General features: G+C 63.8%; 213 protein-coding genes, 5 tRNA genes and 3 pseudogenes (1 of these 221 cut by a window edge). 85 read left to right on the forward strand and 136 right to left on the reverse strand.

Annotated elements, in window-relative coordinates; genetic code table 11:
* From BRA1417_RS40825 to dnaE, 4 genes are all read right to left on the reverse strand, one after another.
* Positions 1–2,095, reverse strand: a 2,095-nt coding sequence (locus BRA1417_RS40825) for a caspase domain-containing protein (RefSeq protein ID WP_063628413.1), incomplete at its 3' end; no start/stop codon positions are given.
* A gap of 191 nt (positions 2,096–2,286) precedes the next feature.
* Positions 2,287–3,030 carry a carbonic anhydrase gene (locus tag BRA1417_RS0125270; RefSeq protein WP_027518199.1) on the reverse strand — a complete coding sequence of 248 codons (744 nt, stop codon included), beginning with the start codon at positions 3,028–3,030 and terminating at the stop codon, positions 2,287–2,289.
* Between the two features lie 111 nt (positions 3,031–3,141).
* Entirely contained in the window at positions 3,142–3,660 is a 519-nt protein-coding gene (locus BRA1417_RS40830; protein ID WP_027518200.1) for a hypothetical protein, read from the reverse strand.
* Between the two features lie 114 nt (positions 3,661–3,774).
* On the reverse strand, positions 3,775–7,275 hold the full coding sequence (gene dnaE, locus BRA1417_RS0125280) for a DNA polymerase III subunit alpha (RefSeq protein ID WP_027518201.1): 3,501 nt from the start codon (positions 7,273–7,275) through the stop codon (positions 3,775–3,777).
* 36 nt (positions 7,276–7,311) lie between these two features.
* Between dnaE and BRA1417_RS44280 the strand changes: the two genes are divergently transcribed.
* Positions 7,312–7,449, forward strand: a complete 138-nt coding sequence (locus tag BRA1417_RS44280) for a hypothetical protein (protein ID WP_156948916.1) — start codon at positions 7,312–7,314, stop codon at positions 7,447–7,449.
* Between the two features lie 279 nt (positions 7,450–7,728).
* Here BRA1417_RS44280 and BRA1417_RS0125300 read toward each other — a convergent pair whose 3' ends face one another.
* Entirely contained in the window at positions 7,729–8,448 is a 720-nt protein-coding gene (locus tag BRA1417_RS0125300) for an outer membrane protein (RefSeq protein ID WP_027518202.1), read from the reverse strand.
* A 252-nt stretch (positions 8,449–8,700) separates the two neighbouring features.
* On the opposite strand from BRA1417_RS0125300, the gene BRA1417_RS0125305 reads away from it, so the two are divergent.
* Both BRA1417_RS0125305 and BRA1417_RS0125310 read left to right on the forward strand, forming a co-directional pair.
* A complete protein-coding gene (locus BRA1417_RS0125305) occupies positions 8,701–9,021 on the forward strand; it encodes a DUF3551 domain-containing protein (protein WP_027518203.1) in 321 nt (106 codons plus the stop codon).
* Position 9,022: 1 nt separating this feature from the next.
* A complete protein-coding gene (locus BRA1417_RS0125310) occupies positions 9,023–9,271 on the forward strand; it encodes a DUF3551 domain-containing protein (protein ID WP_027518204.1) in 249 nt (82 codons plus the stop codon).
* Between the two features lie 118 nt (positions 9,272–9,389).
* Here BRA1417_RS0125310 and map read toward each other — a convergent pair whose 3' ends face one another.
* Together map and BRA1417_RS0125320 are read right to left on the reverse strand one after the other, a co-directional pair.
* Positions 9,390–10,139 carry a type I methionyl aminopeptidase gene (map, locus tag BRA1417_RS0125315; protein WP_027518205.1) on the reverse strand — a complete coding sequence of 250 codons (750 nt, stop codon included), beginning with the start codon at positions 10,137–10,139 and terminating at the stop codon, positions 9,390–9,392.
* Between the two features lie 78 nt (positions 10,140–10,217).
* Positions 10,218–13,367 carry a GAF domain-containing protein gene (locus BRA1417_RS0125320; RefSeq protein ID WP_027518206.1) on the reverse strand — a complete coding sequence of 1,050 codons (3,150 nt, stop codon included), beginning with the start codon at positions 13,365–13,367 and terminating at the stop codon, positions 10,218–10,220.
* 333 nt (positions 13,368–13,700) lie between these two features.
* On the opposite strand from BRA1417_RS0125320, the gene BRA1417_RS0125325 reads away from it, so the two are divergent.
* Positions 13,701–14,960, forward strand: coding sequence for a hypothetical protein (locus BRA1417_RS0125325; RefSeq protein ID WP_027518207.1), 1,260 nt, complete (start codon positions 13,701–13,703; stop codon positions 14,958–14,960).
* A 39-nt stretch (positions 14,961–14,999) separates the two neighbouring features.
* Here BRA1417_RS0125325 and BRA1417_RS0125330 read toward each other — a convergent pair whose 3' ends face one another.
* Together BRA1417_RS0125330 and BRA1417_RS0125335 are read right to left on the reverse strand one after the other, a co-directional pair.
* Entirely contained in the window at positions 15,000–15,638 is a 639-nt protein-coding gene (locus BRA1417_RS0125330) for an HD domain-containing protein (RefSeq protein WP_027518208.1), read from the reverse strand.
* Between the two features lie 90 nt (positions 15,639–15,728).
* A complete protein-coding gene (locus BRA1417_RS0125335; protein ID WP_027518209.1) occupies positions 15,729–16,193 on the reverse strand; it encodes a carboxymuconolactone decarboxylase family protein in 465 nt (154 codons plus the stop codon).
* Positions 16,194–16,318: 125 nt separating this feature from the next.
* Here BRA1417_RS0125335 and BRA1417_RS0125340 point away from each other — a divergent pair, with 125 nt between their 5' ends.
* Positions 16,319–17,737, forward strand: coding sequence for a PLP-dependent aminotransferase family protein (locus BRA1417_RS0125340; RefSeq protein ID WP_027518210.1), 1,419 nt, complete (start codon positions 16,319–16,321; stop codon positions 17,735–17,737).
* A 25-nt stretch (positions 17,738–17,762) separates the two neighbouring features.
* Here the strand turns inward: BRA1417_RS0125340 and BRA1417_RS0125345 are convergent, their stop codons facing one another.
* Positions 17,763–18,536 carry a helix-turn-helix transcriptional regulator gene (locus tag BRA1417_RS0125345; RefSeq protein ID WP_027518211.1) on the reverse strand — a complete coding sequence of 258 codons (774 nt, stop codon included), beginning with the start codon at positions 18,534–18,536 and terminating at the stop codon, positions 17,763–17,765.
* Positions 18,537–18,644: 108 nt separating this feature from the next.
* On the opposite strand from BRA1417_RS0125345, the gene BRA1417_RS0125350 reads away from it, so the two are divergent.
* Entirely contained in the window at positions 18,645–19,724 is a 1,080-nt protein-coding gene (locus BRA1417_RS0125350) for a zinc-binding alcohol dehydrogenase family protein (protein WP_027518212.1), read from the forward strand.
* Between the two features lie 78 nt (positions 19,725–19,802).
* Here the strand turns inward: BRA1417_RS0125350 and BRA1417_RS0125355 are convergent, their stop codons facing one another.
* The 8 genes from BRA1417_RS0125355 to BRA1417_RS0125390 all read right to left on the reverse strand — a co-directional run bounded on the left by BRA1417_RS0125355 (position 19,803) and on the right by BRA1417_RS0125390 (position 28,811).
* On the reverse strand, positions 19,803–20,504 hold the full coding sequence (locus BRA1417_RS0125355; protein WP_018455056.1) for an ABC transporter ATP-binding protein: 702 nt from the start codon (positions 20,502–20,504) through the stop codon (positions 19,803–19,805).
* Positions 20,505–20,511: 7 nt separating this feature from the next.
* Complete coding sequence (locus BRA1417_RS0125360; RefSeq protein WP_007603606.1) at positions 20,512–21,792, reverse strand: lipoprotein-releasing ABC transporter permease subunit; 1,281 nt, start codon at positions 21,790–21,792, stop codon at positions 20,512–20,514.
* Positions 21,793–21,899: 107 nt separating this feature from the next.
* Positions 21,900–23,219, reverse strand: coding sequence for a proline--tRNA ligase (proS, locus tag BRA1417_RS0125365; RefSeq protein ID WP_027518213.1), 1,320 nt, complete (start codon positions 23,217–23,219; stop codon positions 21,900–21,902).
* Positions 23,220–23,371: 152 nt separating this feature from the next.
* A complete protein-coding gene (locus tag BRA1417_RS0125370; RefSeq protein WP_027518214.1) occupies positions 23,372–24,934 on the reverse strand; it encodes a copper resistance CopC/CopD family protein in 1,563 nt (520 codons plus the stop codon).
* Entirely contained in the window at positions 24,934–25,452 is a 519-nt protein-coding gene (locus BRA1417_RS40835) for a YcnI family protein (protein ID WP_035968790.1), read from the reverse strand. The genes BRA1417_RS0125370 and BRA1417_RS40835 overlap by 1 nt, the downstream gene beginning before the upstream one ends.
* 32 nt (positions 25,453–25,484) lie before the next feature.
* Positions 25,485–26,003, reverse strand: a complete 519-nt coding sequence (locus BRA1417_RS0125380; protein ID WP_027518215.1) for a copper chaperone PCu(A)C — start codon at positions 26,001–26,003, stop codon at positions 25,485–25,487.
* A 141-nt stretch (positions 26,004–26,144) separates the two neighbouring features.
* On the reverse strand, positions 26,145–28,352 hold the full coding sequence (locus tag BRA1417_RS0125385; protein WP_035968792.1) for a TonB-dependent receptor domain-containing protein: 2,208 nt from the start codon (positions 28,350–28,352) through the stop codon (positions 26,145–26,147).
* A gap of 84 nt (positions 28,353–28,436) precedes the next feature.
* Positions 28,437–28,811, reverse strand: a complete 375-nt coding sequence (locus BRA1417_RS0125390) for a DUF2946 family protein (RefSeq protein ID WP_027518217.1) — start codon at positions 28,809–28,811, stop codon at positions 28,437–28,439.
* 478 nt (positions 28,812–29,289) lie between these two features.
* On the opposite strand from BRA1417_RS0125390, the gene BRA1417_RS0125395 reads away from it, so the two are divergent.
* The 4 genes from BRA1417_RS0125395 to BRA1417_RS0125410 all read left to right on the forward strand — a co-directional run bounded on the left by BRA1417_RS0125395 (position 29,290) and on the right by BRA1417_RS0125410 (position 33,408).
* Complete coding sequence (locus BRA1417_RS0125395; RefSeq protein WP_027518218.1) at positions 29,290–29,694, forward strand: globin; 405 nt, start codon at positions 29,290–29,292, stop codon at positions 29,692–29,694.
* Positions 29,695–29,835: 141 nt separating this feature from the next.
* A complete protein-coding gene (locus BRA1417_RS0125400) occupies positions 29,836–30,858 on the forward strand; it encodes a sugar ABC transporter substrate-binding protein (RefSeq protein WP_027518219.1) in 1,023 nt (340 codons plus the stop codon).
* 6 nt (positions 30,859–30,864) lie between these two features.
* Positions 30,865–32,367: a sugar ABC transporter ATP-binding protein gene (locus BRA1417_RS0125405; protein ID WP_027518220.1), complete on the forward strand. Its 1,503-nt coding sequence runs from the start codon at positions 30,865–30,867 to the stop codon at positions 32,365–32,367.
* 12 nt (positions 32,368–32,379) lie between these two features.
* On the forward strand, positions 32,380–33,408 hold the full coding sequence (locus BRA1417_RS0125410; protein WP_027518221.1) for an ABC transporter permease: 1,029 nt from the start codon (positions 32,380–32,382) through the stop codon (positions 33,406–33,408).
* A 251-nt stretch (positions 33,409–33,659) separates the two neighbouring features.
* On the opposite strand, the gene BRA1417_RS0125415 is transcribed toward BRA1417_RS0125410, so the two are convergent.
* Together BRA1417_RS0125415 and BRA1417_RS45700 are read right to left on the reverse strand one after the other, a co-directional pair.
* A complete protein-coding gene (locus BRA1417_RS0125415; RefSeq protein WP_245286370.1) occupies positions 33,660–34,187 on the reverse strand; it encodes an IclR family transcriptional regulator C-terminal domain-containing protein in 528 nt (175 codons plus the stop codon).
* Between the two features lie 72 nt (positions 34,188–34,259).
* A pseudogene (locus BRA1417_RS45700) lies at positions 34,260–34,598 on the reverse strand (helix-turn-helix domain-containing protein); the annotation flags it as partial.
* Between BRA1417_RS45700 and BRA1417_RS0125420 the strand changes: the two are divergent.
* The 3 genes from BRA1417_RS0125420 to BRA1417_RS0125430 all read left to right on the forward strand — a co-directional run bounded on the left by BRA1417_RS0125420 (position 34,528) and on the right by BRA1417_RS0125430 (position 36,572).
* Positions 34,528–35,004 carry a MaoC family dehydratase gene (locus tag BRA1417_RS0125420; protein WP_027518223.1) on the forward strand — a complete coding sequence of 159 codons (477 nt, stop codon included), beginning with the start codon at positions 34,528–34,530 and terminating at the stop codon, positions 35,002–35,004. The pseudogene BRA1417_RS45700 and the gene BRA1417_RS0125420 sit on opposite strands and share 71 nt — an antisense overlap.
* Before the next feature lie 27 nt (positions 35,005–35,031).
* Complete coding sequence (locus tag BRA1417_RS0125425) at positions 35,032–35,484, forward strand: MaoC family dehydratase (protein WP_027518224.1); 453 nt, start codon at positions 35,032–35,034, stop codon at positions 35,482–35,484.
* Positions 35,485–35,582: 98 nt separating this feature from the next.
* Positions 35,583–36,572 carry a tripartite tricarboxylate transporter substrate binding protein gene (locus tag BRA1417_RS0125430; protein ID WP_084462289.1) on the forward strand — a complete coding sequence of 330 codons (990 nt, stop codon included), beginning with the start codon at positions 35,583–35,585 and terminating at the stop codon, positions 36,570–36,572.
* Positions 36,573–36,647: 75 nt separating this feature from the next.
* Here the strand turns inward: BRA1417_RS0125430 and BRA1417_RS0125435 are convergent, their stop codons facing one another.
* Both BRA1417_RS0125435 and BRA1417_RS0125440 read right to left on the reverse strand, forming a co-directional pair.
* Positions 36,648–37,352 (reverse strand): L-2-amino-thiazoline-4-carboxylic acid hydrolase, encoded by a 705-nt coding sequence (locus BRA1417_RS0125435; protein ID WP_027518226.1) that lies wholly within the window; start codon positions 37,350–37,352, stop codon positions 36,648–36,650.
* A gap of 42 nt (positions 37,353–37,394) precedes the next feature.
* Positions 37,395–37,787: a RidA family protein gene (locus BRA1417_RS0125440; RefSeq protein ID WP_027518227.1), complete on the reverse strand. Its 393-nt coding sequence runs from the start codon at positions 37,785–37,787 to the stop codon at positions 37,395–37,397.
* Between the two features lie 129 nt (positions 37,788–37,916).
* Between BRA1417_RS0125440 and BRA1417_RS0125445 the strand changes: the two genes are divergently transcribed.
* The gene (locus BRA1417_RS0125445) at positions 37,917–38,540 is read left to right on the forward strand and encodes a LysR family transcriptional regulator (RefSeq protein WP_027518228.1); all 624 of its coding nucleotides are present in this window, start codon (positions 37,917–37,919) and stop codon (positions 38,538–38,540) included.
* 118 nt (positions 38,541–38,658) lie between these two features.
* On the opposite strand, the gene BRA1417_RS0125450 is transcribed toward BRA1417_RS0125445, so the two are convergent.
* Positions 38,659–39,618 (reverse strand): LysR family transcriptional regulator, encoded by a 960-nt coding sequence (locus BRA1417_RS0125450; protein WP_027518229.1) that lies wholly within the window; start codon positions 39,616–39,618, stop codon positions 38,659–38,661.
* A 105-nt stretch (positions 39,619–39,723) separates the two neighbouring features.
* Here BRA1417_RS0125450 and BRA1417_RS0125455 point away from each other — a divergent pair.
* The 3 genes and pseudogenes from BRA1417_RS0125455 to BRA1417_RS0125465 form a co-directional block, all read left to right on the forward strand.
* Positions 39,724–40,662 (forward strand): annotated as a pseudogene (locus tag BRA1417_RS0125455) (alpha/beta fold hydrolase); the annotation flags it as partial.
* Between the two features lie 471 nt (positions 40,663–41,133).
* A complete protein-coding gene (locus BRA1417_RS0125460) occupies positions 41,134–41,745 on the forward strand; it encodes a hydrolase (protein ID WP_027518231.1) in 612 nt (203 codons plus the stop codon).
* A gap of 2 nt (positions 41,746–41,747) precedes the next feature.
* Positions 41,748–42,374: an alpha/beta hydrolase gene (locus BRA1417_RS0125465; RefSeq protein ID WP_027518232.1), complete on the forward strand. Its 627-nt coding sequence runs from the start codon at positions 41,748–41,750 to the stop codon at positions 42,372–42,374.
* Positions 42,375–42,471: 97 nt separating this feature from the next.
* Here BRA1417_RS0125465 and BRA1417_RS0125470 read toward each other — a convergent pair whose 3' ends face one another.
* The 29 genes from BRA1417_RS0125470 to BRA1417_RS0125615 all read right to left on the reverse strand — a co-directional run bounded on the left by BRA1417_RS0125470 (position 42,472) and on the right by BRA1417_RS0125615 (position 72,069).
* On the reverse strand, positions 42,472–43,524 hold the full coding sequence (locus BRA1417_RS0125470) for an ABC transporter ATP-binding protein (RefSeq protein ID WP_027518233.1): 1,053 nt from the start codon (positions 43,522–43,524) through the stop codon (positions 42,472–42,474).
* Positions 43,517–44,497, reverse strand: coding sequence for an ABC transporter ATP-binding protein (locus tag BRA1417_RS40840; protein WP_035968799.1), 981 nt, complete (start codon positions 44,495–44,497; stop codon positions 43,517–43,519). The genes BRA1417_RS0125470 and BRA1417_RS40840 overlap by 8 nt, the downstream gene beginning before the upstream one ends.
* The gene (locus tag BRA1417_RS0125485) at positions 44,494–45,315 is read right to left on the reverse strand and encodes an ABC transporter permease (protein ID WP_027518234.1); all 822 of its coding nucleotides are present in this window, start codon (positions 45,313–45,315) and stop codon (positions 44,494–44,496) included. The genes BRA1417_RS40840 and BRA1417_RS0125485 overlap by 4 nt, the downstream gene beginning before the upstream one ends.
* The gene (locus BRA1417_RS0125490; RefSeq protein ID WP_027518235.1) at positions 45,312–46,235 is read right to left on the reverse strand and encodes an ABC transporter permease; all 924 of its coding nucleotides are present in this window, start codon (positions 46,233–46,235) and stop codon (positions 45,312–45,314) included. Before BRA1417_RS0125490 ends, BRA1417_RS0125485 begins: the two co-directional genes overlap by 4 nt.
* A gap of 60 nt (positions 46,236–46,295) precedes the next feature.
* Positions 46,296–47,885: an ABC transporter substrate-binding protein gene (locus BRA1417_RS0125495; RefSeq protein WP_027518236.1), complete on the reverse strand. Its 1,590-nt coding sequence runs from the start codon at positions 47,883–47,885 to the stop codon at positions 46,296–46,298.
* Positions 47,886–48,016: 131 nt separating this feature from the next.
* On the reverse strand, positions 48,017–49,300 hold the full coding sequence (gene mtnK / locus BRA1417_RS0125500) for an S-methyl-5-thioribose kinase (RefSeq protein WP_027518237.1): 1,284 nt from the start codon (positions 49,298–49,300) through the stop codon (positions 48,017–48,019).
* 31 nt (positions 49,301–49,331) lie between these two features.
* Positions 49,332–49,679 carry a hypothetical protein gene (locus tag BRA1417_RS0125505; RefSeq protein ID WP_027518238.1) on the reverse strand — a complete coding sequence of 116 codons (348 nt, stop codon included), beginning with the start codon at positions 49,677–49,679 and terminating at the stop codon, positions 49,332–49,334.
* A gap of 30 nt (positions 49,680–49,709) precedes the next feature.
* Positions 49,710–49,985: a DUF1467 family protein gene (locus tag BRA1417_RS0125510; RefSeq protein WP_027518239.1), complete on the reverse strand. Its 276-nt coding sequence runs from the start codon at positions 49,983–49,985 to the stop codon at positions 49,710–49,712.
* A gap of 9 nt (positions 49,986–49,994) precedes the next feature.
* The gene (gene mce / locus BRA1417_RS0125515) at positions 49,995–50,399 is read right to left on the reverse strand and encodes a methylmalonyl-CoA epimerase (protein WP_027518240.1); all 405 of its coding nucleotides are present in this window, start codon (positions 50,397–50,399) and stop codon (positions 49,995–49,997) included.
* A gap of 13 nt (positions 50,400–50,412) precedes the next feature.
* Positions 50,413–52,083, reverse strand: a complete 1,671-nt coding sequence (locus BRA1417_RS0125520; RefSeq protein ID WP_027518241.1) for a ribonuclease J — start codon at positions 52,081–52,083, stop codon at positions 50,413–50,415.
* The gene (locus tag BRA1417_RS0125525) at positions 52,083–52,889 is read right to left on the reverse strand and encodes a biotin--[acetyl-CoA-carboxylase] ligase (RefSeq protein WP_027518242.1); all 807 of its coding nucleotides are present in this window, start codon (positions 52,887–52,889) and stop codon (positions 52,083–52,085) included. Before BRA1417_RS0125525 ends, BRA1417_RS0125520 begins: the two co-directional genes overlap by 1 nt.
* 1 nt (position 52,890) lies before the next feature.
* Positions 52,891–54,327: an NADH-quinone oxidoreductase subunit NuoN gene (gene nuoN, locus BRA1417_RS0125530; protein WP_027518243.1), complete on the reverse strand. Its 1,437-nt coding sequence runs from the start codon at positions 54,325–54,327 to the stop codon at positions 52,891–52,893.
* 22 nt (positions 54,328–54,349) lie between these two features.
* Positions 54,350–55,858, reverse strand: a complete 1,509-nt coding sequence (locus BRA1417_RS0125535) for an NADH-quinone oxidoreductase subunit M (protein ID WP_027518244.1) — start codon at positions 55,856–55,858, stop codon at positions 54,350–54,352.
* Between the two features lies 1 nt (position 55,859).
* Positions 55,860–57,959: an NADH-quinone oxidoreductase subunit L gene (nuoL, locus tag BRA1417_RS0125540; RefSeq protein ID WP_027518245.1), complete on the reverse strand. Its 2,100-nt coding sequence runs from the start codon at positions 57,957–57,959 to the stop codon at positions 55,860–55,862.
* A gap of 61 nt (positions 57,960–58,020) precedes the next feature.
* Positions 58,021–58,329, reverse strand: a complete 309-nt coding sequence (nuoK, locus tag BRA1417_RS0125545; protein ID WP_007603558.1) for an NADH-quinone oxidoreductase subunit NuoK — start codon at positions 58,327–58,329, stop codon at positions 58,021–58,023.
* On the reverse strand, positions 58,326–58,964 hold the full coding sequence (locus BRA1417_RS0125550) for an NADH-quinone oxidoreductase subunit J (protein WP_027518246.1): 639 nt from the start codon (positions 58,962–58,964) through the stop codon (positions 58,326–58,328). Before BRA1417_RS0125550 ends, nuoK begins: the two co-directional genes overlap by 4 nt.
* A 9-nt stretch (positions 58,965–58,973) precedes the next feature.
* Positions 58,974–59,462 carry an NADH-quinone oxidoreductase subunit NuoI gene (gene nuoI, locus BRA1417_RS0125555; protein ID WP_026232873.1) on the reverse strand — a complete coding sequence of 163 codons (489 nt, stop codon included), beginning with the start codon at positions 59,460–59,462 and terminating at the stop codon, positions 58,974–58,976.
* A gap of 14 nt (positions 59,463–59,476) precedes the next feature.
* The gene (nuoH, locus tag BRA1417_RS0125560) at positions 59,477–60,544 is read right to left on the reverse strand and encodes an NADH-quinone oxidoreductase subunit NuoH (protein WP_007603555.1); all 1,068 of its coding nucleotides are present in this window, start codon (positions 60,542–60,544) and stop codon (positions 59,477–59,479) included.
* 4 nt (positions 60,545–60,548) lie between these two features.
* Positions 60,549–62,624 (reverse strand): NADH-quinone oxidoreductase subunit NuoG, encoded by a 2,076-nt coding sequence (nuoG, locus tag BRA1417_RS0125565; protein WP_027518248.1) that lies wholly within the window; start codon positions 62,622–62,624, stop codon positions 60,549–60,551.
* A 5-nt stretch (positions 62,625–62,629) separates the two neighbouring features.
* Positions 62,630–63,955 carry an NADH-quinone oxidoreductase subunit NuoF gene (gene nuoF / locus BRA1417_RS0125570; protein WP_027518249.1) on the reverse strand — a complete coding sequence of 442 codons (1,326 nt, stop codon included), beginning with the start codon at positions 63,953–63,955 and terminating at the stop codon, positions 62,630–62,632.
* A 15-nt stretch (positions 63,956–63,970) separates the two neighbouring features.
* Positions 63,971–64,174 carry a hypothetical protein gene (locus BRA1417_RS0125575; RefSeq protein WP_027518250.1) on the reverse strand — a complete coding sequence of 68 codons (204 nt, stop codon included), beginning with the start codon at positions 64,172–64,174 and terminating at the stop codon, positions 63,971–63,973.
* Complete coding sequence (gene nuoE, locus BRA1417_RS0125580) at positions 64,174–64,785, reverse strand: NADH-quinone oxidoreductase subunit NuoE (protein ID WP_007610983.1); 612 nt, start codon at positions 64,783–64,785, stop codon at positions 64,174–64,176. The genes BRA1417_RS0125575 and nuoE overlap by 1 nt, the downstream gene beginning before the upstream one ends.
* Before the next feature lie 12 nt (positions 64,786–64,797).
* A complete protein-coding gene (locus BRA1417_RS0125585; RefSeq protein ID WP_027518251.1) occupies positions 64,798–65,760 on the reverse strand; it encodes an FkbM family methyltransferase in 963 nt (320 codons plus the stop codon).
* Positions 65,760–66,956: an NADH-quinone oxidoreductase subunit D gene (locus BRA1417_RS0125590; protein ID WP_027518252.1), complete on the reverse strand. Its 1,197-nt coding sequence runs from the start codon at positions 66,954–66,956 to the stop codon at positions 65,760–65,762. Before BRA1417_RS0125590 ends, BRA1417_RS0125585 begins: the two co-directional genes overlap by 1 nt.
* 2 nt (positions 66,957–66,958) lie before the next feature.
* A complete protein-coding gene (locus BRA1417_RS0125595; RefSeq protein ID WP_007603539.1) occupies positions 66,959–67,573 on the reverse strand; it encodes an NADH-quinone oxidoreductase subunit C in 615 nt (204 codons plus the stop codon).
* 11 nt (positions 67,574–67,584) lie between these two features.
* Entirely contained in the window at positions 67,585–68,172 is a 588-nt protein-coding gene (locus BRA1417_RS0125600) for an NADH-quinone oxidoreductase subunit B family protein (RefSeq protein ID WP_007603537.1), read from the reverse strand.
* Positions 68,163–68,528, reverse strand: a complete 366-nt coding sequence (locus BRA1417_RS0125605) for an NADH-quinone oxidoreductase subunit A (protein ID WP_007603535.1) — start codon at positions 68,526–68,528, stop codon at positions 68,163–68,165. The genes BRA1417_RS0125600 and BRA1417_RS0125605 overlap by 10 nt, the downstream gene beginning before the upstream one ends.
* A gap of 574 nt (positions 68,529–69,102) precedes the next feature.
* Entirely contained in the window at positions 69,103–71,355 is a 2,253-nt protein-coding gene (locus BRA1417_RS0125610; protein WP_027518253.1) for a TonB-dependent siderophore receptor, read from the reverse strand.
* A gap of 201 nt (positions 71,356–71,556) precedes the next feature.
* Entirely contained in the window at positions 71,557–72,069 is a 513-nt protein-coding gene (locus BRA1417_RS0125615; protein ID WP_027518254.1) for a MarR family winged helix-turn-helix transcriptional regulator, read from the reverse strand.
* A gap of 167 nt (positions 72,070–72,236) precedes the next feature.
* Here BRA1417_RS0125615 and BRA1417_RS0125620 point away from each other — a divergent pair, with 167 nt between their 5' ends.
* From BRA1417_RS0125620 to pepT, 6 genes are all read left to right on the forward strand, one after another.
* Entirely contained in the window at positions 72,237–73,427 is a 1,191-nt protein-coding gene (locus BRA1417_RS0125620) for an aromatic ring-hydroxylating dioxygenase subunit alpha (protein ID WP_027518255.1), read from the forward strand.
* Between the two features lie 61 nt (positions 73,428–73,488).
* Positions 73,489–74,784, forward strand: a complete 1,296-nt coding sequence (locus BRA1417_RS0125625) for an MFS transporter (RefSeq protein WP_027518256.1) — start codon at positions 73,489–73,491, stop codon at positions 74,782–74,784.
* Positions 74,785–74,925: 141 nt separating this feature from the next.
* A complete protein-coding gene (locus tag BRA1417_RS0125630; protein ID WP_007603528.1) occupies positions 74,926–75,129 on the forward strand; it encodes a hypothetical protein in 204 nt (67 codons plus the stop codon).
* 160 nt (positions 75,130–75,289) lie between these two features.
* Positions 75,290–75,366, forward strand: a tRNA-Asp gene (locus BRA1417_RS0125635).
* Positions 75,367–75,562: 196 nt separating this feature from the next.
* On the forward strand, positions 75,563–75,877 hold the full coding sequence (locus tag BRA1417_RS0125640) for an HU family DNA-binding protein (protein ID WP_027518257.1): 315 nt from the start codon (positions 75,563–75,565) through the stop codon (positions 75,875–75,877).
* A gap of 103 nt (positions 75,878–75,980) precedes the next feature.
* Complete coding sequence (pepT, locus tag BRA1417_RS0125645; protein WP_027518258.1) at positions 75,981–77,231, forward strand: peptidase T; 1,251 nt, start codon at positions 75,981–75,983, stop codon at positions 77,229–77,231.
* A gap of 56 nt (positions 77,232–77,287) precedes the next feature.
* Here pepT and BRA1417_RS0125650 read toward each other — a convergent pair whose 3' ends face one another.
* Positions 77,288–78,181, reverse strand: a complete 894-nt coding sequence (locus tag BRA1417_RS0125650; RefSeq protein WP_027518259.1) for a hypothetical protein — start codon at positions 78,179–78,181, stop codon at positions 77,288–77,290.
* Positions 78,182–78,533: 352 nt separating this feature from the next.
* On the opposite strand from BRA1417_RS0125650, the gene BRA1417_RS0125655 reads away from it, so the two are divergent.
* From BRA1417_RS0125655 to BRA1417_RS0125680, 6 genes are all read left to right on the forward strand, one after another.
* A complete protein-coding gene (locus BRA1417_RS0125655; RefSeq protein ID WP_027518260.1) occupies positions 78,534–78,767 on the forward strand; it encodes a hypothetical protein in 234 nt (77 codons plus the stop codon).
* A gap of 120 nt (positions 78,768–78,887) precedes the next feature.
* A complete protein-coding gene (locus BRA1417_RS0125660; RefSeq protein ID WP_027518261.1) occupies positions 78,888–79,250 on the forward strand; it encodes a hypothetical protein in 363 nt (120 codons plus the stop codon).
* A gap of 58 nt (positions 79,251–79,308) precedes the next feature.
* Positions 79,309–80,583, forward strand: coding sequence for a divalent metal ion exporter subunit IhpA (ihpA, locus tag BRA1417_RS0125665; RefSeq protein WP_027518262.1), 1,275 nt, complete (start codon positions 79,309–79,311; stop codon positions 80,581–80,583).
* Positions 80,580–81,569: a divalent metal ion exporter adaptor subunit IhpB gene (gene ihpB / locus BRA1417_RS0125670; protein ID WP_027518263.1), complete on the forward strand. Its 990-nt coding sequence runs from the start codon at positions 80,580–80,582 to the stop codon at positions 81,567–81,569. Before ihpA ends, ihpB begins: the two co-directional genes overlap by 4 nt.
* Positions 81,562–84,780: an efflux RND transporter permease subunit gene (locus BRA1417_RS0125675; RefSeq protein WP_027518264.1), complete on the forward strand. Its 3,219-nt coding sequence runs from the start codon at positions 81,562–81,564 to the stop codon at positions 84,778–84,780. The genes ihpB and BRA1417_RS0125675 overlap by 8 nt, the downstream gene beginning before the upstream one ends.
* Before the next feature lie 2 nt (positions 84,781–84,782).
* Positions 84,783–85,745: a cation diffusion facilitator family transporter gene (locus BRA1417_RS0125680; RefSeq protein ID WP_027518265.1), complete on the forward strand. Its 963-nt coding sequence runs from the start codon at positions 84,783–84,785 to the stop codon at positions 85,743–85,745.
* A 58-nt stretch (positions 85,746–85,803) separates the two neighbouring features.
* On the opposite strand, the gene BRA1417_RS0125685 is transcribed toward BRA1417_RS0125680, so the two are convergent.
* Positions 85,804–86,664, reverse strand: coding sequence for a class I SAM-dependent methyltransferase (locus BRA1417_RS0125685; RefSeq protein WP_027518266.1), 861 nt, complete (start codon positions 86,662–86,664; stop codon positions 85,804–85,806).
* A 271-nt stretch (positions 86,665–86,935) separates the two neighbouring features.
* Here BRA1417_RS0125685 and BRA1417_RS0125690 point away from each other — a divergent pair.
* The 11 genes from BRA1417_RS0125690 to BRA1417_RS41815 all read left to right on the forward strand — a co-directional run bounded on the left by BRA1417_RS0125690 (position 86,936) and on the right by BRA1417_RS41815 (position 94,938).
* A tRNA-Val gene (locus BRA1417_RS0125690) sits at positions 86,936–87,010 on the forward strand.
* Positions 87,011–87,330: 320 nt separating this feature from the next.
* Positions 87,331–88,206, forward strand: a complete 876-nt coding sequence (locus BRA1417_RS0125695) for a hypothetical protein (protein WP_027518267.1) — start codon at positions 87,331–87,333, stop codon at positions 88,204–88,206.
* Entirely contained in the window at positions 88,203–88,685 is a 483-nt protein-coding gene (locus BRA1417_RS0125700; protein ID WP_156948923.1) for a hypothetical protein, read from the forward strand. Before BRA1417_RS0125695 ends, BRA1417_RS0125700 begins: the two co-directional genes overlap by 4 nt.
* Complete coding sequence (locus tag BRA1417_RS0125705) at positions 88,673–89,086, forward strand: hypothetical protein (RefSeq protein WP_156948924.1); 414 nt, start codon at positions 88,673–88,675, stop codon at positions 89,084–89,086. Before BRA1417_RS0125700 ends, BRA1417_RS0125705 begins: the two co-directional genes overlap by 13 nt.
* The gene (locus tag BRA1417_RS0125710) at positions 89,083–89,505 is read left to right on the forward strand and encodes a hypothetical protein (protein ID WP_027518270.1); all 423 of its coding nucleotides are present in this window, start codon (positions 89,083–89,085) and stop codon (positions 89,503–89,505) included. Before BRA1417_RS0125705 ends, BRA1417_RS0125710 begins: the two co-directional genes overlap by 4 nt.
* Positions 89,506–89,509: 4 nt before the next feature.
* Positions 89,510–90,646, forward strand: coding sequence for a hypothetical protein (locus BRA1417_RS0125715; protein ID WP_156948925.1), 1,137 nt, complete (start codon positions 89,510–89,512; stop codon positions 90,644–90,646).
* Positions 90,647–90,852: 206 nt separating this feature from the next.
* The gene (locus tag BRA1417_RS0125720) at positions 90,853–91,284 is read left to right on the forward strand and encodes a hypothetical protein (protein ID WP_027518272.1); all 432 of its coding nucleotides are present in this window, start codon (positions 90,853–90,855) and stop codon (positions 91,282–91,284) included.
* A gap of 286 nt (positions 91,285–91,570) precedes the next feature.
* Positions 91,571–92,284, forward strand: a complete 714-nt coding sequence (locus BRA1417_RS0125725; protein ID WP_027518273.1) for a sugar transferase — start codon at positions 91,571–91,573, stop codon at positions 92,282–92,284.
* Positions 92,285–92,308: 24 nt separating this feature from the next.
* On the forward strand, positions 92,309–93,157 hold the full coding sequence (locus tag BRA1417_RS43010; RefSeq protein ID WP_084462291.1) for a polysaccharide deacetylase family protein: 849 nt from the start codon (positions 92,309–92,311) through the stop codon (positions 93,155–93,157).
* A 55-nt stretch (positions 93,158–93,212) separates the two neighbouring features.
* Positions 93,213–94,292: a radical SAM protein gene (locus tag BRA1417_RS0125730; RefSeq protein WP_210164826.1), complete on the forward strand. Its 1,080-nt coding sequence runs from the start codon at positions 93,213–93,215 to the stop codon at positions 94,290–94,292.
* 61 nt (positions 94,293–94,353) lie between these two features.
* A complete protein-coding gene (locus BRA1417_RS41815) occupies positions 94,354–94,938 on the forward strand; it encodes a class I SAM-dependent methyltransferase (RefSeq protein ID WP_156948926.1) in 585 nt (194 codons plus the stop codon).
* Positions 94,939–95,308: 370 nt separating this feature from the next.
* Here BRA1417_RS41815 and BRA1417_RS0125740 read toward each other — a convergent pair whose 3' ends face one another.
* Positions 95,309–95,959 (reverse strand): PEP-CTERM domain protein, encoded by a 651-nt coding sequence (locus BRA1417_RS0125740; RefSeq protein WP_027518275.1) that lies wholly within the window; start codon positions 95,957–95,959, stop codon positions 95,309–95,311.
* A 394-nt stretch (positions 95,960–96,353) separates the two neighbouring features.
* Here BRA1417_RS0125740 and BRA1417_RS44285 point away from each other — a divergent pair, with 394 nt between their 5' ends.
* From BRA1417_RS44285 to BRA1417_RS40855, 5 genes are all read left to right on the forward strand, one after another.
* Positions 96,354–97,763, forward strand: a complete 1,410-nt coding sequence (locus BRA1417_RS44285; RefSeq protein ID WP_156948927.1) for a hypothetical protein — start codon at positions 96,354–96,356, stop codon at positions 97,761–97,763.
* Between the two features lie 4 nt (positions 97,764–97,767).
* A complete protein-coding gene (locus tag BRA1417_RS0125745; RefSeq protein ID WP_027518276.1) occupies positions 97,768–98,097 on the forward strand; it encodes a hypothetical protein in 330 nt (109 codons plus the stop codon).
* Positions 98,098–98,285: 188 nt separating this feature from the next.
* Complete coding sequence (locus tag BRA1417_RS0125750) at positions 98,286–98,759, forward strand: hypothetical protein (protein ID WP_027518277.1); 474 nt, start codon at positions 98,286–98,288, stop codon at positions 98,757–98,759.
* A 687-nt stretch (positions 98,760–99,446) separates the two neighbouring features.
* Entirely contained in the window at positions 99,447–100,085 is a 639-nt protein-coding gene (locus BRA1417_RS44965) for a hypothetical protein (RefSeq protein WP_051448383.1), read from the forward strand.
* 14 nt (positions 100,086–100,099) lie between these two features.
* A complete protein-coding gene (locus tag BRA1417_RS40855; protein WP_051448384.1) occupies positions 100,100–101,095 on the forward strand; it encodes a tyrosine-type recombinase/integrase in 996 nt (331 codons plus the stop codon).
* An 83-nt stretch (positions 101,096–101,178) separates the two neighbouring features.
* On the opposite strand, the gene BRA1417_RS0125770 is transcribed toward BRA1417_RS40855, so the two are convergent.
* The 6 genes from BRA1417_RS0125770 to BRA1417_RS0125795 form a co-directional block, all read right to left on the reverse strand.
* Positions 101,179–101,583 (reverse strand): GFA family protein, encoded by a 405-nt coding sequence (locus tag BRA1417_RS0125770; protein ID WP_027518278.1) that lies wholly within the window; start codon positions 101,581–101,583, stop codon positions 101,179–101,181.
* Between the two features lie 87 nt (positions 101,584–101,670).
* Complete coding sequence (lon, locus tag BRA1417_RS0125775) at positions 101,671–104,094, reverse strand: endopeptidase La (RefSeq protein WP_007603504.1); 2,424 nt, start codon at positions 104,092–104,094, stop codon at positions 101,671–101,673.
* A 322-nt stretch (positions 104,095–104,416) separates the two neighbouring features.
* Positions 104,417–105,688 (reverse strand): ATP-dependent Clp protease ATP-binding subunit ClpX, encoded by a 1,272-nt coding sequence (gene clpX / locus BRA1417_RS0125780; protein WP_007603503.1) that lies wholly within the window; start codon positions 105,686–105,688, stop codon positions 104,417–104,419.
* 441 nt (positions 105,689–106,129) lie between these two features.
* Entirely contained in the window at positions 106,130–106,765 is a 636-nt protein-coding gene (locus BRA1417_RS0125785) for an ATP-dependent Clp protease proteolytic subunit (RefSeq protein WP_007603501.1), read from the reverse strand.
* A 317-nt stretch (positions 106,766–107,082) separates the two neighbouring features.
* Positions 107,083–108,444, reverse strand: a complete 1,362-nt coding sequence (gene tig, locus BRA1417_RS0125790; protein ID WP_027518279.1) for a trigger factor — start codon at positions 108,442–108,444, stop codon at positions 107,083–107,085.
* Between the two features lie 173 nt (positions 108,445–108,617).
* Positions 108,618–108,702 (reverse strand) — tRNA-Leu (locus BRA1417_RS0125795).
* Between the two features lie 152 nt (positions 108,703–108,854).
* Here BRA1417_RS0125795 and BRA1417_RS0125800 point away from each other — a divergent pair.
* Positions 108,855–110,183 (forward strand): multicopper oxidase family protein, encoded by a 1,329-nt coding sequence (locus BRA1417_RS0125800; RefSeq protein WP_027518280.1) that lies wholly within the window; start codon positions 108,855–108,857, stop codon positions 110,181–110,183.
* 1 nt (position 110,184) lies between these two features.
* On the opposite strand, the gene BRA1417_RS0125805 is transcribed toward BRA1417_RS0125800, so the two are convergent.
* Both BRA1417_RS0125805 and BRA1417_RS0125810 read right to left on the reverse strand, forming a co-directional pair.
* Positions 110,185–110,628: a GNAT family N-acetyltransferase gene (locus BRA1417_RS0125805; protein ID WP_027518281.1), complete on the reverse strand. Its 444-nt coding sequence runs from the start codon at positions 110,626–110,628 to the stop codon at positions 110,185–110,187.
* Positions 110,628–112,127, reverse strand: a complete 1,500-nt coding sequence (locus BRA1417_RS0125810; RefSeq protein WP_027518282.1) for a bifunctional ADP-dependent NAD(P)H-hydrate dehydratase/NAD(P)H-hydrate epimerase — start codon at positions 112,125–112,127, stop codon at positions 110,628–110,630. Before BRA1417_RS0125810 ends, BRA1417_RS0125805 begins: the two co-directional genes overlap by 1 nt.
* A 381-nt stretch (positions 112,128–112,508) precedes the next feature.
* Here BRA1417_RS0125810 and BRA1417_RS0125815 point away from each other — a divergent pair, with 381 nt between their 5' ends.
* Both BRA1417_RS0125815 and glnA read left to right on the forward strand, forming a co-directional pair.
* On the forward strand, positions 112,509–112,847 hold the full coding sequence (locus tag BRA1417_RS0125815) for a P-II family nitrogen regulator (protein WP_007603495.1): 339 nt from the start codon (positions 112,509–112,511) through the stop codon (positions 112,845–112,847).
* 149 nt (positions 112,848–112,996) lie between these two features.
* Positions 112,997–114,406, forward strand: coding sequence for a type I glutamate--ammonia ligase (gene glnA / locus BRA1417_RS0125820; RefSeq protein ID WP_027518283.1), 1,410 nt, complete (start codon positions 112,997–112,999; stop codon positions 114,404–114,406).
* 227 nt (positions 114,407–114,633) lie between these two features.
* Here the strand turns inward: glnA and BRA1417_RS0125825 are convergent, their stop codons facing one another.
* From BRA1417_RS0125825 to BRA1417_RS0125840, 3 genes are all read right to left on the reverse strand, one after another.
* Complete coding sequence (locus BRA1417_RS0125825; protein WP_027518284.1) at positions 114,634–115,068, reverse strand: hypothetical protein; 435 nt, start codon at positions 115,066–115,068, stop codon at positions 114,634–114,636.
* 276 nt (positions 115,069–115,344) lie between these two features.
* Positions 115,345–116,118 (reverse strand): gamma-glutamyl-gamma-aminobutyrate hydrolase family protein, encoded by a 774-nt coding sequence (locus BRA1417_RS0125835; RefSeq protein WP_027518285.1) that lies wholly within the window; start codon positions 116,116–116,118, stop codon positions 115,345–115,347.
* Positions 116,119–116,208: 90 nt separating this feature from the next.
* Positions 116,209–116,913 (reverse strand): hypothetical protein, encoded by a 705-nt coding sequence (locus BRA1417_RS0125840; protein WP_027518286.1) that lies wholly within the window; start codon positions 116,911–116,913, stop codon positions 116,209–116,211.
* Between the two features lie 135 nt (positions 116,914–117,048).
* Here BRA1417_RS0125840 and BRA1417_RS0125845 point away from each other — a divergent pair, with 135 nt between their 5' ends.
* Positions 117,049–118,182: an AI-2E family transporter gene (locus BRA1417_RS0125845; protein ID WP_027518287.1), complete on the forward strand. Its 1,134-nt coding sequence runs from the start codon at positions 117,049–117,051 to the stop codon at positions 118,180–118,182.
* 6 nt (positions 118,183–118,188) lie between these two features.
* Here BRA1417_RS0125845 and BRA1417_RS0125850 read toward each other — a convergent pair whose 3' ends face one another.
* The 6 genes from BRA1417_RS0125850 to BRA1417_RS0125875 all read right to left on the reverse strand — a co-directional run bounded on the left by BRA1417_RS0125850 (position 118,189) and on the right by BRA1417_RS0125875 (position 121,863).
* On the reverse strand, positions 118,189–118,485 hold the full coding sequence (locus tag BRA1417_RS0125850; RefSeq protein ID WP_027518288.1) for an antibiotic biosynthesis monooxygenase: 297 nt from the start codon (positions 118,483–118,485) through the stop codon (positions 118,189–118,191).
* 101 nt (positions 118,486–118,586) lie between these two features.
* Entirely contained in the window at positions 118,587–118,823 is a 237-nt protein-coding gene (locus BRA1417_RS0125855; RefSeq protein WP_027518289.1) for a hypothetical protein, read from the reverse strand.
* A 57-nt stretch (positions 118,824–118,880) separates the two neighbouring features.
* Positions 118,881–120,101 carry a diguanylate cyclase gene (locus BRA1417_RS0125860; RefSeq protein WP_027518290.1) on the reverse strand — a complete coding sequence of 407 codons (1,221 nt, stop codon included), beginning with the start codon at positions 120,099–120,101 and terminating at the stop codon, positions 118,881–118,883.
* Positions 120,102–120,330: 229 nt separating this feature from the next.
* Complete coding sequence (gene rpsI, locus BRA1417_RS0125865; RefSeq protein WP_007603485.1) at positions 120,331–120,810, reverse strand: 30S ribosomal protein S9; 480 nt, start codon at positions 120,808–120,810, stop codon at positions 120,331–120,333.
* Between the two features lies 1 nt (position 120,811).
* A complete protein-coding gene (rplM, locus tag BRA1417_RS0125870) occupies positions 120,812–121,276 on the reverse strand; it encodes a 50S ribosomal protein L13 (RefSeq protein ID WP_018455120.1) in 465 nt (154 codons plus the stop codon).
* 158 nt (positions 121,277–121,434) lie between these two features.
* Complete coding sequence (locus BRA1417_RS0125875; protein ID WP_027518291.1) at positions 121,435–121,863, reverse strand: PaaI family thioesterase; 429 nt, start codon at positions 121,861–121,863, stop codon at positions 121,435–121,437.
* A gap of 86 nt (positions 121,864–121,949) precedes the next feature.
* Between BRA1417_RS0125875 and BRA1417_RS0125880 the strand changes: the two genes are divergently transcribed.
* From BRA1417_RS0125880 to BRA1417_RS0125900, 4 genes are all read left to right on the forward strand, one after another.
* Positions 121,950–122,774: an enoyl-CoA hydratase gene (locus BRA1417_RS0125880; RefSeq protein ID WP_027518292.1), complete on the forward strand. Its 825-nt coding sequence runs from the start codon at positions 121,950–121,952 to the stop codon at positions 122,772–122,774.
* 123 nt (positions 122,775–122,897) lie between these two features.
* A complete protein-coding gene (locus BRA1417_RS0125885; protein WP_027518293.1) occupies positions 122,898–123,482 on the forward strand; it encodes a CoA-binding protein in 585 nt (194 codons plus the stop codon).
* A gap of 138 nt (positions 123,483–123,620) precedes the next feature.
* On the forward strand, positions 123,621–124,901 hold the full coding sequence (locus BRA1417_RS0125895; RefSeq protein WP_007611036.1) for an O-acetylhomoserine aminocarboxypropyltransferase: 1,281 nt from the start codon (positions 123,621–123,623) through the stop codon (positions 124,899–124,901).
* A 120-nt stretch (positions 124,902–125,021) separates the two neighbouring features.
* Positions 125,022–125,366, forward strand: a complete 345-nt coding sequence (locus BRA1417_RS0125900; RefSeq protein WP_027518294.1) for a hypothetical protein — start codon at positions 125,022–125,024, stop codon at positions 125,364–125,366.
* Positions 125,367–125,379: 13 nt separating this feature from the next.
* Here BRA1417_RS0125900 and BRA1417_RS0125905 read toward each other — a convergent pair whose 3' ends face one another.
* Entirely contained in the window at positions 125,380–126,462 is a 1,083-nt protein-coding gene (locus BRA1417_RS0125905) for a COX15/CtaA family protein (protein WP_027518295.1), read from the reverse strand.
* Between the two features lie 93 nt (positions 126,463–126,555).
* Here BRA1417_RS0125905 and BRA1417_RS0125910 point away from each other — a divergent pair, with 93 nt between their 5' ends.
* Complete coding sequence (locus BRA1417_RS0125910; RefSeq protein ID WP_027518296.1) at positions 126,556–126,777, forward strand: DUF2842 domain-containing protein; 222 nt, start codon at positions 126,556–126,558, stop codon at positions 126,775–126,777.
* Here the strand turns inward: BRA1417_RS0125910 and BRA1417_RS0125915 are convergent.
* Positions 126,767–127,810: a polysaccharide deacetylase family protein gene (locus BRA1417_RS0125915; RefSeq protein WP_027518297.1), complete on the reverse strand. Its 1,044-nt coding sequence runs from the start codon at positions 127,808–127,810 to the stop codon at positions 126,767–126,769. The genes BRA1417_RS0125910 and BRA1417_RS0125915 overlap by 11 nt on opposite strands.
* Before the next feature lie 127 nt (positions 127,811–127,937).
* Between BRA1417_RS0125915 and BRA1417_RS0125920 the strand changes: the two genes are divergently transcribed.
* Positions 127,938–129,119 carry a GNAT family N-acetyltransferase gene (locus BRA1417_RS0125920; protein ID WP_027518298.1) on the forward strand — a complete coding sequence of 394 codons (1,182 nt, stop codon included), beginning with the start codon at positions 127,938–127,940 and terminating at the stop codon, positions 129,117–129,119.
* Positions 129,120–129,245: 126 nt separating this feature from the next.
* Here the strand turns inward: BRA1417_RS0125920 and BRA1417_RS0125925 are convergent, their stop codons facing one another.
* On the reverse strand, positions 129,246–131,522 hold the full coding sequence (locus BRA1417_RS0125925; protein WP_027518299.1) for an exopolysaccharide transport family protein: 2,277 nt from the start codon (positions 131,520–131,522) through the stop codon (positions 129,246–129,248).
* Positions 131,523–131,725: 203 nt separating this feature from the next.
* Here BRA1417_RS0125925 and BRA1417_RS0125930 point away from each other — a divergent pair, with 203 nt between their 5' ends.
* The 3 genes from BRA1417_RS0125930 (at position 131,726) to BRA1417_RS0125945 (ending at position 135,949) form a co-directional block, all read left to right on the forward strand.
* Entirely contained in the window at positions 131,726–132,859 is a 1,134-nt protein-coding gene (locus BRA1417_RS0125930) for a glycosyltransferase family 4 protein (RefSeq protein WP_027518300.1), read from the forward strand.
* A 119-nt stretch (positions 132,860–132,978) separates the two neighbouring features.
* The gene (locus BRA1417_RS0125935) at positions 132,979–134,529 is read left to right on the forward strand and encodes an undecaprenyl-phosphate glucose phosphotransferase (protein WP_027518301.1); all 1,551 of its coding nucleotides are present in this window, start codon (positions 132,979–132,981) and stop codon (positions 134,527–134,529) included.
* Positions 134,530–134,692: 163 nt separating this feature from the next.
* Complete coding sequence (locus tag BRA1417_RS0125945; RefSeq protein ID WP_027518302.1) at positions 134,693–135,949, forward strand: O-antigen ligase; 1,257 nt, start codon at positions 134,693–134,695, stop codon at positions 135,947–135,949.
* On the opposite strand, the gene BRA1417_RS0125950 is transcribed toward BRA1417_RS0125945, so the two are convergent.
* The gene (locus BRA1417_RS0125950) at positions 135,918–136,394 is read right to left on the reverse strand and encodes a MarR family transcriptional regulator (protein ID WP_051448502.1); all 477 of its coding nucleotides are present in this window, start codon (positions 136,392–136,394) and stop codon (positions 135,918–135,920) included. The genes BRA1417_RS0125945 and BRA1417_RS0125950 overlap by 32 nt on opposite strands.
* A 146-nt stretch (positions 136,395–136,540) precedes the next feature.
* Between BRA1417_RS0125950 and BRA1417_RS0125955 the strand changes: the two genes are divergently transcribed.
* Positions 136,541–137,737 (forward strand): FAD-dependent monooxygenase, encoded by a 1,197-nt coding sequence (locus BRA1417_RS0125955; RefSeq protein WP_027518304.1) that lies wholly within the window; start codon positions 136,541–136,543, stop codon positions 137,735–137,737.
* 162 nt (positions 137,738–137,899) lie between these two features.
* Here BRA1417_RS0125955 and BRA1417_RS0125960 read toward each other — a convergent pair whose 3' ends face one another.
* From BRA1417_RS0125960 to BRA1417_RS0125970, 3 genes are read right to left on the reverse strand one after another with little or no spacing between them, the layout of a single operon-like run.
* Positions 137,900–139,078, reverse strand: a complete 1,179-nt coding sequence (locus BRA1417_RS0125960; protein WP_027518305.1) for a trans-acting enoyl reductase family protein — start codon at positions 139,076–139,078, stop codon at positions 137,900–137,902.
* Positions 139,079–139,092: 14 nt separating this feature from the next.
* On the reverse strand, positions 139,093–139,875 hold the full coding sequence (locus BRA1417_RS0125965) for a DUF169 domain-containing protein (protein WP_027518306.1): 783 nt from the start codon (positions 139,873–139,875) through the stop codon (positions 139,093–139,095).
* Between the two features lie 54 nt (positions 139,876–139,929).
* Entirely contained in the window at positions 139,930–140,697 is a 768-nt protein-coding gene (locus tag BRA1417_RS0125970) for a YdcF family protein (RefSeq protein WP_035969538.1), read from the reverse strand.
* Positions 140,698–140,882: 185 nt separating this feature from the next.
* On the opposite strand from BRA1417_RS0125970, the gene BRA1417_RS0125975 reads away from it, so the two are divergent.
* From BRA1417_RS0125975 to BRA1417_RS0125985, 3 genes are all read left to right on the forward strand, one after another.
* Entirely contained in the window at positions 140,883–141,824 is a 942-nt protein-coding gene (locus BRA1417_RS0125975; RefSeq protein ID WP_027518308.1) for an acetamidase/formamidase family protein, read from the forward strand.
* 199 nt (positions 141,825–142,023) lie between these two features.
* Entirely contained in the window at positions 142,024–142,221 is a 198-nt protein-coding gene (locus BRA1417_RS0125980) for a hypothetical protein (protein WP_007603456.1), read from the forward strand.
* 72 nt (positions 142,222–142,293) lie between these two features.
* Positions 142,294–142,773, forward strand: a complete 480-nt coding sequence (locus BRA1417_RS0125985) for a GcrA family cell cycle regulator (protein ID WP_027518309.1) — start codon at positions 142,294–142,296, stop codon at positions 142,771–142,773.
* 306 nt (positions 142,774–143,079) lie between these two features.
* Here BRA1417_RS0125985 and BRA1417_RS0125990 read toward each other — a convergent pair whose 3' ends face one another.
* Positions 143,080–144,636 (reverse strand): porin, encoded by a 1,557-nt coding sequence (locus BRA1417_RS0125990; protein ID WP_027518310.1) that lies wholly within the window; start codon positions 144,634–144,636, stop codon positions 143,080–143,082.
* Between the two features lie 405 nt (positions 144,637–145,041).
* On the opposite strand from BRA1417_RS0125990, the gene BRA1417_RS0125995 reads away from it, so the two are divergent.
* On the forward strand, positions 145,042–145,548 hold the full coding sequence (locus BRA1417_RS0125995; RefSeq protein ID WP_027518311.1) for a MarR family winged helix-turn-helix transcriptional regulator: 507 nt from the start codon (positions 145,042–145,044) through the stop codon (positions 145,546–145,548).
* A 10-nt stretch (positions 145,549–145,558) separates the two neighbouring features.
* Here the strand turns inward: BRA1417_RS0125995 and BRA1417_RS0126000 are convergent, their stop codons facing one another.
* The 3 genes from BRA1417_RS0126000 to BRA1417_RS0126010 form a co-directional block, all read right to left on the reverse strand.
* Positions 145,559–146,677 (reverse strand): S9 family peptidase, encoded by a 1,119-nt coding sequence (locus tag BRA1417_RS0126000; RefSeq protein ID WP_027518312.1) that lies wholly within the window; start codon positions 146,675–146,677, stop codon positions 145,559–145,561.
* Between the two features lie 275 nt (positions 146,678–146,952).
* Positions 146,953–147,924 carry an SDR family oxidoreductase gene (locus tag BRA1417_RS0126005; protein ID WP_027518313.1) on the reverse strand — a complete coding sequence of 324 codons (972 nt, stop codon included), beginning with the start codon at positions 147,922–147,924 and terminating at the stop codon, positions 146,953–146,955.
* A gap of 146 nt (positions 147,925–148,070) precedes the next feature.
* Positions 148,071–148,976 (reverse strand): dihydrodipicolinate synthase family protein, encoded by a 906-nt coding sequence (locus tag BRA1417_RS0126010; RefSeq protein ID WP_027518314.1) that lies wholly within the window; start codon positions 148,974–148,976, stop codon positions 148,071–148,073.
* A 331-nt stretch (positions 148,977–149,307) separates the two neighbouring features.
* Here BRA1417_RS0126010 and BRA1417_RS0126015 point away from each other — a divergent pair, with 331 nt between their 5' ends.
* Both BRA1417_RS0126015 and BRA1417_RS0126020 read left to right on the forward strand, forming a co-directional pair.
* Positions 149,308–149,547 (forward strand): hypothetical protein, encoded by a 240-nt coding sequence (locus tag BRA1417_RS0126015; RefSeq protein WP_007603449.1) that lies wholly within the window; start codon positions 149,308–149,310, stop codon positions 149,545–149,547.
* A 297-nt stretch (positions 149,548–149,844) separates the two neighbouring features.
* The gene (locus BRA1417_RS0126020; protein ID WP_027518315.1) at positions 149,845–150,645 is read left to right on the forward strand and encodes a hypothetical protein; all 801 of its coding nucleotides are present in this window, start codon (positions 149,845–149,847) and stop codon (positions 150,643–150,645) included.
* A gap of 308 nt (positions 150,646–150,953) precedes the next feature.
* On the opposite strand, the gene BRA1417_RS42060 is transcribed toward BRA1417_RS0126020, so the two are convergent.
* The 8 genes from BRA1417_RS42060 to BRA1417_RS0126060 all read right to left on the reverse strand — a co-directional run bounded on the left by BRA1417_RS42060 (position 150,954) and on the right by BRA1417_RS0126060 (position 156,102).
* Positions 150,954–151,289: a hypothetical protein gene (locus BRA1417_RS42060; RefSeq protein ID WP_156948930.1), complete on the reverse strand. Its 336-nt coding sequence runs from the start codon at positions 151,287–151,289 to the stop codon at positions 150,954–150,956.
* An 85-nt stretch (positions 151,290–151,374) separates the two neighbouring features.
* Positions 151,375–151,452, reverse strand: a tRNA-Pro gene (locus BRA1417_RS0126030).
* 110 nt (positions 151,453–151,562) lie between these two features.
* Positions 151,563–152,141 carry a MerR family transcriptional regulator gene (locus BRA1417_RS0126035; protein WP_007611070.1) on the reverse strand — a complete coding sequence of 193 codons (579 nt, stop codon included), beginning with the start codon at positions 152,139–152,141 and terminating at the stop codon, positions 151,563–151,565.
* A gap of 27 nt (positions 152,142–152,168) precedes the next feature.
* The gene (locus BRA1417_RS0126040; RefSeq protein ID WP_018456841.1) at positions 152,169–152,510 is read right to left on the reverse strand and encodes an integration host factor subunit alpha; all 342 of its coding nucleotides are present in this window, start codon (positions 152,508–152,510) and stop codon (positions 152,169–152,171) included.
* Between the two features lie 133 nt (positions 152,511–152,643).
* Positions 152,644–153,624, reverse strand: coding sequence for a beta-ketoacyl-ACP synthase III (locus BRA1417_RS0126045; protein WP_027518317.1), 981 nt, complete (start codon positions 153,622–153,624; stop codon positions 152,644–152,646).
* Entirely contained in the window at positions 153,621–154,682 is a 1,062-nt protein-coding gene (gene plsX / locus BRA1417_RS0126050; RefSeq protein ID WP_027518318.1) for a phosphate acyltransferase PlsX, read from the reverse strand. Before plsX ends, BRA1417_RS0126045 begins: the two co-directional genes overlap by 4 nt.
* 296 nt (positions 154,683–154,978) lie before the next feature.
* Complete coding sequence (locus BRA1417_RS0126055; RefSeq protein ID WP_027518319.1) at positions 154,979–155,542, reverse strand: DUF177 domain-containing protein; 564 nt, start codon at positions 155,540–155,542, stop codon at positions 154,979–154,981.
* The gene (locus tag BRA1417_RS0126060) at positions 155,539–156,102 is read right to left on the reverse strand and encodes a ubiquinol-cytochrome C chaperone family protein (RefSeq protein WP_027518320.1); all 564 of its coding nucleotides are present in this window, start codon (positions 156,100–156,102) and stop codon (positions 155,539–155,541) included. Before BRA1417_RS0126060 ends, BRA1417_RS0126055 begins: the two co-directional genes overlap by 4 nt.
* 98 nt (positions 156,103–156,200) lie before the next feature.
* On the opposite strand from BRA1417_RS0126060, the gene BRA1417_RS0126065 reads away from it, so the two are divergent.
* Positions 156,201–156,686: an outer membrane protein assembly factor BamE gene (locus BRA1417_RS0126065; protein ID WP_027518321.1), complete on the forward strand. Its 486-nt coding sequence runs from the start codon at positions 156,201–156,203 to the stop codon at positions 156,684–156,686.
* 86 nt (positions 156,687–156,772) lie between these two features.
* Positions 156,773–157,774: a tripartite tricarboxylate transporter substrate binding protein gene (locus BRA1417_RS0126070; RefSeq protein WP_027518322.1), complete on the forward strand. Its 1,002-nt coding sequence runs from the start codon at positions 156,773–156,775 to the stop codon at positions 157,772–157,774.
* A 305-nt stretch (positions 157,775–158,079) separates the two neighbouring features.
* On the opposite strand, the gene BRA1417_RS0126075 is transcribed toward BRA1417_RS0126070, so the two are convergent.
* The 13 genes from BRA1417_RS0126075 to BRA1417_RS0126135 form a co-directional block, all read right to left on the reverse strand.
* The gene (locus BRA1417_RS0126075) at positions 158,080–160,200 is read right to left on the reverse strand and encodes a sodium-translocating pyrophosphatase (RefSeq protein ID WP_027518323.1); all 2,121 of its coding nucleotides are present in this window, start codon (positions 160,198–160,200) and stop codon (positions 158,080–158,082) included.
* Positions 160,201–160,475: 275 nt separating this feature from the next.
* Positions 160,476–161,081, reverse strand: a complete 606-nt coding sequence (locus BRA1417_RS0126080; protein ID WP_027518324.1) for a hypothetical protein — start codon at positions 161,079–161,081, stop codon at positions 160,476–160,478.
* Positions 161,082–161,170: 89 nt separating this feature from the next.
* Positions 161,171–162,157: a thiamine-phosphate kinase gene (gene thiL / locus BRA1417_RS0126085; protein WP_027518325.1), complete on the reverse strand. Its 987-nt coding sequence runs from the start codon at positions 162,155–162,157 to the stop codon at positions 161,171–161,173.
* Positions 162,158–162,295: 138 nt separating this feature from the next.
* Positions 162,296–162,793, reverse strand: a complete 498-nt coding sequence (nusB, locus tag BRA1417_RS0126090) for a transcription antitermination factor NusB (protein ID WP_027518326.1) — start codon at positions 162,791–162,793, stop codon at positions 162,296–162,298.
* A gap of 2 nt (positions 162,794–162,795) precedes the next feature.
* On the reverse strand, positions 162,796–163,287 hold the full coding sequence (gene ribH / locus BRA1417_RS0126095; RefSeq protein ID WP_027518327.1) for a 6,7-dimethyl-8-ribityllumazine synthase: 492 nt from the start codon (positions 163,285–163,287) through the stop codon (positions 162,796–162,798).
* Positions 163,288–163,359: 72 nt separating this feature from the next.
* Positions 163,360–163,983, reverse strand: a complete 624-nt coding sequence (locus BRA1417_RS0126100) for a riboflavin synthase (RefSeq protein ID WP_027518328.1) — start codon at positions 163,981–163,983, stop codon at positions 163,360–163,362.
* Positions 163,983–165,131 carry a bifunctional diaminohydroxyphosphoribosylaminopyrimidine deaminase/5-amino-6-(5-phosphoribosylamino)uracil reductase RibD gene (gene ribD, locus BRA1417_RS0126105; protein WP_027518329.1) on the reverse strand — a complete coding sequence of 383 codons (1,149 nt, stop codon included), beginning with the start codon at positions 165,129–165,131 and terminating at the stop codon, positions 163,983–163,985. The genes BRA1417_RS0126100 and ribD overlap by 1 nt, the downstream gene beginning before the upstream one ends.
* Complete coding sequence (gene nrdR / locus BRA1417_RS0126110; RefSeq protein WP_007603426.1) at positions 165,128–165,610, reverse strand: transcriptional regulator NrdR; 483 nt, start codon at positions 165,608–165,610, stop codon at positions 165,128–165,130. The genes ribD and nrdR overlap by 4 nt, the downstream gene beginning before the upstream one ends.
* Before the next feature lie 29 nt (positions 165,611–165,639).
* Positions 165,640–166,938 carry a serine hydroxymethyltransferase gene (gene glyA / locus BRA1417_RS0126115; protein WP_027518330.1) on the reverse strand — a complete coding sequence of 433 codons (1,299 nt, stop codon included), beginning with the start codon at positions 166,936–166,938 and terminating at the stop codon, positions 165,640–165,642.
* A 285-nt stretch (positions 166,939–167,223) separates the two neighbouring features.
* Positions 167,224–167,445: a hypothetical protein gene (locus tag BRA1417_RS0126120; RefSeq protein WP_027518331.1), complete on the reverse strand. Its 222-nt coding sequence runs from the start codon at positions 167,443–167,445 to the stop codon at positions 167,224–167,226.
* 49 nt (positions 167,446–167,494) lie between these two features.
* Positions 167,495–167,731, reverse strand: coding sequence for a hypothetical protein (locus BRA1417_RS0126125; protein WP_026233256.1), 237 nt, complete (start codon positions 167,729–167,731; stop codon positions 167,495–167,497).
* Positions 167,732–167,931: 200 nt separating this feature from the next.
* Positions 167,932–168,450 carry a transcriptional regulator LdtR gene (gene ldtR / locus BRA1417_RS0126130; protein ID WP_007603420.1) on the reverse strand — a complete coding sequence of 173 codons (519 nt, stop codon included), beginning with the start codon at positions 168,448–168,450 and terminating at the stop codon, positions 167,932–167,934.
* Between the two features lie 507 nt (positions 168,451–168,957).
* The gene (locus tag BRA1417_RS0126135) at positions 168,958–169,455 is read right to left on the reverse strand and encodes a DUF6163 family protein (RefSeq protein WP_027518332.1); all 498 of its coding nucleotides are present in this window, start codon (positions 169,453–169,455) and stop codon (positions 168,958–168,960) included.
* A gap of 122 nt (positions 169,456–169,577) precedes the next feature.
* On the opposite strand from BRA1417_RS0126135, the gene hemB reads away from it, so the two are divergent.
* The 4 genes from hemB (at position 169,578) to BRA1417_RS43015 (ending at position 172,870) form a co-directional block, all read left to right on the forward strand.
* Complete coding sequence (hemB, locus tag BRA1417_RS0126140; protein ID WP_027518333.1) at positions 169,578–170,639, forward strand: porphobilinogen synthase; 1,062 nt, start codon at positions 169,578–169,580, stop codon at positions 170,637–170,639.
* 319 nt (positions 170,640–170,958) lie between these two features.
* A complete protein-coding gene (locus BRA1417_RS0126145) occupies positions 170,959–171,498 on the forward strand; it encodes an RDD family protein (protein WP_007611123.1) in 540 nt (179 codons plus the stop codon).
* Positions 171,499–171,677: 179 nt separating this feature from the next.
* Positions 171,678–172,454 carry an arginyltransferase gene (locus tag BRA1417_RS0126150; RefSeq protein WP_027518334.1) on the forward strand — a complete coding sequence of 259 codons (777 nt, stop codon included), beginning with the start codon at positions 171,678–171,680 and terminating at the stop codon, positions 172,452–172,454.
* Positions 172,455–172,522: 68 nt separating this feature from the next.
* Positions 172,523–172,870 (forward strand): hypothetical protein, encoded by a 348-nt coding sequence (locus BRA1417_RS43015; protein WP_084462513.1) that lies wholly within the window; start codon positions 172,523–172,525, stop codon positions 172,868–172,870.
* A gap of 4 nt (positions 172,871–172,874) precedes the next feature.
* Here BRA1417_RS43015 and BRA1417_RS0126160 read toward each other — a convergent pair whose 3' ends face one another.
* A complete protein-coding gene (locus BRA1417_RS0126160; RefSeq protein WP_027518335.1) occupies positions 172,875–174,227 on the reverse strand; it encodes an Nramp family divalent metal transporter in 1,353 nt (450 codons plus the stop codon).
* A gap of 167 nt (positions 174,228–174,394) precedes the next feature.
* Between BRA1417_RS0126160 and BRA1417_RS0126165 the strand changes: the two genes are divergently transcribed.
* Positions 174,395–175,639, forward strand: a complete 1,245-nt coding sequence (locus BRA1417_RS0126165) for an MFS transporter (protein WP_027518336.1) — start codon at positions 174,395–174,397, stop codon at positions 175,637–175,639.
* Positions 175,640–175,725: 86 nt separating this feature from the next.
* On the opposite strand, the pseudogene BRA1417_RS40860 reads toward BRA1417_RS0126165, so the two are convergent.
* Both BRA1417_RS40860 and BRA1417_RS0126180 read right to left on the reverse strand, forming a co-directional pair.
* A pseudogene (locus tag BRA1417_RS40860) lies at positions 175,726–176,899 on the reverse strand (IS3 family transposase).
* Between the two features lie 115 nt (positions 176,900–177,014).
* On the reverse strand, positions 177,015–178,274 hold the full coding sequence (locus tag BRA1417_RS0126180; protein ID WP_027518337.1) for an adenylate/guanylate cyclase domain-containing protein: 1,260 nt from the start codon (positions 178,272–178,274) through the stop codon (positions 177,015–177,017).
* 163 nt (positions 178,275–178,437) lie between these two features.
* On the opposite strand from BRA1417_RS0126180, the gene BRA1417_RS0126185 reads away from it, so the two are divergent.
* On the forward strand, positions 178,438–179,595 hold the full coding sequence (locus BRA1417_RS0126185; protein ID WP_027518338.1) for an MFS transporter: 1,158 nt from the start codon (positions 178,438–178,440) through the stop codon (positions 179,593–179,595).
* A gap of 31 nt (positions 179,596–179,626) precedes the next feature.
* Positions 179,627–179,818: a hypothetical protein gene (locus BRA1417_RS0126190; RefSeq protein WP_027518339.1), complete on the forward strand. Its 192-nt coding sequence runs from the start codon at positions 179,627–179,629 to the stop codon at positions 179,816–179,818.
* Here the strand turns inward: BRA1417_RS0126190 and BRA1417_RS0126195 are convergent.
* From BRA1417_RS0126195 to dmeF, 3 genes are all read right to left on the reverse strand, one after another.
* The gene (locus BRA1417_RS0126195; RefSeq protein ID WP_027518340.1) at positions 179,815–180,693 is read right to left on the reverse strand and encodes a DMT family transporter; all 879 of its coding nucleotides are present in this window, start codon (positions 180,691–180,693) and stop codon (positions 179,815–179,817) included. The genes BRA1417_RS0126190 and BRA1417_RS0126195 overlap by 4 nt on opposite strands.
* 83 nt (positions 180,694–180,776) lie before the next feature.
* Entirely contained in the window at positions 180,777–181,607 is an 831-nt protein-coding gene (locus BRA1417_RS0126200; RefSeq protein WP_027518341.1) for an N-acyl homoserine lactonase family protein, read from the reverse strand.
* Positions 181,608–181,701: 94 nt separating this feature from the next.
* Positions 181,702–182,658 carry a CDF family Co(II)/Ni(II) efflux transporter DmeF gene (dmeF, locus tag BRA1417_RS0126205; RefSeq protein WP_027518342.1) on the reverse strand — a complete coding sequence of 319 codons (957 nt, stop codon included), beginning with the start codon at positions 182,656–182,658 and terminating at the stop codon, positions 181,702–181,704.
* Between the two features lie 195 nt (positions 182,659–182,853).
* On the opposite strand from dmeF, the gene BRA1417_RS0126210 reads away from it, so the two are divergent.
* From BRA1417_RS0126210 to BRA1417_RS0126230, 5 genes are all read left to right on the forward strand, one after another.
* On the forward strand, positions 182,854–183,672 hold the full coding sequence (locus tag BRA1417_RS0126210; RefSeq protein ID WP_027518343.1) for a chromate resistance protein ChrB domain-containing protein: 819 nt from the start codon (positions 182,854–182,856) through the stop codon (positions 183,670–183,672).
* Entirely contained in the window at positions 183,672–185,057 is a 1,386-nt protein-coding gene (gene chrA / locus BRA1417_RS0126215; protein ID WP_027518344.1) for a chromate efflux transporter, read from the forward strand. The genes BRA1417_RS0126210 and chrA overlap by 1 nt, the downstream gene beginning before the upstream one ends.
* A gap of 209 nt (positions 185,058–185,266) precedes the next feature.
* On the forward strand, positions 185,267–186,211 hold the full coding sequence (locus tag BRA1417_RS0126220; RefSeq protein WP_027518345.1) for a phosphatase PAP2 family protein: 945 nt from the start codon (positions 185,267–185,269) through the stop codon (positions 186,209–186,211).
* A gap of 1,030 nt (positions 186,212–187,241) precedes the next feature.
* The gene (locus BRA1417_RS0126225; RefSeq protein WP_027514986.1) at positions 187,242–188,447 is read left to right on the forward strand and encodes an IS30 family transposase; all 1,206 of its coding nucleotides are present in this window, start codon (positions 187,242–187,244) and stop codon (positions 188,445–188,447) included.
* 139 nt (positions 188,448–188,586) lie between these two features.
* Positions 188,587–189,801, forward strand: a complete 1,215-nt coding sequence (locus tag BRA1417_RS0126230) for a YeeE/YedE family protein (RefSeq protein ID WP_027518346.1) — start codon at positions 188,587–188,589, stop codon at positions 189,799–189,801.
* A 33-nt stretch (positions 189,802–189,834) separates the two neighbouring features.
* Here the strand turns inward: BRA1417_RS0126230 and BRA1417_RS0126235 are convergent, their stop codons facing one another.
* The 12 genes from BRA1417_RS0126235 to rpoZ form a co-directional block, all read right to left on the reverse strand.
* Positions 189,835–191,379 carry a GMC family oxidoreductase gene (locus tag BRA1417_RS0126235; RefSeq protein WP_027518347.1) on the reverse strand — a complete coding sequence of 515 codons (1,545 nt, stop codon included), beginning with the start codon at positions 191,377–191,379 and terminating at the stop codon, positions 189,835–189,837.
* An 84-nt stretch (positions 191,380–191,463) separates the two neighbouring features.
* Positions 191,464–193,722 carry a DNA topoisomerase IV subunit A gene (gene parC / locus BRA1417_RS0126240; RefSeq protein WP_027518348.1) on the reverse strand — a complete coding sequence of 753 codons (2,259 nt, stop codon included), beginning with the start codon at positions 193,720–193,722 and terminating at the stop codon, positions 191,464–191,466.
* Between the two features lie 60 nt (positions 193,723–193,782).
* Positions 193,783–194,067 (reverse strand): hypothetical protein, encoded by a 285-nt coding sequence (locus BRA1417_RS0126245; protein ID WP_027518349.1) that lies wholly within the window; start codon positions 194,065–194,067, stop codon positions 193,783–193,785.
* Positions 194,068–194,166: 99 nt separating this feature from the next.
* Positions 194,167–194,919 carry a DNA repair protein RecO gene (gene recO / locus BRA1417_RS0126250; protein ID WP_027518350.1) on the reverse strand — a complete coding sequence of 251 codons (753 nt, stop codon included), beginning with the start codon at positions 194,917–194,919 and terminating at the stop codon, positions 194,167–194,169.
* 78 nt (positions 194,920–194,997) lie between these two features.
* Positions 194,998–195,378 carry a hypothetical protein gene (locus BRA1417_RS0126255; protein WP_027518351.1) on the reverse strand — a complete coding sequence of 127 codons (381 nt, stop codon included), beginning with the start codon at positions 195,376–195,378 and terminating at the stop codon, positions 194,998–195,000.
* Between the two features lie 21 nt (positions 195,379–195,399).
* A complete protein-coding gene (era, locus tag BRA1417_RS0126260) occupies positions 195,400–196,326 on the reverse strand; it encodes a GTPase Era (RefSeq protein WP_027518352.1) in 927 nt (308 codons plus the stop codon).
* On the reverse strand, positions 196,316–197,182 hold the full coding sequence (rnc, locus tag BRA1417_RS0126265) for a ribonuclease III (protein WP_027518353.1): 867 nt from the start codon (positions 197,180–197,182) through the stop codon (positions 196,316–196,318). The genes era and rnc overlap by 11 nt, the downstream gene beginning before the upstream one ends.
* A complete protein-coding gene (gene lepB / locus BRA1417_RS0126270) occupies positions 197,179–197,943 on the reverse strand; it encodes a signal peptidase I (RefSeq protein ID WP_007603395.1) in 765 nt (254 codons plus the stop codon). The genes rnc and lepB overlap by 4 nt, the downstream gene beginning before the upstream one ends.
* Before the next feature lie 248 nt (positions 197,944–198,191).
* Entirely contained in the window at positions 198,192–198,611 is a 420-nt protein-coding gene (acpS, locus tag BRA1417_RS0126275) for a holo-ACP synthase (protein WP_027518354.1), read from the reverse strand.
* Entirely contained in the window at positions 198,608–199,360 is a 753-nt protein-coding gene (locus tag BRA1417_RS0126280) for a pyridoxine 5'-phosphate synthase (RefSeq protein ID WP_027518355.1), read from the reverse strand. Before BRA1417_RS0126280 ends, acpS begins: the two co-directional genes overlap by 4 nt.
* Positions 199,361–199,405: 45 nt before the next feature.
* Positions 199,406–201,691: a bifunctional (p)ppGpp synthetase/guanosine-3',5'-bis(diphosphate) 3'-pyrophosphohydrolase gene (locus tag BRA1417_RS0126285; protein ID WP_027518356.1), complete on the reverse strand. Its 2,286-nt coding sequence runs from the start codon at positions 201,689–201,691 to the stop codon at positions 199,406–199,408.
* Positions 201,692–201,900: 209 nt separating this feature from the next.
* Positions 201,901–202,293: a DNA-directed RNA polymerase subunit omega gene (rpoZ, locus tag BRA1417_RS0126290; protein WP_007603391.1), complete on the reverse strand. Its 393-nt coding sequence runs from the start codon at positions 202,291–202,293 to the stop codon at positions 201,901–201,903.
* Between the two features lie 329 nt (positions 202,294–202,622).
* On the opposite strand from rpoZ, the gene BRA1417_RS0126295 reads away from it, so the two are divergent.
* Entirely contained in the window at positions 202,623–203,270 is a 648-nt protein-coding gene (locus BRA1417_RS0126295) for an NYN domain-containing protein (protein ID WP_027518357.1), read from the forward strand.
* On the forward strand, positions 203,251–203,925 hold the full coding sequence (locus BRA1417_RS0126300) for a uracil-DNA glycosylase (protein WP_027518358.1): 675 nt from the start codon (positions 203,251–203,253) through the stop codon (positions 203,923–203,925). Before BRA1417_RS0126295 ends, BRA1417_RS0126300 begins: the two co-directional genes overlap by 20 nt.
* On the opposite strand, the gene BRA1417_RS0126305 is transcribed toward BRA1417_RS0126300, so the two are convergent.
* Genes BRA1417_RS0126305 through dapA form a run of 4 tightly spaced genes read right to left on the reverse strand, consistent with a single transcriptional unit; the run spans position 203,922 to position 206,413 of the window.
* The gene (locus BRA1417_RS0126305; protein WP_027518359.1) at positions 203,922–204,515 is read right to left on the reverse strand and encodes a peroxiredoxin; all 594 of its coding nucleotides are present in this window, start codon (positions 204,513–204,515) and stop codon (positions 203,922–203,924) included. The genes BRA1417_RS0126300 and BRA1417_RS0126305 overlap by 4 nt on opposite strands.
* 4 nt (positions 204,516–204,519) lie before the next feature.
* Positions 204,520–204,993 carry an SsrA-binding protein SmpB gene (smpB, locus tag BRA1417_RS0126310; RefSeq protein WP_027518360.1) on the reverse strand — a complete coding sequence of 158 codons (474 nt, stop codon included), beginning with the start codon at positions 204,991–204,993 and terminating at the stop codon, positions 204,520–204,522.
* 59 nt (positions 204,994–205,052) lie between these two features.
* Complete coding sequence (gene mscL / locus BRA1417_RS0126315) at positions 205,053–205,469, reverse strand: large conductance mechanosensitive channel protein MscL (protein WP_027518361.1); 417 nt, start codon at positions 205,467–205,469, stop codon at positions 205,053–205,055.
* 53 nt (positions 205,470–205,522) lie between these two features.
* On the reverse strand, positions 205,523–206,413 hold the full coding sequence (gene dapA / locus BRA1417_RS0126320; RefSeq protein ID WP_027518362.1) for a 4-hydroxy-tetrahydrodipicolinate synthase: 891 nt from the start codon (positions 206,411–206,413) through the stop codon (positions 205,523–205,525).
* 295 nt (positions 206,414–206,708) lie between these two features.
* Between dapA and BRA1417_RS0126325 the strand changes: the two genes are divergently transcribed.
* Both BRA1417_RS0126325 and BRA1417_RS0126330 read left to right on the forward strand, forming a co-directional pair.
* Positions 206,709–209,090: a transglycosylase SLT domain-containing protein gene (locus BRA1417_RS0126325; RefSeq protein ID WP_035969543.1), complete on the forward strand. Its 2,382-nt coding sequence runs from the start codon at positions 206,709–206,711 to the stop codon at positions 209,088–209,090.
* Positions 209,091–209,292: 202 nt separating this feature from the next.
* Positions 209,293–210,111 (forward strand): YkgJ family cysteine cluster protein, encoded by an 819-nt coding sequence (locus tag BRA1417_RS0126330; protein WP_027518364.1) that lies wholly within the window; start codon positions 209,293–209,295, stop codon positions 210,109–210,111.
* A gap of 319 nt (positions 210,112–210,430) precedes the next feature.
* Here BRA1417_RS0126330 and BRA1417_RS0126335 read toward each other — a convergent pair whose 3' ends face one another.
* Positions 210,431–212,002 carry a porin gene (locus BRA1417_RS0126335; protein ID WP_027518365.1) on the reverse strand — a complete coding sequence of 524 codons (1,572 nt, stop codon included), beginning with the start codon at positions 212,000–212,002 and terminating at the stop codon, positions 210,431–210,433.
* Positions 212,003–212,432: 430 nt separating this feature from the next.
* Positions 212,433–213,005: a hypothetical protein gene (locus BRA1417_RS46330; protein ID WP_027518366.1), complete on the reverse strand. Its 573-nt coding sequence runs from the start codon at positions 213,003–213,005 to the stop codon at positions 212,433–212,435.
* A gap of 534 nt (positions 213,006–213,539) precedes the next feature.
* Here BRA1417_RS46330 and BRA1417_RS0126345 point away from each other — a divergent pair.
* Positions 213,540–213,632, forward strand: a tRNA-Ser gene (locus BRA1417_RS0126345).
* A 149-nt stretch (positions 213,633–213,781) separates the two neighbouring features.
* Here the strand turns inward: BRA1417_RS0126345 and BRA1417_RS0126350 are convergent.
* From BRA1417_RS0126350 to BRA1417_RS0126390, 8 genes are all read right to left on the reverse strand, one after another.
* Positions 213,782–214,048 carry a hypothetical protein gene (locus BRA1417_RS0126350; protein WP_007611206.1) on the reverse strand — a complete coding sequence of 89 codons (267 nt, stop codon included), beginning with the start codon at positions 214,046–214,048 and terminating at the stop codon, positions 213,782–213,784.
* Between the two features lie 1,702 nt (positions 214,049–215,750).
* Positions 215,751–217,229 carry an Asp-tRNA(Asn)/Glu-tRNA(Gln) amidotransferase subunit GatB gene (gene gatB, locus BRA1417_RS0126360; RefSeq protein WP_027518367.1) on the reverse strand — a complete coding sequence of 493 codons (1,479 nt, stop codon included), beginning with the start codon at positions 217,227–217,229 and terminating at the stop codon, positions 215,751–215,753.
* Positions 217,226–217,528, reverse strand: coding sequence for a hypothetical protein (locus tag BRA1417_RS0126365; protein WP_027518368.1), 303 nt, complete (start codon positions 217,526–217,528; stop codon positions 217,226–217,228). The genes gatB and BRA1417_RS0126365 overlap by 4 nt, the downstream gene beginning before the upstream one ends.
* Positions 217,519–218,994 carry an Asp-tRNA(Asn)/Glu-tRNA(Gln) amidotransferase subunit GatA gene (gatA, locus tag BRA1417_RS0126370; protein ID WP_027518369.1) on the reverse strand — a complete coding sequence of 492 codons (1,476 nt, stop codon included), beginning with the start codon at positions 218,992–218,994 and terminating at the stop codon, positions 217,519–217,521. Before gatA ends, BRA1417_RS0126365 begins: the two co-directional genes overlap by 10 nt.
* Positions 218,991–219,203 carry a hypothetical protein gene (locus BRA1417_RS0126375; RefSeq protein WP_007611210.1) on the reverse strand — a complete coding sequence of 71 codons (213 nt, stop codon included), beginning with the start codon at positions 219,201–219,203 and terminating at the stop codon, positions 218,991–218,993. Before BRA1417_RS0126375 ends, gatA begins: the two co-directional genes overlap by 4 nt.
* A gap of 17 nt (positions 219,204–219,220) precedes the next feature.
* The gene (gatC, locus tag BRA1417_RS0126380) at positions 219,221–219,508 is read right to left on the reverse strand and encodes an Asp-tRNA(Asn)/Glu-tRNA(Gln) amidotransferase subunit GatC (RefSeq protein ID WP_027518370.1); all 288 of its coding nucleotides are present in this window, start codon (positions 219,506–219,508) and stop codon (positions 219,221–219,223) included.
* A gap of 76 nt (positions 219,509–219,584) precedes the next feature.
* A complete protein-coding gene (locus BRA1417_RS0126385) occupies positions 219,585–220,661 on the reverse strand; it encodes a nitronate monooxygenase family protein (RefSeq protein ID WP_027518371.1) in 1,077 nt (358 codons plus the stop codon).
* A gap of 17 nt (positions 220,662–220,678) precedes the next feature.
* Positions 220,679–221,653: a nitronate monooxygenase family protein gene (locus tag BRA1417_RS0126390; RefSeq protein ID WP_027518372.1), complete on the reverse strand. Its 975-nt coding sequence runs from the start codon at positions 221,651–221,653 to the stop codon at positions 220,679–220,681.
* A gap of 95 nt (positions 221,654–221,748) precedes the next feature.
* Between BRA1417_RS0126390 and BRA1417_RS0126395 the strand changes: the two genes are divergently transcribed.
* Positions 221,749–222,146 carry the beginning of a LysR family transcriptional regulator gene (locus BRA1417_RS0126395; protein WP_027518373.1) on the forward strand. The gene runs 493 nt beyond the window's last position, so 398 of the gene's 891 nt are visible here — the first part of the coding sequence; the start codon lies at positions 221,749–221,751; the stop codon falls past the right edge of the window.

Here is a 222,146-nt window from a genome sequence, read left to right on the forward strand (position 1 = left end):
GGACAGCCGGCGGCGAACCAGGCGGCTCGCGGGTCGCGGACCTGCCATGGTCCCCAGGCCCGGTCCCGGGCGGGGCCTGGGCTACCGGCTGCTTCGGCGGTTGGCCAGGCACAGCGGCCGGGTTTGTCGCCGTGGGCGCAGTCGCCGACGCGCCGGTCGGCGCACCGGGATGGGCTGGCGGCGTGGTGCCGGGAGCAGCAGTGGTCGGCGCCCCCGCAGGCGCTCCCGAATGGGTCGGCAGCGGCGCGCCGGGTGCAGTGGCCGTGGGCAGCCCGGGTCTGCCGCCCGGCAGAGGCCCGGCCCCCGTTGGCGGTACAGGTGGACCCCCATGGGTGCCGGGAACGGGCAGCGTGTTGGCTTGGGGCAGCTTGGCCGGTGGCGTGGCAGATGGAATGGCAGATGGAGTCGGAGATGGCGTACCGGTCGGCGCGACATTGGCGGGCGTCGTCGGAGGCGTTCCTGGCCTCGCCGTCGGCCGCATCGTCGCGCTCGGCGGCATCGGCGCCTTGCCCTGCTGAATCAGGGCGGCGCGCTGCACGACCGCCTGCGGCATGGCTGGACTAGCCGGATTGGTGCGCCCGGCAATGGTCGGCGTGAGATTGCCCGGTCCCGCTCCGGTACCCGCACCCGCCGCCGGGGGTGCCGGCGGCTGGTTGATCACCGTGTTGATGACCGTCCTATTATGGATGTTCTGATAGATGATGTTGTTCGGCGGGGGTGCGACATAGACCGGCGGCCTGACGAACACAGGAATCGGCACGAACATCGGCTGCGGCAGCACGAACAGGCCGATCACCGGCATCGGCGGCGACAGCACGACGAAATCCGGCGGCGGCGGCGGCAGATAGTAGACCGGCGGCGGCGGTGGCGGCGCGAAGCCAAAATCCGGATCGCTGAAATACAGCACGGGACGGTCGACATAGACCACCTCCTCCGGCGGCGGTGGCGGCACGTCGTAGTCGATCATCGCGAAGCTCGGCGGCGGCTCGGCCGGCGCGGTGAGAATCGCCAGGCGCCGGCGCGCATCCGCCGCATGTGGACCGCGCGAATAGCGACGCAGATACGACCAATAGGCTTCCGGTGTGTCGGTACGATAGGTCCGCCGCCAGGTGATGGCCTCGCGGCGCGCCGCGACGATCACCATCACGCGCTTCGACAGCGGGTCGCCGGGATAGGCGGAGAGAAACTCTTCATAGGCCGGCAGCGTGTCGCGCGTGAGCGCGGCGGCATAGGCATCCTGCACGCCGAGATCGCGGATCGGCTTGTTGCGGATCGCGGCGACCTGGTCGGGCGCGGCTGCAGGCGGCGGAGCATCGGGCCCGCGCTCGAAGAACGAGAACTGCGCCGATATCTTCTGCTCGTTCCAGGGCACCTGCGCGCCCTTGCTGGCCTCGTTGACGCGCAGGCGAACGCGGTCGAACACCTCGGGCAGCGGCAGGCCGCCGGTGCGGATCATCTCCGCCAGCGACTGCGCATAGATGCCGTAAGGTCCGGGCTCCTCGGGCGCCACCGTGCCGGGCGCTGCATTGAACGCGATCAGCATGTTGGCGTCGGGCTCGACCAGCGCAAGTCCGCTCGCGATCTGCTGGCCGCCCTCCACGAAGGGCTGCGCCCGCGCAGCGTCGAGCACGATGATGTTGGCCTTGAGCGGAACGGAAGCCAGCTGGCGGAGATAGTCGCCGATGCGCAGGCCTTCGGTCGGAATGTCGGTGTCGCGGGTGATGTTGGAATCGACCGGGATGAAGTAGTTCTCGCCCGCAAGCTGCACGCCATAGCCGGCGAGATAGACCATCGCGACGGTGCCCGGGCCTGAGGCCTGCGCCTTCTGGATGAAATCGCGAAAGCTCTTGCGCAGCGTGTCGCCGTCGAGGTCGCGGGCGCCGACGACGTCGAAGCCCGCCGCCTGCAGCGTCTGCGCGATCAGGCCGGCATCGTTTGCCGTCGTCGCCAGCGGCGACTTGGCATAGGCGCCGTTGCCGACCACGAGCGCGATACGCTTTTCCTGCTGCTGCGCACGCGCCGGATCCGGCGCGCCCGCGGCAAGGACCGCGATCGGCAGGAGGAGGCAAATGAAGGCTCTGAGCGTCCCACGCATGGCTTGCTTGCCCGTTTTTGTTGTTGAGGTGCCGCCACGCATCAGGCGCGCGGCCAGCTGAATGGCACTTGAACGAAAGGCTTCCAAATAGCGAAGGCTTGGATTGAGGCGGCGGGATGGCGCCCGACACCAACGCCAGGGCGCCTGCGTCAGCCTCGCCACAACGAACCGGCGCGAGCCGGTCCGCCTCGTCAGATCTGCGCGATCAGGTCGACCGTTCCCGTCGTGAGCCGATAGATGCCGCCGACGACCTTCAGCTTGCCCTGCTCCACGGCCGCATTGAGGATCGGCGTTGCTGACTTCAGCTTCGCGACGTTGTCGATGACGTTCTGCCGGATCGCCTTGTCGAGGACGTCCCCACCACCCTGCTGCATCGCAGCCTTGGCGGCGGGCGCGATCGCATCGACGAGCGAGGGGATGTGGCCCGGCGGCGGCTTGTTGTCCTTGATCGCCTTCAGCGTCGCATCGACCGCACCGCAAGCGTCATGGCCGAGCACGAGGATCAGCGGCGTATTCAGCACGGCCACCGCGTATTCCATGCTGGCGATGGTTTCGGTGCCGGCAAAATTTCCTGCGACGCGGCAAACGAACAGATCGCCGCGGCCGGTGTCGAAGGCATATTCCGGCGCAATGCGCGAATCGGCACAGCTCAGCACGGCCGCGAACGGATTCTGTCCGCCGACCAGCGCCTCGCGCTCGTGCTTGAAATCGTGACGCCGCGACACGCCGTCGACATAGCGCGCATTGCCTTCCATCAGGCGCTTCAATGATGCGTCGGGCGACAGCACGTTCTGCGGCTTGGGTGGCGCCTTGGTCTCCTTGGCGAAGGCTCTGCCGGTCAGGGCAAGGCCGAGCGCCGAGGCACCCAACAACATCGCGGATCGTCGCGACGGCGCGATCCTCTCATGTGGGAATTCATTGCACTGGTCGCACATGTCACGTTCCCTCCCGGCGCGATGGACGAACGGCCTTACTGCGATCATAGCCGCAACAATGTGACGACACCACAAATGACGGTGCGGGCGGAGCTCGAATTCCCGCGGCGGCTATTCCGCCAACCGAAGCTCTGCGATCGTCGTCCTGGCGGCCGGTTCATCCAAGGGCAGGAAATCCAGCGGCCCCTGATTCTTGTAGCCGGACGTCATCGCGAGCGTGAGACCCCAGCCCAGCACCCCAGTGCTCGCGTTCGCGATCATGGCGCTCTTGCGCTGACTGAAGCGCGCTACGAAGAACACGGTCTGGCCGGACTGAGCCGAGAAGTCCACGCGCGTGACGCCGAGCGCCGCTTCCTCTGCTACGAACTGGTGCTGGCCTGCCGGGCGATCGACATAGACATATGTCCCGGTCTTCAGGCCCTTGATCGGCGTACCGTCGAGGGAAAACTCCCAGTCCGGATCGCCGATGCCGCCGAAGCCTTTCTCGCGAAACACGACGACGCGGGCCTGCCCGGCTTTCGGCGGACCCAACTTTCGTACCGTCTCCGAATATCCCAGCCCGCTCCTCGCCGTCTCACAGCCGCACAGCAGTGCCGCAGCCACGAGCAATACCAGCCCACGCAATAGCATCACGCCCCCAGATTTTCCCCGAGCGCATGCTAACGGAAAACAGCGACAGGTTGCAACAGGGCGGTAGCATCCCCCACGCAAAACATGCAACCGCATGCAACACCGTGCGTGTCGCTAGAGCTGCTGCACGTCCACGACGCCGGCGACGGCCTTGATGGCGCCGGCGATCTGCGGCGAGACCTTGAAGCGGCCGGGCAGCTTCATCTCGACCTCGGTCTCGAGGTCGAGCATCATGACCAGCGAGACCTCGCCGTCGCCGTTGGAGCGGGGCGCGGTGCCGGGACTGCCGACCTTCGGCCCGGCACCGTTCGAAGCCATGTCGGGGCCGGCGAGACGCTTGGCGATCGATTCCAGCGGCTTGGTGTCGCGCACGAAGATGCGCAGGCCCTTCTGCGTCTTGGCCGCGGCGTCATCCAGAGGTTCGGCGTGGAGCACACGCGCGCGGACGTCCTCGCCCTGAAGCTCGGCGCCGAGCTGGAGCAGCACCGCCGCGCCCGGCTCCAGCACGTCGCGATATTGCGCGAGGCCTTCGGAGAACAGCACCGCCTCGAAGTGACCCGTGGGGTCAGAGAGCCCCATGATGCCCATCTTGTTGCCGGTCTTGGTCCGCCGCTCCATGCGCGACACCACGGTGGCCGCGACCTTGCCGGCCGTGGCGCCGGTCTTCACCGCGCGCGAGAACTCGGCCCAGGACTGTACGCGCAGCCGCTTGAGCACGGTGGCGTAATCGTCGAGCGGATGTCCCGACAGGAAGAAACCGATCGCGTCATATTCGCGGCGCAGCCGCTCGGCCGGCAACCAGGGCTCGATCTGCGGCAGCATGATGGTCGGCGCATCGGCCGAGCTGCCGAACATATCGTTCTGGCCGATGGTTGCAGCTTCGTTCGCCCGCTGGCATGCGGCGAGAATCGAGTCGGCGCCGGCGAAGACCCGCGCCCGGTTCGGCTCCAGCGTGTCGAAGGCGCCCGCGGCGGCGAGGCTTTCGATGATGCGCTTGTTGATCGCGCGCGGCGACACCCGCGCGGCAAAGTCGGCGAGCGAGGTGAACAGGCCGTTTTTGGTCCGCTCCGCGATGATCTGCTCGACGGCCGCAATGCCGACGCCCTTCAGCGCCGCGAGCGCGTAGTAGATGGTCTTGTCGCCGACCTCGAAAGTCGCGCCGGAACGGTTGACGTTGGGCGGCTCGACCTTGATGCCGAGGCGCTGCGCCTCGGCGCGGAATTCGGACAGCTTGTCGGTATTGTTGAGATCGAGCGTCATCGACGCCGCGATGAACTCCACCGGATAATGCGCCTTCATGTAGGCGGTGTGGTAGGACACCAGTGCGTAGGCCGCCGCGTGGCTCTTGTTGAAGCCGTAGTCGGCGAATTTCGCCAGCAGCTCGAAGATGGTGTCGGCCTGCCCCTTTGGCACGCCGTTCTTCACTGCGCCTGCGACGAAGATCTCGCGCTGCTTCTCCATCTCGGCGCGGATCTTCTTGCCCATGGCGCGGCGCAACAGGTCGGCGTCGCCGAGCGAATAGCCCGACATCACCTGCGCGATCTGCATCACCTGTTCCTGGTAGATGATGACGCCGAAGGTCTCCTTGAGAATCGGCTCCAGTACGGGGTGGAGATATTCCGGCTCCTCGTCGCCGTGCTTGCGCGCGCAATAGGTCGGGATGTTCGCCATCGGACCCGGTCGGTAGAGTGCGACCAGCGCGATGATGTCCTCGAAACGGTCGGGGCGCATGTCGACCAGCGCGCGCCGCATGCCCTGACTTTCAACCTGGAACACGCCGACCACCTCGCCGCGCGCCAGCATCTGGTAGCTTTCGGCATCGTCGATCGGCAGCGTCGCGAGATCGACATGGATGTCGCGCGGCTTGAGCAGTTTGCACGCGACGTCGAGCACGGTCAGCGTCTTCAGACCGAGGAAGTCGAATTTCACGAGGCCGGCCGGCTCGACCCATTTCATGTTGAACTGGGTCACCGGCATGTCGGACTTGGGATCGCGATACATCGGCACGAGTTCGCTCAGCGGGCGATCGCCGATCACGATGCCGGCCGCATGTGTCGAGGCGTGGCGGGTCAGGCCTTCGAGGCGCTGGGCGATGTCGAAGGCGCGCGCCACCACCGGGTCCTCGTCGCGGAACGCCTGGAGCTTCGGCTCGCTCTCGATCGCCGCCGCAAGCGTCACCGGCGCGGCCGGATTCTGCGGCACGAGCTTTGTGAGCTTGTCGACCTGGCCATAGGGCATCTGCAGCACGCGGCCGACGTCGCGGAGCACGCCGCGCGCCTGCAGCGTACCGAAGGTGATGATCTGCGCGACCTGGTCGCGACCGTAGCGCTCCTGGACGTACCTGATCACCTCGCCGCGGCGGTCCTGGCAGAAGTCGATGTCGAAGTCAGGCATCGAGACGCGTTCCGGATTGAGGAAGCGCTCGAACAGCAGGCCGAACTTGATCGGGTCGAGGTCGGTGATGGTCAGCGCCCACGCAACCAGCGAGCCTGCGCCGGAGCCGCGGCCCGGCCCGACCGGAATGCCCTGCCCCTTCGCCCATTTGATGAAGTCGGAGACGATCAGGAAGTAGCCCGCGTACTTCATGCGCATGATGACGTCGAGCTCGAACGCCAGCCGCGCGTTGTAATCTTCTTCCGTCGTGCCTTGCGACAGCCCGTGCACGCGCAGACGGTTGGCGAGCCCCTCCTCTGCCTGCCGCTTCAATTCGGCCGCCTCGACGGAGGCGGCATCGGAGCTTGCAGCAGCGCCGACCGTGAAGAACGGGAGGATCGGCTTGCGCGTCATCGGCCGGAACGAGCAGCGCTCGGCAATCTCGACCGTCGAGGCCAGCGCCTCCGGAATGTCGGCGAACAGCACCGCCATCTCGGCGCGGGTCTTGAAGCGGTGATCGGGCGTGAGCTGCTCGCGCTCGGTCTCCGCGATCAGCCGCCCGCCGGCGATGCAGAGCAGCGCGTCATGGGCCTCGTAATCGTCGCTCGCGGCGAAATACGGCTCGTTGGTCGCAACCAGCGGCAGGCCCTTGGTGTAGGCGATGTCGATCAGGTGGCTTTCGACCCGCCGCTCCTTCTCGGTGTTGTGGCGCTGCAATTCGATGTAGAGGCGGTCCCCGAACAGGCTGGCGAGACGCTCGCAGCGCGCCGCCGCGAGTTCGCTATAACCGCCGGCAAGCGCCAGCGAGATCGGCCCGTCCGGACCGCCCGTCAGCGCGATCAGGCCTTCGGTCTCGCCTTCGAGCCAGTCGAACTTGATGTGGGGAGCATGAGTGTCGGGCGTCTCCAGGAATGCGCGCGAGTTCAGCCGCATCAGGCTGCGATAGCCACGCTCCTGCGCGGCCAGCAGCACCACGCGCGAGGGCAGAAGCGCGTTGCGGGCAGTGGGATCCTGATCGCCGAATTCGATCGCGAGCTCGCAGCCGACGATCGGCTGGATGCCGGAGCCCGCCATCTTGTCGGAGAACTCCAGCGCACCGAACATGTTGTCGGTGTCTGTCAGCGCCAGCGCCGGCTGATGGTCTTTCTTGGCTAGCTCGGCGAGCTTGGCGATCTTGATCGAGCCCTTGAGCAGCGAATAGGCCGAGTGAACGTGAAGGTGGACAAATCCGGCGCTCGGCATGGTCGCGTGACGGCCTCTTGCAGATGAGATGGAGCGGTGACCGGCACCGGCGGCATCCTGCACGCGCCCGGCCGACTCGCCTCACAATGGTGGGGTGTCACGCTGCCAGAGTCCACGCCGGAACGGCCGATCGGCCGCGTCGTCCTGCTTTTCCCCAACCTGGCCCGCGCCTAGAGCTGCGGGAGCACTTGGGCCCAGATCGCGATCATCCCGACAAACAGCGCGATCGAGGCTAGCGCGGCGGCTTCTTCGACGAAAATCCTGAACATGGCCTGCTCCATGGTGAGAACGTATGAAGAACATTGTTCTCATTTCGTTCTTGGGAGTCAAGCCGTCTCGACCGTCTCGAAGCGGAATGGTTAACCTGCTGAAGTTGAACAACAAAAAGCCCCGGCCGATGGCCGGGGCTTTCGCCGACCGCTCGAAGTCGAGCGATCGGTATCAGGCTTCTGCTCAGTAACGGCCGAGGCTCGGGCCGCCGAACTTGTAGTTCAGGCGGACGAGGCCCATGTCGACGTCCTGACGGATGCGGTCGGTCGAGGGCACCAGCGCGAAGGTGACGTTCTTGTCCTGCAGGAAGATATGGTTGTACTCGACGCCAACCGACCAGTTCGGAGCGAAACCGTACTCGAGGCCGGCACCGACCGTGCCACCCCAACGGGTCTGATCGTTCGAGGACAGCAGCGCGCCGCCCAGGGTCGAGACTTCATACTTGCTGCCGGCGACAGCCGCACCGCCCTTGGCGTAAATGAGGACGTTGTTCCAGGCGTAGCCGATCTGACCGGTGATCAGACCGAACGAGTCGATCTTGGAGCGGTTGCGGGTCGCGAACAGCGCGCTGACGTTGTCGCCCGAGAAGTCGGCCCAGTTGCCCTGACCTTCGATGCCGAACACCCACTGGCCCGACTGCATGCGGTAGCCGATCTGACCGCCGACCGTGCCGCCGGTCGCATCGTGCGAACCCTCGCGGCCACCGCCGACGACATCCCAGGTCGAATGGGCGGAACCGCCGCCGCCGTTGATACCGATGTAGAAGCCGCTCCAGTCGTAGATCGCGGCAACCATCGCCGGCGCTTTGGTGTAAGGCCGCGCAGCGAGGTCAGCAGCCACCGCCGGTGCAGCCGCGCCGAGCGCGACAAGGCTCACAGCAGCAAGCAACAGATTCTTGTTCATTTGATTCCCGTTCCAGTTTCGTCGTTAGGCCCCCGGGCCGTGGCGTCGTCATAACAGCGCTCGACGGAATTGCTGTAACCTCGACGCCACAGTCCGCGCCAAAGGATCGCGCTTCATTAATGAAGATTTACCAGCGCGCGCGGGAAACCCTTTGAAACAAGTGTTTTCATGAGTTCCATCGTCGGCTACACGACATCTGCAGCACGAGCGCGTGACAACGTCGCGCGCACGTTCGCGTGATTGGAGAATTGAATGCGCAGACGAACTGCCCTCCCCATTGTCGCCACATTTTCGCTCGCACTCGCCACATTTGCGCTCACGCTCGACGCAAGCACGCCGGCGCGCGCGTTCGGCACTCACCATGCCTTTTGTCTCACCGGCGATGAATGGCCGGGGCTGAGCAATTGCACGTTCGACACTTACGCGCAGTGCCAGGCGAGTTCGTCGGGCCGCGCCCTCACCTGTATCGCGAACCCGTATTTCGCAGGCCAGAGCGACGACCCCTATGCATATCAGAACAGGCCGCGCACACAGGTGCCGGGTTATTCACCCGGTTATTACGTGCCGCGCTGAGATGCGCCGCGCCCGCCTCGCACTGTTCGCGATCGGCCTGCTCCTCGCGGGCGCACCTGCGCACGCGCAGACCTACGATCCGAGCTATCCGGTCTGTATGCAGATCTACGGTCCCGTCGGCTATTTCGATTGCCGCTACGCCTCGCTCGAGCAGTGCAGATTTTTGGCCGTCGGTCGGTCAGCGACGTGTGTGGCGAACCCGTATTTTGCGCAGAAGAAGTCCCCTCGCCGCTCGCGGCGCGTCAATTAAAGCTTCCGGCGCCACGCTCGGCACTCAATCTGGTCGGCGAGACCGGCGCCGCCGCTGGCGCCGGATGATCGAAGCCGTTCGGATGCTGCCCGAGATCCGGTGGCTTGAGGACGCCTCCTTATCCAGCCATCGTCACGATCAACGGTCCACTTCGCGTGGCGATGACCGTGTGCTCGTATTGAACGGTCGGCGCCTCGGGGCTGCTGTAGAGCGTCCACGGATCGTCACCATCCTGTGCCCATTCGGCGCCAAGAGACAGGAACGGCTCGACGGTGAACACCAGGCCTTCGCTCATGACGCGGCGTTCGGAGCGGTCGGGCCAAGTTGCGATCTCCGTCGGCTCCTCGTGGAGCGACAGGCCGACGCCATGGCTGGCAAGATTCCTGACCAGGCTGTAACCGTTCTTCCGCGCAAAGGTCCCGATGGCCTGACCGATTCCGGCAATCGGTTTGCCGGCTCCAACCTGCTGCAGGCCCGTCCACATCGCCCGCCGGCCGTCTCTGCAAAGACGTTCGACCGCGCGGGTTGCGGGTGGAACGGCGAACGACGCTCCCGTATCCGCAAACAAGCCGTTCTTCTCGGCTGACACGTCGATGTTCACGAGGTCCCCACGCGCGATCCGCCGATCGCCCGGGATGCCATGAGCGATCTCCTCGTTCACGCTGATGCAGGTCGCGCCCGGAAAGTCGTAGGCCAGCTCCGGAGCCGAACGTGCGCCGGCAGCCTCCAGCAAGGTTCGCCCGATCTGGTCGAGCTCGGAGGTCGTCATGCCCGGCTCGAGCGCCTTCCCCATTGCCTCCAGGATATTGGCGACGATGCGCCCGATCTCTTTCAGGCGCGCGAGGTCCTCGTCATCCGAGATTGTCATGTCATGCTCTTCCGAAAGCCGGGACATAGCCCTTGTCACGGCGGCTTGCAAACGGAAGGGATCGTTTCCAAGCCGCGTTCAGATCTCGTCGAGCAAGATGCGGACTTTGGCAGCCAGGTCTTCGATAGCGAAGGGCTTCGGAAGCAGATGCTTGCCGGCATCGAGCACGCCATTGTGAACGATTGCATTGCGCGTGTAGCCGGTGGTGAACAGCACTTTCAGCGCCGGGTATCGTCTCGACAGCTCGGCCGCAAGCTCGGCGCCGGTCATGTCGGGCATGACGACATCCGTGAACAGCAGATCCGGAACGAAGCCATTTTCGATGGTCCTGATCGCCTCTTTGGCGCTGGCTGCCTCGACGACGGTGTAGCCAAGTTCGCGCAGGCTTTCGGAAGACATGCTGCGGACGCGCTCGTCGTCTTCCACGACGAGAATGGTCTCGTTCTGATGGCTTGCACCGGCGGGTATCTCTTCCTGCGACAGATCTGAGCCCGCTTCCTCACCGGCGAAGCGTGGAAGGTAGATCTTCACGGTCGTGCCAACATCGACTTCCGAGTCAATTTTGACATGGCCGCCCGACTGCCGCACGAAACCGTAGACCTGACTGAGGCCGAGGCCGGTGCCCTTGCCCACCACCTTGGTCGTGAAAAACGGATCGAACACCTTGCCGAGCACATCGGCCGGAATTCCCGTGCCGTTGTCCGTCACCGCCACGAGAACGTACTGCCCCGGAGCGAGTGCATACTCGCGAGCATACATTCGATCGATCGAGGCGTTGCTGGTTTCTATCGTCAGTCTGCCGCCCTTTGGCATGGCATCGCGCGCATTGACCGCGAGATTGATCATGGCGCTTTCGAGCTGGGCCGGGTCTACCTTGACCCGCCAGAGGCCAGCCGCCAGCATCGTCTCGAGGCGGATTAGCTCGCCAAGCGATCGCTCGAGCAGCTCGCTCATCCCGCCGACCATCTTGTTGATGTCGACGACTTCAGGCGCGAGAGGCTGCTGGCGCGAGAACGCGAGCAGCCTCTGCGTCAACGTGGCGGCGCGATTTGCACCGTCGATGGCGCCCTCGATGAAGCGGTCTATGCTGACCTCTCCCCTGCCGAGCCGCCGCTTGGCAAGATTCAGGCTGCCGAGAATCACGGCCAGCATATTGTTGAAGTCGTGGGCAATGCCTCCGGTCAATTGCCCGACGGCTTCCATCTTCTGGGATTGCCGCAATTGCTCTTCAGCTTTCATGCGCTCGGCGATTTCGTCGGCAACACGTTTCTCTAATCCGGCATTGAGCGCTTCGAGCCGGGTCAAGAGCTGGGCGTTGTCGATAGCGGTGGCAGCATGGCCGGCAATCCCAAGCAATGCGGCCTCATGCTCTGCCTGGAATTTACCCGTCTCGGCGTGACCGAAGAACAGTCCGCCGAGGACTTCGCCGGTGCGCGAGATCACAGGGACCGCCAGGTAGGATCGGACCGGAAGATGGCCCTCGGGCATGCCTTTCCGCGGCGCGTTCTTGCCATAGCGGGGGTCCTGCAGGATGTCGTCGGACCTCACCACGCCGGAGCCCTCGAAGGTCGGGCCAAAGACGGCGGTGTTGCGGGGCATCGGAAAGTTTTCAAACGCGGATCGCGGCGCACCCGACAGCGAATACAGCATGTAACTGCCGCCATCGGGCGCCAGAACGTTGTAGAAAAAGGCGCCGAATTGAGCACCCGTCAGTCCGACGCCGGCATCCGTCACGATCTGGACGATCTTGTCGAGGTCGCGTTCGCGAGAGACCGAGGCGCCGGTATCGTTCAGTATTCTGAGATGACGCTCGGTTTTCTTTTGCGCGGTAATATCCAGAACCGTTCCGATGAACCGAACAGCCTGGCCGTTGGCAAAGATGGCTTGACCGGTCGCGGCGATCCAGCGCTCGACCCCATCCTCGATACCAATGGTCCGGTATTCCATGTTGTAGTTTGGCGGCGCGTGCGGCGTCAGCGCTGCGGAGACGGCCTCATGGGCGCGCTGCCTGTCCTCGGGATGAAGCCCCTTCAGGAACGACCCTTCATAGCTGACTTCGGCGTCCGGCGATAAACCGAACACCTCCTTGCAGCGGCTATCCCATCGAAGAACGTTGTTGACCGGGTCGTAGTCCCAGGTGCCGATACCAGCCGCCTTGTTCGCAAGTGTAAGTCGTTCGGCCGCCTCCCGCGCTGCCTGTTCCGATCGGACGCGCTCGATGTGGGCCCACGACCGCTCGGTCACTTCGGTGAGCAAGGCGAGTTCGCGCGGCGTCCACTGGTGCGGGCCGCGGTGATGAATCGCCATCAGGGCGGTCAGGCGCCCTTCTTTCACCAAGGGCATGCAAATCGTCGAACCGATCCCGATGTTCTGGAAAGTGGCGGCTTCCTCAGGCGCAATCTCCCTTAAATTGTCATTGATGATGAGCGGCCTGCCCGCGCCCAACTCTCGCACCGCCTTTTTGCCAAAGTCGGCGAGACTGTAGTGACCGATGATATGCATTGCGCCGGGCGCGGCCCAATCGCCGCGTATCATGAAGCCGTCCTGGTCCGGGTCCATGTCGGCATAGGCGCAGTTCGAGACGCCGAGATGCTCGCCGACCATTTTGGTCGTGACCGCCATCACGCCGTCGGCATCGCGGGTCCTGGCCGTCTCCTTGTTGAGTGCGTCCAGGAAAAACAGGCGGGCTTCGTTCTCCCGCACAACCGTCTCCGCACGGCGACGCTCGACGGCCGTGCGCGTGCGCTCGGCAACATCGCGAATAAGCTCCAGCTCTTCGGGGCTCCATTCGCGCGGCCCGGCATTGTTCAAATACAGCAGCGCCACGACCCCGTCGGGCTCCGAGATCGGCATGTTGACGAGCGCACGCGCAGAGATCGCCTCGAGGGCCCCGGCACGATCGCCGACACGAGGGTCTTTTTCCGCATCGGCACAGATGACGGTCTCGCCCCGCTTGAGATCTTCGATGTAGCTGCCATAGTCGCGGAAGCGCAGCACGCCTGCGAGGCTCAGGATGCCCGGTGCGTTCCAGTCGCGGACAATGGTGATGGTCTCGGCTGAGGTGTCGACCGTGCCATAGCCGGCCCGGCTGACGTTCAGGCTGCGGCCGAGCAGCTCTGCCGCGGCATAGGCGAGATCGTCGGGATTGCTGATCTCCCGGATGTAGTCGCCGAGTGTGGCTAAGACGGAATTGCGATCGGCCGAGCGGACCTCGGTCGCTGTCGTCATTGGTCTTCCCCTGCCACTTTCCTGGCTCCGCGAGGAGCCAGCTGTTCGATCATCCCGCTGCTGTTCGCTTCGACCACAGGTAGCCCGCCTGACTTTCTGAGTTATGCAGACGGTCGCGCAAATTGTCTGCGCGATAACCGCATGATGGCATTTAGGTTCCCGCCATCACCGCCCCCTCGGAGATGCCGTTCTGCCTGCTCCCACCTGGCGGTCCGATTGCCAATCCAGACGTCGCGGACAGGCACGCGGACACGCCACCAAAAGTTGTGGCAGCGCGGATCGTCGTGTAACATCGATCTCTGCTTTTCACCGCGCGTGGTCCCCGTCCTTTCAATGCTCGCCCGTCGTCTGCTTGTCCTGGCCTCGCTGTTGCTTCCTGGCGCATTGCATGCCGAAGGGACGCCGGCCGAGAAGACTGGATTTGCGTCCAGGCTGACGATCTATCTTGCCAAGGGACCACCCGACGCATGCGGACCAGGCTGCGACCGCTGGATCGCCATCGAGGGCGATATCGACCAGGACGCTGCGCCGCGCATCCGCCGCTTCCTCGCCGGCGTCAAGGACACGCAGCGTCCGATCTACCTCTATTCACCCGGCGGAAACGTGGAGCAGTCCTATGTCATCGGGCGGTTGTTGCGCAGCCGCAAGGCGATCGCCCGGGTTGGCCGGACCATCGCGACGGCGTGCGCCGCGGGCACGCAGGTGGACGCCGCGTGCCTGAAGATCAAGACCGCGGGCGGCGAGGTGGAAGCCGAGCTCACGACTTATCACGCAATGTGCAACTCGGCCTGCGGTTACCTGTTGCTCGGAGCGACATCGCGCGAGGTCGCCCCCGACGCCGCGCTGGCGGTCCATAATTCCAGGCTGGTCCTTGCCTTTCACGGGCATCCGCCTCCGGCGGCGGTCGCGGAATACAGACAACGTCGGATGGCGAGGGCCGATCGCGATCGCACTGCGTTCATCGCGGCGATGGGGATCAGCCGCGAGCTTGACGATCTGATCAGGACGGTGAAGTTCGAAAACCTGCACATGCTGACGCGCGCCGAGCTCTATCGTTTCGGCATCGACACGCGTTCGCTTGCCGAAACGGCGTGGAAGCTGGAAAAGGAAGCGCGCCCCTTCGTCCGCAAGTTCGCGATGCTGAAGAAGGAGAACGGCGCGTCGTTCCGGCCCATGGAATGGCGTCTGTCCTGCGAAGGCGGAAAGCGCGTGCCGCTGACGTTCGCGGTCGAGATCGACGAGACGGCCGTCGGCAAAAGCACCATCCTGGTGACGGCCGACGCCGCTCCGGAGAAGAGGGCCGAAGGGTCTGCATTGCGGGCCGGAAAATATGAAGTATGGCGCGGCAGCATCGATCCCGACATGGTCAAGGCGATACTGGCGTCCCGCTCCCTGCATGTCCGCGAGACCACGCTGATATCCGACGACAAGGCGGACATCACAAAATTCGACATCGAGTTGACGGGCCTGACGTCAGTGTGGCCGCAGCTTGCGGCGTCATGCGCGGCGGCGACGCCGGCTCCGAAAAGCCCTTGGCCGGCCGTTCCGCGGCCGAACGTCGGCGTAACGCTCCCGGCCGCCCCGTCGCCGTAAGTTCAACGAGGCAAAACTCGAACACCGCGCCGAAGGGGCTCAGCTCTGCCAAGGCGTGTTGCGAATGCGCGTGCACGCGTTCGGCTTGTGAAATGTGGGATCGTGATCTGCGATGTAATCGAAATTGACCGTGCCGAACGTGGTCTGCGGCTTCTTCAAGGCCGAGCAGGTTTGGATCTGAAGGAAGTCATTCTTGAAATCACCGCGCGGAAATGCGGTGGTCACCTGGTCGCGCTGCTCTGGCGTGTATTCATCATAGCCAATCCCCACGACGTCGACCAAAACACCCGCATTCGTGAGAGCGATTTCCGGCCGCATGTATTGTGGAATTCCAGGTGTCGTATGTAACGCGATCGCCTCCCAAACCAGATCGGCTTTTGGCTCGTCAATGCCGTGCCCCCTCAGAAATTCGCGGGCGGCATCGGCGCCATCAACTTCAAACCGCTTGGTCTGCGTGTGGTAATGGTCGACGAGTCCGAGATCGTGGAACAGCGCCGCGATGTAGAGCAGCTCGGAATCGAATTTTAGATTTTGCCGATGCCCCTTGATCGCGCCGAATACAAAGACGCGGACCGAGTGGTTGAACAACATGTCGTTTTCGTACTGGCGCACCAGCTCGGCGGCCTCCCGTGCGATCTTGCTGTCGGGAATCTTCACGCCGGAAATTGCGATGGTCATATCAAGCTCCTGCCTTGCATCGCTGAGATCTCAGGACATGCCTTCGCGGTCGAAGGCATGTGTCTACCCTTTTGCCGTCTGGCACCGCGGTCAGGCTGCCATCTCCTCCTTCGCGGCCTGTGGCGTATTTCGGAAGCTGATTGCCATGCGATTGTAGGCGTTCATCAGGCCGATCGCGATGGTGAGATCGACGAGCTCGCGCTCCTCGAACACGGCGCGGGCGGCCTCGTAAGCTTCATCCGGGATGCCGGTTTCAGCCACACGGGTCACGGTTTCGGCCCATGCGAGGGCGGCACGCTCCCGCTCGTCGAAGAGACGACCGCCTTCCGCCCAGGTCTGCACCAGCGCGATCTTTTCGATCTTCTGTCCGCTCTTCAGCAGATCGCGCGTGTGCATGTCGAGGCAGTAGGCGCAGCCGTTGATCTGCGAAATGCGCAGATAGACCAGAGTGACAAGCGTTGCAGGAAGATTGCTCTGCATGACATAGCCGTAGGCGCCGCCGAGCGCTTTCATCCCTGCGGGTGCGATGCGGTCGTAATCGAGACGCTTAGCCATTTTCAAACTCCATGATCGGTTCTGTTCGGCGGCTGTCGCCGGGTACTTTCCTTGTCCGATAAATGCCCCCGCGCTGGTCTACAAAAAAGCACCAGGAATGGACAAAAATCGTGTACCACCGAGGCATGGTCAAACCGCTGCGGCTGAAGCTCGATCGATCTGCGAAGACGCCATTGGCGGAACAAATCCGCAGAGGCATCGGAGCTGCCATCGAGAGCGGCGTGCTCGCGCCGGGAGCTCGTCTGCCGTCCTGGCAGGATTTGGCGGCACAGCTGGGTGTGGCGCGCGGCACCGTGCGTTCGGCTTACGAAAAGCTTTCCTCCGCGCAACTGATCGTCGCGTCGCGCGCGACCGGAACGCATGTCGCGGATCGCCCCACCTTTATCCCTCGGCGGGAAGCAGCTCCCCACCCCGGCTCGTTCATGGAGATGTACCAGGAGCTCACTGCGGGACCGGCCGTTTTCCAGATGGGTGTGCCCGCTCACGAGACCTTTCCTGCCAAGCTGTTCTCGAGGATGCGCACACGGGCGGTGCGCGCGGAGACGAGCGCACCGGCCATCTACCGGGATCCCCGCGGCGAGCTGGAATTGAGGCGCGACATCGCTGCGTATCTCGCGCTGGCGCGGGGGATCGAATGTGCACCGTCGCAGATCATCATCACCGGCGGCTTCAGCGGCGGGCTCGGACTGGCACTCCGGGTTCTCGGCCTCGAGCAGAAGAAGGTCTGGATGGAGGACCCGGGCTTCCCCTTCACGAGGCACGGCCTTGAGCTTGCAAGGTTGTCGGTCACGCCGATCCCGGTCGACGCGGACGGCATTGACGTTGGTTACGGCCTGAAACACGCTCCTGACGCTGCATTGGTCGCCGTGACCCCGGGACAGCAGGCACCGCTTGGCTCCACCTTGTCGCTGGCACGACGTTCGCGACTTCTCGACTGGGCAGCCCAGGAACGGGTGTGGGTGATCGAGGACGACTATCTGAGCGAGCTTCAGCTGAGGGGGCGGGCCACACCGGCGCTCGCCTCTATCGATCGTTTCGGGCGCGTTATTCACATCGGGTCTTTCAGCAAGACCCTGACTCCCGCCTTGCGGCTGGGCTTCGTCGTTGCACCCGCCTCGCTGGCTTCCCGTTTTGCCGAGGTTGCGGCATGCCTCGCTCCGGCGCCCGGGCCGTCCGTACAGATCGCAACCGCCGAATTCATCCGCGACGGCCACTATCTACGGCATCTTCGACGCACGAAGCGGGCCTATGCCGCGCAAGGCGATGCGCTGCTGAAATATTTGAAGGCACGCGCCAAGGACGTTGCGAAGGACGTTGCGATCGCCGGATTGGCCGCGGTCCTGCGACTGCCGGACGGAACCTCCGACGTCGCGATCGCGCGGGAAGCGGCATCCTTCGGATTGGCGCCCACGCCCCTGTCGCTATGGCATGCGTCCGCGGCTTCGGCGCGATCCGGCCTGTTGCTGGGCGTCGCCACATCTCCCCACAAGAGGATCGAGGCATCCTGCGATCGGCTGCTTCAGATCATCGACCGTCATACGTGACGAGCAGGCCGTATGCTTGCGCAATCTACACCGGCGTGTAGATCACGAGCTTGAGCGCCGGATCGTCATTGGCCTGAAAGCTGGTGTGCTCGAACCGGAGCACGCCCTTGGTCGGATGGTTCATGATCTTGAGGCCCGCGGCGGTGCTGCGGATCTCGTGCGCTTCCCACCATTTGACGAATTCCGGACTGCCCTGGCGCAGCCGCGTCAGCAATTCCGTAAAGGCGGGATCGCCGGCCCAGACGTCGTGAGTGGCGCGAAACATCGCAACCATGCTCTTCGCGACATCCGCCCAGCCGGCACCGTAGAACTTTCGCGTCTGCTTGTTCGTCAGCACCAGCAGCAGCGTGTTGCGGTCCTGTTCGGGCAATTGTCCGAACCCGAAGATCTCCTCGGCCGCCGCGTTCCAGGCCAGCACGTCCCAGCGCCGCCCCGTGATGTAGGCCGGCTGCTTCAGGCTTTCGATCATCCGCCGAATTGGCGGCGGCACGATCTCGCGCGTGAACGCGCGCCTGTCGCCGTCGCGGGCCAGTGCCTTGAGATGGGCGTGCTCGGTCTTGCTGAGCCGTAGCGCACGCGCCAGCGCGTCGATGGTGGTGACCGAGGGGCTGACGGTGCGGCCCTGCTCGAGGCGGATGTACCAGTCGACGCCGATGCCGGCGAGTTGCGCGACCTCCTCGCGGCGCAGGCCCGCGGTGCGCCGCCGCCGGCCGGCGGGAAGCCCGACCGTCTTCGGCGACAGCTTTTCGCGGCGGGACCTGAGAAAGTCGCCGAATTCGACGCGGCGTGGGTCGGCCATGGTGACGTGCCTCGATGGAGGGCCTGGGGAATACTAGGATAATACCAGGCCTTCCTGGCGCTGGGAAGGCGGTGCATATGGGCATCACCCGAACATGAGGTGACCGCCATGAAAGCCGCCGTACTCAAATCCCTGGGATCTCCGCTCGTCATCGAGAATGCACCCGAACCGGTGCTCGGCACCGGGGAGGTCATCGTGGACGTCATCGCAACGCGGGTGCTGTCCTACATGAACGAGGTCTTCAGCGGAGCGCGCAACTATGCGCTTGAGCTGCCGATCATCCCCGGGCCTGGCGCCATCGGCAGGGTGCGCGCCATCGGCCCGGACGCGACGAAGCTCAGCGTTGGCGAGTGGGTGTTCTGCGACCCGACGGTGCGCTCACGCGACGACGCCGCGGCGCCCGACATTGCCCTGCAAGGACTCACCGCGCCCGGTGCCGGCGCCATGCGCCTGCAACAGCATTTTCGCCACGGCTCGTTTGCCGAGCAGATGCGAGTGCCGACTGAGAACGTAAAGCCCCTAGGCCAAATCACGTCCGACGAAGCCACGCGATGGTGCGCGCTGGGGACGCTGCTGGTGCCCTATGGCGGTTTCCTCGCCGCCAATCTTCAGCCCGGCGAGACCGTGCTGGTGAGCGGCGCCACCGGCAATTTCGGCAGCGCGGCCGTCTCGGTCGCGCTCGCGATGGGTGCGGCCTGCGTGGTCGCGCCCGGCCGCAACGACGAGATCCTGGCCGACCTCGTCGTCCGCTTCGGCGATCGCGTCAGGCCGGTCAGGCTCTCCGGCAACGAGGACGACGACCGCGAGAGCATGAAGCGCGCGGCGCGAGGGCCCATCGACTGCGTGCTCGACATCATGCCGCCCTCGGTGAGCACGAATGTGGTGCGCGCGGCGATCATGACGGTGCGCGCTTACGGCCGCGTCGTGCTGATGGGTGGCGTCGGCATGGCCGGCGGCGCCGGCCTCGAGCTGCCCTACCCCTGGATCATGCGCAACTGCATCAGCATCCACGGCGTCTGGATGTACCCGCCGGATGCGGCAGGCCGCCTGATCGCGCTGGTGCGCGCGGGACTGCTGCGGCTGGAGGAGTACGCGGCCACCGCCTTCGATCTCGACCATGCCAACGAGGCCGTGGAACATGCGGCCGCCAATGGCGGACCGTTCAAGTTGACGGTGATCCGGCCTTGAACGCTCCGGGAGCGCCATTTTTTTCGTTAGTCCGGCCAAGCACTTGGCTACTGTGCATGGGGTTGTTTTCGAGAGTTTTTACTCGAGCTCGACCACTTGACCGTTCGACAGCGATACGCGGCGGTCCATGCGGCCGGCGAGCTCCATGTTGTGGGTCGCGATCAGCATGGAGACCTTGGTCGCCTTGACGAGCTGCATCAGGGCCTGGAAGACGTGGTCGGCGGTGTGCGGATCGAGATTGCCGGTCGGCTCGTCCGCAAACAGCACCCGCGGAGCATTGGCCACCGCGCGCGCGATTGCAACGCGCTGCTGCTCGCCGCCCGACAGCTCGGACGGGCGGTGCGTGATGCGCTCGCCGAGGCCGAGATAGCCAAGGATCTCCTTGGCGCGCTTGACGCTCTCGGATTTCTTGAGGCCGCGGATCATCTGCGGCAGCATGACGTTCTCCAGCGCCGAGAACTCCGGCAGCAGCCGGTGCGACTGGTAGACGAAGCCGATATCGGTGCGGCGAAGCTGGGTGCGCTCGATGTCGGGCAGTTGCGAGGTCGGCGCGCCGTTGACGTAGACCTCGCCGGAATCTGGCGCTTCCAACAGCCCCGCGATGTGCAGCAGCGTCGACTTGCCCGAGCCGGACGGCGCCACCAGCGCGACGGACTGGCCCGCCCACAGCGCGAGCTTGGCGCCGTCGAGGATCGTCAGCGGCACCTCGCCCTGCAAGTACTGTCGCTTTATCTCGTGGAGATAAATGACCGGTACATCTTCCGCCCCCTGCTGCTCCATCAGCCCCTCACTCGTACCGCAGCGCTTCGACGGGATCGAGGCGCGCGGCGCGCCAGGACGGATACAGCGTCGCCAGGAACGACAGCGTCAGCGCCATGATGACGACGGCCGAGGTCTCGCCGATGTCGATCTCGGCGGGCAGCTTCGACAGGAAGTAGAGTTCTGGCGAAAACAGTTCGGTGCTGGTCAGCCAGGACAGGAATTGCCGGATCGACTCGATGTTGAGGCAGATCACCAGCCCGACGATGAAGCCGACCATCGTACCGACCACGCCGATGGAGGCGCCCGTGATCAGGAAGATGCGCATGATCGAGCCTTGCGAGGCCCCCATCGTGCGCAGGATCGCGATGTCGCTGCCCTTGTCCTTCACCAGCATGATCAGGCCGGACACGATGTTGAGCGCGGCGACCAGCACAATCATGGTGAGGATCAGGAACATCACGTTGCGCTCGACCTGCAGCGCGTTGAAGAAGGTCGAGTTGCGCTGGCGCCAATCGACCAGGAACACCGGCCGCCCCGCCGCCTCCGTCACGGCTTGACGGAACGCGACGATCTGATCCGGATTGGTGGTGAAGACCTCGATCGAGGTGACGTCGTTGCTGCGGTTGAAATAGGCCTGCGCCTCCGCGAGCGGCATGAACACGAAGCCGAGATCATACTCCGACATGCCGATCTCGAACACCGCGGCGATCTTGTACGGCTTGATGCGCGGTGTCGTGCCCATCGGGGTGACCGCGCCCTTCGGCGCCACCAGCGTGATGCTGTCGCCGGCGTGCAGCGACAGCTGGTCAGCGAGGCGCCGGCCGATCGCGACCCCCTGCCCGTCGTCAAAGCCCTCGAGCGAGCCCTGCTTGATGTTCTTGGCGATCGAGGTGAGGTTGTTGAGGTCGTCGGAGCGGATGCCGCGCACCAGGACGCCGGAGGCGTTCCAGGGCGATGACGCCAGCGCTTGGCCATCCACCACGGGCGCTGCGAGCCGGATGCCCTGGACCTGGCTGAGGCGGTCGGCGACATCCTTCCAGTCGGTGAGCGGCGATTCCAGCGGCTGGACCAGGATGTGGCCATTGAGCCCCAGGATCTTGTCGAGCAGCTCCTTGCGGAAGCCGTTCATGACGGCCATGACGATGATCAGCGTCGCCACGCCCAGCATGATGCCGAGGAAGGAGAACCCGGCGATGACCGAGATGAATCCCTCCTTGCGGCGCGCCCGTAAGTAGCGCGCCGACAGCATCCACTCGAATGGCGCAAAAGGCGCGGTTTGAACGGTTTCGGTCATGGTCTCATCCATCGCTCGATAGTCCCATGATTCGGGGGCAAATGTGGCCGGATTGGCGGCCGCGATCTCGTGCGATGAACAATATTCAGCCGACCAGCCTTATCAGCCCACAAGTCTTGTCAGCCCACAAGTCTTGCGACCGCGTCCGCAGGCGACATGGTCTCGCGGGCGCCGTCACTTCGCCGCTTGAGCTCGACCTTGCCGTCGGCGAGCCCTTTCGGCCCGATCATGATCTGCCAGGGAATCCCGATCAGGTCGGCGGCGGCGAATTTGGCTCCGGCCCGCTGGTCGGTGTCGTCGTAGAGCACGTCGACGCCCTTGACGGACAGCTCCGCATAGAGCTTCTCGCAGGCCGCATCGACCGCGGCATCGCCCTGCTTGAGGTTGAGAATCGACACGCGGAACGGGGCAACCGCCTCCGGCCATTTGATGCCGGCATCGTCATGGCAGGCCTCGATGATGGCACCGAGCAGGCGCGAGACGCCGACGCCGTAGGAGCCGCCATGGATCGGCACGTCGACACCGTCCGGACCGGCAACCAGCGCCTTCATCGCGTCGGAATATTTCGTGCCGAAATAGAAAATCTGCCCGACCTCGATACCGCGGGTGTTCACCCGCTTGTCCGCGGGCACTTCCTGCTCGAAGCGCGCGGCGTCGTGAACGTCTTCCGTCGCCGCATAGACCGAGGTCCATTGCTTGATGATCGGCGTCAAATCGCTCTCATAATCGACGTCCTCGCCCGGCACCGGCAGATCCAGCACGTCGCGATTGATGAAAACGCCGGATTCGCCGGTCTCGGCGAGCACGATGAACTCGTGGCTGAGATCGCCGCCGATCGGGCCGGTCTCGGCGCGCATCGGGATCGCCTTCAGCCCCATCCGCGCGAAGGTGCGCAAATAGGCGACGAACATCTTGTTGTAGGCGACGCGCGCCGCGGCCTCGTTGAGATCGAACGAATAGGCGTCCTTCATCAGGAACTCGCGGCCGCGCATCACGCCGAAGCGCGGGCGCTGCTCGTCGCGGAATTTCCATTGAATATGATAGAGATTCAGCGGCAGGCTCTTGTAGGACTTCACATAGGCGCGGAAGATCTCGGTGATCATTTCCTCGTTGGTCGGCCCGTACAGCAGCTCACGCTTGTGCCGGTCGGCGATGCGCAGCATCTCGGGGCCATAGGCATCGTAGCGGCCGCTCTCGCGCCAGAGATCGGCGAGCTGGAGCGTCGGCATCAACAGTTCCAGCGCGCCGGAGCGGTCCTGCTCCTCGCGCACGATCTGCTCGATCTTCTTCAAGACGCGGAAGCCGAGCGGCAGCCAGGCATAGATGCCGGCGGCTTCCTGCCGGATCATGCCGGCGCGCAGCATCAGCCGATGCGAGACGATCTCCGCCTCTTTCGGATTTTCCTTCAGGATGGGCAGAAAGAACCGCGACAACCGCATGGCAATACTCGAGGAATCAGTGATGGCTTGCAGTGAAACCGGATTGGGAGCCAAAACACAAGACCGGGAATGAGGAAAAGCCGCTAACACAGCGGAATTCCTGTCATTTTTCCGCCGACTTCAGGTTCGACGCGAGATGCCGAAGTGCCGGTTCAGGGCGCCGCCACCTCGAGCTCGTCCTCCAGGGTGATCTTCTCGAAATCGGTCACGAGCGCGTCGATCCGCACATGCCAGCGGCCCGCAAACGGCAGCGCGACCTTGCGCACGTGCCAGTAGCGGTCCGGCCCGAGCGAGGCGTTCCGCTCGATCGGCTCGATGCCGCATTCGGGCAAGCTCAGCGTCAGCGTTACCTCCTTGGCCTCGAGCACCGCCCCTTCGCCAGTCATGAGCTGCAGCACGAAATCGTCGACACCCGCTTTGCCCGGCGAGACCAGGACCTGGAACATCGCCCTGTCGGTGTGGATGTGGATCGCCAGCGGCGTCTCCGGAACGATCGTCCGTGGCGGCGGCGTGAAGCGCCAACCGGCCACGACGGCGAAGATGCCCAGCGCGATGGCGCATTCGAGCACGATCGAGCGCTTCAGGGCTGCCGCCGCCTTGTGATCCCCCGCCAGCGTCGGTGTCAGGCGAAAGCGGTTGAGCGCGGCAAGCGCCAGCAGCACGAGGACCAGCACGAGCTTAATCGAGAGGATAAGCCCGTAGCGTGTCTCGACCAATGCAGACGGCTTTTCGAGCTGCACGAAGGCGAGCGCGAGGCCGGTCAATGCGAGAACGCCAACGGCCGGCGCCGCGATGCGAGCAAAGCGGTTCACGACGGGCAATGTCGCGGCGGGCCGCTTTGACAACAGGGCGCCCAGCGGCGCGAGGGCCCCAATCCAAAAGGCGACACCGAGGCCATGGAGAAAGATTGCCGGCCGCGTCAACAGTTCGGGCGGTGCCGTAGCAGCGTGCCCGGTCATGGCCAGCGACAAACCGACGCCGACGAAGGCAATGATCGCCAGAGCGCGCGCGCACCACGCGCTGCCTAGCGCCAGCAATGCGAACAGCATTGCAGCGACGGCCACGAGCAAGGCCGGGCCCGCACTAGTCCCGGATGCGACTTTCCAGGGAGCCATCGTCGCGAGAGCGGATAGCGGTAGGCCGAGGAGATCCAGCCCCAACACACCAAGGGACACCACCGCGCTCGGGACGCCGATGGCGAGCGCCACGCACGGAATGGTTATGTCGGTCATCGACCACGCAACCCAGCGTGCAAAGAAAACGCCGCCGACGCCGACGAACAGGCCAAGATAGAGACCGACCCGCGCCAGCCAGATCAGCACGTTCAATCCGCCATCGGCGGTTGCGGGAGGCTGCATCCCCGTCGGCATGCCGATCGAGAAGATCACCGATCCAGCGACGGGATGGCCATCCTGCGAGATCACGCGATAGCTGACGACGGCCGTGCCCTGCGGCAAGTCCGCCGGCATCGCGACCGATATGGTCTCGCCCGATGCGTCGACGCGCAAATCATCCCGCGCCGTGCCCGCGCCGTCGATCAGCCGGATCGCGCCCGGCGTCACCGTCTCGTTGAAGCGCAACTCCACCATCTTCGGCGCGCTCGCGAGCATGCTGCCGCTCGCCGGCTCGACCGCGACCAGCGCCGCGTGCGCCGAAGCGCCGGTCGCGAAACCGACAAAGAGGAGCAGCGTCGCGACCGCGGCGAGCAGGCGCATCAGGGTTTTGGCAGGAGTTTCACGCCCGGCGCCGGCGATTTGCTCTCATGCGAATGCCCGGCTCCCTCCGCGGGAATTTCGATCCAGCGACTGACGCCGGTCTCGCATTCCTGGACGACGGGGAAGTACAGGATCGTGTTCGGCTTGAGCGTGTCGGTCAGGGCCGTGTGCATGACGAACTCGTCATAGTTCTTGTCCGGCAGCTTGCCGCCGGACCAAGTCACCTCCTTGACGCCGGAGGAGAGCTTGTTGCCGTGATAGTCGTATTCGCCGGCGTATTTGCCCTCGACCACGTCAACACTCCAGCCCGCCTTCGGCATCGGTTTCACCGCGATCACGCCTTCCGGGATCTGCACCCGGATTTTCACCGTGGGCGAGCCCGCGCAACCGTGCGGGACGGCGAAAACGGCTTTGTACGATCCCCCCACTGCCGCCTCCTTGCCTTCGAGGAGGACGTGCGCGGTCGCTGGCGTTGCCGCAAAGACGCCCAGAAAGATCAGCCAGGTTCGCTTCGACATATTGGGTCTCCCGAAGGTCCAGATCACGCTCGTCACATCTTCATTCCCGAATGATCAGGCATTTTCTTCATCATGTGTCCGCTATCGCCGGGCGCCTGGGCGCCGACGCCCTGGACGTCGAGGGAGACGGCGACCTTGCCGGCCTTCTCGAACTGAAGCGTCACCGGCACCTTGTCGCCCTGCTTGAAGGGGCCCTTCAGCTCCTGAAGCATCAGGTGGTAGCCGCCGGGGGCGAACTTCACCGTCTTGCCGGGATCGATCACGAGCCCCTTGTCGAGCAGGCGCATCTTCATCACGCCATTGTCCATCGCCATCTCGTGGACCTCAGCCTTCCCCGCGATATCGGCGGAAACGCTGACCAGCTTGTCGGCCACTGTGCCCTTGTTCTCGATGGTCAGATAGCCGCCGGCCACCTTGGCTCCGCCTGGTGTCGCCCGGCTCCACGCCTGCGAGATGACAAGATCGCCGGCCTTGATGTCCTCAGCCTGCGCGACGGCACCGGCGGTCAGCAACAGTGAAATTGCAAGGAGAGTTCGTCCGATAGTCTTCATGTTGATTGCCTCTTTCGCGATTGATCGGGCCGAGAATGGCCCCGCATTCTTCCAAGACGACCTTCCGCCACCGTCAGCATAGGCATTCGGAATGCCGGCCTGCCGCGGAGCCGAACATAGACCCAAGCGCCCATTTGCACGTCACCATCGATACCTCATTCCAGCATACACTGCTCTCCCCGTACCCGGCTCAAACAATGCTGACGTCGCCGTCGCTCGATCGATGATGCTCGCGCTGGCTATGTAGGTCTTGTTGGTGAGATTGCGCCCCTCGACGTAGGCAGACATCGGGCCACCATTGTCGAAGCCGGCTTTCAATCCCAACAGCGCGTAAGGCTCTGTCGTCAGCGTGTTCATGCTATCGACGAAGTAGGCCTGTGGCACCCATTCGATGTTGGGTCCAAAATAGACCCCGGTAGGGTGCTTGTAGAGAAGCTCTGCGCGCAAATAGTGACTTGGGGCTCCCGGCAATCGATTGCTTCCGAAGGTCGGATCTTGGTCGAAGCGGAAGTCGTTGAAGGAATAAGCGACATTCAGCCAGATCTTGTCCGGAGCCGGGCCGTTGACGAAGATGTCACGAAAGATTGCTGCACCCGCACCGGCCTCGATGCCTTGATGGACGGTGCGGTCGGCATTGGTCACATTGCAATTGCCGAAAGTACTATAGAGACATTGCAATTCGTCGCGAATGTTGGCCCGGTAGGCCGTCAGTTCCCAGGCATAATCGGATCGCTTCATGCGAGTCCCGATTTCGTACGTGGTCGCAATCTGCGGGTGGATGCTGGTGAACGGGATCGTCGGAATGCCGAGACCAATCGCGCTTTCGCCAAAGCTCGGCACCTCGGCGCTCCGCGAGACATTGGCGAAGGCCTGCCAGCTCGGATCGATTTGCCACAGCAGACCGCCTTTCGGCGACCAGAGATTAAAGCGTGTTGCGCCCGATTGATCCCCATCCCTAAGGAAACGATCTTGCCGGTTGCGGGTCGCGTACAGAAATTGCGTGCCGCCGATGAGCGCAAGATTTGGAAGGACGTAGAAGCTGTCTTCAACGTAGGCGGAAATATTCTCCGACCGATCGAGCGAGGAAGAAAGCAGTGCACCCTTCTGTCCGCCAATGTTGGCGAACTGCTGGTTGTCGATGCTGCCGTTTAGCACATTGACGCCCGCGACCAGCCTGTTGCGGAAGCCGCCAATGGTGCGGTCATCCGTGATCTTCGCGAATCCGCCGTAGTCCTTGTAACGGTAGTCCAGCCACTGGAAGATCGGATGCATCAAATGCCGATCGACGCCAAAGGCGCCGAATTCGACCTTGGTGTCATCGAAACGAACGGTGGTTTTGTTGGCGAACCTGACAGTATCGATATTGCGCTGCTGATCCATCGCAACATTCGCGGGTGCAGCAGCTTCCGGATCGGTCAAAGCGGATGTCTTGGTCACGGTACCCGGGATTCGCTGCCGCACTTCGTTGGCGTTGAGGTAGAACCGTGTCTCGACATCCGGGGAGAACCGATAGCCCACATTACCGCTCAAACGGTTGCTCGAGCCAAAGCTGTGATCGCGAAAACCGTCTGCGGCCTGCGTGGAAGCGGTCACGAAGCCGTCCCACGGCCCGTTGACGCCTCCTGCGTTGGCCTGAAGTCGTTTGTAGCCGAATCCTCCGGCATCGAACGACACACCGTTCGGAAACGCGTCGCGGCCGGTCGGGGTCACGAAGTTGATCGCGCCTCCCAGCGAATTGGCGCCGAACTGAAGCGCGTTGCCGCCCTTGAAGACTTCAACATATTTGTAGGCGCTCGGATCGATCTCCTGGAAATCGCCATAGCCATCCGCAGTGTTGATCGGAATGCCGTCCATATAGAGCTGCACACCGCGCAGATGAAAATTGCGCGACAGGCCGGACCCGCGAATCGAAAGGCGGGTGTCGTCGCCCCATTTGGGCTGGGCGTACACGCCGGGCACGTAATCCAGAACATCCTTGATCGTGTTGGACGGCGTCGAGTTCCTGTACGCCTCGGCCGAGACGAGCGCCACGCCGCCCGGAGTCTGGTTAATCTCCGCCAGCGCTTGTTGCGCCGCCAGAACCGTCAGGGCACCCGGAGCCCCTGCACTCTGGTCGCTCGCGGTTTGCTGCGGTGATGGAGTCGTTCGCAGGCTTGGCGTGACGCGGGCCGATCGCGCAGAATTGCGTGGCGGTCGGACCGCCGGCGCACGCTTCTGCTGAGGCGCCTCAACCGTGATTGGCGGCAGCACTGCGCTGCTGCCTTGGGCAAAGGCTCCGCTCGACGATGCAAGCAGCGCGGCCTGAATGGTAACGACGCTCACACCACGGCGGGCATGACAACGTAACATGGGGCATTCCTGACGCCGGGCTTTCTCTCCGGCCATTCGACAGCATCAATCGCCTGCGGCGGACCGCGGCGATCACGAGAGTCGTCAGGAAAATTGAGGCGGGGCGCGCGCCTGGGCACTCGAGCCCTTATGGACGGCGCCGGCGGATGCCTCCGCCGCGTGCCACACCACGCGCTCGGCGTGGCGGAAGGGAACGGAAAGCGCGGCGTGCGGCGGCGAATCGAGCGACGCACCCATCTGCGCCAGGCAACAGAGGGCGCACGCACCGGCATGTGCGACCGGCGTACCCGCCGGATCGTTCAGGCCGCCCTGCTCGTTCGCGCTGTGGCAGATGACGGCGGCAGACAGCGGATCGGCCACGGCCTGGCCGGCCGCCAGACAGGCGGCAATCGGCGCCAGCACCTGCATCACCAGGGCGAGCAGGACCAGGGGGAGGAATTTTTGCAGCCGTGCGCGCATCCGCCGAACCATTCGTTCGCCTACTAACTAAACACCGGCGGATGGCCAAGTCGAGCCCGGTTCCGCCGCCTCCTTAATCCAGCGCAAATTTCCCGGAAAACTGTGGTCCGGCCGCGCGCGGAGGGAACCTCCGGCATTTGAGGCAGTCGCGCACCCGGGCCCCATCCACAAATTTCTTATGTTTGTCATATAGTTACAGAGCCAAAAGTCCGATCGTTTCGTCAATTGCTCGAATTTTGAACATTCGTTGCCGAAAATGATGACAAGTGAGAAAAGTTGATCTAGCATCCTCTTGCTCAGGCTGGCCGCGAGGTCGAAGTCTGGTGGTCCAAGTCTCGGGAGGAGCCCCTGACGCGCAAAATGCAGCGTCGCCCCGCCAATCAAGATCAAATCTTAGAATCGGGGATAATAGGGTCGACACAATTTTCGAGCGGGGCTAGGGCCCCGCTCTTTTTTTGTGTGCGGGGCTAGAGCACCGATGAATGCTTCTCTCAATCCGATCGAACAGAGCTTTGAACTTGCAGCCTCGCGCTGCACCGATCTCACGCCACACGTCTATCAGCGGCTGTTCGAACAGCATCCCGAAACGCGGGCGATGTTCCGCACGCAGGGCAGCGAGCTCGTGATGGGATCGATGCTCGCACTCACGATCGAGGCGATTCTCGACTTCGCCGGTGATCGCCGTGGGCAATTCCGGCTGATCGCATGCGAGGTCGTATCGCACGATGGCTACGGCACGCCGCGCGAGCTGTTCATCGCCTTCTTTGCCGTGATCAGGGATACGTTGCGCGATCTCCTCCGCGATGAATGGTCGCCGGACATCGCGCAGGCCTGGGACCGACTGCTCATCGAGATCGACGCGTTCGCGGGTGTCCCGGCCTGATGCTTTGCGCTGCACCAACACGGGCTCGCGGCGATCCCAGCGTTGATTGCGGATTGAGTGGCATCAACTCTTGTGAGACACTTTTGGACATCGGTCGCGCAATCAATGACGCGCCGAGATGAAATTGTATGGGAGCGAGCGATGTCCGGGACGGAAGATTTCTCGACGACGAGGCGCGATCTTCTTCAGGCGGCGGCGACCGCCGGCGCCGCGACTGCCATCCTCGGCAGCATGGGCATTAACCCCGCCCTTGCAGCCGAAGTCGGACGCAGCGAGAAGCCGCTGAAGGCGGCATTCTCCAACGCAGGCCTGCAGGCGACCTGGTGCGCGCAGGGCAAACAGGCCGCGGAATTCTGGGGCAAGCTGTTCAACGTCGAGGTCACCTGGTTCGACGGCCAGCTCGATGCCGTGAAGCAACGCGCGGCGATCGACAACATGGCCTCGCAGAAATGGGACTTCGTCGCGATCCAGGCCTTCGGCATCGGCACCCTCACCCAGCCGGTGCAGAAGATGATCGACGCCGGCACGCCCGTGATTGACATGGACACGCTGATTGCGCCGCTGGACCAGATCAATGTCCACTCCTTCCTCGCCCCCGACAACGAGTTCATGGGCGCCTCCGTGACGCAGGCGCTGTGCAACGCCATGGGCGGCAAGGGCAAGATCATCATGACGCAAGGAGCGCTCGGCCACACCGGCGCGCAGGGCCGCGCCAAGGGCTTCAACAATGTCGTGAAGCAATTCCCCGGGATCGAGGTGCTCGACACCCAGCCGGCAGACTGGGATGTGTCGAAGACCGCGCGCCTCTGGGAAACTTACCTGACCAAGTATCCGCAGATCGACGCCGCGTTCTTCCACAATGACGACATGGCGCTCGCCGCCGCCAACATCATGAAGGCGCGGGGCCGCACCAACATCCTGATCGGCGGTGTCGATGCGATGCCGCCGGCGATCCAGGCGGTCAGCGAAGGCCGCATGTTCGCGACCGTCCGCAATCCGTCCTGCCGCATCCATGGCGGCGCCGTCATCGCGGGCGTTTCCGCCGTGGTCGGCGGCGAAAAGAGCGGACAGGGCATTCCCAAGAACGTCGTCACCGACGGTCCGGTCGTCACCAAGGCCAATGCTGCCGGGATGCAATGGATGCAGGATCACTTCCTGATCTGAGCCTCCATGCGAGAGGATCGTTCGCCTATCCTGGAACTCCAGGGCATCACGAAGAGCTTCGGCGGCGTCGAGGCGCTTCGTGGTGTCGACTTCGCACTTTCACCCGGCGAGATCCATGGTCTCGTCGGCGAGAACGGCGCGGGAAAAAGCACGCTGATGAAGATCATCGCCGGCGTGCACACCGAATTCTCGGGCCGCTTCCTGATCGACGGACAGGAGACGCATTTCCGCTCGGCCCGCGACGCCCACAGCGCCGGCATCGCCATGGTGCACCAGGAGCTGTCCGTCGCACCGGACCTCACGGTCGCGGAGAACGTGTTTCTGGGCAACCAGCCGACCAACCGGCTCGGCCTGGTGCAATGGCGGCGGATGGCGCGCGAGGCCGGCGAGCAGCTCGCCCGCTTCGGCATCGACGTCGATCCGATGAGCAGGCTCGGCGACCTCCCGATCGGGCTCCAGCAACTGATCGAGATCGCGCGCGTGCTGTTCTCCGGCGCGCGCATCGTCATCCTGGACGAGCCGACCTCCGCCCTCTCCCCGCCCGAGGTCGAGCGACTGTTCGCAACGCTGCGGCGCCTGCGCGAGGAAGGCACGGCGATCGTCTTCATCTCGCATTTCATCGAGGACATCTTGCGCGTGTCCGACACGGTGACCGTGTTCCGCAACGGCCGGAAGGTCGCGGAGACGGCAAGTGCTGCGACCAGCAAGGGCGCGCTGATCGAGGCCATGATCGGTCGCGGTGGCGAAGCGCTCGAGCACAGCTATAGCGACGATCTGATGCTGCCGCGGCCGAGCGACAGCTCGGTGGTCCTGAAGGTCGATCAACTGTCGCTGGCCCGCAGCCTGAAGGACATCTCCTTCGAGGCCCGCGCCGGTGAAGTGCTCGGCATCTACGGCTTCATGGGCTGCGGCCAGCAGGAGCTGTCACGTATCCTGTTCGGCAAGCTGAAACCGGACGGCGGCACGCTTGCGGTCGAGGGCAAGCCCAAGACGTTCGCCAGCACGGCAGCGGCGCGGCGCGCCGGCGTGGCGCTGGTGCCGGAGAGCCGGCGCGCAATGCTGTTCCACCAGGAGCCGGTCTACAAGAACATCTCGATCAGCATTCTCGATCGCATCTCGGCGCTGCTGCTCAAGCCGGCGCAGGAGCGCGACATCGCAAAGCGCCAGGTCGAGCAGCTCCAGATCAGGCCGCCGGTGGTCGGGCTCGATCTCGGCATGCTCTCCGGCGGAAATCAGCAAAAGGTCGCGCTGGCGAAATGGCTGACCTATCCGCCCAAGCTCCTCGTGCTGTGCGAACCGACCCGCGGCATGGATGTCGGTGCCAAGAATGACGTTATCAACATCGTCCGCGATCTTCGCGCCAGGGGGCTCGCGATCATCGTGCTGTCGACCGAGCCGGAAACGGTGCTGTCGCTGGCCGATCGCATCCTCGTGCTCAAGCGCGGCGCATTGGTGCGTGAATTCAAGAACGAGCCGGTCAGCAAGGACCGCCTGCTGGAAGCGGCGTGACGGAGAAGCACCATGGCGAGCAGTGAGACGGCTTTGGCGGCGGGGCAACGGGCGCGCGGGTTAGCGCCGTTCCTGCGCTCGCAGATGCGCAACATCGCCCCGTTCCTGACGCTGATCTTTCTCTCCGGCTTCTTTGCGCTGGCCAGTCCCTCGTTCGCGACCCTGGACAATCTCGGCAACATCCTGACCCAGGTGTCGGTCACAGGCATCATCGCCGTCGGCCTCACCTTCGTGATCCTCTGCGCCGAGATCGACCTCTCGATTGCCAGCATCGCCAACGTCACCGGCATCGCGGTCGCCTACTTCACGCTCCAGGAATCCTACGTCAACATTCCCAACATTCCCCTGCCCGGCGCCGCGGCGATCCTGCTGGCCATTTTGCTGTGCGCGTTTCTCGGCCTCGTCAATGCGCTGGGGCTGACAATGATCGGCATCCCCTCCTTCATCATGACCTTGGCGATGATGCAGATCGCGGCCGGAATCTCGGCGCTGCTGGTGCGCGGCCAGATCGCCTACAAGGTGCCCGGCGTGATCACCACGCTCGGCTCCGGATCGATCGGCGGCATCCCATGGATCGTCATCGTCGCCGCGATCATGCTGCTCGGCGGGCATCTGGTGCTGACCTACACGCGCTTCGGCCGCTACGTCTACATGGTCGGCGGCAACCGCGAGGCGGCCGAATATTCCGGCCTCAACGTCAAGCTCATCCTCGGCGCGGTGATGGTCATTTCGGCGGTGTGCTCCGGTATCGGCGGCATGCTCGGCGTCGCCCATTTCGGCAGCGCGCAGCAGAACGAGTTCGACACCTATTTGCTCGACTCCATCGCCGCCGTCGTGGTCGGGGGCACCAGCCTGTTCGGCGGCCGCGGCGGTATCGGCAACACCATCGTCGGTCTGTTCGTTCTCGGCGTTCTCAATAACGGCCTCGACCACGTCAACATCGACAGCTTCCTGAAGATCCTGATCCGCGGCCTGATCCTGCTGGCGGCGCTGGTCATCAACGTCTATGCGCAGCGCCTGAGGGAAAAGGCGGTGGAATAGGCGCCCCTCACAACAAAAGCGCGAAAACAACCCCATGCACAGTAGACAGTGTGAGGGAATTCAACGAGTTGCAAAACTCCGAAGTTGCGCGGGTGCGACCGCAGCGACGTTTGACTCGTCGGGCAAACAGGAGCAGGATGTCATCATGGCGCTGGCCGATTGTCCGGTCAGATCTGCCGCAGCGCGCGCGGCTTTCCGAAGCGCGCTTCACGCCTGGTTCGCTGCGCGGACGACCGCCGCGCAATCCTCAATCACGACAACGACACCGATTGAGTCCGAATGTCCTGGGCGGTCTTCTGAAGTCGCACGAGATATCGTTTCTTTGCGGCCGCCTCGTTCAGCGTCCCGGAAATCAGATTGATGCTGATCGCCGCAACCACGCTGCCGCCCTGATCGCGAATTGGAACAGCCATGCCGCAAATCGCCGGATCGAGCTCGCCATCGACCCAGGCGTATCCCCGCTTCTCCGTCAATTGCAGTTCCTGAGCGAGGCGTTTGGGATCAATGATGGTCCGTGGCGTCACTGACTTGAGTGGCGTGGTTGCCAAATATTGAGCTTTCTGTTCCGGAGTAAGGTTAGCCAGAAGCACGCGTCCCAACGAGACGAGATGCGCGGGGAGCCGGCTGCCGATCCCGAGATTGGCGGAGAGGATACGCCGCGCCGGAAGCCTCAGGGCATAGACGATATCAGTTTCATCGAGCACCGCGAGGGCGCAGGATTCGCCGATGTCGTTGCGAAGATCTTCGAGCGCGCGCTGAGCATAGCCCCAGAACGGCAAGGCGTTCAGATAGGACAACCCAAGCCCCAGAGCACGAGGCCGCAAGCGGAAATAGCGGCCGTCGGCTTCGCAATATTTCAGCGTCACCAGGGTGGCGAGCATGCGCCGCGCCGTTGCGCGATTAAGCCCAGCGTGGACGGCGGCCTCTGACAGCGTATGCCGCCCCGGCGATCGGCCAAGCGCCTCGATCAGGGCGAAACCTCGCTCGATCGCGCGAACGTATCCATCGCTCTCTTTTGGCAATGTCACAGCCCCCTTGCGGAGACGGACAAGCTCCGCGCATAGTGGTTCACAAAACGAATAATTCGTTCGCCTGGCGAACAGTATGGGAGGAGACGCGATGACGCAAGCGCCGGCATTCGAGACCGATTTCTGGAAGGACGCCAATCTGCGCAAGGTGTGGGACGACATCGTCCCGGGTGAGCCGCGCAAGACGATCCCCTACAAGCTGACGCTGGAAGCTATCCAGCTCTACTGCCGCTCCGTCGGCGAAGACCACCCGCTCTATTTCGACGAGACCTACGCGAAGAAAACTCCTTATGGCGGGCTGATCGCCCCGCCGTCGATCCACATCCTGCTGATGTTCGCCTGCACCCCCACCGACGACTGGATGCGAACGCCGGGGACCATTAATGCCGGTCAATCCTGGAGTTACAACAAACCGGCACGGCCCGGAGACACCATCACGCTGCAGGCACGCGCACTGGACAAATTCATCAAGCGCGAGCGCCTCTTCGTCGTCCACGACAACGTGTTCTTCAACCAGCACGGCGACGTCATTTGTTCCGGCCGTGGCCAGACGATCCGCCCCGCCTGATCGCAACGACAGACAAGGAAACATGGCATGAGCACCAGCTTCGAGAACCTCACCGTGGGCGACACGATCGACGGCCCAAAGTTCGACGTCTCGCGCGAATCCATCCGTCTGTTTTGCGACGGGTCGCTCGACTACAACCCCCTGCACCTCGACGACGACTACATGAAAAACAGTTTCGGCAAGACCAATTTCGGCGGCATCATCATGCACGGCATGAACAATTTCGGGCTGATCACCCGGATGCTGACGGATTGGGCCTATCCTGCCGGTGCCATTCAGCGGCGCCTGGAGACGCGCTGGCTCAAGCCTGTCAAGCCCGGGGACACCATTCAGCCGCTAGGCGTGGTGAAGTCCAAGCAGTCGACGCAGAAATCGCGTTGGGTGCTGATCGACGTACTGGTCCGCAATCAAAGGGGCGAGCACGTCGCGGCCGGTGAAGCCATGATCGAATTTCCGACATCCGGTTCAATGGCGGCCTGACCGGAGCACAAAGCCCCGATCTCGGCGTCGATCTCGCCCAGCCTTTGCGACAACCATAACAAGACGAGCGCATTTCGACCGCTCGACGGGAGGACTTCATGAACTGGATGGCAAGGGCGAGAACGCTCTGGCTCGCTATCGGCCTGGTGCTGCTATCGTTGACGATCCCGCTGGGCTTGGCATCAGCCCAGCAGTTTCCTCCGAGCCAGATCAAGATCGTCGTGCCGTTCCCGGCTGGCGGCACCACGGACATTCTCGCGCGCTTCATCGCGCAATACCTCGGTGACAAGCTCGGCGTTTCGACCATCGTGGAAAATCGCGCCGGCGCGTCCGGCACCATTGGGTCCGAGACGGTTGCGAAAGCGCCCCCCGACGGCAGCGTGTTGCTGATCACCGCGACCCACCACGTCATCAATCCGAGCCTGTTCCGCCAGCTGCCCTATGACACGCAGGTGGCCTTCTCACCCGTGGCCGTGGTCGCGAGCGCGCCGAACGCACTCGTGGTCTCCAAGGAGTTTCCGGCGAGAAACGTCGCTGAGCTCATCGCGCTGGCGAAGAAGGATCCGGGCAAGCTGTCGTTCGGCTCCTCCGGAATCGGGGGCGCCAATCATCTGTCCGGCGAACTTTTCAAGCAAATGGCGGGCGTCGACATCGTCCACATCCCCTACAAGGGAGCCGCGCCCGCGATGAACGATCTGCTTGGCGGCCATATTCCGATCATGTTCGACACGCTTCCAACCGTGCTTCCGGCCGCCTCGGCCGGCAACATCCGCGTCCTCGCGGTCACCAGCATGACGCGCGCGGCGGCGCTTCCCGACGTTCCGACGCTCGATGAAGCCGGCGTCAAAGGTTTTGAAGCGACCGCCTGGTTCGGCATGTATATGCCGGCGGCGAATGGCAATCCTGCCTATTCCAGGCTGGTCGAGGTCATGAGCGAAATTCTGGCCTCCCCGGCAATTGCCGAGAAGTTCGCAACACAGGGGGTCACTCCCGGCAAACTATCGGGCGCTGAATTCACCCGTTTCGTGGATGCCGAGATCAGGAAATGGTCGGCTGTCGTCAAGCAGGCCAACGTGCCGCTCGAATAGGCGCGCGCAAGAACCACGCCTCCGTCAGCAGGCGAGAAATTCAGGGCCACCTGCGTTGGAATAGGGCAGCGCGGCTTAGCTCTCCGCTTTCTGATCCAACGCAAGCCGCGAGAACCGGAAATTGCAGTGGCTGGCACCGCCCGCGAGCGTCTGCGTCCTCTCCAGGCGGATGCCTCGCGCTGCGTAGGCGACGAAATCGAGCCCGCAAATATTCGGCAGGATCTCCTTGTCGCCATGGCGCGCCGCGAGTTTGCAGAAGCCGCAGGCCTTGTAGTTGATGCCGAATTCAAAACTGTCACCCGCATCGGGCTCGACGAAATCGTAGACGAAATCTTCCGGAAATTCGGTCTGATGGCTTTCACTCGCGCTTCTTGCCGCCTGCTCGCGTAGCAAGGCCTGGTTCTCCGACGACATGAACTGACGGCCGGACGCGAGACGTTCCGCTTCCGATACGGTGAGCAATTGCGCCTTGTAGGTTTCCCGCTCGATCTCGCCGATCACAGGCAGCGGCACGCCGTGGCGCCGCAGCACCCGGCTGATGGCCATGAAGCCCATCAGACGCATGAAGAAATCGCTCATGCGGCTTGCCGCGCCGCCGACATAGGGCATTTGGGTGAGCACGATTTCGAATTCGTCCATCACCTCCCGCCTGATGCCTTCGATCTCAGAAAGCTGCGCGCGCACACGCAACATTGCTTCGGCCAGGTCGAGCCGCTCGCCCATGGCGGCCTCCATGGCACCGCGATGCGCTTCGTAAAACGGATGGATGATCTCAGCCATGGGACACCTGATATGATTGGCTTATTGCAAAGTCGGCCGGTTTCACTCCGCGGCGATCGCCTCGATCTCCAGCAGCCATTGGCTGTCGACGGTCTCGACGATCACGACCGTCAGCGCGGGCTGGTGTTCGCCCAGCATCGCGCGACGAATGGAGCGGTTGGTCACGAGTTGATTGCGGTCGGTCAGGAACGTGTTGACCTTGACCAGATGCGCGATCCCAAGGCCGGCGGCAGCGAGCACCTCGATCAAATTGCGCCAGGCCTGCTCGCACTGTGCCTCAAAACCGTCAGGCACGGTGCCGTCGGATCTCTGGGGCACCTGGCCGCTGATGAACAACAGGCGGCGATGCTGCATCAGTTCAAGTCCCATGCAATAACCGCCGGCGGGAGCATGGACCGTTGCGGGATTGTGACTGACGATGTGAGCTGGGGGCATTGGGTTTCTCCGGATTGCCGGTTCGACCGTACCCGGCGCCATCACCGCTTCGCAAAGCATCATTGCTGCGGTTCAGCGCAAGAAAATCTATTGCAAGGCCACAGCCCATCAGTGTCAAAATGGAGCCCGATGACCTACATCCTTCCCCCACTCAACGCGCTCCGCGCTTTTGAGGCCGCCGCGCGGCATCTCAGCTTCAAGCTGGCCGCACACGAGCTGCACGTGACGCCCGCCGCCGTGGGGCAGCAGGTGAAGGCGCTGGAGGCGCGCCTCGGCGTGCAGCTGTTCGAGCGGCTGCATAAGCAGCTCATCCTCACCGTCGCCGGTCAGGCCTATCTGCCCGGGGTCTCCGAAGGCTTTCGCCACATTGCGGAGGCGACCTCGCAATTGAGACCGGCAGGTGCGGTGCTGCTGCAATTGGGAGTCCATGGCAGCTTCGACCTCCGCCGCCTCGATCTGGCAGCGTTTCGCAGCACGCATGCGGAGATCGGCTTGCGGGTGCTGCATCCGGCCGGCCTGCACGAATTGGTTGAGGGTAAGGTCGATCTGCTGATCGCCCGGGGCCTCGGCCACCATCCCGGTTATCGCTGCGACCGGATCGATGAGGGATCGGGTTTGGGTGATTGGCTGATTGCGCCTGAGGGTACCGCGGATTGCCCGGAGATCGTCAGTTTTCGTGCGTGGCTGCGGGGCTTGGCGGCTGAGAACGCGCTCGGAAATCGTCGCCCTCGACTAGTCGGCGTCAGACGATAGGCTCGACCGACAATCGACAGCCTCGCCGCGACGCCATTTCACATGTCGTTGGCGGATATCGCTAGCACCAGACATCATAGGTTCTGGAGAGCCGAAGCCGTCGACCGCCTCCGTCGCGTCAGGTCGAAACCGATTCCGTTCCACGCCTCGCGTGCCAACCAGATTTTCCCTCAACACGACTGCCGCCCATGCACTCCACAAGATAGTCCACGAATACTCGGACGCGAGCAGGCATGTTCGGCCCGCCGACGAAGACGGCGTGGAAGATCTCCTTGTCACCAGGATTGAACGGTTCGAGAAGCGGGACCAGGCGCCCCTCCGCGATCGCGTCCCCGAGACTGAAATTGCCGACACGGGCGATGCCGACGCCGTCGAGCGCCAGCTGGCCCAGTGTCTCGCCACTGTTCGCCTCGATGGCGCCTCGCACCTTCAGGGCGAAGTCGACTCCGTCCCGGCGGAACGGCCAAACCGGCTCGGCCCGGCGAAAACTGAAATTCAGGCAATTGTGGTTGTAGAGGTCTTCCGGGGTTTCGGGCACGCCCCAGCGCGCCAGGTAGTCCGGCGAGGCGACGATGGTTCGGCCGTTCTCGCTGAGCCGCCGCGCCGTGAGCGCGCTGTCAGTCAGCGGACCGCCGCGAACCGCCACATCCGCCTGCCCCGCAGCGACGTCAACGATCCCGTCGCCAAGATTGATGTCGACCACGATGTTCGGATAGCGGCGCACGAACTCGCCAAGCAGAGGCACGATGCAAAGACGCCCGTGGGAGACCGCAGCGCTGACCCGGATGCGGCCGCGCGGCGAACCCTGGTCGGAGATCGCCTGCTCGGCTTCGTCGAGATCGGCGAGAATGCGGCGGGCCGCGCTGAGATAGGCGCGGCCTTCCGCGGTCGGCGTCAACGCGCGCGTCGTCCGCAACAGCAAGCGTACGCCGAGCCGCTGCTCGACCCGGTCCAGAGTGCGGCTCACGGCCGACGGCGTCAGTCCAAACGCGCGGCCCGCAGCCGAGAAGCTGCCACCGTCGATGACCGCGCAGAACACTTCCAGTTCCCGGGCACGGTCCGCGGTATCTGCTGCCACCTTTGCGCTCCAGTCAAAAATGCTTGGCCTGGATACTAGCTAATCCCAACGATCTTCCTCGTCTAGCTTTGCGTCTACGAAAAAGGCCAACACAGGAGATCGCCCATGAACGTCCCCGACCAGCTTCGCCGGTTTGCCCTCACCGGAGCCGCGCTCGCCATCCTGGCCGGCACCGCCGCCGCGTCAGCGGCCGACGGGCCCACGGATTTCCCGAATACCTTCCACACTGAAGAGGTCGCGACCAATGGCACGACCCTCCACGTCCGGGTCGGCGGGTCTGGACCGACGGTCGTGCTGCTGCATGGCTATGGCGAGACCGGAGACATGTGGGCGCCGCTCGCGACGAACCTTGCTCGCAATCACACGGTGATCGTGCCCGATCTGCGGGGCATGGGCCTTTCCGCCCGCGCCGAGGCCGGTTTCGAGAAGGTCAATCAGGCGGAAGACATCGTCGGCGTGATGAACACGCTGCAAGCGCCGCGCGCTGACATCGTGGCGCACGACATCGGCAACATGGTCGCGTTCGCTCTGGCCTCACGGCACGCCGGGCGGGTGACGAAACTGGTGCTGATGGATGCGCCGGTGCCGGGCGTCGGGCCGTGGGAAGAAATCCTGAAGAACCCGTTGCTGTGGCACTTCCGGTTCGGCGGGCCGGATATGGAGCGCCTGGTGGCCGGCCGCGAGCGGATCTATCTCGACCGGTTCTGGAACGAGTTCTCAGCCAATCCGGCCAATTTCCCGGAGGCGTCCCGAGCCCACTACGCGCAGCTTTACGCCGCGCCGGGGCGCATGCACGCCGGCTTTCGCCAGTTCGCCGCCTTCGATCAGGACGCGATCGACAACCGCGCCTGGCTCTCGGCGCACGGCAAGCTGCTCATGCCGGTTCTCGCGATCGGGGGCGGGGCATCCTTCGGCCCGGCAATGGCGGCGGTGATGCAGGCCGGCGCGGTCGACGTGCAGGAGCGGGTCATCGGAGGCTCCGGGCACTGGCTGATGGAGGAGCAACCCGCGGCTACGTCGGCCGCGATCGAGGCCTTCCTCAACGAACGGCCCATCGCCGCGGAGAACGGGCACCTGGGTCAGACCGCTCTGACGCTGGAGCAGACGCAGGCAATGCCGCAGTCCGGCGCAGGCGCCGGCACCTCTGGAGTTGCTGCTATCCGTACCGTGCTGCTCTCGGGCGACCCCGCCAAGGCCGGCCCGTATGTGCTCGAAATTCACGTGCCGCCGAACACCGCGATCGCACCGCACACCCACCGCGACGACCGCTTCGCCACGGTGATTTCCGGCACCTGGTACTTCGGTTACGGCAGCAAGGTTTCCGACGCGCCGGTCAGGCCATTGACGGCAGGCGGCCTCTACACCGAGCCCGGCGGCGTTGCGCACTTCGCCTTCACACGGGCCGAGGGTGCGGTCGTCCGTCTGACCGGGATCGGCCCCAGCGACACGGCTTTCGTCCCCCCGCCCGCATCCCACTGACCTGCTCCAGAGCACTTCAAATCCAAGGAAATTCCGATGACGTCCTTTCCCACCATCCGCGATCCCAAGACCGACCGGCTTTTGACCCCGCATAATGCGGCTTTGGTGATCATCGACTACCAACCGGTTCAGGTCAGCTCGATCCAATCGATGCCCAAGCGGACCCTCGTCGCCAACATCACCGCGGTGGCCAGGACCGCGAAGCTATTCGCCCTGCCGACGGTGATCGCTACCGTGAATGTCGCCACCGGTCGCAACCAACCCACCATCCACCAGATATCGGATGTTTTTCCGGATGTCGTGCCAATCGACCGGACCTCGATCAACGCGTGGGAGGACGCGGACTTCGTCGCCGCAGTCCGCAACACCGGCCGCAACAAGCTGATCATGACGGCGCTCTGGACCGAGGTGTGCCTCGTGCACCCGGCGCTGGACGCGCTACAGGAGGGTTTCGAAGTCTATCCGGTGGTCGACGCGGTGGGTGGCACCTCCCGCGAGGCGCACGACGCCGGCCTGCTGCGCCTGGTCCAAGCCGGTGCCCAGCCCACCAGCTGGGTGCAGCTGATCTGCGAACTGCAGCGGGACTGGAACCGCGCGGCAACAGTGACCGGCTTTTCGGAGATCCTGTTCGCGGTCGAAGGCCACTGATCATGATCATGGAGACCGTCGACGCTGCGATGATCGAGCGGACCAACGCATCGCAGAAGCCGCCGGTTATCTTCATCCATGGCCTGTGGTCGAATCCCAGCTCGTGGGACCGATGGGCCGAAATGTTCGAGGCCGCCGGCTATGCTCCGTTGGCGCCCGGATGGCCGGCGGAGCTGGGCGGCGCCGCGGCACCGGAAACCATCGGCGAGGCCGCGGCGCATTTCGCCCGCATCGCCGGGGCGCTGGACCGCCGCCCGGCGCTGATCGGCCATTCGTTTGGCGGGCTGATCGCGCAGACCCTAGCCGGGCGCGGGCTTTCGGCTGCGACGGTGGCGATCGAACCGGCTCCGTTTCGCGGGGTGCTGGAGCTGCCCGTCTGGACCGAGGCTCCCGTCGACGTCGAGGCCGCCGGGCGTGGACCGCTGCTGACGATCTCCGGCGAGCGCGACCACACCGTGCCGCCATCGGTCACCCGCGCCGTCTACGAACGGCAGAAGCGCAACAAGCACCCTGTTACCGAGTTCGTCCAACTTCCGCGACGCGACCGCTCGCTGCCCATAAACAGCGGCTGGCGGGAGGTGGCGCAGACGGCGCTGACATTCGTGAGACGCTTTCTATGCCTTCTATAGCGTTCAGTCGCTCGTGTTTGAGGGCAGCTCAACTGCCGCTTCTGGCCACGCAGCGGAGGGCTCACCAAGTTTTCCGCTTCGGTCGCCGCACTCCTTCCTAAAAATGTTCGCCCTCGGTCGACACCAACGCCGCCTGCCCCGCAATCTCATCCGCTCGCCAGCATCTCACCGCGTGCCCGTCGGCTCGCGTCTCCAGCGCCGGCCCCGGCTCGCTCCGACACACCGCCTCCGCATACCGGCACCGTGGGCTGAACGCGCATCCATTCGGCGGATTGAGCGGGTTGGGAAGGTCGCCACCTGTCGTCGCGAGCGGCGCATGACGCAAGGGATCGGGGATGGCGGCGATCAGGGCTTGCGTATAGGGGTGCGCAGGCCGCTCGAAGATCTCGCGCCAGTGGCCGTTCTCGACGATGCGGCCGAGATACATCACGGCGACCTTGTCGCTCATGTGTTCGACGACGCCGAGATCGTGGCTGATCATGATGTAGGAGAGGCCGAGGGTTTCCTTCAACTCCAGCAGCAGATTGATAATCTGCGCGCGGATCGAGACATCGAGCGCCGAGACGGGTTCGTCGCAGATGACGATTTTTGGATTGAGGATCAGCGCACGAGCAATGCCGATGCGCTGGCGCTGGCCGCCCGAGAATTCATGCGGATAGCGATCGGCCTGCTCCGGCCGCAGGCCCACATGCCGCAGCATCTTCGCGACGCGGTCCTCGATCTCGCTCTTGGCCGTCACGCCATGCACACGGAGGGGATCCTCCAGCGTGCGGCGAACGGTCTGGCGCGGATTGAGCGAGGCGTAGGGATCCTGAAACACGATTTGCACGATGCGGGCCAGCGCCTTCCGATCGCCGGATGGCCTGTTGGTCACGACCTGTCCGTCCAGCACGATGCGGCCGCGCGTCGGCGTCAAGAGGCCAAGGATCGACAATGCGACCGTGGACTTGCCGGAGCCGGACTCGCCGACGAGGCCGAGGCATTCGCCGCGCTTCAGGGTAAGATCGACGCCGTCGACGGCACGGAGCAGCCGACGGCCGCGCCCCAGCAGGCCGCCTCCGAGCGGAAAATGGACGGCGAGATCCCTGACGCTGAGAATGACATCGTCGTCCGGCCGTGTCTCACCCAACCTGTCATGCGGCTCATGCATGGTGATGACACCTGACCAGACCGCCCGCCTCCAGCAAATCCGCTCCCGGCGCGGTGGTCCGGCAAATATCGGTCGCCTGCGCGCAACGCGGATTGAACCGGCAGCCATCGGGGAAATTCGTGATGGCCGGGACCACACCCGCGATCTCCGTCAGCCGGCTGCGGCCAAGGGCTGCGCGACTGCCGAGCCGCGGCAGCGAGGCGACCAGGCCTCGCGTATAGGGATGGGAGGGCGCCCGGAAGATGTCAGCCGAGCCGCGCTCCTCGACGATGCGGCCGGCATACATCACGGCCACGCGGCGACAGACATTGGCGACCAGCCCGAGATCGTGGCTGATCATCAGGATTGCGGTTCCCCGCTCGGCGCACAAATTCCGCATCAGCTCGATGATCTCCGCCTGCACGGTCACGTCGAGTGCCGTGGTCGGCTCGTCGGCGATCAGGAGATCCGGACCGCAGGCGAGTGCGATGGCGATCATCACGCGCTGGCGCATGCCGCCGGACAGCTGGTGCGGGTAATCCTTCACGCGCCGCTCCGGCGCGGGAACGCGGACGCTTGCCAGCGCCTCGACTGCCAACCTGTCGGCCTCCCGCCAGCTCTTGCCCTTGTGCAGCACGAACATCTCGGCGATCTGCCGGCCCACCGGCGAGACCGGATTCAGCGCCGTCATCGGCTCCTGGAAGATCATGGCGATGCGATTGCCGCGCAGGTCCCGTTGCCTTGCGGCTGAAAGGTGCTGGATCTCCCGCCCCTCAAACCGGATGGTACCGCCGCCGATCGACAGCGGCTGCCGCAACAGGCCGATCAAGGCGAGCGCCGTGATGCTCTTGCCGCAGCCGGATTCACCGACCAGGCCGAAGGTCTCGCCGCGATCGATGCGGAATGAAATACCCTCGGCCGCCGCAACGCGCCGCGATCCATCGTCGAGATCGATGCGCAAATCCTCGACTTCGATCAGCGGCGCGCCGGTCATGTCCGCCGGCTCCGCGATTGCGGATCGAGAATGTCGCGCAGGCCGTCGCCGAGCAGATTGAGGCCGAGCACCGTCAGGAAGATCGCGAGGCCGGGAAACACCGAGAGCCACGGCGCCGTCGTGATCTGGTCGCGGGCATCCGACAACATGCTGCCCCAGCTCGGAAACGGCGGGCGGACGCCGAGGCCAAGAAACGACAACGCGGCTTCGGATAGGACCGCGCTGCCCATGCCGAGCGTGCCGATGACGACGATCGGCCCCAGCATGTTCGGCAGCAGCTGCGTGATCATGATGCGCAGATCGCCGTAGCCGAGCACGGTCGCGGCCTGCACATAGCCCTGGCTCCTCAGCGACAGCGCCGAGGCCCGCGCGATCCGGCACGTGAAGGACCAGTTGGTCAAGCCGAGTGCGATCAGAAGGCTGGTCAGGCCGGGACCGAGCACCGCCATGATGGCCAGCGCGAAGATCAGCGAGGGAATCGCGAGCATGAGATTGGTCAGGCCGTTGACGACATCGTCCCACCAGCCGCCCCAATAGCCGGCGCTCAGGCCGAGCGCTACGCCGATGACGCTGTTGATGAGCTGCGAGACGATGCCGACCGTCAGCGAAACGCGCGCGCCATAGACGACGCGGGAATAGATGTCGCGGCCCTGGTCGTCGGTGCCGAACCACCAGGTCCAGCTCGGAGGCTCTTCCGCGTTCAGCAAATTGGCGTCCAGGACAGGATCGGTATGCGCCAGCCAGGGCGCGAGCAGGCCGACCAGGATCGCAAGCGCGAACAGCGCGCCACCGATGACGAGATTGGCGCGGAGCTTCATGCGTATCTGATCCTGGGATCGATCACGCCGTAGAGCACGTCGATCAGCAGATTGATGGCGAGAAAGGACAGCACCACGACAAGAATGGAGCCCTGCACGGCCGGGATGTCGCGCTGCAGGACACTGTCGACCAGCAGCGAGCCGATGCCCGGCCAGGAATACAGCTTCTCGACCACGACCGCCTGCCCCATCAGCGCGCCGAACTGGAGGCCGACGGTGGTGAGAATGATGACGAGCGCGTTGCGCATCACATGCCACTTCACGACGCGGGTCTCGCTCATGCCCTTGGAGCGCGCGGTGCGGACGAAATCCGCGGTCATGATCTCGAGGACCGCAGCGCGTGTGGTCCGGGCGAACAGCGCCATCGGCGAGACGCCGAGCGTCACGGCAGGCAGGATCAGGTACTTCAGTCCGCCATCGCCATAGCCGAAACTCGGCAGCCAGCCGAGCTTCAACGCAAACAGATACATCAGCACCAGTCCGAGCCAGAATTTGGCGATCGAAAGGCCTGATACCGCCACGACCATGGCCAGCGTGTCGACGATGCCCCCCGGCTTCAGCGCCGCGATGAAACCCAGGGGAACACCGATCACGACAGAAAACGCCATGGCCGTGAAGATGAGCTGGAGCGTCGGCCATATCCGTTTGGCGATCATGAACGTCACAGGCTCCCGCGTCCGGAACGAGGTGCCGAAATCACCGGTCGCAAGCTTGGCGATGTAGGTGCCGAAGCGGACATAGACGGGATCGTCGAGCCCGAGCTGCTTCTTCATGCGCAGCTCGACCTGCGGATCGGCATCGTCGCTCATCGACGAGACGATGCTGCCGGGAACGACGCTGAACAGCACGAACACCAAGGCCACCACGGCGAGCACGGTCGGAATGGTCTGCAGGAGACGGCGGAACAGGAAGGAGAGCATCGGCACTTTTCCTCTCTCCCTCCGCCGCTCATGGCGACGGAGGGAGCGCGAGAGCGCGTGTCACTTCGCGGGCGAGGTCTCGTCGACCCAGAGGTCTTCGACGTTCTGATGGGTGAGTTCCGTCGCGTTCAGCTGAATTCCCTTGAGCCACGGCTGCACCGCCATGACGGCCTTGTTGTAGTTGAAGAACCAGACCGGCGCCTCTTCGTAGAGAACAGCATTGGCCTTTTGCAGCAGCTGGGTACGCTTCGCAGCGTCATCGGACTGACCGGCCTCGTCGATCAGCTTGTCGAACTCGGCATTCTTGAAGTTCATGTAGTTGCAGGCCGACTGCGGTGTCGCCGAGTGGAAGCATTTGAGGGCGGCCTGGGGATCGGGTCCGGTCGCCTGCGAATAGACAAACGCCTGGTAGTCGCCGCTGCGAACCACCTCCGCCAGCACCGCGGTTTCGACCTGCTTGACCTTCGCCTTGATGCCCACCCTGTCCAGCATCGGGATCACGGCCGAGACGATCGGCAGACCCCAGCTCTCGTTCTGGCTGGTGGTCCATTCGAATTCGAAGCCCGAGGGATAGCCGGCGTCAGCGAGCAGCTGCTTGGCCTTGGCGGGATCGAAGGCGTAGGGCTTCAAGGCCTTGTCGTAGGCGGAAGAGGTGAGCGGCAGCCAGCTGGTGGCGCGATAGGCCTTGCCCTTGACCAGCTTGTTGATGATCAGGTCGGTGTCGATCGCGTAGTTGATCGCCTGCCGGACCCGCTTGTCGGCGAACGGCTTGAACGCGGGATTCATCCCCATGTAGCGGGTGAAGACCTCGGCGACTTCGACCACGGTGCCCTTGAGGTCGGCGTCGTTCTGATAGGCGACATATTGCGCCGGTCCCAGCACCGAGGTGTCGATCTCCTTGTTGCGGAAGGCGACATCGCGGGCCGCGGCCTCGCCCATGACCGACACGATGATCTTGTCGGCGTAGGGCTTGCCGGGCTTGTAGAACCGGTCCCAGCGTTCCAGAACGATGCGCGATCCCGGCACGTGCTCGACGAATTTGAAGGGCCCTAGACCGATCGGCTTCTGGAGAAAGCTCTCCTTGGCGGCTTCGTCGGCGGGATAGATCGACGTGATCGCGTTCCAGAAGTAGAAGCCCGGATCGACTTTCTCGGTCAGCTTCATCTCGATGGTGAAGTCGTCGATCTTCTTCAGGCCGGAGATCTCCTTGGCCTGGCCCTTCTCGACCGCCGCCGCGCCCTCGATCACGCGGACATAGCGCGCGCCGGGATAAGCCTTGGTGCCGTCCATGATGCGGTTGTAGGTCCAGATGACGTCGTCGGCCGTCATCTTGCGGCCGTTGTGGAAATAGGCGTCGTCGCGCAGCTTGAAGGTGTGAACGAGACCTCCGCCCGAGACGACGTCCTCCTTGGCAAGCTCCAGCACCGGCTTGCCTTCCGTGGAATTCCAGATGTACAGCGACCGGTGCAGGGCCTTGGCGTAGATCTCGTCCTGGGCGCGCTGCGTGGTAAGAATGTCCAGGCTGGTGAAACTCGAGCCATAAGGCGCGGTCATGCGGATGGTTCCGCCCTTGCGCGGGGTCTGGGCCTCCGCCGAGGCCGCCAGTGCCAGCCCCAGACCCGCGACGATCGCCACTATCCTGAACATCATGGTCCCTCCGACAACGCAAGCCGTGCTCTGGTCCGAGAGTTGACCATCCACGGCGGGTCGAGCGCAAGCGCCTTGAAGGGGTTGACGTATGCGAGCGTCGCGCGGGCCTCGCCGATTTGCGAAGACGCCCGCTAGAACTCCGGCTGCCAGTCGCGCAATTTTCGCGCCGCACCAGTGACGTCCGCGATGGTTGGAAACACCCCCGCCTCCAGCATCATCGTCCTTGCCAGCCTCACGGCGCGTGCTTCGCTGACCGCGCGCCGGCGCGGATCCTCGATCAGCTCGAAATCGATATTGTGGGCGAGGCCGAAAATGCGGCGGATGGTTTTTGCCGCGGCGAAGCCGACCGTGTCCGCGAACAGCCGCTGCATGTAGGCCTGCCGCTCGGCCTCCAGCCGTGCCGCGCCTGTCTCGCCGGCGAAGAGCGAGGCGGGATAGGCATCGCCTGCGGCGCCGGCGCGCCAGAGCTCGAGGAACTTGCGCGCGAACACGTTCCAGACCTGCTCGACCGTCTCCAGCACCCAGGCCTCGAACGCACGCCGCTCGCCCGGCGAGCGTTCGTGGCCGGCGGAGGCAAAATAGGCCATCAGCAGGTTGGCCAGCACGGCGCCGACATCGAAACCCATCGGGCCGTAGAATGCGAATTCGGGGTCGATCACCCGCGTCTCGCCGTCCGTCACCATGATCGAGCCGGTGTGCAGGTCGCCGTGGAGCAGCGCCTCGGGGCTCGCCATGAATTTGAGCTTCAGCCGGGAGATCGCGACATGCAATTCCATGTCCTCGCGCAGCTCTACGGCGAGCGCATCGAGATATGGCGCGGTCCAGCGGTTCTGCTCGGCGATCCGGTAGGGATCGGTGAAGATCAGATCCTCGGTGATCTTGCACAGCGCATGGTTGCCGGCGAAGGCTGCGATGCCCTGCTTCTTCTCGGCCGCCGATAGCGCGAGGTCGGAGGTGAAGAACAATGTCCGCGCCATGAAGGTGGTGATGTCATCGACAAAGCGCGGATATCGCGTCCCCGCAACCATCCCCTTACGCATGATGATATGGGGCTCGAGCAGCTCCATCACCGTCAGCGCCAGGGCCTCGTTGTGATGCAGCAGCGCCGGCACGAGGCCGGGCGCGAGCTCGGCCTGCCGCGACAAAGCAAGATATTCGTAATGCGCCCGGGACAGCGGCAGCGGCCAGCTCTCGCCGACCAAGCGGACATAGGGCAGCGCCTGCTTCACGGCGACGCCGCCGCGGCTACCCTTGACGATGAAGACGAGATTGAGATTGCCGTCGCCGACTTCCGTGATCGACCAGGAGGCCGGCTCGCCGCCGAGGGTCGCAGCGATATCCGCAACGCCTGCGAGATAATCCCGCAACGCCGCCTCATGCAGAATCCGATAATCCCCTGCCCGGTCTCCGGTCATGACGATCCCATCCCATATAGGGGCCGGATCGTTACTCCCGCTCCAGGAAGCTCGAGCCGATCTCGGCCTTTCTTTTGATCGGATCGTAATCACAATAGACGCTGTCCGCCACCAGCGTGTAGCTGGCGCTGACGGTGTATTTGTCTGTTTTGACCGAGTTCAGGCCGATCACCGCGGTGCTCTTGCCGCCGTTCCACTTGAACGGCGTCGAGCTCTTGGCCTGCTCGCAGGCGACCACGGCCTCGTTGAAGACGTAGCCCTCGACGAACGCCTTCAGGGTGCGCACCTGCACGGCCATCTTCCACTCGAAATAGCCGATGGCACCGAGGCCGGCGACGATCAGCACCAGAAGCGCGACGACGATCCGCTGAAAAGTCATTGGTCCCCCAACAAAGCCAACCAAACATTCTTAGAACGGCATGCCCATCAATTTCGACAGGCGTTCGATCGAGAGATAGCCGGCATGATAGGCAACCATGGCGATCCCGTAGATGATCGCCGAGATGATCGTGGTCCAGATCAGCTTGCTCCTCATGCGCGTCAGGATCGGCGCGCCGGGGTCGCTGCCCGGCACTCCGACGCCGTCCTCGTGCTGGCTGCGCACGCCGAACGGCAGCGTCAGGAACAGCGCGACCCACCAGATGACGAAGTAGATCGCGATTGCGGTTGAGATCTGGATGGCCATGGCTTCGGCCTATGCCTGCTCGATTTCGACCAGCGCGCCGGAAAAGTCCTTCGGGTGCAGGAACAGCACCGGCTTGCCGTGGGCGCCGATCTTCGGCACGCCGTCGCCGAGCACCCTTGCGCCCTCCTTCACCAGCGTGTCGCGCGAGGCGATGATGTCGACCACCTCGTAGCAGACGTGGTGGATGCCGCCGTCGGCGTTGCGGTCGAGGAACTTTGCGATCGGCGAGGCCTCGCCGAGCGGCTCGATGAACTCGATCTTGGTGTTGGGCAGCGTCGCGAACACGGTGATGACGCCATGCTCGGGCAGCGCGACGGCCTCCGAGATCTGGGCCCCGAACGCAGCGCCATAGATTTTGGCGGCCTTGACGGCGTCCTTGGTCGCGATCGCGACATGGTTGAGCCGGCCCAGCATCGTTCTTCTCCCGTTACACTGTCAGGACGTGTACCAGACAGGGGGGCTTTTTGCCCCAATGTTCGTTGATCACGGAGCGGACAGCGCGTCGCACCGACTCAGCCAGTGCATCCGCGTCGCGACGGCGCGCCTTCGGCAGGCCCTCGACGGTGGAGACCACGGCGTCGAAGACGATGTCGTCGAAGGGCTCGCCCGCTTTGTTCTTCTCGGGGATGCCGACCAGTTCGACCGCGGGATCGTCGGCAAGCTCGCCCTGCTCCGTCATGACGATGGCGACAAAGGCGCAGCCGGAGAACGCCATGCGGCGCCGCTCGATCACCGCGCGGGACTTGGAGTCCTCCAGAATCGTGCCGTCCTTGTAGAGACGGCCCGCGGGCACTTGCCCAATGATGCCGGGATCGCCGGGGCCGAGCTTGACGAGATCGCCGTTGCGGCAAACCAGCACGCGCGGCACGCCGGCGGCACGCGCTAGCTTGGCGTGCTCGTTCAGGTGCAGGGCCTCGCCATGGACCGGGATCAGGAGCTGCGGCCTGGTCCAGGCGATCATGTCGCGCAATTCGTCGCGGCGGGGATGACCGGAGACATGGACCAGCTGGTCGCGGTCGGTGATGACCTCCACGCCCTGCAAGACCAGGCCATTGATGATGGCGCCGACCGCCTTCTCGTTGCCGGGAATGGTGCGCGAGGAGAAGATCACGCTATCGCCGCGGTTGAGCGTGATCTCGGGATGGTCGTCATTGGCGATGCGCGCCAGCGCGGCACGCGGCTCGCCCTGGCTGCCGGTGCAGAGCGCCAGCACCTTGTCCTGCGGCAGATGACCGTAGACGTCGGGGGAGCGGAAGCTCTGCACGCCATCGAGATAGCCGGTCTCGCGCGCGACCTGCACGACGCGTTCCATGGCGCGGCCGACCACGACGACCTCACGGTCGGCGGCTTTCGCGGCGATGGCGACGGCCTTGAGGCGCGCGACGTTGGAGGCAAAGGTCGTGACCGCGACGCGGCCCTTGGCGGCCTTGACGAGCTCGGTGATGGATTTTGCAACCTCGGCTTCCGAGGGTGAGCGGCCGTCGCGCACGGCGTTGGTGGAATCGCCGATCAAGGCGAGCAGGCCCGCATCGCCGAGCTCACGCAGCCGCTTTTCGTCAGTCGGGCGGCCGATGATCGGGGTCGGATCGATCTTCCAATCGCCGGTGTGCAGCACCGTGCCGACTTCGGTGTGAATCGCCAACGCATGCGACTCCGGAATCGAATGCGCGACCGGAATGAACTCGACGTTGAACGGGCCGATATCGACGCGCCCGCCTGACGGCACCACCGTCACCGGGATCTTCGGCGCATTGCGCTCGGCGGCGCACTTGGCCTCGAACAGCGCGGCGCTGAACTGGGTCGCGTAGATCGGGCATTTCAGCTTCGGCCACAGGTCGATGATGGCGCCGAAATGGTCCTCATGGGCGTGGGTCAGCACCAGGCCCATCAGGTTCTTGCGTTCCTTCTCCAGGAAGCTGACATCCGGCATGATCAGGTCGATGCCCGGCAGATGCTCCTCGTCGCCGAAGGAGACGCCGAGATCGATCGCCAGCCAGGCCCGCTGCTGGCGGTTGCCGAGGCCGTAGATCGACAAATTCATGCCGATCTCACCGACGCCGCCGAGCGGTGCAAATACCAGTTCTTCAGGCTTCGCCATCACGCAGCTCCAACGGAGGCGGCCGTGCCGAAGAACACCTCGCCCGCGGCCACCGGCACGCGCCGGCCCTCCGGGGTGCGGACGATCAGGCAGCCGGTGTCGTCGATCGTGTCAAAAATGCCTTCCAGCGTCATCACTCCCGTGTGGATCGCGACCCGCTCGCCGAGGCCGGCAGCGCGCTCCAGCCACAATTTGCGAATTTCGGCAAAGCCGCGACCATTGTCCCAGATACCGCGGAATTCCACCCAGGCGTCCGAGAGCGCCGAGAACAACTCCTCCGCGCTGATCTGGACGCCGAGCGCGGACAGTGACACCGCCGGTGTGGGCGTGCCCTCGGGCGCGGCGACGACGTTGGTGCCGATGCCGACGACGATGGCAAGACGCTCGCCGATGGCTTCGGCCTCCAGGCCGATGCCGACCAGCTTCTTGCCGCCGGCCAGCACGTCGTTCGGCCATTTCAGGGTGTAGCGGAGACGGCCCTCGCCGAGGCGCAGTGCAGCCTCCAGGCTGACCTTCTCCAGCGCGGCCTCCTCGGCCAGCCCAGCCGCAAAGCCGATCGTCGCGGCGACGGAAGGGGCGACGTCGAGGACTTCGAGGACGCTGGCTGCGAGGTTACCCTTCGGTGCGATCCAGGCGCGTTGGCGGCGGCCACGGCCGGCGGTCTGCTCCGACGTCACGAACCACATCGGGCCGCGTTCGCCGCCCCTCGCGCGCTCGATCGCCTCGGTATTGGTCGAGCCGGTCCGTTCGAAAGCTGCGAGCTTGTAGCCCGCCGACGCCGCACGAGGACCGAGCGCGAATGCCATCCTAGAACAGCGACTTGGCGGCGGCGGAAGCGACGCTCACCACCGGGCCCGCGAACAGGGCGAACAGGATGTTGAACAGGCCCGCGACCGCCAGCACCGTCTTGACCTCGACGCGCACCGGATCGACCTGACCGGCCGGCTCGTCGAAATACATCGTCTTGACGATGCTCAGATAGTAGTAGGCGCCGACCACGCTGGTCAGCACGCCGATGACGGCGAGCGTGAACAGGTTCGCCTTGATGGCGGCGACGAAGACATACCATTTGGCAAAGAAGCCGGCGAGCGGCGGGATGCCGGCGAGCGAGAACAGGAGCATCGCGAACATGAAGGCGAGCAGCGGATTGGTCCGCGACAGACCTGCGAAATCGCTGATCTGCTCGACCGGCTGGCCGTTGCGCTTCATGGCCAGGATGATGGCGAAGGAGCCCAGCGTCATCGCGACATAGATCACGATGTACATCAAGACGCCCTGCGCGCCCTCGACCGTGCCCGCCGCGAGGCCGACCAGGGCAAAGCCCATATGGCCGATCGAGGAATAGGCCATCAGGCGCTTGATGTTGCTCTGGCCGATCGCGGCGAACGAGCCCAGCGCCATCGAGGCGATCGCCACGAACACCAGGATCTGCTGCCACTGCGAGACGATGCCCGGGAATGCTGTCAACGTAACGCGGGTGAAGACCGCGAGCGCGGCCACTTTCGGCGCCGAGGCGAAGAAGGCTGTCACGGGCGTCGGCGCGCCCTCGTAGACGTCGGGCGTCCACATGTGGAACGGCACGGCCGAGACCTTGAAGCAGAGGCCGGCAAGCAGGAAGACCAGGCCGAACACCAGGCCGACATTCGAGATCGTCGCGGACGCCGCGATGCCGGTGAAGGCGACGGTGCCGGTGAAGCCGTAGATCAGCGAGGAGCCGTAGAGCAGCATGCCCGAGGACAGCGCGCCGAGCACGAAGTACTTCAGGCCGGCTTCGGTCGACTTGGCGTTGTCGCGGTTGGAGGCCGCGACGACGTAGAGCGCCAGCGACATCAATTCGAGGCCGAGATAGAGCGAGATCAGGTCGCCGGCCGAGATCAGCACCATCATGCCGAGAGTCGAGAGCAGCACCAGGATCGCGTATTCGAAGATGCGGCGCGACGGATCCGACAGGAACTCGGTCGACAGCACCAGCGTCACCGCCGAGCCGATCAGGGCCAGGATCTTCATGAAGCGGGCAAAATCATCGACGATGAAGCTGCCGCCGAAGGTCACGTGCTTGCCCGCGGGCAACATGTATTCGAGCACGCCGACCACGATCAGGAGCAGCACCGCAAGCGTCGTGACCGTCTTGGTGGTCTCCTGCCCGCGATAGGCGCCGAGCATCAGGAGTGCCATGGCCCCGACCGCGAGCACGAGCTCGGGCAGCACCGGCGCCAGTTGATAACCTGCAGTCTCAAAGCTCATGGCGATATCCTGACCTGCCCGCTCACTGGAGCAGTGCGGCGGCCTTCACGGCCGTCACAGCGGTGTTGTAATTATTGACGAGTTGCTGGACCGAGGCCGCCGACATGTCGAGCACCGGCTTCGGATAGATGCCGAACAGGATCGTCAGCGCGATCAGCGGGAACAGCGTCAGGCCCTCCCGGAAGGTGAGATCCTTCATGCTCGCCAGCGACGGCTTGACCAGCGCCCCGAACACGACCTTGCGGTAAAGCCACAGCGCATAGCAGGCCGACAGGATCACGCCGAAGGTGGCGAAGAACGCGGTCGGGATCGAGACCTTGAAGGTGCCGAGCAGCGTCATGAACTCGCCGACGAAGCCGGAGGTGCCGGGCAGACCGACATTGGCCATGGTGAAGACCATGAAGGTCAGCGCGTAGAGCGGCATCCGGTTGACGAGGCCGCCATAGGCCGCGATCTCGCGGGTGTGCATGCGGTCGTAAACGATGCCGACGCAGAGGAACAGCGCGCCGGAGACGATGCCGTGCGAGATCATCTGGAACACGCCGCCGGCGACGCCCTGCATGGTGCCGGCGAAGATGCCCATGGTGACGAAGCCCATATGCGCCACCGAGGAGTACGCGATCAGCTTCTTCATGTCCTCCTGCATCAGCGCCACCAGCGAGGTGTAGATGATGGCAATGACCGAGAGCGTGAACATCAACGGCGCGAAGTCATGCGAGGCCAGCGGGAACATCGGCAGCGAGAAACGCAGGAAGCCGTAGCCGCCCATTTTCAGCATGATCGCAGCCAGGACCACCGAGCCTGCGGTCGGCGCCTCGACGTGGGCGTCGGGGAGCCAGGTGTGCACCGGCCACATCGGCATCTTCACCGCGAACGAGGCGAAGAAGGCAAGCCACGCCCAGGTCTGCAGTGAGCGCGGCACGGCGGTGTGCATCAGGGTCGGGATGTCGGTGGTGCCGCCGTTCCAGTACAGCGCCATGATGGCGAGCAGCATCAGGACCGAGCCGAGCAGCGTGTAGAGGAAGAACTTGAAGGACGCATAGACCCGGCGCGGACCGCCCCAGACGCCGATGATCAGGAACATCGGGATCAGGCCGCCTTCGAAGAACAGGTAGAACAGCACGAGATCGAGCGCCGAGAAGGTGCCGATCATCAGCGTTTCCAGGATCAGGAACGCCATCATGTATTCGCGGACGCGGTTGGTGATCGCCTTCCAGCTCGCGATGATGCAGAACGGCATGATGGCGGTGGTCAGGATCACCAGCGGCAACGAAATGCCGTCCACACCCATGTGATAGGTGATGCCGGTAGCAAGCCAGTTCGCCTTCTCGACGAACTGGAAGTCGGCGCTCGACGCATCGAACCGCATGACCAGGATCACCGACACCGCGAAGGTGATCAGCGTGGTCCACAGCGCGATCCAGCGCGAGTTGCGCCTGCTAGCCTCGTCATCGCCGCGGCTGAGATAGACGATCAGCGCGCCGACCAGCGGCAGGAACGTCGTGACGGATAGAATTGGCCAGGTCGTCATTTTACTGGCCCCCAAAGCCGAACATGAACCAGGTGATCAGGCCGGCGGCACCGATCAGCATGGCGAACGCGTAGTGGTAGAGATAGCCGGTCTGGATTTTCACGACGTTGCGGGTGACGTCCAGCACCCGGGCAGAGACGCCGTCGGGACCGAGGCCGTCGATGATGAAGCCGTCGCCCTTCTTCCAGAGCTGGTAGCCGATCCACTTCGCCGGACGGACGAAGATGATGTCGTAGAGCTCGTCGAAGTACCATTTGTTGAGCAGGAACTTGTACAGCATCGGCTGCGTGTTCGCGAGTTCGACCGGCAGATAAGGCCGGCGGATGTAGAACAGGTATGACACCAGGAAGCCCAGCACCATCATCACCGTCGGCAGGAAGGCGATGGTCTCGGGGATGTGGTGCATCTCCTCGATGATGTGCGGGTTCATCTTCACGGATTCGCGGAAGAACTCCTCGATGCCGTGACCGGCGAACAGCTCCTTGAACGGGAAGCCGGCCAGGATGGAGCCGACCGCCAGCACACCGATCGGGATCAGCATCCAGATCGGCGCTTCATGCGCGGCCTCGTAGTGGTGATCGTCATGCGGCTCGCCGTGGAAGGTCTTGAAGATCAGGCGCCACGAGTAGAACGAGGTCAGGCCGGCCGCGACGACCGTCATCAGGAAGCCGTACATCGCGAACGGATTGTGCGAGGCGTAGGCCGACTCGATGATCGCGTCCTTGGAGAAATAGCCGGCGGTCAGTGGGAATCCCGTGAGCGCGAGCGTGCCGACCACCATCACCGCGTAGGTGTAGGGGATCTTGCGCCACAGGCCGCCCATGTTGCGGATGTCCTGCTCGTGGTGCATCGCGTAGATCACCGAGCCGGAGCCCAAGAACAACAGCGCCTTGAAGAAGGCGTGCGTGAACAAATGGAACATGCCGACCGAATAGGCCCCTGCTCCCATCGCCACGAACATGTAGCCGAGCTGCGAACAGGTCGAGTAGGCGACGATGCGCTTGATGTCGTTCTGGACCAGACCGATGGTCGCCGCGAAGAACGCCGTGGTGGCGCCGAAGAACATCACGACGGCCTGCGCGTTCGGCGCGAGCTCGAACAGTGGCGACAGGCGCGCCACCATGAAGACGCCGGCGGTGACCATGGTCGCAGCGTGGATCAGCGCCGACACCGGGGTCGGGCCTTCCATCGCGTCCGGCAACCAAGTGTGCAGCAGGAACTGCGCCGATTTGCCCATCGCGCCCATGAACAGCAGCAGGCAGGTCAGGGTCAGCGCGTCGGCGTGCCAGCCGAGGAAGTCGATGGTCTTGCCGGTCAGGCCCGGCGCGGCGTGGAAGATGGTCTCGAAATCGGTCGAGCCGGCCAGCAGGAAGATCGCGAAGATGCCGAGCGCGAAGCCGAAATCGCCGACGCGGTTGACCACGAAGGCCTTGATGGCGGCGGCGTTCGCCGACGGCTTCTGGTACCAGAAGCCGATCAGGAGGTAGCTCGCCAGACCCACGCCTTCCCAGCCGAAGAACAGCTGCACCAGGTTGTCCGCGGTCACCAGCATCAGCATCGCGAAAGTGAACAGCGAGAGATAGCCGAAGAAGCGCGGCCGGTTCGGGTCCTCGTCCATGTAGCCGATGGAATAGAGGTGCACGAGCGAGGACACGGTGGTCACCACCACCAGCATCACGGCGGTGAGCGTGTCGACCCGCAGCGTCCAGTAGACCTGGAGATCGCCGGACAGGATCCACGGCAGCAGCGGAATGCGCATGTCGTGGTGCATGAAGCCGACATCGACCAGCGTCATCCAGGACAGCGCCGCCGACACGAACAGCAATGCCGTGGTGATCAGCTCGGCGCCGCGCGAGCCCGCCGCGGGCGGCTCGGACACGTGGTGGTCGTCGTGACCGTCGCCGGGTTCGTGATGAGTTTCGTGAACGACCGACGCATCCTCGTTGATCGTGTCCGACGCATGGGCGTGCGCGCCATGGCCGTGATCATCGTGATGCTCGACCGTGTCGCCCGAGGGGTTGCGGGCATGCGCGCCGAACAGCGCGATGAGGCCGGCCAGAATGGCGCCCAGAAGAGGCAGAAAGACGATTGCCTGGACCATGATTTAATCTTTCCGCATGATCTGGTCGGAAAACCGGTGTCCACTTTTCCGGATCATGCGATCAGCCCTTCATCAGATTGACGTCCTCAACCGCGATCGAGCCGCGGTTGCGGAAATAGACCACCAGGATGGCGAGACCGATCGCGGCTTCAGCGGCCGCGACGGTGAGCACCAGGAGCGCGAAGACCTGCCCGACGATGTCGCCGAGGAAGGTCGAGAACGCCACGAGGTTGACGTTGACCGCGAGCAGGATCAGCTCGATCGACATCAGGATGACGATGATGTTCTTGCGATTGAGGAAGATGCCGAGGATCCCGAGCGTGAACAGGATCGCGCCGACCGCAAGATAGTGTCCGAGCCCGATCGTCATTTCACCCACTCCGCCGCGTCAGAATCCTGGAGCCCCTGCCCCGGCGCCACCTTGCGTATCGCCATCGCTATTTCGGGCGTGCGCGCGTTCTGAACGTTGATGTCCTGCCGCTTGACGCTCGCCTTGTGACGCAGTGTCAGCACGATAGCGCCGATCATCGCGACCAGCAGCACCATGCCCGAGAGCTGGAAGTAGTGGATGTACTTGGTATAGAGCACCAGGCCCAGCGCCTCGGTATTGGAGACGTTGGCCGGGATCGCCGCCGTGATCGTCTTGGCGACGCCGGGGTTGATGACCCAGAACCCGACCGTGAGCAGCAGCTCGAACAGGAAGATGCCGCCGATCACGAGGCCGACCGGGAGGTACTCGATGAAGCCCTCGCGCAGCTCGAGGAAATCGACGTCGAGCATCATGATCACGAACAGGAACAGCACGGCGACGGCGCCGACATAGACGACGATCAGGATCATCGCCAGGAACTCGGCGCCCATCAGCACGAACAGGCCAGAGGCGTTGACGAAGGCCAGGATCAGGTACAGCACGGAGTGCACGGGATTGCGCGAGACAATCACCATCACCGCCGAGGCGACGCAGACGCCGGCGAACAGATAGAAGAACAGCGCGGGAAGGATCATGCTCTCATCTCACCGGTACGGCGCATCGAGCTCGATCGCCTTCGCGATCTCGCGTTCCCAGCGGTCGCCATTGGCGAGCAGCTTGGCCTTGTCATAAAACAGTTCCTCGCGGGTCTCGGTCGCGAACTCGAAGTTCGGACCTTCGACGATGGCATCGACCGGACAGGCTTCCTGGCAGAGGCCGCAATAGATGCACTTCACCATGTCGATGTCGTAGCGCACGGTGCGGCGGGTGCCGTCGTTGCGGCGCGGGCCGGCCTCGATGGTGATGGCCTGCGCCGGGCAGACCGCTTCGCACAGCTTGCAGGCGATGCAGCGTTCCTCGCCGTTCGGATAGCGGCGCAACGCATGCTCGCCGCGGAAGCGCGGCGAGATCGGGCCCTTCTCGAAGGGATAGTTCAGCGTCGGCTTCGGCTGGAAGAAATAGCGCATGGCGAGGAAGAACGCCGAGACGAATTCCGACAACAGGAGCGAGCGTGCAGTGGCGTTGATGTTGATACCCATGACGGCCCTCACTTCGGCGCGATGCCGGCAAAGTGCAGCACACCGGCCACCACGATCACCATTGCCAGCGACAACGGCAGGAAGACCTTCCAGCCGAGGCGCATCAGTTGATCGTAGCGGTAGCGCGGCACGATCGCCTTGGCCATCGCGAACAGGAAGAACATGAAGAACAGTTTCAGCGAGAACCAGATGATGCCCGGCACCCAGTTGAAGGGCGGCAGGTCCACCGGCGGCAGCCAGCCTCCGAGGAACAGGATCGTCGCCATCGCGCACATCGTGGCGATCGCGACATACTCGCCGAGCATGAACAGAAGATACGGCGTCGAGCCGTACTCGACCATGAAGCCGGCGACGAGCTCGGATTCCGCTTCGACGAGGTCGAACGGCGGGCGGTTGGTTTCCGCCAGCGCCGAGACGTAGAAGATCACGAACATCGGGAACAGCGGCCAGACGTACCAGTTCAGGATCGTGAGCTGCGGCAACCCGATCAGGCTGGCGAGGCCGCGGACATGCTGCGCCTCGACCACGGCCGAGAGGTTCAGCGTGCCGGCGCAGAGCAGCACCGTGATGATGACGAAGCCGATCGAGACCTCGTAGGACACCATCTGCGCCGCCGAGCGCAGCGCCGCCAGGAACGGATATTTCGAGTTCGACGACCAGCCGGCCATGATGATGCCGTAGATCGACAGCGACGAGATCGCGAAGATGAAGAGGACGCCGACATTGATGTCGGAGATCACCCAGCCGAGATTGGTCGGGATCACCGCCCAGGCGGCGAGCGCGAGCACGCATGAGACCAAGGGAGCAAGGAGAAACACGCCCTTGTTGGCGCCGGACGGGATGATCGGCTCCTTCAGCACGAACTTCAGGAGGTCGGCGAAGGATTGCAGTAGGCCCCAGGGACCCACCACGTTAGGGCCGCGGCGGATCTGCACCGCCGCCCAGATCTTGCGGTCGGCGAGCAGGATGTAGGCGATCGCCACCAGCAGGACGACCAGCACCAGGACGCTCTCCGCGATCATGATGATCAGCGGCCAGAGGAACCCGGTCCAGAAGGCGCTTTCGAAGAATTCCATCAGCTCACTCCGCTGCGGTCAGCATCTGCCCGGAGGCAAGCCGCGAACACTCCGCCATCACGGCGGACGCACGCGCGATTGGGTTGGTCAAATAGAAGTCCTCGACGAGCGGCTTGAACGGGGCCTTCTCCGTCGTGCCGCCCTTCCCCGCGAGCTTCTTGATCTGGTCGGCCGCGCCGGCCTCGATCTGGTCCAGACGGATCAGATGCGGCACAGCCTTGAAGATCGCCTGGCGCAGGGCCGAAAGCGAGTCATAGCCGAGCTTCTTGCCGAGCGCCTCCGACAGCGCGCGGACGATCGCCCAGTCCTCGCGGGCCTCACCCGGCGGGAATGCGGCCCGTCCGGTCATTTGCACGCGGCCTTCGGTGTTGACGTAGATCGCGGACTTCTCAGTATAGGCGGCTGCCGGCAGGATCACGTCGGCGCGATGGGCGCCGCGGTCGCCGTGGGTGCCGATATAGACGACGAAGGTGCCGTCTGACGGCTTGATCTCGTCCGCGCCGAGCAGGAACAGCAGATCGAGCGTCCCGAACGTCGTCATCTGCACTGCGTTCAGCCCGCCCTGACCGGCGACAAAGCCGATGTCGAGCGCACCGACGCGCGAAGCGCTCTCATGCAAGACACCAAAGCCGTTCCAGCCGTCCTTGAGCGCACCGACGTCGAGCGCGAGCTTGGCGGCGGCGCCGAGAATGGCGGCGCCGTCGTGGCGCGAGGCGGCGCCAGCACCGACCAGGATGATCGGGTTCTTGGCGTTCTTCAGCACGTCCATGAAGGAGTGCTTGCCGGCCGCGAGCTCACCGAGCGTGTCGGTGCCTGCGCCGAGGTGATCATAGTCGTACGTGAGGTCGGGCTTGGCGCCGATCACGCCGACCTTGAAGCCGCCGGCGCGCCAGCGCTTGCGGATGCGGGCGTTGAACACGGCCGCCTCTTTCCGCGGATTGGCGCCGATGATGAGCAGCGCATCGGCCTGCTCGACGCCGGCGAGCGTCGGATTGAAGATATAGGAGCCGCGGCCGAGCGCGGGATCGAAGGCGTCGCCGCCCTGCACCGCCAGATTGGCCGAGCCGTATTTGGCCAGCAGATCCTTCAGCGCGAACATCTCTTCGACGCCGGCGAGGTCGCCCGCGATCGCGCCGATCCGCTTGCCGTCGGTGCGCGCCGCCTTGGAGGCAATCGCGGCAAAGGCCTCGGGCCAGCTCGCCGCGCGCAGCTTGCCGGCTTCGCGGATATAGGGCCGGTCGAGGCGCTGGGTGCGCAGGCCGTCGACGACGTGACGGGTCTTGTCGGAGATCCACTCCTCGTTCACGGCCTCGTTGACGCGCGGCAGGATACGCATCACTTCGCGGCCGCGGGTGTCGACGCGGATCGCAGATCCCACGCCGTCCATCACGTCGATCGACTGGGTCTTGCCGAGCTCCCACGGGCGCGCGGCGAAGGCATAGGGCTTCGAGGTCAGCGCGCCGACCGGGCAGATATCGACGAGATTGCCCTGAAGCTCCGACGTCAGCGCGTGCTCGAGATAGGTCGTGATCTCCATATCCTCGCCGCGGCCGGTCGCGCCCATTTCGGGGGCGCCGGCGACTTCCGCCGAGAAGCGGACGCAACGGGTGCACTGGATGCAGCGGTTCATCGAGGTCTTGACCAGTGCGCCGAGATATTTGTCCTCGACCGCGCGCTTGTTCTCGGCGAAGCGGCTGGTGTCGACACCGTAGCCCATCGCCTGGTCCTGCAGGTCGCACTCGCCGCCCTGGTCGCAGATCGGGCAATCCAGCGGATGGTTGATGAGGAGGAATTCCATCACGCCTTCGCGCGCCTTCTTCACCATCGGCGAACGGGTGGAGATTTCCGGCGGCTCGCCCTTGGGACCCGGACGGCAATCGCGCACGCCCCAGGCGCAGCTCGCGACCGGCTTCGGGCCGCCCTTCACCTCGACGAGGCACATCCGGCAATTGCCGGCGATCGACAGCCGCTCGTGATAGCAGAAGCGCGGAATCTCGGCGCCGGCCGCCTCGCACGCCTGGAGCAGCGTGTATTCGGCGGGGACATCGATCTCTTTACCGTCGATGATGAGCTTGGTCATTGTCTCTACTCCGCCGCGACCATGTTCACGGGATCGCGGACGCCGGCATCGTCAATGTCGGCCTTGTGCGAATATTGGTCGATGCGCGCTTCGATCTCATGACGGAAATGCGCGATCAGGCCCTGGATCGGCCACGCCGCCGCGTCGCCGAGCGCGCAGATGGTGTGGCCTTCGACCTGTTTGGTGACTTCCAGCAGCATGTCGATTTCGCGCTTGTGGGCGCGACCGTCTGCCATGCGGGTCAAGACGCGCCACATCCAGCCGGTGCCCTCGCGGCACGGCGTGCACTGGCCGCAGCTCTCGTGCTTGTAGAAATAGGAGATGCGGGCGATGGCGCGGATCAAATCGGTCGACTTGTCCATCACGATCACGGCCGCGGTGCCGAGGCCCGAGCGCAGCTTGCTCAAGGAGTCGAAATCCATCGGCGTGTCGATGATCTGCTCGGCCGGCACCATGCGCACCGAGGAGCCGCCGGGGATCACGGCCTTGAGGTTGTCCCAGCCGCCGCGGATGCCGCCGCAATGCTTCTCGATCAGCTCACGGAACGGAATGCCCATGGCTTCTTCGACGTTGCAGGGCCGCTCGACATGGCCGGAGATGCAGAACAGCTTGGTGCCTACATTGTTGGGACGGCCGATGCCGGCGAACCACGCCGCACCACGGCGCAGAATGTCCGGCGCGACCGCGATCGACTCGACATTGTTGACGGTGGTGGGGCAGCCATACAGGCCGACATTGGCCGGGAACGGCGGCTTCAAGCGCGGCTGGCCCTTCTTGCCTTCGAGGCTCTCGAGCAGCGCGGTTTCCTCGCCGCAGATATAGGCGCCGGCGCCGTGGGCGACGTAGATGTCGAACGGCCAGCCGTTGACATTGTCCTTGCCGACCAGCTTGGCCTCATAGGCCTGGTCGATCGCCGCCTGGAGATGCTCGCGCTCGCGGATGAACTCGCCGCGGACATAGATGTAGCAGGCATGGGCGTTCATCGCGCAGCTGGCGATCAGGCAGCCCTCGATCAGGAGATGCGGATCGTGCCGCATGATCTCGCGATCCTTGCAGGTCCCGGGCTCGGATTCGTCGGCGTTGACGACGAGATAGCTCGGCCGGCCGTCGGTCGATTCCTTGGGCATGAACGACCATTTCAGGCCGGTCGGGAAGCCGGCGCCACCGCGGCCGCGCAGCCCCGACGCCTTCATCTCATTGATGATCCAGTCACGGCCCTTGTCGATGATGTTCTTCGTGCCATCCCAGGCGCCGCGGCGCCGCGCGCCCTCGAGCCCCCAATCGTGGAGGCCGTAGAGGTTCTTGAAGATGCGGTCCTTGTCCTCGAGCATGTCAGTGCTTTCCGATCAACGGTTGGCTTGCTTGTAGGCAAGCCCGGCGGCGCAGACGGCGAAGGTCAGCGCCCAGAGCAGACTGGATTCCAGCGTCGCGTTGAGGGCGAAGCGCTGAAGCAGGAAAATGAACGTGGCCGCCACGGCGGAATGCATCGCGACGAAGCCCCACTTCTTCACAACACTGCTCCCTTCAACTGGCGGCGAGAAATCACGCATCAGGTGATTTCCTTCAGCGTGGTCGGCCCACCGGTCGGCGCCGAGAACTGGCGGCCGTTCTGCGGACCGGGCTTGGGCGGATTGCCCGACGCAAAGCCGTCGAGCACCTTGCCGAAGCTTTCCTTGGTCAGATCCTCATAGGTGTCCTTGCCGATCAGCACCATCGGCGCGTTCACGCAGGCACCGAGGCACTCCACCTCCTCCCAGCTGAAATTGCCGTCCTTGGAGAGATGGAAGGGCTCGTGATGGATGCGGTGCTCGCAGACGTGGATCAGATCCTCGGCGCCGCGCAGGCGGCACGGCGTGGTGCCGCAGACCTGGACGTGGGCCTTCTTGCCGACCGGGGCCAGCTGGAACATCGTGTAGAAGGTCGCGACTTCGAGCACGCGGATATAGGGCATGTCGAGCATATCGGCGACCGCGCGGATCGCGGCCTCCGAGACCCAGCCGTCGTGCTGTTCCTGAACGCGCCAGAGAATGGCGATGACGGCCGAAGCCTGGCGCCCGGCCGGATATTTCGCGATCTGCTGCTTGGCGAACGCGAGGTTCTCCTCCGTGAACGCAAAGCTCGCGGGCTGGACTTCCTTCGGTGCTAATCGGCGAACGGACATCTCTTCAATCTCTCACTGCATGCGGCGCGCGGTTTTCGCATTCAGGGCATTGATCCTGTCCTGCCAGAATGCGCTTGCGGTGCCGAAAACATTGTAGCCGACGTGGGTCGAGACCTTGATGCGGTCGAGGATCGACAGCTCGGTCACCGTCTCCATACGCCTTGTGCTGGGATCATAGACGATCAGCTTCAGCGGGGTGTGTTCGAGGATGTAGCGCGAGACCGCATGCGAACGGTCGCTGCCGTGCTCCTCGCACATGATGACGCTGTCGGCCTGGAGCAGCCGGGCGCCGCCCTTGATCGCCTCGATCTCGACGCCTTCGACGTCGAGCTTGATCAGGTACTTGCCGGTGCCTGCGATCTTGCCGTCGTCGATCAGATTATCGAGCGCGATGACCGGCACGTCCTCGCCGCCCGCCGACGCATCGCCGGCGATGCTGAAGGCCTCGTGCTTGGTGCCTGACAGACGCGCGGTGCCACGGGCCGCACCGATCGCGCATTTCATGGTCTCGAAGCGGCTGCCGTTGATGCGGGCGTTGTTGGCGAGCTTCGGATGGTTCTGCCCCGACGGCTCGATCGCGATCGCCTTGTGCGAACCGAACGGCTTGCTCGACACCAGCACCGACCAATAGCCGTAATTCGCGCCGCAATCGAGCAGCGTGTAGTCGACGTCGATGGAGTCTGCGAACAACAGCTCCAGCTCGTCCTCGTAATTATAGGAGCGGTTGAGCAGCTTGCTCCAATAGCCGTCGCCGTAGGGAAATTCGAACACGGCGTCGGGGTTGAGCTTGATCGCGATGTTGCGCTCGGGCAGCGTCTTCCGCAGCAGATTGGCGCAGGCGATGTAGCCCATATGCGAGAAGTGCGAGGAGATCTTCGATCCCGTCACCAGCGCCAAGGCAGCCGTCCGCTCCCACAGGTTGGCCCCTTCAAGGGCCCCCGAGGCGCGGTCAAACTGGATCGGCGCCTGCGCCATCACCGATCGACCTCTCCGAACACGATGTCGAGCGAGCCGAGGATCGCCGAGACGTCGGCGAGCAGATGACCGCGGCAGATATGGTCCATGGCCTGGAGATGGGCAAAGCCCGGCGCGCGGATCTTGCACTTGTACGGCTTGTTGGTGCCGTCGGAGATCAGAAAGACGCCGAACTCGCCCTTCGGCGCCTCGACCGCGGCGTAGACCTCGCCGGCCGGCACGTGGACGCCTTCGGTGTAGAGCTTGAAGTGATGGATCAGCGCTTCCATCGAGCGCTTCATCTCGCCACGGCGCGGCGGCGCGACCTTGTTGTCTTCGACGACGACGGGACCCTTCCCTTCGGCTACGTTCAGCTTCTGGATGCACTGCTTCATGATGCGCACGGACTGGCGCATCTCTTCCATGCGGATCAGATAGCGGTCGTAGCAGTCGCCGTTCTTGCCGATCGGGATGTCGAAATCCAGCTCGGCGTAGCATTCATAGGGCTGCGACTTGCGCAGATCCCAGGCCGCGCCCGAACCGCGCACCATCACGCCGGAGAAGCCCCACTCCCAGGCTTCCTTCAGCGACACGACGCCGATGTCGACGTTGCGCTGCTTGAAGATGCGGTTGGCGGTGAGCAGCCGGTCGAGATCCTCGACCACTTTCAGGAATGGGTCGCACCAGGCGTCGATGTCGTCGACCAGCTTCTGCGGCAGGTCCTGATGCACGCCGCCGACGCGGAAGTAGGCTGCGTGCATGCGGCTGCCGGAGGCGCGCTCGTAGAACACCATCAGCTTTTCGCGCTCTTCGAAACCCCACAGCGGCGGGGTCAGCGCGCCGACGTCCATGGCCTGCGTGGTGACGTTGAGCAAATGCGACAGGATGCGGCCGATCTCGCAATAGAGCACGCGGATCAGCTGCGCGCGGCGTGGCACCTCGATGCCGAGCAGCTTTTCTGCAGCCATGCAGAAGGCGTGCTCCTGGTTCATCGGCGCGACGTAGTCGAGACGGTCGAAATAAGGGATCGCCTGCAGATAGGTCTTCTGCTCGATCAGCTTTTCGGTGCCGCGGTGGAGCAGGCCGATATGGGGATCGACGCGGGCGACGACCTCACCATCCAATTCAAGCACAAGACGAAGAACACCGTGCGCAGCCGGATGCTGCGGTCCGAAGTTGATCGTAAAGTTGCGAAGCTGTTCGGGTTGCTCGTTCATGTTCAGACCTTCGGCCCCGCTTTTTCATCGCCCGGAAGGACCGGATAGTCGGCGCCCTCCCACGGGGACAAAAAGTCGAACTTGCGGAATTCCTGGTTGAGCCTGACCGGCTCGTACACCACCCGCTTCTCCTGGTCGTCATAGCGGACCTCGAGGAAGCCGGTGGTCGGGAAATCCTTGCGCAGCGGATGACCTTCGAAGCCGTAATCGGTCAGGAGGCGGCGCATGTCGGGATGGCCGACGAAGATCACGCCGTAGAGGTCGTAGGCTTCGCGCTCGAACCAGTCGGCGCCGGGAAACACCTCGATCAGCGACGGCACCTGCGTGGTCTCGTCGGCCTGGGCCTTGAGCCGAACCCGCGCGTTCAGGGTCGGTGACAGGAAGTGATAGATCACGTCGAAGCGTTTTTCGCGCGACGGATAATCCGCGGCCGTGATGTCGGTGAAGTTGATGAAGCGGCAGTTCGGGTCATCGCGGAGGTACTTGACCACCTCGACGATCTTGCTGACCTCGACATCCACTGTGAGCTGGTTGAAGGCCACCGAATGACCGATGGCGGCGCCCGGAAGCGCGCTAACGATCGTCTGCCCCAGGGCGTCGAGCTTGGCGTCGTCCATGACGTAAAACCTTAGCGTTCGATGGTGCCGGTGCGGCGGATCTTCTTCTGCAGCAGCAGCACGCCGTAGAGCAGCGCTTCCGCCGTGGGCGGGCAGCCCGGCACGTAGATGTCGATCGGCACGATCCGGTCGCAACCGCGCACGACCGAGTAGGAATAGTGATAATAGCCGCCGCCGTTGGCGCAGGAGCCCATCGAGATGACGTAACGCGGCTCGGGCATCTGGTCGTAGACCTTGCGCAGCGCCGGCGCCATCTTGTTGGTCAGGGTCCCCGCGACGATCATTACGTCCGACTGACGCGGCGAGGCGCGCGGCGCGAATCCGAAGCGCTCGACGTCGTAGCGCGGCATCGAGACCTGCATCATCTCGACCGCGCAGCAGGCGAGACCGAAGGTCATCCACATCAGCGAGCCGGTGCGCGCCCAGGTGATGAGGTCATCGGTTGCGGCGACGAAGAAGCCCTTATCGGACAGTTCCGAATTGACCTCGAGGAAGAACGGATCATTGGCCCCGACCGGCTTGCCGGTCGACGGGTCCAGGATGCCCTTGGGGGCCGGCGCGAGAACCGGACCGGCGGATGACACAGGGTTCAATCCCATTCCAGTGCGCCTTTCTTCCATTCATAGGCGAACCCGACCGTCAGCACGCCAAGGAACACCACCATGGACCAGAAGCCGGTCGCGCCAAGCTTGCCGAACGCCACCGCCCAGGGAAACAGGAACGCCACTTCCAGATCGAAGATGATGAAGAGGATGGCGACCAGATAGAAGCGGACGTCGAACTTCATGCGGGCGTCGTCGAAGGCGTTGAAACCGCACTCATACGCCGACAGCTTTTCCGGGTCCGGCTGCTGGAACGCCACGATGAACGGCGCGATCAGCAGCACTAGGCCAATGAGGCCCGCTACCCCTATGAAGACGACGAGTGGAAGATAGTTCTGCAGAATGCCGCTCATTGACGAGCCCTTTTTCCCGCAGCCTCGGGACAGCCACGGATTCGTCCAGTTTGGAATTGTTCTGAGCCTTAGCGCAGTGCACCAATGGGCGCAAGACACGCTCTTTTTAGGCCCTTTGTCGCCCTCAGAACGGTGGAAATCCCGGAATCACCCCGCGGCTGGTATGGAGCAGATCGATCGCCCCAGCAAGGGCGCCCCGATCAGTCCACACGCGCTGGGCCGTGACGTCCGTTGTTGGGAAGGCTCACCTTATCTAGGCCGCGACGCAGCAAAGTCCAGATCACAACGAGGACAGGCGCGCCCACCATCGGAGAGCGATCCGGGAGCCATGCATCACGATCGGACCCGGGCTCGTCTGGCGAATGCGTCGGGTGGGCGGCGCCCGCTTCCGCCGCGGCGGAGAAATCAGTGACGAGCGCGGCGGCAACGTGGCTGGGTCGTCGCGCGCCGCGCTCGCATGAGCTTCGGGCCGGGGGGCATGACCCGCGAGCTCATCGATCTCGTGGTGGAAGCCGGGTGACGAGCCGGTCAGGCTCTCACGATGGCCTTCCCTCGCCTGTTCTCGTCATTTGCCTCACCATTTGTAGGAAATGCTGGCGGTGACGCGCCGGCGGTCGCCGTAGAAGCAGGAGGACGCCGCCGCGCAGCTCGCGACATAGACCTTGTCGGTCAAATTGATCACGTTCAGCGCGGTGCGCCAGTTCTGCCACTCGTAATGGAGCGCGAGATCGCCGAGCACGACCGCGGGAACCTCGAGGGTATTGGCGGTATCGGCCCACGACGAACCGATATAGCGGACACCGCCGCCGAAACCGAACCCCGCGAGCGGCCCGTCCTTGAAGGTGTAGTCCGCCCAGCCGGACACCAGGAGCTCAGGCGTGTTGGTCGGGGTCTTGCCGACCAAAGACGGGTCCAGGTCCCTGCTGTTGAACAAATGGTAGGCCGTGAACGAGCCGATCAGCTTCAGCTCACGCGTGGCGTTCGCCACCGCTTCGAGCTCGATGCCGCGCGATGTCACCTCGCCGGTCTGGTTCTGCAAGGTCGTGATAATAGGATCAGTGGTGGCCACGTTCTGGCGCTTCAGGTCGAACACCGAGGCGGTGAAGTAGCCGTCAAATCCCCTCGGCGCGACCTTCACCCCGATTTCCGCCTGCTGGCCGGTCTCCGGCAGGAACAGCTGGTTTTGCGCGTTGAGGCCGATGATTGGGTTGTAGCTCGTGGCGTAAGACACATAAGGCGCGATGCCGTTGTCGAAATTGTAGATCAGCCCGGCGCGCCCGCTGAACCTGCTGTCGTCGCGGCTGGCAAGCGTGGCGCCGGTATCACGGCCAGCCTGCGTCGTCTCGACCCAATCGTTGCGGCCGCTCAGCACCAGCGTGAAGTTGCCGAGCTTCATCTGGTCCTGAAGATAGGTGCCGGCCTGCTTCTGCGTGATCTGGAAGTTGCGGAACGGCGCGCCCGTCAACGGAATGTCAAATCCATAGGCGGGATTGAAGACGTTGATCGAAGGAACGGTGCCGAAGTTGAAAGCCTGATAGTCGTCGATCTGATAACCCTTCAAATCGACCCCGAACAGCATCGTGTGCCGCACCGCGCCGGTGTTGAAGCGGTACTCCAGCTGGTTGTCGAGATTGGCCTGGTTTGCGGTGTTCTTCGCATACCAATTATAGCGACCGAGACTGGCCGTGTTGATGTCAGCCCAATTGTTGCCGACGTAGCCGCGATAGGTCACGTCGACATGGGCAAACCGCGCATTCTGCCGGAACGTCAGATCATCCGTGAGATTGCGCTCGAACTGATAGCCCAGCATCTCCTGCTCGCGCGTGAACTTGTCGACGCTGGGATCACCGGCGAAAAAGCTGGTCGGGATCTTGCCGAACCGAGCGTTGGTCACCGTGCCCTCATAGGGCAGGAAGTTGATGCCGCGGGTTTCCTGCCGGGAAGCTGAAGCCAGCACCGTGAACGTCGTGTCGGCGTCCGGCTTCCAGGTCACCGACGGCGCGATGAAGTAGTTGTTATCGGGCGTGAAATCGACCTGCGTCGGGCCGTTTTGGACCTGGCCGACGACGCGGTAGAACAGCTTGCCGTTCTCAGGGCTCGTCGCGACCGGGCCGCCGACATCGAAGCCGACATAGGCGTTGCCGAAATTGTTGACGCCGGTCTCGATGAAACGGACAGGCTCCGCCGGCGGCATCTTGCTGATGACGTTGACGATGCCGCTCGGGCTCGATCCGCCATAGAGCACCGCAGACGGGCCGCGCAGCACCTCGACCCGCTCCATGTTGGGCGTCTGAAGCTTCCAGCTCGCATAGGACGTGTAGAACAGCTGCATGCCGTCGAGGAACAGTCCGACGTCGTCAGACTTGAAGCCGCGGATCAGCCACCAATCGTTGCGCGTGTCCGCGCCGAAGGTCCCGGCGCGGACGCCGGCAGTATAGCGCAGGACCTCGTCGAGCTTGTTCGCCTTCTGGTCGCGGATCTGCTCCGCGCCAATCACCGAGACCGCCTGCGGCGTCTCCATGATCGGCGTGTTGGTCTTGGTGCCGGACGAGCTGCGACCGGCGACGTAGCCGTGCACCGGGCCGCGCGGGGTTTCGACGAAACCGACATCGCGCTGCGGCTGCGGCCTGCTTCGGTTGGCGGTCTGCTGGGATGATCGCGGCGCGCGGCGCTGGACGGAGGGCGCCGCCCGGCGGCGCGCTTCCGGCGCAGTGACGGTTACCGACGGAATGTTCTGCGCGCCACTCTGCGGAGGAGATTGTGCAAGCGATGCCTGCGGCAGCAAGACCCAAGCGGATGCGGTCGCCAATACGGCCGACCGCAGCATTCCAAGACTGTTCAACGCGCACCCCCAAAACTGCGTGTTTTGATTTGCGCATGCCGTCAGTCCCATGAGGGCATGCGCTTGCGGTGACGCTTAGGGGAGCGCGCACGAATTCCCTAATTGAAAGCCTCTTAGAAAGAGTCTTGGAAGGGTTCTTGGAAAGGTTCTTGGAAGCGATCCAACATGTCCCGGATTGCCGAAACGTCAGCGCGAAATCTTCTCGCTCTTGAGCAGCTCGGCGGCGATCGTCGTCAATAAATCGACCTGCTGCAACAACGTCTCGAACTCGGCTTCGCTCAGATGTTCGCGCAAACGCCGATTGCGCTCCTGCGCTCCGGCGACGATCGCATCATGCGCCGCAAGGCCCGTTGCGGTCAACGAGACCAGCACCTCGCGGCTGTCCTTCGGGTTCGCTGATTTCGCGATCAGCTTGCGCGATACGAGTTCCGCAAGCGCGCGGCTGATTTGCCCCTTGTCCTGGCCGACAGCTTCCGCAAGCCGCGCCACGCTCATCGGCGGCCGCCGGCCGAGCGAGGCGACCAGGCCAAACTCGACCGAGGACAAGCCGGCGAGACGCTTGTAGCGCAGGATGGCGCCGCGCTTGAGCAAATTGGCCAGCACCATCAGCCGCGACGACAGCATGACAGTGATCGGCGCCGGCGGATCGCTCGCGTCCGTCTCGGGCGACGACCCGCCCCTGCTCTCGATCTGGCTCATGATCCACCTCTGCCAAGAAAGCCGAGGCGTGCCAAGCTTTGGTAGCGCAACCTCCCCAGCCTGATCCGGATGCGACTAAGAGGCATTTGGAAATTCGTTGACATTGTCATCGACCTACCTTTGACTAGCTCAAAATGGCCATTGAGGCCGACAGCGGGAGGATCAGCATGACCATCACCCAGCGAGATCGCGATCTCGGCACGGCCTATGCGATGAAGCCGGCGCACACGCGCACCGAACTCACCTCGGTCGTGCGCGGCACGCCGATGGGCGAACTGCTGCGACGCTACTGGCATCCGGTCGGGCTCATCAGCGATGCCACCGACACCCCGAAAAAGGTTCGCGCGCTCGGCGAGGATCTGGTGCTGTTCCGCGACAGGCACGGCCGCGCTGGTCTGCTGCACGCCCGCTGCTGCCATCGCGGCACCACGCTCTATTACGGCAAGGTCGAAGAGGACGGCATCCGCTGCTGCTATCACGGCTGGAAGTTCGACACCGAGGGTCGTTGCCTGGAGCAGCCCTGCGAGCCCGACGGCGGCCAGTTCAAGGACAAGGTGCGCCAGCCCTGGTATCCGGTCGAGGAGCGCTACGGGCTGATCTTCGCCTATCTGGGCCCGGCCGAGAAACGCCCGGTGCTACCGGCCTATGAATGCCTGGAGGCCATGGACGACGGCGAGTTCGTGGAGGCGGACGATTCCTCGATCGGCGGCGGTGGTCCCGCGATCATCCCCTGCAACTGGCTCCAGCATTTCGAGAACGTGGTCGATCCCTACCACGTGCCGGTGCTGCACGGCTCGTTCTCGGGTCCCCAATTCACCAACATGATGGCATCGATGCCGGAGGTGACGTTCGACAAGACCCCGCGTGGGATCGCCGTGCGCTCGATCCGCAAGCAGGATGACGGCAAGGTGTTTTACCGCGTCACCGAGGCGGCGCTCCCCACCTTGCGCGTCGTGCCGAACCCGCGCGTGGCGCAATTCGCCCGCGTTGAGTCGATCGGCTGGACGCTGCCGATCGACGACACCTCGTTCCGCATCTACGTCGCCGGCCGCGTCAAGAACCCCGGCGACATCGGGCGCATGCGCTCGAAATTCAACGGCAAATTCTGGTGGGACATGACGGAGGAAGAGCACCAGCAGTTTCCGGGCGACTACGAAGCCCAGGTCGGCCAGGGACCGCAGACCATCCATTCCGAGGAGCATTTCGGCCAGAGCGACCGCGGCATCCTCTTGATCCGGCGCATGCTGAGCGAGCAGCTCGAGGCGATCGAAGCAGGCCGCGATCCGATCGGAATCTCCTTCGGTGTGAGCGCGCCTCCGGTCGAATTCGAAGCGGGGAATTACATCCGCGACGCGTGAAGCAGCCAACGCCAATGAAAGCTGGACCGACAACGATAACAAAGACTAATTGGGGGAAGCGATGGTCGATGTGACGTCACAAATGTCGGTGCAAACGGCCGCGACGGCAAGACCCCCGGCGCGGCGCTATTACGTGCTGGGCCTGCTCACGATCATCTACGCGCTGAACTTTCTCGACCGCACGATCTTCAACGTCCTGATCGAGCCGATCAAGAAGGAGTTTCAGCTCAGCGACACCATGATGGGCCTGCTCGCGGGCTTCGGCTTCGCGCTGTTCTACTCCCTGCTCGGCATTCCCATCGCGCGCGTCGCCGACCGGCTCAACCGGCGCAACATTGTCGCCGCCGCATTCGCGTTCTGGAGTGCGATGACGGCGCTGTGCGGCGCCGCTTCGAGCGTCACGTCGCTGGCACTGGCGAGGATCGGCGTCGGCATCGGCGAATCCGCAGGCTCGCCCGCCTCGCAATCCATCGTCGCCGACCTTTTCGCCAAGAACGAGCGTCCGCGCGCGCTCGGCATCTACGCCGTCGGTACCTATCTCGGCGTCTTCCTCGGTTATTTCGTCGGCGGCTACGTCAACCAGCACTATGGCTGGCGGATGGCGTTCTACGTCGCGGGCCTGCCCGGTATCCTGCTCGCTATTGTCCTGTGGCTGACGATCTCCGAACCGAAGCGCGGCGCCATGCAGGAGAATTTCGTGCCCGAGCCGCTCGGGCCGACGCTGCGTTTCCTGGCCTCGCAGCAGAGCTTCATCATCGTGCTGATCGGCTTCTGTCTCACCACTTACACGAACTACGCGACCGCGGCCTGGATCCCGCCGTTCCTGGCGCGCGTGCACCATCTGTCGAGCGCCGAGATCGGCACCTATGCCGGTACCTTCAAGGGGCTCGCCGGCATGGCCGGCACCCTGCTCGGCGGCTTCGTGGTGGCGCAGATCTGCCGCCGCGACGACCGCTGGAAACTGTGGGCGCCCGCGATCACCTCGGGCCTTGCCGGGCCGGTGTTCGCCCTCTGCATGCTGACGCAGGACTTTGCGATGATGGTCGCCATGCTGGCGCTGACCTCGTTCCTGGTCGGCTTCCATCTCGGGCCGATCTTCGCGATCGCGCAGACGGTGGCCAAGCCGAGCATGCGGGCGCTGGCCTCCGCCCTGATCGCGCTCACCGCCACCTGCTTCGGCCAGGGCGTCGGCCCGCTCGCCGTTGGCATGGTCAACGACGCCCTGAAGGGCGCTTACGGCGCCGACGCCGTGCGCTACTCCCTGCTTTCCGCGGCGGTCACGACCATGCTGGGGGCGCTCCTGTTCGTTTGGGCGGCGCGCTCGATCCGGGACGATATCGGCCGGGCGGCCGCCTGAGGCCGGTGAAGGCTGCAAGCCCGGCGAAACCAACCGGGCGTATTCATGAAACCATTTTGCGGAACCCGCGAAACCATCCGGAAACAGACGGTCCTTACAAGAAGAGCCATAGACGGCGGCAAAGCCCGTCGGGAGGCTCAGATGAACCACTCCATTCACTCTGCTGATCGTGCGACCCACCTCAAGATCGTCGTGGTGGCGCTTGTGGCCGGCATCACGGTGGCCGCCTTCGGGATCGCAGCTCGCACCAATGCCGATTACAGCCAGACCGCCCAGTCCGCGCACGTGATCAAGGCCGGCAAGCCGGTCGTGGTCACCAGCGCCGGGACGTCGGAGATCCGCTGACACGGCCCCACTCCGGGCTGACAGAGGCCGCCGCATGGCGGCCTTTTTCGTTTTCCAGAGCAATGCTTAGCCGAGACCTGCCGGTGAAGCGCAACATCCTTGACTTCACCCAGCCCCGCCTTTAAGTCCCCCCTCGTTCCGCGCGCTTTCAGCGAACCACGCGGGAGTAGCTCAGTTGGTTAGAGCGCCGGCCTGTCACGCCGGAGGTCGCGGGTTCGAGCCCCGTCTCTCGCGCCATTTTGGCAATTCCTTCATAGCCTTAGAACAAACTTCTACACCCCTTTCGCGGCTGTGACGGCGATTGCCGGCATCCGTCGAGAATTCGCGCCATAGTCAGCCCAAGCCCGAATCGTCTAGGCCTTCCAGGACTTGGAGGGATCCCCACACTTTAGCGGTTTTTTTTCCGGGGCCCCTGTGATTGAGGAGGCCAGATATGGCTAAGAAGGATTCCGCGAAGAAGGCTGCCGCTCCCGCCACCATCACCCTCAAGCACCTCGCCGCCGACATCGCGGAGAGCCAGGACCTGTCGAAGAAGCGCGCCGAAGCCGTTCTGACCGACATGGTCGACCTGATCACCAAGCACCTGAAGAGGGGCGACCGTGTCCGGATCGTCGGGCTTGGTATCCTCCAGGTTCGCAAGCGCGCCGCCCGCACCGGCCGTAATCCCGCCACCGGCGAGCCCATCCACATCAAGGCCAGCAAGAAGGTCGCCTTCCGCCCGGTCAAGGAACTGAAAGAGGCGATCTGACCACTCACGTTTCGTTAAGCCTGATCAGCGTTCCTCCGGCCTCACCGCGCCCTGCTTTTCTGGTATACCGCCTCTCTCCCCTGACCCGGCGGTTTGACCAGAAATGTCCTCCCTCACCTTTTCGCATACCGTGACCGAGCGCTTCCTGCGCTACGTCACCATCGACACCCAGTCCGATCCGGAATCCCCGAGCTCGCCCTCGACGGAGAAACAGAAAGATCTCGGCCGTGTGCTCGCCGCCGAACTGAAGGTCATGGGCGTCGAGGACGCGCATCTCGACGATTACGGCTACGTCTACGGAACGATCCCGGCGAACACGACGAAGAAGGTGCCGGTGATCTGCTTCTGCTCGCACATGGACACTTCGCCCGACGTTACCGGCAAGAACGTCAAGCCGCAGGTCGTGAAGAACTATCGCGGCGGCGACATCACGCTGCCGGGCGACACCAGCCAGGTGATCCGCTTCGCCGAGCATCCGGCCTTGAAGAACCAGATCGGCAACGACATCATCACCACCGACGGCACCACGCTGCTCGGCGCCGACAACAAGGCCGGCGTCGCCGAGATCATGGATGCCGCGCATTTCTTCATCAACAATCCGCAAGTGAAGCACGGCACCATCAAGATCCTGTTCACGCCCGACGAGGAGATCGGCCGCGGCGTCGACAATGTCGACATCAAGAAGCTCGGCGCCGAGTTCGGCTACACCATGGACGGCGAGAGCGCGGGCTGCGTCGAGGACGAGACCTTCTCGGCGGACGGCGCCACCATCACCATCAACGGCGTCAGCGCCCATCCCGGCTATGCCAAGGGCAAGATGGAGCACGCGATCAAGATCGCCGCCGCCATCGTCGAGCGCCTGCCCCGGGAAGGCTGCTCGCCCGAGACGACATCAGGCAAGCAGGGCTTTCTGCATCCGATCGGCATCGAGGGTGCGCTGGAGCAGGCGACGCTTTCCTTCATCGTGCGCGACTTCACCGAGGAAGGGCTGAAGGAGAAGGAGATCCTGCTGGAGAACATCGTCAAGGAGGTGATGAAGGATTTCCCGCGCTCGACCTACACATTCGAGGTGCGGGAGCAGTACCGCAACATGAAGCAGGTGATCGATCGCCACCCGCACATCCTCGAATACGCCATCGAAGCGATCCGCCGCGCCGGCCTGCGCCCGATGCGCACCGCGATTCGCGGCGGCACCGATGGCTCGCGCCTGTCCTTCATGGGCCTGCCCTGCCCCAACATCTTCGCCGGCGAGCACGCGTTTCATTCGCGTCTGGAGTGGGTCAGCCGGCAGGACATGGAGAAGGCGGTCCAGACCATCGTCCACCTCGCCATGATCTGGGAGGAGAAGGCCTAGCGCCTCTCGTCAAAAGGCAATATGGCCGGGATCGCTCCCGGCCATACTCCTGCAGGTTACGGCACCGGCATCGCGCGCGGATTGCGATGGAAGCGGTTCGAGCTTGCCATCCAGTTCGGCAGCGGCTCTCCATCGCGGTGCCGCCCGCCGGCCACCGCCGCAGCCCAGGCGACGGCAGCGCCGATCAGGGTTGCTGCCGCAACGGAGAAGGCGACGATGATGGAGTTACGGCGCGCCCGATTGATGGCCGTCCGCGAGTCTGCGATCAGCGCATCGACCCGGCGTTCCGAGTCGGGTGCCGCAAGTCCCGTCAGCGCGGCCACCTGCTGCACGAGGTAGGCCCGGTCATCGGTGCTGACGCCGCTGTGGCTCGACGACGTCATCAGGATGCGCCCGGCTTCGGCACGAGGTTCCCTGAGGTCGGTGTTGGGGGGCCGCCGCGGCGCGCGAAACAGCTTGTCCAGCTCGTAGCTCAACAGAGGCTCGGCGGCGGAGGTATTGCTTGCCGAACTGCGCATCGGCGAACGATCAATCGCAGCTGCGCCGAGCATCGCGAGCAGAGCGGCACCAAGCAGCACGGCGAGCGCCCAGGACATCAGGCCATGCAGCCCGTCCCGCCGTTCGCCGTCGTCTTCGATCGTTGTGATCGCCGGGGCTGGGCGCGTTGTCCGGCCGGCGACATAGCCGCCGAAGCCGAAGCTGATAATCGCCTGGATGATCAGATACAGCCCCGACAGCAAAGCCAGCGCCGCCGATGCATCGCGCCATGTCGGCGAGGCGGAACTGACGCCCAGGCCGACGGCGACTCCAAAGCCGACCAGGATGAACGACATTGCGCCGGCAGCCAAAGCGCCTGCGATCACCGAACTCCACTGGATGGTGCGCCGGTCGTCGGCAGCGACGCCGCCGCCTTCCATGATCTCTTCCCGTATGAGAGTTTCCATCGTCATCGCCGCTCTCTCAGCGCAGGCCGAAGAACGACAAGATCGCCATGACCACCACGATCAAGCCGATGAGATAAATCAATCCGTCCATGGTCCGTCCTCCTCGATTTCTCCTCGTCGCTAATCACAACGAAGAAAGAACGTTCCAAACTGGACCGAGCCTGCGGGAACGAACCGGCGCGATGCGGATTACCTGTGCAAGTCCCAAGGATGAAGTTTGTGAGCACGAAAGCCCTAGCCGGTCAGTCCCGGCTGGGGCTTTCTTTTTGAGCGGCAATTCCTGTCCTATGTTAACGACGCCGGCTCTCCGATCATCAAGGATGCGATTGGGGCGGAACCTCCGGATCGGGAGAGCCGCGTGGATCGCAGAACCGCGTGCCTTCATCAGGCAGATGCATTCCGGGTAAAGGCAATCGCCGATCCCGAGAACCACGACCAGTGGATTGATGAAGCCATCAAATGGCTGGAACGGGCCATGGAAGCGGGCTGTCGCGCCGTCGTCACGCTCGAAGCCGGCGATGCTGGCGATATAGCGGACGCAGCACGTGGTGCGGCAGCCGATGCTCGACTGAGCTTGATCACGCGCCAATGAGAAGCACCGGCGTCTTCGCGGCCGCTGCGGCAATTGTTCCAGGGACGTAACAATGTTGCGGGTCGACACTGTTCCCGCCCCCATGCTAGGCGGGGCGCAGACCGCAACCAGAGTGAAATCGTGCTCGCGAACCGCCAGCCCTCAGGATCATGCCGGCCGCGCAACTGGCGCGGGCTGCTGTCTGTGCTGATCGCGATTGTCTACCTGCTCGCGGGCGCTCTGCATGGTCTGCACGACATCGACGTCACCACGCCCGGTGGCGGCTCGGGGATCAGCGCGGTCCTTGACGGCTCCACAGATCACAACGAGCACAAGGCCGTCGGCGGGCATCATTGCCATGGCTGCTTCTCGGTGACCGTGGCGCAGCCGGCGCCACCGGCCGGATCGATCGGGCTCGTGTCCGCATCGCGCCCGCAACGCGTAGCCCGGCTCGCCGGCATTGTCCCCGATACCGACTCCCCGCCTCCCAAACAGATGGCCTGAACGGATTTGGTCGGGCGCCCCGCGCGCCCATTGGGTTCATCCTTTACAGGTCGGTTTCATGTTTTGCAGGGGAATGGCCGCGCGCCTGGCGTGCGCGGCAGCGTGTCTGATTGGCGGATTGGCGCTTGCGCCGTCTCACGCCCAGACTCTGACGATGCGCAGCGCGCTCTCGCGCGCGCTGGCCACGAGCCCGCGGCTGACCGCGGCGGAGCGCGATGTCGGCATCGCCACGGGCCAGCGCATCCAGGCAGGTGCGCTTCTCAATCCGGAGCTGACCTACGAACAGGACAATTCGTTCGGGTCCGGCACTTATCGCGGCACGCGATCGGCCGAGACCACGCTCCAGATCAGCCAGGCCTTCGAGCTGTTCGGCAAGCGCGACGCGCGGATTGCTGCGGGCGTCGCCGGCATCGAGGTCGCCGCGATCCAGCGCAAGGCGGTCAGGCTGGAGGTGCTGTCGGAGACCGCGATCGCCTTCCTCAGCGTGCTCGGCGCGCAGCGGCGCATCCAGATCCTCGACGAGCAGATCAGCGCCATCGACCGGCTGACGCCGCTTTTGCGCCGACGCGTCGAGGCCGGTGCCTCCTCGCCGGCCGAGACCGGCCGTGCGGAAGTGGCATCCGCCCTGGTGAAGGCCGACCGCGAGCGCTTCAAGGCGACGCTGGCCAGCGCCCGGCGCGAGCTTGCGGTCCTGATGGGCGACGCGGCACCGAAATTCGGCGAGGTCTCCGGACGGCTCGATACCATGGGACGGCCGCCGACATTCCAGTCGGTCGTCGCCGCGATCGATGCCAATCCGCAGCTGGTGCGCTGGACCGCGATCTACGCCCAGCGCAACGCCGAGCTGTTGCTGGCGCGGCTGCGGCCCTATCCCGACGTGCGGATCGCCGCCGGCTGGCGCCATTTCAACGAGACCAATGACGACGCGGCGCGCCTCACCGTCTCGGTGCCGATCCCCGTGTTCGACCAGAACCAGGGCAATATCCTTTCGGCGCAGGAAAGCCTTGCCAAGACCAAGGCCGAGCGCGAGGCCAACCGCAACACGCTGATCGTGGTCGCCGGCCGCGCCTACGACTCGCTCCAGGGCTCGCTGCGCGAGCTCGCGGTGCTGCGCGAGAGCGCCATTCCCAAGGCCACCGAAGCCTCGGACGCCATCGCGCAAGGTTACGGCCAGGGCCGCTTCAGCCTGCTCGAAGTGCTCGACGCCCAGGCCAGCGTCACCCAGGCGCGGCTGCGCGAGCAGGAGGCGCTGCAGAATTTCCACGCGGGGGTCGCGACCATCGAAGGCCTCGTCGGCAATCCCTTCACGCTGGCGCGGGAGAGCGCACGATGAAGACGTCCTCCACCATCCTCGTCGCATTGTTTGCCGCCGCGCTTGGCACCGCACTTGGCGCTTACGGCTATTCCCTGCTCCGCCCGGCCAGGGTCGAGCAGGCCGAACACGCCGCGGACAAGAAGCCGGAGAAGCCGAACGACCATGTCGAACAGGACGAGCACGGCGCCGACCGCATCCGCATCTCCGACGTCAAGCTTGCAGCCGCAGGCGTGACGCTGGCGGAAGCCGCGAGCGTCACGCTGACCGACACGCTCGCCTTCAACGGCATCCTGCGCGCCAACCAGGAAGCCGTGGTGCAGGTGACGCCGCGCTTTCCCGGCGTCGCCAAATCGATCCAGAAGCGCATCGGCGACAAGGTCGGCAAGGACGATCTGCTCGCCGCGATCGAGAGCAACCAGAGCCTCACCGTCTACGAGCTCAAGGCGCCGCTTGCCGGCACGGTCATCGAGCGGCAGATCTCGCTCGGCGAATACGCCTCCGAGCAGAAGCCGGCCTTCGTCGTCGCCGATCTCACCACCATCTGGGTCGATCTGTCGATCTATCGCCAGGATCTGCGGCGCGTTCGCCTCAACGACGAGGTGCTGATCGATCCCGACGACGGCCGCGGCGAGATCAAGGGCACCATCTCCTACATGGCCCCGATCGGCTCGAGCGAGACCCAGACCGCGCTGGCGCGCGTGGTGCTGGCAAATCCGGACGGGCGTTTGCGTCCCGGCCTGTTCGTCACGGCACGGCTGATCCTCGCCGCTCGCAACGTCGCGGTCGCGGTGCGCCGAAGCGCGATCCAGACCCTGGAGAACCGGACCATCGTGTTCGTCCGCGAGGATGGCGACAAGATCGAGGCGCGTCCGGTGGAGCTTGGCGATTCCGATCCGCGCCACGTCGAGATCAAGGCCGGTCTATCGGCCGGCGAGCATTACGTCGCGGAAAACAGCTTCGTCGTGAAGGCGGAGATGGGCAAGGGCGAGGCCGAGCATGATTGAGCGTCTCATCGCGGTCTCGCTGCAGCAGCGCTGGCTGGTCCTGCTGCTCGCGCTCGGCGCCGTCGCCTTCGGAGCCTGGAATTTCCAGCGCCTTCCGATTGACGCCGTGCCTGACATCACCAACGTCCAGGTCCAGATCAACACCCGCGCGGCCGGCTATTCGCCGCTGGAAACCGAGCAGCGCATCACCTTCCCCGTCGAGACCGCGATGGGCGGGCTGCCCAAGCTCGACTACACGCGCTCGCTGTCGCGCTACGGCCTGAGCCAGGTGACGGTCGTCTTCAAGGACGGCACCGACATCTATTTTGCCCGCCAGCTCGTCGGCGAACGGATCCAGCAGGTAAAGGACCAGCTTCCGGCCGGCGTCGAGGTCGCGATGGGACCGGTCTCGACCGGGCTCGGCGAAATCTTCATGTACACCGTCGAGGCCAAGGCGGGCGCCAAGACCCAAGGCGGCCACGACTATTCGCTGACCGATTTGCGCACCGTGCAGGACTGGATCATCAAGCCGCAGCTTCGCAACGTGCCGGGGGTGATCGAGGTCAACACCATCGGGGGCTTCGAGCGGCAATTCCACGTGCTGCCCGATCCCGGCAAGCTGATGGCCTACCGGCTCGGCTTTCGCGACGTCATGACGGCGCTCGCCGCCAATAATGCCAATGTCGGCGCCGGCTATATCGAGCGCAACGGCGAGCAGTATCTGGTTCGCTCGCCGGGCCAAGTCGGCAATGTCGGCGAGATCAGGGACATCGTCATCGGCTCGCGCGGCGGCAATCCGGTCAGGATCAGGGATATCGCGACCGTCACCGAAGGCCGCGATTTGCGCACGGGAGCCGCGACGCGCGATGGCGAGGAAACCGTGCTCGGCACCGCTATGCTGTTGATTGGCGAGAACAGCCGCACCGTGGCGCGCCGTGTCGCGGCCCGGCTCGAGGATATCGCTGAATCGCTGCCCGACGGCGTCGTGACGCGGACCGTCTACGACCGCACTGATCTGGTCGAGGCCACCATTCGCACGGTCGAGAATAACCTGCTGGAAGGCGCGGCCCTGGTCGTGGCCGTCCTGTTCCTGATCCTTGGCAATATCCGGGCCGCGCTCGTGGTGGCCTGCGTCATTCCGCTGTCCATGGCCATGACGGTCACCGGCATGGTCGAGACCAGGGTCAGCGCGAACCTGATGAGCCTGGGCGCGATCGATTTCGGCATCATCGTCGACGGCGCCGTGATCATCGTCGAGAACTGCCTGCGTGTGCTGGCCGAGGCCCAGCGCGAGAAAGGCGGGCTGCTCACGATCTCCGAACGGCTGCGCGCGATCCGGCGCGGATCGAGCGAGGTGATCAAGCCGAGCCTGTTCGGAACGCTGATCATCGCGGTGGTCTACCTGCCGGTGCTGACGCTGACCGGCGTCGAAGGCAAGATGTTCACGCCGATGGCGCTGACGGTGCTGATGGCGCTGGGCGCCGCGGTGCTGTTCTCCATCACCTTCGTGCCGGCGGCGGTCGCCATCTTTGTCACCGGCAAGGTGTCCGAACACGAAAACCTGTTCATGCGGCTGGCCAAGCGCGCCTACCTCCCCCTGCTCCGGCTGGCGATCGACCATCGCCTCGGCGTCGCAATCATGGCCGCCATCATCGTGGTCGCAAGCTGCGTTGCCGCCGCGCGCATGGGCGGGGAGTTCATTCCGAGCCTGGACGAAGGCGACGTTGCGCTGGCCTCGATCCGGATTCCCGGCACCAGCCTGACCCAGTCGCTGGACCTGCAAAAGGCGCTGGAAAAGCGCATCAAGCAGATTCCGGAGGTGAAGGAGTTCTTCACCCGCATCGGCACCGCGGAGATCGCAACCGACCCGATGTCGCCGGCACAGACCGACGGCTACATCATGCTGAAGCCGCGCGCCGAATGGCCCGACCCGGGCAGGCCCAAGTCGGAGGTGATCGAGGCCATCGACCTTGCCGCCAACGACATCCCCGGCAGCGCCTATGAAATCTCCCAGCCGATCCAGTTCCGTGTCAACGAGCTGATCTCCGGCGTGCGTAGCGACGTCGGCGTCAAGGTCTTCGGCGACGACCTCGACATCCTGCAAGGCGCGGCAAAACAGGTGGAGACCGCGATCCGCGGCATCCGCGGCGCCAGCGACGTCAAGATCGAGCAGGTCTCGGGCCTGCCGATCCTCACCGTCCGCCTCGACCGCCAGGCGCTCGCCCGGTACGGGCTCAGCATCGGCGAGGTGCAGGGCATTGTCGAGATCGCGGTGGGTGGCAAGTCGGCCGGCAAGCTGTTCGAGGGCGACCGCCGCTTCGACATTGTCGTGCGCCTGCCGGAACATCTGCGCGGCAATCTCGAGGCGATCCGGGCGATCCCGATCCCGCTGCCGCCGGGTGAGGAAGCAACAATCGGTGCGCCGATCCGAACCGCATTGCCCGCCCCGCCCCTCGCCCAGATGCGCTATGTGCCGCTGTCGTCGGTTGCCACCGTCGATGCGACGCCCGGCCCGAACCAGATCAGCCGCGAGAACGGCAAGCGGCGCATCGTCGTCACCGCCAATGTCCGCGCGCGCGATCTCGGCTCCTTCGTCACCGAGGCCGAGGCGGCCGTCGCGGAGAAGGTCAAGCTGCCGCCGGGCTACTGGATCGGCTGGGGCGGACAGTTCGAGCAATTGGTCTCCGCCACCAAGCGGCTGACGCTCGTGGTGCCGGTGGCGCTGCTGCTGGTGTTCCTGGTGCTGTTCATGGGCATGGGATCGGCGGCGGACGCGGCGCTGGTATTCTCCGGAGTGCCGCTGGCATTGACCGGCGGCGTCATAGCGCTGCTGCTGCGCGGCATCCCGCTGTCCATCAGCGCCGGCGTCGGTTTCATCGCGCTGTCGGGCGTCGCTGTCCTCAATGGGCTCGTCATCATCGCCTTCATCGAGCGGCTGCGCAGCGAGGGGCACCCCGTTGCCGACGCCGTGCGCGAGGGCGCGCTGACACGCCTGCGTCCAGTGCTGATGACGGCCCTCGTCGCGTCCCTCGGCTTCGTGCCGATGGCCCTTGCCACCGGGGCCGGTGCCGAGGTGCAACGGCCGCTCGCGACCGTGGTGATCGGCGGCATCATCTCCTCGACCGTGCTGACGCTGCTGGTGCTGCCGGCGCTTTACGTGCTGTTCCGCCGTGACGGCGCTGCCGAAACGCCTACAATGGCGCCTAATTTGGCAGCTACCGGGGAGCGCTAGAGGTGGGCAGCCACGACCATCACGGCCATCATCACCATGATCATAGCCACGGCCATGATCACGATCATGGTGGCCACGCCCATGTCCATGCGCCCGCTAGTTTCGGCAAGGCATTCGCGATCGGTATTTCGCTCAACACCGCGCTGGTCGTGGCCGAGGCCGTCTACGGCTATATCGGCAACTCCACCGCCCTGCTTGCGGACGCCGGCCATAATCTTTCCGACGTGCTCGGCCTGGTCGTGGCCTGGTGCGCAGCGATCGCGGCGCGGCGCGCGCCCAGCGGCCGCTTCACCTATGGCCTGCGCGCCTCCACCATCCTGGCGGCGCTGGCGAACGCGGTGTTCCTGCTGGTCGCAACTGGCGCGATCGGCTGGGAAGCGTTTTTGCGTCTACGTGAACCGGAGCCCGTCGCCGGCATCACCGTGATGGTCGTTGCCGGCATCGGCATCCTCATCAACGGTTTTACCGCCATGCTGTTCGCGCGCGGGCGCAAGGACGACATCAACATCGAAGGCGCCTATCTGCACATGGCGGCCGACGCCGCGGTCTCGCTCGGCGTCGTCATCTCGGCGGCGTTGATCATCTGGACCGGCTGGCTCTGGCTCGATCCCGTCACCAGCCTCGCCATCTGCGCCACCATTCTCTGGAGCACCACCAGCCTGCTCCGCGGCTCCATCGACATGTCGATGGCGGCAGCGCCCAAGGGCACCGATATTGCCGCGATCAAGATCCTTCTGCTGGAGCGGCCCGGCGTCACTGCGATCCACGATCTGCACGTCTGGCCGATCTCGACCACCGAGACGGCGCTGACCTGCCACCTCGTCATGCCCACCGGCGCCGGCGATGCGTTCCTGATGGAGACCGCGCAGATGCTGAAGAGTTCCCACCGCATCGGCCACACCACCCTTCAGGTCGAGACCCATCCCGACAACGGCTGCGCACTGGCGCCGGATGATGTGGTGTGAGGAAGCCGCGTTGTTGCGTCCCCGCGCTGCGCTCGCAATGACGGGGACAGAACGGCGCCTACGCCGCCTTCGCCGTCACGATCCAGATCGCGCCCTGGAGCGCCACGCTCGACCCCTTCAGGAACGGCGCGAGCATTTCGCGGATCGAGGCTTTTGCCGCGGCATATGTCTCCGGAGAATGGCCCTGCAGCGCGCGGCTGGCGGGGCCGATCTGGAGCGAGCCCTCGACCGCGGCATCGAGCCCGCCACCGATCGCGACATCCATCGCGAGATTGTGTGGCTCCATCGCGACGTCGACGAAGCCCGCGCCTTTCAGGATGCGCGTCACGCGCTCTTCCGAGGCGAAGGCGAACGGGCCCGGCTCTTCCGGCCCGACCGGCGGCATCTTGGGCACGTGTTTGTAGACCGCCATCAGCGGCGCCATCATCCAGGGATTTTCCTTCGGCTCGCGCCAGCAGGCAAATGCCAGCCGCCCCGTCGGCTTCAGCGCGCGGCGAAGGTTGGTGAAAGATGCGATCGGGTCAGCGAAGAACATCACGCCGAACCGCGAGGCCAGCAGATCAAAATTCGCCGGCTCGAACGGATGCACCGTCGCATCCGCCATCACGAAATCGAGCGGCAGGCCCTTTGGCGCAAACGCACGCGCCTGCGACAGCATCGGTTCGGAGACGTCGAGCCCGAGTGCGAAGCCATCAGGCGCGACCGCCTTGGCGAACGCGAACGTCGTCGCGCCGGAGCCGCAGCCGACATCGAGAACGCGCTCGCCCGGCTTCGGCTTGGCGCGGGCGATCAGCACATTGGCAATGGGTCCAAGCAGGCTCTCCTGCGCCGCATGGCGATCGGCCCAGCGCTGCCCGCTGGGGCCATTCCAGTAGGCGATCTGGTCGGCGTTCTGCTCGTGTCCGCTCGGCTGTTCCATCGGGGCCTCTGTCGTTTTGTCGGTCGTGATACCACGCCGGAAGGTCATCAAGCGGTTCAAATGAGCACGGTTTGCGATGCGGCCGCCTCTTGCTCCAACACCCGAGGGGGCGCTAAAGAGGCGCCGTGGGGCGGTTAGCTCAGCTGGTTAGAGCATCTCGTTTACACCGAGCGAGGTTCTGGCACAAAAATCCTGTCGTTTCAGGGACTTTTGACCGGCAAAAGCCTTTGCGCCCATGATTGCGCCCAAGAAACTGGGCGAACACTACGGCGGGCGGTTAGCTCAGCGGTAGAGCAGGTGCTTTACACGCATCTGGTCGGGAGTTCGATCCTCTCACCGCCCACCATCATTTGCCGATCCCTTGAGGCTGCGCCATGAGCAGCGCGCCTCGCATCCATCACGACAACCACCGCGGTGATCAACTGCACCTGGACGAGATCGTCCAGCGCGACAATGACGGACTTTGGCAAATCGGGTTGTGCGCCGAAGCGCCTGGGCCGTTTCCCTCGCGCCGGTGCGCTGAGGCTGTCGCCCGCGCGCGGTCCCGAGCACCGCCCTGACGCACAAACGGCCGCCCTTCGATCAGAAAGGGTGGCCGCTGGAATTGCGCTGATCGGCCGTCCTGGCGGGAGGGTGCGATCCACAGAACTGAAGGACCCCAAAGATATGAAAAACGGCATCCCGGCGCAAGAGCGCAAACACCCCACGTTACGCGACGCCATCACAGCCCATCACCAGACACCGTCCCGCGCCGCTGGGTGGAAGCGCGACTTCGTCCGCATCATCGTCACCCACCCGAACGGCTATCCCGCGAGTTACGCCTCTGTGGCTGGTCGCCTGCTCGACTACTACGGCCCGCGCGGCATCTGCCGCTTGTATCTCAATACGCTCAGCGAGGATGCGCGGGTGTCTCGGGCAACGACCAAGCGCGCACTTCGGGCTTTTGACGACCTTGGCCTCGTGAGGTGGAAGCGGACCGGCCGATACTTGGTCTTTTCGTTCCCGATGGAGGACATCGTCGCCGAGATCGCAGCCTGCAATGAGCGGAACCGCGTCGACCGGATCGAGCGGCAGACCAAGCGAAGCAAGGCACGTGACATCGCACGCGCTGAGGTTGCGGCGACACCCTGCGTGCTGCCAAACGGTTGCGATGACAATGAGCCGTCTGATGGCGCAGCCGTGAGCCATCGCGATGGATCACCCGTGAGCCATCGGAACCCGGAGCAGATCGGAAATCGCGTCGTCAAAACAGAGAGTTGTGGCGAAGTGGAAGCATCCGAATTCTCAGAGGATGAACTCACAGAGGTGAACAAGAGGCTCGGCGATGAAGGTGATCCTGTAGGAATACCTCCATCTCCAACCAACAGTCTTGATGAGGAAGCAGGGCGTCGTCTCGAAGATGGCGATGATGACGATCCCGATAGCGAGGATGCCTGGCTTGATCGCGTTTTCGGCAGCGACCCGCCGCCGCTTACTCGGGCGGCGATCATTGCGCAGGATCGCGCGATCGCGCGGCAGCACGCGGCGGAGATGCGGCAGTGACCCCGCGAGCACCATCGGCAGAAATGTTGGCGTCGGCGGCCTACAACGCACTAGGCGGAAGCGCGCGGTCTGTGCTTCGAATTTTGCTCGAAGAATTTGCCGATGCCGGCGGGCAGCCGCCTGCATTGAGCGCGGCTTTCTTCGAGGCGGGCGGCGTTGTTGCGAACGCTCTGTCGACCGGCACTCGCGAACTGGTCGCGCTCGGCTTCATCTTGATCCAGACCTCAGGCACCGCAACCAGGGAGTTCGCGCCGAACGAAGGATGGCGTGCGGTTGTCGACCGAGCAGAAGCTGAGCGTCGCCTCGCCCAAGCGAAAGCCGCAGCAGCAGTTCGACAGCCTGCGCGACGACGTCCGGCTCCGTCGAAAGCGTCGGCCGATGATGGCGGTGCAGATCGCCGACTGCCGGAGGGCATTCGGCGCTCACGATATCCGGCGATGCCGTGGCTGCAAGGCGAGGCGTCGCGATGGAGATGCTGAAACAGCGCACGGGTGATCCTGGCAACCGCGCTGAGCGTCGAGCACGACGTGCGCGGGTGTCGAGGTTTGGTCGTGGGCGCAGGATGCTCGAAACAGCGTTGCTGGGCGCAAACGAGATCGGCCAACATCCACATGCCGAACTTCTGCGGAAGGCAGCGGCGCATTGGCGGACGAGCGGTCAATCGACGACATGCTTCGTCTGCGATGGCGCGTCACCGCATCCCGCAGCGCATCTGTTCGCCTGGTCGGGCGGAGCGCCGAAGCAGGCGGCTGTTGCCGGCATGTGCTGCGATTGTTGGGGGGAAAACGATCCGGTCGCAATCGATGTCGGAGCTTCACGCCTGTTGCGCCGGATCATACCGGCGGGCGTGTTCATTGACGTGCGGGAGGTGCAGCCGTGAGGCAGCTTCGTGCCGCCGACGTCGGAGATGCCGCGCCGCTCCGCCTGCGCGGACCTGGGCGCCGCACATCGGACACGCGAGCGTCGATCTACATCCGCAACGCGATGCTGGTTGAGGCAGCGGCGCTGTTCTGCGGTAGCACGTCATCCAACGCGGCGGCTCAGGCACTCCATAGGCAGCTTGCGCGCTATCACGAAGGCGCATGGCGTCGGCATCGCAGCGAAGAACACCTGCCGGCGGGGCTGGTGGGCAAGGTCACGGAAATATTCTGGCATGCGTTAAAGGCGCGCGACGCGGTGCCGGCTGCACGGTCGATCCGCCTCGCGCTTGATGCCGCGAAAAAAAGATGGCCGGGGGGCACATTCCTTGCCAACCGCGCGCGCTACGTTGACGGTCGAAGCAACGCAAGAGGCAGATGACATCATGGCACTATCATTCACACCGGCGCCGTTAGACGCCAGCAACAGCGTTTCAGGTTTTGTGCCGGGCCTGCCGCCGCCGGTCGACATCGTCGAGCTGCTGCCGCCGTCGGCGCGCCGGCTTTTGCTTGCGGTCCGCCAGCAGACTGAAGACGCGGCGCACGTGCTCCGGCCCTTGCTCGATCAATACGAAGAGCTGCGCGGCGAACGGCACAAGATCAACGCAAGGATCGCGCAACTGAAGACACCGCGCGGTCGATCCGGTCCGGGTCTGGACGACGACGACACGAGTGTGGTCGACGCCCAGCGCAAGCTCGACGCTGTCGATGCCGAGATGGTGCGCCTATCCGAATTGATCGCCGTCCGTCGCGCTCGCTTGCAGAACCTCGGGGCATTGCTTGCGAGGTTGGAAGGCTGGCCGAGAGAAGGCCGGCCGGGCGGCACTGCGATCGTCGCGGCCGACGAGATCGACACCGGGTCGATCATGAAGAAAAACGAGAGCCCCGTGGCCGCGCTCGATCGCATCCGTCACCGCTTGCGAGAGCTTGCCGCCGACCGGCACCGTGTTGAGTGCGCATCGTTCCCGTCTTCGCATGCGAAAGCACGCGCGCGGGCAATGATCGAGCAGCTCGCTGAGCGGGGCGCGGTGGACGTTGGCCCGTTGGTCGAAGCCGACCATGAGATTGTCTGGCCGTCGACAATGACGCGCTTAGGATTGGCCGCTGTGGCGGGCCCGGACGGAACGCGAGTGCTGGGTCACGCGATGGGCGAGCAGCTGGACACGCAGGCGCTGCTGGCATGGCTGCTCAGGGATGCCATAGTAGTACGCCTCGAAGCGGAGATTGACGCCGTCGCAGATGACGCCGCCGCTTTGCCGGCGGAGGCGCGGGCAGAGAAGCTGGCAGAGATCGCTTCCGACGTGCTTTCGGCCGAGCGTGCCGAAGCCGCGCTGGTCTGGGCTCTGCAACGCGCGGGCCAACCCATCGAGCACCGCGCCGACGCCAACCCGCTCGCCGTGCTTGGCATCCAGCTGGTCGCGGGCGCGCCCGCCGTTGCCGGGCCGGTCGGCATGGCTGCGGCGGCGATGCAACACGCACTGAAGATCTTTGGGGTCGAGCCGCCATCGGATGCCTCGTCGTGACGCAGAGCGGGCCGTGGATGCGCGTTTGGCGGTGGGCAGCCGGATGTATCCTTCGGTCGTTTGGGTCCTCCCAGCGCCAAAAAGGAACTCGGGGGACGCGCGACGGCCACCCTTCAGGATATTTGGCATTTTGAAAATCGACATTTCCGTTTCCGAGGAGAGGAACATTGCGAATTTCTACGCGGGAGCTTGCACTAGATTTAGGCGTGGGCGAGCGTCGTATTCGTCAGTTGGTGGACGAAAACATCCTGCCTGCCGCTATCGAGGAAGGTTTCGACCGCGATCTGTGTCGGCGGCGATATCGGCTTTTTGCCCGAGGCTCGGACGCCGATTGGCATCAGGTCTATGACGATGCAATCGCGCTTGCGGAAACAACCGAAGACCTGATTGAGGTTGGGCTCGGGTCGAGCGCGTCTCTTATCGACGTAGCGCGAGCGTGCCAAAGCGTTCGGGCCTTGATGGCACTCATGCGCTTCATCGCCGCAGTGCGGTCGGCAACACAGAGCGAGCGCGCGCTATTTCTAACGACGTGGGCCCGCAAGGAACATGAGATCCTCGCGGTGCTGCTCGCGCGCGCGCGCGAGTTCGCCGAGCAGCCCCAGGATCGAGGCAGTTTACGAGACGCAGGGCCATGCTGACATTGCGGTGCGTTAAGGAGATCTGGGTCCGTAGGCATCCACGCCGACCGGGCACGTCCTGTGGCACTGGCCGTTAGACACGCCTTTGTGGCCGATCAGCTGAAAATGGCGACAGGACAGCCGCGGGGGGCAGTGAAAGCTCAGCAGGGGACGGCTCAACAAGTGCTCCCCGGGTGCACTTCCGGCGGCCAAGTGGCCTTCAAGAGATCTCACCCTTGACTTTCCGTTGGGCTGGGAAGCACAATCATCCGTTGTTTTAAACTAATTTATATCGGGCGGGTTTATCATGGCTTCAGAGCCAACGCAGGCATTTCCGCATTTGGCGCCTACCCAAGCTGTCCGCGAGAGTTACGGCGAACTTTTTCTAGATCATCAGGTCCCGAACCGCCCAGCAAAGGAGGCGTTCGATAGACTTGTGGGAGGTACCGTTCTGCTCGCAGTCGCCCCCGTTGTGCTCGCCATAGCGATTGCTCACGCCTTTCTCGCGACTATCTTACCGTCCGAACGGGGCCCTTTGTTGATCAGTTACACCGCAGTAAGCCGGGGTCTGAAATTCCAGAAGTACAAATTTCGGGTGGTGCGAAGAGCTCACGTAGATAGCGCCGCGGCTTTAGCTCGAGATTGGCATGCCTACGCGGCAGAATGGGACCCAGCTCGTCGCACTTTGCTAGGTCACGTCTTGAAGAAATTTTATCTCGACGAGATCCCGCAACTGATCAACGTAGTGCTCGGCAATATGAGCCTCGTCGGACCTCGACCGCTTGCATTGCACCACTATGAACGTGATTGCGCTCAAGGCAATATTCAGCGGGCTGCAATCAAAGCAGGCCTGTTTGGTCCTTCTCAAGCCCTCAAAGGCACGCCGCGCTACGGCGAGCAGGACGATGAATACAAATATTTGCATGCAATGAAGAGCATGCCGCCTGGTCGACTGATCCTCTATGATCTTAGGCTAATCGGGTTGGGCATGCTGCGCGTCGCTCAGGGCAAGGGGCTGTAATCCTTGTCCCCGCCGATCCACATAATGACTTTCGATATTGAGGATTGGTTTCACGTGCTTGAACACGAAGAAACTGCTTCTCAAAAAGATTGGAATCGGTTCGAGTCCCGGGTAGAGAAAAACACAAACCGCATCCTCGAGGCCCTTGCTAGCGCGCAAGTAAAAGCCACTTTCTTCTGTTTGGGCTGGATTGCCAGAGCCCATCCGCAGGTAATCAGGTCCATTGTCGCAGCTGGACACGAGGTCGGATCGCACTCTGATTGCCATTTGCTTGTGAGTCAGATGACTCAAGGGCAGTTCAGCAATGATCTCCGAGCTTCCATTGCCTCGCTAGAGGACGTGACCGGACGCAAGGTTCGCGCCTATCGAGCTCCAGGCTTTTCCGTATCGCGCCGAACTGTATGGGCATTCTCGGCGTTGGCTGAGAATGGAATTGAATGGGATTCGTCCATCTTCGCTTGTTCCCATTCGCACAATCGGAATCCTGCTTTCAGCCTGACCGGTCCGGCTATTCTCGAAACGCGCGGCATGCAACTCAAGCTATTCCCGGTCCTGCCAGGCCGCTTGTTCGGCCGAAGCGTAAGTTTCTCGGGGGGAGGATACTTCCGATTGATGCCGTACCCTATAGTGAAACACCTTATGAGCGGTTGCGACTATGCTACGGCCTATTTCCATCCTCGTGACTTCGATCCGCGCCAGCCTCGCTTGCAAAATCTTTCCGCTTCGCGGGCATTCAAGTCCTATGTTGGCCTGAATTCAGCATTTTTGAGATTCAGACAGTTGCTGCAGCACTTTCAATTTACCGATCTCAGTGGCGCAAATGACCGCGTAGATTGGAGTGCCCGACCAACCATCAAATGGGAAGTTAGTTGATCAGCTTCGGAACCAGGAGGAATATTTGTTAGCTCGCCAATTGATCCGACACGGTGTGGCTCGTCTCGAACGAAGCGTTCGCGAACGCCTCTTCCGTCGCATTCGTTGGGATCTAACCAAGCCTGCTTTCGTCCAATGCTTCCTCACAGATCGATGCAATTACAAGTGTCAGTATTGTTCCCATTGGCGGATGGAGAAGTACGCCAACGAAATGACCTTGCAGGAGTGGCGACGCGCCATTCACGGCCTGACCCAGCTGGCTCGCCCGCTTGTGATCGATTTTATGGGCGGAGAGCCAACGATCCATCCAGATTTTCTCGAAATCATTGAGTACTGCCATTCCAAGCGCGTAGACTGGTTTATGACCACTAACGGGTCGACGCTGTCGAGGGCTCGGTTTGTCAAACGGCTTGTTGCTGCCCGTCCTCTCAAGATCGACATTTCCGTAGACAGTGCTCAAAGTGACGTACACGATGATGTTCGTGGCGTTCCTGGATCATTGTCGCGCATCGAGGACGGAATTCGGCTCCTTGTCGCGGAGCAAAAGAAAACGGGCTGTAGATTTCCCGTAAGGATCAAAGTGACTGTTCACCGGCGTAACGCGGCCAGTTTGACGCCGATGTTACAGTGGGCAGATCGCGTAGGGGCAACATCTATAGATTTCAATCCGGTCGGAGGCCTTTGGCGAGAAGAGCAACTGGCCGAATTATCTATGCGCGAGCAAGATCTGGAAGTGATCAAGGTTGAAATCGATAATCTGCTCCGCCTGAAATCGGACGGAGCGCCAATCGAGACTAGCAATGAACGCCTTTTGGGAATGGCAGATCATTTCAAGGGCACAACCGAATTTGGCCTCGCACCCTGCAGGGACCCTCTTAGAAACTTCATCATAAGGCCCGGCGGTGACGTCGTCACGTGCGGCTGCAATCCGGCAATTGGGAACGTGCGTGTTGAGTCTGCGAAGCGCATCTGGAACGGTGAAATGGCTACCAAAGCTCGTATAAAATCACTTAGCTGTTCTCTGAAAGTTGCCAAATCCAAAGGCAATAGCTCTTGCATGGCTGAGAAGTCGATGGCGGACGACTTGCGTCGCGCTCTTCTGCTGCTGGGATTCGGTTCAAGACGTGTCCATTGACTTAAGCACACTTTATCAGAAGACAAAGTGGGCCCTGCTGCCCGCGGTTCGCGCAAAGCGAATGGAAATGTTCTTCCGGATCATGCAACCTCGGTCTGGTGCCAGAATTCTTGACGTAGGAGGATTGCCGACCCTGAACGGCGTACCTGGCATCTGGCAGGAGCATACCGAACGGTTTCACATTACCCTCCTCAATCTTCCTGGCTCATTCGGCCGTTTCAGCGCCGACGAATTGGCAAACTATGATCTGATCGAGGCGGACGCTTGCAAGTGCGAGCTAACGCAGATGTACGATCTCGTTTTTTGCAACGCGGTTATTGAGCATGTTGGGAGCTTTCGACGCCAACAAATGTTCGCTGAGTTTATTCGGTCTACGGGTAAGAACTATTGGGTGCAAACTCCATCGCCGTACTTTCCTATCGAAGCCCACTGCGATATCCCATTTTGGTGGTTTCTGCCTCTTTCTCAACGTAAGCGAATGATTTGGAGGTGGTACCGAGAGGGGTATCCGTTCCTTGGGCGACAGATGTCGACGACCAGGCCGATCTGGTCAGGCGTTTTGGACGAGCTATTTCCGCGCTCGCGGTCGATCAACGAGTACTTTCTGGGTCTGCCGAAATCGCAGATCCGCTACCGCATGCAATGAGAAGATTGTCCAGGTTGTTTGTTTTCAGCATTGTTGTTTGTCTTCACCATTCGACCGCGCGCACTGTCCGGTCGTGCGCTTGACCGTAATGGTACGAGGAAACAGAAGTATCTGCGGTTTTCGGCCGGGAGCCTGCGGCCACGCCGCACCGTTCCGCACGCTGGCGGGGCGCACTGAAGGATGGCCGCCTAGCCGCCGGCCCGTGGGGGCTAACTTGGGGTTGGCATCGGGCCGGCTGCATCGGGGCGCAAGCACCCTGGAGCTTACGCGAGGCGATCCTATCGAGTTGGCTGTGCTGAGCAACCGCAGCTTTGGACGTAACAAAAAGACCGCCCGAAGGCGGTCTCTCTAACTCGGAATGGGCTGGCGATCAGGCTGCACGCAAGCCTAGACTCTTGCGCCTATAAGCGGTGAAGCCCACAGCGAAGAAGCCTAGGATCATCATTGCCCATGTGGATGCTTCCGGGACACCCGACGCTATTGCGACTGACGAGATACGGGCACTGAGTTGAAGGTGATTAGTAGACCAACTTTGCAAATCCGGGATATAAAACAAGAAAGGATTGTTGAAGGTCGTGGGATCGATGCCACCGGTCCATGAAAGAGAGGACTTGTCGGTCACGGCATTGCGAGGAGCTGTGCCGTAGTCTTGGAATACGATCTCGAAAATAGGAGCATGCGAATATGAGGTTGGGTCTCTGATAAAGGCGATTTGGTCGGCAGTAGGCGAATCGTTTACGTCAATCAGGTTTAGATTTCCGGCTGGGGCGTTAAATCCGGCGATCTGCATATTTGTAATAGCACCAGTATATTCGACGTAGCTGGTGTGCGTCGACGAGGTTGCTAAGCCCAGGTCGAAGGTCACATGAGCCGTGACCGTCTGGCCTGATATAAAGCCGGGCAGCGTAGTCGTGCTGTCCACAACCGCAGTTATGTCGAAGGTCACTGGGGACGCTACCGCTGCAACCGGGCTCAAGATGACCGCCGCTGCTGCGAGCGGAAACAAGACGGATAAGCGCATCTAAACAATTCCTTTAATTCAATTAAACAAAGGTGCATCTAGCCGATTTGTGTTCGCTGGACAATTGTCAGTTTGTCTCGATTGGCAGCGTAGCCGTGTGGATCGCGATCTGCCTCGTCTTTGGAGGACTTCGCGAGCTGGCCCGCCGTTCACGGTGGCCGCTTCCTTCATGACGGCTTTGGCTTGGCCCGAGAAGATTTGAAGGCAACGCGAAACGCGGTTGCGCCCGAGTTGGATCTCGAGCCATTCCGGCTATCCCTTCGTCCGTAAATAGCGCGCCGGCAGACGCTATAAGTGGTAGTGCCTTTGGGCAGAACCACTATAGGCTGCGAATAGCGAGAAGGGAAAAAATCAACTAATACGCGTACCTTTCCCGCCCTCACCGATTCTCAATATGAAAATTCGCGCGCATCAGCATCGAGGTCGCCGCAAGGGTGGCCGCTCCCTAAAGCTCGGAAAACAGACAATCCGATCTATGTCGGAGGAGCAGTTCGACCTAGAGCTTTCACGGGTTCCGGCGGGCGGCACGCGGGCTGCATGGAAGGAGGCCCACCGCATTCGGCGCGAACTCAAACAGCTTCGCAAAAGTGATTTCGTCGAAAAGCCTTTGATCATTCGGCAAGGCTTTCGTTCAAGTCCCGTCCTCGACGCGATCTATCCAGAGCGGAAGGTCAAATGGCTGCCGTCATGGCAGCGTCAACGGGAGGACAACGTTGACCTTGTTAATTTCTCGTTTCTTGATGATCCAATGGGAACGATGTCGACTTTGCGCAAGCTTGCAGAGTGCGAAGCCGATTGCAGAACATTCTCAATGAACTTCGAAGATGGACATTGCAGAGACATCGCACCCTATATGGTGCTCGGTCTGATCAGACAACGGATGCTTCCGGTTTGTCGTGAGGGGACCATCAGGCACGGTATAAATCGAGTAATCGGAGCCGTTCACCTCACGGAATATCTGAGGATAAGCACGCGTCCCGTCGGAGGTGACTCCCTAATTTTGCCCTTTCCTTTGCGAGAGCGTCGAGGACAAGGCGCCTCAAAGAAAGATAACTCCGCCTGGGCTGTGTCATCTGAGGAACGAGTGGATTCAAAGCTCGCGATCACCATTGATCAATGGCTTGGTGCGCTGTCTCCTCCGCAGCGCCTATCGCCGAGCGGGCGGGCGGACATCCTTACTCTAGCGGGCGAGATACTAGACAACGCTAAACGACACAGCGACCCCACCGAGGATGGAACGTGGGCAATTGCTGGTTTCATGGAGTCTCGGCGCAGAGATGATGGCAGCATGTCGCACGTCTGCCATATCGGCATCATCAATCCAGGATTAACTATATTCGAGACCCTTCAGCTCGCGCCTGAGCCATTGCGAGAGCGGATAGCTTCTTTTTCAGAACTGCACCTACCACGGTGGCCGGTAAGGCGGCGATATGACGAAGAAGCTCTATGGACCCTCTGTTCGCTTCAAGACGGCATTTCTCGAGCCAAATCAGACGAGACTCCCAATGGTTTTGGGATGCTCACGTTCGTAGAAGCCATGAATTCGCTAGGGAAGAGTTCACGACCTGATGAACAACCACGGATGACAATCATCTCCGGGTCCGCTTGTCTGACAGTAAGAGCACCCTATAGTATACCGACAAGGCAGCAGGCCGGACACCGGTCTCTAGCGTTGAACGCATCGAACAGCTTGCAAAATCCGCCCGATCAGGACTATGTTTTTTCACTTCCATACCGGTTTCCAGGAACTATCGTAACTGTGCGGTTTTGCATCGACGCGGACGAGTTGGTTCGGACGACATGACGCGATGGCTAAGATGTTAAATTTATCTCAGCTTTCAGGCGAGGGTGACACCTCCGTTCTGTCGGGGAAACAGCGCGGCCTGGCCGCGCGCAAGGAATTTAATCTCGACGCACTCGACAGCGGCGCCGAGGAATTGTCGGTTGTGCTCTCTCCAGAGCTAGAAGCTATAACGCCATCCTTTGTTTTGGGCATGTTCGGAAAAAGCGTTAAACACATCGGTGATGTGGACGCATTTTTTAAGAAGTATCACTTTTCGGCTGAGCCCCATCTGCTCGCTCAGATTCGAAGAGGTGCCGAGTATAGCCTACTCAAAGGTGATCCTCTTCCATTCTAATGCCAAGCAAAGAATGGTTTCGGACGTGGCTACTGGCGAGCACACTGCTGGTTCTGCCGGTTTGTGGTCAGGCTCAACAAAAACAGATTCCTACCCCTAAGCCTTCTCCGGTTCGCCCGTCCTCGGACGTATCAGAGCAGCCTTGGTATCTAGATGCTCGTTGGTGGGGAATTGGAGCCTCTGGCGCATTGTCGCTAGTCAGTCTGCTGCTGCAGTGGCGGTATCGCGTTGTCGATCGGCGGACCAAGGAAGCGTCAGATAGTTTCGATGGTGATATCCGCGGCCCGATCAAAGAGACCTACAAAGATTTGAGGACGCTTGCCAATCTGGCTGCAGTGGCTTCGGAAACGGACGACCAGCAAGTGCGCGGAGATGCGATCAAGAAGCTTCGATACGAAACCGCCTGCACGACGCTAAGCTTGTTTTCGATGGTTCTCAAAGAGGCCGACCGTCGGCTTTCACTCCGAGCAGAATTTTTGGATGTGAATGCAGATCTTGAAGATGCGCTCTATCTCGCCCTTGGCTCTATGACTAAGTGCGATAATGCTATCGAGCGGCGCGCCCTTCAAAAGAAAATTTCTGACGCCGTATCGCACGCCATTGTGGATTGCGATGCCAAGCTGAGGTTGCAACGTCAGGCCTTCCTTCGCACTTGGAAGTGAGGATCGGCCGCAGGCCGCCGCCCGATTGACGAAGCCGGCAGCTAGTAGCGGGTTCGTCAATCAGCACGCGGGCGGGAGCTTGACGAGAGCATGAGCGCCGGGGTCTGATCGCAACCCATGGGCAGCATCAGCACGACATCGACGAGCCTCGCGCGCATGGAGCGCATCTTGGCTGGTCGGAGGCAGGCAAAGCGGCCAGTTCGCGCTGGCGCAAGCTGTATTCAGTGCTGCGTCGGTTGGCCTGCTTGGCGGAGTTCGAGCATCGGGCCAAGTCTGGGTGCGCCCACCCATTCTTCAAAGGCGTTTGCGAAAGCGACGTTCTTATCTGATCCCGCGCGCGAGGCCCGGTAAGAGCGTTCTGCAAGTCATTGATCTTCTGCCATAAATCAGGCTCAAAACCACATTTTCTGGTGCACTTTCCGACCCTTAACTACAAGATGTTGACGAACTCCGGGTATACATGGTTTGTTCTCCTCGACGAGTGTCGGGAGCATTAAGAATGCCTGGACGACCAAGATCAGACGACGTCAGGCTGCTCTTGCAGTTGCCGCGAGACGTGAAGGCGTGGCTGAGGGAGCGCGCGTCCGTCGCGGGGACGAATGTCACCCGAGAGATCAACAAAGCAATCATGGAACGCATCGCGCGTGAGAGCGCGCGCGAACGGCGTGTTGGTGCCCAGAGGGCGAGATGACAGGAGAATTGAACATAGTCCTGGACCAGCTCAGGATAGCCAAGGCTCGCGTTGCTAGCGGTCACCGCTATCCGTGGCAGGCTGGTCGTGATCGGACTGAAGCCGAGCAGCGCGAGCGCGATTGCCACGAGGCAGAACGGTTGCGCCGTGTGCTTGCTCTACACGACGAAAAGTTCAAGCCGATCCCGCGCGAACCTCGCGGCCAAAACACGCTGGTCAAGCCAACCGCTGTTCCCGACAACATCGGGCCCGACACCCCGCTGCGGCTCGCCGCTGCGGCTACTCTGGCTTTTCCCGATGGATCGATGACCGGCAAGGCGCTGCAACGACTAGCGCGTGCCGGTCGGCTCAAGGTTGAGCGCATCGCCGGAAAAGACTTCACCACGCTTAACGACATCCGACAGATGAGGACATCACCATGTCGCGCCCCCGAAAGAGCGCAAGGCTCTGGCTCCGACCCGGTCGAGCAGATCGTGCCCCAACCTATGTCATCCTCGATGCAGGCAAGGAGTTTAGCACTGGATGCGGCGAGAGCGACCTTGCAGGAGCCGAGCAAGCCCTCCAAGACTATCTCCGAAAAAAGCACGATCCGGCACAAGCCATCCGCAACCGTGATCCCAATGCGATCAACATAGCTGATGCGATCAGCTTGTATTGGACCGGGCACGTCAACAGGGCCGGTAAGGCACTAGCTCGACCGCACGCGATCCGGAAGAAGCTGGACCGACTGCTCGACTTCTTCGGCATGAAGGTCGTTGGCGAGATCACGGGCCCACTTCAGGACGAGTACGCCGAGCGGCGATCAGCCGAGATCGCTGAGGACAGCGACAAGTTGCCATTTGAGTGCCAGTCGGCGCCGCGCCGCGAGTTGGAGGACTTGTCGGCAGCAATCAACTTTGCGCTGCGCAAGGCTGGCGGTGCTTCGCTGGTTTTCCGCCCGACCTTGCCGGACGATGTTGAACCACGTCAACGATGGCTGAGCCGCAATGAATTTGCGGCGCTGCTCTGGACCGCATGGCGCGCGAAGGGTGACAACGGGCATCACAGCGGCAAGCACGTTGCACGCTTCATGCTGGCGTCCATCTACACCGGGAGCCGCGCGGGCGACGTGACGAACGCCGCGCTGATGCCGACGATTGGACGCGGTCACATCGATCTTGAGAGTGGCATCTTCCAGCGCAAGCCGGCCGACAAGCGCGCAACCAACAAGCGACAGCCGACGGTCCCGTTGACGCCCCGACTGCTCGCCCATATGCGCCGCTGGGAGCGCAAGGGCTTCTCCAACCGGTTCGTGATCGAGTATCAGGGCAAGCCGGTGAAGTCGTTCAAGACCGTGTGGCCATCCCTCGTAGAGGCGGCCGGGCTGGCGACCGACGACCCGGCGCAGAAGGTGTTGCGTCATACGCTCCGGCACACGGCTATCAGCTGGATGCTGCGCAAGGGCATCCCCATCGACGTTGTGAGCGACTATTGCGGCGTCTCGGTCGCAATCATCAGGAAGGTCTACAAGCACCATCTGCCTGGGTCGTTCGACCCCGTGCTCGACGCGGCACACAGCTTAGGCCGCACCACGCCCATGAAACGCCCAAGAATGGCGCGAACCGAGAGTGAACAGGATGGATCGAAATGGCCGAAAATTGCTTGAGAAACAACGCGGCCGACGTTCCACGCATCGTTTACACCGAGAGGGTCCGCGGTTCGAATCCGTGACCGCCCACCAGCCGGCCCTCAATCCCCCGGGCGACCCGGCAGCAGTGGCACTGCGTCGATCCACACTGCCGCCGACTGGCACCAGATCTGCCTGACGGGCCGCAATTTGTCACGCTGGCGGATGCTGCCCCAGCGGATGCCCCAATCGTCCTCCTGGTCGCCCTCGCCGCTCGTGAACAGCGGGGAACCGCACTCGGCGCAGAAGTGCTGGAAGCGCATCCGACCGTTGTCGCCGCGCTTGCCGTAGATCCTGGGCGTGCCGGCGGTCAGCTTGACGTCGGTCTTGGTGCAGATCGCCGTCACCCGGAACGGCGATCCCGTTAGGGTCTGGCAGTCCCGGCAATGGCAGACCGACACCGTCTCGGGATCGATCTCCGCTTCAAAGGTGATCTGGCCGCAATGGCATTGCCCGTCGATGTGCATTGTCGTCATCCACTGCCCAAAACAAAATGCCCCACAACAAAAACGGCGCCCGAAGGCGCCGTTTTATCATGTTTTCGAGCTGCGATCTCAGTGAGCGGTCAGGCCGCCGGCGGCTTCGTCGCCGTCCGGCTTCACCGTCACCTTGGTGTCCTCTTCCCAGACGATCGGCACCGGCTTCTTCACCAAGGCCTTTGCAACGACGTCGTCGAGGCGCGAGACCGGGATGATCTCCATGCCGCCTTTGATCGCATCGGAAATCTCCGTGAGATCCTTGGCATTGTCCTCGGGGATCAGCACCGTCTTGATGCCGCCGCGGGCAGCAGCCAGCAGCTTCTCCTTCAGACCGCCGATCGGCAGCACGCGGCCGCGCAGCGTGATCTCACCGGTCATCGCGACATCGTGGCGGACCGGGATGCCGGTCATGACCGAGATGATCGCGGTGGCCATCGCCACGCCCGCCGACGGACCGTCCTTCGGCGTCGCGCCTTCCGGCACGTGCACGTGGATGTCGCGCCGGTCGAACAGCGGCGGCTCGATGCCGTAGACGATCGCGCGCGAGCGGACATAGGACGCCGCCGCCGAGATCGATTCCTTCATCACGTCACGCAGATTGCCCGTGACCGTCATCTTGCCCTTGCCGGGCATCATGACGCCTTCGATCGTCAGCAACTCGCCGCCGACATCGGTCCAGGCAAGGCCGGTGACGATGCCGACCTGCGGCTCGCTCTCGATCTCACCGTAGCGGTACTTCGGCACGCCGAGCAGCTCTTCCAGAGTCTTCTCGGTGACCTTGACCGACTTCTTCTTGGAGATCATCAGCTCCTTCACCGCCTTGCGGGCGAGTGTGGAGAGCTCACGCTCCAGGTTACGCACGCCCGCTTCGCGGGTGTAGCGGCGGATCAGAAGCAGCAGCGCGTCGTCGTCGATCGAGAATTCCTTGGAGTCCAGGCCGTGCTTGGACACCGCGTTCGGGATCAGGTGCTTGCGCGCGATCTCGACCTTCTCGTTCTCGGTGTAGCCCGCGATCCGGATGATCTCCATGCGGTCCATCAGCGGCCCGGGAATATTGAGCGTATTCGCGGTCGTGATGAACATCACGTTGGAGAGATCGTAGTCGACCTCGAGATAGTGGTCGTTGAAGGTCGCGTTCTGCTCGGGGTCGAGGACCTCGAGCAAAGCCGAGGACGGATCGCCGCGGAAATCGGCGCCCATCTTGTCGATCTCGTCCAGCAGGAACAGCGGATTGGACGACTTCGCCTTCCGCATCGACTGGATGATCTTGCCGGGCATCGAACCGATATAGGTGCGGCGGTGACCGCGGATCTCGGCCTCGTCACGCACGCCACCGAGCGACACGCGCACGAACTCACGCCCGGTCGCCTTCGCGATCGACTTGCCGAGCGAGGTCTTGCCGACACCGGGAGGGCCGACGAGGCACAGGATCGGGCCGGTCAGCTTGTTGGCGCGCGACTGCACGGCGAGATACTCGACGATGCGGTCCTTGACCTTCTCCAGCCCGTAGTGATCGGCATCCAGAACCGCCTGCGCGGCTTCCAGATCCTTCTTCACCTTGGACTTCTTGTTCCACGGGATCGACAGCAGCCAATCCAGATAGTTGCGCACGACGGTCGCTTCCGCGGACATCGGCGACATCTGGCGCAGCTTCTTCAATTCATGCTGCGCCTTCTCGCGCGCTTCCTTGGAGAGCTTGGTCTTGGAGATCTTCTCTTCGAGATCAGCGAGCTCGTCGCGACCGTCGTCGTCGCCGAGCTCCTTCTGGATCGCCTTCATCTGCTCGTTGAGATAGTACTCGCGCTGGGTCTTCTCCATCTGGCGCTTGACGCGCGAGCGGATACGCTTCTCGACCTGGAGCACCGAGATCTCGCTCTCCATCAGGCCCAGCACCTTCTCGAGCCGCTGCGTGACCGACAGCGTCTCCAGGATGCCCTGGCGATCCGCGATCTTGACGGCGAGATGCGAGGCGACGGTGTCGGCGAGCTTGGCGAAATCGGTGATCGCCTGCACGACGCCGACGACCTCGGCCGAGATCTTCTTGTTGAGCTTCACATAGCTCTCGAAGTCGGACACCACCGAGCGCGCCATCGCCTCGGCCTCGACCGACTTCGCATCGGTGTCGGCGAGCGCAATCGCGGTTGCTTCGTAATAGTCGGCGCGATCGGTGTACTTCTGCACGCGCGCCCGCTCGAGCCCTTCGACCAGCACCTTCACGGTGCCGTCGGGAAGCTTCAAGAGCTGGAGCACGCTGGCCAGCGTACCGGTCTCGTAAATGGAATCGGGTGCCGGATCATCGTCGGACGCGTTCTTCTGGGTCGCGAGCATGATCAGCGCGTCGTTCTTCATCACCTCTTCGAGCGCGCGGATCGACTTCTCGCGGCCGACGAAGAGCGGAACGATCATGTGCGGGAAGACGACGATGTCGCGCAGGGGCAGCACGGGATAGGCGTGCGTTTCGCCATGGACGATGGTTGGCCTGGGTTTTGGATTGGTCATGGCCTTTTCCTTTTGCTTTGCCCCCTTGCACGCAGCCCGCCATGCTCATGCGCAACCGCCACAAGGTGCCGAGGTGATCCACAAAACCGGTCGGTCCTTTTGAGGTTGGACCGGCCTGCCGGATCGGAACTGAGGCGAATCTTGAAGAGAATTTTTGCTCGCCGCCGACATTAGGTGGCTATCGACCCGGGGGGTGTCAAGTCATTGAAGACGCGCGCCATCAGGCGCTTACGCACGCAAATAAGCGACGCAACACCGGCTGCGGAAAGACTTTCCGCAGCCCTTACTTGAGGAGACGATAGGAGCGTTCCAGCGCCGCAAATCAGGCGCTGGCGTTCTCGACGGCGCGATCGGACCGATCGGCGTAGATGTAGAGCGGACGCGCCGTTCCTTCCACGACTTCGCGGGAAATCACGACTTCTTCCACACCTTCGAGGCCCGGCAGGTCGAACATGGTCTCGAGCAGGATCGCCTCGAGGATCGAGCGCAGTCCGCGCGCACCGGTCTTGCGCTCGATCGCCCTGCGGGCAACCGCGCCAAGCGCCTCGTCGGCGAAGGTCAGCTCGATGTTCTCCATCTCGAACAGCCGCTGGTACTGTTTCACCAGCGCGTTCTTCGGCTCGACCAGGATCTTCTTGAGCGAAGCCTCGTCCAGATCCTCCAGCGTCGCCACGACGGGCAGACGGCCGACGAACTCCGGGATCAGGCCGTACTTTAGGAGATCCTCCGGCTCGACGTGACGGAAGATTTCGCCGGTGCGGCGGTCTTCCGGAGCGAGCACCTGGGCGGCGAAACCGATCGAGGTCGAACGTCCGCGTGCCGAGATGATCTTTTCGAGGCCCGAGAACGCACCACCGCAGATGAACAGGATGTTGGTGGTGTCCACCTGCAGGAATTCCTGCTGCGGATGCTTGCGGCCGCCCTGCGGCGGGACCGAAGCCACCGTGCCTTCCATGATCTTGAGCAGTGCCTGCTGCACGCCCTCACCCGACACGTCGCGCGTGATCGAGGGATTGTCGGACTTGCGGCTGATCTTGTCGATTTCGTCGATATAGACAATGCCGCGCTGGGCACGCTCGACATTGTAGTCGGCGGCCTGGAGCAGCTTCAGGATGATGTTCTCGACGTCCTCGCCGACATAGCCGGCTTCCGTCAGTGTCGTCGCATCCGCCATCGTGAACGGCACGTCCAGGATGCGGGCGAGCGTCTGCGCGAGCAGCGTCTTGCCCGACCCGGTCGGACCGATCAGCAGGATGTTCGACTTCGCAAGCTCGACGTCGTTGTGCTTGGTCTGGTGGTTGAGGCGCTTGTAGTGATTGTGCACCGCGACCGAGAGGACCTTCTTCGCATGGTTCTGGCCGATCACGTAATCGTCCAGCACCTTGCAGATTTCCTTCGGCGTCGGAATCCCGTCGCGCGACTTCACCAGCGAGGATTTGTTCTCCTCGCGAATGATGTCCATGCAGAGCTCGACGCACTCGTCGCAAATGAAGACCGTGGGACCCGCGATCAGTTTGCGAACTTCGTGCTGGCTCTTGCCGCAGAACGAGCAATACAGCGTGTTCTTGGAGTCGCTCGTGCCGACCTTACTCATTCATGTCTCCGTCCGCGGTTCGATCCCGTCCGCTCGATCGCCCTATTCCGGCACGACAGCCGGTACAGTCCTTCAAATAGAGCAAATTCCGTACCAAAAAAGACCCTACGCGTTACATGCCGTGCGAATCACGGTCACTTGCTTCTCCGCGATCATAGCCGATCAGTCGTAGCGAACCATGCTGTCACCCGACTATCAAGAATTCGCTAATCGGGGGACGCCGGCTACCCGTGACAATACCGTGATTTCCGGTCTTGGCACGGGCGAAGTGATGGAAATCACCCCGGCGTTGCTGGATTGCCACGAAAAACAAGCACGAAAGCGGAACTTTCTGCCTGTCGCAGGGCGCAAAACTACATTTTGCGACGCGCGCACGTGTCCTTAACGTGAACGCTCCCTGATCGCGCCGGCGAGCCCGAAGGGTTCGCCGCCGCAGTAGTGCTACGGGGTCTTCGGCGCCGCGGTTTCCTCGGCGCGCTTGTCGATGACCCTGTCGACCAAACCGAACTCCTTGGCGTCGCTCGCGGTCAGGAACTTGTCGCGTTCCAGCGCGTCCTCGATCGCCTTGTAGGTCTGGCCGGTGTGCTTCACGTAGATCTCGTTGAGCCGCTTCTTCAGGTTCAGGATTTCCTGGGCGTGCAGCATGATGTCGGTGGCCTGGCCCTGGAAGCCGCCGGAAGGCTGATGCACCATGATGCGCGCGTTCGGCAGCGAGAAGCGCATGTCCTTTTCGCCGGCACAGAGCAGCAGCGAGCCCATCGAGGCGGCCTGGCCCGTGCACAGCGTCGAGACCGGCGGACGAATGAACTGCATGGTGTCGTAGATCGCGAGGCCCGACGTCACCACGCCACCCGGCGAATTGATGTACATCGAGATTTCCTTCTTCGGATTTTCCGCCTCAAGGAACAGCAACTGCGCGACGATCAGCGTCGACATGCCGTCCTCGACCGGCCCGGTCAGGAAGATGATGCGCTCTTTCAAAAGGCGCGAGAAAATGTCGTAGGCGCGCTCGCCACGGTTGGTCTGCTCGACCACCATGGGCACGAGGTTCATGTAGGTTTCAACCGGATCGCGCATGAGTCACCTAGGGTTTTGAAGAGGCGGACATCGCCAGGCCCGGCTGCCAGTCGGGCTGGATCTGCCGGAAGGCCGATGGACGTCCCGTGATGCAGGAACTTGGTAGACGAACTTGGTAGAAGCGGAAGGCGTAGCGACAGATATAGCCCAATTCGCGCCTGACAAGTGCGGAGCGAATTAAGGCTTAATCCGTGGGGCAGTTGAAGCTGATTCGTACAAAGAGGCCCAGCCGGCCACCTGGCTAGCTCGACCTCTTTGCTGATCATCCTTAATGCAAGGCTATCCTCAAGGCTCGCCTAGAGGGCCTCCTGGAGCCCTCAGGCGGCGGTCTTTTCCGCCTCGTCGTCCTTGTAGAGATCGTCGCGCGAGACCTTCTTCTCGGTCACCTTGGCAAGCTCGAGGATGAAGTCGACGACCTTGTCCTCATAGATCGGTGCACGAAGCTGGGCCAACGCTTGGGCGTTGCTGCGGTAATAGTCCCAGACCTCCTTCTCGCGGCCCGGCATCGAGCGCGCCCGCTCGATCACGGCGCGGCCGACCTCGTCGTCGGTCACGGAGATCTTGTTCTTCTCGCCGATCTCGGAGAGCACGAGGCCGAGCCGCACGCGGCGGTCGGCGATCTTGCGGTACTCTTCCTTGGCGGCGTCTTCGGTGGTGTCCTCGTCGGCGAAGGTCTTGCCGGCGGAGTCCATCTCGGCCTTCACCGAGTTCCACATCAGATTGAACTCCTCATCGACCAGCGAGGGCGGAGCCTCGAAGCGATGGGTCTCGTCGAGGCGGTCGAGCAGCGCGCGCTTGACGCGCTGACGGGTCGCGGTCGCGAACTCGGCGACCAGTCGCTCGCGCGCCGCTTCCTTCAGCTTGTCCAGCGATTCGAGGCCGAGCGTCTTGGCGAACTCGTCGTCGATCGCCAGATCCTGTGGCGCCTCGATCAGCGTCGCCGTGGTCTCGAACTCGGCCGGCTGACCGGCGAGCTTGTCGTTCATGTAGTTCTTGGGGAATGCCACCTTCAGCGTGCGGGTCTCGCCCGTGCCGATGCCGGTGAGCTGCTCTTCGAAGCCGGGGATGAAGGTGTTGGATCCGATCACGACCTGGATGCCCTCACCGGCGCCGCCCTCGAAAGGTTCGCCGTTGATGGTGCCCTTGAAGGCGACGGTGACGCGATCACCCGACTCGGCCTTGGCGCCCTCGCCCTTCGCGGCATAGCCACGGTTCGAATCAGCGATGCGCTTGATCGCCTCGTCGACGTCGGCGTCGGTGACTTCAGCGACGGGCTTCTCGACCTCGAAAGTCTTGAAGTCGGCGAGCGCGATCGACGGCACCACCTCGATCGCAACCGTGTAGGTCAGGTCGGTTTTGCCGTTGAGCAGCTCCTCGACCTCGGCCTGCTCGGTCGGCATGGTAATCTTCGGTTCGGTCGCCAGGCGGAAGCCGCGCTCGGAGAACAGCTGCGTGTTGGTGTCGCGGATGGTCTGGTCGATGGTCTCGGCCATCACCGAGCGGCCATAGACCTTCTTGAGGTGCGTGACCGGCACCTTGCCGGGACGGAAGCCGTTGATGCGGACCTTGTCCTTGAGATCGACGAGCTTGGCACCGGCCTTGGCGTCGAGATCAGACGCGGGAACGCTGATCTTGAACTCGCGCTTCAAACCTTCCGAGAGGGTTTCTGTGACCTGCATGGTGTCCAATCTTCTTCTCGTTCGGTCCCGGCGCGCATGCGTCGGGACGCTGTCATTAATCGATCCGGCGCGAGGCGAACGCCTCAACGCCGGTGGTTCATCGGACCGGCTTCCGGCGGACAAACATCCGCGCGGGAGCAGATCGCGTAATCCGTGCAAACGCTGAAAGCGCTTGGTGCGGGCGGAGGGACTCGAACCCCCACAACTTTCGTCACTGGAACCTAAATCCAGCGCGTCTACCAGTTCCGCCACGCCCGCGTAAATTTGCATCAAGACCGGCCGCGATGCCGCGGGCGGCGGGCTTATAGCATGTGCCCGCCTGTTCGCAGCAAAAAAATGGCCCGATCGAGGCAGGCTTCACCTAGGCACGACGGCTGGACTTATCCAGCACGGCGTGGTCCGGATCGGCCATGAAAACGCGGATCTTCGACCCGACGAGGCGCGAGGTTTTGGCCGGACTTGGAGCCGGGCTTGGCACCGGGCTTGGCGCCTCTGCGGCCGGGCTGATGGCCGGCGGCGCAGTCCCGGCCATGACCGCCCAGCTCGCGCTTCAGGCAAGGCCGGCGACGCTGGCTCTGAGGCCGGGGCAGCCGGCTACACCCGTCTGGGAGCTGGCCGCCGTCAGCCACCTCGGGGATGTCCGTCTCAAACGTGGCGACCGCTGCGAGGTGGTCTTCCGCAACGAGCTGCCTGTGCCGGTTGCACCAGTCTGGTACGGCCTTGGCGGCCCGGCCGCGGCCGACCCGCTTCGAGGACGCGCCCCAACGGCCCCGGACGCGACGGAAACATCAATTATTTCAGTCCCAAACGCGGGAACCCTGCTGGCCGACTTCCGGCTGTTCGAGGACGGCCTGAAGCAGCCCGCGCGCCCGCTTCCGATCATTGCCGCCGAGACAAACCCGGTCGCCGCCGATCGCGACGTGGTTCTCTTGATCGAGGAATGGCGGCTACGGCCAGATGGAACCGCACTTCCCCCGGGCCGGGACCCGAAGGAAACGACTCCGCTTTATACAATCAACGGGCAGACTTCATTCGAACTCTCAGCTGCGGCGAATGAGCGGCTGCGGCTGCGCTTTATCAACGGCTCGCAACGTTCTGTTCTGGCGATCAAATTGGAAAGTCACGAGGTCCAGGTGCTGGCCCTGGACGGACAGCCGGCCGAACCGTTCCAGGCACGCAACGGCGCGCTGGTGCTAGCCCCCGGCGGACGCGCCGACGCCTTCGTGGATGCGGCCACATCGGCCCCATTCCTGCTGCATGGCGGCAAGGAGGCGCGCCAGGTCGGCCGCCTGACGGTCTCCGGCAAGCTTGAGCGGCGCGCGCCGCTGTTGCCGCCGCAGCCGCTCCCTCCGAATGACCTGCCCGACCGGCTCGATCTGAGAGGCGCCCTGCGATTCGATGTCGCGCTCGGGGCGGCCGACGCCGGGTGGGTACGGCCCGCAAATTTCTCGACGTCCTCCGCCCCCGCCTTTCGCACCAAGGCCGGCCGCACCGTCGTGTTGGCCCTCAAGAACCCCGCCCCCGTCGCCACTGTCTTCCATCTCCACGGCCACCATTTCCGCCTGCTCGACAAGCTCGACGACGGCTGGAAGCCCTATTGGCTCGACACCCTCGCGATCGAACCCGGCCAGACCCAGCGCATCGCATTCGAGGCCAGAGGTGCCGGCCGATGGCTGATCGAATCCGTGGTAACGGATTGGGCCGCCCCGCGGCTGGTGCGCTGGTACGGGGTGGAGTGAGCTATCGGCCTGGACGCATCCAAAGATAGCGAGCGTCCGGTTCTTTCTCCTCGTTCCGCGCTCCATCGGTCTGCTCGATCATCGTGAACCCGCGCACTTCATAGAAGCGCCGCGCCAACGCGTTGCGCTGGAAGGTCCAGAGCTCCAGCCGTTCGCTGGGTTGCTTGGCGACATCGAGCAGTTCGGTGCCGAAGCCGCGCCCTTGAACAGCAGGAAGCACGTAAAGCTGCTCGACCCAGCCGTCACGGAAAGCGATGATCCCGCTCAGTACATCGGCATCGAAGCGGCCCCACACGCGGCACGTCGCGAGGACATGCTCCCGGTAGAACCAGCGGTCCTCGTCCGGCGTATGTAGCCCAACGAGCCAAGGCATCGCATGGTCGAATGCAGCCCGGTGAACCTGCGCCGCCGCGCCCATATCGGTGAGCGCGAGCTGCCTGAGCATTAGTACTCGATCCCCAGCGCATGATAGATCCGCCGGTGCACGGCCGGCAGCGTCTCGGTGAGATCCTCTGCGATCAGCCCCGGCCCGGCTTCGCTCCCCGCTTCGCCATGCATCCACACGGCGATGCTGGCGGCCTCGAATGCCGGCACGCCTTGCGCCAGCAGCCCTGCGATGATGCCGGCGAGCACGTCGCCGGCACCCGCGGTGGCGAGCCAGGGCGGTGCGTTGGCGGCGATGGTGGCGCGGCCGTCGGGCGCGGCGATCGTGGTGTCCGCGCCCTTCAGCAGCACGACCGCGCCGGAGCGCTCGGCGGCGGCGCGCACGCGCTCGATCTTCGAGCGCCCCGGATGTTTATTGCTGAGGTCGGAGAACAGCCGCGGGAACTCGCCCTCGTGCGGCGTCAGCACCACCGCCTTGTCCTGCGACGTCTTGATCGATTCGAACAGGCGCTCGGGATTGGCGGCAAAGCTCGTCAGCGCATCCGCGTCGAGCACCAAGCGCCGCTGGGCGTTAAGCGCCGTGTGGACGAGATCGCAGGTGCGCTCGCCGACACCCGCGCCGGGGCCGATGATGCAGGTGTTGTAGCGCTTGTCGCCGAGCAGCTCGCCGAACTCGATGGCGGTATCGACGGGGCGAACCATCACCGCGGTGAGCGCAGCCGCATTGATTGCCAGCGCATCACGCGGCGTGGCCAGAGTCACCAGGCCCGCACCTGCCCGCAGCGCCCCGCGCGCGGCGAGCCGCGCCGCGCCGGTCGCCGCCGCATCGCCCGAGACCGCCAGCACATGGCCGCGCGCATATTTGTGGCCGTCGATGCGCGGCACCGGAAAGGCCGCGCCCCAGAAGTCCGGATCGTTTTCGAATATTTGCGGCGCGATCTCGTCCAGCACCTGCGCGTCGATACCGATGTCGGCGACACGCACGTGGCCGCAATGCATCCGCCCCGGCAGCAGCAGATGCGCCGGCTTCTTCCGGAAGAAGGTGACGGTCTCAGCGGCGTTCACCGCCACGCCCAGCACGGCCGCGCTGGTGCCGTTGATGCCGCTCGGCAGGTCCACCGCGAGCACCGGCGCACCGTTGCCGTTGATCGCCTCGATCATCTCACGGGCCTCGCCCTCGACGGGACGGCTGAGGCCCGCGCCGAACAGCGCATCGACGATCAGCGCCGGTCGCCCGATCGCCTGCGGGTTGAAAGGAAGCACCGGGTGCTTCCAGCCCCGCGCGGCCGAGGCCGCATCGCCCTGGAGCTGGTCGCGCTCGCACATCAGGATCACCGAGACCTCGCGGCCTTGCGCGGCGAGCTCGGCGGCTGCGACAAAACCGTCCCCGCCGTTATTGCCCGGGCCGGCCACGATCAGGATCGGCCCCTCCTCCACCAGCGCGTGGGCGGCCTCGGCGACCGCCTGGCCGGCGCTGAGCATCAGCTTGAAGCCGGGGGTGCCTGCCGCAATGCTGAGCTGGTCGGCGCGCTGCATTTCGGCGTTGGTCAGAACTTCCATGCCACTTCCCTGTCCAAAAGCCTTTTCAAGAGGCACGTTCCGCACCAGACCATCCGACGGAACGACGATCTGCACAGATATTGAACCGTTTGCCTATTTCGTAGTCTGCGGTATTTTGTGCGGGTCGGCGCCACCTATCAGAGCTGCACGTTAAAAGGCTGATAACGCTCCAATAATCAGGGCATTTGCAACTTGGCATAGACCCTGCTTTCGCGGAAGTCGCTTCGGTTCGTCGTGCTCACTGGCATTTATCAGGGCGTGGCCGGCCGTTGTTGCCGGACTGGTCAGGGATCCCGGCATAGCGAAGACAAGATCGTGCGTTAAGAAAAGCGCATCCTGACGAAGACGTTGCTATTTGTTCGAAAGGCCGGGAGGCGCGCAGTGAAGAAAATCGAAGCCATCATCAAGCCATTCAAGCTCGACGAGGTGAAGGAAGCGCTTCAGGAAGTCGGCCTTCAGGGCATCACCGTCACCGAAGCCAAGGGCTTCGGCCGGCAGAAGGGTCACGCCGAGCTATACCGCGGCGCAGAATACATCGTCGACTTCCTGCCCAAGGTGAAGATCGAGATCGTGATCGGCGACGATCTGGTCGAGCGCGCGATCGACGCAATCCGCCGCGCCGCGCAAACCGGGCGCATCGGCGACGGCAAGATCTTCGTCTCCAATATCGAAGAGGCGATCCGCATCCGAACCGGCGAATCCGGGCTGGACGCTATCTGAGCCGGGTGCTATCCCGCATTTTGCGACATTCTGACAAGAAATAGGCTGCTTCGGCGGCCTCATTTTGTTTGTGCCTCGCGCGCCTCAAGAAGCGTGAACACGGTCGCTCGAAGTTTGGAAACCGACCCGCAGAGCCAAAAGGGGTATGCATGAAGACCGCCAAAGACGTCCTGAAATCGATCAAGGACAACGACGTCAAATACGTCGACCTGCGCTTCACCGATCCGCGCGGCAAGTGGCAGCACGTCACCTTCGACATCAGCATGATCGATGAGGACATTTTCGCCGAAGGAACGATGTTCGACGGCTCGTCGATCGCCGGCTGGAAGGCGATCAACGAGTCCGACATGTGCCTGATGCCCGATCCGGTGACCGCGACGATCGATCCGTTCTTCGCCGAGACCACCATGGTCATTACCTGCGACGTGCTCGAGCCGACCACTGGCGAGCCCTACAACCGCGACCCCCGCGGCATCGCCAAGAAGGCCGAGGCGATGGTGAAGTCGATGGGCGTGGGCGACACCGTGTTCGTCGGCCCCGAAGCCGAGTTCTTCGTGTTCGACGATGTGCGCTTCTCCGCCAACCCCTACAGCACCGGCTTCCGCCTCGACTCCTCGGAGCTGCCGACCAACTCCGACACCGAATATGAAGGCGGCAATCTCGGCCATCGTGTCCGTACCAAGGGCGGCTACTTCCCGGTGCCGCCGCAGGATTCCGTGCAGGACATGCGCTCGGAGATGCTCGGCGCCATGGCCAAGATGGGCGTGAAGGTCGAGAAGCACCATCACGAGGTCGCTTCCGCCCAGCACGAGCTCGGCATGAAGTTCGACACGCTGACGCTGATGGCCGACCACATGCAGATCTACAAATACTGCATCCACCAGGTCGCACACATCTACGGCAAGAGCGCCACCTTCATGCCGAAGCCGGTCTTCGGCGACAATGGCTCGGGCATGCACGTGCACCAGTCGATCTGGAAGGACGGCAAGCCGGTGTTCGCCGGCAACAAATACGCCGACCTGTCGGAGACCTGCCTCCACTACATCGGCGGCATCATCAAGCACGCCAAGGCGATCAACGCCTTCACCAACCCGTCGACCAACTCCTACAAGCGTCTGGTCCCGGGCTACGAGGCTCCCGTGCTGCTCGCCTATTCCGCGCGCAACCGCTCGGCCTCCTGCCGCATCCCCTACACCGCTTCGCCGAAGGCCAAGCGCGTCGAGGTGCGCTTCCCCGATCCGCTCGCCAATCCCTATCTCGGCTTCGCCGCGATGCTGATGGCGGGCCTCGACGGCATCAAGAACAAGATCGATCCGGGTCCGGCGATGGACAAGGACCTCTACGATCTGCCGAAGGAAGAGCTGAAGCAGATCCCGACGGTCTGCGGCAGCTTGCGCGAGGCGCTGGAAAACCTCGATAAGGACCGCGGCTTCCTGAAGAACGGCGGCGTGTTCGACGACGACTTCATCGACGCCTATATCGAGCTGAAGATGACCGAAGTCGCCCGCTTCGAAATGACCCCGCATCCGGTCGAATTCGAAATGTACTATTCGGGCTAAGCGACCCGAACGACCGCGACACACGAAAGGCGCCCCTCGGGGCGCCTTTTTTTGTGGTCATCGAGTTTCGTTCTGCGTCTGACTTCACTTCGTTCTCATAGAACGAATCGGAATCGAGAAAACCGCGCGCACCAATTCTTGATATCTGGTTTATTGCGCCCGAGAGATCGCAAGCGCTGTCGGTAATTCGTAGGATGCGTTCAGCGCCGCGAAATCCATCCTGGGCACTAGTTCTCGTGCCCGTTTGCGAAAATCGCCAATCCTCCGCCGCCGGTCGCAACGATCGATAGCCTCGGAATGCCGATGTTCCATCCCTCATAGCCAGAGGACACGTTGAGAATTTCCAAGAGGACATTGCCAGAAAACCAGATCGACAGGTCTCCTGTGTCCGAGCGGATTGCAACCCGCTCGATGGGCTTCTCTCCGAGAAGACTTAACGCTACTTTCTCGCCATCGAGCGGAGCCGCCAGACCAAACTGATGACCATCATCGCTGCTTGCGAAAGCAATTCCGTTCGCGTGGATAATCCGCCACGGACATTCGGCGCTCAGCCCTGAAGCGACAGCATCCCCGAAACTGAAATTCCAATCGAACTCTCGGCCCGTCACCCTTACGAGATGGCGCCCCCCAAAATGAGCAGTTAGGCTCTCACCGACATCCATCCCAATCTCCGTGACGTCCGACGCTCAGGTCCGCGCAGCACGATGGGTTTCGCTTCGGTCGCCCATCCTACGCGGACCAATCTGCCCCAACAGTCATACGGCCTCCTCACTGTCGGGAAAATTCACGCCGATCTTTCTCACCACTGGCGCAAACTTCAGGAGAGCCGCGCTCTCGGAGGTCGCCTCCACGCCGTCACCCGACAGCGAGTGGATTTGCTTCGCAGCGCTCACGATGACGATGGTTGTAGGCCTCGGTGCAGCCCCGCAGCCCCGCAGCTACGCCGCCGCGCGCTGCTTCGCCACCATGGCCTGACCGAACGCCTCGAACAGTTTTCGGTTGATCGGATTGTGCTGCGGGTCGTATTCGGCGTGCCATTGCACGCCGAGCGCAAAGGCCTTGGCTTCCGCGATGCGGATCGCCTCGATGGTGCCGTCCTCGGCAATGCCCTCGATCAGCACGCGCTTGCCGGGATCGAGGATGCCCTGGCCGTGCAGCGAATTGACCCTGATCTTGTTACAGCCGAGCAATTCTGCGAACGCGCCGCCCGGCGTCAGATCGACGTCGTGACGATCGGCGAACACCACTGTCGGATCGGGGTGGATCTCACCGTTCTCGAGCCTCGGCATGCGATGGTTCATGCGGCCCGGGATTTCGCGGATCTCGGGATGCAGCGAGCCGCCGAAGGCGACGTTCATCTCCTGGAGGCCCCGGCAGATGCCGAACAGCGGGATACCGCGGGCAACGCAGGCGACCGAGAGCGCCAGCGCCACCTCGTCGCGGTGGATGTCGTAGGGCTCGTGTGCCTCGCACGGATCGACGTTGAAACGGGTCGGGTGGACGTTGGCCCGGGCGCCGGTGAGCACGATGCCGTCGACGGTATCGAGCAGCGCGCCGATATCCGTGATGTCGGGCGACCCCGCGAACATCACCGGCAGGCCGCCGGAAACCTCGGCCACGGCGCGCAGATTACGCTCGCCGACCATCTGGACCTGAAATCGATTTTCAACGCGATGGGCGTTCCCGATCACGCCGACGACCGGCTTTCTCATCTCCCGTTCAGACCTCTCGCCGAAGACGATTCTCCAAACATGCCCTTGGGATGGAACAAATTCAACAGAAGGGTACGCGGGACGGCAATGCTATTTTCGCGCAAATGCCTCCCGGGCCTCGATCGCGCCGCCGAGGGGCAGGCCGGCGGCCTTCAGCGCGGTCGCCGCCGCGTCTCCCGGCGCGGCCAGCCAGGGCAGTTTCCTCTCGATTCCGCGCGTCACGGACTCCCCGAGCACGCCACCGAAATCGATCGGCCAAAGCCCGTTGGGCACGATTTCGGCGGTAAGGCCACGGAGTGCATAGCCGTCGCCCAGGACCGCCTCCGCATGGTCGCCGGCGACAAGGCGCGCGGTCGCAGGGTCGATGGGATCGCCAAAGCTCACCAGCACGGGCATCAGGTCCCCCTGCACCGCGACGACGCCGGTCTGCCGGTTGAGCTCGTTGAACGAGACGCGGTTGCCGCGCGCGGCGCCATAAGCGCGGAGCGCGACATAGTTGATGTCGTCGAGATCGAGCTTCGCGCCGTGCTGATGCGCCAGCAATGCCACCACATTCTTTCCCCGGCCGAGGTCGACGAACACAGCCTCGCCGCGCATCGTGGTGCGGCCGCCCCGGCTATAGCCGCGATCGGGGACGACGGACAGAATGCCCGACCCGGTCTTGATCCCGTCAGGCGTCGTCACCTCGACCGCGAGGCGATATTTGTGACCGGGCCGGTTGATCCGGATCTGGTCGCCTATCACGAGCACGGCGAGAAGGCCGAGCAGACCGGCCCACTTGCTGATGAAACTCAAGCGCCCTCACCTGTTCTTTCCTCATCGCTCTGCACCGTTCAAGCGCCAGCGTCAAACCAGCGCGTTGACGCGGTCTTGATCCGGATCGCGTTTGTCGAAAGAGTGCGGTGCGCACCGCGCTGAAAAGGACCCGATGTGACCATTCCCGCAGATGAACGACCCCGGACCCGCACCGATCTGGCCTGGTCGATCTCGGTCGGGGGCATCGGCATCGTGCTGTTCACGGCAATGCTGGTCTTCACCTGGTATTTTGCCGCTACCCTGCTTCTGATCTTCACCGGCATGCTGCTCGGCGTCGGTCTCAACGCGCTGACCAACGCGCTTGGCCGCCGGGTGCATCTGCCGCACGCGGTCCGGCTCGCGATCGTCTGTGCCGCGCTGGCCGTGATGCTCGCAGGCGTGGCCTATCTCGGCGGCGCCACCATTGCCGAGCAGGCATCCCTGCTGAGCAAGACGATCAAGTCGCAGATCACCAACGTGCGGTCCTTCCTAGAAAACCATGGGATCGACACCAGCTTCTTCGATCTCGGCAACGCTGCACCGGCTGCGTCCACCGATGCGACGCCGGCGCCCGCGGCGACCCCGGGCTCGCACGGCGGATTGCCGGGCGCAGGCGCGCTGGCCTCGAGCGGCGGCGCAATCGTGAGCCAGACCTTCAAGCTGCTGCTCGGCACCATCAGCGCGGTCGGCAACATCTTCATCGTGCTGTTCCTGGGGCTCGCCTTCGCCGCCCAGCCCGCCGTCTATCACGACGGCCTGTTGTTTCTCGCGCCGGCCAGGCATCGCGCCCGCATCACCCTCATCATCGACGGCATCGGCGAGACGCTGGAGCGCTGGCTGATCGCGCAGATCGTCGTGATGCTTGCGGTCGGCGTGGTGACCTGGATCGGGCTCGTCCTCATCGGCATTCCCGGCTCGTTCATCCTGGGGATCCAGGCAGGCCTGCTCGCCTTCATCCCGACCGTCGGCGCCATCATCGCCGGCGTCGTGGTCGTGCTGGCGAGCCTCGCCTCGGGATGGATTCCGGCGCTGTCGGCCTTTCTCCTCTTCATGGGCGTGCACGCCATGGAGAGCTATGTGCTGACGCCGATCCTGCAGCGGCAGGCACTGGACATTCCGCCGGCCACGCTGTTCGCGTTCCAGATCCTGCTCGGCGTCGTGTTCGGAATCTGGGGCCTGGCGCTGGCGCTGCCACTGGTCGCCATCGCCAAGGTCGTGATCGACCACTTCAAGACGTATGAAGCGCCGCCTCTGGCTGAGGCGGCCTGAGCCGCCTCAGGTGGTGAGCACGGTTTCGGTGTGCTCGACCTCGGGAGGTGCCGCAAAATACTGGCCGACGAGGCCGCGCCATTCGGTGAAATTCTCGGAGCCGCGGAAATCGACGGTGTGGTTCTCGAGCGTCTCCCACTTCACCATCAGACGATAACGCTGCGGCTTCTCGATCGACTTGTGCAGCTCGAAACCATGGAAACCCTTGGAGCGGCCGAAAGCGGCCTTGGCCTTGGCGACGGCGGCCTCAAAGTCCTTCTCGCTGCCCGGCTTGACGTCGATTTGCGCGATCTCGGTGATCATCTGTTTCCACCCATTTTGTTCGATGGGCGTGTCTAGCGCAGCCCGCGACAAAGAAAAAGGCGCCGAAACGGCGCCCTGCCCGGTCCAAAAATGCAGATCACTCAGGCGAGCAGCAAAACGGTGCCCGCCACCATCAGCGCACAACCGGCGAACAGCGCGAGCGGCCAGTAGCTGCGGCCTTGCGTGTAACGCCCCTGGGCGCGGCGCTCGGTGATCAGCGCGCTCTCGTATTCGTCCGCGGTCGAGAACAGGCAGGCGAAGCCGCCGCGTGCCGAAGTCGCCGCGGCTTCGAGCGACATCAGGGCGGTCTGCGGGTTCTGTCGACGGATCGATTCCATGACCGCAATGGTAGGAATCGAATGGTAAACAGGGGATTACCGCAAAACCTCCTTTGCCTAGGCTGTCGCCGTCTGCGCCTTGGACACGCCGATCCGCGCGGCGCTCTGGCGGCGCCAGTTCTCCAGCGACAGCGGCAGCTCCTCCGCCGCCTCGACGCGGTTACGGCCGCCGCGCTTGGCCTGGTAGAGCGCCGTGTCGGCCGAGGCCAGCAGCACTTCGAGCTCGGTGCCGGCCGGACCGCCGGCGACGCCGATGCTGACGGTGGTGTCGACCGGGCCCTCGTCGACGACGACGCCGGAGGTCTCGAAGGCCTCACGCACGCGCTCGGCGACCAGCACGCCCTCCTCGAGCGAACACGGCAGCAGGGCGGCGAACTCCTCGCCGCCGATGCGACCCGACATGTCGCTGATGCGCAGATTGCTGACGACGACGGTCGAGAACAGTTTCAGCATCTCGTCGCCGGCGGGATGGCCGAAGCGGTCGTTGATCGACTTGAAATGATCGATGTCGAAGATCATCACGGTCACGGGACGGCCGGCCTTGGCCTCGCGCTCGATCACGCGTCCGCAGGCTTCCGAGAAGCCGCGGCGATTGAGCATGCCGGTCAGCGGATCGGTGGACGCGGCGGTCCGGTGCGCGGTGACCGTGCGCTCGGACACCAGCATGAAGATCACGAACACGGTGCCGACGGCATAGAGCACGAGTTCGACCGCGAACACGGTGACCCAGATGCTGGTGGAGAAGCCGGCATCGTTCGGGCGCAGGAAGCTGCCGAGCAGGATCGGCAGCATCAAGACGCAGCCGTGCATCACCGGCACCACGAAGGCCGGCCAGCGCCGTTGCAGGCTCTTGCGCCGCTCGACCCAGAGCTCGCTCGCCGTCAGCGCCGCATAGACCGAGACGATGCCGGCGCCGACGATCATGCGCAGCATGGATGCGGCGGGATCGAGCAGCGTGGCGGCAGCGGTCCAGGCGAGCGCGCCGACCAGGAGACCCGGCCAGTTCGGCTTGCGACCATGAAAGACGCGCGCCGCATTCCACACCATGCCGCAGGCGACGAAGCCGACTGCGTTCAGCGCAAGGTAAAGATGCGGGCCCAGTCTGTCGCCGGCCGCCGTCCAGAGCGCGACCGATGCGGCGCCGAGGAGATACGCAGTGCCCCACCATTTCAGCGCAGCGCTGTTCTCCTGCCTTCCGAAAAATACCATCATGGCGCCGAGCAGTGCGGCAACCATGGTGGCGACCAAATAGAGCGTGATGCTATCGAGCGACATCATGTCGGCCCCCTTCTAGACATAGCAGTTACGCGATCGGCTCAGCCGATTTGCGCGCCCTTCCAAATGCGACGCTATGTCCAGCGGGTTCCATTCAGGTTTTCATGCGAGCCCAAGTTTTCAGGAAACACGCCATCAATTTGCATACAAACGAACAGCAAAAAGGGCGCTGAAATCAGCGCCCTTTTGCATCTCATTGAAGCCGCTTTCGCGGCGAATGCGACCGAAGCGATTAACGCTTCGAGAACTGGAAGGACCGGCGGGCCTTGGCCTTGCCGTACTTCTTGCGCTCGACCACGCGGGAGTCGCGAGTGAGGAAGCCGCCCTTCTTGAGCACGGTACGCAGCTCCGGCTCGAAATAGGTCAGCGCCTTGGAGATGCCGTGACGGACGGCACCGGCCTGGCCGGACAGACCGCCGCCGGCGACGGTGCAGATCACGTCATACTGGCCTGACCGCGCGGCCACGGAGAACGGCTGCTCGATCATCATGCGCAGCACGGGACGGGCGAAATAGACCTCGACCTCGCGCGCGTTGACCGTGACCTTGCCGGCGCCCGGCTTGATCCAGACGCGGGCGACCGCGTCCTTGCGCTTGCCGGTGGCATAGGCGCGGTTGAACTTGTCGACCTTCTTCTCGTGCTTGGGCGCGTCGGGTGCCGCCGCTGTCTTGAGCTGCGAGAGCTGGTCGAGCGACTGGATGGATTCGGCCATGTTATGCGGCCCTCGTGTTCTTGCGGTTCAACTTGGCGATGTCGATCTTCTCGGGCGTCTGGGCCTCGTGCGGATGATCGGCGCCACCATAGACGCGGAGGTTGCCCATCTGGACGCGACCGAGCGGGCCACGCGGGATCATGCGCTCGACGGCCTTCTCGAGCACGCGCTCGGGATGCTTGCCCTCGAGGATCTGGCGCGCGGTGCGCTCCTTGACGTGACCGACATAGCCGGTGTGCTTGTAATAGGTCTTCTGCTCGCGCTTGCGGCCGGTGAGAACCGCATGCTGCGCGTTGATGATGATGATGTTGTCGCCGCAATCAACGTGCGGAGTGTAGGTCGGGAGGTGCTTGCCGCGCAGGCGCATGGCGACGATGGTGGCGAGACGGCCGACGACCAGACCCTTGGCGTCGATCAGTACCCACTTCTTCGTCACCTCAGCCGGCTTTGCCGAAAAGGTTTTCATGTCAGAGTTTCCGTGAACGGGGAGCATCGGCGCGAACACCGCACCGGACTGGGCGGATTTCTAGAGAACAGGGGCGCCGTGGTCAATGCCCAAAGGCGGAATTTACCTGTTCAATATCAGTAGCTTAGAAATATGGTATCGAGATACCTGCGAAAAGCTCAAGCGTTTGGAATGGAATAGGTCGAGGTGACATGCGCAATCGGATCGGGCGAGGTACCGGACAACAGCTTCACCTCGCCGACCGCGAGGCGCTTGCCGAGCTTGAGCAGCCGCGCCTCTGCCAGCACGTCCTGCCCGGGCTGCCCCTTGCGCAGGAAGTTGATGTTGAGATTGGTTGTCACCGCGAGCCCGATCGGCCCGATCGCCGACAACAGCACCACGTACATCGCGAAATCGGCGAGTGCCATCAGGGTCGGGCCGGACACGGTTCCGCCCGGCCGCAGCATCTTTTCGCTATAGCGCTGACGCAAAAGGCAGGCCTGACCGTCCGCGCTCTCGATCGTGATGTCGTCGCCGCTGAAGGCCTGGGGAAACTCGTTGCGGAGGAACTGCTCAAGCTCCGCCACGCTCATTTTCGCTAACGCCATGCTACCCCTCACCCTCGCTTCACGTCCCCTGTTACATTAAGTTATCTGCGTCATCCAATCGCAATAATCCAACCGGAAACGCTTTGATGTCCGTCCAGGCCGCCCGCGCCCCCTCCCCGCAACCACCGATCCTGCTGCGCGAGACCGTGGGCGCCATCGCGGTCCTGACCCTCAACCGCCCGGCCGCCCGCAACAGCCTGTCGGCGACGATGATCGCAAGCCTGGATGCCGAGCTCAACGAGATCCGGGACGACAAGGCCATCCGCGGTGTCGTGATCGCGGCCAACGGTCCCGCCTTCTCCGCCGGCCACGACATGAAGGAGCTGACTGCGCGCCGCGCCGACCCGGATCGCGGCCGTGCCTTCTTCGCCGAGATGATGACCGCCTGCAGTGCGATGATGCAGGCGATCGTGCACCTGCCCAAGCCTGTGGTCGCATCCGTCCAAGGCATCGCGACCGCCGCGGGTTGCCAGCTCGTGGCAAGCTGCGATCTCGCGATCGCCTCGGAAGCAGCACACTTCGCCACGCCCGGCGTCGACATCGGCCTGTTCTGCTCGACGCCGATGGTGGCGCTGTCGCGCAACGTACCGCGCAAGCAGGCGATGGAGATGCTGCTGACGGGCGAGCCGATCCCGGCCGCACGCGCCCGCGAAATCGGGCTCGTCAATCGTGTCGTCGCCGCCGGCACCGAGCGCGCTGCCGCCATTGCGCTCGCCGAACAGGTCGCGCTGAAATCCGCCTATACCGTCAAGCTCGGCAAGGAGGCGTTCTACCGCCAGGCCGAGATGAGCCTTGCAGACGCCTATCGCTATGCGGCAGAGGTGATGACCGAGAACATGATGGCGCGCGACGCCGAGGAAGGCATCGGCGCGTTCATCGAGAAGCGCACGCCGACATGGCGGGATGAGTAGTCAACTCCTCATCCTGAGGAGCCGCGGAACGCGGCGTCTCGAAGGATAGAGGCCCGACTGCGGCTTCATGGTTCGAGACGCGCGTGCCGCGCTCCTCACCATGAGGGTCAGAGAAAGAAGAAGATGAACCACGACGCCTATCCCGACAATTACATCCGGGGCATCCTCAACAACGTGAAAACGATCGCGATGGTCGGCGCTTCGCCGGCCAACGTGCGGCCGAGCTATTTCGCGTTCAAATATCTGGCCCAGCGCGGCTACGACATGATCCCGGTCAATCCCGGCCATGTCGGCAAGGAGCTGCTCGGAAAACCGTTCGTCGCCTCGCTGTCCGACATCGGCCGTCCCGTCGACATGATCGACATTTTCCGCAACTCCAGCCACATCATGCCGGTGGTCGAGGAAGCCCTCACGCTCGATCCGCTGCCGATGGTGATCTGGATGCAGTTGGGGGCCCGCGACGATGCGGCGGCGCTGAAGGCGGAATCGGTCGGTATCAAGGTGGTGATGAACCGCTGCCCGAAGATCGAATATGGCCGCCTGTCGTCGGAGATCTCCTGGATGGGCGTCAATTCACGCACGCTGAGCTCCAAACGTGCCCCGGTGCCGACGCAGGGCATGCGGCTATCCCTCAATCGGATGAGTGTCGGCGGCGGCGACACCGCGGCATCGGACCGCGCCGCCAAGAACAAGAGCGAGCAAAGCTGACGCAGTTGCAAAGGTTTCATTTCGCGAACGCGACAATGCGTAGCACGATCGTTCCGATGTGAAGCCGCGTCTTGACGGCAGCCGCGGCGCCAATCAGCATGCCGCGCGATTTCAGACCACGAGAACAGGACGCCCTCAATGAGCGATCGCCTTCCGGGATTTTCGACCCTCGCCGTGCATGCCGGTGCACAGCCCGATCCCACCACCGGTGCGCGCGCGACTCCGATCTATCAAACGACGTCGTTCGTCTTCAACGACGCCGACCATGCCGCCTCCCTGTTCGGCCTGCAGGCGTTCGGCAACATCTATACCCGCATCGGCAATCCCACCAACGCCGTGCTGGAAGAGCGCGTCGCGGCGCTCGAAGGCGGCACGGCCGCGCTTGCGGTGGCCTCGGGCCATGCCGCGCAGGTCGTGGTGCTGCAGCAACTGCTCCAGCCGGGCGACGAGTTCATCGCCGCGCGAAAGCTCTATGGCGGCTCGATCAACCAGTTCACGCACGCGTTCAAGAGCTTCGGCTGGAACGTGGTGTGGGCCGATCCCGACGACATCGCGAGCTTCGAGCGCGCGGTGACGCCGCGCACCAAGGCGATCTTCATCGAGTCCATCGCCAATCCCGCCGGCAGCATCACCGACATCGAGGCGATCTCGACGGTGGCGCGCAAGGCGGGGGTCCCGCTCATCGTCGACAATACGCTGGCCTCGCCCTATCTGATCCGTCCCATCGATCACGGTGCCGACATCGTCGTGCACTCGCTGACGAAGTTTCTCGGCGGCCACGGCAATTCGATCGGCGGCATCATCGTCGACGCCGGCACCTTCGACTGGTCGACCGGCGGCAAATATCCGATGCTCTCCGAGCCACGGCCCGAATATCACGGCATCCGGCTGCAGGAGACATTTGGCAATTTCGCCTTCGCGATCGCCTGCCGCGTGCTCGGCCTGCGCGACCTCGGACCGGCGCTGTCGCCGTTCAACGCCTTCATGATCCTCACCGGCATCGAGACATTGCCGCTGCGCATGCAGAAGCACTGCGACAATGCGAAAGCGGTTGCCGAATTCCTCGCCGGCCATCCGGCGGTGGCCGCGGTGAACTATGCCGGCCTTGCAAGCGACAAGTACAACCAGCTCGCGCGCAAATACGCTCCGAAGGGCGCCGGCGCCGTGTTCACCTTCAGCCTGAAGGGCGGCTACGATGCCGGCGTCAGCCTGGTGTCGAAGTTGCAGCTGTTCTCGCATCTGGCCAATGTCGGCGACACCCGCTCCCTGGTGATCCATCCGGCCTCGACCACGCACAGTCAGCTCGACGACGCTGCCAAGATCAAGTCCGGCGCCGGCCCCGACGTGGTGCGGCTCTCGATCGGCATCGAGGACAAGGAAGATTTGATCGCCGATCTGGAACAGGCGCTGGGCGCGTAGCTGTCCTGGACCATCCGGGGCGCTTCGGTGTGCCCCGGAAGTCCGGCTCCAGTTAACAGTCATTAACCATATCTGCCGCATACATCGTCACTGGATCGCCTTTTTGATTCGGAGCCGACGATGCTGCGCTGGATGGTGCCTGCCCTTACGGCGATGCTGACGGTCTCAGCTGCGATTGCTGCCGATTTGCCGGCCACGCCCAAGCGGCGGGCCGCCGTTCCGTCACGGGAGCCGCCGCAGGTCTATGTCGAGACGGATCCGGATGCGCTGATCTCGCCGGCCTATGGCATCGGCAGCTACATCCGCAATTTGCCGGGGACCCCACTGCTGCCGGGCTCGCACACGCTGCCGGGCTATTACGGCCGCCCCTGGGATTACGATTACCAGGGCGCGTATTACGGCGGGAAGCAGGTCGATTATTTCTGGCGCCTGCCCTATTCGTGCGGCATCTACGGCTATTGCTGAAGAAGAGATCCGATCAGCCGGCCTGACCGACGGGAACCGCGCGCGGCTGCGCTTCGGTTGCGCCACGCGTCGCTAGCCGCTCGGTCTGCGTCACCACAAGCGTCAGCACCACGATCGCGACCGCCTGATGCGCGAGCGCGAGGTCAATCGGCACCTGGTTGAGCAGCGTGAGGATGCCGAGCAATGCTTGCAGGCTGACCGCGGCGAACAGCAAGAGCGCGCCGCTCGCCGCAGATCCCGCGCGTGAACGCACCGCATCGAACGCGTGCAACGCCGCCAGCGCGAACAGCGCATAGGCCGTCATGCGGTGCTCGAACTGCACCGTCAGCACATTGTCGAACATGTTGCGCCACCACGGCGTCTCGAACCACAGCCGCTCACCTGAGGGAATGAACGCGCCGTCGATCTGCGGCCAGGTGTTGTAGGCGCGGCCGGCGCGTAGGCCCGCAACCAGCGCACCGAAATAGATCTGGATGAAGGTCACGACCAGGAGCAAGGCGCTCGTGAAGCGCAGCCGCGAGGGTGCTGCGATCGGCGGACGCTCGGCGAGCCGCCGCACCGTCCAGACGATGCCGGCGAAGATCACGAGCGCGAGCACGAGATGCGTCGCCAGCCGATATTGCGACACCTCGACGCGCTCAGACAGCCCCGAGGCCACCATCCACCACCCCACCGCGCCCTGGAGCCCGCCGAGCCCGAACAACAGCCACAGCCGCCGCTTCAACTCGCCGGACAGACCGCCGCGCCAGAGGAAGAACAGGAATGGGAGCAGATAGGCGACGCCGATGAAACGGCCGAGCAGCCGATGGCTCCATTCCCACCAGAATATCTCCTTGAACTCGGACAGGCTCATGCCGGCGTTGAGCTCGCGATATTGCGGGATTTTCTTGTAGGCCTCGAAGGCCGCCGTCCACTGCGCTTCCGAGAGGGGCGGCACGCTGCCCGTGACCGGCTTCCACTCGACGATCGAGAGCCCGGATTCCGTCAGCCGCGTCGCGCCGCCGACCAGCACCATCAGCGCGATCAGCGCAGCCACCGAGATCAGCCACCAGCGCACGGCGCGATGCGGCTCGGACGGGGCGGAAATCGTCGTCATGCGAGGCAAAACCAGAGCTTGAACGGGACTGCGTGCCCCTTATAGTCCCCCGCTCCCGCAGCGCAAGTTACGCGAAAGCCGCGATATTCCGCCATGACGATCCGCACCCGCAAGTTCCTCGGCACCATCCTGCTCCTGGTGCTCGCAACCGCCTGGGCCCTGCTCGGCATGGCGCTGGCGCAGATGCCGTGGATCGCCGAGTCCGGCTGGCGGCAGGCGATCTATTACGTGGTGGTCGGCATGGGCTGGGTGCTGCCCGCGATGCCGATCGTGAGCTGGATGCAGCGGCCCGACCGCGCGAAAACTAGCTCGTAGTTCCGCCCGTCGGCTTCACCGGCGCAAAAGCAACCCCCGACACCAGCACCCGCATGATGCGCAGCGAGCGCACCCGGCCATCCCAGGAAACGCGCGGCAGCGCGCGCAGATTGGTGCGTCCCTCCGCGTCCACCACGCCCGGGATCGTCGTCACCGCGCTGGCAAAGCCGGCCTCCTCCGCCATGATGACATGGCTGCGCCGGAACGAGGCGCGATCGCCGAACGGAAAGGCGAGATGCCGGATGTCGCGATCGAACGCCGCTTCCGCCACCGCCTTGCCCATCGTCATCTCGCGCAGCGCGGCCGCATCCTTCATGTTGGCGAGAACGGGATAGTTCACGGTCGCACTGCCGATCGTCACCAGCGGGTCGGCCGCAAGCCTCACCAGATCCTCCCAATTCATCGATGCCTCGCGTGAGAGCGCGGCAAGGTCGACCCGGTAGCGCGTGCAGAGGTCTGCGATCGCAGCCGACACATCCGCCGGCGGCAGCGAGCGCAGCCAGGCATCGAGGAACGAAAACAGCGCCTGCTTCTCGGCGTTGCCAGTCACAGTGAAGCGCTGCTCCTTCTCGCCCATCATCAGGCTGACACGGCTCTCGCGCGCGATCACCTGTTCGAGTCCGAGCCACCAGGCCTCACCGACGCCGTCGGGAAATGCCGTGGGCACATAGATCGTGAAGGGCACGGCGTGGCGCGCCAGCACCGGATAGGCAAAGTCGATCAGGTCCTTGCCGGCGCCGTCGAAGGTGAGTGCCACGAAGCGCCGGTGTTCCGGCAGCGTCACCGCGCGCCGGCAGACCTCGTCCATGCCGACAAAATCATACTTCCACCGCTTCAGTGCGCGAATGGCGCGATTGAGGAAGTGGGGCGTGATCTCGTTCTCGCGCAGCGGCTGAAACCCGCCGCGCCGCCGCGGCCGCACATGCGCAAAGCGCAGGATGGCGCCGGCACCACGGCTGCGTAGCGCAGCCTGGCCCGTGAACCAGGTCAGCTCGAGGCGCAGCCGTTCCAGCCATCTGTCGTCGGATGCCAATGTCCCACCTCGCGCCCGTCGGCGGCCGTTCCCCCTCTTATAGTCATTACTCTTTGTTGACATTTCTTTGCAAAGGTCGGCCACAGGCCGAATTACGCATATTTTTGATTTCTCGACAGGTTCGCGAATGACCATGGCTGCGGCGATGCAAAGCCGGACGGCAGAATTGCCAGCGCGGTCGAAAGCGGGCCGCATCGCGCATGTCGATATCGTGACCGATCTCGGCGCGGCCGAGGCCGTCTGGCGCGCCTTCGAGCAGCCCGGTCACCTCTTCACGCCCTATCAGCGGTTTGATCTGCTCAGTCCCTGGCAGCGTCTGGTCGGCGAGCACGAACGCGCCCGTCCTTTCATCGTCGTCGCCCGCGACGCCGAGCATCAACCGCTGCTGCTGCTGCCGCTCTCGCTGCGCCAAAACCACGGCGTGCGCACGGCCTGCTTCATGGGCGGCAAGCATACGACCTTCAACATGGGCCTGTGGAACGCCGAATTTGCAGCGCAGGTCGCCATCGGCGATCTCGACGCGCTGTTTGCGCCGCTTGGCGAGCATGCCGACGTGCTCGCATTGACGCAGCAGCCGCTGCACTGGAACGACCAGCAGAACCCGTTCGCGCATTTGCCGCGCCAGAGCGCGATCAACGGCTGCCCTCTGCTCACGATGGAGCCGGGCGGCCCGCCGGCATCGCGGATCAGCAACTCCTTCCGCCGCCGCCTCAAGAGCAAGGAGAAGAAGCTCCAGGCGCTCGCCGGCTATCGCTATCATTCGGCGACGACCGACGCGGACATCACCCGCCTGCTCGACTGGTTCTTCCGCGTCAAGCCGGCGCGGATGGCCGAACAGAAGCTTCCCAACGTCTTCGCCGAGCCCGGCGTCGAGCAATTCGTCCGCAGCGCCTGCCTTGCGCCGCGCGGTGACGGCCGCGTCATCGACATCCACGCGCTCGAATGCGACGAGGAGGTGATCGCGATCTTCGCCGGCGTCGCCGACGGCCAGCGCTTCTCGATGATGTTCAACACCTACACGATGTCCGAGCACGCCCGCTACAGCCCCGGGCTGATCCTGATGCGCTACATCATCGACCGCTGCGCCGAGCGCGGCTACCGCTCGCTCGACCTCGGCATCGGCTCGGACGAGTACAAGCGGATGTTCTGCAAGGACGACCAGGACATCTTCGACAGTTTCGTTCCGCTCACGTCACGCGGAAAACTCGCGGCGATGGCGATGTCCTCGCTGAGCCACGGCAAGCGGCTGGTGAAGCAGAATCAGATGCTGTTCGACCTGGCCCAGCGGCTGCGGCGGGCGTTCGGGTAGCTCTCGCCATTTGCACGACTGCCCTCCCTTCTCCCCTTGTGGGAGAAGGTGGCGCGAAGCACCGGATGAGGGGTTGTATCAGCAAATCAAAATGCGAGAGGCACGCGCGGAGAGAGTAAGAAACGCCTACGCCGCCACGACGCGCGGCGCGTCCCTCGCGTCCGACGGCTGCACGGACCTGCTCAGCATCGTCACTTCGCTGAAGCCGACGGCGCCGAGCTGCTCGCACATCAGTGCGCGCGCATCCGGCGCCATCGTGGCGTCGGGCACCACGACGGCGCGGGCATTCGCCGTCAGGAGCTCGGCCGGGAGGTCGGAGGCACTGCCGGCATCGAGCAGCACGTGGTCGTAGGCGCGCAGCAGCGCGTCGATCGCGAGCGTCACGCGCGGCGACTGCAACAGGCTGCGATCGAAGCCGGGACGGCCGGCCATGACCAGATGCAGCCGCGAGAGCTTGTCCCGGGTGATGATCTGCGCGAACGACGCTTCGCCCTGCATCAGTTCGGCAAGGCCGGGCGCCGAGGCATCGACGGACACGGCGGCCATGGTCGGCGAGGACGCGGCGAGATCGACCACGACGACCCGCGCATCGCGCGCGAGATGCCGGGCCAATGTCAGCGTCGACAGCGTGATGGCTTCGCCGCTCGCGGTGCCGAGCACCGTGACTTTCTTCGCCACGGCCCCGGCGGCGCGCAGGCTGTCGGCCAGGTGCTCGATCTCTGCGAACTCGGTGACATCGGCATCGGCCGTCATCTCCGGCTGAAGCGGCGCCGGTTCTGCCATGACTGTATCGAGGACCGGATCGACGAAAGGCTCGACGACCGCCGGTTGAACGATTTGTTCCTGGCGAGCCGACGCCCGCGTGAGCGCTGGCGTGAACACCGCGACCGCACGGGGCGCAGTCTGGCGCAACAATTCTCCTGTGACGACGACGCCGGACGAGAGCAGCAGTGTCGCGATCGTCGCGATCAGCACGATCGGCAGCTTCTTCGGATAGGCCGGCGTGTTCGAGACGACGGCGCGCGAGATGATGCGGCCATCCGTCGGCGCGGTGTCGATGGTCTCGCGGGTGTTGGCTTCACGGTACTTCGCGAGATAGGTTTCGAGCAGGTCCCGCTGTGCCTTGGCCTCACGCTCGAGGGCGCGGAGCTGCACGTCCTGGCCGTTGGTGGCCGTCGCCTGCTTCTTGAGCTGCTCGAGGCTTGCGGACAATTCCTGAACGCGGCCGCTGGCGGCGCGCGCGTCGTTTTCCAGCGTGCGGGCGAGCTTGGCGGCCTCGTCGCGGATCTGGGTGTCGAGATCGGCGAGCTGCGCCTTCAATTCCTTGATGCGCGGATGGTTGCCAAGCAATGTCGAGGATTGCTCGGCCAGCTGCGCCCGCAACGCCACGCGCTGCTGCGAAGGCGTGCGCATCGATTCCGAGTTCAAAATTTCCGACGATTCGATCGGCTTGCCGCTCTGGATCATTTCGCGGATCAGGCGCGCCTTGGACTCGGCATCGGCCTTGAGCGCGCGCGCATTGTTGAGCTGAGTGTTGACCTCGCCCATCTGCTGGTTCGACAGTGTCGTGTTGTTGGTGCCGACGAACAGGCTCGACTTGGAGCGGAAGTCCTCGGCCTTCGCTTCGGCTTCGGAGACATTCCGTCGCAGCTCGTCGATCCTGCCGGCATACCACTGGCTGGCGTTTCGGGCCTGATCCTGGCGCGCATCCTGCTGGAGCACGAGATAGCCATCGGCGATCGAATTGGCGACGCGCACGGCGAGATCGGGATCGGCAGACTGGAATTCGATCACGATGACACGCGACTTGTCGACGGCGTAGGCCTGAAGGCGCTCGTAATAGGCGTCGAGCACCCGCTCTTCCGGCGTCATCGAGAACGGATCGCGGCCGATGCCGACCAGCGCCGCAAGCGATTTCAGCGGCGAAATGCCTTGCAGCACCGGATCGAACTCGGGCCGCTCCGCAAGCTTGTTCTTCTTGATGATCTCGCGCGCGAGATCGCGCGACAGCACGAGCTGCACCTGGCTGGTGACGGCTTCGGCGTCGAGCGCCTGCCGTTCCTCGGCGCGATCGCTGTTGGGGCGCAGAAACACGTTCTCGCGGCCGTCGATCAGGATGCGGGATTCAGACTTGTAGCGCGGTGTGATGAGATTGACGATCGCGATGGACGCGACGAGCGCCAGCACCGTCGGCACAATGATCCAGCGGCGCTTGCGCGCCAATGCCGCACCGAGCGCGTGCAGGTCGATGTCGCCGGGTTCGACGGGCGCCGGCCGCGGAGCAATGGGCGCAGGCTTCGCTTCAATCCGGGGCTCGAGTTCGGCCCGCTTGGCTGCGACCTTCGAGACAGCCCGCTCGACCACCGCCTTGTCCTTGCCGGCACGCCAGAACGCTAAACGCATCGAACACTCCCGCAGGCGCAACGCCACGAACCTACCTCAACCGGGGTGATTACACTCCATTAAGGTTGCCGCTGGGTTAATCGCGGCGTGCCGCACCTCGCACACGCATGTCCGTCACCGTTTGTTAACCACGAGGGCTCTTAATCCGTCTCGATATTTCGTGAGATTGTTCGAGCATTCGCCGTCGAGCGCTGGTTTTGATCATGCCCCCCTCTCCCGACCAGCCGCTTCGCATCCTGCACGCCGTACGCGCTCCGGTCGGCGGCATCTTCCGCCACATCCTCGACGTCGCCAACGGCCAGGTCGATCGTGGCCATCATGTCGGCATCCTCGCCGACAGTCTCACCGGCGGTGAGCGTGCCGACAAGGCCCTTGCCGAGCTCGCACCGCGGCTGAAGCTCGGCGTGCACCGGATGGCGATCCGCCGCGAACCCTCGCCCGACGATGTCCTGGTCTGGTTCCGCTTGCGGCGCCTGATCGCCACGCTCAAGCCCAACGTCATGCATGGCCACGGCGCCAAGGCCGGCGCTTTCATCCGGATGCGGCGACGATCCGACGACACCATCCGCATCTACACCCCGCATGGCGGCTCGTTGCATTATCCCCTCAACACCCTCAAGGGCGAGTTTTACGCGCGGCTCGAGCGTACGCTGATGGACGCGACCGACCTGTTCCTGTTCGAAAGCGCGTTTGCCCGCGACACCTATCAGCGCATCGTCGGCAAGCCGAAGGGCGTGGTGCATTGCGTCTTCAACGGCGTGACGCCGGAGGAATTCGAACCTGTCGTCATGGCCGACGATGCCACCGACCTCGCTTATGTCGGTGAGTTCAGGCACATCAAGGGCGCCGATCTGCTGGTCGACGCGGTGGCGCGCCTGCACGAGGGCGGCAAGAAGGTCACGTTGACGCTCGGCGGCGATGGCGAGGAGACCGCGGCGCTGAAAGCGCAAGTCGAGCGGCTCGGCCTCTCCAGCGCCATCCGCTTCATCGGTCACGTCAAGGCACGTTACGGCTTCTCCAAGGGGCGGCTGCTGGTCGTTCCCTCGCGTGGCGATTCCATGCCCTATGTCGTGATCGAGGCCGGTGCCGCCGGCATTCCGATGATCGCATCCAAGATTGGCGGAATTCCCGAGATTTTCGGCGCGGAGAACCCGGCGCTGTTTGCGCCCAGCAACGCGGAGGCCATGGCGGAAGCGATTGCCACTGCGCTCGACAATCCGCAGGGAACAGCGCAGCGCGCCTCGTCCCTTCGCGAGCGCATCTCCGCGCATTTCTCCCAACAGGCGATGGTCGATGGCGTGATCGCGGGCTATCGCGACGCATTTGCCAATCATTAACCATCCTTAAGGCCGCTTTAGAGAATCTTCCGATTTGTCCGATAATCCAAGGGCCAGGGGATGCTCGCCCGAGGCGCAAGGACGCGGCCCGCGGGTTTTTGGAATGGACGTGGACGCCCGTGGAACCGCTCAACGCACGCTCGATGCTCGATGCCGCGACCAGCGCCGCGGCGAAGCCGGCTGACCGGCCCTTTGTGGAGCGGCGTCAACGGCTCTCGCCCGCCGCGCTCGACGTCGTCAACCAGAAGGTCGCCCGCGCCTATTCACCGATCGTGATCACCGGCTTCGTACGCCTCGCCGATTTCGCGCTGCTGAGCCTCGTCGGCATCGTCCTGTATCTCGGCTATGTGATGCCGCACGCCGGCGCCTTCAGCTGGATCTATCCCGCGCAGGTCATCGCCGTCGCGGTTTCCGCCGTGATTTGCTTCCAGGCTGCCGACATCTACCAGGTGCAGCTGTTCCGCGGTCAGCTCCGACAGATGACGCGGATGATCTCGTCCTGGTCGTTCGTCTTCCTGCTGTTCATCGGCATCTCCTTCTTCGCCAAATTCGGCAGCGAAATATCGCGGCTGTGGCTTGCCGCCTTTTACGTCCTCGGGCTCGCCGCGCTCCTCTGCGAGCGTCTGGTGCTGCGCTCGCTGGTGCGCGCCTGGGGGCGCGAGGGCCGGCTCGACCGCCGCACCATCATCGTCGGTTCCGACCGCAACGGCGAGCAATTGGTCGAGGCGCTGAAGGAGCAGGAGGATTCCGACATCCACGTGCTCGGCGTATTCGACGACCGCAACGACAGCCGTGCGCTCGACACCTGTGCCGGCGCGCGCAAGCTCGGCAAGGTCGACGACATCGTCGAGTTCGCCCGCCGCACCCGCGTCGATCTGGTGCTGTTCGCGCTACCGATCTCCGCCGAGACGCGCATCCTGGAGATGCTGAAGAAGCTCTGGGTGCTGCCGGTGGACATCCGCCTCTCCGCACACACCAACAAGCTGCGCTTCCGCCCCCGCTCCTATTCCTATATCGGCGAGGTGCCGACGCTGGACGTGTTCGAGGCGCCGATCACCGACTGGGACCTGGTGATGAAATGGCTGTTCGACCGCGTCGTCGGCGCCCTCGCGCTGCTCGTGGCCTTGCCGGTGATGGGATTGGTGGCGCTGGCCGTGAAGCTCGACAGCCCCGGCCCAGTGCTGTTCCGCCAAAAGCGCTTCGGCTTCAACAACGAGCGCATCGACGTCTACAAGTTCCGCTCGATGTACCATCATCAGGCGGATCCGACGGCCTCGAAGGTCGTGACCAAGAACGACTCGCGCGTCACCCGCGTCGGCCGCTTCATCCGCAAGACCAGCCTCGACGAGCTGCCGCAGCTCTTCAACGTGGTCTTCTCCGGCGATCTCTCTTTGGTCGGCCCGCGTCCGCATGCGGTGCAGGGCAAGCTGCAGAGCCGCCTGTTCGACGAAGCCGTCGACGGCTATTTCGCCCGCCACCGGGTCAAGCCCGGCATCACCGGCTGGGCCCAGATCAACGGCTGGCGTGGCGAGATCGACAATGAAGAGAAGATCCAGAAACGCGTCGAGTTCGACCTCTATTACATCGAGAACTGGTCGGTGCTGTTCGATCTCGTCATTCTGCTGAAGACGCCGATCTCGCTGCTGACCAAAAACGAGAACGCGTATTGAGTTGATCTTTTCTGTCATGCCCCGGCTTGACCGGGGCATCCAGTACGCCGCGGCGCCAGCCGAGTCCGCAATAGACGCCGCGGAGTACTGGATCGCCCGGTCAAGCCGGGCGATGACAGCGGTATTTGTGAGCGTACCAGTTGCGTAAACGTATGAGCGTATGATGGCGTATGCGGCAACAGCCGGGGAGATGAATGCAGCGGTTCGCGCTGCGCCCGGCGTGCTGGCCCTCCAGCGCGCGCTGGTCTGGCTGGTCGGCGCCTCCGGCGCGATCGTCTTCATCGAGCCGAGCCCCTACGAGATCGTGACGCTGCTGGCCACCGTCACCTTCTTCGCCACCGGCCTGCGTCTGCGGCTCGCTCTGATGCCGCTGGTGCTGATGCTGGTCCTGCTCAATATCGGCTACACGATCAGCGCGATCCCGCTGTTCGAGCAGTCCGAGGTGGTGAGCTGGATTGCGACCTCCTGGTACATGGCGGTGACCGTCGTGTTCTTCGCCATGGTCACGTCGGAGGACACCGCGGCCCGGCTCGACATGCTCCGCCGCGGGCTCGTGGTCGGCGCGATGGTCGCTTCGCTGTTGGCGGTCGCCGGCTACTTCCACCTCGTTCCCGGCGGCGATGACCTCCTCACACTGTACGGACGCGCGCGCGGCACCTTCAAGGACCCGAACGTGCTCGGCGCCTTCCTGATCCTGCCGGCATTGTTCTCGCTGCAGAGCGTCGTCTCCGACAAGTTCGGCAAGGCGTTCCGCAACGTCATCGCCTTCGGCATCATGTCGCTGGCGATCCTGCTCGCGTTCTCCCGGGCCGCCTGGGGTGGGCTGGTGCTGACATCCGCCTTCATGCTGGCGCTGATGGTGCTGACCAGCCGCACCAACGCGCAGCGCTCGCGCATCATCGTCATGGCCATCCTGGCCGCGGTGCTGGGCCTCGCGCTGATCGCCGTGTTGATGTCGTTCGACTCCACCGCCGAGATGTTCAAGCAACGCGCGAGCTTCGACCAGAGCTATGACGAAGGCAGGTTCGGCCGGTTCGGCCGGCACATCCTGGGAGCGGAGATGGCGCTCGACCTGCCGTTCGGCATCGGCCCTCTGCAATTTCACCGCTTCTTCCCCGAGGACACCCACAATTCCTATCTCAACGCCTTCATGTCGGGCGGCTGGCTGTCCGGCATCTGCTATCCCGCGCTGGTCTTCACGACGGTCATCATGGGTGTCAGGCACATCTTCGTGCCGGTGCCCTGGCAGCGCGCTTATCTCGCAGTGTTCTCCGCCTTCGTCGGCACCGTTGGCGAAAGTTTTGTGATCGACACCGACCACTGGCGGCACTTCTGGATGATGCTGGGCGCGATGTGGGGCATGATCGCGGCCGCGCAGATCTACAAGTCTAGGGCTGGCGACGAAGCTTCTTCAGCTTGAGATCGGGGCGTTTCTCCGGCGGCGTGTCGAGCAGGCCCTTCAGCGCCGCGGTCGCCGCCAGCACGCCCTTATAACCCTCATTGGCGAAGCGCAGCAGCAGGCGCAATTCCTGGTCGGAATAGCTGCCAAAAACCTTCTCCATTGCCTGCTGCATCGGCACGTAGAACTGGCCGAGCCTCTCTATCGCCTCCGGCACGACGGCAATGAAGACCTTGCGACGGTCGGCATCGTCGCGCTCACGACGCACCAGGCCTGCCTTTTCGAGCCGGTCGACCACGCCCGTAATGGCCCCCGTCGTGAGCCCCGTGACTTCGGCGAGCCGGCCGGCGGTGACACGGCCTTCGAGATACAGGATGTCCATGCATTCGAGGTCGGAATTGGCAATTCCGGCGACGTTCGCAACGGTCTGGCCATAGAGCACGCCCTGCGCGGACGACCTGCGCATCGCCTCCTCGAGCTCCTGCAGCAGCGCGGCGCGCGCTTTCGTCCTTGACAAGGCAGACCTCGTATCTTAGTGGGTAGATATCTTAGCAACTAAGAGATTTAGCAACCGTAATTCTCATAGCACCACGGAAACGTCGGGAGCAAGCCATGTCCTATCGTCCCCGAAAGGCCCTGATCATCGGCGCCGGCATCGCCGGCCCCGTGACGGCGATCCTGCTGCGCCGCGCCGGCATCGAGTCCGCCATCTACGAGGCTTGGCCCTATTCGAAAGGCATCGGCGGCGGCCTTCAGATCGCGCCGAACGGCATGCAGGTCATGGACGAGATCGGCCTTTCGAACGAGCTGATCAGCCGCGGCTCGATCGCGGAATCGTTCGACTTCTATTCGCAAGCCGGAGAGCGGCTCGGCTCGATCAATCGCGACATGGCGCGCCGTTTCGGCCAGCCCGCGGTCAATGTCTGCCGCGCCACGCTGAACGAGATGCTGATCGACAAGGCCTGGTGCGCGTGCGTTTCACTCTATTTCGAGAAGCGCCTGATCAAGATCGAGGATCGCGGCGACCAGCCGATCATCGCCTACTTCGCCGACGGCACCACGGCTGAAGGCGACTTCCTGATCGGCGCCGACGGCGTGCACTCGGTGGCGCGGCGCCAAGTGGTGCCCGACGGGCCGCAACCGTTCGACACCGGACTGATCGGCTTCGGCGGTTTCGTGCCGCACGCCGTCCTCGACGGCCGGCCGATCGGCCGTCACGTCGAGACCACGTTCGGGCAGAGCGGCTTCTTCGGCTACGGCTATTGCAGTCCCGATCCGAACGACGGCGTGATGTGGTGGAGCACGCAGCCGGCGCACGGCATGGACGCGGCGATGTTTCGCGCGCTCGACCGTGCAACGCTGAAGCAGCACCTGCGCGGCTTCCACCGCGGCTGGCACGATCCGATCCCTGGCATCATCGAGGCAGCCGAGAACATCGTGGTCACCGACACGCTCGACGTCGCCACCCTGCCGACCTGGTCGCGCAAGCGCTCGCTGCTGATCGGCGATGCCGCCCATGCGACCAGCCCCCATGCCGGCCAGGGCGCCTCGCTCGCGCTGGAGGATGCGATGCGGCTCGCCCGGTTGATGCAGCAAGGCCAGGAGCTCGGCGCCACCTTCCAGGCCTTCGAGGCCGAACGGCGCCCGCGCACGGAAAAGATCGTCGCCATGGCCCGCCGCAACGGCAACAACAAGCGCGAATTCAGCGCCACTGGCGCGTGGATCCGCAACCAGATGATGAAGTGGCTGCTGCCGCTGGGCGCAAAGAGCATGGATTTCATGTACGCGTATGACGCGCGGGCTGTGTAGCTTCTTTCTCTCCCTCGCCCCGTTCTTACGGGGAGAGGGTTGGGGTGAGGGGCTGCTTCCGCGAAAGCGGTGAGAGTTGGACTCGCGGAGAGTCCCCTCACCCGGAATTTGCTGCGCAAATCCCGGCCTCTCCCCGCAAGCGGGGAGAGGCGAAGAAAGCGCCTAGCCTTCCACCTCGAACGTCAGCCCGGCGTTCTCGACCAGCCGCTTGATCAGCTTGTGCTGCATCGCCGCGCCCGGCGTCCAGAAGCCGGCCGCGACGTCGGTCGTGTCACGCAGCATGCAGATGGCGCATTCGGAGATCATCTTCGAGGTCGAGCCGTAGCCGGGATCGCGGTCGCCGGTGACGCCGGCGCGGACCATGCGGCCATCAGGTGCGATCGCGATATAGAGCAGATCGAACAGACCGCTTTCACGCTCTTCCTTCGACGGCCCCTCGCCCGGCTTCGGTGCGTCGGGGCCGGTCTTGCCCGCATTGGCAGCCATCACGAGCTTGGCGTTGGCCTCGCCCTTCTCGCCGGGACCGGTCAGGACCATCTCGTCGTAGATGAAGTCCTGGCCGTAGGGGAATCCCATCAGCATGTTGGAGCGGTGAACGTTGCGCGTGTTGATCAGCGCCATGGTGAACGGCGCCGCCCACGATTGCAGATCCTCCTCGAAGGCCAGCCTGTTGCCTTTCGGCTGCTTCGGGCCGGTGAAGCCGGGCGTCAGCGCAAAATGGTCGTTGAGGATGGCGACAAGGCTGAGATCCTTGGCCACCGCATCGAAGGTCGCCTTCGCGCTCGCGGCGGTGCCGCCCGAGAGCGTGCCGCGCATGTCGCGCACACGCCCTTTCACCCGCGGGGCCGGCGCGCCGAAGACACGTTTGGCCTCTTCCTGGACGAAGAACGTGCCGAGCTCGAACGGCACGGAATCGTAGCCGCACGAAAACACGATCCGCGCGCCGCTCTCTTTCGCAGCCGTCTCGTACTTGTCGATCATCTGGCGCATCCAGATCGGCTCGCCGCAGAGATCGAAATAGTCCGTGCCGGTGGCGACGCAGGCGGCGAGCAGTTCCTCACCATAGAACTGATACGGGCCGACGGTGGTGATCACCGACATCGTCCGTTCCGCCATCGCCTTCAGCGAGGCCGGGTCCGACGCATCCGCGACAATAAGCTCTGTATTCCCGGGTGCGCCGATCGCATCGCGCACCGATTTCAGCTTGCCGAGGCTGCGGCCCGCCATCGCCCATTTGAGCGAATGGTCGCTCTTGTAATGCTGGGTCAGGTATTCGGCGACGAGCTGGCCGGTAAAACCGGTCGCGCCATAGACGACGATGTCGAATTTCGCAGAGCTCATGGTCGGCCTTTACTTTACTTCTTCGCGTAGCTCACGCCCATGCCGGCACGGACGTCGCTTTGAATCCCGTAGGGCGGGATCGGATAACGCAGGCCGTTCTTCGCCAGCGCCTTCATGCCCACAACCGCCTTGGCGAGATGTTCCGGCTTCAGGGCCATCAGCATCTCCTCGTCCGGCACGCCGCCATAGCGCCGTTCGGCATAGCATGGCAAGGACAGGCTGGGCTCACCGCTTTTGAGCGCCCTGCCCCAGGAATCGGCGCAAGCGGTCTCGCCGACCACGCCCCATTCGAACTTCTTGTAGCCGGTATATTGCAGCCCGTTGATCAGGATGATCATCTGCCCCGGCGTCGCATAGACGAGACAGATGTCAGGCGGGTCGAGCCGGCCGCTCGCCAGCGGGCTGACTGCGAGCGCCTGATATTGCCCGAACGGAACCACGTCCAGCGCCTCCTGGCGCTTGCGCGCGTCCTCGGCCGTGCCGTGCCAGACCCCGACATAGTTTTCGCCCGCGAGCCATTTCTCGTCCTGCGGTGCAAGGCCGATCACCGCGCGGCACTGTGCGCCGACGAGATCGTCGGCCGTGATGCCGACGGTCCAGCCCAGACGCGCCGCCATGCTGACGATCTGGTCGGTGGTGTGGACCGCGTTCGGCCGCCGGATTTTCGGGATTGCCTCCATGTCCGCGGTGCGCGCGAACAGCTTCATGCCGATCACTGTGGTCTTCAGCCGCAGCAGGCCGTTGAGATCGGCGACGAGGCCGGCAAGATCGATGCTGTCTGCACTCTGCTGTTGCATGGCGTCCTCCGGCCGGCAGTCGCGCGCCGGCGCTGTTATTGTTCTTGAACGGTTCTAGTCCTTCGCCGGTCCCGGGAGCAACTCGCCAGTCCGGCCCATCAGGCGGTAGGCGACGAGCCCGATCCATTCGCGCACGGCGACCTCGGTTCGGCCGAGCCCGTCCGCGCCGACTTTGGTGAAAGAGAAGAGATCATCACGCCCGCCCATTCGCCAGTCCACGGGATAGGCTTCGACGTCAAACCCCGCCTTGCGAAAGATCCCCATCGAACGCGGCATGTGAAAGGCCGACGTGACCAGGAGCCAGCGTTCGCCCGGTTTGGGCGCCACCAATTGTTTGGTGAAGATGGCATTCTCGTAGGTGTTGCGAGAGTCGCGCTCGAGGATCAGGCGCTGCTTCGCGATGCCCAGATTCTCCAGGATCGGCGCGGCGTAGTCGGCCTCCCGGGAGTCCGTCGAAACCAGGTTCGCGGTGCCCCCGGTGAAAACAATCCGCGTGTTCGGATAGCGGCGCGCGAGCTCGGCCGGCGCAAACAGGCGATCGGCCGCGTGCGCGACGACTGGTGTGCGGTGCGCCGCCGACAGATCGGTGTCGACAGAGCCGCCGAGCACGATGATGCCGTCGGGCGCGCCGCGCGACGGATCCCACGGCGGAAAACGCGACTCCAGCGGATAGAGCAAAAGGTTGCCGAGCGGCGAAAACGCGGCGAGCGCCAGCAGGATCAGCGTGGCCGCGGCGAGCTTGCGGCCGAATGCGGCAAAGCGCGTCGCCATCAGGACCACCGAGACGATCCCGAGCTCGATCATCAAGTTGATCGGCAGCACCGCAGTGCCGAGGGTCTTGGACAGGACAAAAAGCAGGGGAGCCTCGCTGGAATGATCGTGACTGGTGCGCGCGGGCTTGACCCGCCCGTCGATCTTCAGAAAGCTTCTTGGAAGAGGATCGATTGCCTGGTCAAGCCCGGCCGTCGCACATGGGAAGCTCAGAGACAACCGACCAGAGGCGGCCAATGACCCATCACCACCTGCATTCCAGCCCCGAGACCTGTCATTGGGGCTTCTTCGAAGCCGCCCTCAAGCCCGTCCTCACCATCGCGAGCGGCGACGAGGTCACGGTCGACACCATCAGCGGCGGTCCGGACATGCTGCCCGACGGTAGCAAGTTTCACATTCCGCCCGAGATGCACGCGGTTCATGCCAAGAACGAGCGCATGCTGCCCGGCCATATCCTCACCGGCCCGATCGCGGTCGAGGGGGCCGAGCCCGGCGACGTCCTCGCGGTCGAGATCCTCGACGTCCAGCTCCGGCAGGATTGGGGCTGGAACATGATCAAGCCGCTGTCCGGCACCCTGCCCGACGATTTCCACGAGACGCGCATCCTGAACATCCCGCTCGACCGGTCACGGATGGTCGCCCGCATGCCGTGGGGGCTCGACCTGCCGCTCAAACCGTTCTTCGGCGTGATGGGCGTTTCGCCGCCGCCGGCCTGGGGCCGCATCTCCTCGCTGGTCCCGCGCGCCATGGGCGGCAATCTCGACAACAAGGAGCTTGGCGCCGGCGCGACGCTGTACCTGCCGGTGTTCGTCCCGGGCGCGCTGTTCTCCTGCGGCGACGGCCATGGCGTGCAGGGCGACGGCGAGGTCTGCGTCACCGCGATCGAGACCGCACTCCAGGGCCGCTTCCGTCTGACGCTGCGCAAGGACCTCAGGCTCGACTATCCCCGCGGCGAGACGGCGACGCATTACATGACCATGGCGATGGACCCCGACCTCGACCAGTGCGTGGTGCGGGCGCTGCGCGACATGATCGTCTTGCTCGGCGAGAGGCGCAATTTGTCGCGCGAGGACGCCTATACGCTGTGCAGCCTGGCGGCCGATCTGCGGGTGACCCAGACCGTCAACGGCTCCAAGGGCATCCATTGCATGATCGAAAAGGCGATCGTGCACGGCTGAGCCGACCTGCCACGCCTGACCTGTCGATGCCGCGCCGCGGCCTGCCTTCTCGCGCGGCGTGCCTTGTCACGCCTGATTTCCCCCGCGATTCCAACAGGCTGAACAGTCGCCGCACGCTGCATTTGACTTCCGCCGCCAAACCTAAATAGAGTCTTAATCGTTACTTTTATGTACCCGAGTAAGAGGCTAGCGTTCGTCCATGGCCACCGAAAAAGCCGAGACTGACCGCATTCCCGTAACCTTGGCGCTCTCGACCATCACCTATCTGGAGAAGCTGGTGAGACAGGGCACCCACGGCACCAGCGTTCCCGGCGTCGCACGTACCTTGATCGAGGAAGGCATTCGTCTCGCCATCAAGGACGGGCTTTTGTCGATTCGCGACAATGGCAGGACGTGAGCGCGCGCCGAACGTGAGGCGGACGGATCTCGAGAGGCGGATGGCCGACATCTGCAACCTGGGACCGTTACAATGCCTGTTCTCTCACCCACCTGGACCGACGAACGCATCGAACTTCTGAAGCAGCATTTCGAGGCCGGCCTCTCCTGTCGCGAGATCGCCGCCGACATCGGCGTCAGCCGCAATGCCGTGATCGGCAAACTGTCCCGCCTCAATCTGACGCGCGGCCGGACCATCGACGACCGCAAGGTTCAGGACAGGGGCTTGGCGCCTGCGCGCACATCGCGGACCGTTCCGCGCCTGCAATACGAGATGCTCGCCACGATCTACGGCCAGACCGGTGCGCCGATGGTCGCCGCTCCGATCGACGACGCCAATCGCTGCTCGCTGCTCGAGCTTGCCGAGAACCGCTGCCGCTGGCCAATCTCGACGCCCGGCGCGGACGATTTCTGCTTCTGCGGCAACTCCGCGCCCGACGGCCAGTCCTATTGCGCCGGCCACAGCCGCCTCGCCTACCGGCCGAATTCCCGCGCACGCGTCATGCGCGGCTAAGCCGAGTCCTGGAGGCGAGTCCTGAAGCCGTGTCCCAAAACGAAAAACCTCCGGCAGGGCATTGCCGGAGGTTTCTGGAGGTTTAGCATCAAGTCAGAGCCGCAACTTTCGTCATCGGCTGATAACTATATAGCTTAGTAACTCAGGTAAGTAAATAAATTTGGGCCGATCGAATCGCATGGCTCGTCTTCGTCGCCCGCACGGGCCGCGGGATTTTCCGAACGCCCGTTTCGCAAAAAGCTCGCCTCGTAAAAAAAGCCCCGGCGGTGTCCCGCCGGGGCTGCGTCATATTCGAAGGTCTTGAGCTTACCAGTTGCGCTGGGCGCGAACCAGCAGGCTGTAGGTGTCCTGGTCCTTCAGCTCATAGGCCGCTGCAGGCTTGGCAACGCTGGTGAGCGCCGGCGTCGTGATCACGCCCGAGTACTTCTGATCAAGATGGCTGTAGGTGAAGTCAGCCGAGAAGGTCAGGTTCTTGACCGGGGTCCAGCGGGTGATGACACCGATCTGGCCGATGTTGAAGTCCGGGTTGCAGGTGCCGGTCAGGGTCGCGAACGCGGCGCTGCCGCAGATCATGCCCTTGGCCGTGCCGCTGTAGTTGACGGCAGCCCACGCACCATAGAGCGCCGAGTTCCAGTACGGGCTCCAGTTGTGGGTGTAGGCACCACGGAAGCCGTAGGTCTTGGTCAGCTCGAGGCCGCTGCCGGGTGCGAACACCGCGTCAGACACGCCGGCGAAGCCGATGCTCTGATAGGCGCCACCCGAACCGCCGAACATCGAGTAGTTGGTCGCTGCCAGCTCCTGGAAGTTGTAGCGGCTCGCGCCGTCGGTGTAGACGCCCGAGATGTTGATCACGTCCCCGGCGCCGGTCGGGATGTTCTTGATCCCCAGAGCCAGCTGGACGGCCCAGCCCCACTTGTCTTCAGGATGACCGGTGGCTTCGCTCGCGCCGTAATAGGCGACATGGTTGTCGTGCGCCGCGACCGAGGCCTGGAACAGGCCCCAGGCCTGGTCGACACGGAGGGTGCCGACGAGATCGGGGGCGCGGGTGCCGCCGAGATCGTTGGAGCCGTAGGCACCGCCGAGGACGCCGGTGGTGGACATGCCGGCCGTATTCCAGAGGGCGGTCTGGAAGACCTGCGTCTGGTCCTGGGCCGAGACGATCGCCGTCACGCCCTGGCCGAGATCGGCGGTGTAGGTGAACTGGGCAACACCGTTGGTGCTGCCGCTGCCGCCGACGAGCTGGTCGAAGTTGTTGCCGGGATAGTTGATCCAGGGCGCGTCGAACTGCGACACGGCCTTACCCATGGTGAAGCCGGCGAACTGGATGAAGGCGTAGTAGACGCCGAGCGCGCCGCCCGAGATCCCCCCGTCGGTGCCGTTGATGGCCCCGCCGCTGGACCCGATCAGACCCGTGCCTGCGGCGTTGACGCCGAGCGTGCTGCTGTACTGGGTGGCACCCGTTCCCGAACCGGCGCCGACATAGTTGCCGGTCGTCCAGGTGAAGACCGCATCGAAATAAGTGCGGACAACGCCGTACTCGGTCGCGGTGCGCGTGTCGATGTTGAGATCTTCACGAGCGCGCATCGAGTAATAGTTCGTCAGGCGGTTGTTCGCCGCGAAGACGTTGTTGTACTGGGCGCTGTAATTGCCGCCGGCATTGAGCGCCACTTCGGCACGCAGATAGCCGCCCAGCTTGATGCAGGTGTCGCTGCCCGGGATGTAATAGAAACCCGCGCCGTAGAGCGAGCAGACCTTCACGTACTCGACCGCCTTGGCCTTGACCGGAAGATCAGCCGCCTGAGCTCCGCCGACGGCGATCAGACCCGCCGCAGTGCCGAGCAAAAGGCTCTTCACCACTTTCATATTAAAACCTCCAAGTTGCTCATGTTACGAAGACCGGACCGTGAGGCCCCCCAGATCCCCGTTTTTCAAATCCGCTCGGCCGCTTTGCGCTTTCGGACACACCCTCTTTCGACGCGAGGGCCGTGAGCAAACCACCTGCAACGGGACGATCGAGTACCCCCCACCGTCACGACGCAATATGCCTGCGCCGTTCACTAATCAAAATACCTTATTTGATCAGGTTTGTGGTTTCCCCAAACCTGTGCCCAGTGCGCAACACCACGGCGACGCGATTCCATGAGCTGATCATCTTTGTAGTTTTAGTGACGAAATTACCCTGCTCTGCACTTGCGTCAGAGCAGGCTTGCGTGGACTATGGCTTGCACGACACCGGCCGCATACAAATCAGATCACGGGAGTGACGCTGTGTCAGCGACGAGGAAAGAAGGGGCGCGCCTCCGCTCCATCGGCAATCTGGATATCATCAGGCGCTTCACCTGGGAGATATCGTCGATCAACATGTATCTGGAGGAGCTGCGTCAGTTCTGGGCGAGAACGCTCGGCATCAGCGGCCCGCAATGGCTGATCCTGATGGCGATCTCCGACCTCGACAAGGACGACGGCATTCCGGTCAACGTCGTCTCGAAACTCCTCCACGTCGATCCGTCGTTCGTCACCACCCAGTCCAAGCTGCTCGAGAAGAAGGCCCTGTTGCGCCGCCGCCCCTCGCCAACCGACGCGAGGGTGGTGCGGCTGTCCCTGACCGAGAAGACGCAGAAGCACCTGGCGAGCCTCAACGAGCAGTACAAGACGATCAGGGAATTCGTGTTCCAGGAGTTCGACGAGAAAGAGCTGACGGAATTCACCACCAAGCTCGCGATGTTGAAGACCCGTCTCGAAAAGGCCTGCGTCCGCCTGACCCTCGACTTCTGAGGCGACGTCCTCAGATGCGCCCCGCGGCGCCGAGCCGCGACTCGAGCCAATCGAAGATGTATTCATTGGCGAGGCTCGGATTGTCCGCATGGCCCTGCGCCGCGCCCGTTTCGGCCGCGGTGAACACCTTCAACATGACATCCGAACGGCCGAGCCGGGACGTCTGGACGATCTGACGCGCCCGATCAGCCTTGAGCCAGCCGTCCTCGCCGAGCGTGATCAGCACCGGACAGTCGGCGCTAGAGGCCATCAGCGGAGCGTGCGGCACCGGAACGATGCTGACGTCGCTCATCGCGAATCGGCTGGCAAAGAACGCCCGCTCGTGCAGATCCCACAGGCCGCCATCGCAGACGGCGGCGGCAAGCCGCGGCTCCTGCAACACCGCGCGCGCCACGAAGGAAGAGCCCCAGCCGTCGGCGACGATCGCGACGCGTTCGAAATCGACCTCGCTGCAGGTCTCCAGATAGTCCATGACGCACGGGATCGCGCTCTCGAGATCCCGGCGGCGCAACAGCGCGTCGAGACAATCGTCGCGCTGGTCGCCGAACAGGTCCAGCGCCAGCAGCGAGAAGCCGCGCTCGCGCGCGTGCGGCGCGAGCTTGAACAGAAACTCCTCCTTGCGGTGGCCGGGCTCGCCGATGCAGATCACGGTCGGAGCTCGCACACGTTCCGACGGCGCGTACGCGGGCAGGAAATAGCCCTGCAACGAATGTCCGTCGAGCCAGGGGATCGTCATGACCTCGCCGGCCGGATCGCGCGCGGCGAGGAAGCGGCGGGCGCAATCCTGCATCGCGAGGACCGCGACCCAGCGGCGCTCGTCCGCTTGATCGAGCGGCATTGCGGCCGCGCTGTAGTAATTCATGGCGCGGAGCCAGTTGCGCTGCGCGGTCGCCCTGTGACCTTCCGCGAACGCGGCCTCGGCACGATGCCGATTGGCCTGCGCCAGCTTCTTCCACTCGCGATGCCAGGACTGGTCTTCGCCCCGCTTCAGCTGCCGCGCGATCATCAGGCATTCGGCGATCGTGGCGCCGCCCTCCTGGGCCGCGGTCAGGAGCCTCGTGAACTCAGCGGAGATGTCCTCTCGCTCCGGGCAAAGGATCCAGTCGTCGGAGAGGCATGCGGGTATCATCGTGAGCTACGCTCTGGTCATCGCCTTACACATGTTGAGTAAACTATTTTGGTTCCCTGACCAAGCTGCCGTGCGCCGAATGAGAGCCGTTCGACATCACCATCGCTTGAACGAATGGGGCGTGTCGCATGCGTGACATTCCAATTCGTCATGAGTGGCCGAACACTGGCAGAAACGCCGGCAGCGAACTGGCAAGAGGTGGCACGCGAAATTGCCTGCGCGCCTCTTGCCATGATGCTCATCATACCTATATTCGCGCGCGCTCGGCGGCCGCCTCAGCCGAGACGCCAGCCGACCTCCTGCGTAAAACTTTCGTAGAAGGATCTTTCGTAGGCCTGCTCCGGTGTGGCGCGCACGCGCTCGTCGAGGCGCTTTGCATCCTCGCCCACGAGAATGCGCCATTGCTCCGCCTTGACCCCGTCGAGGATGATCCTGGCGGCCTGTGCCGCCGTCGTCGGCGCGTCCTCGAGGAAGCTGCGGGCGCGCTCGGCGAACGCCGCCTGGATGTCCTCGTCCGCCATCTTGTCGGCATCCGGCACGCCGGCCGCGACCATGCGCTTGCGGGTCAGCGCGACCTCGTCGGCGTTGAGCCGCTCCGAGCCGTCGGCGCTCTGCACCTTGCGCGAATTGGAGACGATCGAGGTGCCGATATGGCCGGGCATCACCACCGAGCATTTGACGTGCGGCGCGTGCAGGCGGAGGTCGTTGATCAGCGCTTCGGTAAACCCCTTCACGGCGAACTTCGCCGAGCTGTAGGCGGTGTGGGACTGGTTCATGCCGATCGAGGCCCAGAAGCCGTTGACGCTCGCGGTGTTGACGATGTGGGCCTCGTCCGCCGCGACCAGCATCGGCAGGAAGGTGCGGACGCCGAGATAGACCCCGCCCCAGCAGATGTTGAAGGTGCGCTCCCACTGCTCGCGGGTGTTGGTGAACAGGCTGCCGCCGCCACCGATGCCGGCGTTGTTGAACAGAAGATGGATCCGGTCGGTCTTCTGCTGCTCGGCGAGCTCGTCGCGGAATCGCTTGAGATGATCCTCGATCGAGACGTCGGCGACATGGGTCGTGACGCGCAAGCCCTGCGGCAGCTTCTCCACCTCGCACAGCCGCTTGGTCTCGGCCAGCGCGGCTTCCGAGACGTCGCACATCGCGACATTGCAGCCCTCGGCGACGAGCTGCCGCGCGAGCTCGCGTCCCATTCCCGTGCCGCCCCCGGTGATGACGGCGATCTTTCCTGCAAAATCCTTCATGGGACTTTCGGCCCCTCCCCTTGTCGGTATGTTTCTTCACAGCTAGCGCCGTGCGCATCGGAGCGCGCACAAAATGTAGCAGCGCCGCATCCGCAGGTAAAAGCGGATCGGCGCTGCCATGTTCACCACTAATTTCAGGGCGTGGACTATTCAGCCGCCTCGACGCGCCCGTTCAACGCGCCGAGCCCGTCCAGCGCCTTGCGGATCGCCGCCTGCTGCGCGCTTGAGGCCTCCGGCATCGGCGCGCGCGGATAAGTCCTGGGCAGGCCCTGCAGCGTCTGCGCATAGCGCGTGCAGGCCGGCAGATTATCGGCGATCACAGCGTTCCACAGCGTCAGCAGCTTCTTGTGCAGGTCGAGCGCGCGCGGATGATCACCCGCCTTCACCGCATCCCACAGCGCGACGGAGGCATGCGGCGCCGCGGTCAGGATCGCGGCGATCGAGCCATGAGCCCCCAATGTGTAGGACGGATACATCAGCGCATCGACCGCGCTGTAGATCAGCTTGTCAGGCGCCATCATCATGAGGTCGGCGAACAGCTTCAGGTCCCCCGCGCTCTGCTTGACGCCGACCACCAGCGGCACCTCGGTCATGATCCGCGTCAGCAGCGCCGGCGACAGATACGACCACGGCACCACGTTGTAGATGATGATGGGCATGCCGGTCTCATCAGCCATGGCGCGGAAATGCGCCACCATCGCCTCGTCGTCCGGCTTGAACAAATAATGCACCGGCGTGACCTGGAGCGCGGCGACATTCATGTCGCGCACCAGCTTGCCGCGGCGGATCGCATCGCGCGTGGAATCGACGATGATGCCGGCGATCACGGGAATGCGCCCCTTCACCGCCGCAACCGTCGCCTCCATCAGGTCGCGATATTCCTCGTGATCGAGCGTGTGCCCCTCGCCGGTCGAGCCGCCGGCTGCGACGCCGTGCGCGCCGGCGCCGATCATCCAATCGACCTGTGGCGCCACAAGCGTGTAGTCGATCTCGCCATCCTTCCGGAACGGCGTCGTCATCGGCGGGATCACGCCGGTCGGTCGTGCCTTCATGGTCTGCCCTCGCGTTTCCATATCCCTTGTGGCGGCCCCACTCTTTTGGCGGGTGGCCACGCCCTTCCGAGCCTACCGGCTGCACGCGGCCTGTGAAGCGCCACCGGCGCGGCGCTGCCCCCGGAATTCGACATCCCTGCGCTGATCTCCCGCCCGGTTCTCCGTATTTGCCCGGCTTCGGTTTAGGGGCAATTTTTTTACAATCCGAATCGCTAAATGGAGTCCGGACGCTGGGTCGAGTCGGCCAGGCCAGCGTGTTGTTTGCGTCACAGGCTCTGGCACTCCGCTTGCATCCTCTTCGTGGTCAGAAACTACCGATGAGGTGACTGGAATGTTCGTGACCGTCGTTGCCGTGCTCTGCCGGCTGAGTGCAGCCAGCTCAGGCAGTTGCATCGAGGAAATCGTGACCGACAGCAACATGACGCCCGAGATGTCGATGATGCAGTGTGCGATCGGCGCACAGGCCCCATTGGCGAAATGGATGGGCGAGCATCCGATCTACCACGCCAACTGGCGGCTCGATCGCTACAAATGCGTTCCGGGTCGCTACGAGATCAAGGGCCACGCGTAAGACCCCGCAAAACTACTGATACCAAGACGACGGACCAAGACTACCAACGAGGAAACGCCCCGGAGGCCGACTGGTCTTTCCGTGCGGGCACCGACAGCGCCAGACCCCATCGCGGCGGCGCCCTTTGTGACAACGATCACGCAGCCCCTAAAGCCACTTCCCGCGCGATGATTGCACGCGCTCGCCGCTTCACGCGTTTTGTCTGCATGGCAGCTACGGGGCCAGCAGCAGGACTGCCCAACTCTCGCTCTTGGCGGCATCGTCCCTCGCGCCTTAGATTGCGCCGGGGTGACCTCAATGAAGAACAAGGCCGAATGCAGAGCGATCGATGAACCGCTACCGCCCGAGTTTTTGGAGGCACTTAACCTTTGCACGAAACTGATATCTGTCCGCGCAACGGGGGACCCGGACCGCCTGACGGCGGCGAACGACAGCCTGAGGGCCGACCTTCTTGGTGACCCGCCCGTGCCAACTCTCATATCGGCCGCTGATCAGCCTGTTGTCACTTTGCTTCACTCTTTCCTTGAGCTGATGCAGGTACCAAACCATTTCAAAGCTATGGCGACAATGGTGCGCCTATATCCGTGGGGAGGAAAAATCTCCCGGTCGCAGCATATGGAGAGCTGTTACTACCTTATCGTCCACGAAACCTACATTTTAGAAGAGCGCCTGAAGGCATTCACAAAAGCTTTGATCGAATGCGCCACGTCGCAATCGTTTGAGGTGGATCTGTCATCTGCCCACAAGTATGCAATCAAGTTGCACAACGCGTTTTTCGGGGAGATGGTGGCTGCGAGAGGAATCCATGTGCATCAACGTTCTTACGTTCCCAGGGAGATAAAGCGCCTAGGGACGCTAGAATTGCTAATGCTTAATCCGTTGAATGATCCCACAATAGACGCGGCGCTTTGGCGATTTCTGCATCGATTAGCCTTTCGCGACGCCCGCAAAAAATGGATCAAGAATGCCGATGATGCATCAAAAGCTGCGCAATACGTAATTGGGCATTTACTCGTTCAAACACAGCTGGTCTGGCGAACGGTAATGCAGGAAGAATTGAATAAGTTAGAGCCGATCGGAGCGTCGACTAATCTCTAGATCCTGCAATTGACCTTACCGCAACACGATACATCGCCAGAAGCGATGGGAATTAAAAAGTGGAGACGCAACGAGGCGCGGAGAATTACGCTGACAGTCCACTCATTTGATCGAGACACAGGTGGTGGAATATTCGAGGTAGGTGGCCCCGCAAAACGTGTACCTCTAGGAAAGCCGACGTTCCCTAAGCTCCCGAATATGCCGTCCGCTTGCGACCGCCCTCTCTGCGCCCAAGTTGGTCGTATGGCGCGACTTCATGCCTGCCTCCTGAACGAGTTCTCTATGCTTCTGGCTGCAGAGATAGGCCATCACTCCGGCAATGTTCTGCTTGTCTGAACTTTGATCAGACAATCGCGCCAAGCTCTTGCGCCGCAGACAATCCTCGTGTGCGAGTTCGTCACGAAGGACAGCGTGAGCCGGTCAGTTCTCTCTGCCAGCCGGTCGCCTGCCGGCGTCGGCGACGCGGTCAGTGTGAACATGCCGAGCAGAGCAACACGACACCGGAGCTGGCACGAGATGACATTATGCTCCTGTTTTGCCCGACGCATCAAATCGCTTCGGAAAAACCTCATCCCGCCGATGACTTCGCTACTGTGCATGGGGTTGTTTTCGGCATTTTGATTTTCCAGCCACCAAGCAGCCATCCCTCCGATCGTGGCCCATGCGTCACCGGCGGCAGCTGGCTCCGCGCCGCCCCTCAATCCAGCCGACAGATGCTTTGAGAAAAAATGGTCGGAGCGAGAGGATTTGAACCTCCGACCCCTAGTCTCCCAGACTAGTGCGCTAACCGGGCTGCGCCACGCTCCGAACGTCGTTCCATTAGCTAGGATCGCCGGTTTGCGCAAGGCGAGGTCACACCATTTTGCTGCCTCCGCCGAAAGGCACCGGAACTGCCCCAACGCCGAGGAGATCCGGCGTCAGGCGTCCTTGAGCGCCTGATCCAGCATTTCGCGGCAGGCGATGAGCTCGGCGAGCACCCGTCCGAGGCGCTCGCGGTCGATGGCGCTGGGGCCGGCGGGCGCGGCGGGGGTGCCGCCCTTGCGGAAGGTGGTGAGGATTTCCTCGTCGTCGGTCTCGGAGAAGCGGAAGTCGATGCCCTCCTCCTCCTCGCCCTGGTAATCGTCATCGTCGCTGTCGCGGGCGCCGCGGACGCCGGTCTCCTCCTCGGGCTCCATCAGGCTGGCGCCGACGGCGTCCTCGATGGCGCCGAACGAGACCGCGGCCGCGCTGTCGGCAAGGCCCTGCACCGATTTGACGCCGTGTTCTTTCAGGATCCGCTGCACCCCGCGGATGGTGTAGCCCTCGCCGTAGAGCAGGCGGCGGATGCCCTTGAGCAGGTCGACGTCGTCGGGGCGGTAATAGCGACGGCCGCCGCTGCGCTTCATCGGCTTGATCTGGGAGAAACGCGTCTCCCAGAACCGCAGCACGTGCTGCGGAATGTCGAGTTCCTGCGCTACTTCGCTGATGGTTCGGAACGCATCCGGCGCCTTGTCCAAATGCCAAATCCTTATCCGGAGGGCGGATTACGCCTCGGGTTGCGCCTTGCTGGCGTCGCCATTGGTGCGGTGCTGGGCATTGATCCGCTGCTTCAGGATCGCGGACGGCTTGAATACCATGACCCGGCGCGGCGAGATCGGCACCTCGGTGCCGGTCTTCGGGTTGCGACCGATGCGCTGACCCTTCTTGCGGACCATGAAGGAGCCGAACGAGGACAGCTTCACCGTCTCGCCTTTCTCAAGGCAATCGGTGATCTCCTTCAGCACGAGTTCCACGAAGGCAGACGATTCCGTGCGCGACAGCCCCACCTTCTGGTAGACGGCCTCACACAGATCGACACGCGTTACGGTTTTACTTTGATCGGTCATCGCCCTGCCCCACATCACGGCGAACAATTGTTGTCTGAAATTATGAGCTTACGATACGGCGGTCAACAGCGCTCATCAATGCAGGCGCATCGATAATCCGCGCTGATTCGGGCAAAATTTTATCGACTGTGGCTTACCAGCGCACCAGCGCGGAGCCCCAGGTGAAGCCGCCGCCCATGGCTTCGAGCAGAACCAGGTCGCCGCGCTCGATGCGGCCGTCCTTGCGCGCCACCGACAGCGCCAGCGGGATCGAGGCCGCCGAGGTGTTGCCGTGAAGGTCCACCGTCAGCACCACCTTCTCCGGCGCGATGTGGAGCTTGTGCGCGGACGCGTCGATGATTCGCTTGTTGGCCTGGTGCGGCACGAACCAGTCGATGCTGTCGGCATTGAGCCCGGTCGCCTTGAAGGCATCGACGATCACGTCGGTGATCATGCCCACCGCGTGCTTGAAGACCTCGCGGCCCTCCATGCGCAGATGGCCGACGGTCTGGGTCGAGGACGGGCCGCCGTCGACGAACAGCTTCGCCTTGTGACGGCCGTCTGAGCGCAGATGCGTGGTCACGATCCCGCGGTCGGTTGCGGCATTGCCCGGCTGCTCCTGCGCCTCCAGCACCACCGCGCCGGCGCCGTCGCCGAACAGCACGCAGGTGCCGCGGTCGGTCCAGTCGAGGATGCGCGAGAAGGTTTCCGCCCCGATCACCAGCGCGCGCTTGAAGGCGCCGGTGCGCAGGAAATTGTCGGCGGTGGCGAGCCCGAACACGAAGCCCGAGCACACCGCCTGAAGGTCGAAGGCCGCGCCGTGGTTGATGCCGAGCCCGTGCTGGACGGCGACCGCGCTCGCGGGGAAGGTGTTGTCAGGCGTCGAGGTCGCGAGCACGATCAGGTCGATCGACTGCGCGTCCACGCCGGCGTCGGCGAGCGCAGCCTGCGCCGCCTTCAGCGCCAAGTGCGAGGTGAACTCGCCCTCGGCCGCGATATGCCGCTCGCGAATGCCGGTGCGTTGCACGATCCACTCGTCGGACGTGTCGATGCGCGCCGCCAATTGGGCGTTGGTCACCACCTGCTCCGGCAGATAAGAGCCGCAGCCCAGCACGACCGAACGAATTTGAGTCACGAAACAGCCTCCTGCGCGGCCTGCACGGAATTGAGTGCACCACCTTCGCGGTTGAGCATCTGATTGATCTTGTTGAGGAGATCGAATTTGACCATCTCATAGCCAACATCAATCGCATAGGCAAAGCCTTCGGCAGCGATTCCGCCATGGCTCTTGACCACGATCCCGTTCAATCCCAGCAACACGCCGCCGTTGGATTTGTTCGGATCCATCTTGTTGCGCAGGGCCTGGAAGGCGTTGCGCGCAAAGAGATAGCCGAGCTTTGAGAGCCAGCTCCGCTTCATCTCGTCCCGGAGCAATTCCGCCATCTGCCGTGCGGTTCCCTCCGCGGCCTTCAGCGCGATGTTGCCGCTGTAGCCTTCGGTGACGATGACGTCCGCCACGCCCTTGCCGATGCCGTCGCCTTCGACGAAGCCGAGATAGTCGAGCTCGGGCAGGTTCCTGGCGCGCAGGATTTCGCCGGCCTCGCGAATCTCTTCGTGCCCCTTGATCTCCTCGACCCCGATATTGAGCAGGCCGACCGTGGGACGCTTCTTGTTGAACAACACGCTGGCCATCGCTGCGCCCATGATGGCGAGCGACACCAGATGGTGGGTATCGCCGCCGATGCTGGCGCCAAGGTCGAGCACCACGGAATCGCCGCGCCTGGTCGGCCACATGCCGGCGATGGCCGGACGGTCGACGCCCGGCAGCGTGCGCAGGTGGAAGCGCGACATCGCCATCAGCGCGCCGGTATTCCCGGCCGAGACCGCGACATCCGCCTCGCCTTTTTTCACCGCATCGATGGCAAGCCACATCGAGGAGGTCCTGCGGCCGCGCCGCAGCGCCTGGCTCGGCTTTTCCTCGCCGCTGACCGCGACATCGGTATGGATGATCCTCGAGGCGGCCTTCAGCGCGGGGTGGCGGTCGAGCTCGGGCTCGATCTTGGCGCGGTCCCCGATCAGCAGGAATTCGATCTCGCGATGCCTATTAAGCGAGATGGCGGCGCCTGGAATGACCACGGCGGCGCCGGCGTCGCCCCCCATGGCGTCAAGCGCGATGCGAACCTTGCTTGGCATAAAAGTCCTGGAAACCTGGTCTGGTGCGGTCTTGAACGAGCGGGGCCGCAAATGGGTTCGCCACGAACATGGCGGTCGGTCAAGCGCCACGCCGCGCCCGGACCGGGGCGCGACAATAGCGTTTTGTTGTCCCGAAACAACCTCTTGCCCCCAGCCTTTTGCATTGGGGACGATCCGGGCGCAGACGGCCGAATTCGCAAGAAGTGCATCAAAATCAAACAGATAATCGAGCTTTTCAAACCACTGCCGCAAACATCTCGCCCGGTCGCAAAGCGGTCCTCTGGAGAAGGCGGCACCTATTTGTCTTTCTTCCCGTCCTGAAGTGCCTTCAGGACCGCGAAGGGGTGGTCCTCCGGATCGGGGGCGATGACCTCGGCCTCAAACACGACCCCCGGCTTGCGCGGATAGGGATCGACCGCCAGGAACAGGACATCGGTGGCAAGTCGCCCGAGGTCGATGATGCCATTGACGATCGCCTCAGGCGGATCGGCGACCTGCTCCTGATCGTCGTGCCCCTCCTCCATCAGGTCGGCGAGGCGGCGGACCTCGGCCTCGGGGGCGAATATCAGGTCCACTTCCTCGTCGATGTCGCTCTCCATCGGATCAAGCGTGACCACACAGGTCTGGCCGATCCGAGCCCGGACGTGCCCCGTGACCTGGATCCGATTGCCGCTTTTCGGCACGACATCGAAATCGGCCTGGACCGAGACAACCTCGCGCAAGCCTGCCGTCTCAGCCATGGCCTGCCGCTCGGCGGCCGAGGCCTCGAGCTTGCGATGCAGGCCGGTGTCCGGGATCTGGGCAACGATGATGGGCACCCGCCAGGGATCGGGCCCGGATGCTGGTATCGGTCGGGTCATGGCGTGACATCCTCAGGGAGCGCTGGGGGAAACTTGAAAGACGCGGCCAACACTGCGGCCTCGCCGGTCTGGGCGAGGTCGGCCTCGGCAGCCCTGGCATAGGCCGCGAGCCGCCGCGCCTGATCCATGCCGGCCCCATTCAAGATATTCTTGCAGACCGCCGATGCCAGCGCCTCGCCGCCGCTTTCCATGGCCTGATCGTAGGCCTGGACCCGGCCGTAAAACGCCTCGCCGAAGGCCCGCATCCGCTTCGGCACGGTCTGGTCGCCGATCCCCATCTCGCGCAGATTGTCGTCCATGTCCTCGCAGAAGCGGTCGAACAGCGCCTGCGACAGCTCGGTGGCGCCTTGTCGGGGGGCGCCCTGGACCGTGCGGAGGCGGCGCAGCAGCAGCCAGAGGTGCAACAGCAACAGATCGAACCGCCCGTCAACGGTATCCGGCACGCCCAAGTCGCGGTAAAATATGGGTTCTCGCGCCTGCGTCACGATCATGCCATAGATGGCTTCAATGGTGCCCGAGGCTAGGCGGGGTTTCCTGAAGTGATTGAACGGCCAAAGCATTGTGGTTTCCGCAAGCGGGCGCGCGCGTGTTGCATTCAGAGCCTCCGCCCGGTACTTCAGCGCCTCGCGCGACGCAAGGGGACGGAATCAGTTCCGCTATGACGATAACGAACCAGACCAGCCTGCGTGCAGACAAGCGGCGCGGCCTTCAAGCACGTTGGCGCGGCTTGCGCCTGTTCGCGGCCGCGGCCCTGGTCGGCGCTGCGCTTGCGGGCTGCACCGGCGAGCAGTTCCAGAAGGGTTACATCCTGCCGCCCGGCGCGCTGGAGCAGATCCCGATCGGCGCGAGCCAGGACCAGGTGCTGATCGTGATGGGCACCCCCTCCACCGTCGCAACCCTGGACGGCGAGGTGTTCTATTACATCTCGCAGCGCTCGGAGCGCGTGGTCGCCTTCATGAATCAGAAGGTGGTCGATCAGCGCGTCATCGCGGTCTATTTCGACAAGAACCGGCGCGTGCGCCGGCTTGCGAATTACGGCCTGCAGGACGGCAAGATCTTCGACTTCATCAGCCGGACCACGCCGACGTCGGGCCAGGAGATGAGCTACCTCACGCCTATCTTCAAGCTGCTCAGCTTTAACTGAGCCTTCAGCCTGCGGCTTCGTGCGGCTTGCCGTTGCGCGTCCTGTTCCATACGCTCCCTCCAAAACAAGCTGCAGGGAGTGGATTCGTGCCCAATAAATTGCTGTCCCGCCGTCGCGTGCTCACCGGTGCTGCCGCCCTCTCGGCCGCAGCGATCCTGCCGCGCTCGAGTCTTGCGGACTGGAAGCCCACCGAAAACGTCCGCCTCGTCGTGCCGGCTGCCGCCGGCGGCTCGACCGATGTGATGGGTCGGCTCCTGGCCGCGCATCTGCAGACCGCATGGGGCCAATCGGCCGTGGTGGAAAACCGCTCCGGCGGCGGCGGTACGATCGGCACGGCCGAGGTGGTCCGCGCCAAGCCGGACGGTCACACCATCCTGATCGGCAATCCCGGCCCGAACGCGATCGCCTACAGCATCTTCAAGAACCTCACTTACAAGCCGGACCAGCTCCAGCCAGTCTCCAACATGATCCGGATCCCGAACATCGTCTCGGCTCATCCCAAGACCGGCATCAAGTCGATCGCCGAGCTGGTCGCCTATCTCAAGGCCAATCCGGACAAGCTCAGCTACGCCTCCTCCGGCGTCGGCCAGAGCCCTCACCTCACAGGCGCCTGGTTCCTGCAGCTCACCGGCCTGAAGATGACGCATATCCCGTTCCGCGGCGCCGGTCCCGCGCTCCAGGCGGCGCTCGCCGGCGACATCCAGATCCTGTTCGACAATCTCTATCCGAGCCTGCCGCAGGTGCAGAACGGCACCCTCACCGGCCTCTGCGTCACCACGACCGAGCGCAGCGAGCTCGCGCCGAACCTGCCGACCATGCGCGAGAGCGCGCCGGAGCTTGCGGCTTTCGACGTCTCGTCGTGGTTCTCGGTGTTCCTGCCGAAGGGTGTGCAGCCCGCCGTTGTCGAAGCGCTCAACCTGCAAGTGAAGGCGATGCTCGAGCGCGACGACATCAAGAAGAACATTGTCGCCATGGGCGCCCGCGCCGACTACGGCACGCCCGACCAGTTCGCCGCCTTCGTGGACGCCGAGACGAAGAAGTTCGCCGGCATCATCCAGAAGGAAGGACTGCAGATGGACGTGCAGTGACGGGGTCGGTCTGGGGCGCCGGGGCTTTGATCCAGTTGAAAACGAGGAGCACCGCCGCCGCCAGCGCAACCGCCAGGAGGGTGCGCGGCTGAAGCGAGCCTGATCTCCTGGCGCCGGTTTGCGCTTTGCCGCAGCTTGGACAGAGGATCGTGCCCATCGGCATATCGCTGCCGCACTGATTGCACCTGGTCATCTCGAACTTCATGGTGCCTAACCTCTCCAGAAGAATCGCCGCATTCGGCCGGCAGCCGACAAAAAACCCGCGGCTTGCACCGCGGGTTTGTCGCAGGAGAGCTGCCTCTGGTTCAGTGCGCGAGCACCGCCAGCAGCAGCAACGCCACGATGTTCGTGATCTTGATCATCGGGTTCACCGCCGGACCTGCGGTGTCCTTGTAGGGATCGCCGACCGTGTCGCCGGTCACGGCCGCCTTGTGAGCATCACTGCCCTTGCCGCCGAAATGTCCGTCCTCGATGTACTTCTTGGCGTTGTCCCAGGCGCCGCCGCCCGAGGTCATCGAGATCGCGACGAACAGGCCGGTCACGATCACGCCGAGCAGCATCGCTCCGACGGCCGAGAACGCCGCCGACTTGCCGGCCGGCCCGCCCCCCGCGATCGCATAGATCACGAAGTAGACGAAGATCGGTGACAGCACAGGAAGCAGCGAGGGGATGATCATTTCCTTGATCGCCGCCTTGGTCAAAAGGTCGACCGCCTTGCCGTAATCCGGCTTGTCGGTGCCTTGCATGATGCCCGGCTTCTCGCGGAATTGGCGCCGGACCTCCTCGACGATCGCGCTCGCCGCGCGGCCCACGGCGGTCATGCCCATCGCGCCGAACAGATACGGCAACAGACCGCCGAACAACAGGCCCACCACGACGTAGGGGTTGTTGAGCGAGAAGTCCGGTTTGACGCCGGCGAAGTAGGCGTGGTGTGCGGAGTCCGCAATGAAGAACTTGAGATCCTCGTTGTAGGCCGCGAACAGCACCAAGGCGCCGAGACCGGCGGAGCCGATCGCGTAGCCCTTGGTCACCGCCTTGGTGGTGTTGCCGACCGCATCGAGCGCGTCGGTCGACTTGCGAACCTCCTTCGGCAGGCCCGCCATCTCGGCAATGCCGCCGGCGTTGTCGGTCACCGGGCCGAACGCGTCGAGCGCGACGACCATGCCGGCGAGCGCGAGCATCGTGGCGGTCGCGATCGCGATGCCGAACAGGCCGGCGAGGCTGTAGGTGACCAGGATACCGGCGATGATGACGAGCGCGGGCAGCGCGGTCGATTCCATCGAGACGGCGAGGCCCTGGATCACGTTGGTGCCGTGGCCGGTTACCGAGGCCTGGGCGATCGACTTCACCGGACGATAGTCCGTGCCGGTGTAGTATTCGGTTATCCAGATGATCAGCGCGGTAACGGCGAGACCGACCACGCCGCACTCGAACAGCGCCATGCCGGTATAGTCGACGCCGGCGAGCTTGCCGAAGCCGATCAGGTAATAAATCACGCCGGCGATGCCGACCAGCGACAGGACGCCGGTTGCGATCAGGCCCTTGTAAAGCGCGCCCATGATCGACTGGCTCGGCCCGAGCTTCACAAAGAAGGTGCCGATAATCGAGGTGATGATGCAGATGCCGCCGATGGCGAGCGGCAACGTCATCATGTCGGCGAGGATCGGCGTCTTGGCGAAGAAGATCGCCGCCAGGACCATGGTGGCGACCGCGGTCACCGCATAGGTTTCGAACAAATCGGCGGCCATGCCGGCGCAGTCGCCGACATTGTCGCCGACGTTGTCGGCGATGGTGGCCGGGTTGCGCGGATCGTCTTCGGGGATGCCGGCCTCGACCTTGCCGACGAGGTCGCCGCCGACGTCCGCACCCTTGGTGAAGATGCCGCCGCCGAGACGGGCGAAGATCGAGATCAGCGAGGCGCCGAAGCCGAGCGCCACCATAGCGTCGATGACGACGCGGCTGTCAGGCGCAAGCTTCAGCGAATGGACCAGGAAGCCGAAATAGAGGGTCACGCCGAGCAGCGCGAGACCCGCCACCAGCATGCCGGTGATGGCGCCCGCCTTGAAGGCAAGCTCGAGACCACCCGCGAGCGACGTCGTCGCCGCCTGGGCGGTGCGCACATTGGCGCGGACCGAGACGTTCATGCCGATGAAGCCGGCCGCCCCCGACAGGATCGCACCGATGGCAAAACCGATTGCTACGTAGAGCCCCAGGAAATAGGCAAGCAGCACGAAGATGACGATGCCGACCATACCGATCGTGGTGTACTGACGCCGCAGGTAAGCCTGTGCGCCTTCGCGCACCGCTGCCGCGATTTCCTGCATGCGCGGAGACCCCGCATCCGCGCTCAACACCGAAGACGTCGCCCAGATCGCGTAGACGACGGAAAGCACTCCGCAGAGCACAATCAACCATAATGCTGTCATGTGATTTTTTGCCTCAGATCCTTGATGAACGTACCCCCGGCGCCTTTTGTTTTTCCGTCGTGCGGTGCGGCGCCTTGATTTTGAACAAGGCCGCTCCTTGCCCGAAGGCGCGGCCCTAGTCGGTCACGACCTTGCCAAAATCAAATTGAGGGTGCAACGCCGGATGAGCCGAAAAAGCCGATCTCGGCAAGTATTTAGGCCGGTCCGGGGTCGCCCGTTTGCCACAGAACAGGCAAGCGGCCTACCGAAGGGACCGAGCCCAGCCGTGGCCATGCCTAGGCCGCCGACCTCACAGGATGACGGGATGAGGACGCGATCTCGAAGGTCTGGCCATCATCCGTCCTCCGCGTAGTCGAGACCTTGATCTCATAGACGCCACCGTTCGGACCAGGCTCCAAACGAACTGCGATCGTCTGGTCGGGTGTCACGGGACCAAGCGCCACATCCTGGTCAGGCAAAACGAGTGTCGCCAGCTCGTTGACGAAAACGACCACATGCATGCCCTTCGGCATGTTCTTCGTCGCCCATTGCCGCAAGTGATCGTGATAGGGCTGTCGGCTCCATGCCGATGGCAGGCCCGGATCGACCTGGATCTGGATGTTCCGGCTGACCGGATGGATGGTGACCACCATCTTCGCCTGATCGGGCTTCCATTGCGCCGGCATCGCCGCCTCCGTTCGCCAGAGGCAATTGAATTCCGCGCACTGGTCCGGCAGGCTGTCGTGGATCTTGCAGCCACGCCCGGGCTTGCACTGCCCGCACCACTTGCCGGCAGGCTTCTGGATCTCAGGAATGTTGTAGACCTTGCAGCAGAGCGTGCAGCTTCCACATTCCCTGCCGGGAACGGGCTGCAACTTGCTCGCGGTTGAGGCCGCTGTCATCCGAATCAAATCCGCCGATTGCGATTTCCGATAGTACCCGGTTGTCCCCAAAAAGCGGAGAGACTAGACGCGCCTGGCCGCACCAGAGCCTAGAAATGGCTATAGGATAGGCGGCGCAGTGTGATGTCGCGGCCTTGTGCGCCCGTCCATCGCGGCGCTCGTTGGCCGGCGATGATGGTGCCGATCGCCGTGACGGGGACACCAGCCTGCTCGGCCTCCCGTGTGAAATCGGCGCAGCGCGATTCGGGAACGGCGCACAGAACTTCGTAATCGTCCCCGCCGGACACGAGCCTTTCAAGGCCGACAGCGGACATCGCAGCGGCTGGTGACAGCGGAACATGGTGCGCCTCGACCAAGGCGCTGACGCCGGAGGCGGCGCAGAGCTTGGCAAGATCACCTGCCAGACCATCGGACACGTCCATCGCTGCGCTGGCATGGGCGAGCACTGCCCCGGCCAATGCATTGCGCGGCCGAGGGAGGCGATAGCGATCGATCAGATAGTCCTGCGCGGCCCGATCTGCCGTCAGCATGGCCCCCATCGTCCCGCCCGTGAGCACATCGAGGCCAAGCGCGGCGTCGCCGATCGTGCCCGTGACCAGGATACGGTCGCCCGGCTTCGCGCCGGTGCGGCCAACCATCCGCCCCTGCGGCACGCGGCCAAAGGCGGTGATCGAGATCATCTGCGGCCCGGGCGTCGACACCGTGTCGCCGCCGAGCAGCGGACAGGCGAAGGTCTTGGCATCCTCGCCTAGCGCATCGGCGAACGGCCTGAGCCAGGCGTCTTCCTTGCTGCGCAGCGCCAGCGTCAGCACGAAGCCGGCCGGCACGGCCCCCTTGGCGGCGAGATCGGACAGGTTCACCCGCAGCGCCTTGCGCGCGATGGTATCGGGCGGATCGGTGGCAAGATAATGCACGCCCTCAACCACCGCGTCGGTGGTGACGACGATGTCGCTGCCGAGCGCCTGCAGGATGGCGGCATCGTCCACCAGCCCCAGCGCGCCGGGATCAGTCGCCAGCGGCTTGAAATAGCGCGCGATGAGGGAGTCTTCGGCGGAGGTTTCTGGTGCGTTCGTCATCGGCGCTAGCCCCAAACTCCACTGTCATCGCCCGGCTTGACCGGGCGATCCAGTACGCCGAGACGCCCGATATCCATTACCGCTGCCGCGGCGTACTGGATCACCCGCCTTCGCGGGTGATGACAGCGGAATGTGTAATTACCCCCGCCCGAACTCGTCACCGCGAAACTGGCGGCCGATCTGGTCGAGCACCGCGTTGACCATGCCCGTTTCCTCGCGGTCGACGAAGGCATTGGCGACGTCGACATATTCGGACACGACGACGCGGCCCGGCACGTCCTTGCGGTGTTCCAATTCGTAGGCCCCTGCCCGCAGCACCGCGCGCAGGATCGCTTCGATGCGCTTCAACGGCCAGCCCTTCGACAGCGCCTCGTCGATCAGCGGATCGAGCTTCTTCTGGTCGCGCACGACGCCGGAGACGACGTCGCGGAAGAACGCCGCTTCCGCCGGCAGATATGTATCGCCCTCGACCTCGTTGCCGAGCCAGTGGCTCTCGAACTCCGCAAAAATGTCGTTGATGCCGGCGCCGCCGATATCCATCTGGTACAGCGCCTGCACGGCTGCGAGCCGCGCCGCACCGCGCCGGTTCGCCTTCTTCTCCGTGCCAGACGGCGGCTTCTTGTTGTTGTCGGCCATGATCAAGCCCGCGCCAGCCGGCGCTTTATGCGCAGCATCGCAATCGCGGCCCGCGCTGCATCGCCGCCCTTGTTCAGCTCGCTGGCGCGCGCCCGCGCCCAGGCCTGCGCCTCGGTGTTGACGGTGAGGATGCCGTTGCCGAGCGGCAGCTTGCGCGCCACCGCCAGGTCCATCAGCGCGCGGGAAGATTCCTGCGAGACGATCTCGAAATGGATGGTGTCGCCACGGATCACGCAGCCGAGCGCGATCGCGGCGTCGTAGGGCTTGCCATTGGCGGCCGCGGAATCGATGGCGATCGCCACCGCCGCAGGAATCTCCAGTGCGCCGGGAACCGTGATGACGTCGTGGGTCAAACCGGCCGCCTTCAGCTCGGCCACCGCGCCTTCGAGCATCGCGTCCTGGAGATCGTCATAGAACCGCGCCTCGACAATCAGCGCGCGCGCGCCGGAAATGTCGGTCTGGTCCTTCAGGGGTGCGCGCCGCGCGTCTGCCATCGTCAAATCCGTTCCACAGGGGTTGGCGCTATGTAGTCGCCACCAGCGGGTAAGCCAAGTTTAAAGACGCCGTCACTTCATTTCCGTCAGCCGCGCCGCATAGCGGGCCATCAGGTCGACCTCGATATTGACCTCATCTCCCGCCTTCCAGCCGCCGATCGTCGTGACCGTCAGGGTGTGCGGGATGATCAGCACCGAAAAGCTCACGTCCTTCACCGTATTAACCGTCAGCGAGACGCCGTCGAGCGTGATCGAGCCCTTGGTCGCGATGAACCGCGCCAGCTCCCGCGTCGTGGAGAGCTCGAACCGCGCCATCTCGGGCAGGTCCTCGCGGCTGACGAGGGTCGCGATGCCATCGGCATGGCCGGCGACGATATGCCCGCCAAGCTCGTCGCCGATCTTGAGCGCACGCTCGAGATTGAGCCTGGTGCCGACCTTCCAGTGCTTTGCCGTCGTCAGCGCCAGCGTCTCGGCCGCGGCATCGACGTCGAACCAGGTCCTTTGAGCAGACTCTTTGCCGCCTTCGACGCCGGAAGCAACCACCGTCAGGCACACGCCATTGCAGGCGATCGAGGCGCCGTCGGCAATGGTGGTCTGGTCGTAGCGGCAGGCGATGCGCAGCCGGTGCAGCTGGCCTTGCGCCGTCGGCGTGAAGCCGATGATCTCGCCGATATCGGTGACAATGCCGGTGAACATTACGCGCGCTCGTAGATGGTGAGAGTATCCTTGTCGAAGGTCTCGCTAGCATGAACCTTGTAGGCCTGCGACTGCGTGATTTTCGACAGGGGCAATGCAGCGAGCGCATCCACCCCGTCGGCGCCCACCGCCTCCGCGCCGCGGAACAGCCAGATCTCGTCAACGAGGTCGGCGGCGATGAAGGAGGCCGCGACGCGGCTGCCGCCCTCGACCATCAGCCGCGTGATGCCCTTGCCGGCCAATGCATGCAGCACCGCCGCAAGATCGAGCCCCGAGGCGTTGCCGGGCGGCACGCGGATCACTTGCGCACCGGCCGCACCGAGCCGCGTGGCGGCCGCGGCCTCCGCGAGTTCAGAACCCACCACCCACAACGGAATCTCGCGCGCGGAGCCCACGAGCTTGCTTGCGCCGGGAATGCGCAGACTCTGGTCGAGAACGACGCGCACCGGCGAGCGCGCCGCCATGCCTGGCAGGCGGCAGTCGAGCTGCGGATCGTCCACCAGCACCGTGCCGATGCCGACCAGGATGGAGTCGCTCGAGGCGCGCAGGAGGTGCACCCGGTTGCGTGCCGCCTCCCCGGTGATCGCGACCGGCTTGCTCCCGGCCGCGCCGATCTTGCCGTCGGGCGAGACCGCGAGCTTCAGGATCACATGCGGGCGGTGATCCCTGATGCAGCGGAAATGCCCGGAATGATCGAAGGCGGCTTCGCGCGCGCACAGACCCACATCCACCATGATGCCGGCGGCGCGCAAGCGCGCGTGACCCTGACCTGCGACTTCCGGGTTGGGATCCTCGATCGCGGCCACCACACGCTTGATGCCGGCGGCAATCACGGCGTCGGCACACGGTGGCGATTTGCCGAAATGCGAACACGGCTCCAGCGTGACATAGAGCGTGGCGCCGCGCGCGGCCTCGCCTGCGCGCCGCAGCGCTTCAGGCTCGCCATGCGGCCGTCCGCCAGGTTGGGTCCAGCCGCGGCCGACGATCACGCCGTCCTTGACGATGACGGCGCCGACGGCGGGATTGGGCCAGGTACGTCCCTGCCCGCGCCTGCCGAGCGCCAGCGCAAGCTCCATGAAGCGCCGGTCGGCATCCCTGGACTCGCGCGCCTTCTGCGCGAATTGATCCTCCAGGATGCGAAAGATCATTTGCGGATCGCGGCGAGCCGCGCTTCCTCCTCACCGGAGAGTTCGCCGAGCACGTCGGCGAAATCCTTGGCCTCGCGGAAATTGCGGTAGACCGAGGCGAAGCGGACATAGGCGACGTCGTCGAGCGTGCGCAGATGCTCCATCACGGTCTCGCCGATCACCTCGGAGGAGATTTCAGCCTCGCCGCCGGTCTCGAGCTCGCGCACGATGGTGGAGACCATCTTCTCCACCCTTTCAGGCTCGACCTGCCGCTTGCGCAAGCTGATCGACACCGAGCGCATCAGCTTGTCGCGATCGAACGGCACGCGGCGACCGTTGCGCTTGATTACCGTGAGCTCGCGCAGCTGCACGCGCTCGAAGGTGGTGAAGCGGAAATTGCAGGCGACGCACACGCGCCGCCTGCGGATCACGGAAGAGTCCTCGGTCGGACGCGAGTCCTTCACCTGCGTATCGAGACTGTTGCAGTTCGGGCAGCGCATCCGTTGACCTTGACCGGTTGTCTTGGACCTTACTGATAGATCGGGAAACGGTCGGTGAGCGCCTTGACCCGTTCCTTGATCGCGGCCTCGACCAGCGGCGCCTTGCCGTCGGAGGATTGCGCGATCGCGTTCAGGACTTCGGCGATCATGCCGCCCACCTGCTGGAATTCGGCGACGCCGAACCCGCGGGTGGTTGCCGCAGGCGTGCCCAGCCGAATACCGGAGGTGACAAACGGCGACTCGGGGTCGAACGGAATACCGTTCTTGTTGCAGGTGATGGCAGCGCGAACCAGCGCCTTCTCCGAGGCGTTGCCCTTCAGGCCCTTCGGCCGGAGGTCAACCAGCATCAAATGATTATCGGTGCCACCCGAGACAATGTCGAACCCGTGGCCCTTCATCGCCTCCGCCAGCGCCTTGGCGTTCTCGACGACGTTCTTGGCATAGACCTTGAAGTCCGGCCGCAGCGCCTCGGCGAAGGCGACCGCCTTCGCCGCGATCACATGCATCAAAGGTCCGCCCTGGAGGCCCGGGAAGATCGCCGAGTTGAATTTCTTGGTCAGCGCCTCGTCATTCCACAGCATCAGGCCGCCGCGCGGCCCGCGCAGCGATTTGTGCGTCGTGGTGGTGGTGATGTGGGCGTGCGGCACCGGCGAAGCATGCACGCCGCCGGCGACAAGACCGGCGAAGTGCGCCATGTCGACCAGGAGATACGCGCCGACGCTGTCCGCGATCTCGCGGAAGCGCTTGAAGTCCCAGGCGCGCGAATAGGCCGAGCCGCCGGCCACGATCAGCTTCGGCTTGACCTCCTCGGCCTGCTTGGCGACCGCGTCCATGTCGATGATCTGGTCCTCGCGGCGCACGGTGTAGTGCGCGGCCTTGAACCACTTGCCGCTCATGTTGACGGGGGAGCCGTGGGTGAGATGGCCGCCGGCGGCGAGATCGAGGCCCATGAAGGTGTCGCCGGGCTGAAGCAGCGCCAAGAACACCGCCTGGTTCATCTGGCTGCCGGAGTTCGGCTGCACGTTGGCGAAGTTGGCGCCGAACAGCTTCTTGGCGCGATCGATCGCGAGGTTCTCGGCCACGTCGACCCACTCACAACCGCCGTAGTAGCGCGCGCCCGGGTAGCCTTCCGCATATTTGTTGGTCATCACCGAACCCTGCGCTTCCAGCACGGCACGGCTGACGATGTTCTCGGAGGCGATCAGCTCGACCTCATGACGCTGGCGGCCGAGCTCGCCCTTGATGGCGGCTGCGATTTCCGGGTCGGCCTGCTCGAGCGAGGCGGTGAAAAACGAATCGGGCGCGGAGGCGGTTTTGGCGAAGGTCATCTTGCGAATATCTCCACCGCCGCAGCCTTTTGGCGGGCTACGGGCGGGTCTGGTGTGGCGATCGGAAGCGGCGAGCGCGATCTACCACATCGCCCGCAACAGGCCAAGTAGTTGCGGGTCGGACCGGTGATTTATGCAAGATATGGTGGGACTGGAGGATTTGGACGACGGGGCGGTATCCGGTCGTCCATGTCCTGAAAGGCCCGCTTTGGGCTCGAATGGCCGCGCGGGTGCGAGCGGCCAGCCTCGGGCTCGAATGGCCGCGCGGGTGCGAGCGGCCAGCCTCTACAGCCCGGTATACCCCGCCTTCACGGGATCCACGCTGCCGTCGAGCTGCCGCAGATAGGTGAGGCCGCAAACCGTCAACCTGTGGGTGTTCTTCTCGCCGGCTTCCATCAACGTGTTGAGGTAGTTAGTCACCTTTTCCCGCGCCTCCGCGCTCGCCGCCGACGTGCGGTTGGCGAGCAAATCGTAGGTATGCATGATCCGGTCGATGGCAGCTTCCATGGCACCCTCTGGTTCTTGGCGATTTTCTTGCCGCGTTTGGGAGTTGAGATCAGGCAACCGCTTTGGCCTCGGACTGCGCCTCGAACCTGACGATGGCCTTGTTGGCCAGCCTGATCTTGTTGAATTCGCCGTGCTGGAGCAGCTTGATGACGATCTCGAGCAGGCGTTCGTCGGTAACGAGGGTGTCCCGGATCGCGCCGGAGCGGCGAAGATAGTTCGCGGCGATGGCATAGGCCTCGCTCACGAGTTCCACGTTCATCACCCCAACGCCACGCTCGACCAGCATCGTCCGCCCTCCGATCGAAGGGGATAAGCGCCGAACCGGGAACTCGTTCCCTGCGATCGGGGATTTTTTCGCAACCGCGAAATGGAAAAACGCACCGGTCCGGACACAGCCGGGCCGGCGCGCTTGGGGAAGCTCAGGCACGTTGGGAGGCTTGCCGGTCTTGTTGCGGGCCGGCTTGGCCTTGTCCCGTCGAAAAGAACTCAGAGGCGATACAGGATCTGGTCGGTCCAGAACCGCTCGAGGCGGTGCAGCGACTTGTTCAGGGTCGAGAACTCCTCGCCCGAGATGCCGCCGACCTGCTCGACCGTCTTGACGTGCTTCTGGTACAGCGAGTCGACGATGCGGCGGACTTCCTGGCCCTGCGGCGTCAGGCGGATGCGCACCGAGCGACGATCGACGCGCGAGCGCTGATGGTCGAGGAAGCCGAGCTCGACGAGCTTCTTCAGATTGTAGGAGACGTTGGAGCCCAGGTAATAACCGCGCGTGCGCAGTTCGCCCGCGGTCAGCTCCTTGTCGCCGATGTTGTAGAGCAGGAGCGCCTGCACCGAGTTAATGTCCGCACGACCGCGGCGATCGAACTCGTCCTTGATGACGTCGAGCAGCCGGCGATGCAGCCGCTCCACCAGAGTCAAGGCTTCCAGATAGAGCGTCTGCACCGAACCCTGCTGGCCGGAGACGCGCTCTGCGGTATCTGCCGCAGTTGCGACGGCTTTCATCATGACACTTCCCCTGTTGTCGTTTTTATCGACACTCATTCGACGAAACTTGTGTCCCGTCTGATAGGTGCAACTTAAGGGGCTCGTTTGAAGATCGGCTTAAATAAGAGAATAAAGAGATCATGAATTTAAGACAGTGAATTGCGGATTAAGCCTGTGCCACAAGCACTTTTCGCAATAGTCTGTTGACTCTCGCAAGGTCCTGTTCACCCTCCGTCCGCCGCGATTGTCGCATTCCAGAACAGCCCCGCCCCGTTTCGAAACGGCCGCGTAACAGCTGTGGCGGAACACGCTGGTTAGCGAAAACTTACGTCGAATTTTACGCAACCAACCGTCAACCAAGCGGGCACAACTGCGCCCTCGTGTCCCGGACCAGCACAGAGAAGATCCGGGTCCCAGGGGACACGAACGAGTTCGTGGAGAGATGGGCCCCGGCTCAGCGGCGCATCACTGCGTGCTGCGCAGCGTCCGGGGCACGAGAGAAAGAGTGATCGTTGAAATCGACTTCGCCTATGGCGGCCGTTCGCGCGCGGCCATCCAGGCGAGCGCGAGATAGGCGGCGAGCATGAAGGCTTCGACGCCGACCACAATCAGGCTGCCGCCGTAGATGCCGGGGAACATCAGTTCGATCACCGCCATCGACACCACGGTCGTCAGCCACACCACAGCGCCCCAAGGTGTGGCGAGCCAGAGACCAACCGCAGCAACGAGCTCGATCACGGCGAAGTAGATGGTGGAGGCCTGCCAAGCCATCGACTGGTTCTCGAACGCTTCGTCCTCGCCGCCGACGAAGCCCGTCACCTGCGCCCAGTGATAGAGACCTTTCAGGATCGAGAGCAGCGCCATCACCCGCAGGAACAGCACGAGCCGGCGCGTCCAGACATTGTCGTCGGACTCAGCTCGCTCAGACGAGATCGCCGCCACCGACATTGCGCTGTCTCTGGCATTGTCTCGGACGGCGTCCCTGGCACTGTCGCGGGCCGCATCGCGGGTGGAGATCTCGGACATGCCCCCTTCTGGCTGCTTTGCCCCGCAAAATCAATCGGCTGCCATCTTTTGCGACAGGTCAAGCCGCGGTGACGGGAACCATGCAAGCTGGTATAAGAATAATTCTAGCCGGAGGAAGAGTGATGGCGATCAAATACGGACGTCCGATCGAATTGCGCGAGGTCTCGCGCCGGGATGGCACTGGGGCCTCCCCTGCCCTCGATCTGACCGTCCGCCCGCGCCGCAACCGCAAGGCCGAATGGGCCCGGCGCATGGTGCGGGAGAACGTGCTCACGACAGACGATCTGATCTGGCCGCTGTTCCTGATCGACGGCAACAACAAGCGTGAGCAGATCGCCTCGATGCCGGGGGTCGAGCGTCTCAGCGTCGACCAGGCCGTGCGCGACGCCGAGCGCGCAATGAAGCTCACCATCCCGTGCCTCGCGCTGTTTCCCTACACCGATCCGTCCCTGCGCGACGAGGAGGGCTCGGAAGCCACCAACCCGAACAATCTGGTCTGCCAGGCGGTGCGCGCTATCAAGAAGGAGTTTCCGGAGATCGGTATTCTCTGCGACGTCGCGCTCGATCCCTTCACCAGCCACGGCCATGACGGCCTGATCTCCGACGGCAAGATCCTGAACGACGAGACGGTCGCCGTGCTGGTGCGTCAGGCTCTGGTGCAGGCCGAAGCCGGCTGCGACATCATCGCGCCCTCCGACATGATGGACGGCCGCGTCGCCGCGATTCGCGAGGGCCTGGATCGCACCGGGCTTCTTGACGTGCAGATCATGGCCTATGCCGCAAAATACGCCTCCGCCTTCTACGGCCCGTTCCGCGACGCCATCGGCTCGGCCAAGACGCTCACCGGCGACAAGCGCACCTACCAGATGGACAGCGCCAACACCGACGAGGCGCTCCGCGAGGTCGAGCTCGACATTTCCGAGGGCGCCGACATGGTGATGGTCAAGCCCGGCATGCCCTATCTCGACGTCGTCCGCCGCGTGAAGGACACGTTCGCAATGCCGACCTTCGCCTACCAGGTCTCCGGCGAATACGCGATGATCGCGGCCGCCGGCAACAACGGCTGGCTCGACGGCGACCGCGCCATGATGGAGAGCCTGCTGGCCTTCAAGCGCGCCGGCGCCGACGGTGTGCTGAGCTACTTTGCACCAAAGGCGGCGGAGAAGCTGCGCGCGCAGGGGTAGCCCCCAAGGTCGTCCCGGCGAAGGCCGGGACATCTGTCTCTTTATCGTCGTCCTGGCGAAAGCCAGGACCCATACCGCGTGATCTATCGAGAGCACGCGGTATCGATACCGGCGAACGTACCAACTTCCAGTCTTCGCCAAACTTCTTCCCGGGGTAATGGGTCCTGGCTTTCGCCAGGACGACACCGAGGGTGTGCCACCACCACCTCCGCCGCCCCCGAATCGCCGGAATATTTCGGCTTGTTAATCTCGGCGCCCTTGGCACGCGGACGGCCTGTTCCCATGTCCTGCCACGGGAGTTTCCCTCGGGAGAACGGTCATGTCGTATTCGGACTCGGGCAATGCCTGGCGCAATGACGGTGGGGCGCAGCCGCATGCCTACGATCCCTATCTGCACCCGGAACTGTTCCGCGGCGTTGCGACGCGGCGCGTGTTCGCTTTCCTGATCGACATGGTCGTGATCTCGGTGCCGGTGATCCTCGGCTACCTCTTCATCGCGGTGTTCGGCGTGGTCACGCTCGGCATCGGCTGGGCGCTGTTCTGGCTGGCTTGGCCTGCCTCCGTGATCTGGGCCATCGTCTATTACGGCGCTTGCATCGGCGGTCCGTCGTCCGCGACGATCGGCATGCGCGTGATGGATCTAGAGCTCCGCACCTGGTACGGCGCGCCCGGTTATTTCGTGCTGGGCGCCACCCACGCCGTGCTGTTCTGGGTGACCGTTTCGTTCCTGTCGCCCTTCGTGGTGCTGGTTGGCCTGTTCAACGGCCGCAGGCGCTTGCTGCAGGATTTCGTGCTGGGAACGGTCGTGATCAACAATTCCGTTCGTGCGCCGGTGCCGCAAGGCGCGAGAACCTACTGATCAAAGGACCTACTGATCAGCGACCTTTCGATCAAGGACCCGCTGATCAACCAACCTGGATCAAGAACCTGTCAACCTGGACCCGCTATGCTGACCGACCTGACCTGCCGAGCAGACCGATTGACCGGGGGCTTTCGTAGCGCGATGCTGATGTACATTTTGGAGGCCCACGACGTCCCTTGACCCAGCACTCGCGCGACACCCCACAATTTTACCTCACGGCGCCCTCCCCCTGCCCCTATCTGCCGGGCCGGCACGAGCGCAAGGTGTTTACGCACCTCGTAGGTGAGCGCGCCGGCGACCTCAACGACCTTCTGACCCATGGCGGCTTCCGTCGCAGCCAGTCGATCGCCTACCGGCCCGCCTGCGACCAGTGTCGCGCCTGCGTCTCGGTCCGGGTGATCGCCAACGAGTTCCGCCCCTCCCGCAACTTCCGCAAGGTGATTGCGCGCAACGCCGACATCATCGGCGAGCAGCGCAGCGCGGTGCCGACCTCCGAGCAATATTCGGTGTTCCGCGCCTATCTCGATTCCCGTCACCGCCATGGCGGCATGGCCGACATGACCGTGCTCGACTACGCCATGATGGTCGAGGACAGCCATGTCGAGACCCGCATCATCGAGTACCGCAAGCGTGGTCCCGACAGCGGCATCACCGGCCGTGGCGAGCAGCTGATCGCGGTCGCACTGACCGACGTGCTCAGCGACGGCCTGTCGATGGTCTATTCGTTCTTCGAGCCGGGCGAAGTCAGCCGCTCGATGGGTACGTTCATGATCCTCGACCACATCGCCCGGGCTCGCCGGCAAGGACTGCCTTACGTCTATCTCGGCTATTGGATCGAAGGCTCGAAGAAGATGGACTACAAGGCCCGCTTCCTGCCGCAGCAGCGCCTCGCGCCGTCTGGCTGGCTGCGCATCGACGCGCAAGGCGACGCCGCGTCCGAGCCGCAGGATTGATCCAGCACTGCAACCGTGGGCGAGATCGGTCGTTGTACTGCACCGGGTCGGTGGATACGGAGGCATTCTTGTCGAGCAAGGCCTACGAATTACTCGAGCGAGCGATTGTCGAACGACGCCAGGTGCTCTGCTTCTATCAAGGCCACGTGCGCGAAATCTGCCCGGCAATATTGGGCCACACCGATGGCGACGAACGCACGCTCGCCTTTCAGTTTGCTGGCGGTTCCAGCAAACGATTGCTGCCTGGAGGGCAATGGAAGTGTTTGAACGTCGCCGAAATGAGCAATGTCGCGCTTCGTTCTGGAGAGTGGCACGGGGGCACTAGCCACCGCAAACGCCAGGAATGTGTGAAAGACGTAGACATCGATGTGAACCCGCGCAGCCCCTACAAGCCGCGACGTCGCCTCAGGCGCTGATCGTTCACCCGAACAGCGTATCCACCAGCAGCTTCACGTTCAAAACCACGATCACGCCCGCCACGATCCAAGCGATCGCCGCGACCCACGCCGGGATTACGAACTTGCCCATCTTGCGGCGGTCCGAGACGAACCGCACCAGCGGGATCACGGCGAAGGGCAATTGCATCGACAACACGACCTGGCTGAATACCAGCAGATCGGCCGTGCCGCGCTCGCCATAGATCGCGGTGACGACGATCACGGGAATGATCGCGATGCCGCGCGTCAGCAACCGGCGCGCCCAGCTCGGCAGGCGCAGGTCGAGAAAGCCTTCCATCACGATCTGGCCGGCGAGCGTCGCCGTCACGGTTGAATTCAGGCCCGAGGCGAGCAGCGCCACCGCGAACAGCGTCGAGGCGATGCCGAGCCCGAGCAGCGGCGACAGCAGCTCGAACGCCTGGCCGATCTCGGCGACATCGGAATGGCCGCTCTTGTGGAAGGTCGCGGCCGCCACGACGAGGATCGCGGCATTGATGAACAGCGCCAGCATCAGGGCGATGGTGGAGTCCGTCGTCGCCCATTTGATCGCCTCGCGGCGGCCCTCGTCGTTGCGCTCATAGGCGCGCGTCTGCACGATCGAGGAGTGTAGATAGAGATTATGCGGCATGACGGTCGCGCCGATGATGCCGATCGCGATGTAAAGCATCTCGGGGTTGGTGAAGATCTCGGTCTTCGGCACAAATCCCTTCAGCATCTCAGTAACGGGCGGTGCTGCCGCCGCTAGCTGGACCGTGAAGCAGACCGCGATCACGACGAGCAATGCGATGACGAAGGCTTCGAGGAAACGGAAGCCGCGGTTCATCAGGATGAGCAGCAAGAAGGCATCCAACGCAGCGATCAGCGCGCCGCCGATCAGGGGAATGCCGAACAAGAGTTTGAGCGCGATCGCCGTGCCGATGACCTCGGCGAGATCGCAGGCGATGATCGCTGCCTCGCAGGCGAGCCACAGCATGAAGTTCACCGCCGGCGAATAGGTCGCGCGGCAGGCCTGCGCGAGGTCGCGGTCGGTGACGATGCCGAGCCGTGCCGCCAGCGATTGCAGCAGGATCGCCATCAAATTCGAGAGCAGGATGACGGAGAGCAGCGTGTAGCCGAACTTGGACCCTCCGGCGAGATCGGTCGCCCAATTGCCGGGGTCCATGTACCCCACCGAGACCAGATAGCCCGGGCCGACAAAGGCGAGCAGGCGCCGCCACCACACCCCCGCGATGGGGAGGGCGACCGAGGCATTCACCTCGGCAAGGCTCTTGGTCGCAGGCGCGTCATTGCGCCAGCCGGCGGCGTCTCGGGTCAGATCGGGAGAGCGAGCATCCATGGGGCGAGAATACCGAAGTCGAGCCTTATTGCAACTCATTTGCAACTGCATCTAGCCGTATCGGTCCCTCGGCGGCCGCTATGTGCCGCCCCTGTCGGGAAGCGGGTGGGTTTGGCCGTCCTCCGAGGCGGATAGTGGCTCCGACTCGACTTTGCAGGAAATGAGCCATGTCAAATCCCCCGCGTCTCCCCGAGACATTCAACCGCCTCGCTTGGTCCAATTTGGCGGCACAGTCGGCCGAACAGATCGCGCTGGCCGCGGCCCCTATCGTCGCGGTGCTGACGCTCGGCGTCGCCGAAGGCCAGACCGGCCTGCTCCAGACCGCCCTGACCCTGCCCTTCGTCCTCTTCGCCATTCCGGCCGGCCTGCTGGCCGACCGCATCTCCCGCCGTTCGCTGATGGCGGGTGCCGAGGCGTTGCGGGCTGCAGCCCTTGCAGCGATCGTGCTGCTGCTCGCGCTCGGCGCGCTCAATCTGCCGCTGCTGGCGCTGCTCGGCTTTGCCGCCGTGTGCGGCACCGTCGTCTACAGCGTGGCCGCGCCGGCGCTGGTGCCCTCGCTGGTGAGTTCGGACCTGCTACCGGCGGCCAATGCGCGGATCGAGCTCGCACGCACCATCGCCTTCGCCAGCGGCCCTGCGCTCGGCGGCGTGCTGGTCGGGTGGTGGGGCGCGAGCCCGGCCTTCGGCTTTGCGGCCGCGCTGTCCGCGATCGCCGTCGTGCTGCTCTCCGGCATCTACGAGCCCGACCGCACGCCGGCCCCTCGGCGGCATCCGTTTCAGGACATCCGCGAGGGCGCGGCCTTCGTGTTTCACCATCCGCTGCTGCGGCCGGTCTTCATCACCCAGTTCATCTTCAACACCGGATGGTTTCTGCAGATCGCGGTGTTCGTGCCCTACGCCGTACGTCACCTCGGCCTGACCGCTGCCGGTATTGGCACCGTGCTGACGATGTACGGTGTCGGCATGGTGATCGGCGCGCTGTTGGCCACGCGCGTGATGAAGCGCATCGCGTTCGGCACGGTCGTCGGCCTCGGCCCCGTCACCGGCTTCGTCGCCGCCATGGTGATGGCGCTGACGGTGCTGGTCCCCTCGCCCTGGCTGGCGGCCTTGAGCTTCTTCCTGCTCGGCGTCGGGCCGATCCTGTGGGTGATCTCGACCACGACGCTACGCCAGTCCGTGACCCCGCCACGCCTGCTCGGCCGCGTCTCCGCCATCAACATCATGAGCTACGGCGCCCGCCCGATCGGCTCTGCGTTGGGTGCGATCGTCGGCGGTCTCTGGAGCGCGGAAGCCTGCCTCTATCTCGCCGCGGCCGTGTTCGGCGCGCAGGCGCTGGTGATCTGGCTCTCGCCCGCGGTGGCGCTGGACCGGCAGCCGGACATGGTGGGCGATGACGTGGTGGCGTGGTGTTAGCTGCACCGTCAGTGCGAGCGAAGCGAAGCAATCCAGAATCCCTCCGCGGAGACAGTCTGATCTTCCCCCAAAAAAGTGGACAGGGTTCAAGCCGATTTTAGCTCCATCTCGACCGGGCTGATATAGCCGATAGCCGAGTGCCTTCGGGTCTGATTGTAGAGCCTTCGACGTAAGCGAAGATGTCGCGCTCGGCTTCATTGCGGGTCTCATATTGACTGTGATGGATCAGTTCGGTCTTGAGCGTGTGGAAGAAGCTTTCCATCGGGGCGTTGTCGTAGCAGTCGGCTCTGCGGCTCATCGAAGGCCGAAAGCCGGCGGCTTGCAGCGCTTGGCGGTACTCGGTTGAAGCATATTGGATGCCGCGATCGGAATGATGGATCAGGCCGGCGCCGGGCTTTTGTCCCTTGATCGCCATTCGTAATGCGGCGAGCGGCAATTCGGCGCGTAGATGGTCGTCCATTGCCCAGCCCACGATGCGGCGACTGTACAGATCCATAACGGCGGCCAGGTACAACCATCCCTGGCCGGTCCAGACATAGGTGATGTCGGCGAGCCAAACCTGATTGCGCATGGCGGCCGAGAAGTTCCGGCCGAGCAGGTTCGGCGCGATCGGGAAGCCATGCCCGCTATCGGTGGTGCGGCATCGTCGCGGCCCGGCGGAGATGGCTCGAACGCCATGACGGCGCATCTGCCGCTCGATCCGGCCACGGCTTGCATGATGTCCCTGGGCTTTGAGCTCGACATGGATGCGCGGGCTGCCATAGCGGCCATGGCTCTCGCGATGAACCCGCTTGATGCCTTCCAGCAGATCTCGATTGGCCACGGCCCGAGGGCTTTCCGGGCGCGACCTCCAAGCATAGTAGCCCGCGGGCGAGACGCCGAGCACACGGCACATGATCTTAACCGGATAGTCCGCCCGGCGATCTTCGATGAAACGGAACCTCATGTCCGGGGTCCAGCAAAGATCGCTATCGACTTTTTTAAAATGTCGCGCTCCATGCGCAGCTGTTCGTTTTCCCGCTGCAACCGTGCGACCAGGTCAGCTTGGTCCGCCGACGGCACCGCCGCTTGCGATGTGGGCGCCACGGCGCTGCCGCCGGCTGCCACCGTGCTCCGATCCTTCACCCATCGGCTCAGCACGGAGCCGTCAAGCCCGAGCTCCTTCGATACCGACTTCGCCGAGCGGCCGCTCGACAAGACCAGATCGACTGCCTGCCGCTTGTACTCGTCCGAATAGGACCGTCGCTGCCGTTTCGCCATCTGACACCTCTCGCTGCCTAAGCTATAGGTGTCCACCGATTTAGGGGAGGCTCAAGTCTGGATTGCTTCGTCGCAAGAGCTCCTCGCAATGACGGAGTATGTTGTAACAGCTAGCCTATCCCGCCAGATACCGCTCGTAGCTCCCCGTCACCGGCTCGCTCGCGTCGACCTCGGGATCGAGCGTGTAGAGATCCTGCGCGCGGCCGATGCCACGCAACGCGTAGCGGCCGGTGGAGACGAGGTAGCGGCGGCCGGCGGCGTCAAGGCCCTTGTAGAACTCCGCCGAGGCCAGCAGCTCGCGATCGACAGAACGGCTCATCGAGGCGATGCGACTGACCTCGTTCACGGTCGGGCCGACCACGGTGAAATCAAGCCGGTCCTCGCTGCCGATATTGCCGTAGAAGACCTCGCCGACATGCAGGCCGATATAGGCGGACGTGATGGGACGGCCCTCGGCGCCCCGCCGCAGGTTCAGCGCCGCCACGTTCTTGCGGAACAAATGCTCGGCGCGCAACGCCGCGCGCCGGGCATGCGCCATGTCCTCGCCGGTGAACATCGCGAGGACGCCGTCGCCGATCAGCTTCAGCACGTCGCCGCCGGCATCGTGGATCGCATCGATCACGGCCTGCGCATAGTCGTTGAGGAACGGGATGATCTCGTCGGGGCCGATGCTCTCGCTGATTCCGGTCGAGCCGCGCAGATCCGAATACCAGAGCACGGCGTTGATGCGCTCGGTGACGCCGCGCGAGATACGTCCGCTCAAGACCTGCTCTGACGCATCGCGGCCGAGATAAACGCGGCCGAGCGTGCGCGCGATGTCGACCTGCTGCGCCGACTTGATCGCGAGCCCCAGCACCGGCACGAGATCGCGCAACGCCGCGAGTTCGGCGTCGGCGAAGCCGCTGTCGCGTCGCGTTGTCCAGGAGGAGTAGAGGCAGTCCATCTGCCCGAGCGCTCCGGTCTCCCCGAAGCGGTGCACAAAGGCCAGGAAATGGCGATGACCCGTTTCGGCGAGTTCGCCGATCTGCGAAAAATCGAGCGAGGGCGCGTCGGCGAGGTCGATCACCATCTCGTCGTGACCATGCTCGAGCAGATGATAGAACACCGACCGGCGCCAATTGTTGGCCGCGTCGCCCTCGGCCGTCGAGCCGTATTCGACCACGTCGCTCTCGTTGCTCGGCGTATCGCTCCAGCGAAAGGCGCGCCCCTCGTAGATCGGGTGCAGCGTATCGATCACGACAAGCCCACGCGAGAGTTCCAGCCCCTCGGCGCGGCAGCGCTCGCAGAAGCCGCGCAGCAGTTCGGGTTCGGGCAGGCCCGTGAGCCCCTGGCCGGCCAACCAGTTCATCAGCGCAAGGCGCGAGGTCAATTGCATGCGCCATTATGCCGTGCATTCGTGACGAGCGAAAGGCGGCGCGCGGACCTTGCGTCAAGGCTCCCACCTGCGGCGGGTCGCATATGTCGCGGACGCTGTTGACGCGCTCCCGCCTCGGGCGGCAAATGCGAACGATGACACCGCCGATCAGAAATACGGGGATATGAGCCAGCGCCAGCTTCCGATCATCCTGGCGCTCGGTACCACGCAGACCCTGGCCTGGGCCTCGAGCTACTATCTGCCGGCGCTGCTCGCCGATCCCATGGCGCGCGATCTCGGCATCTCCTCCAACTGGGTCTTTGGCGCGTTCTCGGCCTCGCTGGTGATCTCGGCGCTGCTCGGGCCGCGCATCGGGCGACAGATCGATCTGGTCGGCGGCCGGCAGGTCCTCTCGGTGTCGAACCTGACGATCGCCGCCGGCCTCGTTCTGCTCGGCCTCTCGCAATCGGTGGCGGTGATGGCGATGGCCTGGCTCGTGCTCGGCATCGGCATGGCGATGGGGCTCTACGACGCCGCCTTCGCCGCGCTCGGCCGCATCTACGGCACCGAGGCGCGCAGGCCGATCACCGGCATCACGCTGATGGCGGGCTTTGCATCGACCGTCGGCTGGCCGCTCACCGCCTGGGGCCTCGCCCATATCGGCTGGCGCGACACCTGCTTTGCCTGGGCCGCTGCCAATATCCTGATCGGTCTGCCGCTCAACTTCTTCTTGCTGCCGACGATCAAGGGCGCCAGGCAAGCCGCGGCGACAGCGGTGAAGCCGCATCTGCCGCTCGACCGCACCATGGTGCTGCTCGCCTTCATCTTTGCGGCGGTCTGGACCGTCACCGGCGCGATGGCCGCGCATTTCCCGCGCATCCTGGAGACCACCGGCGCGACGCCGGTCGAGGCGATCGCGGCCGGTGCGCTGATCGGCCCGGCGCAAGTGGCCGCGCGGGTTCTGGAGGCAGGCTTCCTGAGCCGCTTTCATCCGCTGTGGTCGACGCGGCTCGCCTGCCTCACCCACCCGATCGGCGCCGTGGTCGTGGCGATCTTCGGCGGCGCCGCGGCCAGTGCGTTTGCGCTGTTCCATGGCTCCGGCAACGGCATCCTGACCATCGCGCGCGGCACGCTGCCGCTGTCGATCTTCGGCCCCAAGGATTTCGGCTATCGCCTCGGCATCATCGGCGCGCCGGCACGGATGGCGCAGGCCGTGGCGCCGCTGGCCTTCGGCCTGCTCATCGACGTCATGGGCGCCAAGGTGCTGATCGTCTCCTCCGCGCTCAGCCTCTCGGCACTGGCCGCGCTGTTCATGATCCGCGCGCAACCGCGGCCGGATTGACCGGGCCGGAGCTTTCGCGCACAAGCGGAGCATGACCGAAGACACGCGCCCGCCCCGCACATTCAAAGGCCTCCTGCGCTGGGCGACCACGCCGCCGCAGGCTTGGGGTGTCTATCTCCTCGCCATCATCCTGGTCTGGCTGATCTCCTTCTACGCCGGCTCGCTGAAGCCGAGGAAGACGCCGGACGCGAGCCCGCCCGCCGTGACTGCACCGCGCAGCTAGACCGGCTTCGTTTCACTGGTCGCGATCCAGATGCCGGCGAACACAGCGACCAGCCCGATCAGGAGATTTGGCGTGATCGGCTCGCCGATCAGCAGCGCTGCCAGCAAGGTGGCCGCGATCGGGTTGACCGTCATCGTGTTGGCGACCCGGGTCGGCGTTGCCCGCGCCAGCGCCATGACCCAGAGGATGAAGGCGAGCGCACCGCCGCCGATGCCGAGATAGACGCCGGCAATCCACTGCGCCGTCGTGAAGTGCCCGAGCGCTGCGAAACTGCCTTTCACCAGACCCGCGAGCACCAGCACGACGGCGCCCGCACCCATGCCGACCGTGAGAAAACCGAGCGGGCTGGAGCGCTGCATTAGCGGCCGCGACAGCACGTTGTAGAACGCCATGCAGAACACGGCACCGGTCATGATCAGCTCGCCGCGCCAGGCCTCGGGCGGGCTTTGCGCCAGACCCGCGGCCAGCGCCGCCGCCACGCCGAGCACGGCGATTCCGACACCAATGATCTTGCGCGCCGTCAGCCGCTCGACGCCGAGGATGGCGCCGACCACCATGGTGTGGAGCGGCAGCGTCGCCAGCGCGAGACTGGCGCGCGCGGCGGTCGTGTAGGAGACCGCGATGTTGTAGAGGATGAAGAACAGGCCGAAAAAGCAGATGCCGAGCAGCGCCACGGCCGGCCAGTCGGACCGCCGCGGCCAGCGCACGCCAAGCATCAGGGCACATGGCAGCAGGCAGAGAAAGCCGATCCCCCAGCGCAGGATCGCGAGCAGGATCGGATCGGCGCCGCCGACCAGATAGCGGGTGATCGCCGCGGCCGTGCCGCCAAGGCTGCTCGACGCCAGCGCGATCGCAACCCCGGCCCACTCACCCACAATCGTCTCCCGTTGCGGAGCCTGCTGAGGGCGCTAGCACGCCCGTGCTGCCACCGTAGTGGCAACAGGGGCGTCGCGGGAAGCTAGTCGTAAAACTGCGGCGCCATCTTCTGGCTGTCGCGCTGGACCTTGTCGTGGTTGATCCAGAGCTGCGCCTTCTCCTTACTGAGCGTGTCGGCGATCTTCTGCATCGAGGCTGCGCTCTGGTCCTTGTTGGCGTTCATGCTGGGCACACGGCGGTTGTCCCAATTGTCCTTGAAATGCACCGCATCGCCCGACAGCACGACGGCGCCGGACTTCGGCAGCTTCACCAGCAGCGATTGATGTCCCGGCGTATGGCCGGGCGTCGACAGGATGGTCACGCTGCCGTCGCCGAACACGTCCTTGTCGCCCGCAAGCAGCTCGACCGGATGTGACGGCTTGAAGCGCGGCTCGTTGTTGGCGCCGGGCCAGTCATACTCGGCCTTCTGCACGTAAAGCGTGGCCTGCGGGAATAGCTCGACATTGCCGGTGTGGTCGGGATGGGTGTGCGAGACGGCCATCATCTTGACGTCGTCCGGCTTGAGGCCGAGCTGTTCGAGCTGGGCGGCAAGCGTCTTCGGCCGGCGCCAGGTCACGGCCTTGGGATCGGCTGGCGTAAGGCCGTTCGGCATTGCGGCGACTGCGTCGGCGATGCCGGTGTCCCACAGGAACCAGCCCTTGGCGTGCTTGACGAGATAGCAGCTGTCGACGAAGTCCATCGTCTTGCCCTCGTTGAGGCCGGGCGTCCAGCGCGAGATGTCGCCGGCGGTGCCCTCGCCGCAATTGAGCACGTAAAGTTTTTCAACACCGGTCTTTTCGGACTGCGCGAGCACCGCATGACCGGACAGAACGAGTGCAGCGACGGCGACAGCGAGCTTGATCTTTGGCGTCATTCGTTCCTCCCTTGCAGCCATTGTCGGCTGTGACCGAGGGTCAACCCCGGCCACTTCGCAGAATTCCCGCAGACCGCTTCAATGCGGGCAGCCTTTAGTGCGCACAGGTCTCGACCTCGACCGTGACGTGGCTCAGCCCCTTCAATCCGGCGAGCCGCTTTTTGTAGACCGCCGGCTGCTTCGGCTTGTCCGACACCACGGACACCAGCACGGCGCAATGGCCGGGGCCGACCTGCCACAGATGCAGGTCGGTGACGCGGTCGTCACCGATCTCCATGCGCGCCCGGATCACACGCTCCAGCTTCTCGTCGGCGCGCACGTCGAGCAGCACCGCGCCGGACGTCTTGATCAAGCCGAAGGCCCAGCTTGCGATCACGGCACTGCCGATCAGGCCGACCGCCGGATCGGCCCAGGCCCATCCCGAATACATGGCGACCACGAGCGCGGCGATCGCCAGCACCGAGGTCGCCGCGTCCGCGATGACGTGGACATAGGCCGCGCGGAGATTGTTGTCGTGATGATGGTGCTGGTGATGATGATCATGGTCATGATCATCGTGATCATCATGCGCATGGCCGTGATGGTGGTGATCGTGGCTGCCGCGGAGCAGCCAGGCACTGGCGAGGTTGACGCACAGGCCGAGAGCCGCGACCACGATCGCCTCGCCATAGACGATCGGCACCGGATTGATCAGCCGCAGCACGCTCTCATAGGCGATCTCGACCGCGATCAGGCCGAGGATGATCGCGCTGGCAAAGGCGGCGAGATCGCCGAATTTGCCGGTGCCGAAGCTGAAATGCGAGCTCCCCAGGTGCCTCCGCGCAAAGCGATAGGCGAACGCGGCAATCCCCAGCGCCGCCGCATGCGTGCCCATGTGCCAGCCGTCGGCGAGCAGCGCCATCGAGCCGAACAGCGAGCCGGCGACGATCTCGCCGACCATCATGACCAGCGTCAGGACGACGACGAGCCAGGTGCGCCGCTCGTTCTCGTCGTGCTTGTCGCCCAGAAAGGCGTGGTCATGGGTCCATTGCTCGACGGAATGGGAATGCATCGCAAAGTCTCCGAAAGGTCCGGGCCGTTGACCCGCAATATAGACCTGCGGGGTCCCGGACAAAATCGGGCGAAACGAGCCGATTGACAGATAGCTGCTGTTTGGATGTAATGAAGTCCATGGGGATTTGAGCGATCTCCCCACGAGGCGACATGCCCAAGTATCGCGTCCCGTTTGTTCTTACGAGGGCGCATCATGTCTTCCTACACGACGATATCATCTGAAAAAATGGCGCGGCTGATCGGCACGGCAAATGCCCCGGTCCTGATCGACGTGCGCACCGACGAGGACTTTGCCGCCGACCGGCGGCTGATCCCGGGTTCGATCAAGCTCAGCCACGAAAATGTTCCCGACTGGGGCGCCAACTTCGCCGGCCGTTCCGCGATCGTGTCGTGCCTGCGCGGCGAAAAGCTCGCGCAGGGCACAGCGGCGTGGCTCAGGCAGCTCGGCGTGCAAGCCGAGACGCTGGAGGGCGGCTTCGAAGGCTGGAAGGCCGCAAAACTCCCGCTGGTCGACACCCGCAAGCTGCCGCCGCGCGACGCCAAGGGACGCACCGTCTGGGTGACGCGGGCGCGGCCCAAGGTCGACCGCATCGCCTGCCCCTGGCTGATCCGACGCTTCGTCGATCCCACGGCGGTGTTCCTGTTCGTGGCGCCTTCGGAAGTGGTGGCGGTCGGGCAACGCTTCAACGCAGCCCCCTTCGACATCGAGAACGTGTTCTGGAGCCACCGTGGCGAGCTCTGCACCTTCGACGTGATGATCGAGGAGTTCGGGATTGCCGCGCCGGCGCTGCTCCGGCTGGCGACGCTGGTGCGCGGCGCCGACACCGCGCGACCCGACCTCGCGCCGGAGGCCCCCGGCCTGCTCGCGGCTTCGCTCGGGCTGTCGCGGATGTATGATGACGACCTCGAACAGCTCGAGGCCGGCATGCTGCTCTACGACGCCTTCTACCGCTGGTGCCGCGACGCGACGTCTGAGACCCATAACTGGCCGACCAACAAGGCAAAGGCTTGATGGATACCCGTACGACCGAAACAGGAGCTGATGCCGGTCACGGCGTCAGCTTCAGTGAAGCCTTCCGCGTCTGGCTCCGCGTCGCCTGCCTGAGCTTCGGCGGGCCCGCGGGCCAGATCGCGGTGATGCACCGCATCCTGGTCGAGGAGAAGAACTGGATCTCTGAAGCCCGTTTCCTCCACGCGCTGAACTACTGCATGCTGCTGCCAGGGCCGGAGGCACAGCAGCTTGCGACCTATGTCGGCTGGCTGATGCACCGCACCGCCGGCGGGCTGATGGCGGGCGGTCTGTTCATCCTGCCCGGCATCATCGCCATCATGGGCCTGAGCTACGTCTACGCCGCCTATGGCAATGTCAGCTTCGTCGAGGCGCTGTTCTTCGGCTTGAAAGCCGCCGTGCTCGCCATCGTCGTCGAGGCCGTGGTGCGCGTCGGCAAGCGCGCGCTGAAGAACCGCATCATGATCGCGCTTGCCGCGATCGCCTTCGTCGCGATTTTCTTCTTCGCGATCCCCTTCCCAGTCATCATCATCGCCGCCGGCATCATCGGATATATCGGCGCCAAGCAGGGGCGTCCGGAATTCGCGCCGGCCGGTCACGGTCCTGCCGGCAGCAGCGCCGTAATCGACAGCATGCTCGGCGACGCTGTACCCGAGCATGTACGCCCCAACACCGCGCGCGCGATCCGGGTCGGCGCGTTGTGGCTGGCGCTCTGGCTGGTGCCGGTGATCGCGCTGTTGCTCGCTGTTGGACAAGACAATGTCTTCAGCCACATTGCGCTGTTCTTCTCGAAGATGGCGCTGGTCACCTTCGGCGGCGCCTACGCCGTGCTGGCCTATGTCGCCCAGCAGGCGGTCGAGCACTATCACTGGCTCAAGCCGCACGAGATGCTCGACGGTCTCGGCATGGCCGAGACCACGCCGGGTCCTTTGATCATGGTGCTTCAGTTCGTGGGTTTCATGGCCGCCTACCGCGACGCCAGCGGGCTGTCGCCGATGCTCGCGGCCACGCTCGGCGGGCTGCTCGCGACCTGGGTCACTTTCACGCCCTGCTTCCTCTGGATTTTCGTCGGTGCCCCCTATGTCGAACGACTGCGCGGCAACAAGGGTCTCGGCGGTGCGCTCAGTGCGATCACGGCTGCCGTCGTCGGCGTGATCCTCAACCTCTCGATCTGGTTCGCGCTGCACACGCTGTTCCGCGACACCGTGCCGGTGCACGCGTTTCCGTTGGACTTCGACATGCCGGTGCTGACGAGTGTCGACCTCCCCGCGCTCGTGCTGTCCATCGCGGCCGCGACCGCGATCTTCCGTTTCAAGCTGGGTATGCTCACGGTGCTGGCCGGCAGTTGCGCTGCGGGCGTGGCGCTGCGGCTGGCGGGGGTGATCTAGGAAGTGGTCTCCCTGGCAGACTGATGACAGAAGCGTAGCAGGGTCGGCAGTAACCGCGCGCAGAAGATTGAAATTGTCCAGAAGCCTCGGCATGGATTCGCGGGAAAGAGCGAGCTTGGCCGTATTGATCGCCGGTTCCTTTCTCGCGTTAGGAATTCTTTTGCAATTACGGGCAATATTCCCCCACGCAATTAGAGGTAGGTGGCGGGATGCGCGATCGGTTGATCGAAGATGACAGACTGCTGTCCGCCGTCACGAGCCAAACCACCTTGGCGACCGCGCTCCTTGCGGCGCTCGCGATGAACCTTGTGGGCCTGAGTTGCAGCTTTGAGCTATCGGCCGATACGGCCGTGCTACTGACCTCGTACGTGTTTCTCACTGTCTATGTCAGCTTTGTTCGACCCAACGCGGAACTCGCGGGCGTTCTCATCTGCTTTGGTCAGCTCGTTGTCGTCATTCTCATGGGAATTTTATTGACCTACGCCGCATCCGCATTGCCACTGCCTTATCGCGATGCAGAACTACACGCCATAGATCGCTGGTTCGGATTCGATCGAGCCAATTATCTCGCCTTTTTGAGCAGGCACGATGCGCTCCGCGACGTCCTGTCCTTCGCCTACAACTCCATGATGAAGCAAAACATCCTGGTGTTGGTCGCCGCCATTCTGACCTGGCGGCTTGATAGATTGCGGTTATACATCATTGCATTTGCAGTTGCCGTAACGGCGACCGCAATCATCGGAGGCTGCATTCCGGCCGCGAACGCAATGATCTATTTGGATGGGGTTTCCAAGGAATTCTCGACCTTGCCGGAGGGCGGGCACAGCTATTTCCCGGTTCTCGACGGGCTTCGGAATGGAACGCTGCGGATTATCGACTTTCGGTCCGTGGAGGGGTTGATCTCCTTCCCCAGCTTCCACACGGCGAACGCTATTTTATTTGTTTGGGCTCTTTGGCCGATCCGCATCTTGCGCTTGGTGCTCGTGCCTCTGAATCTTCTTCTCATCGCGGGCACGCCCCTCTGCGGCGCACATTATGCCGTAGACATCGTTGGCGGCCTTGCTGTGGCATGCGGAGCAGTCGCTGCAACGAACTGGCTCATCCATGCCCGTCGGATCGAACATCAAGAACGGCTCCTTCTCGCGCAAGGCTGATGCTCTAGCTTCGCATCCACGCCCCTGCCGGCCATTTGCCCCTGGAGGCAAAACACCTGCAGTCTCGACCGATCTGGCGCTGTCAAGCCCCGCACGCGCAAATATTCCACTTTACCGAAATTCGGATTTAGCGTAAAAGCGACACACCCTGGCCCGAGACAAGGGGCGGATCGCGATCGTCACGAACCGCGGGCTGGGCAGCGATGGACGCGACGGCGTCGGGCACAACAGGCATTGCAGGGCGGCTTCGGCTGTGAGCAATGGCTTTCGTGCCTACGACACGGCGCCGACAGCGTTTTCGCATGGCTTCGGGTGCGAGCACACGCCAGCACCCGAAGTCCCAGCGAGGACGTGCGCGGACGAACAAGTCGTGTGGTCCTGACGCCCGGGGTCTGTGCGTCAAGTTCTGCGGTGATGTGGCGGCCCGACCGGGCGCGCGCATCAGTCATCTGCATGGCGACGGGGGCAATAGTGCATCGCTCCCCGAGGAGAGCACGAAGGACACGTTAAAACCATCGCGCAGGGAAGGCCGGGCGATCCGGCGAACCTGTGGTCCACCCCGTGTGCATTTCTATTGCCCACGGACCTGCGGGTGCCAGCCGGCGCCCGGCCTTCCCTGCGCCCTTGTCTCAACGAGGGCAATGCGACGAAGCAAGACTCGGGCGGAACGCGCCGCGAGATCGCGAACTCTCGTCCTCTGTTCGACACGTTTAACCGAGCGGTGGCTGGGCGAACCTCATCCTCGGTGTCGTCGCCCGGCTTGACCGGGCGACCCAGTACTCCGAGACGATCGCAATTGAGAAGAGAAACCGCGGCGTACTGGGCGGATTCAATGGGTCGTCGCAACACTTCAGCAAGGGAGGTTGCGATGAGGCACGGTGTTCGAGCGGGTCGAGCTCAAAAGGCCCTACGAGAGGGTTATAAGCCTTTCTGGTCTGCAATTGCCTCGGGGCGGTCAAGCGAGGATGCTGCGGTGGAGGCCGGGGTATCTCCTGCGGTCGGAGTCCGCTGGTTCCGGAGGGCGGGCGGTATGCCGCCGACACATTTATCGCAATCGTCAAAACCTGCATCGGGGCGTTACCTCTCGTTCGCTGAGCGCGAGGAGATCGCCATTTTGCGCGCGCAGGGTCATGGGGTGCGAGCGATCGCTCGTCAACTCGATCGCCCTCCATGCACGATCTCTCGTGAGCTCCGGCGCAATGTGGCGCGGCGCCACGGCGCTCCAGAGTACCGAGCGACCACGGCACAATGGCACGCTGATCGGTCCGCCCGACGGTCCAAGCTGGCGAAGTTGGCAATCAATCCGGCCCTGAGGGATTATGTGCAGGGCAGGCTTGCCGGTATGATCGCCAAACCGGACGGAGAGCTCCTCGCCGGCCCGAACGTCGTGTGGAAGGGACGCCGGGCTGTGCATCGGCAACACCGCCGCTGGGCGAGGGCATGGAGCCCGGAACAGATTTCTCGGCGACTTCGGTTGGATTTTCCCCAGGATGAGACGATGCGCATCAGTCACGAAGCGATCTATCAGGCGCTTTATGTGCAGGGTCGAGGGGCTTTGCATCGCGAACTGACGGCCTGTTTGCGCACCGGGCGGGCCTTGCGGATGCCGAGAGTACGCGCCCGTAGGGGCAGAAGCTTCATTTCTTCTGAGGTCATGATCAGTCAACGTCCGGCGGAGGTCGCCGATCGAGCTGTGCCGGGCCACTGGGAAGGTGACCTCATTATCGGGCTTGGAAATTCTGCGATCGGCACCTTGGTGGAGCGCTCGACCCGCTTTACCATTCTGCTGCATCTGCCGCGCATGACGGGCCAGGAGCAGGAAACTCGCGTGAAGAATGGACCTGCACTCGCCGGGCACGGCGCTGAGGCAGTGCGCGACGCCATTACCCGGGCAATCGTCACCATGCCCGAGCAACTGCGTCGGTCGCTGACCTGGGATCAGGGAGCTGAGCTGGCTCAGCATGCGCGTCTGAGGATCGACGCTGGCGTGCAGGTCTATTTCTGCGACCCTCACAGCCCTTGGCAGCGCGGGACCAACGAGAACACGAATGGGTTGCTGCGCCAGTACTTCCCAAAAGGGACCGATCTCAGCATGCACAATGCTGGTGACCTCGAGGCCGTGGCTCACGCACTCAATACCAGGCCCAGGAAAACCCTTGGCTGGAAAACACCGGCGGAAACTCTCGACCAATTGCTACGAGTGCGCGATACACAGCGTGTTGCGACGAACGGTTGATTCCGCCCTGGATGCCCAGGTCAAGCCGGGGCATGACAGCCTAGCGCTTTCGCATCAGTTCCAAGGTGGAAAGATTGGAACGGTGAGAATTCGCCAAGGTTAGCTCCCACTGCCGAAGACTCCACTTTTTGGATGAGCCATGACCGATCTATCCATCGATGCGCGGCTGCTTGCCCCTGACAATGACCGGCACGGTGCCAATTTCACGGTCGTCGTTATCGCGGCGGCGATTCTTCTGGCGGGCGCCGCGGCCTTGTCAGGCACGATCTCCTGGCAACAGGGATTGTTGTTTCTTCTCGGAGGCGCACTTGGCCTGACATTGTACCATGCCCTGTTCGGGTTCACCTCGGCCTGGCGCGTCTTCATTGTCGCGCGACGAGGCGCCGGCCTCCGTGCGCAAATGGTCATGCTGGCGCTGGCAACCGCCCTCTTCTTTCCGGCCCTTGCGCAAGGCACGCTGTTCGGCGTTGCCGTGCATGGCGAGCTCGGCGCGGTGGGCGTGGGCATGTTGACCGGGGCGTTCCTGTTCGGCCTTGGAATGCAGCTTGGCGGCGGCTGCGCGTCAGGAACGCTTTATACCGCCGGCGGCGGCAACACGCGCATGCTGGTGACCTTGGCGGCCTTCATCGCCGGATCGACGCTCGGTGCATTGCATCTGCCGTGGTGGAGCGCGCTGCCGAACATCGGCGCCGTCTCGTTGATCGAACGGCTCGGATGGTTGCCGGCGCTCGTGCTCTGCTGGGCTGTGATGGCTGCGATCTATCTCATCACCGTCAGGGCCGAGATCGGCCGGCACGGCGAGCTCGAGCCGGGAGCGCGGACGAAACTGCGCGGCGCGCGCCGCTTCATGCAGGGGCCGTGGCCGCTCCTGTGGGGCGCGATCCTGCTCGCGATCGGAAATTTCGCCACGCTATATCTTGCGGGACGTCCCTGGGGCATCACCTCCGCTTTCGCGCTCTGGGGATCGAAGATCCTGATGGGCCTCGGCGTCGACGTCGCGTCATGGCCCTACTGGCAGGGCGCGCGCGCTCCATCGCTGCAGCAAAGCGTCTTCGGCGACATCACCTCCATCATGGATTTCGGCATCATCCTGGGAGCGTTGCTGGCCGCTGGCCTCGCCGGCAAATTCCATCCGACATGGCGCATCTCCGCATCCTCGCTCCTCGCTGCCATCATCGGCGGCCTGCTGCTCGGGTATGGCGCCCGGCTCGCCTATGGCTGCAATATCGGGGCTTATTTCAGCGGGATCGCGTCGGGCAGCCTGCATGGCTGGTGCTGGCTGGTCGCGGCTTTTCTCGGCAACATTCTGGGGACACAGCTGCGACCGCTGTTCGGCCTGGCCGTCGAGCGATAGGTCTTGGTCTGCACGCCGGCGATCGATGCTCGACTAACGCATCATCATCCGCGCGATCGCCTCCCCAATCACCACCGTCGTAAAATGCGTGTTGGCCCGGCAGTCCGACGGCATGATCGAGGCGTCGGCGACGCGCAGGCCGGAGATGCCCTTCACGGTGCCGTCAGGATTGACCACGCCGTCGGCGTCGTTGACGCCGGTCATGCGGCAACTGCCGGCGGCATGCTGGATGTCGCCGGTCTCACGGCGCAGCAACGCATCGAGCTCGTGATCCGGCAAGGCCGCAGCCTGCGGCAGCGTCAGATCCGTGTCGGCGAGCCGGATCCAGTCGGCGATGCCCGCCAGCCCGGGCTGGGAAGTGATCACGGCAAGCCGCCTCACCGCATCCATCATGCGCAGCATGTCGCGGGAATCGGCCAGCATGTTCTCCTCGACGACAGGATCGATCGCAGGGTCGGTCGAGGCCAGCTTGAGCGTGCCACGAGAATACGCGTTGAACAGCCCGGCGCCGATCGCGCCCGGCACGCCGATGCCGCGGTGGTTGAAGGCGATCAGGATCATGTCGCGCTTGCCGCCGTCGGCGAGGCCTGACGAATAGGTCACGCAGCAATTGGTGTGGCGGGTGTCGGGATCTGTGGGCCGCAGATTTTCGTGGAGCTGGATCGTGGCGCGAAACAGCGGGTGGTCGAAGAAGTGCTTGCCGACCGGCAGGTCGCGCTCGACCGCGATCCCCATCGCCTTCAGCTCATCCGCAGGTCCGATGCCCGAGCGCAGCAGGATCGCCGGACTGTGGATGGCGCCGGCGCACAGCACGATGTGGCGCGCGCTGATCTCGTGGGTGCCCTGCCCCTCGATGTGAACACGGAGGCCGGTCGCCCGGCCGTCGCTGATCAGCACGCGATCGATCAGCGCATGTCCGCGAATTTCCAGATTGGCGCGACCGCGCGCGGGCTCGAGGTATCCCTCGTTGGTGGTGATGCGGCGGCTGTCGCGGCTGTTGATGGGATAGCAGGCGACGCCCTCGCCATCAGCGCCGTTGACGTCGGCGCACCAGGGATACCCGCTCGCCAGCGCCGCATCGCGCAGGCCGCGATCGATCGGCCCCCATTTGTCCGGCGGCGCCCGATAGACCGGCAGCGGTCCGCCGCGACCGTGGCAGGCCTCGTCGCCGAATTCCAGATCATCCTCGATCACCGAGAACAACGGCATGACGTCCTTCGCCGACCAGCCGGTGCAGCCATGGGCCGCCCATTCGTCGAACGCATCGGCGACGCCGCGGATGGCGATCTGGCCGTTCATCATCGATGAGCCGCCAAGCCCCTTGCCGCGCCAGTAGAAGCGCGGCTCCTGGCCGGCCACACGGCGCGTCAGAAGATCAGGCCACTGCCATTTCTCCTGGTACTCGCGCTTGTGGATGATCGGGATGGGATTTGGCGTCCTCACTTCCCAGGGCGCCTCATCGGCGCGCCAGTCCAGACCCGCCTCGAGCAGCAGGACGCGCCGTGCGGGATCCTCCGAGAGCCGCGCCGCAACAGCGGCGCCGGCGGAGCCGCCGCCGACAACAATGACATCGTACATCGCGCTACTTCTCAACGTTCCAGAACACCGAGATGGCGGACGGTATCAGACCGTGCGCACCGGCGGAACCAGACTGTCGCCCGACTACCCGATCACCCTGCCGAACTTGTTCGACTTCGGGAATCCCTTCGGGGCGAGGCGGCCGGCGTCACCGCGGTTGCCGCGCCACTCGGCGAGCTCCTTCATGGTCGCAGAGAATTCGCGGCCAGCGGAGTCTTTCCAGGTCACGCCCGCCTTGGCGTCGAACACGGCGACGTCGGAAAGACCCCCGTCCTTGTATTTCTGCAGGCGCGCACCACGGCCACGCGGCATCTCCTGCATCTGGTCGAGCGGGAAAAGCAGCATCTTGCGGTTCTCGCCAATGACCGCGACGGTGTCGCCGAGCACCTCGGTGACCGTGCGCGCCTCGTTCGGCATGTCGACGTTGAGGACCTGCTTGCCCTTCTTGGTGGTGCCGACGCAATCGTCCTCGTTGACGACGAAGCCCTGGCCCTCGTGGCTCGCGACCAGGAATTTGCGTCCGCCCTTGTTGACGAACAGCGTGACCGGCGCGGCCTCCGGCTCGAGATCGATGAACTGGCGGATCGGCTCGCCATGACCGCGGCCGCCCGGAAGTTTTGCGACATCGAGCGAGTAGAACTTTCCGTTGGTGGCGAACAGCAGCAGCTTCGAGGTCGTTTCCGCGAAGAACGCGAATCCGAGCTTGTCGTCCTGCTTGAAGGCCAGCCCCGAGAGATCCTCGACATGGCCCTTCAAGGTGCGGATCCAGCCCTTGTCGGAGACCACCACCGTCACCGGCTCGCGCTCGACCAGAGCCTCCTCGATCGCGGCGAGATCGTGCTCCGGCGCATCCGCAAAGGTGGTGCGGCGCTTGCCGAGCGGAGTCTTCGGTCCGAACATGTCGCGGACCTTGCCGACCTGCTCGCCGACCTTCTTCCACTGCTCGGGTTCGGACGCCAGCAATCCCTCAATGCCCTTCAGCTCCTTGCGAAGATCCTTGTCCTCGCTGCGGATCTCCATCTCCTCGAGCTTGCGCAGGCTTCGCAGCCGCATGTTGAGGATGGCTTCGGCCTGCACCTCGGTGAGCTTGAACGCCTTGATCAGCGCCGGCTTCGGCTCGTCCTCGGTGCGGATGATCCTGATCACTTCGTCGATGTTCAGATAGGCAATCAGCAGGCCGCCGAGAATCTCCAGCCGGCGCTCGATCTCGGCCTTGCGATGGTTGGTGCGACGGATCAACACGTCGCGCAGATGGTCGAGCCATTCGCGCAAGCACTCCGCGAGCCCCACGACTTTGGGAATGCGGCCCTTGATCAGCACGTTGAGGTTCAGCGGAATCTTGTTTTCGAGCTCGGTCAGCCGGAACAGCGATTCCATCATCAGCGCGGGATCGACGTTCTTCGACTTCGGCTCGATCACGATGCGGACGTCTTCGGCCGATTCATCCCTGATATCGCCGACCAGCGGCAGCTTCTTCTGGTCCAGCAGCTCGGCGATCTTCTCGATCAGCCGCGACTTCTGCACCAGAAAGGGAATCTCGGTGACGACGACGACCCAGGTGCCGCGCGCGCCTTCTTCCTGCTCCCATCGGGAGCGGACGCGGAACGAGCCGCGGCCGGTGGTGTAAGCTTCAGCGATCGCCTGCTTGGAATCGACGCAGATGCCGCCGGTCGGGAAATCCGGACCCTTGACCCATTTCAGCAAGGCCTTGGATTTCGCATCGGGCTTCTCGATCAGATGCAGCGCGGCCTCGCAGAGCTCGGCGGCGTTGTGCGGGGGGATCGAGGTCGCCATGCCGACCGCGATACCCTGCGCACCGTTGGCGAGCAGGTTCGGGAAGCCGCCGGGCAGCACGATCGGCTCTTTCGACTGGCCATCGTAATTGGGGCGGAATTCGACCCCGTCCTCGTCGATGCCGTCGAGCAGAAGCCGCGCGACGTCGGTCATGCGCGCTTCGGTGTAGCGATAGGCGGCCGGATTATCGCCGTCGATATTGCCGAAATTGCCCTGGCCGTCGACCAGCGGGTAGCGCGAGGAGAAATCCTGCGCCAGACGCACCATGGCGTCGTAGATCGCCTGGTCGCCATGCGGATGGAACGAGCCCATCACGTCGCCGACGATTTTGGCGGATTTCTTGAAAGCCGTGCCCGGATCAAGCCGGAGCAGGCGCATGCCATAGAGGATGCGCCGGTGCACCGGCTTCAGGCCGTCGCGGGCATCTGGCAGCGCGCGATGCATGATGGTGGAGAGTGCGTAGGCGAGATAGCGCTCTTCCAGCGCCTCGCGCAGTGGCACCTCATGAATTTCGGCCGGTTCTTCCGGCGGAACGATTCGTTTTCCCATGCCGCCCGGTTAAACCGTGGAAGCGAATCGGGCAAGGATCGATTGGTTCCTGTGGGCGGCCTACTGGCCGGCCCAGCCTGCGGTGAAGGTCTGGGTGGGTGGCGCGGCTTTAGCCTGCGTCGTGGCCGGGGCACTGGTCAGGCACCGCCGCGCCGTCTCGATCTCGGCCTCCGTCGCGCCCTTGGACCGCGCCCATGCCTCTGCGGCTGCAGCGGAATATTTGGCCACATAAAATCTGACAACGGTGCAGGAGGCACGACGAAAGACGCCCGGCTGCTCACCCGCGAGAGCGTCCGGCGCCAGCGCGATCAGCGCTGCCGATATAACAAGTCCCTTGATCAGCATGAGCCTATCCCCGATTGGAACCCAAATGGTAAGTCCGGGGAACCCAGTTTTGTTCCAGCAGGGGCCGGCCTGTCGAGGCAACGCAGAGCCGCGCCAGGCTCATGGCGCGGAAATGGCGATCTTTGCCTGCTGCCGCGTCAGCGCGTTGATGAAGCCCGCCCGCGCGTCGGAATGGCCTTGCCCGCGTGGCTCCAGCACGTGGCGCAGCAGGAACAGGCCGGTCAGCCGAAAGCCGTCCTGGAGATCCTGATCGGTGAGGTCGCCCTGCACCTCGCTTTGGCGCAGGAACGGCGGCAACCGCAACAGGCGGTCGCGCCACGGTTCGCCCGCCCCGCGCGACACCGCGCCGCCGGATTTGGGCGAGACATAGATCAGGTCGTTGGTTTCTCCGGTCACCGCGCAGTTTTCCAGCGCCAGCCCGAAGCCGAGCTCGGTGAGCATCGCCAGCTCGAAATGGATCACGTGTACGGCGGCGCTGCCGATGTCGTCGAAATCGTCCAGCGAATGTTCGAGCAGCGCAAGGATGTTTTCGTGCGGATCGCGCTCCGGCAGCAACCGCGCGATCGAGGCGAGATGGGTGATGCCGTAGACGCCGTGGGATGACCCCAGCAGCGTCGCCGCCCGCAGCTTGAGGCCCTCGATGGCATAGGTGCCGAGATGCTCGTCGAGCCGTGCCCGCCACACCACGCTGAGGCTGTTGCCGGGCTGCAGCAGCGGCCGCATCCGAGAGCCGGCGCCGCCGCGGACGAGACCGAGATGGCGGCCGTGCGCACGGGTCAGCAGCTCGACGATAGCGCTGCTCTCGCCATGCCGCCGCACCCCCAGCACGATGCCTTCGTCGGTCCATTCCATCGGTGAAGTCTAGCGGATTCCGGTCTTCAATCGTAGGGCGGATTGGCGGGATTGCGCGCCGCCAATCCACCCGACGCCTTACGCGTTAAACCAGCCCTGCGCGTCGCCGCGGAACGAGAAATACAATCCCATCGCCGTCAGCACGCAGGAGATGATCTCGATGGCGCTGTCGAGTTCCATGCCCTTCTGGCCGATGATCTGGCCGAGCGAGATCACCGACAGCACGAGCGCTGCGGCCAGCACCCAGCGCGGCCAGTTCTTGCGCCCGCGCGCGGCCAGCCTGACGAAATAGACCAGCAGCAGGATCATGCCGCCGGCGAACAGCATCGACGTCATGATCATCTGCTCGGTCATCTCGGCGTTGGGCGTGCGGTCCTGCACCGCCACCGACAGGGCATCCAGCATCAACGATGCATAGAGCAACGCTTCGAAGCGCCGTACGTTGCTGGGTACGCTCATCGCTGACCGATCTTTTCTTGGTTATTCTTTGGGAAATTCCAGGCCCATCTCGCGATAGCGATCGGGATCGTCGCTCCAGTTCTCGCGCACCTTGACGAACAGGAACAGGTGCACCGGCACGCCCAGGATCTCGCCGATCTCCTTGCGCGAGTCCGCGCCGATCGACTTGATGGTGGCACCGCCCGCACCGAGCACGATCTTGCGCTGGCTTTCGCGCTCGACGAAAATCGTCTGCTCGATGCGCACCGACTTGTCCTTGCGCTCCTCCCACTTGTCGGTCTCGACGGTGGACTGGTAGGGCAATTCCTGGTGCAGCTTGCGAAAGATCTTCTCGCGGGTGATCTCGGCCGCAAGCTGCCGCATCGGTGCGTCCGACATCTGGTCCTCGGGATAGAGGAACGGCCCCGGCGGCACGATCTCGGCCAGCGTATGCCTGAGGTCGTCGACCCCGTCGCCGGAGATCGCCGCGATCATGAAGGTCTTTGCGAAGGCCATGCGCTCGTTGGCGGCCTGCGCCAGCGCCAGCAGCTTCTCGCGCTGGACCAGGTCGACCTTGTTGATGACCAAAATCTTCTCGTGCTTGACGCTGGCGACCTTGGTGAGGATCGCCTCGGCTTCCTCGTCGATGCCGGCCTTGGCATCCAGCAGCACGCAGACGAGGTCGGCGTCATGCGCGCCGCTCCAGGCGGTCGAGACCATGGCGCGGTCGAGCCGGCGCTTGGGCAGGAAGATGCCAGGCGTATCGACCAGGATGATCTGCGCGTTGTCCTCGATCACGATGCCGCGGATCAGCGCGCGCGTGGTCTGCACCTTGCGCGAGACGATCGTGACCTTGGCCCCGACCAGCGCATTGACCAGCGTCGATTTGCCGACGTTAGGCGCGCCGATCAGCGCCACGAAGCCGCAGCGCGTGGCAGTGGGCGCCTCGCCGCTTGCTTCAACCGTCATTGCCGCCGCCAACGCCTTCACGTTCGATCATCACTGAAGCTGCCACCTTCTCTGCCGCGCGCTTGCTGCCGCCGATGCCTTCCGCCGGAGCGAGTCCCGGCAGATCGACCGCGACGCGGAATTGCGGATCATGATGCGGGCCGGTGCGCTCGACCTCGCGGTAAACCGGCGTCGGCAATCCCTTGCCCTGCGCCCATTCCTGGAGAACGGTCTTGGGATCGCGCAATGGACGCCGCGGCTTGTGCATGCGCTCGGTCCAGTTGCGCTTGACGAAATCGGCCGCCGCCGCGTAGCCGCCGTCGAGGAAGACGGCGCCGATCACGGCCTCGCAGATGTCGCCGAGCACGCTCTTGCGCAGGCGCGCGTCGGCGCTGGAGCCGACCGACCCGAGCTTGATGTCGTCGAGCAGACCGAGCGACTTGGCGACATCGGCGCAGCTCTCCTTGCGCACCAGTTCGGCAAGTCGCTTGGACATCTCGCCTTCGTCGGCGTTCGGGAAGGCGTGATAGAGCATATCGGAGACGACGAGCCCGAGCACGTGGTCGCCGAGGAATTCCAGCCGCTGATAGCTGTCGCCGCGCTTGCGCCCGGACTTCAGCGCGGAGACATGCGTGATGCCTTGCATCAAGAGATTCGGATCGGCAAAGCTGTAGCCGATGCGTGCCTCGAGCCCCGCGTTCGCATCCGAGGCCCTGGCCTTGCTGCTCCGCACCCGCTTCTTCTTTGCAGGCGTCTTGTTTTCAGGCGTCTTGATCTCAAGGGCCTTGTTCTCAAGAGTCTTGGTCGCAGCTTCGCCGTCGGGGCCCGCTTGCGCCTCGGTCGGCAGGGTCGCGATGTCCTTGGCTTCGTCTTTCATCGGACGATTTTGAAGAAGCGATTCCAGCGCACCGCCCAGGGCCAGCGCCAGAACATCCAGGCATGCTCGCCTTCGGCGATCGAGAAGAAGATCATCTGGGCGCGCCCGATCAAATTCTCCTGCGGCACGTAGCCGACCTGGCCGAGGAAGCGGCTGTCGGTGGAGTTGTCGCGGTTGTCGCCCATCATGAAGAAGTGGCCGGTCGGCACGGTGTAGACGTTGGTGTTGTCGACGTAGCCGTTGTCGGCGCAGTCCAGCGTCTCGTAGGACACGCCGTTCGGCAGCGTTTCCTTCCAGCGCTTCACACGGGAGACGCCGCTGCCTTCGGCGCCGCAGGGGTCCTCGCCGACAAATTCGCTCATGCGCTGCCGCTCGACCGGCGTGTCGTTGATGTAGAGCAGCCCGTCCCGCATCTGGATGCGGTCGCCGGGCAGGCCGATCACGCGCTTGATGTAGTCGGTGGAATCGTCCTTCGGCAGGCGGAATACGACGATGTCGCCGCGGTTCGGGTCCGAGCCCCAGATCCGCCCCGAGAACAGCGGCGGCGAGAACGGGATCGAGTAGTGGCTGTAGCCGTAGGAATATTTCGAGACGAACAGATAGTCGCCGACCAGCAGCGTCGCCTTCATCGAGCCGGATGGGATGTTGAACGGCTGAAACAGGAAGGTGCGGATCACCAGCGCGATCAGGAGAGCGTGGATCACGACCCGGATCGTTTCGCCGACGCCGCTCTCAGTTTTCGTTCCTGAAGTCACGCTCATTGCTCTCTCAATTCCGGCGGGCGGTCACAGCGCGCCCTCCTCCCGCGAACAGCCTATCGCTCGCGGCCCAAGGAGATTGTCCTGATTCTGATAATGAGGGCCAATTCCGGCGTAAAGCCGAATTCGCCCAGCCTGATTTGCGTCCGCGGACTTTTAGACGGTTGTCGGAGGCCACGCAATCAAGGATCGCATCAAAACTGCATAAGCATTTGATTTTGAATGCGAATTATAAAATTAACGGAGCACCGTCAGGGTTTGGCCAGCGGCACGGCGGAAATAATGACGAAGGCCTGTGCCAACGGCCAGTCATCGGTGATCGACAGGTCGATCTGCGCCCCGAAGCCCTCCGGCGTCAGGGCCTGGAGCCGAGCCAGTGCCCCGCCGGTCAATTGCATGGTTGGCCGCCCTCCCGGCAGGTTGACCACCCCCATGTCGCGCCACCACACGCCGCGCCTGATGCCGGTGCCGAGTGCCTTGGAACAGGCCTCCTTGGCGGCGAAGCGCTTGGCGTAGGTTGCCACCACCATCTTCTCGTTCTTGGCACGCCGCTCCGCCTTGGCCCGCTCGGCCGCGGTGAAGATGCGGTCGAGGAAGCGCTCGCCGTGGCGGTCGATCACCTTGCCGACCCGGGTGATGTCGATCAGATCGGAGCCGATGCCGATGATCATGCCCGGCTCCGGCCGCGGTCCATCGCCGCGCGCATGCTGCGAACCGTCTCGGCGAGACCGACGAATAGGGCTTCGCCGATCATGTAGTAGCCGATGTTTAGCTCCATGATCTCAGGCAAGCCTGCGATCGTCTCCGCCGTCGCGTAGTCCAGCCCGTGTCCGGCGTGAACCTCCAACCCCGCTTCCTTCGCCAGCTTCGCCCCTGCCACGATTCGCCGCCATTCGGCCTCGGCCTTATCAGTGTGACCGTCGACAACGGCATCGCACCAGGCGCCGGTGTGGATCTCGATCACGGGCGCGCGCAGCCGCGCCGCCATCTCGATCTGGGCGGGATCGGCCGCGATGAACAGCGACACCCGGATGCCAGCATCGTTCAGACGCGCGATATAGGGCGCCAGCGCATTGTGCTGGCCGACGACGTCGAGCCCGCCTTCGGTCGTCACCTCCTGGCGCCGCTCCGGCACGAGGCACACCGCGTGCGGCCTGGTGGCGAGCGAAATGCGCATCATGTCGTCGGTCGCCGCCATCTCGAAATTGAGCGGCTTGGAGATCTCGGCTTTCAGCCGCGCCATGTCCTCGTCGCGGATATGCCGGCGATCCTCGCGCAAATGAGCAGTGATGCCGTCGGCGCCGGCCTCGATCGCCAGCAGCGCCGCGCGCACCGGATCGGGATTGCGGCCGCCGCGCGCGTTACGCAGGGTCGCGACATGGTCGACATTGACGCCGAGGCGGAGCGGAGGTGCAGGCATTCAGGACTCACGAAATCATGGGGATAGAACCAGGACGAAAGGCGTCTATCCATTAACACGTTCGGCGCGGGCGACGACCGCCTTCGCGCGCAGCTGGGCCAGGATCGCGCTCAAATGCTTGAGATCGTAGACTTCGAGATCGATCGTCGTCTCCGTGAAATCCGGTGAGCGGCGCTGCATGCTGATGTTGTCGATGTTGCCGTCGTGCTCGGCGATCACGGTCGCGATCTGCGCCAGCGCGCCGGGCTCGTTGACGTTCTCGACCTTGATGCGGGCCGGGAAGCGCTGCGGCGCGGAATCCTCGATGTCCCAGCGCACGTCGAGCCAGCGCTCCGGCTCTTCCTCGAAATCCTTCAGAGCCGGCGCCTGGATCGGATAGATGGTGATGCCTTCACCCGGCGTGACGATGCCGACGATGCGGTCGCCGGGCACTGCGCCGCCATTCGGCGCGAACTTCACCGGCAGGTCGGAATTGATGCCGCGAATCGGGATCGCGACCGGGCTGCGCGGCGGTTCGGACGACTTCTCCTTGAGCTTGCCCACAAGCCCCTTCTTGACGCCGTAGCGCGCGATGCGCTCCTCCTTGTAGTCGGGATACATCGCACGCGCGACGTGGGAGGCCTTGATCTCGCCGCGCCCCACAGCCGCCATGACGTCCTCGATCGAGGTCCGCGCGAGTCGCGGCAGCGCGCCCTTGAGCTTGTCGTCGGCGTATTCGATCTTGGCGCGCTCGAACAGGCGCTCGACGATGCGTCGGCCGAGACCGACATATTGATCGCGCACCGCGGTCCTGGTGGCGCGGCGGATCGCGGCGCGCGCCTTGCCGGTGACCGCGAGCGTTTCCCAGGCCGACGGCGGCGCCGCTTGCGCTTCCGAGGTCAGCACCTCGACCTCGTCGCCGTTCTGAAGCTCCGAGGACAGCGGCGCAAACTGGCCGTTGATCTTGCAGCCCACCGCGCTGTTGCCGACGTCGGTATGCACGGCATAGGCGAAGTCGATCACGTTGGCATGGCGCGGCAGCGCGATCAGCTTGCCCTTGGGGGTGAAGCAGAACACCTGGTCGTGGAACAGTTCGAGCTTGGTGTGCTCGAGGAATTCCTCGGGGTTGGCGCTCTCCGAGAGGATGCCGATGGTGTGGCGCAACCAGGCGAACGCATTGGACTCGCGCTTGAGAAATTCAGTCGGCGAGCCCACGCCTTCCTTGTAGAACACGTGCGCGGCGATGCCGCGCTCGGCGATCTGGTCCATCGCCTCGGTGCGGATCTGCAGCTCGACGCGCTGGTTGCCGGGGCCGATCACGGTGGTGTGGATCGAGCGGTAGTCGTTCTGCTTCGGCGTCGAGATGTAGTCCTTGAACCGGCCGGGCACGACCGGCCAGTTGGTGTGGACGATGCCGAGCGCGCGATAGCAGGCCTCGATGTCGTTGACGACGACGCGGAAGCCGAAGATGTCGGACAATTGCTCGAAGCCGACCGACTTGCGCTCCATCTTGGTCCAGATCGAGAACGGCTTCTTGCGGCGACCATAGACCCGCGCGCCCAAGCCCCGGTGGCGCAGATTGTTGGAGAGCTGGTCCTCGATTTCGCCGATCAGATTGCGGTTGCGTTCGGCCAGCGCATCGAGCCGCTGCATCACCACCGAATAGGCTTCGGGGTCGAGGGTCCGGAACGACAGGTCCTCGAGCTCCTCGCGCATTTCCTGCATGCCCATGCGCCCTGCCAGCGGCGCATAGATGTCGAGCGTCTCCTCGGCAATGCGCCGTCGCGATTCCGTCGGCACGAAGTCCAACGTGCGCATGTTGTGCAGGCGGTCGGCGAGCTTCACCAGGAGCACGCGGACGTCGTCGGCAATTGCCAGCAACAATTTGCGCAGATTTTCGGCCTGCTTGGCCTCCCGCGACACCAGCTCCAGCCGCTTCAGCTTGGTCAGGCCCTCGACCAGCGCGCCGATCTCGGGCCCGAAGATCTGGTCGATCTCGGCCCGCGTCGCTTCGGTGTCCTCGATCGTATCGTGGAGCAGCGCAGCCACAATGGTGGCGTCGTCGAGCTTCAGGTCGGTCAGAATCGCCGCCACTTCGAGCGGATGAGAGAAGTACGGGTCGCCCGAGGCGCGGGTCTGCGAGCCGTGCGCCTTCATGGCGTAGACGTAGGCGCGGTTCAGCAAATCTTCGTCGGTGTTGGGATTGTAGGACCTGACGCGCTCGACGAGGTCATATTGACGCATCATGCGTGCGCGAGGCTTCGCCGGGCGCGCCACCGGCGCAGTCGGGGCCACGGCAACCGATTCGGTTGCGGCCTGCATCTGCGTTGGTGTGCGGCGTCGATATACCATGCCGTCCTGCCTTCAAACGGACCACGACACAGCCCGTTGTATACATCTTAGCTCCGATCGCGCGCGTGTCCGATCAATTCGGTGACAGGGACAGGCGCGAACCGATGACGCTATGGTAACCACGAAAACGCCAACAAAAGCAAAGGCCCGAACAACGGTTCGGGCCTTTGATCAGATCACAAAGAAGTCGATGAGCGTGATGGGACGATTTACTCGTCTTCCTCGGGCTGCTCCTCGGGCGGTGCGAGGCCCTCGAGACCCTTCAGGAGCTCTTCTTCCGTCATGCGCTCCACGGCGACTTCGGTATCGTCTGCATCCACGCTTGCACCGGCGGAACCGATCAGCGGCACAGTGTCCGGCTCGGGCTCGTCGACCTCGACGAACTTCTGCAGCGAGTGCACCAGCTCCTCGCGGAGATCCTCCGGCGAAATCGTGGTCTCAGCAATTTCGCGCAAAGACACAACAGGGTTCTTGTCGTTATCGCGGTCAACCGTTAGTTGTGAACCAGACGAAATCATGCGGGCCCGGTGGGCGGCCAGCAGGACCAGGTCAAACCGGTTGTCGACCTTGTCGATACAATCTTCTACGGTGACGCGAGCCATCGACTGTCGCTCCGTTGTGGGTGGGACGAAATATGTGGATGAATGCCGGTAGTTATAGGGGCCGGGAGGGTTTCGCAAGGCCAATTTGTGATTTGGCCTCGCCAAACGGCTCTGCTACCCCCACATTGGGGCTGGGATGGGTGGTTTCCCGGGCCGCTGGGGACGGCGGCGCCGGGACTGTGCAAGTTGGCCATAACTATACCTTGATTGCCCCGACTTCTCCGGATTTGCGGTTTCGACGGGTTTCGGCGGGACTTTAGAAGTGCGCGGCTTGCTGTCGCCGCGCCAACAATAAACGATCAATCACGAACTCTACGCGAGCAAACTGAATGTCACCTTCCTCTTCCGACAAGATCGCGCTCTTCATCGATGGAGCCAATCTCTACGCGACGGCGAAAACTCTGGGCTTCGACATCGATTACAAGCGCCTGCTGAAGGAGTTTCAGAGCCGCGGGACGCTGCTTAGGGCGTTCTACTACACCGCGATCATCGAGGATCAGGAGTACTCCTCGATCCGGCCGCTGATCGACTGGCTCGACTACAACGGCTACACCGTCGTCACCAAGGCGACCAAGGAGTTCATCGACGCCTCCGGCCGCCGCAAGGTCAAGGGCAATATGGACATCGAGCTCGCCGTGAACGCGATGGAGCTCGCCGAGCACATCGACCAGATAGTGCTGTTCTCGGGCGACGGCGACTTCCGCTCCCTGGTCGAGGCCGTTCAGCGCCGCGGCGTGCGGGTCACCGTGATTTCCACGATCGCGAGCCAGCCGCCGATGATCGCCGACGAGCTGCGCCGCCAGGCCGACGTCTTCACCGACCTTGTCGAGTTGCAGTCCAAGCTCGGTCGCGACCCGTCCGAACGCCCCGCCCCGCGTGACCGCGGCGACCGCGAGGCGCGCCACCACGCTCCGCAGTTCCTCCAGCGCGCGACCACGATGGCGCCGGCGAGGGGCGATGACGACTTCGAGGAGTGAGGCGGCCCGGTCAAGCCGCCAGCCTCTCAGCCTCGTCCCCGACCGTGACTGTCCGCTCTGTCCGCGCCTGGTCGCCTTTCGCGAGGCGAACCGCGCGCGCGAACCATTGTGGCACAATGCACCGGTTGCGCCTTTCGGCGACATCAAGGCGCGCCTGCTGATCGTCGGCCTTGCGCCGGGAATGCAGGGCGCCAACCGCACCGGCCGTCCCTTCACCGGCGATTATGCCGGCGACCTGCTCTACGCGACGCTGCTCGAATACGGCTTCGCCAAGGGCAAATATCAGGCGCGTCCCGACGACGGCCTGAAGCTGGTCGACTGTCGGATCGCCAATGCGGTGCATTGCGTGCCGCCGCAGAACAAGCCGCTGCCGGTCGAGATCAGCACCTGCCGGCAGTTCCTCGCGGCGAATCTCGCAACGATGCCGAACCTGCGCGCGATCGTCGCCCTTGGGCGCATTGCGCACGACACCGTGCTCAAGCCGCTGAACCTGAAGGGATCGCAAGCCCCCTTCGGCCACGGCGCCGTGCATCAGGCCGGCGCATTCAGGCTCTACGACAGTTATCACTGCTCCCGCTACAACACGAACACCCGCGTGCTGACGCCGGACATGTTCCGCTCCGTGTTCGCGAAGGTGAAGGCCGACCTCGACTAATCCTTAGACGAGCCCTTGGCCGGATTGGCCTTCAACCAGTCCAGGACATCGCCGGCGTTTCGGTCGGGCGGAAACACCGGATAGAACACATGCGTGATCCTGGCGTCGTCAACGATCAGCGCGAGGCGCTTGATCAGCGTGAGGCCCGCGACCTCCATGGTCGGCAAATTCAGGGCGCGCGTCAGCACCAGCTTCTCGTCCGAGAGCACCGGGAACGGCAGATGCAGCCGCGAGGCCATCTCGGTCTGGTACGCGTTGCTCTGGCTCGAGAGGCCGAACACCTGCGCGGCGCCGGCGGCCTTCAGCTCTGCGAACAGATCGCGAAAGGCGCAAGTCTGCGGCGTGCAACCGCGCGCGCCCGGGATCATGTCCCAATCGTCGACCAGCGCGATCTTGCCGGGCTCGCCGGTGCGCGGATAGGCGAACAGCACGGTCCGGCCACGCAGCGCCGAGAGCGCGACTGACGTGTCGTCAGTGGCGAGCAGGCTGACCGGCGGCAATGTCATGCCTTTCAGGTGCACGGCGCTGCCGTCGTCCGCGGGTGCGGGAATCCGGGCCCAATCGACCTCGAGCAGGTTTCTCTGAGTCATCCCGCTATCCCCTCGCCCGCATCAGGCGGCCCTTCTCCCGGCTCCAGTCGCGCTTTTTCTCGGACTCGCGCTTGTCGTGCAGCTTCTTGCCCTTTGCAACCGCGAGCTGCAATTTGGCGCGACCACGCTCGTTGAAGTAAAGCTTGAGCGGGATCAGCGTCATGCCTTCGCGGTCGACCGCGCCCATCAGCTTGTTGATCTGCTTGCGATGCAGCAGCAGTTTTCGCGGCCGCTTGGGCTCGTGATTGAAGCGGTTGCCCTGGAGATATTCCGGAATGGTGGCGTTGATCAGCCAGATCTCGCCGTTCTTGGAATCGGCGTAGGATTCCGCAATCGTGCTCTTGCCGTTGCGGATCGACTTGACCTCGGTGCCGGTCAACGCAATGCCGACCTCGATCGTATCCTCGATCGCATAGTTGAAGCGGGCCTTGCGATTTTCCGCCATGACCTTGATCGGACGTTCGTTCTTGTCGGCCATGGAAGAAAAACCTGATCGAGATGCGCGAGGACGCTAACAGTTTGGATGAAGCGCGCGCGTCAAGACTTCTTGAGGAGATCGCGGATCTCGGTCAGCAGCTCGACCTCGGCCGACGGCTTCGGCGGAGCGGCAGGCCCTGCCTCGTCCTTGCGCTTCAACTTGTTCATGGCACGGATCACCAGGAACAGCACGAAGGCAATGATGATGAAGTTGATCGTCAGCGTGAGGAAGTTGCCCCAAGCCAAGACGGCGCCCTGCTTTTTCGCGTCCGTCAGATTTGCGGCGGTGACCTTGCTCGAAAGCGGCGTGAAGTAGTTCGAGAAGTCGAGGCCGCCGGTGGCCGCTCCGATGATCGGCATGATCACGTCGCCGACCAGCGACGTCACGATGGCGCCGAAGGCCGCGCCGATGATGACGCCGACCGCGAGGTCGACGACGTTGCCTTTCATGGCGAACTCGCGGAACTCCGTGAGCATCCGCGTGCCTCTTGCCTCGATCGCCATGAAAAGCTCCCCGTTCGGCTAGCGCATCAGTTGATGAGGCCAGCATGAACCATCGCGCTGCGCACGGCAACGCGGGTCGGTTCGGTGACCGGCACCATCGGAAGCCGCAGCGTCTCGTCCAGCTTGCCTAGCAGCGACAGCGCGTACTTGATCGGCGCCGGATTGCTCTCGATGAAGAGGTTGTTGTGCAGCGGCATCAGCTTGTCATGCAGCTTCAACGCGGTGACATGGTCGCCCTTCGCCCAGGCGGACTGGAACTCCGAGCACAGCCGCGGCGCGACGTTCGATGTCACCGAGATGCAGCCGTGGCCGCCATGCGCCATGTAACCGAGGATGGTCGCATCCTCGCCCGAAAGCTGGTTGAAGTCCTCACCCATCGCCGCGCGCTGCTGCGAGACGCGGACCATGCTGGCCGTGGCGTCCTTGACGCCGGCGATGTTCTTCAGCTCCCACAGCCGCGTCATGGTGTCGACCGACATGTCGATCACCGAGCGCGGCGGGATGTTGTAGATGATGATCGGAATCCCGATGGCGTCGTTGATCGCCTTGAAGTGCTGGTACATGCCTTCCTGGGTCGGCTTGTTGTAGTAGGGCGTCACGACCAGAACCGCGTTCGCCCCCGCCTTCTCGGCGTGCTGGGCAAGCTCGATCGCCTCCTTGGTCGAGTTGGAGCCGGCGCCGGCGACGACAGGCACGCGGCCTTTCGCTTCCTCGATGCACCATTCGACGACCTTCTTGTGCTCGTCATGGCTCAGCGTCGGGCTCTCTCCGGTGGTGCCGACCGGAACCAGGCCGTTGGTGCCCTCTGAAATCTGCCAGTTGACCAGGGAGCGAAACGCCGCCTCGTCCAGCGAGCCGTTCTTGAACGGCGTGACCAAGGCGGTGAACGATCCCCGGAATTTTGTCTTGGCTGCCATGGACTTCCTCCGTACGCGGCAATCTTGAGCGCAAGCCGCATTCATATCGGGTCTATCCCGCCGGTAAAAGACCCGCTCCCGTCTGACGCACCGTTTAGGCCGCGATTTTGCCGCGGTGGTGGTGCAAACCGGGCGAAGGTAAGCGGCTGTTGGTATTTTGTCCGCATATTCAATCAAATACAGCCAGATCTTGTACAGCTAGGTCTTGAGCCAATTGACTGATTCGGGGCGACGAAACGCCGTGATCTCATTTCCGCGCGCCGCATGGCGATCCACCGGCCTGATCGTGTGCCTGATGACAGGGCTGTCGGCTGGCTGCGCCGCCTGGGCCAAATCCAACGAGACAACGGCGGAAACCGCCAAGAATACCGCGAAGCCAGCCGCCAAGGACACCGCGAAGGGCGCGTCCAAGGGAACCGGCAAGGAAACTCCGAAGGACGCCGCCAAGGGGGCAAGCAAGGGCGCGACCAGTGCCCCCGCCAAGGATGCCGCGAAGAAGCCTGCCAAGGATGCGGGCAAGGATGCTGGCAAGAACGCAGGCAAGGAACCTGCGAAGGACAAGCTGAAGCCCACGGCTGCCGCGCCAAAGTCAACGTCGACTGCTGGCGGCTCGGTCCCGAAGACCGCCCCCACGCCGGCTGCGACGGCCGTCGTCAGATCGACCGCCCCGGCCCCGGCCAAGCCCGTCGCGGCTCCTGTCCTGGCTCCTGCGACCCGCCAGCATGCCGCCCCGCGCAAGCCGGTCACACCGGCCGCGGTTGCCGCGACCTCCTCGACGTCGCAAGCCGACAAGGACACGCTGGAGACCGTGATCGAGCTCGTGCGCAAGCGCAAGGCGGGCGACGCCACCAATGCCGCGGCCACGATCTCGGACCCCGTCGCGCGCAAACTCGCGGAATGGATCATCCTTCGCAGTGAGGACAATGGCGCGACCGTGGAGCGCTACCGCGCCTTCCTCTCCGCCAATCCGAGCTGGCCGTCGCAAACCTTCCTGCGCCGGCGCCTCGAGGCCGCGATGTGGGACGACAGGCGCGACGACCAGGTCGCGTGGTCGTGGTTCGAGAACGAATCGCCAGTGTCCGCCAAGGGCCGCTTCACGCTTGCCAAGGCGATGCTGGCGCGCGGCGACCGCGCCAACGCCGAACGTCTGGTGCGCGATGCCTGGCGCAGTGACCCGATGTCGGAAGACACCGAGAACAACGCACTCGACCAGTTCGGCGCGCTGCTGACGCCCGGCGATCAGAAGGCGCGGATGGACACGCTGCTCTACGGCAGCGAGAACGAGGCCGCATTGCGTGCTGCGAAGCGCCTCGGCGCCGGCTATGTCGCACTCGCCAAGGCCCGCATCGCCTCCCTCAAGAAAGCGCCGAACGCACGTGCGCTGCTCGACGCCGTGCCGCGCGAGCTGCACGGCGATCCCGGCTTCATCTTCAGCAAGATACAGCTGCTGCGCCGCGAGGAGAAATTTGCGGAAGCCGCCCAGCTCATGCTGTCGGCACCGAAGGATCCGGGCCGGCTCTACAATCTCGACGAATGGTGGATCGAGCGGCGCCTCCTGGCGCGCAAGATGATCGACACCGAGGAATTCCGCAGCGCCTATCTGATCGCGCGCGATGCGGCCCTGCCCTCGCGCGACATCTACAAGACCGAGCAGGAGTTCACCGCCGGCTGGATCGCCCTACGCTTTCTCAACGATCCCGCGGCCGCCACCCAGCATTTTGCCCGCATCGGGATCGGCAGCGTCAATCCGACCACGCTGGCGCGCGCCGGCTATTGGCAGGGCCGCGCCGCGGAAGCAGCCGGCCGCCAGCAGGAGGCGCGCAATGCCTACGCCCGGGCAGCCGAGCAATCCACCAGCTATTACGGCCAGCTCGCACGCGCCAAGCTCGGCCTGCCGCAGATCGAGCTCAACGCTCAGCCGCGCAGCCGCGGTGCCGAACGGCTGGAGATCGTGCGCGCCGCGCAGCTGCTCTACGAGCTCGACGAGCGCGAGATGGCGATACCGTTGCTCGCCGACATGGGCGAGAACGGCGATCCCGAAGCGCTTGCCGGGCTTGGCGAGCTCGCCCAGCGCCACAACGACGCGCGCGGCATGCTGCTGCTCGGCAAGGCCGCGCTCAATCGCGGCCTGCCGTTCGATTTCTATGCCTATCCCGTCAACGGCATTCCGCAGTTCACGCCGATCGGCCCCGAGGTCGAGCGCAGTATCATCTACGCCATCGCGCGGCAGGAGAGCGCCTTCAATCCCCGTGTGGTCTCGCCGGCACAGGCCTATGGCCTGATGCAGGTGACGCCGGACGCCGCGCGCTATGTCTGCAAGCGGCACGGCGGGACCTACGATCTGGCGCGTCTGAAGAACGATTCGGCCTACAACGCCACGCTCGGCTCGGCCGAGCTCGGTGGGCTGCTCGAGGACTATCGCGGCTCCTACATCATGACCTTCGCCGCCTACAATGCCGGCCGCGGCAGTGTGAAGAAGTGGATCGATCGCTACGGCGATCCGCGCGATCCTAAGGTCGACGCGGTCGACTGGGTCGAGCTGATCCCGTTCTCCGAGACACGCAACTACGTGCAGCGGATCATGGAGAACCTTCAGGTCTACCGCGCCCGCTTCGGCGGCGGCACGCGGTTGCAGATCGAGGCCGATTTGCGCCGCGGCGCCGGCAGCGTGGAATAGCAGCGTGCCTATGACGATTCGCTTGCGGCGATCTGATAACAAGGCATCAGCGCGAGGGGATAACGCGGTCAGCTCCCGGCGTTTGAGGCCGGGCCATCAGCATCGGCCGGAGTGCTCCCTACCGTACGGTGAGAAGCTGAACGAGAAGATCGTGCAGGGTGGATTGGGCGCGCCGAAATAAGAGAAGAAAAGAACTACAAAAATGGATCAGGCAATGTTGAGCGTCGCCCGTGCGGTAGAGGCAGGCGCGACGACGATGAAGGGCGTGATCGACGCCACCGGACTGTCCCGTCTCAAAATCGAACGTGCGTTGAATGCGCTGGAAAAGCAGAAGCTACTGGTCCGCGACGGCCAGGGCTTTCGCGGAACCAGCGCGACGAGGACAGCCCAGCCAGCCCGGCAATGCGGCTCGTGCAATGCCTGCTGCGATATCCTCGAGGTGGCCGCCGTCGACAAGCCGGTAAACCAGCTGTGCAGTCATTGGCAGGCCGGCACGGGATGCAGCATCTACGAGCGCCGTCCCCAGATGTGCCGTTCGTTCGTCTGCGCGTGGCTGCAAGGCCATCTCGACGACGACTGGTTTCCCGCGAACTCGGGCATCATCGTGCATTTCAGCCAGGACGCGGTCAACGTTACCGTCGACGACCATTGCCCCGATCGCTGGCGGGAGGAGCCCTATTTCAGCAAGCTCGCCGAATGGTCGCTGAATGGCATCAAGAGGATCGGAAACCGCGGCTACGCGACCCTCGTCGTCTCCGGTGCCGACAAGTTTCTGCTGCTCGGGCGAACCGTCGTTCCGGAGCCGACGCTGTTCGGCACCGCGTTCCTGCCGCTCACCGCCGACACATTTCGATTCTGGCGGGCGAAATCGCCGGAGCATCTGCAGCGGCTGCACGAGCGCATCGCCGAGATGGAGCGGATCAGGCAGGAATTCGGCTCCTGCGCCATTCCCTCGAATGAGGACGACGATCCGCAAGCGCCCTATCGGCCGGCTCTTCTGCGGCTGTCGCAGCACGCCTGAACTCCGACGTCGTCGACGCGGCTTAGTTCGCTCTATGCAGCTCGACTCGCGCTGGTTGCGGTCGAGACGGGCAGACCCCGTTGGACGTCGTGATGGCCAAGGATCTCAAGGACCTGCCGGCGACCCCGCCTCTTGCCGCGGCGGCTGAACTGGACTTGATCGCGCGATCCGAACCCAGCTCTTGATCAACCCAAAGCTACGCATCATTCCACACTCCGCTCGTCTTCAGAACATATCGGAGATCCGTGGTCCGCCAGATGCATAAAAAAGCCCCGGCGGTTTCCCGCCGGGGCTCTCTGTCAGGTCGTTAGACCGAACGTTACCAGTTGCGCTGAGCGCGGAGGAGCAGGGTGATGGTGTCCTGATCCTTGAGCTCGTACACAGCGGCCGGCTTGGCCGTGGCGCCGGCACCGGCGTAAGCAACGGTGCCCGCGTACTTCTGGTCGAGATGGGTCCAGTTCACGTCAGCCGAGAACGTCAGGTTCTTGACCGGAGTCCAGCGGGTGATGAGACCGACCTGGCCGATGGCGAAGTCAGGGTTACAACCCGTCACACCCGCGAGGCCACCGAACACGCCGCCAGCACCACCAGCGCCGCAAAGCGTGGTCTTGGCAAGCGTGCCGTACTGCGCCTGAGCGTAGGCACCGTAGATCGCGGTGTTCCAGTATGGATCCCAGTTATGGGTGTAAGCACCGCGGAAGCCCCAGGTCTTGACCGACTCCTGCGAGCTGCCCGTGACATACACCGTGTCCGGAGCATTGGCGAAGCCGACGCTCTGGTAGGCAATGCCGGAACCGCCGAACATCGAGTAGCTGCTGCCCGCGAGGTTCTGGAAGTTGTAGCGGGTCGCGCCATCGGTGTAGACGCCCTGGATGTTGATCACGTCACCCGCACCAGTCGGGATGTTCTTGATCGACAGAGCGAGCTGAGCAGCCCAACCCCACTTGTCGTCGGGGTGGCCGGTCGGCTCGGTGGCGCCGTAGTAGGCAACGTGGTTGTCATGCGCAGCGACCGATGCCTGGAACAGACCCCAGGCCTGGTCGACGCGGACCATAGCGACGAGGTTCGGCGAACGGGTACCGCCGATGCCGTTGGAGCCATAAGCGCCACCGATCATGCCGCCCGCGGTCGCGCCGGACATGTTCAGATTACCGGCATCATAGTAAGCTGCCCGGTCTTCAGCCGAGAATGCTGCCGTCACGCCCTGACCGAAGTCAGCGGTGTAGGAGAACTGGTTGACACCAGTGACCGTGCCGGAGCCGCCGACGAGGCTGTCGAAGTTGTTGCCGGGATAGTTGGTCCAGGGCGCGTCGAACTGCGACACGGCCTTACCCATCGTGAACCCAGCGAACTGGATGAAGGCGTAGTACACGCCGAGCGAACCGCCCGAGGTGCCGCCGTCGTTGCCGTTGATCGACCCACCGACGAGCGCCGGGGTCGCGCCGGAGGTGTTGAGCGCCAGCGTGCTGCTATAGGCAGTGCCGCCAGCCGCGCTGCCGGTGCCCTGATAATTGCCGGTCGTCCATGAGAACACGCCGTCAAAGAAGGTACGGACGACGCCGTATTCGGTCGCGGTACGCGTGTCGATGTTGAGATCTTCACGAGCGCGCATGGTGTAGTAGTTCGTCAGGCGGTTGCGCGCACCGTTGTTACCGGATAGCTGACCGCTGAAGTCCGAGTTGGTGTTCAGCGCGACTTCAGCGCGCAGATAACCACCCAGCTTGATGCAAGTGTCAGTGCCGGGGATGTAGTAGAAACCCGCACCGTACAGGGAGCAGATCTTCACGTATTCGACCGCTTTGGCCTTCACGGGGAGATCGGCTGCCTGCGCTCCGCCAACAGCGAGCAGACCCGCCGCGGAACCGAGCAAAAGGCTCTTAACCAACTTCATGTTAAACCTCCAAGTTTGCCATAGGGAAGGTTCCGGATCCGCTGGGTGAAGACACCCTAAGGTTGGTTCCCTTGTCCCTTAAATTCACCGCTTAGTCGCTTCGCGCCTTCGGACACACCCGCTGAACGCGAGGGACTTAAGCGAACCACCTAAGACGGGACGACCTCGGGATGCCCCCCTCCGTCGCTCAGTCACAATTACCGAACGCCCTTGCACACACAACAACAGAACGCTTCCGAACGACCGGATGGAGCGTGTTTTCCGACGGGTGTTGCACAAATAACACGCAGATGTGATCAAGGCAGCTTCGTAACATCTTGATTTTACTGCGCTTTTTCGAGGGGCTTCATCTGCCGTCAAAAGTTCCGGCACCGGCCCCGCACATCCATTGAGACGCCCCCCTGTGGGTCTGGGCGCCCGAATCGTGGAATCAACCAGGGACTCGCCGCGCTCCAGTCCTTCGAGACTTGGCTGGCCTGACCATCAAGCGCGGGTCGACGCTCCTGCCCTTGGCTTCCTTCCGCAGATTCGATTTTGCGATCTCGCCAACGTCGGACAACCACACGACCGACTGGTCCACGCTCTTCAAGATCTTCATCCAGGAGCCAAAGACGGCCGGATTGATCTTGTAGGCATTGTTGGAGCAGCAAAACACAGTCCATTCCTGCCGCAAATCGTGATCGGCCCGATTGGGCGCCGCATCGTCCAGGGTCCCGACGTGATTTTCACGCGGCATGAAGCTGCCGGGCAAACGAACGATCTTCTCATCGCAGAACTGGCTGTTTTGATCTGGCAGCACGATTTGATCGGCAATGATGTAGTGGAACAGCTCCTTGCTCCCCGACGTTCCCGCGAACCCGAGATAGTTGACGACGATCGGAGGCGGCCTGGGCGCGAACAACGACAGCCTGGCATTGCGCGTATGGCCTGCAAGATCGACAAGAATATCGATCTGCGCATCGTCGATCGCTTTCAGGACTTCGCCGTCGAGCTGTGCTCGCAATCGACAAAGCGATGAAATGATTTTTCGAGCCGCTTGCGGAGATCGCTGTTGTCGTCAGGGCCGACTGAAAAGGCATAAGTCTCGAAGCGCTGCGGATGTTGCCTATCGATATCTCGCGGTGAGCTACCGAGCTGGATGCTCTGCGTCCTGACATCGTAAGTAGGATGAGATCCGTAGCGGCGCAGCCGGGCAGTCGAAGGAAGAGCAAGCGGCGACGCCTGGCGCGAGGGGGTAGCTCCTCAGCCGGCGAGCGAGTTATCCCGACTAATATAGTGAGAGCGCCCTTCCCGCAGCCTGACAGGGGACCCGGTCGGCCGATCTGACAGCGATCACCGCTCCATAGCTTGTGGCGAATCGCGGAAAGAGACAATCAAAACAATCACTTGCAATTGAATCACTCGATGGAGGCGGTCGGCGACAAGGGCAGTCGCCCCCGCAAACCGCCTAGTTTCGGAATTCGCTGGGAATATTCGAGCAAAAACACACGCTTCCAAATTGACCAGCCCAAGTAATTAGATGCATAAGGCTCGCACCGGAGAGGTGGCCGAGTGGCTGAAGGCAACGCTTTGCTAAAGCGTCATACGGTCTCAAGCTGTATCGAGGGTTCGAATCCCTCCCTCTCCGCCACCACGCAGCAGAATCCGAGACCTGTGCGTTCCTTCACCTGACACGCGACGGTGGCCTCATGCCGCTCCGAATCCTGTTGGCGGACCACGAGGGAACCGGATTCAGCACAAATCAGCTTCGCCTGTGAAACCAAGAACGTGATTCTCCGCTCAATGGGCGGAGACCCACGCCCTCGCCTCGCGCTGCGCGGCCGAGATGTCGGCGTCCGACATCTGCCCGGCGACTTCCTGGCGCAGCGTCACGGCGTCCTTGCGGCCCTTGAGCGCGGCGAGGTTGAACCATTTGTGCGCGGCGACGAGATCGACGAGACCGGAGCGTCCGCTCGCCCAATAGAGGCCACGCTCGAACAGCACGTCCGACAGCGCGCCTGCGTCGATCGGCGTCGCGGTCTCCAGATCGAAAGTACCCTGAAACATAACGCATCCCCTTTTTTCTTATGCCGCCTCGTCCCCCGAGCGCGGCTCCCGTCCGATCAACTGTTCAACTCATCCCCGAGGCTTTTTGCCCGTGCCGTTTGCCGGCTTGTTGGAGGTAATGATGGCGGGCAAATTTGAATGGCAGTTTAAGTATCGCGATGAAGCAGACGTAAACGCGCCCGCCCCAGGCGCGCACGACAAATGCAAGAAGTCCCGGTTTTGCAGGCACTTCTGCAATTCGTCAGATTCGGTTTACCTTGGGATTTTGGGAGAACGATAACCATTGCGGACGGTGAGGCGCGTCCTGTGGTGTCCCCGCCCGCTGTCGTCCGCCGTATCCCAGAGACAATGGTCCCACGAGAAGCTGCGGCGTACTGGATCGCCCGATCGGAGCCGGGCGATGACACCGCGAATGAGAAGCGGCGCGCGAACAGCGTGCAATTGCGCCGCAGCCTCCCTGCTCAAGCAGGGCGCGCTATGAAGAAACATATGGCGGGAAGTTCGACTGCGGCCACCCTTTCGAGACGCCCGCCTGCGGCGGGCCCTCAGGATGGGACGAGTATGCGGCAGCATCAACGCAGATGGATGCAGCTGAGCCTCAACCTGCGGAGGCCGCGAAGCGGGCGTCTCGAAGGACGAGGCGCTCGTTCAGGCGGCGCTGAGATCTCATATGCGATAGCCCTGACTGCTCAGGGGGCAGCACAGCCACATCGCGGTCAGATCAGCAATGTCGGGATAAGGAATGCCGGCAATACCCCGGCCTCATGAGAACGAGGGCGTCGGCGAACACGTCAGGACCAGATTCCACGTTGGCCCGAAGACCGCCTGTGAAATTGCGGAGCCCTTACGGAGAACCGCACCGAACGAAGAAAACTTGTTTCTTCTGCCGGACCGGGCTTTGCGAGCGAACCCGCGAAGAGAACGATCCGACCGTTGACCTGATGTCTCGCCGACACCCTCTATCGTCGACCAGAGCCTTTTGAGAGGCGCTGATGACGTGCCGGCTCTCTAGGAGCCGGCAACTTCAAAAAGCGAAGTTACTTCTTCTTGGCGACCTTGCGGGTCTTCTTCGCAGTCTTCTTCACTGCGCTCTTCGCCTTCTTCGCCTTCTTTGCCTTCTTAGCTTTCTTGGCCATGTTGCCCTCCGATGTGTGAGATGGCTTAATCGCTGCATGCAGTCGGGGATCGAGTGCACACTCATCCCGAATACACCAACACAACGAAAAAAACAGCGTCTCGCTTAAAGAAGTGTTGACGACGAAACGCGGCTGCGCTGGCGAACGCGATGCAAACGGACTGCATGAGGTGTGCTTGCGATCGCAGAGAGTGCCCGCGACATCGACGTTTGCAAAAGATGCGATTGTAGAAAAACACTATACGGCAAGTATTTTCCTGCACGCGTGCATCGCGCGCGATCGTTGCAATGATGCATCCTGCCGATCGCGCGAGCGCCTCGCAAAGGCGCTTCGCGGACTCTGAGTCGCGACTTTTGGCAACGAAAATATTTTCATGATTAACGGCGCGAGCGCTCGTCGGAGCGTGTGCAAGTCGCCGTTTTGCGCGAATCGCGTGACGGCGATTCGGTCGGCGTATCGCGTTCGATCGGGATGAAGTTCGTCGTAGAAGATGCGCGCGAGCGTCGCGTCGCGAACCGAAAGCGAGGTAACGACGCCTGTCCGTCACCTCGTTCGAACGCGCGAGGTCAGATGCCGAGCTTGGACTTGAGCAGCTCGTTGACGCTCTGCGGGTTGGCCTTGCCGCCGGATGCCTTCATCACCTGGCCGACGAACCAGCCGAGCGACTGCGGCTTGTCCTTGACCTGCGCCGCCTTGTCGGGATTGGCCGCAATGATGTCGTCGACAACCTTTTCGATCGCCGAAAGATCCGTGACCTGCTTCATGCCGCGGCTTTCGACCAGCGCGCGGGGATCGCCGCCCTCCTGCCAGACGATCTCGAACAGATCCTTGGCGATCTTGCCGGAGATCGTACCCTCGCCGATCAGGTCGATGATGCCTGAGAGCTGTGCGGCATCGACCGGAGAGTCCGTAATATCCCGGCCTTCCTTGTTGAGACGGCCGAACAGCTCGTTGATGACCCAGTTCGCTGCGACCTTGCCGTCGCGCGCGCGGTTGGCGAGCTTCTCCAGCACGGTCTCGTAGAACACCGCGCTCTCGCGCTCGGCGACCAGCACGCTGGCGTCGTAGGCCGACAGGCCGAGATCCGCGACGAAGCGCGTCTTCTTCTGGTCCGGCAACTCGGGCAGCTCAGCCTTCAGCTCGTCGACGAAGCTTTGCGAGAACTCCAGCGGCAGCAGGTCGGGATCGGGGAAGTAGCGATAGTCGTGCGCCTCCTCCTTGGACCGCATCGACCGCGTCTCGCCCTTGTTGGGATCATAGAGCCGGGTCTCCTGGTCGATCGCGCCGCCGTCTTCGAGGATTTCGATCTGGCGCCGGGCCTCGTACTCGATCGCCTGGCCGATGAAGGTGATCGAGTTCATGTTCTTGATCTCGCAGCGGGTGCCGAGCGGCGCGCCGGGCTTGCGCACGGAGACGTTGACGTCGGCGCGCAGGGATCCCTTCTCCATGTCGCCGTCGCAGGTGCCGAGGTAGCGCAGGATCGAGCGCAGCTTGGTCACATAGGCCTTGGCCTGCTCGGCATCGCGGATGTCGGGCTTCGACACGATCTCCATCAGCGCCACGCCGCAGCGGTTGAGATCGACATAGGACATGGTCGGCGACTGATCGTGCAGCAACTTGCCGGCATCTTGTTCCAGATGCAGCCGCTCGATGCCGATCGTGGCGGTCTTGCCGCCATCGAGTTCGACTACGACCTCGCCTTCGCCGACGATCGGCGACTTGTACTGGCTGATCTGGTAGCCCTGCGGCGAGTCCGGATAGAAATAGTTCTTGCGGTCGAACACCGAGCGCAGATTGATCTGCGCGTTCAGCCCGAGCCCGGTCCGGACAGCCTGTCTGACGCATTCCGCGTTGATAACGGGCAGCATGCCCGGCATCGCCGCGTCGACCAGCGACACATGCGTGTTCGGCTCGCCGCCGAACGCGGTGGAGGCACCGGAGAACAGCTTCGCGTTCGACGTCACCTGAGCGTGGACCTCCAGGCCGATGACCATCTCCCAGTCACCGGTGGCGCCCTTGAGAAGTTTGTGCGTGGCCGTGCTCATGTTTTGCTCCCGAGCAGCGTGGCAGCGATCCGATCCCACTCTGCTTGTAATGAATCCGTTGCCACGGGCTGGCCGGCCTGGCGGTACCAGTAGCCGGCATTGCCGAGGTCACCCTCGACCCGGTGCAGATAGGCGTGCACCCACGCGGCCTCGCGGCTGCTCTCGTCCTGGACGATTCTGTGCGCCTGGTCCCAGTCGCCCTTGGCGGCCCACCACAGTGCGGCGAGCGGCGCGCTGAGATCCGGTGGCGGCGCGGCGCCGTCGAGGCTGGCGATACACGCCGCCATGTTCACCACCATTTCGCCGGCGTGAAGCGGCCGGCGGCCTGCTCGATCACCTCGCCGAGCGAGAACAGCGTCTCCTCGTCGAAGGGCCGGCCGATCAGCTGCAGGCCGAGCGGCAGGCCCTGCGCATCCTTGCCGGCGGGCACGGCGATGCCCGGCAGGCCCGCCATGTTCACGGTCACCGTGAAGATGTCGTTGAGGTACATCTCGACGGGGTCGGCCCCGCCCTTCTCGCCGATGCCGAAGGCCGCCGACGGCGTCGCCGGCGTCAGGATCGCGTCGACGCCCTTGGCGAAGCAATCCTCAAAGTCCTTCTTGATCAGCGTGCGCACCTTCTGGGCGCGCAAATAATAGGCGTCGTAATAGCCGGCCGAGAGCACGTAGGTGCCGATCATGACGCGGCGCTTCACCTCGGCGCCAAACCCTTCGGCGCGGGTGTTCTCGTAGAGCTCGTTGATGTTCCGGCCCTGCTCGCGCAGCCCGAAGCGCACGCCGTCGTAGCGCGCGAGGTTGGAGGACGCCTCCGCCGGCGCCACGATGTAATAGGCCGGCAAGGCGTATTTGGTGTGCGGCAGTGACACTTCGACGAGTTCGGCGCCGGCCGCTTTCAGCCAGGCCGCGCCCGCTTCCCAAAGCTTTTCGATCTCGGCCGGCATGCCGTCGAGACGGTACTCCTTGGGAATGCCGATCTTCATGCCCTTCACGGACTTGCCGATCGCAGCCTCGTAGTCCGGCACGGCCATGTCGACCGAGGTCGTGTCCTTCGGATCGTGGCCGGCCATCGAGCGCAGCAGCATCGCGGCATCGCGCGTGCTACGCGCGATCGGACCGGCCTGGTCGAGCGAGGAGGCAAAGGCGACGATGCCCCAGCGCGAGCAGCGGCCATAGGTCGGCTTGATGCCGACGGTTGCGGTGAACGCCGCCGGCTGGCGGATCGAGCCGCCGGTGTCGGTCGCGGTCGCGCCCATGCAGAGCAGAGCCGCCACTGCGGAAGCCGAGCCGCCGGACGAGCCGCCCGGCACCAGTGTCGTGTTGGAGCCATCACGCCGCCAGGGATTGCCGACCGGGCCGAAGCACGAGGTCTCGTTCGACGAGCCCATCGCGAACTCGTCATTGTTGAGCTTGCCCAGCATCACCGCGCCGTCGCGCCACAGCTGCGAGGTGATGGTGGACTCGTAAGTCGGCACGAAATTGCCGAGGATTTTTGAGCACGCCGTGGTGCGCACGCCCTTGGTCGCGAACAGGTCCTTGATGCCGAGCGGAATGCCGGCGAGCGGCCCCGCATCGCCCTTCCCGATCCTGGCGTCCGCTTCGCGCGCCATGGACCGCGCCTGGTCCGGGGTCTCCATGACGAAAGCATTGAGCACGCGCGCGGCTTCGATCGCGTTCAGATGCGCGTCGGTCAGCTCGAGGGACGTGAAAGTCTTGGCCGCGAGGCCCTTGCGGGCCTCGGCGAGCGTCAGCGATGTCAAATCAGTCATTTATTGATCGGGCTGCAAAAGAACGGAGACAGGGATTTGTCGTTGGCCGGATCGTCTTTCTTGGCGGCCGCTTTCGCAGCCGCCTCGATCTCGTCGAGCACGGCATTGACGGCGACGTTGGGATCGGCAGCCTTGCCCTGCCGCTCCATCTTGTCGAGATAGTTCATGTAAGCCTGATAGGCTTTCTCGTCGTCGCAAAGCATGCACATCGACAGCGTCCTAAAAGTTACTCGACGACCTTCGGCACCAGGAAGAAGTGACCTTCGGTCGCGGGCGCGTTGGCAACGATATCGTCGGCGATCTCGCCGTCATTGACCACGTCCACTCGCTTCTTCATCTGCATCGGGGTGACCGAGGTCATGGGCTCCACGCCCTCGACATTGACCTCCGAGAGCTGCTCGACAAAGGCGAGCATCGCATTGAGCTCACCCTGCAGATGCGGAACCTCGCCCTCGGAAACCGCAATGCGCGCAAGATGCGCGATGCGGCGGACGGTAGCGGCGTCGACGGACATTATATAAGGCCTCTCACGGCAAAACCTATGTGCCGTATAGCAGAGGCCGCTTTTGCGCCGCAACCGGCGCCGGGAGCTATCCGGCCAGCGCCTTCATCCGGGCAAGCGCCGATTTGGCGAGATCCCGGGTCAATTCGGCTGCCGGGACCTCGCGACCCAGGGCGATGGCCTGCCCGGCCCAGAGATTGGTGAAATCCACGCTGCCCTGCTTCTCGACCGCAGCCTTCAGCGGTCCCAGCGCCGTTGCGGCGTGGGGAAATGGCGGCGCGTCCGGCGAAATCGGGCCGGCCTCGCGCATCAGGCGGTTCTGGACGCCGCGCGCCGGCCGCCCGGTCATGACATTGGTGATGACGGTGGAATCATCCCGCCCTTCGGCGAGCGCCGCGCGGGCCGCCGTACTGACCTTGGATTCCGGACAGCGCAGATAGGCACTCCCGATCTGCACGCCTGCCGCACCGAGCGCAAACGCCGCCGCGATACCGCGGCCATCCGCAACACCGCCGGCCGCAATCACCGGGACCTTCACCGCGTCGACCACCTGCGGCACCAGCGCAAAGGTGCCGGGCTGTTCAGAGATCTTGTCGGTCAGGAACATGCCGCGATGGCCGCCGGCCTCCGCGCCTTGTGCGATCACCGCGTCAGCGCCGTGCTGCTCGAGCCAGACCGCTTCCTTCACCGTGGTCGCCGACGAGATGACGAGACATCCTGCCGCCTTGACCCGCTTGAGCAGCGCGGCCTCCGGCAGGCCGAAATGGAAGCTGACGATCTCGGGCTTTAGCTCCTCCACGATCTCGCAAAAGCCGGCGTCGAACGGCGCGCGGTTCGCGGCATTGATGGGTGCGGCGGGATCGAGGCCATGCTCGCGGTAGTAGCCCGCAAGGCGCTGCTTCCAGCGCGCCTCCGCCTCGGCCGTGAGCTCGACCGGTGTGTGGCAGAAGAAGTTCATGTTGACCGGCGCGGAGACGCGCTGCCGGATGATGTTGACCTGCTCGCGCGCCTTGTCCGGCGACAGCATCGCGCTCGGCAGCGAGCCGAGCCCGCCGCCTTGTGCAACGGCGATCACCAGCTCCGCATCCATCACGCCAGCCATCGGCGCAAGCACGATCGGGAATTCGGTCTTGAAGAGATCGATCAGTCGACGGTTCGGCCACATGGTTGTTCTCTCGCAGTTTAGGCGGACACGCTGGAATTTCGCCGGCCGGTCAGCAGTTGCTCGGCTTCGGTCGCAATCCGTTCGACGATTTCGGCGGCGGACGGAATATCATGGATCAGGCCGACAGCCTCGCCGGCAAACACCGCCGCGACCTCGAAATTGCCCGCAGCCTTTGCCGCGGCATATTCGACGGTCACCTCGGCGGCGCGCTGCATCAGTTCGATCTCGCGGCCGGTCCAGCGCCTGATATGATCGTTGACCAGCGTTCGCGCGGTGAACGGCGCCGGCCAGAACAGGCTGCGCGACCAGTCGACGATGACGCCGCGCACCGTGTCATTGGGATCGGCGTCGCGAATGCGCTGCTTCGCCTCCTCCGCGCCATTGGCCTCCACGCTCGCATAGAAGCGCGTGCCGATCAGCACCCCGGAGGCGCCCAGCATCATCATCGCCGCGAGCCCGCGACCATCGGCAATTCCGCCGGCGGCAACCACCGGCACGCCCCCGGCCGCGAGATCGACGATCGCAGGCACGATATCGACGGTGGTGCGCGATGCGCCGTGGCCGCCGGCTTCGGTCCCCTGCGCGATCAGGATGTCCGCACCGGCGTCGAGCGCCTGCTTCGCCATGTCCTCGCTCTGCACCTGGCAGATCAAGCGCGCCCTGGACGCTTTGATGCGCGCTGCAAATGGCGCGGGATCGCCGAACGACAGCATGATCGCTTGCGGATTGGCAGCGAGCGCGATGTCGAGAAGTTTTGGTTGTTTTGCGAGGCTCCAGGTGATGAAACCGATACCGAACGAGGCACAGCCGCTCAGTTGCCTGGTCTCGGCCTCGAGCCGTTCCTGATCGCCGTAGCCACCACCCAGGATGCCGAAGCCGCCGGCCTCGCTGACCGCCCGCGTCAGCCGGCTGCCGGCGATCGTGTCCATCGGAGCCAGCAGGATCGGATGTTTGATCCCCAGGAGCTGGGTCAGCGGCGTGGTGATCGGCATGGCTCCTCCGCTCTCGACACCAGCATTAGTCCAGAATACCATTCTCTAAAATTGAATTCTAGAGAACGCTGCCATCTCAAACGAGAAACGATGCCATGGAACTCAGCGACATCCAGACCTTCGCCGCCGTCGCCCGCACCGGGGGCATCACCCGCGCGGCCGAAGAGCTCAACACGGTGCAGTCGAACGTCACCCAGCGCGTGAAGGCGCTGGAGGCGGAGATCGGTACGCCGCTGTTCGAACGCCACAGCCGCGGCATGACCTTGACCGGCGCGGGCAAGCGCCTTTTGCCTTACGCGCAACGGATGTCCGCATTAGCGCGTGAGGCCGTGCTCGCTGCCTGCGACGACGGCGAGCCCAAGGGACCGCTCGCGATCGGCTCGATGGAAACGACCGCGGCGGTGCGGCTGCCGCCGCTGCTGGCCGACTTTCATCGCCGCTTTTCCGCCGTGCGGCTGAGCCTGCGCACCGCGCCCACCGCCGACCTCGTCGC

This window comes from Bradyrhizobium sp. WSM1417, from assembly GCF_000515415.1.
GTDB lineage: Bacteria > Pseudomonadota > Alphaproteobacteria > Rhizobiales > Xanthobacteraceae > Bradyrhizobium.

What these genes read in the sequence shown, in the direction of transcription:
- BRA1417_RS0125270 (WP_027518199.1), bottom strand. Translation starts at nt 3,030, where the DNA reads ATGTGCGACCAGTGCAATGAATTCCCACATGAGAGGATCGCGCCGTCG.
- BRA1417_RS40830 (WP_027518200.1), bottom strand. Translation starts at nt 3,660, where the DNA reads ATGCTATTGCGTGGGCTGGTATTGCTCGTGGCTGCGGCACTGCTGTGC.
- dnaE (WP_027518201.1), bottom strand. Translation starts at nt 7,275, where the DNA reads ATGCCGAGCGCCGGATTTGTCCACCTTCACGTTCACTCGGCCTATTCG.
- BRA1417_RS0125300 (WP_027518202.1), bottom strand. Translation starts at nt 8,448, where the DNA reads ATGAACAAGAATCTGTTGCTTGCTGCTGTGAGCCTTGTCGCGCTCGGC.
- BRA1417_RS0125305 (WP_027518203.1), top strand. Translation starts at nt 8,701, where the DNA reads ATGCGCAGACGAACTGCCCTCCCCATTGTCGCCACATTTTCGCTCGCA.
- BRA1417_RS0125310 (WP_027518204.1), top strand. Translation starts at nt 9,023, where the DNA reads ATGCGCCGCGCCCGCCTCGCACTGTTCGCGATCGGCCTGCTCCTCGCG.
- map (WP_027518205.1), bottom strand. Translation starts at nt 10,139, where the DNA reads ATGACAATCTCGGATGACGAGGACCTCGCGCGCCTGAAAGAGATCGGG.
- BRA1417_RS0125320 (WP_027518206.1), bottom strand. Translation starts at nt 13,367, where the DNA reads ATGACGACAGCGACCGAGGTCCGCTCGGCCGATCGCAATTCCGTCTTA.
- BRA1417_RS0125325 (WP_027518207.1), top strand. Translation starts at nt 13,701, where the DNA reads ATGCTCGCCCGTCGTCTGCTTGTCCTGGCCTCGCTGTTGCTTCCTGGC.
- BRA1417_RS0125330 (WP_027518208.1), bottom strand. Translation starts at nt 15,638, where the DNA reads ATGACCATCGCAATTTCCGGCGTGAAGATTCCCGACAGCAAGATCGCA.
- BRA1417_RS0125335 (WP_027518209.1), bottom strand. Translation starts at nt 16,193, where the DNA reads ATGGCTAAGCGTCTCGATTACGACCGCATCGCACCCGCAGGGATGAAA.
- BRA1417_RS0125340 (WP_027518210.1), top strand. Translation starts at nt 16,319, where the DNA reads ATGGTCAAACCGCTGCGGCTGAAGCTCGATCGATCTGCGAAGACGCCA.
- BRA1417_RS0125345 (WP_027518211.1), bottom strand. Translation starts at nt 18,536, where the DNA reads ATGGCCGACCCACGCCGCGTCGAATTCGGCGACTTTCTCAGGTCCCGC.
- BRA1417_RS0125350 (WP_027518212.1), top strand. Translation starts at nt 18,645, where the DNA reads ATGAAAGCCGCCGTACTCAAATCCCTGGGATCTCCGCTCGTCATCGAG.
- BRA1417_RS0125355 (WP_018455056.1), bottom strand. Translation starts at nt 20,504, where the DNA reads ATGGAGCAGCAGGGGGCGGAAGATGTACCGGTCATTTATCTCCACGAG.
- BRA1417_RS0125360 (WP_007603606.1), bottom strand. Translation starts at nt 21,792, where the DNA reads ATGGATGAGACCATGACCGAAACCGTTCAAACCGCGCCTTTTGCGCCA.
- proS (WP_027518213.1), bottom strand. Translation starts at nt 23,219, where the DNA reads ATGCGGTTGTCGCGGTTCTTTCTGCCCATCCTGAAGGAAAATCCGAAA.
- BRA1417_RS0125370 (WP_027518214.1), bottom strand. Translation starts at nt 24,934, where the DNA reads ATGCGCCTGCTCGCCGCGGTCGCGACGCTGCTCCTCTTTGTCGGTTTC.
- BRA1417_RS40835 (WP_035968790.1), bottom strand. Translation starts at nt 25,452, where the DNA reads ATGTCGAAGCGAACCTGGCTGATCTTTCTGGGCGTCTTTGCGGCAACG.
- BRA1417_RS0125380 (WP_027518215.1), bottom strand. Translation starts at nt 26,003, where the DNA reads ATGAAGACTATCGGACGAACTCTCCTTGCAATTTCACTGTTGCTGACC.
- BRA1417_RS0125385 (WP_035968792.1), bottom strand. Translation starts at nt 28,352, where the DNA reads ATGTTACGTTGTCATGCCCGCCGTGGTGTGAGCGTCGTTACCATTCAG.
- BRA1417_RS0125390 (WP_027518217.1), bottom strand. Translation starts at nt 28,811, where the DNA reads ATGCGCGCACGGCTGCAAAAATTCCTCCCCCTGGTCCTGCTCGCCCTG.
- BRA1417_RS0125395 (WP_027518218.1), top strand. Translation starts at nt 29,290, where the DNA reads ATGAATGCTTCTCTCAATCCGATCGAACAGAGCTTTGAACTTGCAGCC.
- BRA1417_RS0125400 (WP_027518219.1), top strand. Translation starts at nt 29,836, where the DNA reads ATGTCCGGGACGGAAGATTTCTCGACGACGAGGCGCGATCTTCTTCAG.
- BRA1417_RS0125405 (WP_027518220.1), top strand. Translation starts at nt 30,865, where the DNA reads ATGCGAGAGGATCGTTCGCCTATCCTGGAACTCCAGGGCATCACGAAG.
- BRA1417_RS0125410 (WP_027518221.1), top strand. Translation starts at nt 32,380, where the DNA reads ATGGCGAGCAGTGAGACGGCTTTGGCGGCGGGGCAACGGGCGCGCGGG.
- BRA1417_RS0125420 (WP_027518223.1), top strand. Translation starts at nt 34,528, where the DNA reads ATGACGCAAGCGCCGGCATTCGAGACCGATTTCTGGAAGGACGCCAAT.
- BRA1417_RS0125425 (WP_027518224.1), top strand. Translation starts at nt 35,032, where the DNA reads ATGAGCACCAGCTTCGAGAACCTCACCGTGGGCGACACGATCGACGGC.
- BRA1417_RS0125430 (WP_084462289.1), top strand. Translation starts at nt 35,583, where the DNA reads ATGAACTGGATGGCAAGGGCGAGAACGCTCTGGCTCGCTATCGGCCTG.
- BRA1417_RS0125435 (WP_027518226.1), bottom strand. Translation starts at nt 37,352, where the DNA reads ATGGCTGAGATCATCCATCCGTTTTACGAAGCGCATCGCGGTGCCATG.
- BRA1417_RS0125440 (WP_027518227.1), bottom strand. Translation starts at nt 37,787, where the DNA reads ATGCCCCCAGCTCACATCGTCAGTCACAATCCCGCAACGGTCCATGCT.
- BRA1417_RS0125445 (WP_027518228.1), top strand. Translation starts at nt 37,917, where the DNA reads ATGACCTACATCCTTCCCCCACTCAACGCGCTCCGCGCTTTTGAGGCC.
- BRA1417_RS0125460 (WP_027518231.1), top strand. Translation starts at nt 41,134, where the DNA reads ATGACGTCCTTTCCCACCATCCGCGATCCCAAGACCGACCGGCTTTTG.
- BRA1417_RS0125465 (WP_027518232.1), top strand. Translation starts at nt 41,748, where the DNA reads ATGATCATGGAGACCGTCGACGCTGCGATGATCGAGCGGACCAACGCA.
- BRA1417_RS0125470 (WP_027518233.1), bottom strand. Translation starts at nt 43,524, where the DNA reads ATGCATGAGCCGCATGACAGGTTGGGTGAGACACGGCCGGACGACGAT.
- BRA1417_RS40840 (WP_035968799.1), bottom strand. Translation starts at nt 44,497, where the DNA reads ATGACCGGCGCGCCGCTGATCGAAGTCGAGGATTTGCGCATCGATCTC.
- BRA1417_RS0125485 (WP_027518234.1), bottom strand. Translation starts at nt 45,315, where the DNA reads ATGAAGCTCCGCGCCAATCTCGTCATCGGTGGCGCGCTGTTCGCGCTT.
- BRA1417_RS0125490 (WP_027518235.1), bottom strand. Translation starts at nt 46,235, where the DNA reads ATGCTCTCCTTCCTGTTCCGCCGTCTCCTGCAGACCATTCCGACCGTG.
- BRA1417_RS0125495 (WP_027518236.1), bottom strand. Translation starts at nt 47,885, where the DNA reads ATGATGTTCAGGATAGTGGCGATCGTCGCGGGTCTGGGGCTGGCACTG.
- mtnK (WP_027518237.1), bottom strand. Translation starts at nt 49,300, where the DNA reads ATGACCGGAGACCGGGCAGGGGATTATCGGATTCTGCATGAGGCGGCG.
- BRA1417_RS0125505 (WP_027518238.1), bottom strand. Translation starts at nt 49,679, where the DNA reads ATGACTTTTCAGCGGATCGTCGTCGCGCTTCTGGTGCTGATCGTCGCC.
- BRA1417_RS0125510 (WP_027518239.1), bottom strand. Translation starts at nt 49,985, where the DNA reads ATGGCCATCCAGATCTCAACCGCAATCGCGATCTACTTCGTCATCTGG.
- mce (WP_027518240.1), bottom strand. Translation starts at nt 50,399, where the DNA reads ATGCTGGGCCGGCTCAACCATGTCGCGATCGCGACCAAGGACGCCGTC.
- BRA1417_RS0125520 (WP_027518241.1), bottom strand. Translation starts at nt 52,083, where the DNA reads ATGGCGAAGCCTGAAGAACTGGTATTTGCACCGCTCGGCGGCGTCGGT.
- BRA1417_RS0125525 (WP_027518242.1), bottom strand. Translation starts at nt 52,889, where the DNA reads ATGGCATTCGCGCTCGGTCCTCGTGCGGCGTCGGCGGGCTACAAGCTC.
- nuoN (WP_027518243.1), bottom strand. Translation starts at nt 54,327, where the DNA reads ATGAGCTTTGAGACTGCAGGTTATCAACTGGCGCCGGTGCTGCCCGAG.
- BRA1417_RS0125535 (WP_027518244.1), bottom strand. Translation starts at nt 55,858, where the DNA reads ATGACGACCTGGCCAATTCTATCCGTCACGACGTTCCTGCCGCTGGTC.
- nuoL (WP_027518245.1), bottom strand. Translation starts at nt 57,959, where the DNA reads ATGGTCCAGGCAATCGTCTTTCTGCCTCTTCTGGGCGCCATTCTGGCC.
- nuoK (WP_007603558.1), bottom strand. Translation starts at nt 58,329, where the DNA reads ATGACGATCGGGCTCGGACACTATCTTGCGGTCGGCGCGATCCTGTTC.
- BRA1417_RS0125550 (WP_027518246.1), bottom strand. Translation starts at nt 58,964, where the DNA reads ATGATCCTTCCCGCGCTGTTCTTCTATCTGTTCGCCGGCGTCTGCGTC.
- nuoH (WP_007603555.1), bottom strand. Translation starts at nt 60,544, where the DNA reads ATGGAATTCTTCGAAAGCGCCTTCTGGACCGGGTTCCTCTGGCCGCTG.
- nuoG (WP_027518248.1), bottom strand. Translation starts at nt 62,624, where the DNA reads ATGACCAAGCTCATCATCGACGGTAAAGAGATCGATGTCCCCGCCGAA.
- nuoF (WP_027518249.1), bottom strand. Translation starts at nt 63,955, where the DNA reads ATGCTCGAGGACAAGGACCGCATCTTCAAGAACCTCTACGGCCTCCAC.
- BRA1417_RS0125575 (WP_027518250.1), bottom strand. Translation starts at nt 64,174, where the DNA reads ATGCGTGATTTCTCGCCGCCAGTTGAAGGGAGCAGTGTTGTGAAGAAG.
- nuoE (WP_007610983.1), bottom strand. Translation starts at nt 64,785, where the DNA reads ATGTCCGTTCGCCGATTAGCACCGAAGGAAGTCCAGCCCGCGAGCTTT.
- BRA1417_RS0125585 (WP_027518251.1), bottom strand. Translation starts at nt 65,760, where the DNA reads ATGGCGCAGGCGCCGATCCAGTTTGACCGCGCCTCGGGGGCCCTTGAA.
- BRA1417_RS0125590 (WP_027518252.1), bottom strand. Translation starts at nt 66,956, where the DNA reads ATGAACGAGCAACCCGAACAGCTTCGCAACTTTACGATCAACTTCGGA.
- BRA1417_RS0125595 (WP_007603539.1), bottom strand. Translation starts at nt 67,573, where the DNA reads ATGGACGACGCCAAGCTCGACGCCCTGGGGCAGACGATCGTTAGCGCG.
- BRA1417_RS0125600 (WP_007603537.1), bottom strand. Translation starts at nt 68,172, where the DNA reads ATGGGATTGAACCCTGTGTCATCCGCCGGTCCGGTTCTCGCGCCGGCC.
- BRA1417_RS0125605 (WP_007603535.1), bottom strand. Translation starts at nt 68,528, where the DNA reads ATGAGCGGCATTCTGCAGAACTATCTTCCACTCGTCGTCTTCATAGGG.
- BRA1417_RS0125610 (WP_027518253.1), bottom strand. Translation starts at nt 71,355, where the DNA reads ATGCTGCGGTCGGCCGTATTGGCGACCGCATCCGCTTGGGTCTTGCTG.
- BRA1417_RS0125615 (WP_027518254.1), bottom strand. Translation starts at nt 72,069, where the DNA reads ATGAGCCAGATCGAGAGCAGGGGCGGGTCGTCGCCCGAGACGGACGCG.
- BRA1417_RS0125620 (WP_027518255.1), top strand. Translation starts at nt 72,237, where the DNA reads ATGACCATCACCCAGCGAGATCGCGATCTCGGCACGGCCTATGCGATG.
- BRA1417_RS0125625 (WP_027518256.1), top strand. Translation starts at nt 73,489, where the DNA reads ATGGTCGATGTGACGTCACAAATGTCGGTGCAAACGGCCGCGACGGCA.
- BRA1417_RS0125630 (WP_007603528.1), top strand. Translation starts at nt 74,926, where the DNA reads ATGAACCACTCCATTCACTCTGCTGATCGTGCGACCCACCTCAAGATC.
- BRA1417_RS0125640 (WP_027518257.1), top strand. Translation starts at nt 75,563, where the DNA reads ATGGCTAAGAAGGATTCCGCGAAGAAGGCTGCCGCTCCCGCCACCATC.
- pepT (WP_027518258.1), top strand. Translation starts at nt 75,981, where the DNA reads ATGTCCTCCCTCACCTTTTCGCATACCGTGACCGAGCGCTTCCTGCGC.
- BRA1417_RS0125650 (WP_027518259.1), bottom strand. Translation starts at nt 78,181, where the DNA reads ATGACGATGGAAACTCTCATACGGGAAGAGATCATGGAAGGCGGCGGC.
- ihpA (WP_027518262.1), top strand. Translation starts at nt 79,309, where the DNA reads ATGTTTTGCAGGGGAATGGCCGCGCGCCTGGCGTGCGCGGCAGCGTGT.
- ihpB (WP_027518263.1), top strand. Translation starts at nt 80,580, where the DNA reads ATGAAGACGTCCTCCACCATCCTCGTCGCATTGTTTGCCGCCGCGCTT.
- BRA1417_RS0125675 (WP_027518264.1), top strand. Translation starts at nt 81,562, where the DNA reads ATGATTGAGCGTCTCATCGCGGTCTCGCTGCAGCAGCGCTGGCTGGTC.
- BRA1417_RS0125685 (WP_027518266.1), bottom strand. Translation starts at nt 86,664, where the DNA reads ATGGAACAGCCGAGCGGACACGAGCAGAACGCCGACCAGATCGCCTAC.
- BRA1417_RS0125695 (WP_027518267.1), top strand. Translation starts at nt 87,331, where the DNA reads ATGAAAAACGGCATCCCGGCGCAAGAGCGCAAACACCCCACGTTACGC.
- BRA1417_RS0125705 (WP_156948924.1), top strand. Translation starts at nt 88,673, where the DNA reads ATGGAGATGCTGAAACAGCGCACGGGTGATCCTGGCAACCGCGCTGAG.
- BRA1417_RS0125715 (WP_156948925.1), top strand. Translation starts at nt 89,510, where the DNA reads ATGGCACTATCATTCACACCGGCGCCGTTAGACGCCAGCAACAGCGTT.
- BRA1417_RS0125725 (WP_027518273.1), top strand. Translation starts at nt 91,571, where the DNA reads ATGGCTTCAGAGCCAACGCAGGCATTTCCGCATTTGGCGCCTACCCAA.
- BRA1417_RS43010 (WP_084462291.1), top strand. Translation starts at nt 92,309, where the DNA reads ATGACTTTCGATATTGAGGATTGGTTTCACGTGCTTGAACACGAAGAA.
- BRA1417_RS41815 (WP_156948926.1), top strand. Translation starts at nt 94,354, where the DNA reads ATGGAAATGTTCTTCCGGATCATGCAACCTCGGTCTGGTGCCAGAATT.
- BRA1417_RS0125740 (WP_027518275.1), bottom strand. Translation starts at nt 95,959, where the DNA reads ATGCGCTTATCCGTCTTGTTTCCGCTCGCAGCAGCGGCGGTCATCTTG.
- BRA1417_RS44285 (WP_156948927.1), top strand. Translation starts at nt 96,354, where the DNA reads ATGAAAATTCGCGCGCATCAGCATCGAGGTCGCCGCAAGGGTGGCCGC.
- BRA1417_RS0125745 (WP_027518276.1), top strand. Translation starts at nt 97,768, where the DNA reads ATGGCTAAGATGTTAAATTTATCTCAGCTTTCAGGCGAGGGTGACACC.
- BRA1417_RS44965 (WP_051448383.1), top strand. Translation starts at nt 99,447, where the DNA reads ATGACAGGAGAATTGAACATAGTCCTGGACCAGCTCAGGATAGCCAAG.
- BRA1417_RS0125770 (WP_027518278.1), bottom strand. Translation starts at nt 101,583, where the DNA reads ATGCACATCGACGGGCAATGCCATTGCGGCCAGATCACCTTTGAAGCG.
- lon (WP_007603504.1), bottom strand. Translation starts at nt 104,094, where the DNA reads ATGACCAATCCAAAACCCAGGCCAACCATCGTCCATGGCGAAACGCAC.
- clpX (WP_007603503.1), bottom strand. Translation starts at nt 105,688, where the DNA reads ATGAGTAAGGTCGGCACGAGCGACTCCAAGAACACGCTGTATTGCTCG.
- BRA1417_RS0125785 (WP_007603501.1), bottom strand. Translation starts at nt 106,765, where the DNA reads ATGCGCGATCCGGTTGAAACCTACATGAACCTCGTGCCCATGGTGGTC.
- tig (WP_027518279.1), bottom strand. Translation starts at nt 108,444, where the DNA reads ATGCAGGTCACAGAAACCCTCTCGGAAGGTTTGAAGCGCGAGTTCAAG.
- BRA1417_RS0125800 (WP_027518280.1), top strand. Translation starts at nt 108,855, where the DNA reads ATGAAAACGCGGATCTTCGACCCGACGAGGCGCGAGGTTTTGGCCGGA.
- BRA1417_RS0125805 (WP_027518281.1), bottom strand. Translation starts at nt 110,628, where the DNA reads ATGCTCAGGCAGCTCGCGCTCACCGATATGGGCGCGGCGGCGCAGGTT.
- BRA1417_RS0125810 (WP_027518282.1), bottom strand. Translation starts at nt 112,127, where the DNA reads ATGGAAGTTCTGACCAACGCCGAAATGCAGCGCGCCGACCAGCTCAGC.
- glnA (WP_027518283.1), top strand. Translation starts at nt 112,997, where the DNA reads ATGAAGACCGCCAAAGACGTCCTGAAATCGATCAAGGACAACGACGTC.
- BRA1417_RS0125825 (WP_027518284.1), bottom strand. Translation starts at nt 115,068, where the DNA reads ATGGATGTCGGTGAGAGCCTAACTGCTCATTTTGGGGGGCGCCATCTC.
- BRA1417_RS0125835 (WP_027518285.1), bottom strand. Translation starts at nt 116,118, where the DNA reads ATGAGAAAGCCGGTCGTCGGCGTGATCGGGAACGCCCATCGCGTTGAA.
- BRA1417_RS0125850 (WP_027518288.1), bottom strand. Translation starts at nt 118,485, where the DNA reads ATGATCACCGAGATCGCGCAAATCGACGTCAAGCCGGGCAGCGAGAAG.
- BRA1417_RS0125855 (WP_027518289.1), bottom strand. Translation starts at nt 118,823, where the DNA reads ATGGAATCGATCCGTCGACAGAACCCGCAGACCGCCCTGATGTCGCTC.
- BRA1417_RS0125860 (WP_027518290.1), bottom strand. Translation starts at nt 120,101, where the DNA reads ATGATGTCGCTCGATAGCATCACGCTCTATTTGGTCGCCACCATGGTT.
- rpsI (WP_007603485.1), bottom strand. Translation starts at nt 120,810, where the DNA reads ATGGCCGAATCCATCCAGTCGCTCGACCAGCTCTCGCAGCTCAAGACA.
- rplM (WP_018455120.1), bottom strand. Translation starts at nt 121,276, where the DNA reads ATGAAAACCTTTTCGGCAAAGCCGGCTGAGGTGACGAAGAAGTGGGTA.
- BRA1417_RS0125875 (WP_027518291.1), bottom strand. Translation starts at nt 121,863, where the DNA reads ATGGCGTTAGCGAAAATGAGCGTGGCGGAGCTTGAGCAGTTCCTCCGC.
- BRA1417_RS0125880 (WP_027518292.1), top strand. Translation starts at nt 121,950, where the DNA reads ATGTCCGTCCAGGCCGCCCGCGCCCCCTCCCCGCAACCACCGATCCTG.
- BRA1417_RS0125885 (WP_027518293.1), top strand. Translation starts at nt 122,898, where the DNA reads ATGAACCACGACGCCTATCCCGACAATTACATCCGGGGCATCCTCAAC.
- BRA1417_RS0125895 (WP_007611036.1), top strand. Translation starts at nt 123,621, where the DNA reads ATGAGCGATCGCCTTCCGGGATTTTCGACCCTCGCCGTGCATGCCGGT.
- BRA1417_RS0125900 (WP_027518294.1), top strand. Translation starts at nt 125,022, where the DNA reads ATGCTGCGCTGGATGGTGCCTGCCCTTACGGCGATGCTGACGGTCTCA.
- BRA1417_RS0125905 (WP_027518295.1), bottom strand. Translation starts at nt 126,462, where the DNA reads ATGACGACGATTTCCGCCCCGTCCGAGCCGCATCGCGCCGTGCGCTGG.
- BRA1417_RS0125910 (WP_027518296.1), top strand. Translation starts at nt 126,556, where the DNA reads ATGACGATCCGCACCCGCAAGTTCCTCGGCACCATCCTGCTCCTGGTG.
- BRA1417_RS0125920 (WP_027518298.1), top strand. Translation starts at nt 127,938, where the DNA reads ATGACCATGGCTGCGGCGATGCAAAGCCGGACGGCAGAATTGCCAGCG.
- BRA1417_RS0125925 (WP_027518299.1), bottom strand. Translation starts at nt 131,522, where the DNA reads ATGCGTTTAGCGTTCTGGCGTGCCGGCAAGGACAAGGCGGTGGTCGAG.
- BRA1417_RS0125930 (WP_027518300.1), top strand. Translation starts at nt 131,726, where the DNA reads ATGCCCCCCTCTCCCGACCAGCCGCTTCGCATCCTGCACGCCGTACGC.
- BRA1417_RS0125945 (WP_027518302.1), top strand. Translation starts at nt 134,693, where the DNA reads ATGGCGTATGCGGCAACAGCCGGGGAGATGAATGCAGCGGTTCGCGCT.
- BRA1417_RS0125950 (WP_051448502.1), bottom strand. Translation starts at nt 136,394, where the DNA reads ATGCGCAGGTCGTCCGCGCAGGGCGTGCTCTATGGCCAGACCGTTGCG.
- BRA1417_RS0125955 (WP_027518304.1), top strand. Translation starts at nt 136,541, where the DNA reads ATGTCCTATCGTCCCCGAAAGGCCCTGATCATCGGCGCCGGCATCGCC.
- BRA1417_RS0125960 (WP_027518305.1), bottom strand. Translation starts at nt 139,078, where the DNA reads ATGAGCTCTGCGAAATTCGACATCGTCGTCTATGGCGCGACCGGTTTT.
- BRA1417_RS0125965 (WP_027518306.1), bottom strand. Translation starts at nt 139,875, where the DNA reads ATGCAACAGCAGAGTGCAGACAGCATCGATCTTGCCGGCCTCGTCGCC.
- BRA1417_RS0125975 (WP_027518308.1), top strand. Translation starts at nt 140,883, where the DNA reads ATGACCCATCACCACCTGCATTCCAGCCCCGAGACCTGTCATTGGGGC.
- BRA1417_RS0125980 (WP_007603456.1), top strand. Translation starts at nt 142,024, where the DNA reads ATGGCCACCGAAAAAGCCGAGACTGACCGCATTCCCGTAACCTTGGCG.
- BRA1417_RS0125985 (WP_027518309.1), top strand. Translation starts at nt 142,294, where the DNA reads ATGCCTGTTCTCTCACCCACCTGGACCGACGAACGCATCGAACTTCTG.
- BRA1417_RS0125990 (WP_027518310.1), bottom strand. Translation starts at nt 144,636, where the DNA reads ATGAAAGTGGTGAAGAGCCTTTTGCTCGGCACTGCGGCGGGTCTGATC.
- BRA1417_RS0126000 (WP_027518312.1), bottom strand. Translation starts at nt 146,677, where the DNA reads ATGATACCCGCATGCCTCTCCGACGACTGGATCCTTTGCCCGGAGCGA.
- BRA1417_RS0126005 (WP_027518313.1), bottom strand. Translation starts at nt 147,924, where the DNA reads ATGAAGGATTTTGCAGGAAAGATCGCCGTCATCACCGGGGGCGGCACG.
- BRA1417_RS0126010 (WP_027518314.1), bottom strand. Translation starts at nt 148,976, where the DNA reads ATGAAGGCACGACCGACCGGCGTGATCCCGCCGATGACGACGCCGTTC.
- BRA1417_RS0126015 (WP_007603449.1), top strand. Translation starts at nt 149,308, where the DNA reads ATGTTCGTGACCGTCGTTGCCGTGCTCTGCCGGCTGAGTGCAGCCAGC.
- BRA1417_RS0126020 (WP_027518315.1), top strand. Translation starts at nt 149,845, where the DNA reads ATGAAGAACAAGGCCGAATGCAGAGCGATCGATGAACCGCTACCGCCC.
- BRA1417_RS42060 (WP_156948930.1), bottom strand. Translation starts at nt 151,289, where the DNA reads ATGGCTGCTTGGTGGCTGGAAAATCAAAATGCCGAAAACAACCCCATG.
- BRA1417_RS0126040 (WP_018456841.1), bottom strand. Translation starts at nt 152,510, where the DNA reads ATGACCGATCAAAGTAAAACCGTAACGCGTGTCGATCTGTGTGAGGCC.
- plsX (WP_027518318.1), bottom strand. Translation starts at nt 154,682, where the DNA reads ATGCCAAGCAAGGTTCGCATCGCGCTTGACGCCATGGGGGGCGACGCC.
- BRA1417_RS0126055 (WP_027518319.1), bottom strand. Translation starts at nt 155,542, where the DNA reads ATGACCCGACCGATACCAGCATCCGGGCCCGATCCCTGGCGGGTGCCC.
- BRA1417_RS0126060 (WP_027518320.1), bottom strand. Translation starts at nt 156,102, where the DNA reads ATGCTTTGGCCGTTCAATCACTTCAGGAAACCCCGCCTAGCCTCGGGC.
- BRA1417_RS0126065 (WP_027518321.1), top strand. Translation starts at nt 156,201, where the DNA reads ATGACGATAACGAACCAGACCAGCCTGCGTGCAGACAAGCGGCGCGGC.
- BRA1417_RS0126075 (WP_027518323.1), bottom strand. Translation starts at nt 160,200, where the DNA reads ATGACAGCATTATGGTTGATTGTGCTCTGCGGAGTGCTTTCCGTCGTC.
- BRA1417_RS0126080 (WP_027518324.1), bottom strand. Translation starts at nt 161,081, where the DNA reads ATGACAGCGGCCTCAACCGCGAGCAAGTTGCAGCCCGTTCCCGGCAGG.
- thiL (WP_027518325.1), bottom strand. Translation starts at nt 162,157, where the DNA reads ATGACGAACGCACCAGAAACCTCCGCCGAAGACTCCCTCATCGCGCGC.
- nusB (WP_027518326.1), bottom strand. Translation starts at nt 162,793, where the DNA reads ATGGCCGACAACAACAAGAAGCCGCCGTCTGGCACGGAGAAGAAGGCG.
- ribH (WP_027518327.1), bottom strand. Translation starts at nt 163,287, where the DNA reads ATGGCAGACGCGCGGCGCGCACCCCTGAAGGACCAGACCGACATTTCC.
- BRA1417_RS0126100 (WP_027518328.1), bottom strand. Translation starts at nt 163,983, where the DNA reads ATGTTCACCGGCATTGTCACCGATATCGGCGAGATCATCGGCTTCACG.
- ribD (WP_027518329.1), bottom strand. Translation starts at nt 165,131, where the DNA reads ATGATCTTTCGCATCCTGGAGGATCAATTCGCGCAGAAGGCGCGCGAG.
- nrdR (WP_007603426.1), bottom strand. Translation starts at nt 165,610, where the DNA reads ATGCGCTGCCCGAACTGCAACAGTCTCGATACGCAGGTGAAGGACTCG.
- glyA (WP_027518330.1), bottom strand. Translation starts at nt 166,938, where the DNA reads ATGACCTTCGCCAAAACCGCCTCCGCGCCCGATTCGTTTTTCACCGCC.
- BRA1417_RS0126120 (WP_027518331.1), bottom strand. Translation starts at nt 167,445, where the DNA reads ATGGAAGCTGCCATCGACCGGATCATGCATACCTACGATTTGCTCGCC.
- BRA1417_RS0126125 (WP_026233256.1), bottom strand. Translation starts at nt 167,731, where the DNA reads ATGCTGGTCGAGCGTGGCGTTGGGGTGATGAACGTGGAACTCGTGAGC.
- ldtR (WP_007603420.1), bottom strand. Translation starts at nt 168,450, where the DNA reads ATGATGAAAGCCGTCGCAACTGCGGCAGATACCGCAGAGCGCGTCTCC.
- BRA1417_RS0126135 (WP_027518332.1), bottom strand. Translation starts at nt 169,455, where the DNA reads ATGTCCGAGATCTCCACCCGCGATGCGGCCCGCGACAGTGCCAGGGAC.
- hemB (WP_027518333.1), top strand. Translation starts at nt 169,578, where the DNA reads ATGGCGATCAAATACGGACGTCCGATCGAATTGCGCGAGGTCTCGCGC.
- BRA1417_RS0126145 (WP_007611123.1), top strand. Translation starts at nt 170,959, where the DNA reads ATGTCGTATTCGGACTCGGGCAATGCCTGGCGCAATGACGGTGGGGCG.
- BRA1417_RS0126160 (WP_027518335.1), bottom strand. Translation starts at nt 174,227, where the DNA reads ATGGATGCTCGCTCTCCCGATCTGACCCGAGACGCCGCCGGCTGGCGC.
- BRA1417_RS0126165 (WP_027518336.1), top strand. Translation starts at nt 174,395, where the DNA reads ATGTCAAATCCCCCGCGTCTCCCCGAGACATTCAACCGCCTCGCTTGG.
- BRA1417_RS0126180 (WP_027518337.1), bottom strand. Translation starts at nt 178,274, where the DNA reads ATGCAATTGACCTCGCGCCTTGCGCTGATGAACTGGTTGGCCGGCCAG.
- BRA1417_RS0126185 (WP_027518338.1), top strand. Translation starts at nt 178,438, where the DNA reads ATGAGCCAGCGCCAGCTTCCGATCATCCTGGCGCTCGGTACCACGCAG.
- BRA1417_RS0126190 (WP_027518339.1), top strand. Translation starts at nt 179,627, where the DNA reads ATGACCGAAGACACGCGCCCGCCCCGCACATTCAAAGGCCTCCTGCGC.
- BRA1417_RS0126200 (WP_027518341.1), bottom strand. Translation starts at nt 181,607, where the DNA reads ATGACGCCAAAGATCAAGCTCGCTGTCGCCGTCGCTGCACTCGTTCTG.
- dmeF (WP_027518342.1), bottom strand. Translation starts at nt 182,658, where the DNA reads ATGCATTCCCATTCCGTCGAGCAATGGACCCATGACCACGCCTTTCTG.
- BRA1417_RS0126210 (WP_027518343.1), top strand. Translation starts at nt 182,854, where the DNA reads ATGTCTTCCTACACGACGATATCATCTGAAAAAATGGCGCGGCTGATC.
- chrA (WP_027518344.1), top strand. Translation starts at nt 183,672, where the DNA reads ATGGATACCCGTACGACCGAAACAGGAGCTGATGCCGGTCACGGCGTC.
- BRA1417_RS0126220 (WP_027518345.1), top strand. Translation starts at nt 185,267, where the DNA reads ATGCGCGATCGGTTGATCGAAGATGACAGACTGCTGTCCGCCGTCACG.
- BRA1417_RS0126225 (WP_027514986.1), top strand. Translation starts at nt 187,242, where the DNA reads ATGCCGCCGACACATTTATCGCAATCGTCAAAACCTGCATCGGGGCGT.
- BRA1417_RS0126230 (WP_027518346.1), top strand. Translation starts at nt 188,587, where the DNA reads ATGACCGATCTATCCATCGATGCGCGGCTGCTTGCCCCTGACAATGAC.
- BRA1417_RS0126235 (WP_027518347.1), bottom strand. Translation starts at nt 191,379, where the DNA reads ATGTACGATGTCATTGTTGTCGGCGGCGGCTCCGCCGGCGCCGCTGTT.
- parC (WP_027518348.1), bottom strand. Translation starts at nt 193,722, where the DNA reads ATGGGAAAACGAATCGTTCCGCCGGAAGAACCGGCCGAAATTCATGAG.
- BRA1417_RS0126245 (WP_027518349.1), bottom strand. Translation starts at nt 194,067, where the DNA reads ATGCTGATCAAGGGACTTGTTATATCGGCAGCGCTGATCGCGCTGGCG.
- recO (WP_027518350.1), bottom strand. Translation starts at nt 194,919, where the DNA reads ATGGAATGGACCGACGAAGGCATCGTGCTGGGGGTGCGGCGGCATGGC.
- BRA1417_RS0126255 (WP_027518351.1), bottom strand. Translation starts at nt 195,378, where the DNA reads ATGAGCGTACCCAGCAACGTACGGCGCTTCGAAGCGTTGCTCTATGCA.
- era (WP_027518352.1), bottom strand. Translation starts at nt 196,326, where the DNA reads ATGACGGTTGAAGCAAGCGGCGAGGCGCCCACTGCCACGCGCTGCGGC.
- rnc (WP_027518353.1), bottom strand. Translation starts at nt 197,182, where the DNA reads ATGAAAGACGAAGCCAAGGACATCGCGACCCTGCCGACCGAGGCGCAA.
- lepB (WP_007603395.1), bottom strand. Translation starts at nt 197,943, where the DNA reads ATGAGCGTGACTTCAGGAACGAAAACTGAGAGCGGCGTCGGCGAAACG.
- acpS (WP_027518354.1), bottom strand. Translation starts at nt 198,611, where the DNA reads ATGATCATCGGCATCGGCTCCGATCTGATCGACATCACCCGGGTCGGC.
- BRA1417_RS0126280 (WP_027518355.1), bottom strand. Translation starts at nt 199,360, where the DNA reads ATGCCTGCACCTCCGCTCCGCCTCGGCGTCAATGTCGACCATGTCGCG.
- BRA1417_RS0126285 (WP_027518356.1), bottom strand. Translation starts at nt 201,691, where the DNA reads ATGGTATATCGACGCCGCACACCAACGCAGATGCAGGCCGCAACCGAA.
- rpoZ (WP_007603391.1), bottom strand. Translation starts at nt 202,293, where the DNA reads ATGGCTCGCGTCACCGTAGAAGATTGTATCGACAAGGTCGACAACCGG.
- BRA1417_RS0126295 (WP_027518357.1), top strand. Translation starts at nt 202,623, where the DNA reads ATGTCACCTTCCTCTTCCGACAAGATCGCGCTCTTCATCGATGGAGCC.
- BRA1417_RS0126300 (WP_027518358.1), top strand. Translation starts at nt 203,251, where the DNA reads ATGACGACTTCGAGGAGTGAGGCGGCCCGGTCAAGCCGCCAGCCTCTC.
- BRA1417_RS0126305 (WP_027518359.1), bottom strand. Translation starts at nt 204,515, where the DNA reads ATGACTCAGAGAAACCTGCTCGAGGTCGATTGGGCCCGGATTCCCGCA.
- smpB (WP_027518360.1), bottom strand. Translation starts at nt 204,993, where the DNA reads ATGGCCGACAAGAACGAACGTCCGATCAAGGTCATGGCGGAAAATCGC.
- mscL (WP_027518361.1), bottom strand. Translation starts at nt 205,469, where the DNA reads ATGCTCACGGAGTTCCGCGAGTTCGCCATGAAAGGCAACGTCGTCGAC.
- dapA (WP_027518362.1), bottom strand. Translation starts at nt 206,413, where the DNA reads ATGGCAGCCAAGACAAAATTCCGGGGATCGTTCACCGCCTTGGTCACG.
- BRA1417_RS0126325 (WP_035969543.1), top strand. Translation starts at nt 206,709, where the DNA reads ATGACAGGGCTGTCGGCTGGCTGCGCCGCCTGGGCCAAATCCAACGAG.
- BRA1417_RS0126330 (WP_027518364.1), top strand. Translation starts at nt 209,293, where the DNA reads ATGGATCAGGCAATGTTGAGCGTCGCCCGTGCGGTAGAGGCAGGCGCG.
- BRA1417_RS0126335 (WP_027518365.1), bottom strand. Translation starts at nt 212,002, where the DNA reads ATGAAGTTGGTTAAGAGCCTTTTGCTCGGTTCCGCGGCGGGTCTGCTC.
- BRA1417_RS0126350 (WP_007611206.1), bottom strand. Translation starts at nt 214,048, where the DNA reads ATGTTTCAGGGTACTTTCGATCTGGAGACCGCGACGCCGATCGACGCA.
- gatB (WP_027518367.1), bottom strand. Translation starts at nt 217,229, where the DNA reads ATGAGCACGGCCACGCACAAACTTCTCAAGGGCGCCACCGGTGACTGG.
- BRA1417_RS0126365 (WP_027518368.1), bottom strand. Translation starts at nt 217,528, where the DNA reads ATGGTGGTGAACATGGCGGCGTGTATCGCCAGCCTCGACGGCGCCGCG.
- gatA (WP_027518369.1), bottom strand. Translation starts at nt 218,994, where the DNA reads ATGACTGATTTGACATCGCTGACGCTCGCCGAGGCCCGCAAGGGCCTC.
- BRA1417_RS0126375 (WP_007611210.1), bottom strand. Translation starts at nt 219,203, where the DNA reads ATGTGCATGCTTTGCGACGACGAGAAAGCCTATCAGGCTTACATGAAC.
- gatC (WP_027518370.1), bottom strand. Translation starts at nt 219,508, where the DNA reads ATGTCCGTCGACGCCGCTACCGTCCGCCGCATCGCGCATCTTGCGCGC.
- BRA1417_RS0126385 (WP_027518371.1), bottom strand. Translation starts at nt 220,661, where the DNA reads ATGTGGCCGAACCGTCGACTGATCGATCTCTTCAAGACCGAATTCCCG.
- BRA1417_RS0126390 (WP_027518372.1), bottom strand. Translation starts at nt 221,653, where the DNA reads ATGCCGATCACCACGCCGCTGACCCAGCTCCTGGGGATCAAACATCCG.